The sequence below is a fragment of the Yersinia canariae genome (assembly GCF_009831415.1).
GTDB lineage: Bacteria > Pseudomonadota > Gammaproteobacteria > Enterobacterales > Enterobacteriaceae > Yersinia > Yersinia canariae.
The window spans coordinates 3744907-3975592 of sequence record NZ_CP043727.1 but is presented as its reverse complement, the minus strand read 5'-3'; the positions used below and the strand labels follow the sequence as shown (position 1 = coordinate 3975592).

The window sequence follows — 230686 nt, the reverse complement described above, 5'->3', positions numbered from 1 at the left end:
CCTATGTTTATTTCTTCATAAATTTCTTTAAATAACTACGCGGCGTATTCTCGCATGATGCAATTGAACTTAACAAGCAGGTATTTAGCCTGAACATGCTATTTGCTATTATTATTTATCATCATTTCTTATTTGTTTATTATTTTGTCTTTGTCATTTAATTATGGTTTTTGTACCATTCTTCTATGTTTTTGATGAACATTAATGTTTTTTAACTTTAATATATTAAATATAATATTTCCCCCTCCTTATAAAATGGTGAAAAGTAGATAGAGGGTGAAATAGCAATAAGTTAATTCGGGGAGATGAGTAAACTATATTGGTCTTAGTTACCTCATAGCTGGAGGTAAAGTGAGGCCGTTATGACCATGGATCTGTTTTCCCAATTGCCAATGAGCCGTGGGTTGAGGAGTTATGAGGTATCAATAAGAAAGCCCTGAGTTCTGCAAAGTTAAACCCAGGGCTTTGGTGATGCTGACTAAGATTTTACTCCTGTTTGCTGTCTTTTTTATGCAGCAACATATACACCGCCGGAATAACTAGCATCGAAAGCAATGGTGCGCTCACCATCCCGCCGATCATCGGGGCGGCAATACGTTGCATAACTTCTGAACCGGTACCGCCTCCCCACATAATGGGCAGTAGCCCAGCCATAATTGTCGCTACTGTCATGGCTTTTGGTCGAACCCGCAGCACGGCCCCTTCATGAATGGCGGCACTCATCTCACTGGCTGTCATAGTAATACCGGGTTGCTGATGTTTTTTCAGCGCTTGATTCAGATACAGCACCATGATCACGCCGAATTCTGCCGCAACTCCTGCCAGTGCGATAAAGCCAACAGCAGCAGCAACGGAAAAGTTATAGCCCAAACCATAGAGCAACCAGACCCCGCCAATTAGCGCGAAAGGCAGTGTCGCCATAATCAAGGCGGCATCACGGACACTACTGAACGTCACATACAGCAGCACGAAAATAATAGTGAGAGTGACTGGCAGAACAATTTTCAGTTTCGCGGTCGCCCGCTCCAGATATTCAAACTGCCCAGACCAACTGAGAGAGACGCCCTCCGGCAGTTTCACTTGTTGGGCGACGGCCTGTTGCATATCAGTGACCGCTGATTTCAAATCTCGCCCGCGCAGATCGACATAAACCCAGTCGGATAAGCGCGCATTTTCACTTTTCAGCATGGGCGGGCCTTCGGCCACTTTGATATCTGCCAGTTCGGATAATGCCACTTGCCCACCGCTGGCGGTGATGACCGGCAAATCACGTAATTTTTGCAGCGAATCACGGATTTCCCGGGGATAACGCAGATTGATTGGGTAGCGCTCGCGCCCTTCAATGGTTTCGCCAATATTTTGCCCGCCGATCACGGTTTCTACCAGTGATTGCAGCTCTTTGACCGAAACGCCATAGCGAGCGGCGCGCTTGCGGTCGATATCAATATCGACATAGCGGCCACCCGCCAGCCGTTCGGACAAAGCCGAAGTGACACCCGGTACTTTGCGTACCACTTGCTCAATTTGCTGTGCCACTTGCTCGATCTGCTGCACATTTTTGCCGTTTACTTTGATTCCGACAGGGCTTTTTATCCCGGTAGACAACATGTCCAGCCGATTGCGGATTGGCGGCACCCACAGATTGGCAATTCCGGGGACGTTAACAGTGGCATCGAGTTCCTCAATCAATTTGTCCATGGTCATGCCGGGCCGCCATTGATCTTTGGGTTTAAAACGAATGGTGGTTTCGATCATGGTGAGCGGTGCGGGATCCGTTGCTGTTTCCGCGCGTCCGGCTTTACCAAAGACGGTATCCACTTCCGGCACCGTTTTGATCAGGCGATCAGTTTGTTGCAGTAAATGGCTGGCTTCACGCACGGAAATCCCCGGTAGCGTCGAGGGCATATACAGCAAATCGCCTTCATCCAGGGCGGGCATAAACTCGCTGCCTAAGCGGCTCAGCGGATATAATGTGATCAGCAATAACATGCCGGCAATAGCCAGTGTGGTTTTTGGCCGCGCCAGCACGGCGGTTAACACCGGTTGATACAAAGCAATGAGCCAACGGTTAATTGGATTGGCATTTTCGTCAGGAATTTTTCCACGAATAAAATAGCCCATTAACACCGGTACCAAGGTGATTGCTAAGCCGGCAGAAACCGCCATGGCATAGGTTTTGGTAAAGGCCAGCGGCGAAAACATTCGCCCCTCTTGTGCTTGTAAGGTAAAGACCGGAATAAATGACAACGTAATAATCAATAAACTGCAAAAGAGCGCAGGGCCGACTTCAATTGCCGCCTGTTCAGAAATACGCCAGTAATCTTGGCTAACGGGCGTTTGGCCGGGGTGATCCCGCCGCCATTGTTCCAATACTTTATGCATGTTCTCGATCATCACGATGGCCGCATCCACCATGGCACCAATGGCAATAGCAATACCGCCCAGCGACATAATATTGGCATTAACCCCCTGATAATGCATGACAATAAAAGCACCGAGGATCCCCAGTGGCAAAGTGATAATGGCTACCAGCGCCGAGCGGAAGTGGAACAGAAATAGGGAGCAGATAACCGCGACAACTAAAAACTCCTCCAGCAGCTTAAATGACAAGCTGTCGATGGCCTGAGTAATCAGGTGCGAGCGGTCATAAACTGGCACAATTTCTACCCCTGCGGGCAAGCTGCGCTGAATCTGTTGTAGTTTTTCTTTCACGCCATTGATGGTTTCCAGCGCATTTTTGCCATAACGCATCACGATGATGCCGCCAGCCACTTCCCCTTCGCCATTTAATTCCGCCACGCCGCGCCGCATTTCTGGCCCCATGCGCACGGTGGCGACATCGGACAGTAAAATGGGAATACCATCACGGGCGGTAATCACAATATTCCTGAAATCATCTGGTGTTTTCAGGTAGCCGCTGGCCCGCACCATATATTCGGCGGCCCCCATTTCCAGCACTGAGCCTCCGCCTTCCTGATTGCTGTCAGTAATGGCGCTGGCAATTTGCTGATGTGAAAGATTCAGCGCCCGCATCCTTTCTGGGTCAAGAACCACCTGATACTGGCGCACCATGCCGCCGACACTGGCGACTTCTGACACGTTGGGCACAGTTTTCAGCTCAAACTTCAGTGTCCAATCTTGCAATGCGCGTAAATCAGCCAAACTGTGTTTGCCGCTTCTATCGATTAAAGCATATTCATAGATCCAGCCAACACCGGTAGCATCCGGGCCCAAGGCCGCTTTGGCCTCGGCGGGTAGGGTGGATTGCACTTGGCTGAGATACTCCAATACCCGTGAGCGCGCCCAGTAAGGGTCGGTTCCATCATCAAACAATACATACACATAGGCGTCGCCAAACATGGAAAAGCCGCGCACAGTTTTGGCCCCAGGCACTGATAACATGGTGGTCGTCAGCGGATAAGTCACTTGATCTTCAACCACTTGTGGCGCTTTGCCAGGATAACTGACGCGAATGATCACTTGCGTGTCTGACAAGTCAGGTAGTGCATCCAGTGGGGTTTGTTGCAGGGACCAAATCCCCCAGGCGGCCATCATCACTGCGCCCAGCAGTACTAACAGCCGGTTACGTAGCGACCAGCGGATAATGGCGGCAATCATAAGTGGCTCCCATGGATATCCGTGGTGTTATTGGTTTTTACCGGCAGGATCTGGCGGATCTGTGCGCCTTGTTCATTCAACGTAAAGGTGAAGTTAACCTGACTCCCGACATGGATCTCAGGGGATAACTTGCCCGGTGGCAGCAGGAAATCCATGGTCATCGGCCCCCATTTCAAGGCGGCAATAGGGCCATGTGACAAGGTGATGGTTGCGTCATTAATCGCGTTGACTTCCCCGCGCACCGAGTAGATATCGGCCGGTGCTTGTGCAGTATTATCCGCCGTCGGCTCTGAGGTTTCCGGGATGTCATCCATCTGCGGCAAGGCACTTTGCAAACTGGCCTCCGAATCAATCAGGAATTGCCCGGAGGTCACCACCCGCTGGCCATTGTTCAACCCGGATTTGATTTCTACCCAACCGTCCTGAGCCTGTCCGGCACTGACTTCCACTGGCTTAAAGTGACCATCACCTTCGGCCAGCAATACGGTGTTGCGGCTGCCCGACATTAATAAGGCCTCCTGCGGAATGACCAGAACTGGCTCACGGGTTGCTGTTTGTGTCGATTGCACATTCAAGTACATACCCGGTTTTAGTTTTTGCTGTGGGTTTTCCACGGTGATACGTGCTTTTAATGTACGAGTCGCGAGATCCATATTGGGCAACAACTCGCTGACTTTGCCGTGGAAAGTTTCACCCGGCCAACTGGCAGTGGTAGCCGCAATTTCATTGCCGATAGTGACTAAACTGGCTTGTGACTGTGGGTAATCCACCACGATCCACACCGGATCGAGGCTGGCTAACTCGAACAGGGATTGGGTCGCACTGACTTGCGAACCGGCGCGGATATCCAGTTTATTGACATAGCCACTGGCCGGGGAGCGCAGAGTTACCCGAGTTTGCGGCTGCCCGCTTTTTTCTACGCTGCGGATAACCTCTTCCGGCATGAATTGCAGTTGTAGCCGTTGGCGGGCCGCTACGGTTAATGCACTGTCACCCAATGTGCGAATAGCCAGATATTCTTGCTGGGCGGCACTCCAATCAGGCACCCATAACTGCGCCAATGGCTGATTTTTTGTGACGGGTTGCTGATTAGCTCGTACATATAATTGCTCGATGATGCCATTCGCCCGAGCCGCAATCACTTGTACACTGCGCTCATCTGTCGCCACAGTACCGTAGCCGGTAAGGCGATAATCGAGTATTCGCATTTCTGCAGGGGCGGTGCGAACCCCCAGATTTTGCTGTTGACGGGCACTGATAGTCACCCCTTCGTCTTCTACGGTTTCACCGGCATAGCGTGGCACCAGTTCCATATCCATAAACGGTGATTTTCCAGGTTTATCGAAGCGCTGGCCGGGGGACATCGGATCATACCAATAGAGCACTTTACGGCTGTTTTCTACTGTAGCGGCAGAGTTTGCGGCGAGAGTGTCAGTTGAATGTGATGCCGGTTTGCCGAGCAGATAACCACCAAGACCACTGATAACGGCGACGGCCACCAAAGTCAGGCTAAATAGCTTTTTCATCGCATGCTCTCCTGCGGGGTCAGATAACGGATAGCAGCCCAAGTTCGGGCTAATTCTCTGGCGGCATTGCTGGTATTAAGCTGGCTATCGAGCAGAGCACGCCGGGCTTCCAGTACACTGCTCAAATCACTTTTATTGGCTTGATACTGCGCCATCATCAAATCAACACGTTGTTTTTGCAGCGGTAAAACGTCATTGGCCTGCCGCTGCCATAACTGTTGTGTGGCCTGATATTGCGCCAGCAGCGTATCGAGCTGCGCCCGATGGTCACGGGTCAGTAATGTGAGCTGATCATTGGCTTCCATGGAGCGCGAGACGTCGGCAGCATAATCTTTGTCCTGACGTTGCGAGCGGAACAGCGGCAGATCGACTGTGACCATGACACCGGCCATGTCCTCATACTCTTGCGCGCGTTTGGCATAATAAACTTCAATACCCACATCGGGAGTGGCAGCAATAGCAGATTGCGCAGAGCGCGCTTTGGCGACTTCAGCCTCACGACTGGCGAGTAAAATTTCGGGATGCTGGTTGATAGCATCTCGCAGTACCTTGATATCAGCGGGCAGGTGGGCAAATTTTGGCAGCGGTCCATTGACATGTTGAACGTCGATGCCGGTCAATTGTGTTAGCTGGGTTTGCGCCAAAGCGACATCACGTTGTGCGGTGGTTAACCTATCTTGCATCGCCGCTAGTGTCAGGCGCGCATCTAACACACTGCTGGGTAACGCGCCACCGCTGGCAACTCCGGCTCGTTGCAGTGACACCTGTTTTTCGCTTTCTTGCACCAAGACTTTGGCATCACTCACCGCTTGCTCGGTGAGCGCCAAATCCAGCCAGGCTTGTGCGGTTTCTTTTTGTAACCGGGTGCGGATGGTTTCGCTACCCGCCGCGGTTTTACGGGCTTCGGCACTGAGGGTGTCGGCCTTTCTTTGCCGTTTATCACTGCTGACATAATCCTGCATGATGCCGATCCGCTGCATGGTCATGCCCTCGCGGGTAAAGCGGCGAGCATTGTTGCCCCCGACAGGCAGGTTTTCAATACCAAATTTCAATTTAGGATCAGGCAGTTGGGTAGCAGAACTGGCCATGTTTTCTAGTGCATTAACTTGATGCTGATTAGCGGACAGCTCGGCGGAATAGCGCTCAGCGGAAACCAGCGCTTGTTCCAGCGTTATGTCCGCTGCATAGCTGATGGTTGGCAGACTGAACGCAGCCGCCATCAGCAGGTGGGTCAACCCTAAGCGCAGTGCAGCCGAGGGCCGCACCGATTGTCGGTGATTTACTAAGTGGCTCATGATGGCTCCCGCCTTACGGCTGTTGCGCTGAAATGGCGGTGAGCTGATAGCCCTGTTCAGTCTGGCTGAAGCTGAATGTCACTTGCGCGCCAATGGGAAGTGGGGCTGGCACGATGTTATCCGGCAGACTGAATGTCATGGTCATTGGCGGCCAGTTCAGGGCTGGAATCGCGCTGTGGGCGATGGAGACACTGTTGGCATTCCAGGCTTTTATTTGCCCGCGAGAGTGATAGACATCAGTTTGCGTCGCTGCGGTTTCAGCCATCATTGCCCCATGGTCATGGGACATCGGCATGTTTTCTGTCATTGGCGGGGTGGCGGCCAACAGCGGGGCCGAGAATAAAACGACAGCACAAAGTAAGGCGCTGGAAGAGGTGGCGATGGCGTTAAATAAGGTACTCATAGGAATAGCTCCAAAACATAAAATAAGCACAGCACGCGAAGACCGCGTGAATAATGTGGTTAAATCTGTCTGGATCTATTCTCTAAATCGGCAAAATGCGATTTCGGTGGGTGGCCCGACAATAGGTGGCATATGCCAGTCGAGGCGATGAACTCTGGGCGCATGTTGTACATCCGCCAACACTAATTCAGTGTGAGTCGGCAAGGCTGCCAACACCAGCATCCCGCTATCAGACTGAACTGAATCTGGAATACAGTGTTTTTCACACAGGGAGTCTTGCGACTGGCCATGGGACATTTGCATTGTCGGCAACATTTGTTGCATCGAATCTGACTGCAAATGCCCTTGATGCTGGCTAAAAACCGGCGCGGCGGCGGGGGCGATATCACACTGATGACCCGCAATCGCCAGTTGTGTATTCAGGAAAAACCAGCAGGCAACCAACAGCAGACCGCACATGCGCTTTTTACTGGCGCGCATCCGGTGCATAAGCTGTTTGCTTCCCATTAATGCTGGCATGATTACCTTGAATAAACGGTGAGATTAAAGATTATTAACAGCGAGTATAGGATTATCGCACTGTTTTTAGAATGGTTTTGTCCGGTTACGCTAAATAGAATGAAAGGTTGCCGAAAGGTTAGTTGGCTGAATTTATTAGATTTATTGTTAAGGTCACAACAGAAAGGGCACAAATCGGGGTGAAAATTTACTTTTCTTTAAGCAATTCTTATCTCATTAAGATAAAAAACCGCACCAGTGAGAGTTAACTGGCGCGTTTGAAAACGACTATTTACCAGGAATAACTGACGGTTGCTGTGGCGACACGGCCACTGCCATAGAAACAAGCCGCCATTTGCGCACAACTGGCGACATATTCTTTATTGAATACGTTATTAACATTGACCTGCAAACTGGTGCCTTTCATGGCGGGCAGCGCCTGCCCCAGTTCATAACGCATCATCCAGTCATATAATGTTACCGCTGGAACTTTAAAGCTGTTTTTCGCATCACCCCAACTGGTGCCGATATACCGCACACCGACGCCGGTAGATAAGCCATCTACCACACCTTTATCAAAGCTATACATTCCCCACAGTGAAGCAGAATGACTCGGGGTACGAGCAGGCATTTTACCTAATTCGGCGGCGGTCTTGGTTTCACGCACTTTCCCTTTAGTGTAGGTATAAGCGGCGATCAGGTTGATATTATCGTTAATCTCACTGTTTAACTGGGTTTCTATCCCCTGAGATTGCACTTCACCAATCGGCACATTATAGGCCAGCACTTGGTCATATTGGCTGATGTTTTTCTGGCGTAAATCATACAATGCGGTGGTCAGAAGAGTGCTGCTTCCCGGTGGTTGGTATTTAACACCAAGCTCGACCTGACGTGCCGTTACAGGGTCTAGCGCCCCAGTGCCCGGAGCGCCTTTGGCTGTGCTCGGCTCGAATGAGGTGCTGTAACTGATATACGGCGAGATCCCGGAATCAAAGGCATACAACACGCCACCACGGCCGGTAAAGGCATGGTCATCTTGTTGGTCTTGAGTGACCGTTTTACGGTTCATGGTTTTTAGCTGCGACCAGTCATAACGCCCGGACAACAGGAAATTCCACTTATCCAGTTCAATTTGGTCTTGTAAATAGACGCCAACTTGATCGAGTTTGGTCAAATCACTGCTATTAAGTGACAAATCGCTGTCTTTAATATTCAGGCCATAAACCGGTGATACCCAGTCCAGATTGTAGGCTGGTAGCACTTTGCCCATAAAGAATTGGCTATCAATACGGGTACGTTTGTAATCTATTCCGGTCAGCACGGTGTGGTTTAACTGGCCTGTCCAGAAATCGGCTTGCAATTGGTTATCGACTGCAAACTCGGCTGTTGTCTGGCGCTCAATTTGCGGACGGCGGGTCATTGTGCGACTATCTGCCAGTAAGTCCATAAATACCAGATACTTATAGTCCTGTTTGTTATAGCTGTAACGCAAGTTCTGGCGGAATTTAAAGGTATCATTGATGTAATGCTCAAGCGCATAACCGACAGAGGTTTGCTCGCGCTCCGAGTGTTCAAACGAGGGGTCACTGACGTTAAAATCGTAAGGTATCTTGCCGTAAGCGGTGCCAAATACTGTGCCGGTTGCGGGCAAGAAATTACGTGAGCCGGCCTTGGGTTCTTTCTGATAACTGGTCAGTAAGGTAAAAGTGGTGTCTTCGTTGGGGATGAATGTTAACGCCGGGGCGATTGCAAAGCGCTCCTGCTTGTAGGTATTCACGGCATCATCTTGTGTTCTGCCAATCCCATTTAGGCGATAGAGAACTTTGCCCTCATCATCTAATATTCCACCAAAATCAAAGGCGGCTTCTGCAAGGCTATTATTACCGGCACCAATCTGTACTTTATGAATACTTTCAGCCGTCGGGCGCTTGCTGACCATATTGATCAGGCCACCGGGGTTAACTTGACCATACAGGACAGAGGCCGGGCCACGGACAACTTCAACACGTTCGAGTAACCACGGGTCAATCTGGCCGCCACGGCGTGCGCCGCCCAGAGAGTTATAACTCAAACCATCCAGAAAACGCGGTGCATAGCCGAAACCACGAATGATAACTTCGTCATTCATGTTAGAACCACCGCGATATTCGGGTACGACGCCAGCGGTATAACGCAATGCTTGTGCGACGGATGTCGCGCCTTGATCCTGCATTTGCTGGCTGGTAATCACGGAAATAGATTGTGGAGTGCGGATCAGCGGGGTATCAGTTTTAGTGCCAGTTGAGCTATTTTTGGCGACGAAGCCATCATCTTGTTGCCCGCTGCCTGCTTTGGCAACGACCACTAATTTATCTTCTTTCGCGGCCGCTGCTTCTTTTGTTGTGGTCGCAGCGGATGCTTGTAGTGTCGGTATGAATATTAATGCGGAGGTTAATAATAAGGTCTTTGATGTGTAGCTTGCCTGAAATGGTAATTTCCTTGGCATTTTCTCGCCAGAAATATCAAACATGATTTATCCCTACCTAGAAACACAATAATAAAAATGCTGGAGTCCATCCGGATCTATACCCTCCATCTTTCAAATTACAGGTCTGTTGGCTGCACTCAATAACCCGCATCACTTACTGGTCATTGACCTTAAAGTGGATAAGCTTATCGGTATTATCTTCTTTGCCGCCTTCTTACCTTTTGAAATTTATTGGGTTTATTCATTGCCCGGTATAGCTATAAGAAAGATTTCTGCCCATTCAATCATTCGTGCGACACCACGAGGTACCCAGACTAATATTGCGGGAATAGGGTGACACTCTAGAGAGAACGCGCACTATGTTATTGCAAATAATAATAGTTCTCAATATTATTTGCATTCATATGGAGGTGGTGAATATATTTAACTTAGCCACGTCCAGACATACATTGGCTTGATGAGTGGTGAAAAGAGACTTGAGCAATGAAATCAAAAGGATTGTGTGTGAACACGACAAATGAACATCCTGATAGCCAGAGTTTGTTAGCGGATCCTTTGGCTGGCAGTGAGAAATGGTGGCAGCAGATAGCCCAATGGGGGACACCGCTGACGGAACCGGCCGCCGCTGGCAAGGTAAAGTTAACGTTTCTCTGGCGAGAACCCTCCGCCACGGCGAAGGCCCCTGTTTATAGCCGCGTCTACATTGATGTTAACGGCGTGACTGACCACCACAGTGTTAATCCTGAAACTCTACAGCGCTTGGGTCAGAGTCATGTTTGGTATTGGCAGGTCGAAGTGGAATCTGACTTCCGGGGGAGCTACAGCTTTATCCCTGTTGTTGAAGAACACTGCCTGAATTTACCTGAAGGTACACCACAAGAACGCCGCCAGGCACAGCGCAATTGGTGGATCTCATTGATGGATCTGGCTGAAAACGATCCCCTCAATCACACCGCACCTCACTACAGCTATCGTGGAAAACCACTTTCGGCGGTGCATTTAGCCGATGCCTTGCCACAGAAGGCGTGGCAGCCCATTGATGCGGGCCAAACACTGCCGATGGATCCGAAGCGCTTGCAACGGATGACCTGGAATAGCGAGTTATTAGATAACAGCCGCAATGTGTGGATTTACCACACACTCGGTGCGGAAGAGAAAGCCGAGCGGCCATTGGCTATCTTGCTCGATGGTCAGTATTGGGTACATGGACAATCGATCTTCGGTGTGTTGGATAGCGAAACGAATGCTGGGCATTTGCCAGCCGGTGTGTATGTGTTGATTGACATCATTGACCAGGCTCATCGCTCAGTGGAACTGCCCTGTAACCAGGATTTTTGGCAGGCGCTACAAACGGAGTTACTGCCACAGGTAGCCTTGCTGCAACCTTTCACTGACAAAGCCTCTCGTACCGTGGTCGCCGGGCAAAGTTTTGGCGGATTGGCCTCGTTATATGCTGGATTACATTGGCCGCAGCGCTTTGGTTGTGTACTGAGCCAATCAGGGTCTTTCTGGTGGCCAGATGTCGACAATTTCAAGGCATTAACCGCAGGGACTGCCGAGCGGCAGGGCTGGCTGACGGAGCAGGTTTATCAAGGTCTGGGGGCTGACCATTCATTGGATATCTTTATGGAAGCCGGCCGTCGTGAAGATGTGATTTATCAAGTCAATGAAGCCATGAGTGAGGCACTGCGGCAGGCCGGGCATCGGCTGCATTATCGAATTTATTCAGGAGGCCATGACGCCTTGTGCTGGCGTGGTGGTTTGATTGATGGATTGCGCTGTTTATTAGGTTCCTCGGATTCAAAATAAGGATATTTACGCCATGAACAATGAAACACCAACAAACCCGTTTGATAATGAAGAACTGCCCTTTTTTGTGCTGATCAATGAGCAGCAGCAATACAGTTTATGGCCCCAAATCACGGCGATCCCCGCAGGATGGGCGGTTGTTCATGGCCCTCAGAGCCGAGCGGACTGTGTGAAATATCTTGAGGTTAATTGGACCGACATGCGCCCGGCCAGTTTGATTCGCGCCGAGGCTGGCCTGCGCTAACGCGGGTCGCGGGCTAAAGGAATTATCAGATTATTGTGGCCATATTTGCCGCAATAAACCCTGTGTTGCCAAAAAAGGAATACCCATCGTGTCAGAGGATTCAATCCCCCTTTCTGCTGCTGTCGAATTACCCCTGGTTGCGGCGCAGCCCGGTATATGGTTTGCCGATCAGCTAAGTCATCAAAAAAACATATTTACTGTGGCCCATTATATTGAACTGGCGGGGCCGCTGGATCAGGTGTTATTTAGCCGTGCTGTTAGCCAAGGGTTAGCTGAAGCCGATACCCTCCATGCTCACTTTTTTGACGGCAACGATGGCCCGATGCAACGCATTCCTCTACAGCGCAACGCGGCGAATATGCCCGAGCTGACATGGTTGGATCTCAGTGCTCACGCCGATGGGCGACAAGTCGCGCTGACCTTGATGCAGGATGACACTGATGCCGAGTTACGGTTAGAAGATGGAAATCCGCTGTTTCGGCACTGGGTTATTCGTGTCCCGGATGAAAATGGGAAACCATTATGGTTTTGGTATCAGCGTTATCATCATTTATTGCTTGATGGCTTCAGTTTCACTGCAATTACCCGCCGTATCGCCGATATTTACACAGCTTTATTGCAAGGAAAATCTATCGGGGAATCACCTTTTACCCCGTTTAGTGATGTGGTGAGTGAATATCTGGCGTATGTGGGGTCAGAAACCGAGCTGCGCGATAAACAGTTTTGGCAACAACATACGGCTGAGTTACCCGCCGCGATAACCCTTTCTTCTATAAATTCCCCCATTTGCGCAGAGCAAACAGATAATCGCGTACTGCGCCAGTGCATTAATATCGACCCTGAATTATTCGGTCGTTTAGCTCAACAGGGGGCGGAACAGCGCCTTGCCGCCGCTGATTTGGCGATGGCGCTGTTACTGATTTATTTTGCGCGAATGAGTGGAGAAATGCGCTTATCAGTCGGGTGCCCGTTTATGCGCCGCATGGGTTCTGCTGCTTTGACTGCTACCGGGCCTGTCGTCAATGTGCTGCCATTACAGGTTACTTTGCGCCATGAAATGCACATTTTTGATGTAGCACAAGCGGTAGCGAATGAACTGAAAACAGTGCGTAAACATCAGCGCTATGAAGCGGAACAATTACGGCGTGATTTGGGCATGGTCGGCTCTCAACGCGCGCTGTATGGCCCTGTGTTGAATTTTAAAATGTTCGATTTCGCCCTGAAACTGGGGGAGATAACCGGCATTACTCACACTTTGGCCTCCGGCCCGGTCGATGATATTGAGTTTGATCTCTACTTTGATAACGGCCAATTAATGCTGGAAATATTAGCGAATGCGGAGCGCTATGACGAAGCTGACCTGCATCAGCACGGCGAACGGATACAATTTCTGTTACAGCAACTGGCGGCCCAAACCGAAATCACCGTTGGCCGTCTCATATTGACGCCAGAACAAGAACTACAACGTATTGATAACTGGGCTAATGGCCCAAAATTAACACTGCCTGCCGGTGTTGTTTCTGTGTTGGATATTTTCCAACAGCAGGTGAGTGCGCAACAGGATGCTATTGCCGTGAGCTGCGGCGACCAAAGTTTGAGCTATCGCCAGCTTTCTGCCCGAGTTGCCCAGCTAGGGCGAGCATTGATAGCCAGAGGTATTGGGGCTGATGATGTTGTCGCGATTGGTATTCCGCGAACCGTGGATTCACTGGTTGCTATTTTAGGTGTTTTAGCCAGTGGCGCGGCGTATATGCCGCTTGATCTGGACTATCCGATGGACCGGCTTACTTTGATGTGTGAGGACGCTAAACCGCGTTTACTGCTAGCCCATCAATCGACTGAAAGCGTGTTATCACCACTGGCCGTCACGGCTGAAATGGCAATGGTTTGTCTCGATGGGCCGCATTTTCAGCGGGAATGTGCGGCTTTCCCTGTTGAGCTAATTACTGATACGGAACGCCGACAGCCAATGCACGGCGACCATCTGGCTTACATGATTTATACCTCCGGTTCGACCGGGCGGCCAAAAGGGGTGATGAGCACTCACGGCGGCTTAGTCAACTTGCTGGTGGCGCATCGCGCACATCTGTACGGCCCGGCGATGGCGGAATTTAAGCAGCATAATACCCGTCGGATGAGGGCTGGGCACACCGCATCATTCTCCTTTGATTCCTCGTGGGAGCCGCTGTTCTGGATGATGATGGGCTGCGAGATGGTTATCTTTGATGAAGATATGCGCCGCGATGCTTATGCATTGGTGCAGATGATGGATCAGACGCCGATCGACACCATGGATATTACCCCCTCATTCTTTACCCAAATGATAGATAGCGGTTTGTTGGAGGCAGGGCGTCACCGGCCCGCCTTTATTATGATTGGCGGTGAGGCGGCAACACCGCATTTGTGGGATCGGCTAAAACAGCATCCTGAACTGAACGTGGTTAACTTCTACGGCCCATCGGAATACACCATTGATACTCTTGGCGCTCACACTCAGGTTGCCGCACAACCAGTGATTGGCCGCCCGGTGGCGAACACTGAGGTCTATTTGCTCGATAGCCAACTGGCCAAAGTGCCGGTCGGTGTTGTGGGGGAGTTATACATCGCCGGAAAAGGGCTGGCGCGGGGTTATCTGAACCGGCCTGATTTAACCGCGGCGCGTTTTGTTGCCAACCCATTCCGCCATGGTGAAGTGATGTATCGCAGCGGTGATTTGATGCGCTGGACGGCAGAGGGACAGTTGGATTTCGTGGGGCGCATAGACCACCAAATTAAAGTGCGAGGTTTCCGGGTTGAGCTGGGCGAAGTCGAAAATGCATTGGTGGCTTTGCCCGAAGTCAGTAGCGCAGTAGTTATTGCGCAAGCTACTGGTGTGACTCATCGACTTATTGGTTACTGTGCGGTGCCAGATGCACAACTGCGTCGTCGGGAAAATCTTAATGCCCGACTGATGGAACAATTGGCCGTAACTTTGCCAGATTATATGATGCCAGCTATCTTGGTGGTGCTGGATGAAATGCCGCTGACGGTAAACGGTAAAATTGATCGTCAGGCGCTACCTGCTCCACAGCATCAGCAGCAGTTCATCAGCCGGGCACCACAAACCCCGCAGGAAACGCGACTGTGTGATGCCATCGCCAACTTGCTGCGCCTGGAGAACATTGGGGCCGAAGATGATTTCTTCCAGCTAGGGGGGGACAGTATTTCAGCCATGGCGCTGGGCAGCACTTTGCGCCGCGCTGGTTTCCGTCTGGCTCCCCGCGAGATTTTTGCTCTGCGCACACCCGCGAAGATGGCACTGGCTTTACAGCCATTAATTGAGACGCCAGTGGCAGCCCATTCGGCACCAACGGCGGCGACTTTGCCCGAAGCACTCTGGCAAGCGGCCAGTGAAAAATATGGCCCGATAGCCGATATCCTGCCGGTTTTGCCGCTCCAGCAAGGTTTGCTATTCCATGCTCAGTTAGGGCAAGAAGCCAATAATTACAATGCTATCAGCCGGTTTGACCTCCAGGGGGAGCTTGATATTGAGCGCTTGCGCGATGCATTGGAAAGCTTGCTGCGCCGCTACCCGCAACTGGGGGCTATTTTTGACAGTGAGTTGCACAGTGAATCATTGCAGATCCTGCCGAAGATCCACAGTAGCGCACGCCGTTGGCCATGGCAGCAGCACTCTCTCAGCGAATTGACGCCGGATCAGCAAGTTGCCAAAACCCAGCAATTGGAGCGTGAAGGGCTGGCGCGAGATTTGGTGAGTGAAACGGCGGGAACATTAAAGCCTTTGCTGATTGCCACGTTAGTCCGCTACAGCGCCGAGCGCCATTCTTTGATTATCATCGCGCACCATCTGGTGGGGGATGGCTGGTCATCGGCAATCTTGTTGCATGATTTGCTGCATTTGTATGGCAACAACATGGAACTGCCGCCGCTGAGTGTCAGTTATGGCGATTTGATCCGCCGTATGACAGCACGCGATCTACAACAAGATCGGTTAGCCTGGCAACATGCTATTCGTGGTGTTACGCCGACTATTTTGTACCCAGAAGCCAATGCCGCAGGCCCGGTACACGAGTGGGTGATTACACTAGACAGCAAGCTGGAAGCGGCGTTAACCGAGTTACAACGGCGCGAGGGTATTACGCTCAATACTTTGTTGCAAGGCGCTTGGGCTGCCTTGTTAAGTGTACTCAGCGGCCGTGAGGATGTGGTATTTGGCTCGCCAGTTTCTGGTCGTTTCAGTGAAATTGAAGGTATCGAACAGCATGTCGGGCTGTTCAGTAACACCATCCCGGTGCGGGTGAAACTGCAACCTCAATTGCCATTATTGGCGCAACTGGCGGCTTTGCAGCAGCAACAGATTCAGTTGTTGGAACACGATGGCCTAGGCTTAGGTGAGATCCAGCGTTTGGCGGGGGCGAATACATTATTTGATACCTTGCTGGTGGTTGAAAACTACCCAGAAAACAGTCAATTGCATCAGCAATCTTTCAGTGGTTTGCGGTGCAATGCCCTGAATAATCGTGGCTATACCCATTATCCGCTGACCTTATTAGTCCTGCCGGGTGAGAAATTACATTTGCAACTGGAATATCGTGATGCGGTTACTGACCCGCAGCGACTGGCCCAGCGCTTGGTGATGTTGCTCGAATATTTGGTGTGGCAACCGGAGCTGCCGTTGTCTGCTCTGGATCTGCTGACCGCCAGTGAGAAAACACTGTTAGCATCTGTCAATGATACCGCCATCGCCCTACCTGTATTAACGCTATGTGATTTGATGAATCAGCAGTCACAGCTCACTCCTGAGGCAATCGCCTTATTAGATGCTAATGAAACACTGACTTATCAGCAGGTTAGTGAGCGAGTTAAATCGCTGGCTATCTGCTTACGTCAACAAGGTGTGCTACCCGGTGACCGAGTTGCAGTAGCGCTGCCCCGCTCGGTTAATCTCAGCTTGGCTTTGATGGCGATTCTGGCTGCCGGAGCTGCTTATTTGCCGTTGGATACGGGTTATCCTGACGATCGTTTGGCTTATATGATAAGTGATGCTGATCCACGTCTCCTGATAACGATCAGTTCTTTAGCTGAACGCTTTACTGGCCAAGCACGTCTATTGCTGCTGGATCAACTGCCAGAGCAGGATTCGTCGCCACTCTTGCCAGCTGTTTCGATAATGCCCGAGAGCCCGGCTTATCTGATTTACACCTCCGGCTCTACAGGCCGGCCAAAAGGTGTTGTCGTTTCGCACGGAGCAATCGTTAACCGCCTGTTATGGATGCAAAATGAATATCCGCTGGGCAGTGATGACGTGGTATTACAAAAAACGCCGTGCAGTTTTGATGTCTCGGTCTGGGAGTTTTTCTGGCCGATGATAACCGGCGCAAGATTGGTTATGGCCCCGCCGGATGCCCACCGTGACCCGCAGGCTCTGCGGAGTTTGATTGAGGATTATGGGGTTACGACCGCCCACTTTGTGCCCTCAATGCTGGCTGCTTTTGTTAGCGCGATGCATGGGCAGCACCAACCTTGTCAGAGCTTACGCCGGGTATTTTGTAGCGGCGAAGCATTGTCACGCGAGTTATCGGAGTTATACCAACAGATTTTTGCCGCGCCATTACACAATTTATATGGCCCGACTGAAGCGGCGGTGGATGTCACTTATCAACCAGCATATGGCGATGCTTTGGCGCGGGTGACCGGCAGCAGTGTGCCGATAGGCAAGCCGGTCTGGAATACTCAGTTGCGTATTCTTGACAGTATGTTGCGTCAGGTGCCGGTCGGCATTGCTGGCGACCTTTACCTGTGTGGTGTGCAACTGGCGCAGGGTTACCATGCCCGACCGAGTCTCACGGCCAGCCGTTTTGTCGCGGATCCCTATGATCGTGGGCTGCGGATGTATCGTACCGGTGATATTGCCCGCTGGCTGCCGGATGGCACGGTTGAGTATCTGGGGCGCAGTGACGATCAATTGAAGATTCGTGGGCAGCGCATTGAATTGGGTGAGATTGAATCAGCGCTATTGGAGTTGCCACAGGTTCAGCAAGCCGTAGTGCATGCTCGCACTTTAACAGGGGCGGAAGGGGCCTTGACCGGGGCTGATACTCGTCAGTTAGTGGGCTATATCGTGCCGGTTGGCGGGGCAGAAAATACTGATATGGAGGCTTTGCGTAGCCAGCTTAGTGAGCGCTTACCAGCACATATGGTGCCAGTGGTTATCATCAGCTTGAGTGCTTTCCCGCTGAGTGCCAATGGTAAGCTGGATCGCAAGGCATTACCGGCACCGGTTAGTCAGGTGGGCAAGGGGGGGCGCGAACCACTGGCCGGTCTGGAAAGTGTGATTGCTGGATTATTTGCACAGTTACTGGGTGTTGAATCGGTGGGGGCGGACGATGATTTCTTCGCGCTAGGCGGCCACTCTTTGCTGGCGATGCGCTTAGCAGCAGATCTGCGCCGTGAGCTGCAACTGCCGGTTGCGGTTGGGCAGGTGATGGTGGCCTCGACTGCGGCAGCGCTGGCAGCAGCACTGAGTCAGCCGTCATTAGAACAGGATGCGGGCAAAGCGGGTTTCAGCGAAGTCTTGCCGTTGCGCAATGGCAGCGGCAATCCACTATTTTGTATCCATCCCGCTTCAGGTTTTTCTTGGCAGTTCAGTGCGTTACCACGTTATTTACCGGGTCACTGGCCAGTCTTGGGAATTCAGTCGCCGCGCCCCCATGGGGCCATTGCGACCCGTCAAGATATGGACAGCGTATGTGACCACCATTTGGCAACGTTACGTCAGGTACAGCCACACGGGCCATATCATCTGATGGGCTACTCACTGGGAGGCACCGTGGCGCAGGCAATGGCGGTAAAATTGCGGGCGCAGGGCGAGGAAGTGGCTTTTCTGGGGCTATTGGATACCTATCCGCCGGAAACCCAAGATTGGAATGCGCCGATTGAGGCTGAAGCGCTGGAAGAAGTTGAACGTGAGCGGGCTTTGTTTATGGCTGCGGCGGGCGATGAGCTGGAAGAGAAGCGGGAGATGTTTGCGCAAATTCAGGCAAATTATGACGATTCTGTCGGCTTGTTGTCAGGAGCTAAAACACCGGTTTACGAGGGTGAAACCACGTTGTTTGTTGCCACCCAAACCCTACCTGCGGGAGACAATCCAGCAGAGATCTGGCGGCCGTATGTGAAGCAACTGCTTACATATCATCTTGATTGTTCACATATTACGATGATGTCGCCGGAGACATTAAAAGTGCTTGGGCCAATGTTACAGAAGGTATTTAGTGGGATTGGGTCATTAGGGTAGTGTTAGGTGATATTCGCAAGGTAAATGGTAAAACACCGAGTTAACTTAGCCTGCGATGAACCAAACAGAAAAGGGGCCATAAGCTTGGCCCCTTGTGTAATCTTGCGTTTCGCATATATCGCCGGCCCACCTGCTCAGTTGAGGCCACAGAGATAAAGTGAGCACTGCACGGCTCTCAACCGAAACCTAATCCGGCCTATTGTTAAAAATTAAAATCGCCCTTTCGGTATCACCAACGGCGTATGTGAAATCGGATCATCAATAATCAAACACGGCATGCCAAAGACTTGCTCGACCAGATCGGCGGTGATCACATCGCGCGGTTTGCCTTGTGTCACGACCTGCCCATCGCGCATGGCGATAATATGGGTGGCGTAGCGGCAAGCATGGTTAAGGTCATGCAAAACGGCAACTAACGTATGATTATGTTGCTGATTAAGACTGCTGAATAACTCAAGTAAATCAATCTGATGGGCGATATCCAGATAAGTGGTTGGCTCATCTAACAACAGCAAGGGAGTTTGCTGCGCCAGTACCATGGCTATCCATACGCGTTGGCGCTGCCCACCGGATAGAGCATCCACTGACCTGTCCGCCAGTTCACTGACACCGGTGGCTTGCATGGCATTACTGACTGCCTGTCTGTCGGCTTGCGTCCATTGCTGTAATAATTTCTGATGGGGATAGCGGCCACGGGCCACTAAATCCAGCACACTGATACCATCAGGTGCTTGTGAGCTTTGCGGTAATAAGCCCAAATGACGCGCGACGTGTCGGGTATCAAGGCTGGCAATGTTTTTGCCATCTAAAATTACCTGACCTGCTTGTGGTTTCAACAACCGGCTCAAAGCGCGCAGCAGTGTTGACTTGCCACAGGCGTTGGGGCCGACGATAACCGTAAACTCGCCATCAGGAATGGAAACACTCAGGTTCTCGCTAATTATCTTGCCGTCATAGCCCAATGTCAGGGCTTCAGCCTGCAAGCGAGATGTTTTTGAGCTAGCGGAGCTAACATTACTCATGATCGCCCGGACTCCCGGATTAAAAGCCAAATAAGATACAGACCGCCGATGCTGATTGTGACCACTCCGACCGGTAATTGATTCGGTGAGAACAGGTGCTGGGCGCATAAATCCGCGGCAATCAGTAATAAAGCGCCCATTAGCGCAGAGGCGGTTAACGTCACAGACGATGTCCCCGACAGGCGTTTTGCAATCTGGGGGGCGGCCAATGCAATAAAGGAAATCGGCCCAGCGGCGGCGGTGACTGCGGCCATCAAGATGACGCCGATAGCCATCAGGCCCAAACGCGTTTTTTCGACCGGAACCCCTAAGGCTCCCGCCGCATCATCGCCCATTTCCAGCAGTGGCATGCGGCGACTCAGTAACATAGCAATCACGGTGGCGATAATGATAAACATCACCGACGGCAGGCCTTTCGCCCATGTCAGGCCATTGAGTGAACCGGCCCCCCAGGCGGCGGCAGTCATGGCGGCTTCCAATGATGCCGTGATGGTCAGCCAAGTATTAAATGCCGTTAACATCGCGCCAATGGCAATACCGACAATAATCAGCCGAAAGCCCTGAATCCCCTGGCGGTAAGCCAAAAGGTACACCGCGATGGCGGACAGCAACCCACCCCCCAGCGCGCTGCTGGCAATCTCAAAATAGTTGCCGTTGAACACGGTAATCGCCACCAGTGCGCCAGTATAAGCTCCCGCATTAAAACCGATGATATCGGGGCTGCCTAGTGGGTTACGCACTAATGACTGAAATATTGCGCCACTGATACCCAGCGCCGCACCGAAAATCAGTGCCATTACCGCACGGGGTAATCGCCATTGGTTAACAATAATGTTCACCGCACCATTGGCGTGGCCGAATAAAGCTTCAAATACTTGCCCTGGAGATAACGGCATCGTACCGACCATTAATGCCAATATGGCCGCCAATAAACAGGCCAGCAGTAGTAAACCGCCAACAATCAAGCTACGTGGCTGGATGCGCAGATTTATCGGACCATCCGGGCGGCCCAATAGCCACGGTGGTGTGGCAGACTTCATAATGCGCTCATCCTTTTGTTACGGCGTACCAGCCAGATCAATAAAGGGGCGCCAATAAATGCCGTCACGATGGAAACGCGCAATTCGCCCGGAACCAGAAAGCGGCCAACAATATCTGAAACCAATAGCAAAATTGGAGTCATTACCATTGTGAATGGGAGAATCCAACATTGATTCGGCCCGACAATCCAGCGAGCAATATGCGGCACCATCAAACCCACAAAGGCGATAGGGCCAACAGCGGCGGTGGCGGCACCACATAATAAGGTCACCGTCACCACCGCCCAAAATTGGGTCTGAGCAATGCGAGCGCCAATTGCGGCGGCTAAATCTTCCCCCATATGCATGGCATTGAGGGGGCGTGCCAGCAGTAAGGCAATCACACAGCCAAGAAGAATGGCTGGCGCTACCGCCACCACCACCGACATATTGCGAATATCCAGCGAACCGGCTTGCCAGAAGCGGACACTGTCATAAACCTGTGGATGTGTCAGGGATATGCCCGAAGAAATGCCCATTAACACCGCCCCAATAGCCACGCCAGAGAGTGTCAGTCGCAATGGGTTAACACGCCCAGCGCCCAGGGTTCCCACCCAGTACACCACCAAAGTAGTGACCATCGCGCCTATAAAGGCCGAGAGCATATAACCATGAATAGCATGCACGCCGAACACCGTGATCCCGATGACTACGGCGAAACTGGCCCCAGCATTGACCCCCAGAATCCCGGGATCAGCGAGTGGGTTGCGGGTCAGCGCTTGAATCACGGCACCTGATAACCCCAGCGCAGCCCCGGCGAGCACACCAATCAAGGTGCGGGGCAGGCGAGACTCCAATATTAAGATGCTGTCAGCATTGCCATATTCCCCCAGCAAACTGTGCCAGACGACGGAAAAGGGAATGGCTTTTGCACCGAACATCAGGCTAGCAGCCATCACGAGCATCAATACAACAATGCTGAGTAATAGCAAAAGCCCACGGCGGTGGGGATTGTTTTTACTGACAGCGGGGGCCAACTGTAGCCATTTTGGCGAAGATGGGGGTTGGGGATCAGTTTTTGACATTGTAACTCTTTTTTAACAATGCTGATTTTTATAAATGATTTTTGTTATCGTTTTGATTATCATTACTATTTAATTGATGTATGTTAACACGACTTATTATGGGAATGCATCGGCAAAACTCTCTCCCAAGCAAGATTTATGTTCTTTTTGTCACCATGACAGGTAACTGCAACCTACATTAACGGATTAAACAATCATGGCAAAATCGCCGATTCTTTTGGATTTCAGCCTGTTAAAGAGTAATGCTAACTTTCGTGCAGTCTTTTTTGCCCGCTTTATTTCGATATTAGGGCTGGGAATGCTCACTGTTGCAGTACCGGTACAGATACAAATGATGACCGGATCAACCTTGCAGGTGGGGTTGGCTGTGACCTTGGATGGCGTAGGGATGTTTATCGGCCTACTGTTGGGCGGTGTATTAGCGGACAGACTTGATCGCCGAAAACTGATCTTATTTGCCCGTTTTACCTGTGGTTTAGGTTTTATTGGCTTAAGTTTCAACGCGTTCTCTGCAACGCCCTCATTGTGGGTATTGTATGTCTTAGCGGCTTGGGACGGTTTTTTTGGTGCGCTCGGTATGACGGCATTAATGGCGGCCACGCCCTCGCTGGTCGGGCGGGAAAACCTGGCGGCAGCGGGGGGATTAAGCATGCTAACCGTGCGTTTCGGTTCAGTGATTTCCCCGGCGATTGGCGGCCTGGTCATTGTCTATGGTGGGGTCGGTTGGAACTATGGCATTGCTGCGGTGGGGACGATGTTAACATTGCTACCGCTGTTGAGTTTGCCCTCAATGAAACCGACGATAAGCCAGCACGAACACCCTTTACGCGCGTTAGCGACGGGGATTTCATTCGTATTGCAGCATAAAGTCGTGGGTTCCGTGGTGCTGTTGGGGACATTAGTCAGCATGATTGGGGCTATTCGTATTTTGTTCCCGGCCTTGGCGGAGAGCACTTATCACGTGGGGGCGTCACAGATTGGTTTGATGTATTCCGTGGTGCCGCTCGGGGCGACAATTGGCGCTTTTACCAGTGGCTGGGTTAATCAGGTTCGGCGGCCCGGAATGGTGCTGATGTACAGTTCAATTGCTGCTTTTTTAGCTATTGGGACATTAGGACTAACGCATAATTTCTATCTGGCGCTGCCCGGTTTGTTGCTATACGGCTATTTGGGGTCTATCAGTGGGTTGTTGCAATATACTTTGGTGCAAACCCATACACCGGATGCTCTATTAGGGCGGGTCAACAGTCTGTGGAATGTGCAGTTTGTTGCCGGTGAATCATTCGGCGCATTGGGATTAGGTGTATTGGCGAGAGTCATGGCCCCAGCGCTCAGTGCCTTGACCTTCGGCATGGCCGCCGCGGCGGTAGGCGGTGTTATTGCCGTCTGTGGTGGGACATTGCGTCGTGCGACGATGGGCGATGAGGTTTCTGATGAGGGTAATGAGAGTCATAAAGCTGAGGAAATGGTGGATTAGATAGGCTCAGCTTTCAGTTGATTAAGTGACACGGGCGGTTGTTAAACTGCCGGGTTAACATAGCTGCCGATGAACTCATCGACAAAGGGGGGCCATAAGCATGGCCCCTTATGCAATCTCGCACTTTGCATGTATCACTTGCCCACTTCGCGGATGCCCTTACTTATCGCCCCAGTTTGGTTGAGACGATAAAATTAAGGTGATAACCAAACGATTATCAATAGAAACCAGCGCCGACACTGTAAAAAAGTACAATTATTAAGGTGTTGTCTTAAACATCCCCTCAATCCGTGCCAACAAATTACTCGCACTATAATAATCCAACCGGAATGTATCATAGCCAGCGGCATAAACTCGTTCGTGTTCAATTGCGGGAATATGAGCTAAAAACTTATTACTTTTCAGTGCGTCAATTGCCGGCTGGTCTCCGGAAAAGAGCAAGATAGTCTCGCCATTCAGGCCCTCCGCCAGCTTCTCCCCACCCAGTTGGATGATATCCTTGCGGTGCCCCATACTGGTATTGCCCTTCACTGCATCAGGGATTTCCGCCAGTGTGAAGCCTAATTCCTGCAACAATTTCCCCTGCGCCGAATTTTCTGTCCACAAATTGGCCGTGCTACCCGCAGCTTGATAGACAAACGCCGAAACAGGTTGCGGTGGCAGCGTAATGTTCTGCTTTACCTCATTGAGCCGATTGGCGAATTTCTCAATAACTTGCTGAGCATCGGCTTCATGTCCGGTCGCTTTCCCCAGTACGACAGCTAACTCTTGCCAACTTTTATCATCATAATTGATTACTAATGTCGGTGCGATAGCTGACAGTTGGTCATACAACTTCAATGCTGAATCCCCGCCGGTGGCAGAAATAATAATGACATCCGGATTCATGCCCGCGACGGCTTCGGCATTGGGTTCGGTGTGATACATCGGCACCAGTTTTTTGGCCTGTGCAACATCTGACCATTGTGTAAAGAAACCTTGATGGTCAGCGACTGTGGTATCAGGCACCGTCGCCCCACTGGCAATCACAGGAGCATTTATAGCCAGCAAAGTCCCGGTGATGGTGATACTTGTGGACACGATCCGCATTGGTTGATGTGTCAATGTTACCGGGCCTTTCGCCGTTTCTACTGTGCGAGTCCATGCGGTTGTGTTTTCGCTGCTGGATGATGGAGCTTGCTCACCGGTGGTTTCTTCTGCGGGTTTACAACCAGACAAGCTGAAAATGAGGCCAAAAATTCCCAGACTCATCAATATTAAACGCGATGCTTTATGTTGAAAGTTACTGATATAAAAGGACATAACGGCATTTTCTCTTTCTATTTTAAGACCCCATATCGGCGGGGATATATAAGTAAGCTTTATCAATAATATCTTTACATTGATTGACAATGCGAATGGTTAGTCGTAATTTATCACGCACAAAAAGGAATGATAGTAATTATCATTACTATTTACATCGCAGTGGAGGTCTTTGTGCGATACCGCAACTCTGAAGAACATGGCAGCTCTGAAGAAATGCCCGTTAATTCGCCGTTTTCAGCCGTATCCTCGACATTTTTATTTACTTCAAGACACCAGAGTATCAAAACTCAGGGTATCTTCGAACGAATTAATCAAGCAGCACAAGGCCGTGCTGGCCATAACCATTCACTGCAATCTGCCCTGCAAACTGCGCTTCAGCGGGCACGTGATGCCGGGCAACAACAGCCTATCATCGTCGGGGCAATACCTTTTGATGCCAGTCAGGCGTCGTGCTTATTTATTCCCGAAAGTTATCAGATTTGTGACCGGCAACACCTGGTGGATGCCGCGCGTGTTGAGGATCGCCAGCCCGTGACGACCCGCGCCATACGTAGCCTGCCGGATGAAAATGAGTTCAAACATATTGTTGCCGAGGCCGTTGCCGCGTGTCAGCGCGGGGCAATCCATAAAGTTGTTCTTTCTCGTATTCTGGAAATTGATACTGAGACCCCGGTTGATAGTGATCAGGTGATGAATCATTTACTGATCCAAAACAGCACCGCCCATCATTTCCGAGTCCCCCTTGCGGATGGCGGCGTATTGCTGGGTGCCAGCCCTGAATTATTGGTTCGTAAGCATCGCGGCGGGGTTTACACCAATCCGCTGGCAGGATCCGCGAAACGCCAAATCGACCCGCAAGATGATCTGGATATCAGCCAGGCATTATTGGACTCAGAGAAAGACCAATATGAACATCGACTGGTTATCGATGAAATCCGCCGCCTACTTACACCTTATTGCACCCAGTTGAATATTCCCTCACAGCCTTCATTGATTAACACCGCTGCATTGTGGCACCTATCTTCTGCCATCAGTGGTGAGCTGGAAAACCCGCAAATGCGAGTCTTGGAACTGGCTAATCTGTTACATCCCACCCCGGCATTGTGTGGATTACCGACGCAAAAAGCCCGCCAATTAATTCGACAACTTGAGCCTTTTGAGCGGGGCTTATTCAGCGGAATTGTGGGTTGGTGTGATGAGCAGGGCAATGGTGAATGGGCGGTGATTATCCGTTGCGCCACTGTACATCCCACACAAGTCCGGTTATTTGCGGGGGCGGGCATTGTTGCGGCGTCGCAACCCGCGTCGGAATGGAGAGAAACTGAAGCTAAGCTGGGCACCATGCTCAATGCTATTGCCATCACCCCACCAGGAGCGCTGCTATGAGTATTGAATTTACCCGTTGGCCGGAGGAGTTTGCTCGCCGCTATCGCGAGAAAGGGTATTGGACTGCTCAGCCGATGACTGAGATTTTGTCACGCCAATGCCAGATACGGCCGGCGGCGACGGCCATCATTTGTGGTGAGCGCCACATAAGTTATGCGCAGTTTGAGCAGGCGGCACAGCGGTTGGCTGCGCACTTAACTCATTTGGGCTTGCGCTGTGGTGATACGGCATTGGTTCAATTGCCCAATTGTGCTGAATTCTATCTGGTTTACTTCGCGCTGTTGAAAATCGGTGTGGCGCCGGTCAATGCATTGTTCAGCCATAATCGGTTGGAATTAAATGCTTATATTGAACAGATCCAACCGCGTTTGCTGATTGCACATGCCGGTCATAACCTGTTTGTCGAAGGGGACTATTGCGCCCAGCTCCAGCAAAAAGTGCCGATGCTGGAGTTCTTGATCATGGCGGGAAATACGGATTATGCCCAGTCGCTGGAGACTTTGCTGTATGGCGATGGATTGGATGAATTAGAGAAGGAAACTGACGAATTTCACCCGTCAGCTGCCGATGAAGTGGCCTTTTTCCAGCTTTCTGGTGGCAGTACCGGTACGCCAAAATTGATCCCCCGCACGCACAATGACTATTACTACAGTGTGCGTGCCAGTGCAGAAATCTGTCAGCTCGATGAGCACACCCGCTACCTCTGCGCCTTACCGGCGGCTCATAATTACCCGCTCAGTTCACCGGGGGCTCTCGGGGTCTTTTACGCCGGCGGCTGTGTAGTGTTAGCCCCAGACCCCAGTGCCATGAGCTGTTTTCCGCTGATTAAGCGCCATCAGATTACGTTTACCTCTTTGGTTCCTCCGGCCGTAGCCCTGTGGTTACAAGCCGCAGAACATTTTGCAGCTGACTTGGCCAGTTTGCAGGTCTTGCAGGTTGGCGGGGCAAAACTCAGTGAGTCACTGGCGCGGCGTATCCCACAGATATTGGGTTGCCAGTTACAACAGGTGCTGGGAATGGCGGAAGGATTGGTGAATTACACCCGTTTTGGTGACAGCGACCATTTGGTGTTTACCACCCAAGGGCGACCTATCAGCGAGGATGATGAAATCAAAGTGGTTGATAGTGATGGATTTCCTGTTGCTATCGGCGAGGTTGGCGCGCTGGTGACTCGCGGCCCCTATACCTTCCGTGGCTATTACCGCAGCCCGGCTCACAATGCCAATGCCTTTGATAGTGAAGGTTTTTATCATTCAGGTGATTTGGTGCAGATGACGGAGGAGGGCTATTTGCGAGTGGTCGGGCGGGAAAAAGATCAGATTAACCGCGGCGGTGAAAAAATTGCGGCAGAAGAGATTGAAAACCTGCTGGTGGCTCATGACGACATTATTCACGCGGCATTGGTTTCTATGCCAGACGAGATGATGGGTGAGAAAAGCTGCGCTTTTATTGTTGGCACGAATGCCAATCTACGGCCAGTGACTTTACGTAAATATCTGCGTGAGATGGGCGTGGCGGATTTTAAATTACCCGATCGCTTTGAAATGGTTACCAGCCTACCTGTTACTCCTGTCGGCAAGATAGATAAAAAGCGGTTGCGCCAGGATATTCAAGACCGCCTCAGTGCGCTTAGCAAATAAGGATTTTATGATGGCTATCCCTGTTCTTTCTGCTTATGAACTCCCTAAAGTGGGGCAATTTCCCGCGAATAAAGTGAATTGGCAGTTCAACCCGGACCGAGCGGTGCTGCTTATTCATGATATGCAGGACTATTTTGTGAGTTTCTACGGTGAAAGTAACCCGTTGATACAGCAAGTTATCGCTAATATTGTGGCCCTGAGAAATAAATGTAAGCAACAGGGAGTTCCTGTTATTTACACCGCTCAACCCAATCATCAAAGTGCTGAAGATCGTGCATTACTCAATGATATGTGGGGGGCGGGCTTAAATAATCATCCAGCCAAACAACGGGTTGTGTCAGAATTGACACCGGATACGGATGATGAAGTGCTTGTTAAATGGCGCTATAGCGCGTTTTACCGTTCACCATTACGCCAAATCATGGCGGATAAGGGCCGTGACCAGTTGGTTATCTGCGGCATTTATGGTCATATCGGGTGCCTGACAACGGCTACAGATGCTTTTATGCAAGATATTCAACCTTTTATGGTCGCTGATGCTATTGCTGATTTCTCGCTAGAAGAGCATTTGATGGCACTTAAGTATGTCGCTACGCGCAGTGGGCGGGTTATTTTTACTGATGAAATTGTCGCGAACAGGAACGAAAATACATTAATTTTCAGCAAAAAGCAGCTTAAGCAGCAATTACTGGCCCTGATTGATGAAAGTGATCAAGATTTTGATGAAGACGACAATCTGATCGACTATGGGCTGAGTTCGGTGCATATCATGGCGCTGGCAACACAATGGCGTCAGCAAGGTATTGAACTGAGTTTTATTGAGTTGGCGAAGAACCCAAGTCTGAATAGTTGGTGGAGACTGCTGGAACCGCAGCTTACCGGGCTGAGCAAAAAAGTCTCACTGGCCGGAGCTGAATAATGGCTGCCAATAAAGTTGCACAGATGGATTTTAGCGGCAAACGCGTGTGGGTGACGGGAGCCGGGCAAGGGATTGGCTACCAAGTTGCTTGTCAGTTTGTTGCACTGGGCGCAGATGTGGTGGGGCTGGATAAAGTCTTTGCGGCGACACAGAATTACCCTTTCACTACAGCGTTGTTGGATATTAGCAACTCGCAGCAAGTCGAACTGGTGTGCCGGCATTTATTGAGCGAGATTCCACGTCTTGATGTTTTGGTCAATGGTGCAGGAATTTTGCGCATGGCAGATACCGAGGCACTGAGTCTGGAAGACTGGCAACAGTGCTTTAATGTGAATGTTTTCGGTGCATTTTATCTATTGCGCCAATTAATCCCACAATTCAAACAGCAGCGTTTTGGTGCTGTCGTCACTGTCGGTTCTAATGCAGCCCATGTGCCGCGCATCCAAATGTCTGCTTATTGTGCTTCTAAAGCGGCATTAACCAGCTTCAGTCATTGTGTTGGCTTGGAGTTAGCGCCGTACGGTGTGCGTTGTAATCTGGTTTCTCCCGGTTCTACCGATACCCCCATGCAGCGCGGTATGTGGCGCAGCGAAGATGCCGAACAGCAGACAATTGCCGGTTTTCCCCAGCAATATAAATTGGGTATCCCGTTGGGGAAAATTGCTATGCCGCAGGAAATCGCCAACACGGTGGCGTTTTTAGCCTCAGATTTAGCCAGTCACATCACAATGCAAGATATTGTGGTCGACGGCGGTGCCACACTGTCTGCCTGATAGGTCAAGTTTCATCCATAAACTCCTCTTCTTGATACCCCATAACAGTCATTGTTCATTGTTGTGGGGTAATTCGCACGGGCTATTTCCTCTCTCATATTGCTCTCAGTGATGGCTTATTACGGGCCACTCTCAGCATTAGTGTTACTTTTCGTGAATATAATTTTACTTCTAATCTTTTAAAATCAATTTGTTATGATTTTTAACATTAATGGTTGTTAATTATTGTGATTTTAATCGCATTTACTGCCCTGCTTATCCCTTAGATTTAACTTTAATAAACATTAAATAACTAAAATTAACATTTATGTATAACACCAGCAGCTGTAGTCGACAGGGTTATGGCTGACTTCTTCTCTACGAATAATGACAATATGAGGCTCTACTATGTCTGAATCATCCACCGAACCTTTAGTGATACCGAAGGTGTTACCGGAGGAAAATCATGCCTACCGTAAAGCGACATGGCATATTTTACCTTTACTGATGCTGTGCTACATCGTCGCCTATCTAGATCGGGTGAACGTTGGCTTCGCTAAGTTGCAAATGGCCGATGACTTACAATTCTCCGATGCGGTGTATGGTTTTGGTGCCGGAATCTTCTTTATTGCTTACTTCTTTCTGGAGATTCCCAGTAACTTGATGTTGCATCGTGTTGGGGCGCGGTTGTGGATTGCGCGCATCATGATAACTTGGGGCATCATCTCGGCGGGAATGGCTTTTGTTACCACGCCGATGTCGTTTTACATCATGCGTTGCTTGTTGGGAATTGCCGAGGCCGGGTTCTATCCGGGCGTCATTCTTTACATCTCTTATTGGTTCCCAACTAACCGCCGTGGCCGAATGTATGCTTTATTTGCCACTGCCGTTCCTCTATCAGGGGTGATCGGCGCACCGCTATCTGGTTGGATAATGGATGCCTTTAATGGTTTCCACGGCTATGCCGGCTGGCAATGGATGTTTATTCTGGAAGGTATTCCCTCTGTATTGATCGGTATTTTGGTGATTTTTAAACTGACGGATCGCATTGGTCATGCCAAGTGGTTAACCGACGAAGAGAAAAAAATCTTACAAACCAATATTGATAATGACACTCAGCACCATGTTCACAGTAGTCTGAAAGAGATTTTCTTACAACCTCGAGTCTGGTTGCTGACCCTGATTTATTTCTGCCTGATTGCCGGTTTTTATACTATTGGCTTCTGGTTGCCAACATTAATTAAAGACAGCGGCGTGACTAATATCTTGTCGATTGGCCTGTTGAGCGCCATTCCCTATGCCGCTGCTGCGTTGACCATGATAGTGGTGTCACGCAGTGCTGACCGTTTGCGGGAACGCCGCTGGCATCTGGCATTAACCGCAACATTGGGTGGGATTGGGATGATTATCTCAGCCAGTTTCAGTGACAACATCATCATCGCCATGATTGGATTAACCATGGGCGCGATGGGAGCACTCAGCACCTTGCCACTGTTTTGGAGCTTACCTACAGCGTTTCTTGGCGGCACGGCCGCCGCCGCAGGTATTGCATTGATTAACTCCTGGGGCAATCTGGCCGGTTTCGCCGCACCTTACATGATGGGCTACCTCAAAGATCTGACTCAAAGCACCACTATCGGGATGTTGATTATTTCCACCATGCTATTTATTGGTGCGGGGCTGGTCTTTTTAGTTCCTGCCAAGATAGTCAACCGCTAACCGCGCAGATAAAAAGGACAAAACGATGAATATAATGGTAACGGGTGCCGCTGGTTTTCTGGGGCGTCGATTAATCGAACGTTTACTGACTCTGGATTATCTGACGGACAGCCAAGGCCAGCAGCGCCGAATCAATAAAATAGTTGCCTGTGATGTGGTGCCGCTGAGTGCGATAGCTGATAAACGGGTACACGTATTTTGTGGTGATATCGCCGATTCACACTGGCTGGAGAGTGTTTTTGACTCGCAAATTGATACCGTTTTCCATTTGGCGGCGGTGGTTTCCAGTCAGGCAGAAGAAGAATTTGATCTGGGGATGCGCATCAACTTTGATGCTACTCGCGGTCTACTGGAGCGGGCGCGTCAGTTGGGGCACTGCCCTAAAGTCATTATTACCAGTTCAGTGGCGGTATTTGGCGGTGAGTTACCGGCGGTGGTGCCAGATGAGCAGGTTTGGTCGCCACAAAGTTCCTATGGGACGCAAAAAGCAATGAGTGACTTGCTGCTGGCCGATTATAGCCGCCGAGGATTTGTTGATGGCCGTAGCTTGAGAATGCCCACCATTGTGGTTCGTCCGGGTAAACCCAACCGCGCTGCTTCCAGCTTTGCCAGCGGTATTATTCGTGAGCCATTACAGGGGGTTGCGACGACTTGCCCAGTTAGTCTGCAAACACCTTTGTGGCTGTTATCGCCGAAAATGGCAATTAATAACCTGATCCATGGTCACCAACTGGATGCCAGTCAACTGAAGTCTGGGCGAGTCATTAATCTGCCAGGGTTATCTGTTAGCGTGCAGCAGATGATTGATGCATTACGGCGCGTTGCGGGGGATGAAGTGGTTGATCTCATTGAAGTTCAGCAAGAACCCCTCATTGAGAAAATTGTGAATTCCTGGCCTGGAAATTTTGTGGCCCATTATGCCAAAACATTAGGTTTTAGCAGTGATAAAGATTTCGACAGTATCATTAACGATTTTATTCTCGGCGAGTTATCCCATCGAGGAAGTTGAGTTGCCCTGATACCCTGTTTAATGCTGCCAGGTGCTCAGCACTTGGCAGCAAAGTAATGAATAAAAAGATCATTTTCTCTGCTTTAATTCATTGTTCATAAAAACACCAAAAAAGTATATTCCAATAAATAGATAAATTCTGCTACATATCGAACCTGATGCTTTGATATGAATTTTTGTTAGGATTTTATTTATCTCGCCCAATCTTATTTAATAAAGAATTTAATTCTGTTGTTATAAAGAATGGCAATGACCTCTCTGTAATTAAATTAATTTATTTTCTTATTATCCCAAACTCAATTTGATAGTCGGCGCTGTATTTATATTCAAAATAAATACATATTTTGTGAAAAATACTGAAATTTACTAATGATTTATTGAGTCTAAGGTAGCGATGCTTGTTTACATTTTAATAGATGAAATCAATCAGTTAGCTATTATTGATCGGTGATCTTGATCTTTTGTATTGGTTTTATGCTATTTTATTGCTTAACCCTGATAATCAGCTTTTTCCCTGCATAAATTATCAGCGATAAACACCTTGAAATCTCAAGGAAATAAACTAAAAAAATAAAACACAGGGGTATTCCCGTGAATTTTCTAAAACATATCACCATCAGGATGGCGTTATTATCTATTCTTGTTATATTTTTGTTGCTATGGGGAGGGGTTTCAGCCTTTACATTATTTTCACTTAACCAATTAACACATTCTCTTCACCTGAGTTCAAACCAACAGAAAAGCGTTAATATTATTAATCGTGGTAATGACCAGTATTTTCGTGTGGTCACTCGTTTAAGTCGAGCTGCAGCCTATCGCCAAAATGGTGCAATAGCCGATGCTGATCGTGAATTAGCCTCAGCAGGTGTTGCACTTAAAAATACCCAAGAAGCATTGCAGAAATTTAAGCTGCAATCTCATGAGGAAATGGATTCGTCACTGACGGAAAAAACCATTCAAAGCTGGGCGGTACTTTTGGAAAAAGGGATTGAGCCAATGTTAAAGGCGGTGACTGAAAACCGTTTTGACGACTATAGCCGCATGTTTAACAATGAATACCCTCAGTTCAGTCGCGAGTTTGGAACCACAATCGAGAAATATAATTTGGCGGTTGATCAATCAACAGAAGCCGCTAGCTTACGCGTTGAGTCTTTGGTCACGTGGTGTGAACGGGCGCTCCTGACTGCATTAATCGCAGGTATTATTATTTTGGTATTAACTGATCGCTATATTGTCAATTTCTTAGTGCGCCCTCTGGATTCGATTAAGTTACATTTTAAACGGCTAGCAGAAGGGCAATTAGGCAGACCCATGGCTGAATTTGGCCGTAACTGTGTTGGGCAATTAATCCCCTACCTAAGAGAAATGCAAAATAGCCTGGTGAATACCGTATCGACTATTCGTAATAGCACTGATGCGATTTATACCGGGGCGGGTGAAATAGCCGCGGGAAATGCAGACCTTTCTTCACGAACCGAGCAGCAAGCTGCGGCATTAGAGGAAACGGCGGCCAGTATGGAACAGTTGAATGCCACCGTAAAACAGAATGCCGAGAATGCTCACCAGGCCAGTAAATTGGCGGAAAATGCCTCTGCAACAGCACAAGACGGCGGGCGTATTGTCAATGATGTTGTGGCGACCATGAGCAGTATTACTGAAAGTTCTCGCCGCATCGCCGATATTATCGGTGTGATAAACAGTATTGCATTCCAAACGAATATTCTGGCATTAAACGCGGCTGTTGAAGCTGCAAGAGCAGGCGAACAGGGGCGTGGTTTTGCCGTCGTCGCCAGTGAAGTGCGCAATTTAGCTCAGCGCAGTGCGCAGGCAGCCAAGGAAATTGAAGGGCTTATCAGTGAATCAGTCTCCCGCGTGAATATGGGGTCACAACAAGTCTCTAAAGCGGGAGAAACCATGAACAGCATTGTTCAGGCGGTGACGAATGTGACTGATATCATGGGAGAAATAGCCTCTGCCTCTGATGAGCAAAGCCGTGGAATTAGCCAAATTGGTCAGGCCGTAGCAGAAATGGACGGTGTCACACAGCAAAATGCATCCTTGGTGCAAGAATCTGCTGCTGCGGCAGCTTCATTAGAAGAGCAGGCTCGCCAACTGACCGAAGCTGTTTCTGTTTTTAATCTCACAGACAATACCCAAGCGGCTTAAGAATGACGAAAAGATATTAACTTTTAGAAATAAAATGTTTTTGTCGTAATAATAATAGAAATAAGCCATCAGAGGGTGTCGGATACTCAGCATAATCTGGTGGTTTTTTATTGCCAGTTACCGATTTTGACCATAGAAATAAGATAATAGCTAAGTTTGTCACTATCTAATATTTACCATTTCATTGACTTTGGATTTGCCCTGTAACCAGTGTGACATCTTTCGAACTCGGAATACTCCTCTTCTTTTAAGATCATTAGTTCTGAAAAATCAGGTCATTGCAACTTAACTGAGCGGCGAGTGGGATAGACAAGGTTGTCACCCGTGGGCCAAATTATAGCATTGATAAATTTATCGATATGAGCGGAAAAATAAGTAATGTAATGCCATATCTCTCATAACCTTTTAAGCAAAACCCCAGACGACATGATTAAATAGCCAGCGGTTGAGTTAATTTAATTGGCATAACTATATGATTTAAAAGTATTAATATTTTTAATTTTTATTTAATTATTTTATCTTTAATCGAATGTTTATAGTCGATTATCCATGATGTATGTCACGACCTTATGATCTGGAGGAATAACTCTTGAGAACCTTATAATTTTCCTTTGTTAAGTATTTAAGAATTATTTTTAAGTGTCGTATAAGTAATTGTTGTTCGTATGGAATTAGCTTCATTGGAGAGGGAGACATTATTATGAATATGGTTGTGGATCTGTTGACTATAAGTGAACATGGTTTTGTTGCTAATGCACCCTCCAGTGTGAGCGTATTCTCCCTCGCACGTCGGGTGGCAGAATTTAATGTTCCGGTATTAATTACGGGTGAGACAGGAACTGGTAAAGAGTGCGTAGCCAAGTATATTCATCAGAAAGCGATGGGCGATAACGCACCGTATGTGGCGGTTAATTGTGCCGCGATTCCCGAGAGTATGTTGGAGGCAATATTATTCGGTTACGAAAAAGGGGCTTTTACAGGGGCAGTAAGCCGTGTTGTTGGTAAGTTTGAACAGGCCAATGGCGGGACATTATTACTCGATGAAATTGGTGATATGCCATTAGCGCTACAAGCTAAGTTACTGCGCGTATTACAAGAACAAGAAATTGAGCGCTTAGGCAGTAATAAACGTATCCCTCTGGACATTAGAATTATTGCTTCAACTAATAAAGATTTAAATGTTGAAATCACCGAAGGACGATTTCGGCAGGATCTCTATTACCGGTTATCGGTCGTTCCTATTCATATTTCGCCTTTACGTGAAAGGCCAGAAGATATTATGCCGCTAGTAAAGGCATTTTTTAATAAGTATCGGGGTTTTTTGGATGTAAAGGTAAATCTCACCCCCCAAGCAAAAAGTGAATTACAGGAATATCCTTGGCCGGGTAATGTGCGCGAATTAGAAAATGTTATTCAACGAGGGATTATTATGAGTAATAATGGACTTATTGATATTGAACATTTGGGCTTAGTTGCACCATATGACATTGTATCTAAAAACAATATATCTACAAACAATATATCTACAAACAATGTATCCACAGGTAATGTATCGGCAGGTAATAAACGTGTATTTTCGTCATCTAATCCTCAGTCTACGAACAATGACAGCAATATTAAATTACGCGGACGCCTGGCGCAGTATCAATATATCGCGGATTTACTGCAACAACACCAGGGAAGTAAATCCAAAACGGCCGAGTTTTTAGGTATTACACCCCGAGCATTGCGCTATCGGCTGGCTAATATGCGCGAAGATGGTATCGATATTGAGTGTTATGCATAGGAGGGTGGGATTCCCCCTCTTTTTTAACGTTTCAAGGGGGTTATTAACAAGGGGGATATTTTTTCGTAGGAGCCGTAAATCATGGAGACGGGTTTGTGATTCGGCCTGTCACGGTGGCTGTAGGCTGACATAAGAAGAGATTTTTTCTGCGAATGAAAAAATAGCCAGTGCCATTAGTGTGACCCATTTTCAACAGCATTCATTTCATCCATTTTTTCTTCATCTCTTTGTAAATTAAATTATTGCGTAGCTGTTCGCTTTGATGCCAATGGTTAATTGTCATAGCGAGTTGTTTCTAGTAGGCAATATAGCCACCTGTGACACCTATAATCAGAATTAAAAACAACAATAAATTAATGGCCCAGCGGCTAAAAATAAGACGCAGTTTGGCCGTAATTTTTAGGGGCGGGGCCTTTGCCGTTGAGATAATATGGGCGGTTACTGGGTCGATATTTTGTGATGTAATAGCAGCGCATTCTGACGGTGTTTCAGAGATAAGTTGTAGCTTTTTACTTAAAGGGAAAGTCGGGCTAATGCTCCGGTTATTATTTGTCTCAATACTCGAAATTAGATGCGAGAAATGCATTGTCTGCTGAGTTTTAGGTAATGTATCAGACTGTTTTTCGTTGCTTTCATCACGAATCTCACAAAAGTTCGGATCCAGCGAATAACCCATTTTAGGGATGGTTTGGATAATGCGTTGCTGTTTATTTTTGTCGCCAAGTGCTACCCGCAAGGTGTGAATAGCATTCGGTAAACTGTTATTGCCAATGACACGGCGGTGCCAGACTAAACTCGTTATCTCATCGCGGGATAATATTTTACCGGCATGTTCCAGCAGCACAGTGATCAATTTTAACTGATATTCACCGAGTCGCTTTGTTTCTCCTGTTTTTCTATGAGTCATAAACCCAGAAATCAGGTCGATTGAATAGCCATTAATTATATATGTTTTTTTTGTCATTTTTATTTGTAGGTAGCTGTAAATTACGATAGAACCATGGCCATATGGGCATTAAAACAGTCAATGCCCAGAGAAATACACGATGACATCAATATCGCGTTGGTCGATGAAAAAAATTAAGACTTACACAGGATATCACCCTAAAAAACAGGGAGTTTCAAGTAGCTGCGAGTCGATGATTCGAGTCAATGAACGTGACTATTATCCCTGAGACTTCATGTAAGAAAGGTAAGATATTTTCAGTATATTTCATTGCATAATTCGATGATTTTTAAATTTTATCTGAGATAATTTTTTTCTAGCCGAGCTGCTGCTGCATTATCAATACTCTCATTCAAGCAGGATAAATAATTGACTCATTCATTTTGGGTTTGTATTGTCATGATTTATATGTGTTATTCTATTGATCACAAAAAAATGAAAATATTCACCTATTTTTAGGTGAATAAAAATCATAGAAGTGGAATATTAATTCCTTCCTCCAAAGTGATTCCAGATTCTTCCTCTGAGTGGAAGTTTTATTTCCGTCTCATTTTTTAATTCTATATATATCAATGCGTTAGAATTGGCATGGCGATTGCTAACATAAAAAGACGATACGACGCTTAATGACGATATAAAGGACTGCTCATGAACACAGAGAAAAAAATATTTCCTTTGAGAATGTGGATATTATTATTGCTAATTTCCCTGATTGTAGTAGTGGCTATATTAGCGCGAGATGTTATTCAGGATAAACTAAAAGATGAGCCAGTGACTGTCAGCAAATCTTTTATTCGTGGTAATAAATCTGTCCAGTTTGTTGAAATTAACAACATGATTATCACACTGAAAGACAGTGAAAATGAGCGCTATTTACAATTGGAATTGGGGGTTGCTACTGGTGATGACAATGATATTAAGGCTGTAGTCTCCATGGGGCCGGTTATTCGTGCCGCAACAATAAACTTACTTTCTCATATGGATTATCAAGCTGCACGCAATACTTCAATTATTGATTTGCGCCGTCAACTGATGGGTGAATATAAGAGAGATTTTGAAAAATTAAATGTGCCCATGCCCTTTGACGATGTACTCATCAGCCGGTTAATTTTCCAATAATCACTATGGCGATAATGGATATTAACAATAATATTGCATGTCCCGCTTTCGGGAAAAAAGGGACATTTCGGGAAGCATATTAACTCTGGCTGACAATGGGCGTGTTTCGGGAACCGTGAGCATGATGCAACTTATCTTGAACTCTTGATATCGCTGAGTCCTGACAATAGCCACACATTCATATTATAAATGTGTGGCTGTAAGAATTAGCGTGGAGTGATGGTGACAGTATTGCCATTGGTGGCAATCGTCACGCGCTGACCGGCATGGAACTGAGTTACTCCTTGCGCCTGAACAACCAGGAAGGTGGTTCCGTTGTCACGGCGAACTTCCAGTTCAACTCCGCTACTGCGATTCATCATGCTCTGGACTTGTTGCCCCACAACCCCGCCGGCAACTGCACCCGCCGCAGTCCCCAGACGCCGACCTGTGCCACCACCAATGGTGTTACCCAGGAAACCACCGACAACTGCACCGCCAACTGCACCTGCGATGTTATTGCTATCACCGCCCTGAATAGTGACCGGGCGAACCGAAACTAGAGTACCGTAAGTGACAGTTTGGGCTTGCCCAGCTTGAGAGCTGCTGAACGTATCGCCCGAAAGGGTATTATTATTTGCGCAGCCACTGAGTGTGGCGACGGCGATAGCAACAACAATGAATGGCTTAATCATAGAGACCCCTTTTAGCGCATAACCGGTTAAAGATTGACCGGTAAATAAATCATAGCACGACTTATTTACCAATAACTTGATTTATATACAAAATATACAATTACCTAATTCATACGGCTATTCTTTGCGCTGTAGGCGTGCTGGCAAAAGTAAAATTGAGGTGGGGGCGGGGTGCTTAACCCTGCTTTAAGTGCAATTTTTGACCCAAAATACCTATAAATAGTTATGTGTTGGATGGGGATTATCTGTTGCGTACCTCGGGCGATCCGTTTTGTAACATTAAGATTTATCATCAGAAATAGTAAATGAGGGTGTTTAAATCCTCAATTTGAATGAAATTGATAAAAATCCCATTGTTTGCCGGATTTAACATTTCATATTAATGATGTTGATTAAATTAATTATTAGTCACGTTGGGTGATTTATATTATCGCCTTTTCTCGGTTTTATTTTTTATAAAACGATGAAGTAAGGGCTAATTGTTAACAGATTTTGGCGGCAGGAAGAGTTGAGTAAAATGTTAAATAAATCAATTTTAGTCAATAGGTGGCGAAAGTAGAACCCGATTGTGTCTGTTTTTTATACAGGATTTTTACCCTCGAGGGTGTAGCCCATCAAGCGCCAGTGCTGGCAAGGGGGGAGTGAGGCCAGATGTTATTTTTAGCGGCTATAGTGCGGCAGTTTTCACTGCTGGATGAGAGAAATTTTTATTCATCAGAGCGAGTTAATCATCCCCATTTTGCATTTCATCATTAAGTTAAATAGAATTTTTATTTCCCTTTAAATAACTAAAGTAAGTAATATATAATTAAAGTCATTACATTAATTGGCTATGCTCAGTTAATGATATTGAATTCCATCTGCATTCACCATACGTCCTCCTGACAGATTTTCTATTTTCTGGCAATTAAAATGTTTTGCTGAAACGGTTTTAGTTCACAGATATTTCCCTCGTGCTAATTCAATCAATTTCCATTGATAAAGATCAACTTAATTAAAGTTGCAGAGTTACAAACTATTAACAGAAAACCACGCTTTTTATAGGGATATGCCCGTTATTAATCTCGGGTATGTAAACAATAGAATAATAATGACAGGGGAAAAAAACATGCTTTCCCAGCATGGCGTTAACCGTCGTGATTTTATGAAGCTTTGTGCAGCATTGGCTGCCACCATGGGTCTCAGCAGCAAGGCCGCTGCTGAAATTGCCAATACAGTCACATCTCCCCAACGCCCGCCCGTTATCTGGATTGGCGCTCAGGAGTGCACCGGCTGTACTGAATCATTGTTACGTTCAACTCACCCGACCATCGAGAATCTGCTATTGAGTGTTATCTCAATGGAGTATCACGAAGTGCTCTCAGCCGCCTTCGGCGAACAAGCGGAGGAAAATAAACACCGGGCTATCGAGCAGTACAAAGGGAAATATGTGTTAGTGGTGGACGGGTCTATTCCACTGAAAGACGGCGGGATTTATTGCATGGTGGCCGGCAAACCTATTGTCGAGCATATCCGTGAAGCAGCAGAGCATGCGGCGGCCATTATAGCCATTGGCTCATGTTCAGCTTGGGGTGGTGTGCCCGCAACGGGCGGTAACCCGACCGGCGCGGTGAGTTTGCAAGCTGCGCTACCGGGCAAAACAGTGATAAATATCCCTGGCTGCCCGCCCAATCCGCATAATTTCCTGGCAACCGTGGCCCATATTATTACCTTCGGGCGGCCGCCCGCGTTGGACGCCAAAAACCGGCCGACCTTTGCCTATGGCCGCTTGATTCATGAAAACTGCGAGCGCCGGCCACACTTTGATGCTGGCCGTTTTGCCCGTCAGTTTGGCGATGAAGGTCATCGGCAGGGCTGGTGCCTTTATCATCTTGGCTGCAAAGGGCCGGAAACCTATGGCAACTGCCCGACACTGGAGTTCTGTGATGTCGGCGGCGGCATCTGGCCGGTCGGCATCGGGCACCCTTGCTATGGCTGTAATGAAGAAGGCATCGGTTTCACCAAAGGCATCGCCCAACTGGCGAATGTTGAGAACCCGACACCGCGCGCTGAAAAACCGCTCATTAATAATCCAGAAGGCGGCGAGATTTCGACTACCGCGACGGCGTTATTGGGCGGCGTGGTGGGATTGGTCGCCGGTGTCAGCCTGATGACCGTCCGTGAACTGGGGCGGCAACAAAAGCAGCGCCGCAAAGATGACGATCACTCATCGCGGGAGGAATAGCCGTGAACCGACGTCACTTTTTCAAATTAGCTTCTGGCGGCGTACTGTTGGCGGGGCTTTCGCCCAGCACTCAAGCTGAGGTGCAAAATCGGCCACCGATCCCCGGCTCGCTGGGCATGTTGTATGACTCCACATTATGTGTCGGCTGTCAGGCGTGTGTGAGCAAATGCCAGCAGGTCAATCACAGTGAATTATTTGATCACGGTAAAAGCTATGCCAGTGGCGAAGCTCTTTGGTCAGACAATGACAAACTCAGCCCCTATACCAACAATATTATTCAGGTATGGACCAGCGGCGCGGGTATTCATAAAGATCAATTGGAAGACGGCTACGCCTATATCAAAAAGCAATGTATGCATTGCGTTGATCCCAATTGCGTTTCCGTCTGCCCGGTCAGCGCGCTGCGCAAAGACGCTAAAACCGGCATTGTTCACTATGATCCCGACGTCTGCACCGGTTGCCGCTACTGCATGGTCGGATGCCCGTTCAATGTGCCGAAATACGATTATCACAACCCCTTTGGCAAGATTCATAAATGTGAATTGTGTAATCAGAAAGGAGTCGAGCGGCTTGATAAAGGCGGCTTGCCCGGCTGTGTCGAGGTGTGTCCGACCGGTGCGGTGATATTCGGCACCCGCGAGGAGTTGCTGTCAGAAGCACAACATCGGCTGACTCTCAAACCGGGCGAGAATTACCGTTTTCCGCGCCAAACACTCAGCGCCAATGACACTTACGAGCACACGATTCCTCATTATGACCCGCATGTTTATGGTGAGAAAGAGGGCGGTGGTACACAGGTATTGGTATTGACAGGAATTCCCGCCGAGAAACTCGATTTGCCACCGTTGGCAGACCTGGCGACTGGTGCGCGCTCCGAGCATGTCCAGCACACCTTGTACAAAGGCATGATCCTGCCACTGGCGGTCTTGGCCGGTGTTACCGCCTTGGTGCATCGCAACACTCGCGATGAGCGCAAAGACAGTGATGCTGACAAGCATGATAAAAAGGACGGTCCAGATGACGATGCATAAATCCAGCCCATTGGGTGGGCGGCTGGTCAGTTGGCCGGTGATGCTGTTAGCGCCTTTTGTGGTGCTTTGCGCGCTGTTGATTGTCAAACGTTTGGTGCTTGGGTTGGGGTCGGTCAGTGACTTGAACGGCGGCTTCCCGTGGGGGATCTGGATTGCTTTCGACTTACTGGTCGGTACCGGTTTGGCGTGCGGCGGCTGGGCATTGGCTTGGGCCGTTTACGTGTTCAACCGAGGGGAATATCACCCGCTGGTGCGCCCGGCACTGCTCGCCAGTTTGTTCGGCTACGCGCTCGGTGGGCTTTCCATCACCATCGACGTGGGCCGTTACTGGAACTTGCCTTACTTCTTTATCCCCGGGCATTTCAACGTCAATTCGGTGCTATTCGAAACCGCCGTCTGTATGACCATTTATATCGGGGTGATGGCAGTGGAGTTTGCCCCAGCGCTGTTTGAACGGTTGGGATGGAAAGTCTCGCTTAAGCGGCTGAACAAAGTGATGTTTTTTGTTATCGCGCTCGGTGCGCTGCTGCCGACCATGCATCAGTCTTCAATGGGATCGTTGATGATTGCGGCGGGGGCTAAAATTCATCCGCTGTGGCAAAGCTATGAAATGTTACCGCTGTTTTCCTTGCTGACGGCCGCCATTTTGGGCTTCTCGATTGTTATTTTCGAAGGCTCTTTGGTGCAGGCGGGATTGCGAGGGCGGGGGGCTGATGAAGCGCCGCTGTTCACGCGATTGACCACCATCATCGACATCTTTTTACTGCTGTTTATCATGCTGCGTCTCGGTGAAGTTATCGTGCGCCATAAGACGGAATATCTGTGGCACTTTGACCGCTATGCCATTGCTTTCTGGGCTGAAATCATCCTGATGGCCTTGCCGCTGCTGATCTTCCGTATTCGGCGGGCAAGAGAAGATAGCCGCTTACTGTTTATTGGTGCGCTCTGCATGATTGGCGGCGCAGCGCTATGGCGGCTTAATTACTCACTCTTGGCCTTTAACCCCGGCGGCGGCTACAACTACTTCCCCACCACCAGTGAAATCTTGATCTCCATCGGCTTCGTCGCCATTGAGGTCTGCGCCTACATTTTATTGATTCGACTGTTGCCGGTGCTTCCTGCTCACGGACAGTTACATAAGAATAATCAGACAGAGGTAAAGCATGAGCCAACGCATCACCATTGATCCCGTCACCCGAATTGAAGGGCACCTGAGGATCGACTGCGAAATTGAGGACGGCAAGGTTATTAAAGCCTGGTCCTCCGGCACCATGTGGCGTGGCATGGAAGAAATTTTACAAGGCAATGACCCGCGCGATGCCTGGATGATTGTGCAGCGCATTTGTGGCGTGTGTACCACTATCCATGCCATTGCCTCGGTGCGCGCGGTGGAGAATGCATTAGGGATGGAAGTGCCGGTCAATGCTCAGCATATCCGCAACTTGATCCTGGCCGCGCACAGCATTCATGACCATATTGTCCATTTCTATCAACTGTCGGCGCTGGATTGGGTTGATGTCACCTCCGCACTGCAAGCTTCACCGCAAAAGGCGGCGGCGATGCTGAGTGGATTGTCCAGTTGGCCGTTGAACAGCGCGGAAGAATTTACCCGTGTACAGCAGAAAATCAAAGACTTAGTCGCCAGCGGGCAGTTGGGTATTTTTGCTAACGGCTACTGGGGCCATCCGGCGATGGCATTGCCGCCAGAGGTCAATTTGATTGCTGTGGCGCATTATCTGCAAGCACTGGAGTGCCAGCGCGACGCCAACCGGATTGTGGCGGTGCTCGGCGGCAAAACGCCACATATTCAGAATCTGGCCGTGGGCGGCGTTGCCAACCCAATCAATCTGGATATGCCAAGTGTGCTCAATCTGGAGCGCTTGATGTTGGTGAAATCCTTTATTGACCGGCTGGGCAGCTTTATTGAGCAGGTTTATAAAGTGGATACCGCGGTGATAGCTGCCCACTACCCGGGCTGGCTTAATCTGGGCAAAGGGGCGGATTACTACCTTAGCGTGCCGGAACTGCCAACCGATCGCAAAGGGGAAACCTTCCTGTTGCCGGGCGGTTATCTGGAAAACGGTACTTTCCGCCCGATTGCCAATCACAACGATCCGTATTTGATTAAAGGCATTGCCGAGAGCGGCAAACATGCTTGGTATCAGGACGACGAACCGCTGGCCCCGTGGGAGGGGAAAACCAACCCGAATTACACCGGCTGGCAGGAAGATGGCAAATATTCGTGGGTAAAAGCGCCGACTTTCTACGGCAAGACGGTAGAAGTGGGGCCGCTGGCATGGCTAATGTGCGGCTTGGCCGCCGGACACGCACCGACTAAACAGCATTTTAGTGATATTGGCGCGGCTTACCAAAAACTGAGCGGGCAGGCCATTACCGCCGAACAGTTGCCATCAACTCTGGGCCGCATTATTGGCCGTGCGGTGCATTGCTGTGTGCTGCATGAAACTCTGGCCCAGCAATGGACGGCGTTGGTGACCAATATCGGCACCGGTGATGTCGAAACCTTTATTAAACCCGATATCCCTTTGACGGGCGAAATCCGTGGTGTGGGCTTTGAAGAAGCGCCGCGCGGCATGTTGTCACACTGGGTGGTTATCAAGGATGGCAAAATCGCGAACTATCAGGCGGTAGTGCCATCAACCTGGAACGCCGGGCCGCGTAATTATAACGATGAGCCGGGGCCTTACGAGCAAGCACTGGTGGGCACACCGGTTGCTGATCCTGCCAAACCACTGGAGGTGGTGCGGACCATTCACTCATTCGACCCGTGTATGTCTTGTGCGGTACATATTGTTGACACAACGGGCAACGAAGTGACCAAAGTCAAGGTGCTGTGATGGGGATTTTGGTATTAGGTATAGGTAATTTATTACTCAGTGATGAAGCTGTCGGAGTCCGCATTGTTGAAGCGCTGGAACAGCGCTTTCATATCCCGCCGGGCGTTGAAGTACTGGATGGCGGGACTGCGGGTCTGGAACTGATGGAAGCCATGGCCAATCGCGAGCATTTGATTGTGGCTGATGCAGTGCTGACTGGGCAGCCGCCGGGCAGTGTGGCGGTGTTACGGGATAAAGAAATCCCGGCGATGTTTAGCCGCAAAGTGTCGCCGCATCAGTTGGGGCTATGTGATGTGCTGATGGCATTGCAACTGACCGACGAGTTCCCGCGCCAGTTAACCCTGGTGGGGGTGGTGCCGGAGTCATTGGCTCCGAATATCGGCCTGACGCCAACAGTCACGCGCGCCATTGAACCGGCATTGGAACAGATTCTGGCGGCATTACACACCAGCGGGATTACCCTCAAGGCGCGAGAAGAAAGTCATGTCTGATGTCATTGCGGGTCATGAACAAAATCCAGCAGCATTGCTGGAACAGGTATTCGGCCAGATAGCCGCCGATGAGATGTGCGGCTTGCCATTTTATCGTGACCACATTCCCCTGCGCGCCTGCGGATTTCAGTTATTTGAGCAGCAGTGGGTTGGCGCGCTATTGACGCCGTGGATGCTGAGTTTAGTGGTATTGCCAGGGCCGCAGCAAAGTTGGCAACGTCGTGCCGTTGGTGAGCGCCTGATGCTGGCATTACCCTGCGGCACGATTGGCTTTACCGTCAGCGAAGTTGCGGGCTGTGGTCAGTATTTAAGCCGTTCATTAATGTCGCCACTGGAAACCTCGCTCAGTACCGAGCGGGCGCTGCAACTGGCGGAGCAAAGTGCGCGTATGGCGCTTTCACTGCCAGTCGTAGATGCCGATGCGCCGGCTAATCCTCGGCGGCGTGCTTTGTTTAATAAAGTCAGCCAAGTAAAGAATCAGCATGCATGAAATCAGTTTGTGTCTCAGCACACTGGAGCTTATTGAGAAACAGGCGCAGATGCACGGTGCCAAACGAATAACCGCAGTCTGGCTGGAAATTGGCGCGCTTTCTTGTATTGAGGAAAGCGCCTTGCGCTTCAGCTTTGATGCCGCTAGCCGCCAGACACTGGCCGCCGATTGCCAATTGCATCTTAGCTACTTGCCTGCGGTTGCCTGGTGTTGGGAGTGCAGCACCAGTGTACAGATTGAACGGCATGATGCCGGGTGCCCGCATTGCGGCAGCCATGCTCTGCAGGTGGAGAGTGGCAGCAATTTGCAGGTAAAACAGATAGAAGTGGAATAATCCTGAAGGAGTGAATTCCTATGTGTACGACTTGTGGTTGTGCCAGCGGCGAGAAAAAGATCGAGGGCGACGACAATCATCATCATGATGATCACCACGACCACCACCATCATCATGATGACGGCCACCACCACGATCATCACCATGACTTTCATCATGAAAGCGATGCCCCAACGCAAAAAATTCAGCATAAACATCAGCACAAATATGTTGCCAAAGGCACGCAGCCGGTCATTGTTCATCACCACTATTATTACCACCAAGGTGATGTCCATCATCACTATCATGGTAAAGCGCCAGAGCCGATGGCTGCCGCTGAACCTGACGACACTGATGACCCCGCAATAGAGCCGTTCACCCCGCAAGTTCATGCTGACAAGCTGGGGCTGCATTATGGGCAGGGTGAAGCCGGTAGCCATGCGCCGGGCATGGGGCAGCGCCGCTTGCTGCAAATTGAGCAAGATGTATTGAGTAAAAATAACCATTTAGCCAGCCATAACCGTGAGCATTTTGTCGAGCAACATATTCTGGCGCTGAATTTAGTTTCCAGCCCCGGCTCGGGTAAGACCACATTGTTGACCACCACCTTACAGTTACTGGCCGGGCAAGTGCCTTGCGCGGTAATTGAAGGCGATCAGCAAACGACACATGATGCCGAACGCATTCGCGCCACTGGCGTGCCAGCGATTCAGGTGAATACCGGCAAAGGCTGCCATCTGGATGCGCAGATGGTGCATGATGCGGCACACCGTTTGAATCTGGCTGATGACAGCCTACTGTTTATTGAAAACGTTGGGAATTTGGTGTGTCCGGCCAGCTTTGATCTCGGTGAACGGCATAAAGTGGCGGTGCTTTCAGTGACAGAGGGCGAAGATAAGCCGCTGAAATATCCACATATGTTTGCCGCCTCCACCCTAATGATTATCAATAAAATTGACCTGTTACCGTATCTGGATTTTGATATCGAGCAGTGTATTGCTTATGCCCGTCAGGTGAATCCGGATATTCAGGTGATTGCTCTGTCGGCCAGCAGTGGCGAGGGGATGGATATGTGGTTGGAATGGCTGGAGGCGCAGCGATGTGCTTAGGCGTACCCGGCAAAATTGTGGCCGTGGGTGAAGATATCCACCAACTGGCATGGGTGGAAGTCAGTGGCGTAAAACGCGAAATCAATATCGCGTTGGTGTGCGACGAGTCACCGGCGGACCTACTGGGCCAGTGGGTATTGGTGCATGTCGGGTTTGCCATGAGCTTACTTGATGAAGAGGAAGCCCAGCAAACTTTGGCTGCATTAGCGCATATGCAGGCGGTTGGGCTGGATTTGGATGATGTCGCCAGCGAGGCCAATGATGCGCTACGTCGATGAGTTCCGAGATCCTGCATTAGTCACCGCCTTACTGAGCCGGATCGAAAACTTACTTCCGCAGTTGGCGGATCAACAGCGCTTGCCGTTGCAGATCATGGAAGTCTGCGGCGGACATACCCATGCGATCTTCAAATTTGGTCTGGATCAACTGCTGCCGGATGGCCTGGAGTTTGTCCATGGGCCAGGTTGCCCGGTGTGTGTATTGCCGATGGGCCGCATTGACAGTTGCCTGGAAATTGCCGCCCATCCACAGGTGATTTTCTGCACTTATGGTGACGCCATGCGGGTGCCGGGGCGCAATGGCTCGATGCTGGATGCCAAGCGGCGCGGGGCGGATATTCGGGTGGTTTACTCGCCGTTGGATGCCCTGACACTTGCGCAGCGCAACCCTGACAAAGAAGTGGTGTTTTTCGGCCTTGGTTTTGAAACCACCATGCCAGCCACAGCTTTAACACTGCAACAAGCCAAACGGCTTGGGTTGACCAATTTCACCGTGTTCTGCCAGCACATTACCATCATCCCGACTCTGCGCAGCTTACTGCAACAACCTGATGTGCGAATCGACGGTTTCCTCGCGCCCGGCCATGTCAGCATGGTGATCGGCACCACACCTTATGACTTTATTTGCAGCCAATTCAATAAGCCGCTGGTGGTCACGGGGTTTGAACCGCTGGATATTTTGCAGGGGCTGGTCATGCTGCTAGAGCAGATGGTCAGCGGGTGTTGTCGTGTGGAAAATCAATATCGTCGTATCGTGCCGGACAGTGGCAATCTGCTAGCACAACAAGCGCTGGCCGAGGTGTTTATGGCGAAAACCAGCAGTGAATGGCGTGGATTGGGCGAGATAGCCGATTCCGGAGTGCAACTCAGTGCGGCTTATCAGGCTTTTGATGCTGAGCGGCGTTTCAATCCACAGCAACAAAGAGTGGCCGATGATCCGCGCTCCCGTTGCGGTGATGTGTTGACTGGGCGCTGTAAGCCAGATCAATGCCCATTGTTTGGTTGCGAGTGCACGCCTGATAATGCATTCGGGGCGCTGATGGTTTCCACTGAAGGGGCTTGCGCCGCTTATTATCAGTATCGATAGCAATCAGAATCAACAAATCAGGCCACAACCTAATGAATAAAAAAGAAATTACCCTGGCTCACGGTAGCGGTGGGCGGGCAATGCAGAGTTTGATTGAATCGCTATTTTTGGCGGCATTTTCTAACCCGGCACTGAATGAACGCGAAGATCAGGCGCGTATTGCGCTGGCTGATCTGGTGACCCAAGGGGATCGACTGGCGGTATCGACCGACAGTTATGTGATTGATCCGATTTTCTTTCCCGGTGGTGATATTGGCAAGTTGGCGGTGTGCGGCACCGCTAATGATGTGGCGGTCAGTGGTGCAACTCCGCGTTATCTTTCTTGCGGTTTTATTCTGGAAGAAGGCCTGCCAATGGCTGATTTAGAACGCATTGTACAATCAATGGCGGCCACTGCCCAACAGGCGGGGATTCAGATAGTCACGGGAGATACCAAAGTGGTTCAGCGCGGTGCGGCTGATAAGATCTTTATTAATACCACTGGTATTGGGGTAATCCCCTCGGATATTCAGTGGGGAACCACAATGATCCGCGCGGGCGATCGGATAGTTGTCAGTGGCACCTTGGGTGATCACGGCGCGACTATTTTGAATCTGCGCGAAGGCTTGGGGCTGGAGGCGGAGCTAGTCAGTGATTGCGCACTGTTGGCACCGTTGATTGCACCTTTGCGCCATATTACCGGTGTGCGAGCACTGCGTGATGCCACCCGTGGCGGGGTTACTGCAATTTTGCACGAATTCGCCGCCGCGAGTGGTTGTGGCATGGAAATCAACGAAGCGGATTTACCACTGAAGCCGGCGGTACGCGGAATTTGCGAATTGCTGGGGCTGGATGCACTCAACTTTGCCAATGAAGGCAAATTGGTGCTGGTCGTCTCCCCCGAAGCGCAAGATGCGGTTTTGGCTGAGTTACATCGCCACCCACTCGGCCAGGATGCAGCCGTTATCGGGCAGGTAACTGAGAATAAACAAGTGCGTTTATGTGGCGCATTTGGCGTTTCGCGCAGACTGGATTTGCCGCTCGATGAGCCTTTGCCGAGAATCTGTTAATCCTATTCGGCCTTGAAGCCGCAGGTGACTAAAAAAGTTGATAAGCGGGGAGATGTGCCGAAGGAGTCGTCGCGTTGTAAGTCGCCGGAGCGCCCATCGATATCGTCGTCCCGCCTGTCGGCAAACCACAAAACAGCTTTTTTCGCCGCTTTATTAAGGAGTTTTTGTGGATAAAAACGGTCTCTGCCTGCGGATAAAAGGCAAGGTGCAGGGGGTGGGATTTCGCCCCTATATCTGGCAACTTGCCCATCGTTTTGGACTACACGGTGATGTCAGCAACGACAGCGCAGGTGTGACGGTTCACTTGTGGCAGTCCTCGGCAGTCAGCGGATTTTTGCAGGCATTGCCGCAAGATTGCCCGCCATTGGCACGCATTGACAGCATTGACACCGCGCCCTATCACTGGGAACAACCCCCGCTGGATTTCGTGATTCATCACAGCGGCGCAGGGCAGATGGATACTCAAATTGTGCCGGATGCCGCGACTTGCGATGCGTGCTTGAGTGAAATGAACGACCCGACCCATCGCCGCTACCATTATCCCTTTATCAACTGCACCCATTGCGGCCCGCGTTTCACCATTATCCACCGCATGCCTTACGACAGGCCCTATACCGCCATGGGCAAGTTTCCACTGTGTGCGGCGTGTCAGGCCGAATATGACCATCCCGCAGACCGACGTTTCCATGCTCAACCCAATGCCTGTGCGGATTGTGGCCCACAACTGTGGCTAACAGGATCTGATGGGCAGGCCATGGCCGAGGGTTTCTCCGCGCTAGAGCAAGCCGCTACTGCACTGTTGGCCGGTGAAATTGTGGCCGTCAAAGGATTGGGCGGTTTTCATCTGGCCGTCGATGCAACTAACTCAGCGGCCGTGGCCCGTTTACGTGAGCGCAAGCACCGGCCGACCAAGCCGCTGGCGGTAATGTTACCGAATGCCGACTGGCTGAAAATCTGTGTGCAAAGCGCTGATAATGACTCTTTATTCCGCTTATTACGCAGCCCGGCAGCCCCTATCGTGTTGGTAGAAAAGTCACCAGAAAGCCCTATTAGCGGGGCGGTAGCGCCGGAATTACCCGAAATCGGTATCATGCTGCCCGCCAACCCACTGCAACATTTGCTGCTGCAACAGGTCGTGCGCCCGCTGGTGATGACTTCCGGCAATGGCAGCGGTAAGCCGCCCGCCCTGAGTAATGAACAGGCTTTAAGTGCCCTGAGTGAGATTGCTGACCGCTGGTTATTGCACGACAGAGAAATTGTGCAGCGGGCAGATGATTCGCTGGTGCGCCTGACCCCACAGGGGGCGGAAATGTTGCGCCGCGCCCGGGGTTATGTGCCGGATGCTTTCGAGCTGCCGCCGGGGTTTCGTCAGCAACCGGCCATTCTGGCGCTCGGGGCTGATATGAAAAACACTTTCTGCTTGTTGCGTGACAGCAATGCGGTGCTGAGTCAGCACTTGGGTGATCTGGGGGACGGCGATATTGCGCAGCAGCAACAACAGTTATTGGCTCTGTTTTGCGATATTTATCATTTTACCCCGCAGGCGGTGGTGGTGGATGCGCATCCAGCTTATGTTAGCCACCAGCTCGGCAAAGAGTGGGCCGCGCAACACAATATCCCGTGTCTCGAAGTGCTGCATCATCATGCGCATCTGGCGGCTTGTCTGGCGGAACATAGTTGGCCGCGTCAAAGGGGGGCGGTGATAGGCCTGGCGCTGGATGGCCTCGGGTATGGCGCTGATGGTCAGTTATGGGGCGGCGAATGTTTGCGAGTAGATTATGTAAATTGTGAATACGTGGGCGGTTTGCCTGCGGTGGCCTTACCCGGCGGAGATCTGGCCTCTCATCAGCCGTGGCGCAATTTATTGGCACAATTACAGCGCTTTGTGCCGGATTGGCAAAACTTACCAGAAGCGGCGTCGATCCCTTTGCCGCAGGGGGAGGTGCTGGCGCGGGCGATTGTGCGTGGCATTAATGCACCGCTGGCTTCATCTGCCGGGCGATTATTTGATGCAGTAGCGGCAGCGCTGAATATTGTGCCACAGGCTATCAGTTGGGAAGGTGAGGCAGCTTGTCTGTTGGAGGCGCTGGCCTTGCAAAGCCCCCGAACAGTTCCGCCCGTCACTTTGCCGCTGCGCGGCCACCAATTGGATTTAGCCACTTTCTGGCAGCAATGGCTGGCTTTTGATGCCTCACCGGCTGAACGGGCTTATGCTTTCCACTTCGCGCTGGCGCAGGGCTTTGCCACGTTGGCCCGTCAGGCGGCTCAGAGTTTTGGTATTGATACTATTGCCTTTTCGGGCGGTGTGCTGCATAACCGCTTGCTGCGCGAATTACTCAGCGAGCAATTGCATGACTTCAAATTATTGATGCCGCAGCGCCTGCCCGCCGGTGATGGTGGCTTGGCGCTGGGGCAGGCCCTGATTGCAGCTGCGCGCGGCCCTGCTCAATCCAACAGAAGTACCTGACCGAAAACTCATGGCGTTTACGTGAAAGCGGTAAAATGCTTGATATACCTCATTGGACGCCCCACGATCTGCGTCGTACAGTACGGACAGGCTTATCCCGCTTGCAATGTCCAAATGAGGTGGCTGAGGCCGTATTGGGGCATGCATGTGGTGGTGTTGCAGGGATCTACAATCTATATAAGTATGATGCCGAGTGTAGGAAGTGGTTGCAGGTCTGGGCGGATTATTTGGATAGCTTGCTTACTGCTAACCACAATATTCCCCATTAACTCAGTTGTATTGCCTCATATTTAATCTGATATCCTTACTACTCTGGGTACAATTAGCTCCGACAATCAACTCAGCGCGTGACGCGGGCGTTGCAAACATCAATGTGTAGAGTGCTAAATATCTCGCAATCGAGACCAAAGAACCGCCAGCTTATAAACGGGCGTAGACTCACTATCCAAAATTAGGTGAATTCATTCCAGTATTAAAACAACGACCAACTGATGAAGCCAAACTCTCTGCCAAACAACGATTAACTACCAGGCGTCATTTCGAAAAACTCAGAACGTAGGGATATCAATGCGTTAAGGTATCAATAGCAGGTAAGCTAGGATCTTGTTTCCAGTTTCTTGCTCTACCGCTAGACTTAAATTGCTTTTGCGATAATAACTACAACTGTCAGATAATCCTTTCATATTGGAAGTCTCTTTCTGATTTCTCTTTTTATGCTTACTAAATATTATGGCGGTACTCCAAAAAACTGTTAAAAATGAGGTAAGTATGAAACGTTTAATTATGGCTACTATGGTTACTGCAATTCTGGCATCTTCATCAGTATGGGCCAGCGGTGAGGTGCCGACGGCAACGAAAAAACAGACTCAGCAATCTGTAGCGGCGGAGCGAATCTCTGAGCAAGGCTTATATGCGATGCGTAACATTCAGGTAGCGCGTTTGGCTCTATTCCATGGTGAACCGGAAAAGGCAAAAGAACTGACAAATGAAGCTTCGGCTTTGTTAGCTGATGATAGTACTGAGTGGAAAAAATTTGCCAAATCGGGTAAGAAAACCAATTTGGGTGATGATCAGTATATTGTCATTAATGCTACGGTTGGGATATCTGAGAGATATATTGCAACACCTGAAAAAAAAGCTGCAATAAAAATTGCTAATGAAAAAATGGCAAAAGGAGATAAAAAAGGGGCATTGGAGGAACTTCGCCTGATTGGCGTTGGAGTGATAGAAAATCAGTATCTGATGCCGTTGAAACAGACACGGCATGCACTTGCAGATGCCCAGAAACTACTTGATAAAAAGCAATACTATGAAGCAAATCTTGCCCTCAAAGCTGCTGAAGATGGAATCATCGTTGATAGCGAAGCATTACTTGTTGATTAAGCCTGATATGCATTTTTTTTAAGATATGGGTGTCATACCCGCAAGTTTCTTTTTATGGCCACAACATGATTTTTTGTGGTCATAAAACTCTCTGCAGTATTCTTCAGTTTTATATCAATGAATACCTCTCTTTTATTTCTCCTCTCCAACGAAATCATATTTCTAATAGATGATTAAAATAACGCTATAAACTTTTGGGTTCCACCACCAATTCTGGTTGTTATTCTTCGTCTAGGCGTAGCTTAACCCTCAATTCTTACGCGTGTAAGAATAATATCACAAACCTTGCGAATCTCTCTGATTACACCTTATAAGTATTTCTTTTATTATTATTCCCGTCGTCACCACTCACCTAGGAAGTGTTTATTGTGAGTCTAGGGTGAATATGATCTCATTAACTCGATATATGATATTTAGCTAATTTAATTAACGGTAATAACCCATGCTTTCGAGTTATTCAGTGATGGGGTTATTTCTTAAATAAATACTAAATAGATAAAATAAATTTTTATTAACCAATAGGTAATGCTATGTCAACTCCACTTCAAGGAATTAAAGTTCTCGATTTTACCGGTGTGCAATCCGGCCCATCCTGTACCCAAATGCTGGCGTGGTTTGGTGCCGATGTTATTAAAATTGAACGTCCCGGCGTTGGTGATGTAACTCGCCATCAACTACGTGATATTCCTGATATAGATGCACTTTATTTCACCATGCTCAATAGTAATAAACGTTCTATTGAGTTGAACACCAAAACTGCGGAAGGCAAAGAAGTTATGGAAAAGCTTATCCGTGAAGCAGATATTTTAGTTGAAAACTTTCACCCGGGTGCCATTGATCATATGGGCTTTACCTGGGAGCGCATTCAACAGCTCAATCCACGTTTGATTTTTGGTTCAATCAAAGGGTTTGATGAGTGTTCCCCTTACGTAAATGTGAAAGCTTATGAAAACGTTGCTCAGGCTGCTGGTGGCGCAGCATCGACTACTGGCTTCTGGGATGGTCCGCCGCTGGTTAGCTCAGCAGCTTTGGGTGACAGCAATACTGGGATGCATTTGCTTATTGGCCTACTGGCAGCGTTGTTACACCGTGAAAAAACGGGACGTGGTCAACGTGTAACAATGTCTATGCAGGATGCTGTTTTGAACCTCTGCCGGGTGAAATTACGTGACCAGCAGCGCCTTGATAAACTTGGCTTTCTGGAAGAATACCCGCAGTACCCAAATGGTACTTTTGGTGATGCCGTTCCGCGCGGCGGTAATGCTGGTGGCGGTGGTCAACCAGGCTGGATTTTAAAATGTAAGGGCTGGGAAACAGATCCCAATGCTTATATCTATTTTACCATTCAGGAGCAAAACTGGGAAAATACATGTAAAGCTATTGGTAAAACAGAGTGGATTACCGATCCAGCATATAATACTGCTCATGCCCGACAACCACATATTTTCGATATATTTTCCGAAATAGAAAAATATACGGTTACTATTGATAAACATGAGGTTGTAGCTTATTTGACCCAGTTTGATATTCCTTGTGCACCAGTATTAAGCATGAAAGAAATCTCACTCGACCCGTCTTTACGCAAAAGTAGAAGTGTAGTGGAAGTTGAACAACCGCTGCGCGGAAAATACCTAACGGTTGGATGCCCAATGAAATTCTCAGCATTTACACCTGATATTAAAGCTGCGCCGCTATTAGGTGAACATACCGCTGATATTTTGCAAGAGTTGGGTTATAGCAAAGAGCAAATTGCTGCGATGAAGTGAAACCATATCATCTGATATTTAAGGGGGCCTCTAGTGCCCACTTTTTTAGACAAGAAATTCGAGGTTATTAAACATGCCGGATAAACTTCAAATGACGGATGGTATGCATATCATCGTTGAAGCATTAAAACAGAATAATATTGACACTATATATGGTGTCGTGGGAATTCCTGTAACGGATATGGCGCGTCACGCTCAGGCAGAAGGCATCCGTTATATTGGTTTTCGCCATGAGCAGTCTGCAGGATATGCAGCTGCAGCCAGTGGTTTTCTCACTCAAAAACCGGGAATCTGTCTGACGGTTTCTGCACCTGGTTTTCTGAATGGTTTAACAGCATTAGCCAATGCGACGGTAAATGGCTTTCCTATGATAATGATCAGTGGCTCCAGTGATCGTGCGATTGTGGACCTCCAACAGGGGGATTATGAAGAGCTGGATCAAATGAATGCAGCTAAACCCTATGCAAAAGCCGCTTTTCGCGTTAACCAGCCCCAGGATCTCGGTATTGCTCTGGCACGTGCTATACGGGTATCTGTTTCTGGTCGCCCTGGTGGTGTCTACCTTGATTTACCCGCTAATGTACTGGCCGCAACGATGGAAAAGAATACAGCTATAAACACCATTGTGAAGGTTGAAAACCCTGCGCCTGCATTGCTGCCATGCCCGGAATCAATAAGCAGAGCGATATCGCTTCTAGCAAAGGCTGAACGGCCATTAATTATTCTTGGTAAAGGTGCGGCATATTCACAGGCTGAAGATCAGATCCGTGATTTTATTGAACGTACGCAGACCCCTTATCTTCCGATGTCCATGGCTAAAGGTATTCTCGAAGATACTCACCCACTTTGTACTGCAGCAGCCCGTTCGTTTGCTCTGGCAAATGCAGATGTGGTGATACTGGTAGGGGCTCGTCTCAATTGGTTATTGGCACATGGTAAAAAAGGGTGGGCAAGCGATACACAATTTATCCAACTGGATATTGAACCTCAGGAAATTGACAGCAACCGCCCAATTGCTGCGCCGGTAGTGGGTGATATAGCGTCCAGTATGCAATTTATGTTGGCAGAACTGGAGCGCAGCTCCGTTACCACCCCTGTGGAATGGCGCGATATTTTAAATATTCACAAGCAGCAAAATACGCAAAAAATGCAGGAAAAATTAAACACAGATACCCAGCCATTAAATTATTTTAATGCATTAGGTGCCGTACGCGATGTCCTCAGTGAAAACCATGATGTCTATTTGGTTAATGAGGGGGCAAATACACTGGATAATGCACGAAATATTATTGATATGTACAAACCTCGCCACCGACTGGACAGTGGCACATGGGGTGTCATGGGCATCGGGATGGGGTATGCCATCGGTGCAAGTGTGACGTCAGGTTCGCCAGTGGTGGCAATTGAAGGTGACAGTGCATTCGGTTTTAGTGGAATGGAAGTCGAAACTATCTGTCGTTATAACCTGCCGGTGACTATTGTCATTTTTAATAACGGTGGCATCTACAGAGGAGATGGAGTCGATCTCAGTGGCGCTGGTGCGCCGTCGCCAACTGACCTGCTGCATCACGCACGGTATGACAGATTAATGGATGCGTTTCGTGGCGTTGGCTATAACGTCTCTACGACAGATGAACTTCGTCATGCATTAACGACCAGTATTTTGTCGCGGAAACCGACCATTATTAATGTAGTCATCGATCCAGCCGCTGGAACTGAAAGCGGCCATATTACCAAACTTAATCCTAAACAAGTCGCGGGTAATTAAATACTGACATTATCTCCTCTCACCTTTTAATTATATTTTGGTGAGGGGGACTCTTATCGGAAAAATATTATGTTAACTTTTTTTATTGGCGATTTATTGCCTATTATCGTGATCATGCTGTTAGGTTATATAGGCGGCAAACGTCAAACATTTTCAGAAGATCAAACTCGGGCATTTAATAAACTGGTATTGAATTACGCCCTTCCCGCGGCTTTATTTGTTTCCATTACGCGGGCAAACCGGGATATGATATTTGCAGACACCCGCCTAACCCTTATTTCACTTGTGGTTATCGTCGGATGTTTCTTTTTCTCCTGGTTCGGGTGCTATAAATTCTTTAAGCGCACTCGTGCTGAAGCCGCTGTATGCGCATTAATTGCAGGTTCACCGACTATTGGATTCTTGGGTTTTGCGGTTCTTGATCCTATTTATGGTGATTCGGTATCAACGGGTTTAGTCGTAGCGATTATATCTATTATTGTTAATGCTATCACTATTCCTATTGGTCTATATTTGCTGAATCCAGCATCGGGAGCGGATGGCAAAAAGAATAGTAATCTGAGCGCGTTATTGTCGGCGGCAAAGGAACCTGTAGTATGGGCACCTGTACTCGCTACGGTACTGGTACTTATCGGGGTTAAAATTCCTTCAGCATGGGATCCAACATTCAACCTGATTGCTAAAGCTAACGCTGGGGTAGCTGTATTTGCCGCGGGGCTGACTCTGGCAGTACATAAATTTGAGTTCAGTGGTGAAATTGCCTATAACGCATTCCTGAAATTAATCTTGATGCCACTGGCTCTGCTTCTTGTTGGCCTGGCTTGTCATCTTAACAGCGAACAGCTTCAGATGATGGTTCTGGCAGGTGCGTTACCACCGGCATTCTCAGGTATCATTATTGCCAGCCGTTTTAATGTTTATACCCGTACCGGTACTGCTTCATTAGCCGTCAGCGTGCTTGGTTTTATCGTCACAGCACCATTGTGGATATATATCAGCCGACTAGTTTCATAATAAATAGTGTTATTTATTCATTTAATAATGCCACCGGAGTATATATTTTACTCCGGCATTTTTTTTGCGAGGTGCCAGTCAATGAAATATACAGAAAATAAAGGGCCGTTTGGCGGATTATTGGTTATCGATCTAACACATGTTTTAAATGGTCCTTTTGGTACGCAACTTCTTTGTAATATGGGGGCCCGCGTAATTAAAGTTGAACCGCCAGGACATGGGGACGATACACGAACTTTGGGGCCCTATGTTGATGGTCAGTCACTTTATTATAGTTTTATTAATCACGGAAAGGAGAGTGTCGTTCTCGATTTAAAAAATGAGCAAGATAAAAGCATTTTTATTAATATGCTCAAACAAGCTGATGTGTTAGCTGAAAATTTCCGTCCAGGCACAATGGCAAAATTAGGTTTTTCATGGGAAACACTTCAGCAAATTAATCCGCGACTCATTTATGCTTCTTCTTCGGGTTTCGGCCATACGGGTCCCTTAAAAGATGCTCCTGCCTACGATACGATAATTCAAGCTATGAGCGGCATAATGATGGAGACCGGTTACCCTGATGCCCCACCGGTGCGCGTAGGAACATCGCTTTCTGATCTCTGCGCGGGGGTGTATCTGTTCAGTGGTATTGTCAGCGCTCTTTATGGACGAGAAAAGAGTCAACGGGGAACTCATGTGGATATAGCCATGTTTGATTCAACCCTGAGCTTTTTGGAACATGGCCTTATGGCATATATCGCTACGGGTCAGGCGCCACAGCGACTTGGTAACCGCCACCCTTATATGGCACCTTTTGATGTATTCGAAACCCAGGATAAGCCCATTACTATTTGTTGTGGTAATGACAAGCTTTTTTCTACTTTGTGCGAGGCTATGGGGCTTCCCGAACTCGTGAGTGATTTGCGCTTTGTGAGTAATAATTTGCGCGTACAAAATCAAGCTGTTCTAAAGCAGTACATTGAAAGCGTATTAAAGACGCAGCCTGCGGATGTCTGGTTAGCCCGCATTCATCAGGTAGGTGTACCTGTAGCCCCACTTTTGAGTGTGGCGCAAGCAATGCAACTGCCACAAACAAAGGCGAGAAATATGTTGGTGGAGGCCGGGGGAATAATGATGCCGGGCAACCCCATAAAAATGAGTGACTGCCCTGATCCGCAGGTTTTACCGGGAGCGGCAACGCTCGATCAACATGGGGAGCAGGTTCGGCGGGAGTTTTCATAGAACAACTTAAGTTTTGTTACTAAAGCTGCTGTCAGTTAGCTCCCTCATTTAAGTCTTTTGGGAGCTAACTTTCAAGGATGCTACTGACAAAAAAGAGCAATCTCCCTATCTAACTCTTCTATATGTTCATTTAAGGAATTCAACAGTTGAATAATGTCAGGCTTACTATCGGGTGATATTGGCTGTATTTCTAACTGATAACTGATATCAATTAATTTATTTAAATTCAGGATATTAGCAGCCCCGTGGATGCGGTGTATACACAGATGGAAGGTTCTGTTATCTCCAGTATCTAAAGCTTTGTGCGCAGCAATAAGATCTTTATGCGTTTCACTTTGAAAGGTGAGCAGCATTTCCTGCATCAGTTCAGGGTCGTTTGCTGTGTTATTTTTAAGCGCATCGATATCAAGATGTGCATGCCGTGGGGGGGTTACCTCAATTTTGGGCAATTGGCTTAAGTGAGTTTTTAAAACTTCTTGAGTTAGCGGCTTAAACAGGCATAAATCCATGCCACAACTTAACCCCTTGTCACGTTCGCTAACTTGTGCGTTTGCAGTAAGTCCCCAAATAGGTAATGAATAATGTTGCTCACGCATAGTATGTGCGAGTTCGAACCCATCCATATTCGGCATATTAACGTCAGTTATTAGCAGGTCGTAATGTTGCATACCCATTTGGTGCAGAACTTCTGCACCATCACCGGCTTCATCAACATCATATCCCAATAACTTGAGCTGGCGTTTTAATAATAATCGGTTTGTCGGATGATCATCAGCAATTAAAATACTCAACTGCCTTGGGAGAACGAGAGTTTGTTCAGGTTTTTCATCGGCAATATTTTGTTGTTGAGTAAATTCTACAGGGAGTGTGATTGTAAATGTAGTTCCCTCACCGGGCTGACTAACCAGTGTAATATCGCCTTTCATTTTATCAATCAACTGTTTACATATCATTAAACCTAAACCAGAGCCAGTTTGCTGACGTCCTGTGCTAGTTTGGCTATAACGCTTAAACAGTTGTTGTTGCTCTTCCTGTGAAATCCCGCTCCCGGAGTCTGTAATAATCAACTTGATGACAGCTCGGTTTTCGTCTAGTTGATCCATTTTAGTGGTGATGTTTACCATACCCTCTGTCGTAAATTTGAGGGCATTACTTAGCAAATTTGATAGAACCTGCTTAAACGCCTGAGGATCTATGTTAATCAGATAATGCTCGGGAAGCGCATTGATACAGGTTAATGCGATTTTTTTTCGCGCTGCAATAGCATCAAAAGAGTGGCAAGTGAGTTGGACAATAGAGGAAATGTCTACCCATTGTGGTTGAAGCAGATAGTCACCGGATTCAATTTTGTCGACATCCAGAATTTCACCAATCAAGCCAAGTAATGACTGCCCAGTGGAATAGGCAAGCGAGATGGCCTCAATGCGTTGTTCTTGGTTAAGACCAGTACCCGAAAGGAGTTCAAGGAACCCCATAATCGAGCTGATAGGCGTTCTTATTTCGTGGCTCATAGCAGCCAGAAACTGACTTTTAGCAACAGTCGCGTTTATTGCTTTATTTTTTTCTACCTCGAGCTCGTGAATTAAGTTACGTGTCTCTGTAATATCTTCCCAACCGCAAATATATACAGCGTGTTCGCTTGCTGGCAGATTACATAATGTATACCAATGATTAATATGTCTTTTTTCTAAGCCATTATTAATTTCAAAGACTTGTTTGCATATTGTTCTATTTTCTTTCGTATCAACTTTTACTTTATTTAAGTCAGAGAAGATATCTTTAAATGGAGAACCACTATCCGCTAATGGTAATAAAGCAATTTTGTAAAAATCATCAGTAAAAAAATGTTCGAAGGCACGACTGTGACTAATGATAATGCCTTGCCAGTTCACAACATAACTCGGATTGGGTAATGAATCTGATAAAGCTTTACGGAATGATATTTGATTCTCCAGGTCTCCTTGGATAGCTTTGCGGCGACGAACAGATCGTAACAGATAGAAGCCCCACAAAAGGCTACTTACAACCAATAAAACCGATAATGTCGTAACGATATAGAACTGTTTACTATAGAGATCCCATGTGTCAATTGTCACATTAGGCATTTGGATCCATTTTTCTGTCAGGCGCAGAATTTCGCTCGGAGGAATTGCATTTAAAGCTTTATTAATAATATTTTTTAGTTCAGGTTCTCCCCGGGGAAAAGCAAATGAAAGAGATGCATACGGCACACCTGGGATGAGAAAATGAAAGAGTTCATTAGGATAGTAATGATCAATCATGTAGCGAGAGTTTAGTTGCGTGGCAACTAGAGCATCAAGTTTTCCTTCCTTGACCTGGTGAAATGCAGCACTTGCGTTATCAACCGGTATCCACTCAATATCCGGATACATCTCTTCTAACTGTAAATGAAGGTCGTAATAGTTAGGAATAGCAACCTTCATCCCTTTTTTAAGGGCTTGTTCACTATTAGGGGCATTTTTCATGACAAAAACGTAAGGTGTCGTAATGAATGTTTCGGCAAAGGAAACAGATTGCTCACGCTTTTCACTATAAATTGCCCCGGGTAAAATGTCCCATCCGCCCGTGGTGAGTTGCGTTCCTGCATGAATATCATGCGAGATAGTAATAGGGGAGAAGTTTAACCCGGTTTGCAAAGTGATAATATTAAGAATATCACCCATGACTCCTCGTACAGAGCCATTTTCGTCCGTCATTGAAAATGGCGGTGAATAAGAGTTCTCAAGTACTTTTAAATTGGGATGCTGTTTAATCCACTGCTTTTCATGTTCTGTTAACGCTAATGGTTTATTGAGGAAAGCAAGGTTTCCAGTATCAAGCCAATTTTGTGAAACTTCATATCGAACTTCATTTGTTAACGCATCAACAAAGTGATTGAGTATTTTGTTGAGAGTGACTGATTCTTTTCTGGTCAAGAAAAAGTTAAACTGAGGTGGCGCATCATAATATTTCACAACATTTAATGAATGTTTGAAATAACGTGAAATCATACTGCTGGCAATGATATTGCTACCAATAAAGTAATCACTCTCACCATCAGAAACTGATGCTAGAGCTTGGTAAATTTTTGAAAAAGAAACAATTTTTGCTTGCGGAAACGATTTGCTAATTTCTTCATCGGAGGGATAATTCGCAACCCGTGCAATAGTCACTGGTTTGGGGGTGGTAAGCGGGCGCATGGAATCGTGGACGGTGGTTACCAGAGCGGGGAAGGTAATTATCAGTGGTTTTGAAGCAACAATTTCCTTATTATCAGGGGCTGACTCAATTAAATGCGACAGCACTATGTCGACTTGGCCTTCCTCCAACGCATCCATAGCTTTTTTATGATCAGAGTACTCACGAAGTATTAATTTGATATTCAGAGCTTTTTTCAAAAGATTTAAATAGTCTGCGTTAATACCACGAGTTCGCTGTTGTGAGTCTTTATGCAGCAATGTTGCTGTTTGCGACGGATGGACTGCAATGACAAGATTCTTTTTATTAGCCAACCAACGTAACTCTGTATTACTTAAACGTAAAGAATCAAGCGTAACACTGCTATTGCTACTGATTCCACGATAGTCAATATAATCTGAGTCAGCAATGCCATATGCTGACCAGAGGCAAGCATAAAGGAAAATAATATACGAGATAAACTTCATGATATTAACCGATTTTGTTGCGTTGGGCGAATGTGTAGAGGTCCATTAGCGATTTACATTCTAACTTTTCCATCAGGCGACTTTTATAAGTACTGACTGTTTTATTGCTGATAAACATTTTTTCGGCAATATCGTTATTATCTTTACTGTCAAGAATATAACGCATAACACTGATTTCTTGTTTGGATAAGGCATCTAATTTTTGCTGATCAGATGTTAAGTTTCCAATAAATCGATTAAGAGCAAAAGGAAAATAACTGTAACCATTTTTAGCCGCTTCAATAGCCGCAATAATATTGTTCATTCCTTCTTTTTTACTAACGAATCCATTCGCACCAAGATCTGCACAATGTTTACCGTAAAAATGGTCATTTTTGGCAGAAACAATAATGATAATCCCAGCGTAATGACGCTTTCTGAGCGTTTCTAACACCTGGATGCCATTTAGCCCGGGTATATCGACGTCAACTATGATGATATCGGGCTTGAGCGTTTCAATACGCTGAACGGCACTCCCCCCCTCAACCAATTCTGCTAAAATTTCAATATCGTTTTTGGTCAGTAAATTACGAATAGCGGCGATCGCAAGAGGATGGTCATCAATAATTATTGCTTTCATACATTATTCCCTTCGAAATGAAGTATCTTCCTTTTTCTGTAGCAAAACAGACATAAGGCTTCATCTCATTTTCTTAATAAAAACAGAAAGTTTGAGTTTTTAAATAAGCGTCAAAGATAAAATATCAATAATAAAAACATGAACTATACAATTAGTTATAGTTTCATTACTATACTATTTTTTATCTCATCACGCCTACACTTGTAAGAATTGTATTTCAAAAGGTGGGGCATTGTCTTCTGTTATTTGGTTGTCACTATTGTAGGATTATTACTCACAAGCTCCTAGGATGATTTGCACTGTAGTAAAAGCGCCTAGCACTTATGGTGAATAAATTCTTATATTCACGTCATGAATTTAATCTATATGATATGAGAGATAATAGTGAAACATATTAGTTTAAATAAAAAACAGACTAGTAGAATGGTGTGTTTTACAATATTAGTCGTGGTTTTATTTATTGTGTTCACTTTTGCATATGCTTATTGGGCAATGGTATTGAAAGGTACTATTAGTACTGATGATGCGTATGTTGTAGGAAATGCAAATCCAATTTCTGCACAAGTCTCAGGTAGTGTTATTGTTGTAAACGATAAAGATACGAGTTTTGTTCGACAAGGGAATATTCTAGTTTCATTGGATAAAACAGATGCGATAATAGCACTTAATAAAGCTAAACATAATCTGGCAAATATCGTTCGTGAAACCCATAAACTGTATTTACAGGATAAACAGTACAATGCAGAAGTCGCTTCGGCTCGTATTCAGTATCAACAATCGCTAGAAGATTACCGGCGCCGTCTTCCATTAGCAAAAAATGGTGTCATCTCAAAAGAAACGTTAGAACACTCCAAAGATACATTAATTAGCAATAGAGCTGGCCTTAATGCTGCCATTCTGGCTTATAACGCCAATAAGGCATTAGTCATGAACACGCCATTAAACCGCCAGCCACAAGTCATGCTGGCTGCCGACGCGGCAAAAGAAGCTTGGTTGGCACTTCAGCGCACGGATATCAGAAGCCCAGTAACAGGCTATATCTCTCAGAGAATCGTGCAAGTCGGTCAAACAATTAGCCCGGGTCAGTCTTTAATGGCAGTCGTACCTGCACACCAAATGTGGGTGAATGCCAATTTCAAAGAGACACAATTAACGAATATACGAATTGGTCAACCTGTAAACATTATCAGCGATTTATATGGTGAAAATGTAGTCTTTCATGGGCGTATTGTCGGCATAAAGATGGGTACTGGGAATGCTTTCTCATTACTGCCTGCACAAAATGCTACAGGTAACTGGATTAAAGTTGTTCAGCGTGTACCGGTTGATGTTTCTCTCGACCCAAAGGAATTACAACAACACCCATTACGTATTGGTTTATCTATGGCGGCCACGATTGATACAAAAAATGAGGATATTAGTGATATGCCAGTTCTTGCTTCGACTGTTACTTCTATGCCTGCTTATGTCAGTAAAGCGCTAGTTATAGATACAAGTCCGATAGAAAAAGAAATTAAAATAATTATATCTCGTAATGGAAAAATGTAATGGTAATAACTAAACAAATTCCAGCGCCATTAGCTGGTGGGAAGCTATGGTGCATAACTATCGCTCTTTCATTGGCAACCTTCATGCAGATGTTAGATTCGACTATTTCCAATGTCGCGATACCCACTATTTCTGGCTTCTTGGGGGCATCGACTGATGAAGGTACATGGGTGATAACATCATTTGGTGTCGCTAATGCAATTGCGATACCTGTCACCGGAAAATTAGCGCAACGAATAGGTGAGTTAAGGTTATTTTTGCTGTCAGTAACCTTTTTTTCGTTGGCCTCATTGATGTGTAGTTTATCTACCCGCCTTGATGTTCTTATATTTTTTAGAGTAGTGCAGGGAATAATGGCTGGGCCATTAATTCCTCTGTCTCAGAGTTTATTACTAAGAAACTATCCGCCAGAAAAACGAACATTTGCATTAGCCTTATGGTCAATGACTATAATTATTGCACCGATATGCGGGCCTATTCTTGGTGGCTATATTTGTGATAATTATAGTTGGGGATGGATATTTTTGATAAATGTACCGATGGGGATTATTGTTCTAATATCCTGTTTAACTCTACTTAAAGGAAGAGAAACCGAAACCTCACCGGTAAACATGAATATTCCCGGATTGGTACTATTAGTGCTTGGTGTTGGTGGATTACAAATTATGCTCGATAAAGGCCGGGATCTGGACTGGTTCAACTCTAGTACTATAATCATATTAACAATAGTATCAGTCATCTCACTGATCTCTTTAGTCATATGGGAGTCTACTGCCGAGAATCCAATTCTTGATCTTAGTCTGTTTAAATCGCGTAATTTTACGATTGGTATTGTATGTATTACATGTGCTTATTTGTTTTATTCTGGCGCGATAGTACTCATGCCACAATTGCTCCAGGAAGTGATGGGTTATAATGCTATTTGGGCAGGTCTTGCGTATGCGTCAATTGGTATAATGCCTTTATTGATATCTCCGCTAATCGGTCATTATGGTAATAAAATTGATATGCGGGTTCTGGTTACATTTAGTTTTATAATGTATGCGGTATGCTATTATTGGCGTTCTGTTACATTTATGCCGACTATAGGTTTTATGGGGGTTATTCTACCCCAGTTTTTCCAAGGGTTCGCAGTTGCGTGTTTCTTTTTACCTCTTACAACAATTTCTCTGTCCGGTATGCCTGACAATAAATTCGCAAATGCGTCAAGTATGAGTAATTTTTTTCGCACCTTATCAGGATCTATTGGCACGTCACTTACGATGACGCTTTGGGGACGCAGAGAATCGTTACATCATAGCCAATTGACCGGAACAATCGATAGTTTTAATCCTAATTTTAATACATCATCGCAGATTTTGAGCAAGTACTATGGTTCTCTATCACAGGTTCTAGATGATATAAATAATCAAATTACTCAGCAGTCATTACTTATTTCTGCTAATGAAATTTTCCGTCTGGCAGCTATTGCTTTTATATTACTAACGATTCTAGTCTGGTTTGCTAAACCACCGTTTACAGCCGAAAGAACTGACTAATAACATGGCCCAACCAACTGGTCATTCGTAGTCGCACTTTCCGCATGACTGAAACATAGGTGAAATTGCTCCAATCTTGCAGGTGAAGTTGGGTATACATCGAAATGTAGCGAATCCAGGGTAATTAACTGTATTCTGTTCTCATGCCAAATATCTATCGGCTATCTTATGTTGATAGCCTACTTAGATGCATTAAATATTTCGAGTACGCCAGTTTGGGTTGTGTTACCCAAAAATCAGGAAATACTTTTTGCTAACAAGGAAGCCCGAAAGATGGCCGGTGATACCTTATTAGCGTTTATGCGCAATGGGCAGTTTTCAGCGCATGCGCAGCAACAGTTGAAGGCTTACCTTCTCGAGTTAGCTGACAATGACCAAATTGTTGAGATTTGGACCCTTCAGGCAAAAAAACACCATCCCCTTGAGCTGTCGGCTTTCCTTAACGCAGTTAAAACCTTACGGCGATGTGAATAGACCCGGGTTTCGTAGACGCTTTTTTTAATAGTGGGTAAGTGCCCAAAGTGATATCAAACTCAGCGGCAATATACCTCCAGCTTCTGGTGATTACACCAGACGGATTTCTCCAGGCAACCATATATAATCCAGTTTTTACCGCGCCCCATGATGTACCAAATTTATGACGAGACTAGTAGGGATTTACTGAGACTATGTGAAACGTTATATTTTATTTATTGTTTGTTTTATATTGATTTTAAGTCTTGTTGATACTTTGTGAGACAAGCTTGAATAACCTGATCTGGATTATGCCAGCGGAGGGAAGTCGAGGTATCTTAAACACGGGTACTCCTTCTTATCCGCCGGTGGGGGACGCTATGAATACTATCCACATTGACACACCCATCACGCCTGTTCCATTCCCTGACGCACTGGCCGCTGCCAGCCTGCAACAATTTCGAGCTACCCCGCCATTGGTACATTGCTTGACTAATGAAGTGGTACAGTCATTTACTGCCAATGTATTGCTGGCGTTGGGGGCTTTTCCGGCTATGGTGGTTGAACCTGAAGAGGCGGGTCAATTCAGTGCCATGGCAAACAGTTTGCTTATCAATATTGGTACGTTGCATCGGGCTCGAGCCGAATCCATGTTGGTCGCAATCAGCGCCGCTAATCATGCGGGGACACCTTGGGTTCTGGATCCAGTTGCGGTCGGTGGATTGACGTATCGCACTGATTTTGCTAGAGAGTTTCTCCTGCTTAAACCTGCTGCTATACGCGGTAATGCGTCGGAAATCATGGCGTTGAGTGGTATGGCGACCATGGGGCGTGGGGTCGATAGCGTGGATACTTCACTGGCGGCCTTGCCTGCCGCCCGTCAATTGGCAAGACAGGCCCGGACGGTCGTTGCCGTAACCGGTGAGGTAGATTACATCACGGATGGTCAGCGCGATTTTGCTGTGACAGGCGGTGATAAGCTTATGACTCGGGTGGTCGGTACAGGCTGCGCGCTCCCTGCGGTGGTGGCGGCGTTCTGTGCGCTGAAAGGGGATCGTTTACATCATGTCGCCACGGCTTGTCGAATTATGTCGCAAGTGGGCGGACAGGTGTCCCAACGGGTTGCCGGACCGGGGAGTTTTATCCCTGAATTCCTTGATAGCCTTTATCAATTGGACACTTTGGCATATTAATTCCGCCTGGTTTTATCTCCTTCCTACCACCGTTTTATTCTCAGATTAAATTTTATAATGAGCCTCTGCGGGGGCTTTTAATCCTTTAATTTATATTCAGCAAATATTTTTTCATGGTTTAAAATTTAAATGGAGAACATTCTCATTCTTTTGTTTTCCCAGTTTTTTGCTACATCCTTGTTTTTTAGTTCCCTAATAAACATATAGGAAAATACAATGGCCATTCTGAATAGTTATAAGATAGCGGCGCTATTTGCCGTCGGGATATTAGTGGCAGGATGCGCCTCAAAGGTTACGACCAGTGCCCAGTACTCTGGTTTCCTCAGTGATTATAGCAAATTACAAGAAACAGAATCTGCGAGTGGTCAGAAAGTATTGCGCTGGGTTTCCCCTGATTTTAATGTTAAAAATTACAGCGGTATTTATTATACACCGTTAGTTTATTACCCGAGATCAACACCTACTCAGCGAGTGAGTCAGAAAACATTAGATGAAATATTGGCTTACGCGAATAAAAGACTTAAAGAAGCAGTTAGTCAGCAATTACCGCTAGTCAATTCTCCGAAGAAACGTAATATTTTGATTGTGCGGGCGGCGATTACTGCCGTCTCTGCTGAAGATAAAGATATTGAAGTCTATGAAATGATACCAATAGCGGCTGTTATTGCTGGAACCATGGCAGCGACAGGGAATCGCGGCCAACACACGGCGCTCTATTTGGAAGTGCAGGTTATCGACTCCAATACCGGCAAGCCGGTCATTGTGGTGGTGCGCAAAGCTTATGGTAAGGATGTGAGTAATAGTGGGTCACCGATTACAGCGGACGAAGTGAAAAGCACAATGGACGCATTGGTCTACGACATTGTTAATTTCAAGGCAAAAAGCCAATCTACTCCGTAAAAGTCCTGTTACCGCTCAGCCTCTCTGAGCCACTAGCGCAGAGGTTGAGTGTTCTCTTTTGAGACTTTACCCATCCTAACCTGTTTGATGGGTAATGTTTAATAATTCATTTATTTTCATTGGTTTACCCAACAAGTAGCCTTGAACTTCATCACACATTAGCATTTGGAGATGTTCAAGTTGTTCTGTGGTTTCGACCCCCTCGGCGGTCACCGTCATGGACAGTGCATGCCCAAGGTTGATAATGCCCTCAACAATTGATTTTCCTTCATGGGATTGTGTTAGTTCATCAATAAAGCTCTTATCAATCTTCAGCCCATCGAATGGGAAACGGCGCAGATAATTCAGTGATGAATATCCAGTACCAAAATCATCCATTGATAAACGCACCCCAAGCGCTTTCAATGCTGTCATGGTTTTAAACGCCCCATCCCCATCCTCAATCATTATCCGCTCAGTGATTTCCAGTTCCAGCCGATGACTTGGTAACCCTGTCAGCAGCAAAACTTGCCGCACACGCTCGATCAGGCGTTGGTTCCGGAACTCAATGGCAGAAATATTGACTGAAATAATCAGTGATTCAGGCCATGTTGCCGCATCCTGACAGGCTTGGAGCATCGTCCAGTCGCTAATGGCAGTGATAAGCCCCGTCTCTTCCGCCAGAGCAATAAATTGATCTGGCATGAGAAGCCCTAATACCGGGTGATTCCAGCGCACTAGCGCTTCGGCACCGGTAAGCTTCGTTCCTTCAATGCGATATCGCGGCTGATAGTAAAGGCTGAATTCATTATGTTTAATAGCTTGGCGTAAGAAACGCTCCAATTCACTGCGCTGCATCAGGCGATCATTCATTTCGCTGGAATAGAAACTCCAGCGGTTGCTACCGCTATTTTTGGCCTCATACATGGCAATATCAGCAAAACGTAAAAGCTCTTCAGCTTGCATTGAGTCCTGTGGTGCCAGTGCAATACCGATACTGGCACTGATAAAAATATCCTGTTCATTAATGACATACGGACTTTCGATTTGCGTAATAACGCGCGCGCAGAGCTGTTCAATTTCTTTGATTGAAGAAAGCCCTGTAATAATCAGAATGAACTCATCACCGCCTTGGCGAGCGACTAAATCCTGATCGCGCAAACAGCTTCTCAGGCGCTCAGAGACCTGATGTAGCACCTGATCACCCGCAACATGGCCAAAAGTATCGTTAACGGGTTTAAATTTATCCAAATCAACATTGAGTATCACTAGCGGATGTGGTGACGCAGTTAAGTTTCGCAGTTTATTTTCAAGAAACTCTTTCATTCTCAATCGGTTGGGTAAGCCAGTCAGTGCATCATGCAGAGAAAGATGCTGGATCCGCTCCTGGGCTTCTATCTCTCGAGTAATGTCAGAGGCGGTGCCGCGAAAACCGACGTTATTGTCATCTTTAATAATGGGTTTGGCATAAATTCGACAAATACGTTTATCGCCTTTGGCAGAGAAATACGTGCATTGCAGTTCATTGCGGGCATCCGTTAAATGCGTATATTGCAGCCAGGATCGCAGTGGAATAACATCGCAATTTAATAATGAGTCGAGATTGCGGCCTAACCAGCGCTCTACACTGAGCCCGGTAATAGTTAAAAATCGCTGAGACAGATAGGTGATGCGCAGACTGGCGTCGGTTTCCCATAGCCAATCGGTAGCCGCTTCAGCCACGTGACGAAAACGCTCTTCGCTCGCAATCAAAGCGGCTTTATTATCATCGGCAGTGCGGGCTTCAGACAAAGCACGCCGTAAAACCAACCAGCCACTCAGCCCAAGAATCAGGGTAACCAGCACCAATAATGGGAGCAAGATGTTGAGCAGTTGTACACCCGGCATACTCTGGTTCCAGTGCAGTGTTACGCCCCGCTTGTCATTTGACGATAAGTGTACTGAAGGGCTGGAAACGGCATCTTTTTCATTGCGCGCAATGCGAAGTTGTTGAATGCCATAATTTTTCCCCAAAGTATTCAACTCCTTTTGGGTCAGTAGATTGGCAAAGACCAACACTGACGGCGGGCCAGCAATGGGTTTAACTTGAGGGTCATTGCCTGTGGTTAAGGCGGCGGCGGCAACAATGGCGGGCAGTCCGGCAACATTGATGATTTCCGTGCCGACATACTGGTTTTCGGCCTGACGGCGCACCGAATCAATAAACGGCGTAATATCTTCGTCGAGCCAGTCCTCCAGACGGGTATTCACCAATTCCCCATTGATGACGGAATAACGGGTTTTTCCTTGTCCATCAATAACAAAAACACCTTCATAACCAAAGTTTTTGTAAAGTGATGGCCCCAAATTTTGACTGACAAAAGCCCAGTCAGTATCTACTGTGACATGCAGGTGTTCATAAGCACCGCCCCAAAAAGCATTATCTTTTATTCTGGTTTTTATCGATTTTTGGCGCATTTCCCATGCTTTTTCTACCAGAAATCGGCTTTGGGACACCGCTTGCTCATTTAATTGTGAGGCGATGTAGATAATGCCCACAGCAGCAATAATAATCGTCGCCCCAACGAGTAAAGCCATGGTTTGCAAGGCTCGCTTGGCAAAAAACACATTTTCCCCTCTTTCCCGCGACTCAGGTGGGATGGAGTCTGTCATAGTGAATTCCCTTATGCCTGTCATCTTTCACATTGCAGGTGCGTTGGCTGCACTCAATTATTCGATCCATCCATGGTCTCACGCCTGCTTTCCGCTTTTCTGTACTTAAAAGCCTACTGGGCATGTTTAGAAAAGATCTGTTTAATCAGTAGAAAGTGAAGACTCTAAACTAACATAACTCCACTGAGTTATTATTTTAGCTTAGAATAATATGATGTTTTTCTGCTATTTTTTCAGCAAAAATGAATAAGAATAAAGCTAGCTTTACGGTTTACCTACCAAAGGCAATGTATCACGAGTCTATTGGCGGGGCGCTAGGATTGGTGTTAACCCAAGAAATGATGTTAGAGAAGGAATAATGACAGGATGTTTATTGCCCGCCCTGCGTTGGTTGAACAAGGCGGGTTGAAAGTTAAATAACCAAAGGCATCCAAATTAATCCGGTCAATAAAAGCAGTACCAGAAACAACACACCAAATATTGCCCCTAAGCGCCAATAATCAGCGGTCGGTAAATAGCCGCTACCATAATAAATCGGGCTAGGGCCAGTTGCATAAGGTGTCGTGATGCTACTCAATCCAATGGCAGCGCCGATCATTAGGCTGAATGTCATCAAAGGTATTTCCGGAATCATTAATACGGCAGCCAGCATCATCGGGGCTAATGCCGAGGTATAAGCAGTTGCACTGGCAAAGAAATAACGTAAGCCGTAGAAGATAGTGACCAGTAAAATCATAATGGCTGTCGGTGAAAAACCGGACAAACTACCAGCAATGTGGTGTCCGAACCAAGAGATAAAACCGGTTTGATTAAGCCCTGTGGCTAAGGCAATCAGTGAGGCTAGCCAGAAGAAGACACTCCAGGCCGATTTGTTGCTGATTATATCATCCCAAGTGATAACTTTGGTTAGCAGCATAAGTGCCACTACAGAATAGCCCACCATCGCGGCATCAATAAAGTCGGAGCCGAAGATCCATAACACCAATGCGGCAATCATGAGCACTAACATTATTTTCTCGCGCCGACAGAGTGGCCCCATAATCTCAAGTTGTTTTTTTGCCCATTCAGGCACTTGATTTCCCTGCTTAATTTCAGGTGGGTAAAGCACGTAGGTTAACCATGGCACCAGAATTATCAGTAATATGCTCAGCGGCAGCATACCAATAAACCAAGTGCCCCAAGACAGCGTGATGTCAGATGAGGACTTGAGTAAACCGACTAGCAGCAAGTTAGGGGCCATTGCTGTCAAAAATATCGCGCTGGTGACACAATCGGCACTGATCCCCATCCACATGATGTATGACCCAATTTTTCTGATACCAGGAGTATTGGGTTGTGAATCATAAAGTGGCGGCAGGTTGCGGATAATCGGGTAGATGATTCCAGCCCCTCGTGCTGAGTTGGACGGGGTTACCGGTGCTAAAAGCAATTCTGAAAACATGATGGCGTAACCCAGAAATAGGGTTTTATGCCCCATTTTCTTAACTAATAACAGTGCGATACGCCGGCCTAAACCTGTTTTCTCATAACCTGTCCCAAACATAAATGCGGCGAATATTAGCCAGATAACCGAGTTTGAAAAACCAGATACCACCCAAGATAATGCTTTGGCAGTATATTTGAAGCCCGGTTCGGCTAATTGCTCTGGGCTATATAGCAGCCAGGGGGAGAGCACGCCGATAATAGCAAGGCCTGTCATGGCCACGACAGCACCTGGTACAGGTTCTAAAATGAGACCAACAATAACACCAAAGAAAATCGCAAAATATAGCCAGGCGTGTTCGGGTAATCCACTGGGTGAAGGAAATAAAGCGATAATAATAGCAACCAATATTGGTGCTAATAATCGCCATGACAAATTTAACTTTGCCATAGTCATGTCCTTTTATGAATAAAGGAGGGCTAACCCCCCTGGTTATCATTATTATTTAATATAATGAACATGTTCACAGATCTCATCGACGATGGCATCGCGCTTGTCTGCAAACAATTTCTTGTTGGTTTCAATAAGATTATTACCGTGGGTATCAATAGACACGATAAGTGGCCCAAAGTCTTTTACCCGGCAAACCCAAAGTGATTCCGGCATGCCCAGTTCTGTCCAATGGACTTCTTCTATTTCTTCCACTTGAGTTGCAGCTAATACGGCACAGCCTGCGGGGAAAATAGTGTGTAAAGCTTTGTGTGTTTTGCAGCCTTCTTCGGTATTTGGCCCCATGCCACCTTTACCGACAATTAATTTAACTCCGGTCTGTTCAATAAATTCTTTTTCGAAACTTTCCATCCGCATACTGGTGGTTGGCCCAATCGAGATCATTTCCCATTTATCGCCGTTCTTTTTGACAATAGGCCCTGCGTGGAAAATAGCTTTCCCCCTTAAATCAACGGGAATTTCACGTTTTAATTCAATTAGGCGACGATGACATACGTCGCGACATGTCACTAAAGTGCCATTGAGATATATGACATCGCCAGCTTTAATATCCACTAAATCTTCATCTTTAATTGGGGTTGTTAATACTTTTTTCATAATAGGTCACCTCGAGTATGGGATATGCTCTCGAATGTTAAATCCTGATGAATTAGCAGTGTTCCACGGCGATGCGCCCAGCAACCGGTAGAAACGGCAACGCCAATCGTGGATGGGTGGCGCGCGGCTGATTCAATATGAACCCCCATGACAGATGCTTTTCCGGTTAAACCTTGCGGGCCAATGCCTAATTTATTTAAGCCTTCTTCCAGGCGGCGTTCTAAATCGGCAGCAATAGGATTAGAATGATGGCTGCCTATTGGCCGCAATACGGCTTTGCGAGATAATACAGCGGCAGTTTCTACCGAGGTGGCGATACCTACGCCGACCAATACTGGTGGGCAGGCATTTACGGCTAATGTTGAGATGTTTTCAAAAACAAATTTCACCACCCCCTCATAACCTTCAGATGGCATCAGGACTTTAGAACGTCCGGGCAATGTGCAGCCACCGCCAGCCATATAAATCTCAATTTCTGCACTGGTGTTATCTGGCACAATATCCCATGTGACCCAAGGTACGCCACTTCCAGTATTATTACCGGTATTAACCTCATCAAATATTTCGACAGCATTATGTCGCAATGGCGCCTTTATTGTAGCTTGCTGTACTGCTGATTTTAGAATACTTTGTAATTCACCCAATAGTGGGAATTTCGCCCCCACTTTGACATAAAACATTATCTCGCCAGTATCCTGACAGGCTGGGCGGTTTAATTTTATGGCTTTTTCCATATTATCGAACATAGTATGATAAATGATTTTTGCCATACCTTCGTTTTCTAATTCACGGAGTTGTTTTAATTTGTCGACGACATCGTCGGGCATGCGAGTAGATATCATTGCGGTGAAGTCAGCAATTATATCGGTGAGTGTCGTGACTGCATCGCTTTGTTCAATTATGATCATGAAATATTCTCCAGCATAAATAATGGGTTTTACACCATTAAATGATGACTAAATAAATGCTTGTTCTATTTGTTTTTTATCGCGCTACTGGCAGCCAAAACAAAGTAACACAAAAAGTAGGGGTTATTTCAGTTTTGAAGTGTGATTGTTCAATTAACAAAACGTGAATTATATTTTTTTCTTTATAAAGCTTGAGTTAGAAAAATATGCTATTTAGATAGAAATAAATAAATTACATAATTGAAGTATTAAGCAACAAATAACCAACACAAAAATAACCAAAAAATGTCAATCAGGATAATGGCAGTTATACACATCAAAATTTTATAGTTATTAATTGGTCGTGTTGTGTCACAACGCGTTAGAGTATCAATATGAATATTTCCATTCAGGAATAGCGTAATGAGTCTCGATCACTATCCCTTACCCAAAGATCTCCAGGTATTAATTGCAGTGGTTAATAGTGGAAGCTTTCTGGTCGCTGCTGAAAGTTTGGGACAAACACCTGCTTTTGTGACTAAACGTATTCAACAACTCGAATTGCAACTCGGCGTTAAGTTGTTGCACCGCTCTTCACGTGGTGTGGTGCTCACAGAAACTGGTGTTTTAACTTACCAATCTGCTCTTGATATTCTGGAACGTTTAACGGTGCTAAAAAATGAAGTAGCTCAAATCAAAGAACAGCCATCCGGGAAAGTGCGGATCGGTTGCAGTTTTGGTTTCGGTCGTAACTATATTGCACCAGCCATTATCGAGTTAATGGAGTGTTATCCTGATCTACAAATTCATTTTGAATTATTTGATAAGCAGATCGATTTGATTAAAGACCACATTGACCTTGATATCCGGGTCAATGATGCTATTTCAGAAAGTTATATCAGCCGCATGTTGGCGAAGAATCAACGTATTATTTGTGCTTCTCCAGAATATTTAAAACGGCAGGGAACACCGACGACCTTGCCAGAGTTACAACAGCACGACTGTTTGTTTACTCAAGAGCGGGATCAATCGGTTGGGGTCTGGGAACTGGAAGGGAAAGAGGGCAAGAAATCGGTGAAAATATCGGGCCACCTTTCATCTAATAGTGGCGAGATAGTTTTGCAGTGGGCGCTGAATGGGCGCGGAATTATGCTGCGTTCACTGTGGGATGTCGCGCCATTATTACAAAAGGGTTCTTTAGTGCGCGTCATGCCTGAATATGCGCAAAGCGCCAATATCTGGGCGGTTTACCATACGCCACTTTATTTCTCCGCCAAATTGAGGGTGTGTGTGGAGTTCTTTTCCCATTACTTCCAGCGGGTATCATTCTGAATCAGCGGGTAATTGATTTCTGTTCCGGCTTCAGTATGCAATATGAATTTTTGTCGCAAGACGTTAAAGTGACTTCAGATTATTATTAATCCTACTAAACTTTGTTTATACCCGTCCAAATTAATTACCCGCCGAGAGTAAGGAATAAATAACCATGTTGACATTGAATTTGGTTCGCAACACGAGAGTGTTTAACGTGCAGCGGATTCTATGTGCTCGGCTATATCATCAACTCGCATATACCGTGGTGTTGATGCTGGGTATTAGCACATATAGCGCAATAGCTGCGGCCCCCTTGCCTGCGGTGACTGTCGCGGTAGTGACCTCTATGACTCCCGATAGTGCATTGCAGTTTCTCGGACGGGTAGAAGCTATTCAGGCGGTGGATGTCACAACCCGAACAGAAGGGTTTATTGCGGCCAGATTGTTTACCGAAGGGCAGATGGTTAAGCAGGGGGATTTATTGTATGAAATCGATCCTGCTTTGCATCAAGCATCCGTCACTCAGGCGCAAGCGCAATTAGACAGCGCAACCGCCAGCGCCAACCATGCGCAGGTGACACTCACCCGTTTACAGCGTTTGGGCAATAACCGCTCGGTTAGTCAGGCTGAAGTTGATGAAGCGCAGGCGCAGCGCGATATCAGCCGGGCGGCAGTGGCTCAGGCGCAAGCAAACCTGCAAATTCAGCAGCTACAACTCAGTTTCACCCGCATTTATGCCCCGATTACGGGCCAAATTGGCCACAGCCGCTTTAACGTCGGCAGCTTGATTAATCCGGCCAGCGGCACATTGGTCAGTATCGTGCAGCTTGACCCTATCCGGGTTGCCATTGCCGTTAATGAAAGAGATTACATCACCGCCACCTATCAGTCATCCGCGGCAGGGGCTGCTTCAGCCAGTGAAAACAGTGCTCTGGCGTTTGAGCATCTCACCCCGCGCATTCAACTGGCAAATGGTAAACAGTATCCAGAAAGTGGCGTTTTTGAATCTGTTGATAATCAAATTGATAAACAGACCGGGACAGTGACTATTCGTACCCGTTTTGATAACCCACGGCATTTATTATTGCCCGGAGGTGTCGTCAATGTGTCACTGGCGGCAGAAACAGCAAAAGCAGTCACCGCTATCCCGATTGCAGCATTGCAACAAAATAAGCAGGGCCATTTTGTGTTGGTGGTCACGGATAAGGATCAGGTTGAAGTGCGGCCTGTCACTCTTGGCGAGCAGTTCGAACAACAATATGAAGTGAAAGACGGGTTAAAAGTGGGCGAGCGCGTCATTGTATCGGGGCTACAACATGTCCGGCCTGGAATGACGGTTAGCGCCAGTATTGCTACGCCGCTGACTGCGAATTAAGGGGAAGGCCAGATGCTGCATTTCTTTATCCGTCGTCCCAAATTCGCCATTGTTATTGCATTGGTGATAACCATTGTTGGTTGGGTATCATTACATGTTATTCCTGTCGAGCAATACCCTGATATCACGCCGCCAGTGGTGTCGGTCAGTGCCGTTTATCCTGGAGCCAGCGCCCGCGATGTGGCGCAAGCTATTGCGTCTCCGCTGGAGGCGCAGGTCAATGGTGTCAGCAATATGCTCTATATGGAGTCCACCAGTGGCAATAACGGCAGCTATCAACTGAGTATCACTTTCGCCAGTGGCACGGATCCGGATATGGCGGCGGTTGAGGTGCAAAACCGTATTTCTCAGGTGAGTGCCCAACTCCCTGCGGAAGTGAATGAAAATGGCATTTCGGTGCGTAAACGGGCCTCTAACCTGCTATTGGGGGTCAGTGTCTTTTCACCAAAGCAGACCCACGACGCCCTGTTTGTCAGTAACTACACCAGCATACAGTTGCGTGATGCTATTGCGCGTATCAATGGTGTTGGTGATGTGCAGGTCTTTGGGGCCCGCGATTACAGCATGCGTGTGTGGTTGAATCCACAACGCATGGAGTCGCTAAATGTTAGCGTGCAAGACATTATCGCTGCATTACAACAACAGAACGTACAGGCCGCGGCTGGGCAGATTGGTTCATCACCGTCGATGCCCGACCAACAGCAAACTCTGACCATCAGTGGGCAGGGGCGACTTACCGACCCACAAGAATTTGCCAATGTTATTATTCGCAGTAATCCACAAGGCGGTATGATTCGGCTGGGTGATGTGGCCCGTGTGGCATTAGGGGCGCAGAATTATCAGGTCAGTGCGGCGCAAAATCAGACTGAATCGGCATTCTTAGTGGTTTACCCGGTACCCGGTGCTAATGCATTAAATGTGGCAAATGGCGTCCGGGATGAAATGGCCCGTCTGTCGGCCTCTTTTCCGCCGGATCTGACCTATGAAATCAATTACGACTCCACTTTACCCGTCACCGCCACCTTGCATGAAATTGCACTCTCACTGACCTTGACCCTCATTGTGGTGCTGGCGGTGGTGTATCTGTTTTTACAAAGTATGCGGGCGACTTTTATTGTCGCGCTCACCATTCCGGTTTCGCTGTTGGGTACTTTTGCTGTGCTGTATGTCTTTGGTTACTCAGCCAATACCCTCAGTTTGTTTGCTATCATTTTGGCCCTGACCATCGTGGTGGATGACGCCATTGTCGTGGTCGAAAACGTCGAACGCCTATTATCAAATGATCCGAATCTCACGCCAGCAGAAGCAACCAAACAGGCAATGAGCCAGATTGCCGGGCCAATTATTGCCACCACACTGGTGCTGATGGCGGTATTTGTGCCCATCGCTATTTTACCGGGCATTGTAGGTGAGCTGTATCGGCAGTTCGCTGTCACACTCTCGGCCGCCGTTATTTTATCTAGTATCAATGCGTTAACGCTAAGTCCGGCACTGTGTGCGGTATTACTTAAGCGCCGGACATTGTCGAACACTGGGATATTTGGAGGAATTAACCGCGGTTTGGACAGTGCCCGTGATGGCTATGTTGCATTGACGGGGCGAATCAGTAGCCGTGCCGTATTCAGTATCATAGCCCTGCTATTGGTGGGGTTCGCTACCTGGTGGGGTTATACCCGCCTGCCGACCTCCTTTTTGCCAGAAGAGGATCAAGGCTATTTCTTTGTCAGTTTGCAACTGCCTGATGGCGCTTCTCTAAATCGTACCCAGACGGTAATGGATCAGATGTATCAGCAGGTAACCGCTAACGATGCTGTTGAGGATGTCATAAAAATTACCGGCTTTAGCTTGCTCAGCGGTAATAATTCTCCTAATGCGGGTTTTGCTATTGTGATGCTCAAACCTTGGGGGCAGCGGCCGCATATTGATCAAGTGTTGGCGAATATTCAGGCTAATCTGGCGGCGATTCCCTCGGCGATGATCATGGCTGTCAATCCACCGGCGATAGCCGGTTTGGGCAGTGCGTCCGGTTTTGATTTGCGGATTCAAGCCCTGCTGGGGCAGACTCCGCAGGAGCTGGCGCAAGTCAGTCAGGGGATTATTTTTGCTGCCAATCAGGATCCGAAACTGAGCCGAGTGTTCACGACATTCAGTGCTTCAGTACCTGAAGTCAATCTGAGTATCGACCGCTCCCGTGCGGCATTATTACAAGTGCCGGTCAGCCGCATTTTCCAGACATTACAAACCTCACTCGGGGGGATGAATGCCGGTGATTTCACTATCAATAACCGCATGTTCCGGGTGCAATTACAAAATGATATGGATTTCCGTCAGCGCACTGCGCAGATAAATAGTTTGAATGTGCGCAGTGATAACGGCGCATTGGTCAGCCTGGCGAATCTGGTCATTTTGACGCCGTCAGTTGGCGCGCCTTTTATCAGTAATTTCAACCAGTTCCCTTCGGTTGCAATTAGTGGTTCTGCGGCTGATGGGGCCAGTTCGGGGCAGGCAATGGCGGCAATGGAAGCGCTATTGGCGCAAAATTTACCGCAAGGCTACAGCTATAGCTGGAGCGGGATGTCATGGCAGGAGCAGCAAACCGGCGGGCAGGTGGTGTTTATTTATCTGGCTGCATTGGTATTCGCGTATCTGTTCCTGGTTGCTCAGTATGAGAGCTGGAGTATCCCGCTGGTGGTGATTCTGTCGGTGGTGTTTGCTGTTGGGGGGGCGGTAGCCGGGTTGTCAGTTATGGGCTTCGCTAACGACGTGTATGCGCAAATCGGGCTGGTACTATTGATAGGGTTGGCGGCCAAGAATGCGATATTGATTGTTGAATTCTCCAAAGCCCGGCGGGAAGAGGGGGCGACGATTGCTCAGGCGGCGCAAGATGGGGCCAAACAGCGTTTTCGTGCGGTAATGATGACGGCAATTTCATTTATTCTCGGCGTGATGCCGCTGGTCTTTGCCAGTGGTGCGGGTGCGATGAGCCGCCAGATTATAGGTATTACCGTGTTTGGCGGCATGCTAATGGCCACTGCTGTGGGGATCTTGTTTATCCCAGCGCTGTATCTGCACATTCAGCGGCTGCGTGAATGGACAAAAAAAGGCAAACAACCTTCTGATAAAGACCCGCAGCATTAATCCATGAGAATGTGATTTCCTGCACAAAAGTAGTATTACTGGCGGTGAGTTGATATACAGACCTGAAAAGTCTGGTATCAGCTCACCGCCTAAATATTTGAACATCAGCGGCATCAGAATTAAGGGGTATATAAGGCTTGCTTATAGACCTTTTGGTTATTGCGGTATATATGCCTGATTATTCAGACAATAATAGGATTAAAACCCACTAAATACTGATTTTGATTGTTATCAAACATGCATTTTGGACGATAATAAGTTAATCTATCTAATGATTTCAGGTTGAGCCACCCTACAAATCTCCTCGTTTTACAACTATTCTTATAAACATCTTACAAAAATTTGATTTTTTTAATGGGTATTGCTGCGCGTCATCATTTTCATACTTTATGCAGTGGAACTATTGGGAACATAAGGAAGAAAAAATGGGACTACGAAGAAAGAGTGTTAAACCTATGCAAATCAATGACATTACTATCATTGATGATGCCAAATTGAAGAAGGCTATCACGGCTGCTGCTTTGGGTAACGCCATGGAGTGGTTTGACTTTGGTGTGTATGGTTTTGTTGCATTCGCACTCGGTCAGGTATTTTTCCCCGGTGCAGACCCCGGTATTCAAATGATCGCGGCATTGGCGACTTTTTCCGTTCCTTTCTTGGTTCGGCCTCTCGGCGGCTTATTCTTTGGTGCGTTGGGTGACAAGTATGGGCGGCAAAAAGTTCTGTCTGTCACCATCATTATTATGTCAGTCAGTACATTTTGTATTGGGTTAATTCCCTCCTATGCCTCGATAGGTATTTGGGCACCCATACTGTTGTTATTAGCAAAATTAGCTCAGGGCTTTTCGGTGGGTGGCGAATATACCGGCGCGGCTATTTTTGTGGCTGAATATTCACCGGACAGAAAGCGTGGTTTCCTCGGCAGTTGGTTAGATTTTGGTTCTATTGCCGGTTTTGTTCTCGGAGCTGGGGTTGTTCTGCTTATTTCCAGTATCGTGGGTGAAGCCAGTTTCCTTGAATGGGGATGGCGTATTCCGTTCTTTGTGGCGGCACCATTAGGGCTAATTGGCATCTATTTACGCCATGCGCTTGAAGAGACGCCCACCTTCCAGCAGCATGTTGATAAAATTGATAATGACTCTCGCCATAATATTGCCCAGCCACCGAAAGTCTCTTTCCGTGAAATTCTCACCAAGCAATGGAAAAATCTGACTATTTGTGTCGGCATGGTGATCGCAACGAATGTCACTTATTACATGTTGTTGACCTATATGCCGAGTTATCTGTCTCACAGTCTGCATTATTCTGAAGACCACGGTGTATTGATTATTATCGCTATTATGCTTGGTATGTTGTTCGTCCAACCGGTTATGGGTTTAATGAGTGACCGATTTGGTCGTAAACCTTTTGTTATCTGCGGTAGTATTGGGCTGTTTGTTCTTGCCATCCCTAGTTTCATTTTGATTAACAGTGGCATTATCGGTTTGATATTTTGTGGCTTGTTGATTCTGGCGATTTTACTTAATTGTTTTACCGGTGTGATGGCATCCATATTACCGGCGATGTTCCCAACTCATATACGCTATAGCGCATTAGCTATTGCCTTTAATATCTCGGTGTTAGCTGCAGGTTTGACGCCAACAGTTGCCGCTTGGTTGGTCGAGACCACACAAAATCTGTTTATGCCGGCTTATTATTTGATGGTGGTAGCGGTTATTGGCTTGGTGACTGGAGTCTTTATGAAAGAAACTGCAAATATGCCATTGAAAGGGGCGACTCCTGCGGCTTCAGATAGAGCCGAGGCCAAAGAAATATTGCAGGAACACCATGACAACATTGAACAGAATATAGAAGATATTGATCAGCAAATTGCCGACCTTGAGAAAAAGAGAAAGAACTTGATTGCTCAGCACCCTGATATTAATTAATGTGAGTTGAGGGTGATATCACGTTTTTAATTTGATTTAGATCAATAAAATTCATTTCTATACAATGGTTTACCTTTCTATTCAAATCTATCTTTGACCCTCTCCTAAGGGGAGGGTTTAGATTATGGCTCACCTTATAAAATATATTTCTCTTATTGAAGGGCACAACATAATGAATAAAACATTTGCTGCGGTAACGCGCTGGGCGATTGTTGCTTTTGCCGCCATCACTTTCAGCCACTTTGCCTCGGCTACAACTCAAACGGAATTTTTGGCTCAGCATGGTTTATCTGGAAAAACCACTGAACAAATGATTGAGGCCATCGATCAATCTAAACAAGAGCGTCCTTTGGCCTATTCTGCTTCGGTAACAGGGACTGAACTGACATTATCGGACGGGCAACAACAGTTCTCTTTCCCGCTGGGGGATAAGTTCTATCTTTCATTTGCGCCTTATATAAAACAAACCCACCCCTGTTTTAACCACAGCCTTTCTGGCTGTCGTGGTGAATTAGCTAATACTCCATTCGATGTGAAAATTACTGATAAAACGGGGAACATTATCTTGCAAGATAAACTCACCAGCTATCAGAATGGTTTTATTGGGGTGTGGTTACCACGTAACACTGAAGGTACGATTGAAGTGAGTTATCAAGGCCTTAAGGCTACATCACCTTTTGCGACCCAAGTTGAAAATCAAACTTGCATGACGACATTACAACTGAAGAAATAAGCGCGTTTTTAACATCAAAAATAATAGCCTGCTTATGGGAAGTGGGCTGTTATATACGAATAAAGACTTATCAATCATCACGCGGCATTGAATCTCACTCTTGAATGCTTAACTGAGCTGCACCATCATCCATCAGCAATATCCCTCGCCACTCGGGCTGTGCCAGAAGACAATTTTATGTGTGCTTGTACTACATCACAGGGAAACTGAAGATAAGCTGATCGAAGTTGATAAAGAGCGGCGACCAGCAAGCAATCTATTTCAGCTACTGCATTGTTGGCTGTTACACTGCTCTGGCTGAGTCCGTGTTTTCACATCAAAATAGAGGTTGGCTGTGATCAAAGAAAATATTGTTATTGTTATTGATATGCAAATTGGCGTTTTTGCTAATCCCCGCTTTGACAGCCTAGGTCGAATAGCGCGTATTAACCAACTAACAGATCATGCCGATCAGATTATTTTCATACAGCATATTGAAGGTGAAATGACGGAAGGGAGTGAGTTGTGGCAGTTGTTGCCGGAACTTTATCGCCCAGAAGGTGCGATTTATGTAAACAAAACGGCCTGTGATTCGTTTTATCGCACTTCACTTGATAATGTCATTGCTGAGTTGGGAACCACTCATTTGACCATCTGTGGTTGCGCCACTGATTACTGTGTTGATACCACTATTAAAATTGCTGCCAGTAAAGGGTATGCCCTGACAATTGCTTCCGATGCCCATACGACTGCGGACAGGCAATATGCCACAGCCCAGCAACTTATCGCGCAACACAATGAGGTTTGGTCAGAACTGGCAATTCCAGGTAACCGTATTACAGTAAAATCAACGCAGCAAATCCTGGTTGATTGGGCTGGTTAACTGTACATAACCTGCCCATTTAGTGTCTTTTGTGCGCCCATAACTGGATACTATATAACACTGGGGCGTTCTACCAAATTAATGTAGAGCGCCAGCGCTTAAAGAAGTAGCCAATAAAAAAGGTATCAAACAGTGTGTGTCGGTGAGATATTTCGGTTAAGACTATTGATATTATGCATTTCTCTTATATTCTGTTTTTTATTAATTTCATATAAATACATATAAATTCAATAAGTTAATTCAATAGTGCATGGTATGCGGCTACAGTATTTTCATAGAATTAGCAGAGCTATTCATTACACATATCAACAGGTATGTGCCGTTTTTTGTCGTGAAAAGTGTGCGGATAAATATCAATAATGAAGGAGTCTGTAGCGCGTTGTTTTGGTTTTATATTTTTTAATTTATCCCATTAATGGGATATTAATCTCATGACTTGTTATTTATCGATGTTAAATTTAGTTATTTACCACATCTAGAGTGCTTAATATTATATTGGGTTGAATGAGTAATGAAATTAAATTGACGCATTCTGATTTTTGTTATAAAAATTGAGCATAAAAATATCATATTTTTCATAATGTTAGTTATTGATTTTGTTTTCTATTTATAGGGTTTATTGGTTTGTTACCCCATTAGTTTTTGGTTTTATCTTCTCCCACATCATGCAATCACTCTATCGCGACAGGAAGTCACGTGTATTTTCTGTCCGTTTTGGCTATGGCCTCTTTAAAGGGAAAGGACAGGATATGTCATCAGTAGAACCGCAAGAAAACCGGCAAACCGGAATACTTAATACTATCGAGCGCATTGGTAATGCAATGCCAGATATCACTATGCTTTTTATTTATGCATTGGGCGTGTGCTGGGCGCTCTCCTTTGGCTTGTCATTTATCAATTTTGATTATTATCACCCCCTGACCGGCTCTCAGATCAAAGTGACCAATATGCTGGCGCCCGTTGAGCTGGTGACCTTTATTACTACTATGGTCAAAAACTTTATTAATTTCCCACCACTGGCAATTACTATTGTCGCAACACTGGGTATTGGGATTGCAGAAGGCAGCGGCTTTATTCAGGTGATGTTGAAAAAGATGCTTAATGTTACGCCGCAGCGCATTTTGACGCCGGCGGTCATTTTTATTGGTGTGGTCAGCCATGTTGCATCTGACTCGGCTTACGTGATTTTAATGCCGGTATCAGCCATGATGTTTTATGCCAGTGGTCGTCACCCGCTTGCAGGTATTGCCGCCGCTTTTGCCGGGTTAGCCGGGGGATTTTCGGCCAGTTACACCCCGTCAATTATTGACCCAATCATGCAAGGCTTCACTCAGGGTGCGGCAAATATTATTGACCCGAGTTATAACGTCAATGTGTTATGTAACTATTTCCTTAGTTTTGGCAGCACTTTTGCGGTGATTTTGGTGTGCTGGTTTATTACTGAGAAAGTTGTTGAGCCGCGTCTGATTAAATCAATGCCACTGAATGACTCTCTCAGTGTGCTCGATAACAATGATGAACTGCAAAAAGTCACTCCGCGCGAGAGTAAAGCATTTAGAAAAGCGGGGTTGACCATGTTGTTGATGTTGATTGGTCTGGCGGCAGCTTTGTACCCCGATAACTCTTTACTGCGCTCACCTGAGGGGAGTTTAACCCGCCCTGACGCGCCTATCATGCAAGCAATTGTACCGTTACTGTTCTTCATGTTTGCCATTCCTGGCCTGATTTACGGTTTTAGCGCGGGCACCTTTAAGAGCACGAAAGATGTCACCAGCAGCATGGAAAACATCACTCGCTCATTAGTTTCGTTTTTAGTTTTCAGTTTCTTCTGTGCGCAGTTCCTATACTCATTCAGCCATTCCAATATTGGCACGTTGCTCGCCATCTCAGGGGCTGACTTCTTGCGTACACTGGCGATGCCCGCCGGATTCACTATTCTTGGGGTGATTCTGCTGTCTTGCGCGCTGGACATTATTATTACTTCTGCATCGTCTAAATGGTCAATTCTGGCTCCGGTATTAGTTCCCATGTTAATGGCTGTGGGCATTTCACCGGAGCTGACGCAGGCCAGTTTCCGCGTCAGTTCTACTGTAAACATTTCGACGCCGATGTTTGCTTTCTATCCTTTAATCATCATGTATTGCCGCCAATATTGCTCTAAAACGGGGGTCGGAACACTCTGTGCCATGATGCTGCCTTATACCCTTGGGCTGACCATCGTGCTAACTCTGATGCTGTATTTGTTCTGGGGGCTGGGTATTCCGTTGGGGTTCCAAAGCGGCTACACCTACCCGGCGACCCACTAATAGTCTAAAAATAAAATAAATAAGGAATAAGAAATGACAATCGCACTCTCAGAACAACTGACTCAACGTTTTTTTCGCTATCTGTCTGTCAGCAGTCAGAGTGATGCCGCCTCTGACACTCTGCCCAGCACGGCGGGGCAACATAAAATGGCCCAAATGTTGGCTGACGAACTGCGGCAGTTGGGGCTGGAAGATATCATTATTGATGAACATGCAACGGTAACTGCCCGTAAGCCGGGTAATCAGCCGACAGCGCCTCGTATTGGTTTCATTACTCACATTGATACTGTTGATGTTGGTTTGTCACCTGATATTCATCCGCAGCGCTTGCACTTTACCGGCAGTGACCTGTGCTTGAACCCAGAGCAAGGTATTTATCTGCGCACTGCTGAACACCCGGAAATTCTACGTTATCAGGGTGAAGAGATTATTTTCAGCGATGGCACCAGTGTGTTGGGCGCGGATAATAAAGCGGCGGTAACGGTGGTGATGACCCTGCTGGAAAACCTGAGCGCGGATGATAAACACGGCGATATTGTTGTGGCATTTGTGCCCGACGAAGAGATAGGTTTGCGTGGGGCCAAAGCATTGGATCTGGCGCGGTTTGATGTTGATTTTGCTTACACCATTGATTGCTGCGAACTGGGCGAAGTGGTGTATGAGAACTTTAATGCGGCCTCGGCTGAGATTGATATTGTGGGGGTGACGGCGCATCCCATGTCAGCCAAGAATGTGCTAATCAATCCTATCCGTGTTGCTTATGACATTATCAGCGAATTTGACCCACAACAGACGCCAGAACACACCGAAGGGCGAGAAGGCTATGTTTGGTTTACCGATATGGTTGCCAACCCCAACAGCGCCAAACTGAAAATGGCGATTCGTGATTTTGATAATGCATCATTTGCGGCCCGTAAAACCTCAATTGGCGAGGCGGTGGCAAAGGTTTCTGCACGGTATCCGCGCGCGAAGTTAAGTTATTCAGTGACTGATGTTTACAGCAATATCAGTAATTCCATTGGTGAAGATAAGAAAGCTATTGAGCTTATTTTCTCCTCCATGGCACTGTTGGGGATTGAACCGAATGTGATTCCTATGAGGGGCGGTACGGATGGCGCAGCATTATCGAGCAAAGGGTTGTTAACACCGAACTATTTCACTGGCGCGCATAACTTCCATTCGCCATTTGAATTCTTGCCAATCAGTTCCTTTGTTAAATCATATGAGTTGACGAGAACTATTTGCCTGTCTGCGGCTGAATAGTCTTTGTAAACAGCATATTGGGGGAGGGTGGATTTACCGCTCTCCCCAATATTATGTTTTAATCCAATGCTTCTTCCTGCACTTCCAACACATGATATGCAGTTGAGCAGAATAGTGAGTTCAAGCGCTTCATATCCCCCAATAGCCCCATATGCAGACTGCTGGTTTCAATGCTCAGCACGTTTTGTTGGTGCAAACGTTCGACGTGGGCATGGGAATAACGGCGGTTTAACAAGCGGAAACGGTGCTTGGCGCGGCGCAAGCGCTTGGCGTTATTGATATCTCGGGATAAAAATACCGACATCCCTAAATCCAGATTAGCAACCAGTCGGGCATGTAGAGTATTTAACTCTTCAAACCCTTCAACTGAAAACGGCTTGCGCGCATTCAGTGACTTGGCGGCGACATCGGATGTCATTCGGCCAATAATATCGCCAGCTTGCTGAAGATTGACTGCAGTATCAATAATTTCGGCCCAGCGGCGTGAATCAATCTCGCCCAATTCATCTTGCTGAATTTGCGCCAAATACAGTTTTATCGCGCTATACAGCATGTCAACTTCGTCTTCTAATAAGCTAACTTCATGTTTTTGCTGTTTATTGCCTTCCAGCACTTCTTTAAAGCGAAATAGCATTTGTTCCAGTACATCGCCCATACGCAGGGTTTCCCGCACGGCGTTTGCTAATGCCAGTGACGGGGTATCGATAGCGGTAATATCTAAATAGCGCGGTGCAGAGGGCTGGGCTGTGTTGGGATCATCACTCACTAAGCGGCTGCAAATTCGTGCCATCACTCCAACAAATGGCAACATCAACAGACAGCGCAGCAAGTTATAGAAAACGTGGAAGTAAATGACCACTTCGGCGGCGGGTAAGCTGTGCCCGAACAACCATTTCCCTAATACATTGACCCAAGGAAGCACCAAAATACAGCCGATAACTTTAAACAGCAGGCTTCCCAACACCACTTGGCGGGATACCGCATTCTGTCCACGGCTACTGATCAAGGCCAGCAATCCGCTCCCCAGATTGGAGCCAATCACAATACAAAGCGCGATATTCAGCGGCACTAACCCGGTGGCGGCGAGTGTCGCGGTGAGGAGCACCGCAGCCAGACTGGAATAACTGATCATGGCGAACAGCGCGCCAATCAACAGCGCCAGAATAGTATCCCCGGTCAGGGAGGAGAAAATGGCCTGAACCGCCGTCGCCTGTGTGATCGGGCCGGCAGCGCTGACAATCAGTTGCAAGGCGAGAATTATCAGCCCAAGGCCAATACACACTCGCCCCATTTGGCCCACACGGGCTTTACGTTGGCCGAGGAAGACAATCACCCCGCCGAGAATCAGTAATGGCGACAGCCAGGAGAGATCAAAAGTGAGCACTCGCGCCATCAGCGCCGTCCCCACATCAGCCCCTAACATAATCACCAGCGCGGGTGACAATGAAATCAGCCCCTGTGATACAAATGAAATCACCAGCAACGCCGTCGCATTGCTGCTTTGTACCAGCGCCGTGACGCCAATCCCGGCTATAAATGCAGTTGGTTTTTTCTGGATACTGGCGCTCAGCACCCGGCGCAAATCAGCGCCATAAACCCGCATGATACCTGTGCGGACGATATGTGTACCCCACACGAGCAGGGCAACAGAAGAAAGCAGATGAAGCAATGTCAGCATAGTCAGTCTCAGTTGTGGTGAGTGGCTCCAATCAGATTAGGTGAAATTGCTCAAGGATTGATAAATGGTGTCCAAGAGCTTTTTATTATCAACGGATTGCAGAATTTTTATTGGCTTACCTTGTGGTGCCGGAATACCGACATCCAAACGTAGATTTTCTGGGCTAAAGCGCACCGTCATACCACGGGTTAGCGCGCCTTCCAGTACGACATCAACATAGTCGCTGGCCGTGGTCACGATGCTTTTATCCAGTAACCAGGCGACGACCAGCGCATCATGAACCCAGCAGCCAGGTAGTTGGCGCGTTTGCATCGAGTAGCTTATCCACGGACGGAGTGTTTCTACCAGATAACGGCTCAGTGGGGAGTCAATTTTCGCGAACTTATCCAAATCCTGATGCAGCAATTGGGTTTGCGTGGTGACATCCAAAGGTGCCAGTGTAATATTAGCACCACTGGTCAACACCACATGTGCGGCTTCGGGATCGATACCAAAATTAGTGTCTTTAAGGTAGCCATCGACATTAAATACACCTCCCATGATAGCAATTTCTGCCACCGATGACGCCATTTGTGGGTAAAGCTGCATTGCGTGGGCGATATTTGTCAGGGGGCCGATAGCCACCAGGGTTATTTCTCCGGGGTTATTGCAAATTAACTCTCCGATAGCATGGGCGGCTAATGGCGCACTGGAGGCCACAATAGGTGGTGGTGATGTTTGTTGCCAAAGTGCAGTTAATCCATTTCGGGCCGCACCATTATCCAGCTTGTCACGCCAAAGTGCTGCGGGCTCGACCAGCGCCTGTGACGCGCCCCGAATGATGGGAATATTTAATCCCAAACGGGTTACTAAATCATGGGCAACAGAAAATCCGACTTCGCTTGGAGTATTTCCTGCCACGATAGTCACTAATTCTAATGTTATTTCCGGTGCGGCGATGGCAAGGGCTAATGCTAAACCATCGTCGATATTGGCGCCGGGTATGCCATTTCCTGGGTCACAATCAATAATTAAACGCATGTTTTTATCTTTTATAGTGGAAAATCAATTTCTTTAAATCTAGAACAGCCGCAGGACTCACCGATTTGGAGCGAAAAATCGAATTCGCGAATAGTCGGTTTACCGTCCCAGTTTCTGAGCATCTCAATGGCCGTTTTTGCCATGGCATCCACTGGCTGGCGCACGGTCGTCAATGACGGCACGTTATATTCAGATTCAATGGTGCCGTTAAAGCAGATAAGCGCCAGATCTTGCGGGGCGGCCAAATTATGCTCGGCCATGGCGCGCAAGCACCCAAACGCCTGTAATTCATTAGTTGCGAACAGTGCCTGTGGCAATGGCCCTTTCAGCATCTGCTGTGCGGCCTGATAACCACCCGGACGGGTGTATGTGGTTGGGAAAATCCATTCATTACGTGCATTCAGCCCCGCTTGTTGCAGTGCATCGCGCCAACCATTCAACCTATCTTGAGTATTGAGCATATCCAGTGGACCGCAAATAATCGCGATATCACGATGGCCATGTTCAATCAGGTGCTGGGTTGCTTGAAACGCAGCCGCGCGTTCATTCACACGAATAGCACAGATTTGTTGCGCGGCATCAACTGCATCGAGCATGACAAAAGGTGTGCCAGTCGCCTGAATTAATTCGATATAGGGATGACGGTCAACACTGGTATACAGCAGGCCATCAACCTGACGATGCAGTAGATTATTGATCAGTTCGCGTTCGCGTTGCCGGTCATCACCCGCATCAGCCAATAACAACACTTGCCCATTGGCAAAGGCTTCGCGCTGTAGTGCATGGGCCATTGACGAGATAAAAGGGTTAGAAATATTGGGAACAATCAGGCCATATGTTTGGGTCGTTCCACGCGCCAATGAACGGGCTATTTCATTGGGGCGATAACCGGTTTTTTTAATGGCATCAAGCACGCGCTGTTTGGTGGCGGGCGCAACGGGTCGTGGCCCGTTATTAATGACATAACTGACTACCGCCACAGAAGTGCCAGCTTCTCGTGCGACATCAGAACGTGTAATTCGATGTGAGTGCGGGTTGACCAAAGTGACCTCGATGCTAAACACCCCTAAGGATATATCTGGGAATAACAGACAGTTACATCACTATACTCGTCAGACATCATGTTGCATACGCACAAGCGACACTCACGGCTTGGCCCATCAGTGGGCCAAGCCTGTGTGGAGCCGCCGCTTGCTGTATTCCTGCAACTCGAACTATGTAGAGTATATAGAGGGATTTTCGGTATTAAATTGCATCTTCTGGCAAGTTTAGATCGCGCCCACGCGTTTCTGGTGCAAAGAATGTGGTGACGAAACCAATTCCTGCCATCACGGCGAAATACAGCGCAATTGGCCACCAGTGACCGGTGAGTGTTAGCATCGCTGCCGCGATTAATGGCGCAGTGCCTCCGGACAAAATGGAGCCTAATTCTTTTGCGACCGCCATCTTGGTATAGCGATTTGTCACACCAAATAACTCAACACCCCATGCTGCTTGCACACCGAAAATACCGAGTGATGCTAACCCCATACCAACAATGATAGTGCCCATAACGATAATAGGCTCGCGGGTTTCGAGCAGCATAAATGCCGGGAAGGCGTAAATTATCAATAACAGGCAGAACCAGCGATAGGTAATGCGGCGACCAAAACGATCTGACAGATAGCCCGCCAGTGGAATGATCAGGAAGCCCAGACAGGAAGCAATAAACACCGCCATGGTCGGCACCGACTTGTCCACCATCAGCACTTTGGCCACATAACCAATCATGAAGCCCTGAGCCAGATAGGACGGGCCGTTCTCGCCGATACGCAAGCCCACCATGATCCAGAATGATTTGCTGCGCTGCCAAAATGTGCGGTTATCCACTTCAGCGATATGCTCGCGGCCCAGTGCCAGTGCTTGCTGGCGTTGTTGTTCCAACACCAGTTTTTGGCGCTCAAATACCGGGGTTTCGCGCATGTGGCGACGAATAAACAGTGCGGCACCGGCGATTAAAATGCTAGACAGGAATGGAATACGCCAGCCCCAATCGAGCAGTGTTTGTTTGTCCATCTGCAAGACCAACAACCACACTAATGCAGCCAGTAGCGTACCGCTGTTAGAACCTAATGCAATAATGGAAGAGACCAAACCGCGCCTTTTAGCGGGAGCATATTCCCCTAACATCACGGCACCCCCAGACAGTTCTGCGCCCGCGCCCAGCCCCTGCATAAAGCGCAAGAATGCCAGACAGGCCGGTGCCCACAAGCCAATAGAGGCATAACTTGGAATGAGGCCAATCATGGTGGTGGAGGCACCCATCAAGGTGATGGTCGTAATCATGACGACTTTCCGGCCTTTGCGATCACCCAATCTACCGAACAATAGCGCACCAATAGGGCGGGCAATAAAGCCGACAGAGTAAGTGGCAAAGCTGGATAACAATGCGATTACAGGTGTTGCTTCAGGGAAGAAGACATCACCAAATATTATGCCAGCCGCTAAACCATATAGTGCAAAATCTGCATATTCCATGGCCGTACCGAGCCAACACGAAAAGGTTGCGCGCCAAAAGTCTTTGCGACCTTCGGGCGTAGCCAAGCGCTCTTCCGCAGCCATGCTCTCTGATGGAGCATTGTCTGCCGCCGAGCTATTTAGTGAAGTCATTAAAAAGGTTCCCCTGGTGTTGAAGCATCATGTTCACGCACTTATTAATGTGTATTTATCCGCCTTTATTCAGCCGCCGGGGTCAATCAGCGAAACTGACTTTGACGGAGAAACATTAGATAACATTAATCTTAACTCGTGCTTTTAGTGTATCTACCCGCGTAGATAGATCAAATTAATTATCATTACTTTAGAGATTGTTCACGAAACTGTCATATAACTGCTCAAGGTTTGCACGAAATTTGCGGGTGGCACGATAAAGTCCGCAAGTATTCGTGCAACAGAGGGGAAACTTTTTTCTGAGGCTATAAAAACCGGGGATAAAAATAAGCGCTTTAGCCGGCGACGCGCAACCAGGCAAATAGTATCGCGACTACTATCACAATAACGGCTGTTGCAATCACTAGCCGGTCAGCAAATAAACGTCTCATTTGATAAGCTCCTTAGGCAAAACTGTAGCGCTCAGAATGGTATTTCGACATGGGCACATTGATTTCTGCCAGTGCTTTTTCAATGGCATCCATCATCACGTTCGGGCCACAAATAAAATATTCATGACTGGCATAGGGTGGCGGCAAGTGCCGTTTGAACACTTCAGCATCAATGAATCCCTGCTCTCCGGCCCAATCTGCCGACGGGTTTGACAGCACATGCACCACTTTCAAATTGAGCCGTAGTTGTAAGGCTTCCAATTCTTCACGAAACGTAATCGACTCCCAATCTTTACTGCCATATAGCAGTAATGCAGGGCGTGGATCGCCGCGATCCGCCAGGGTGCGCAGCATACTCATCATTGGGGTAATTCCGACACCACCTGCCACCAGAACATGCATATCGGCGGGATTACCTAAGGTGAAAGCACCGTAGGGGCCATCCAGATAAACCCGTTGCCCAACCGGTATCTGGGCAATATGACGAGTGAAATCCCCTAAATTGCGGATCGACATTTCGACACGCCCGCCGCTGGCCTTCGCACTGGATGAAAATGAAAACGGGTGCCCGGTGATATTAAACGGGTTGCCCCAAACGGTTAACCATCCGAACTGACCCGGGGTGAAATGAAAGCCAGTATGGCCCTCAGGTTCCATGACGAGAGTGGTGGTATCGCCGCGCTCTTTGCGAACATCCACCACCCGAAAAGGCCGTCGCAGCATAAAGAATGGTTTGACGATGCGCACATACAGTAACAATCCAAACCAAAAAAGAATCAGCCCAATCCAGAGTGCTTTTTTTAACGGGTCGTCGAGATAAAAACCCCAGGCGACCATATGTGCAATCCCTGCGATAACGGCAATTACCGCCAGAATGATGTGAGATAAATGCCAAATTTCATAGCGGATCCTGAGCTGCACCCGCCACAATGCCGTAATGACTAAAGCAATCAGTGAATAAGTTGACAGTGCCGCAAAACGGGCGCGCCAGGGGGCATCAATGGAGTTCAGTAACGCCAGTAATTCCGGGCGGACAACAAAGAGAATGATAGGATGGGCGATAACCAGCCCGACGGCAATCAGTGAAATACGCCGATGGAAGTGATAAATAATATCTTCACCCCAAGGCTCGGTCACATAGCGAAAGCGTGCAGTTAGGCCAAATTGTAGCCCCATGATAGCTAGCCCGGCATAACCAAGAGCAATAGAAAGCTCAGTCCAGAAATCTCGGGCGGGAGGTAATGTCCCGGTTAGTAGCGCCAGTAAGGGGGCGAGAATAAAAAATAGATATACCCCAATCCAAATGGCACTACGTAAAGCATAAGTCGACATATTTTTCACGCCAGAGTAATGAATAAACACGCCAATAAGTATACTCAGTAGAATATGAGATAACCATTTATTAACATCGTATTAATAATCTCTGTCATATATACCTTACAGAGATTATTACTGGGTTTTAAAGTGCCTTTAGCCAGACGTCGCGTTTTTATTCAAATTGGATAAACATCCAGATCATCGCGGTTACTAAGCTGCCGCTAGTTTGACGGTGATAGAGAGCAGGCCGAGAGCGAGTTGAAAGAGTTGCTTGTTAGATATTGAGATATGAGCGTTTCACCTCGTCGCTGTACTCTTCTTTCAATCCCGTACCTTATTCGCGGGCTTTTCTCTCTATTAATTGTCGGCATAGATAGGTATTATTCGATATTAATAATGCAAATCATTGGCGTTCCCAATCAAGGATATCCACATCCCCACTTTTAAGGAGAGAAAATGCGATTACGTTTAGCTTTATTTTCAGCTTTGTTGGCAGTAACGGCTGTGCTTGTCGGATGTGATAACGCATCTACGACCCCGGAAGAAACATCAAAAATCAGTATCGAACATGCTCAGGGCACGACTCAAGTTCCGCTTAATCCGCAAAAAGTTATCATACTGAATCCTTCTGTATTGGATATTGCTGATGCCTTGCATATCAAAGTTGCCGGTGTTCCTCAGACCAGCACACATCTTCCGGCATTTTTATCCCAATACAGCGGCTCAGAATATCTGAATGCGGGGACATTATTTGAACCGGATTATGAAACGCTGAGCCAGGCAAAACCTGACCTGATTATTGCGGGTGGCCGTGCTCAAGATGCCTATGACAAACTGAGTGCTATTGCGCCAACTATCGCACTGGATATCGACCCTAAGCACTTTACCCAAAGTCTGACCCAGCGCACGGAACAATTAGCGTCTATCTTCAATAAAGAAGAAGAAGCAAAAACGTTGATGGGCAAATTTACCTCTCAGATCAATGCCATCAAGCAGAAATCGGCTAACGCCGGTTCGGCCATGGTCGTGATGGTCAGTGGTGGGAAAATGTCGGCTTATACCCCAGGTTCGCGTTTCGGTTTTATTTTTGACGAGTTGGGCTTCACCTCTGCGGCCAGCTTCACTGAAGCCGGTAATCATGGCAATGTGGTGACTTCAGAATTTATTCTTAATGCTAATCCTGAGTGGTTGTTCGTCCTTGACCGTGATAATGCGATTGGGCGTACTGAAAACCAATCGGCACAACAAATTCTCGATAACCCGCTGATTCGTAAGACCAAAGCATGGCAAAATAATCGTGTGATTTATCTCGACTCCGCCTCGCTCTATATTGCCGGTGGTGTGCAGAGCTATATGCAACTGATGGATAAAATCAGCTCTGTGTTGGATAAACCAGCCTCCGCGCAGTAATTCGTGACTAATGAAAAATCTTAGCTTTATAGCCGGCCTGGTTATTTTACTGGGCCTTATGACATGCAGCTTATTTATTGGTGCCGGGAATGTCACATTGGCCGAGGTTTGGTCAGACCCCGACATGCGCGACATCTTTTTGATAAGCCGCGTGCCGCGAACATTGGCACTGGTTTTAGCCGGCAGTGCTATGAGTGTTGCTGGTCTTATCATGCAGATGCTCACCCAAAACCGCTTTGTCGAACCCTCTATTGCCGGCACGACCCAATCGGCCAGTCTTGGTTTATTGCTGGTCATGGTGTTTAGCCCCGCAGCACCCGTGATGGTAAAAATGCTGGTGGCCACCGTATTTGCCATGGGGGGCACTGCGCTTTTCATGTTATTGCTGGCACGAATGAGAATGAAATCGGCGCTGATGGTGCCGCTGACCGGGATTATGCTGGGGGCGGTATTTAGCGCAGTGACAACCTTCCTGGCAATGGAGTTTGATCTGCTGCAATCATTGGGCAGTTGGGAATCGGGCGATTTCTCGGGTGTATTGCAAGGCCGTTATGAACTGTTGTGGATAGTGGGCGTATTGACACTGATTGCCTGCTTGATAGCAGACCGTTTTACTGTCGCCGGAATGGGGCGAGATTTCTCCGTCAATGTCGGCCTGAATTATCAGCGGGTCATGCTGATGGGGATGTCTATTATTGCCATCACCAGCGGCGTGGTGGTGGTGGTGATTGGCGTGCTGCCTTTCCTGGGGTTAATTGTGCCCAATATTGTCAGTATGGCGATGGGTGATAACTTGCGCCGAACTATCCCTTGGGTGGCATTGTGTGGCGGTGGTTTAGTGGTGTTATGTGACATTATTGGTCGGTTAGTCAGTTACCCGTTTGAAATACCTGCCAGCGTTATTTTGGGCGCAATTGGCGCACTCGTTTTCCTATTATTAATTGTTAGGACAAAACGCCATGCAGGTTAATGAATATTCTTCATCACGCGCTCTTTCCCAAGAGAAAAGCAAAACGTTGAGTTCGCCAGCAAAGCGATTATTGTTATTGAGCATTATTGCCCTCGGCGCAATTATTCTTTTTATGACAATTAATCTCAGGGGTAATATCCAGTATGTTTTGGTACATCGCGGCCTTATTTTAGCCACCATGGTATTGGTCGCGTTTGCTGCAGGTATTGCCACCGTATTATTCCAAACAGTGACGAATAACCGTATTTTGACGCCATCAGTGATGGGGCTTGAAGCACTGTTTATCTTGATCCAAACGATGTTGATCTTTTTTGTCGATGCTAATGGATTCAGAGTATTAGGAATAACAGGAAAATTTCTTTGTGAGTCGGCCTTACTCCTGTTGTTTTCGGTATTTCTCTATCGCTGGTTGCTCACTGGCGTCGGGATAAACCTGCACAAGGTATTATTGGTTGGGTTGGTGTGCGGCACTCTGTTCCGCAGTTTATCCAGCTTGATGCAACGCCTGCTCTCCCCGGGGGAGTTTGCTGTTTTGCAGGGCAGAGTATTCGCCACCTTTACCCGAGCTGCGCCGGAGATTATTGCTCTTTCTACTGGGATAATTATTATCGTGGCGATAACTATTTGGCGTATGCGCCATTGCCTGGATGTTATTGCTCTGGGGAGAAATACCGCGATTAATCTGGGCGTCGCCTATCAGAAAAAAATTACCACTATTCTGCTACTTGTCTCATTACTGGTGGCGATATCGACGGCACTTGTCGGGCCGTTAACCTTTTTAGGTTTGCTTATTGCTAATCTGGCTTATCCGCTGGTGGGATCATTCCGGCACCAATATTTGCTGCCAGGGGTCTTTCTGCTTGGGGTTATTACGCTGGTCGGTGGCCAATTGATCCTTGAGCGTTTGCTGAACATGTCGGGAACGCTCTCCGTGGTCATTGAGTTTGTGGGTGGTGCGCTGTTTATTTATCTTTTAATAAAAAAGGCTCCGGTGTGATTGAAATAACTGATATTAATAAAAAATACCAGAATACAACGGTACTCAATAATATAAATGAAAGCATTCCTTCTGGTGGGATAACGTCAATCATCGGCCCAAATGGCGCGGGTAAGTCCACGTTATTATCAATTATGAGCCGTTTACTGACACCTGATCTCGGGCGCGTTCAGTTTAATGGGCTGGATGTGGCCAAAACCTCCGGGGATAAGTTGGCGACCATCCTTTCAGTCCTACGGCAAGAAAACCATTTTACCAGCCGGTTGACAGTATCGGATTTGGTTGGCTTTGGGCGTTACCCGTATTCGAAAGGGCGGCTGAATGAAGATGATCGCAAGTATATTGATGCGGCGATGGAATTCCTCAATCTGGTACCGCTGAAAGACCGCTATCTTGATGAGTTGTCTGGTGGGCAACGGCAACGTGCATATGTGGCAATGGTACTGTGCCAGGATACGAAATATATCCTGCTAGATGAGCCATTGAATAACCTGGATATGAAGCATTGTGTCGCGATGATGAAACAATTACGGCGTGCTGCTGATGAATTGAACAAAACTATTATATTGGTTATTCATGATATCAACTTTGCTTCAGCGTATTCGGACCATATTATTGCCATGAAAGACGGCGCGGTTATTTATCGCGGGGCGCCCGAAGAAATAATGAAACCGGATATCCTCGAAGAAATTTTTGATATAAAAATCAAGATAGAAAAAGTGCAAGACCAGCATATCGCGGTTTATTACCGTTGAGGCACTGAGTGGTGACGTTTGTCTTATTCGTGGCAGAATTGGCCGCCACGAATAAGATGAGCATTAGATTGCCGGATACTCCCCTGTGCCCTCAGGCCATGGTGTCAGCAGGTCATAACCTGTTTCCGTCACTGCAATGGTGTGTTCCCACTGGGCGGAAAGGGAGCGGTCTTTGGTGACCACAGTCCAACCATCAGAAAGTACACTGGTGGCGGCTTTACCTGCATTAATCATTGGCTCAATAGTAAAAATCATCCCCGCTTTAAGTGGCATGCCCACTCCCGGCGTCCCATAGTGCAGAATCTGCGGGTCGGTATGATATTCCTGCCCCACGCCGTGACCACAATATTCCCTCACAACGGAAAACCCAGCGCCCTCTGCTACCTGTTGAATCGCCGCCCCAATATCACCAAGTGTTGCCCCTGGGCGGACGACCTTAATCCCTGCAACCATCGACAAATAAGTTATATCCACCAATCGCTTAGCTCTAACTGAAGGCTCACCGACAAAATACATTCTGCTGGTATCGCCGTACCAGCCATCTTTAATAACAGCGACATCAATATTTACGATATCGCCATTTTTCAGTTTTTTATCAGACGGGATCCCGTGGCAGACCACATGATTCACCGAGGTGCAAACTGTGCGCGTATAGCCGTGATAGCCAATATTTGCTGGGATCACTTTCAGTTCGTTAACAATGTAGTCGTGGCACAACCGGTCAATCTCATCCGTTGTCACCCCAGCTTGAACATGGGGCGTTATCATCTCCAGGACTTTTGCTGCGGCGTGGCCGGCGGCGCGTGCCATTTCAATTTCTGCTTGTGAGTGGATTTTTACTGTTGTCATTGCGCGTTCTCTTCCTTATTCGGCATATGGGTTTCACTCTGGATGATTCTGGCAATGTCTGCTCCGCCCTGTAATTCCACCTGAACCAATACCCGGGTAAGTTCATGATGACTCAACTGAGGGTAAAGCTCAGCGAGCATACCCATTTTGAGCCAGTGCTCGGCCTGCGCGTTTATTGACCGGCTCATGGCATTACTCGCGATACGCAGATTTTCATGCATCAAATCAGAGATTTTAACGATTCCCATAACCTACCTATACGAAACATATATGATATGTATATTGACATAAATGATTAAAGGTTGCCATAGCTTGATGTAGTCGAGGATGGTGCATTGAGAAAATTATATACTTGCTAAAAAAGATAAGAATTAATAGGCTCGGTGATAATAGCAAATGGTTTTATGCCCTCTGCATTTTTGCCTAAAATGAGAAATACAGGTGATTATTTCGACTCATCCGGGAAACAATAAAAGTCCGGATATCGGCATTATTCATGTCAGGGTAAGAGTTCTATCACTATTCCCGGTTAATTTTTGTTATAAAAATAAGCTGTTATGAGAAAGTTTGTTCTATGATCGAGAGCGGGCCTCTGATTATTTATTGGGGGACAGTTCATTAAGGAGAACTTTATGTCTCACATGTCATTAATTCAGCTCCCCCATACTCATGGTGAAGGTTGTCTCTGTAATAGCCCGGCATTCGTGCGCATCAATACAGTATTCTCCCAGAAAGCGACCCAATCAAACCCGATTACTCCGGCCACTGTTGCCGCGGCGGTTCCGGGGGCAAAACCACAAAAAAGAGATATTGCAGCCAATGCTGTGCAAGTAATGGCTTTTATTAATGTTCGCGTCTTTGATGGTGTTTCAGACCACTTGCGGGACGGGCTGCGAGTATTAGTAGAAGGAAATAAGATCAAATCGGTAGAACCGGCGGATACACCTATTTCCGCCGATGTGGAATTGATTGACGGCGGTGGTGGCATATTAATGCCGGGGCTGATTGACGCACACTGGCACGCCATTATGGCTCGCCCGTCGATGATGACCGCAATGACGGCAGATTTTAACTATATCCAGGCACTGGCTATTGCTGAAGCCGATGCCACCTTAATGCGCGGTTTCACCACCGTGCGTGATATGGGCGGGCCGGTTTTTGGCTTAAAACGTGCCATTGATGAACAAATAGCCACCGGCCCACGAATTTACCCTTCAGGCGCTTTCATCACTCAAACCGGGGGACATGGCGATTTTCGCTTATTGGGCGAGTTGCCCCATACCCCATCCGATCCTTTGAGTTACGCCGAGCGCGTGGGGATGACCGCGATTGCTGACGGTGCTGATCAGGTGCTGCTGCGGGCCAGAGAACAACTGATGCGAGGCGCTTCGCAACTCAAATATATGGCCGGTGGCGGTGTCAGTTCCATGTATGACTCCATTGATGTGACGGAAGGTTCTGTAGCAGAAATCCAGGCCGCAGTGACTGCTGCTGAAAATTGGGGCACTTATGTGACTGTTCATGCTTACACCCCCCGCGCTGTTACCATGGCTATCAAGGGCGGGGTTAAGTGTATTGAACATGGTCAGTTGTTGGATGAGAAAACTGTTCAACTGATGGCCGAAAAAGGTATCTGGTGGAGTTTGCAACCTTTCCTTGATGATGAAGATGCGGTGCCAACTCCAACCCCGGCTTCTCGTGCCAAACAGCTCGAAATGGTGGCGGGCACGGATACGGCATATATGTTGGCGAAGAAATACAATATCAAGACCGCATGGGGCACCGACACATTGTTTGATGCCCGGCTGGCAACCCGGCAGGGGGCGCAGTTAGCCAAGCTGGTTCGCTGGTATTCACCAATTGAAATTCTCAAGATGGCGACCAGTGTTAATGCTGAGCTTTGTGCTTTCTCTGGCCTCAGAAATCCTTATCCCGGTAAGTTGGGCGTGGTGGAAAATGGCGCGTTGGCTGATTTGATTCTGGTCGAGGGAAATCCACTCGACGATATCCAACTCATTGCCCAACCAGAGAAAGCATTTCGGGTAATTATGAAAGATGGGCAAATATTCAAAAATACCTTGGGAAGCAATCACTAGTCACTGTCTGGGGGAATAAACCTGACTTTCTGGTGGGGTATTACGTGTTAATTGAGGCTGTTGAATGAATAATATGACTTCCCTCAGGAAGCAGCAGTGGGTTTTATGGGGCTTTTTGAATACCGCCAAACAGACTCTATGGCGCGGGCCATGGATTCTGTTATCAGCTATCGCCTTGAGTGGCTGCTCCGGGGGGGAGGCTCCGTCATTTTCCTTGGTTGGCTCCTACTTTCCTTCATGGATGGCTTGCGCTTTTATCGGGATAATCGTCGCGGTGATTGCTCGCGTTATGTTTATTCGCGTTGGTATTGATGAGGTGCTGCCATGGCGGCTGTTAGTGTATGTCTGTCTGGCGCTTGCTGTGGCATTCATCTGTTCCCTATTACTGTTTACGCGATGAATAATGCATATGAATAAACTAAAAGGGAGTGGGCGCAAGCGGCAGCTGGCGCTGATTGTCGCGGGCATCATCATTGTCGCGGCGGTGATATCAGGTTGGCTTTCAGTGCGGCAAACTACACTGAACCCGTTGTCTGAGGATGCAGAAATCGGGGCCAGTGTAGTGCATGTTGCCAGCTCGGTTCCCGGACGTATTATTTCAATTAATGTCGCGGAAAACAGCCAAGTTCAGCGCGGTGACCTGCTATTTACCATCGAGCCGGATCTCTATCGGCTGCAAGTCGAACAAGCACAGGCTGAGCTGAGCATGGCGGAGGCCGCCAGAGATACCCAGCAACGGACTGTGGTCGCCGAACAATCCAATGCGGCGATTACCAATGAGCAGATTGTGCGGGCGCAGGCCAATCTCAAGCTAGCCACTCAGACATTGGCTCGGCTACAACCGCTGCTCCCGAAAGGCTATGTCACCGCCCAGCAAGTTGATGATGCGGCAACAGCAAAACACGATGCCGAAGTCAGCCTAAAACAGGCCTTAAAACAGTCATATGCGGCGGAAGCTTTGGTCAGCACCACCGCCGCTTCTGAAGCGCTGGTGGTGGCGCGGCGTGCGGCGCTAGCTATTGCCAAACGTGAACTGGCCAATACCGAAATACGTGCGTCTCATGATGGCCGAGTTGTAGGGCTGACCGTTTCTGCGGGGGAATTTGTTGCCCCGGATCAGGCTATTTTTACTCTTATCAATACCGAACACTGGCATGCCTCGGCGTTTTTCCGCGAAACCGAGTTGAAAAATATCAAGGTTGGCGACTGCGCTACCGTGTATGTCATGGCGGACAGACAGCGCGCGATACAGGGGCGGGTCGAGGGGGTTGGTTGGGGCGTGAGTTCTGAAGATATGTTGAATATCCCGCGTGGCCTGCCTTATGTGCCTAAGTCATTAAATTGGGTGCGTGTTGTTCAGCGCTTCCCGGTGAGGATCAGTCTGGAAAAACCGCCGGAGGACCTGATGCGAGTCGGGGCGACTGCTGTGGTTATCGTGCGTAATGACGACGGTTGCTGACGGCACACTTGGCGGCATACTCCGCCAGGCAAAAGCAGATTTAGCCTATTTTCCCGGCCGCATGGCTCAGGCCTGGCGGGTGGCCGCACTCTGCGCATTGATGGCTATGATTGCCATGATATACGGCATCCCGGAATCTGCGATTAGCTGCTATCTCATTATTTTCGTGATGAAACCGGATGGCGTAGAGAGCATGGTCATGGCCGTCGCTATCACGATATTGGTCTCGTTGGTCGTCGGGTTGGTATTCCTGCTTATCCACTTCACTTTAGAAGCCGCGCCATTGCGCATGGCGGCTTTGATTGTCAGCTCATTTTTATTTCTCTACCTCGGCTCGGCCAGTAAGCTCGGCCCGGTGGGCAGTATTATTGCACTGGTTATTGCTTTTGTGATGACACTGCTCAGTGACATTCCCATGGGCGAGGTGGCAACTCGAGGGTTGTTATATGCCTGGCTAATGGCCGTTTCCCCGATGTTATTGCTGATTGGCTTTAACCTTTTCTTTGGCCGAATGCCACAGCGGTTATTGCGAGACAGCTTATCTGAGCGATTATCGACGGTTGCCGAGGTATTGCAGCAACCCGATACGGCCACTATGAATAAGGTAAAGGAACTGCTGCAAGAAGGGCAGAGTGAGCATCAACAGCGGGCTGTTTTTGTGCGCATTTTTCATCTGCGGCCTTCAGCCGAAGCGGCTTGGCTTGAAAGTGCTGTAAAAAGTACTTACCGGTTGCTATTGGCAACGTCGGCTTTACCTCCGAGTTCACCAGAGAATGCGCGCTTCGAGCTTGCGACCTACTGCCGCGATGCAGCGCAGGCGATTGCCACGGGCCATCTTGCCGACACCCCTCACTTTGCTATTGAGAATGCAGATGATGAAATCGAGGAAATCAAAAACTCATTAATAGCGCTTGCGAATGCTGATAATGGGCAAGATTTGGATGCCCCGAAATCCTCATTTTTTGCAGCAGATGCACTGACAAATCCTGTTCATCAGCGTTTTGCTCTGAAAACTACAGCAGCGGCCCTGATTTGCTATCTGATCTACACCGCATTGGACTGGCAGGATATTCATACCGCCATGATAACTTGCTATGTTGCGGCACTGGGGACGACCGGTGAGACGGTGCATAAGCTGGTATTACGGATCATTGGTTGCCTGATTGGGGCATTGATGGGGGTCTTGTCGATTATCTTTATCATTCCCCACCTGAGTGATATTGGGCAATTGATGGCGTTGGTGTTTGGCTGCATTCTATTGGCCGCTTGGGTGTCATGTGGCAGTGAGCGTATCGCCTATGCAGGTGTGCAAATAGGGCTGGCTTTCCTGCTGACTGTGCTGCAAGGCTTTGGACCGAGTACCGACTTGGGCGTGGCGCTTGATAGGGTGCTCGGTATTTTGCTGGGTAATTTGGTGGTGTATTTAATCTTCACACTGATATGGCCGGTGGCTATTGCAGACGCGGTGCGTATTCATATCAGTAATGCATTGAAGGGGCTGACAAGTTTGGCTGCGTTATCGCCTGATGCACGGCCTGCGGCATTAAGAGAAGCAACCGCTGTTGAGGCAGAAATTACCAATGCACAAGAAGAGCTGGCGCTGATCCCCTTTGAGCCAGCGCGATTACGCCCTTCGCGTGAAGAGTGCATGCGCTTACAAGCAATATTGGCAGAAATGGGGAAATTGTGCCCTGTGCTGTTTCTACCCACTGAAAAATCAGCATCTGATGTGGAACAGCTGCGTCGGCTCTCGGCAGGTGGCGAGGTGATGACATTATCTGAAGAGAAAGGACAGAATAGAGACTCATTACGGCCAGAATTATCGCCGATTAATTTGACTATTCAACAACGTATAAAGCGGCTCGAGGAGCTTCTGGGAATTTGATGACATGATGACGCGCGCTGTACTGATGGCCCGGATTGCCAAAATTAGCCTGACTTGCTCGGCAGTAAGTTTGAGCATGTTGATCGCCGGTTGTGCCACAGACCGTTTGGATCTTGCACCTGCATCTTATACTGAACCCTGGACGCCTAATGTGAATGCTGGCGCCTCTTTGGGGGCGGGTAATTTCTCTGTTCCGCCGAATCCGCTGGTGGCGGAATTAGCCCAGCCGCCCACGATAAAGCGTGAGCATGATTATTCATTGCCAGAACTGATTGATATCGCCCAAAGTCAGAATCCAGATACCCGTATTGCCTGGCAGCAGGCGCGGCAGGCCGCTCTGGCCGTAGGAATGGGGGAGGCAATATTTCTACCGATTATTTCAGCGAGTGTCATTGGGGGTTACCAAAGTACAACGACACCGCTACCTTATGCTATCGGCAACGAAAAGGATCTGAAAACGACGGGCAGCGCGGTAGTTCCGGCTTTAGCATTACAGTGGCTTATCTTTGATTTTGGCCAGCGTAGTGCATTACTTGATGCGGCTAAACATACTTCCTATGCTGCCAATGTGACCTTTAATGGCATGCACCAGAAGCTCATTTATGATGTCACTCGCACTTACTTCCAATATGGAGCAGCACAAACTCAGCGGCAGATAGCGGAACAGACGCTAAAAAATAGTTTGAAAATTCAAGATGCTGCGGAAGCGCGTCAAAAAAATGGTGTTGCGACGACAGTAGAAGTTGCGCTGGCCCGACAGCAGGTTGCGCAATCTGAACTACGCCGTGTGGTGACAAAAGGCACTGAGCGCGATGCTTATCAGGCCCTACTGGGGGCGATGGGAGTTTCCCCGTCATTGGGCATCAACGTCGCGTATGCTGAAGATCGTGTTTTGCCGAATGTTGCCAGTGCGCCGACCGAAAATATGATTCGGCTGGCCCTTTCCCAACGCCCCGATGTGCTAGCCAGCTATGCGGCGGTTGAAGCGGCCCAGGCGGGTGTCAAAGCAACGGAAGCTGATTTCTTGCCGAAAGTCTATCTTGCCGGGGCTGTTGCGGGTGGTGATGGGCGCTTTGATATTCAGGGGCTGCCGGGTATTAGCCAACAAACTTCATCTTCCAGTATTTTAGTCGGTGTTAGTGTTCCTCTTTATGATGGCGGGATACGGGCGGCCAGAGTTAAAGAGGCAGAATCGCGCGCGGTGGTTGCTGCCGAAGGGTTTAAGAAAACGCAGGAATTGGCTGTCCGTGAAATTGTGGTGGCGGCAGATACCTTGCAATCAGCACTTGAATCCAATCAAGCGGCATTAAATCTGGTGAAAACCTCATTTATTACTTATGACGCCGCGCTGGAGTCTTATCGCAATGGTGTCGGCACAATAACGGTTGCCAACGAGGCGGCAAATGGGTTGTTGAATGCTCAGCAAATGAGTACTGATGCGCATGCCGCTTCTTTGGTCGCAGCCGCTAATCTGGCTTTCGTCATGGGAAAAATGACGAACACCTCAGAACCATTGGCACTGCTGCATTAGCTAAATTGAATAAAACCATCGCCATCACGAGATAAAAAACACTCACACCGGCCAATATAAAGAGATCGATTAATAGGGATTAACATTAATGTATTTATCTGATCCTGATGGCGGCCAAAAATGTGATTTATTCGACAAAGCCTTCCTCGCAAGGAGGAAGACGATGTAAATATTAGAGGGTTATTTTTAATCTAGTAAAAAGCGACTATGTATTGGAGAGAATAGATTTTTGTAAGGGATTTTTGGGCAGTGGATCTCTTGAATTTACCAGATCTATAAAGTCCTCAGAATCTATCAAATCAGTTATGAATGAGATGATTTGCATATTTTTTACCAGAAACGCTTTCTTATCCTGTTCTGATTTTTTACTTGTTGGTGTAACATATGGTGCTATCATTTTAGCTATATTCGAGGCACTCATTTTATTTTCATCTTCATGTCTAATAATTTTAATAAGTAAAGGCATGATTTTTTTTATTGGTAATGGCAGTTTGTTTATCGATGGGATGAATGGGATGAAGTAATGTTTTTTTTCATTGCTATGTTCCCTTGCGAACTCATAAATTTTCATTTTATCGCTGTCAGTTAATGCGAGTCCTAACTGTTTTTTGAGTGCTGAACAAATGGCATTACTTTTTTTAATAGACGCCAATTCTTCATTTACTTTAACCCCATCAGTGTTATCTATGATATCAAGAACTTCTTTTAGATCAGAATATTGTGGTGATATTCGAAAGATTCCTTCTTGAGAGAACCATTCAGAATTAGCATTCATGTGATTGCTTAGTATTCCTATATTCTGAAATGCTATTTCCTGTGCATTAAAGAATGGTCTTAGAGACATTTCCCCCAGAGCTTCTTCTTTTCTTTTATTTTTCCCAAAAATTTCATTTCCAAGAGCTATTTTTCTATCGTAGTATTGGTATTTAATTAATTTATTATTTAATTCTTTTATATTTATACTATTAGATCTCTTAGTCGTGATGCTTAGCAAACTCTTTGCGAATGAATAAAAAAATGATGACTTAGTGCTCTTGTCTGTGAGTTTATGCTGATGTGCAATATCGTAATTATCATTTTTATTCAATATATTATATATTTTAAGTTTTTTTTCATAAAGTATACTTTCTGCCTTTGAAATATCTTTAGGACTAAGAGGGAATTTATCAATATGACTACTTACGCTATAATTAATTCTCCACATAATGTGACCTTATATTGGGTGTAAAAATCAAAGTCTGCCACCCAATCAATATCTATGCTTTCATTTTTCGAATCAAAGTCAGTCATTCTTTTATTTTTAATGGTGTGTTAGGCGAAATAGTCATGTATCAACTGCTGCCATTGCTCACGTGCAATGGGTTTTTGCAGTAGATAATCCATGCCGACTTCGCGGGCGCGCTGGGCATCTTCTGCTTTCAGTGAGGCCGACTGACCGATGATCAATATTGGCTCTGGGGTGTCCTGCATCAACTTTCGCAAGTGGCGCACCAGTTCAAAACCGTCACTCTCATCAAGCCGGCAGTCGGTAACAATAATCCTATGGTGGTGCTGTAACCAGCTCTGATAAGCCTGCTGTGTGTTGGCCACGGCATCCACCTCAAAGCCCATACTGCTAAACAATTCATGCTGAACCTCCAGCAGCAGTGGCTCATCCTCCACCACTAACAAACGATACGACTGCGTAATGACATCAGGCGAGTATCCCTCGGTAATATCACTGACAATCTCCAGTGTTTGCTCCTCATTACACAAGTTGCTCAGGGCAAGATAAAATGCTGAGGCGTACACCGGGCGGGGAACGACGACCAATTCACCTTGCTGATTGCGCAGCTGCCAGTGATTTTGCTGCTCATCGAGTTGCAGATAAATCGCCGGCCCACGGGCCGGGGCCGGAAGCGGGTCAGCAGAGGAATAATAAGCCAGCTCACAACCCTCGAGGATCTGGCCGATTTCGCCACAAAGCGCGGGGGGAATATCGGCGGAGAGTATGACATGCACCCCTTCAGGCAGCGGGTTTTCAATCGCGTAATGGGCGGGTATCGAGGGGAAGGAAAGCCGCAGCCGCGAACCCACACCGGGCTGACTGGTGATGGTCAAATGCCCACCGGTGAGGTGCATATTTTTCTTGGCGACAAATAGCCCCAGCCCGGTGCCCTTGGGGCGGGGATTATTATGGGTATCAGCGCCCGATAATTTCCCCTGATAAAACGGTTCTGAAAGCCGCGCCAACACCTTGTGGGGGATCCCTGTGCCAGTGTCGAGCACCTCGATACAGAACATTTTCTTGCCGTCGACCTGCGACAATGAGCATTCAATCAATACCATGCCTGAATGAGTGTGTTTAATGGCATTGTTGACGATATTATTCAGCGCCTGAGAAAGCAGTGTGCTGTCAATCAGGTGGGGCAAAAAACACTGTTTTGACAGATAGCGGACCTGCAATGTGGTGGCGTGTGTTTCGGCAAAACTGATAAACAACTTCACCGTGGTATCGCACAGCTCGGCCAGTAAATGCGGCTGGGGATTCTGTTGTACCGAACCGGCATTGATTTTGGCGTAATCCAGAGACAAATCAAGATTATCAAGCAGTTCCCGGGTCACATGAATGATATTTGCGAGCCTTTCCCGCTGGCTGGGCGATGATATTTTGCGCACCAACCCTTCACTGGCCGTGAGAATACCAATGAGTGGGGTGCGGAGCTCATGGGCCAGAACTGACAACTCCAGATTATTTTTTGAGCCCAGTCGGATAAACTCCATTTTTAAACGCCGGTGACGATAAAACACAATGAGCAATAGGCCCAATAAGACCGCCGCCAGGCCATAGCCGTACCAACCCCATCCGGTATAACGTGACTCTTGGCTATTATCTCCAATCATCCATTTTGCCATAAGTTCGGCTTGCTGCTGGGGAGAAATGGACGTGATCACTTTGTTAATAATATCAATCAAAATATGATCTTCTGGTCGCGCACTCATCACTCTGGGGATCTTGGCTTTATGGGGATGAGACATTTTTAACTGCCCCGGATGGACGACATTCATATAATAGAGGGCTGTGGGGGAGAGGACGACAGCAGCTTTAGCTCGCCCACGTATCACTTCATCAATAGTTTCTTCGGGCGAATTCGTTATTTTGTAATTAGCACTTGGAAATTGCCCGGTAAACCACTCAATCAGCGACAGATAATCGGTGATGGAAACATATCCCTCAGTGAGGTCGTCTGGGGTGGTGATATGACGGGTGGTTTTGCGTGTCACAGTGACGGGCCAGGTAGAAAACATCGGAACACTGCTTGCCAGACCTTTGGCCTGCGCAAATGCACTGGATGTGCTGGTGAGTAGCGCGACCTTACCGGTTTCCAGATAGCTAAAAGGTCTACGGCTGTTGTTGCTAAATATCGGCTGAAATTTTATTCCGGTGGCGGCGGCGATCAAATCAATATAATCCCGTGTCAGCCCAATATGCTCACCAGTGCTATTAAAGGTTTCAATAGGATAAAAATGCGGAGAAATACCGTATTGCACCACCGGGTGAGTCTCTATATAGCGCTGCTCTTCTGGCGAAAATACGATGGTGTCTGCGGCATAACTGGCTGTAGATAATAGTAAGATAAACGCCAATATCAAATAGGTTTTACAGAGAAATTTCATGGGCATATTTAAAGAAATCAGTATTTGATGTAAGCCCCAGTTTTTTGAAGGCGCGCGTTTTAGTGTTGGACACGGTTTTAAAACTGATATTAAGGCGGACACTGATTTCGTTCTGCTTCATTCCATTGAGTAACATTCTCAGCACTTCGGTTTCACGCTCGCTTAAAGCATGGTGTGCATCTTGTTGTGTGGACTGGGGCAGCGCCGCCAGCTCAATGGGGAAAAATTTCTTGCCACGGGCGACATACGAAATAGCAAAAAATAGCTCCTGAATGTCGCTGCTCTTTTGTACAAATCCCCATGCGCCGGCTTGCCAGGCCAGGCGGGCCACCGCCAGACTTTTATGGGCGGTGTGAACAATAATTTTCAATGTAGGATGTAATTGAAGAAGGCGTTTGATAAGCCCTACACCATCCTGAGGTAAAGATGTATCTATATCTGTTTCGCTGGCGGCAAGTGAATAATCCAGCAACAGAACTTCGATCTCATGATTATTTTTGAGTAACTCGATGAGCTCCGGCGTATTGCTGACACAGCCGATGACTTCAAGCGAAAAGTCACTGTAAATAAGCTGTTGCTGTGGCTCTTTATGATGATAAGGATATTTTTTTAAGATCTCCATCAGTGCAAGACGGCTAAAAGGCTCATCTTCGATCATGGCTATTCTTAACGTTTTTGCTTGTGTCATAACGGCCTCTGAACAAGTGAGGCAAGCGCTAACTGTCATTCACTGTCAGTATTAACTTTTCACCTGGCTGATGTAGAAACGGTGTGAGTTTATCACTCATCATAATCAATTCTCCCTCTTTCTCTACCCTGACACTGATATTAAGAGGTTGTGAAGATAATGATAACTCATTCGACAGCTGCAAGCGAAAAGGAATTGTAAGGCTTCTTTGGGGCGTCACAATCCTATATTCCTGAAGGAGGAGTTCTTTGCCACCAGAGGCTTTATGCTGGGTGATTGACAGCGTAATTGTCGCATTTTCAGGTAGTTCCCGATGACTGCTTTGAATACTTCCTTGAAGATAATCGCCATTATGATTTCCATTTATATCTGCAAGATGAGTACAACCGGATAAAAATAAGGCTAAAAATAAAATAAAACAGTGCGAGTAAAATTTTTTCCGAGTATTAAAATAAGATTTCATCTGATTATCCCGTGGTAAAAATATAAAGATAAGAACAACTTGCGGCAATGGCTAATGTGCAGCTTGTAATGGCTATATCGATGATATTTTTTTTGCGCACAATTTTATTTTTTAAGGGAGCTACTGATGCCGATTCGACAGGAAGTGTTTTTTTGGTGCCCGTATATGAAATACCAATCCTGGGCAAAGTCGCAATCAGGCTTTCATCAAGTCTGGCTTTCTTAAATGAACTACGCAATTGTCTGACAAGTTTATAGTAACTGCTCTCAGTGACAATGACGCCACGCTTTTCCCAAATTTCATACATAACTTCCCTTTTGCTACATGTCTTTGCTAGCAGCATTTTTAATAAACAGGTTTCGCTTTCTGATAACAGTACAATCGCTTCCTGCTGGGTCAGAGTTCGCTTCCACGAATTAAAAATGACGCCTTGGCATAAAATAATATTTGGTGGAGTTAATTCATTATTGTTCATCATATTCCCGCTTTTTGTATCGACTAATTAGATTCAAGGTGTGCTTTATACATCCTCGACAGGTAGTTCTCAACGGTGATGGGGGGAATATAGGTATATTAGAGAATACTCTCCACTCGTTTGGAGAGTGCTCTCTGCGGGATTGAGGATTGCTCCCCTTTTTTGGATATCAAGAGGCGGGGGTGGTTGTTAATAGTGATGCATTCTTATGGGAAAAATCAGGGCCAGCGCTGACTATCTTCATGATTTTACTGGCATAGCTATCTCTGTAATGGGCGGTTTCTGAATGATAAGCCCCGACAGCGCGCCAACTGTAGCCATATTTTTTAAACTTCAGGCTCAGTAAATAGGCTCCGGCTTCAATATTGGTGCAGGGGTGCATCAGTTTTTGTTCATAGTCTATAATTCCTTTTGATTTCAGTGAATTAAAATGAATAGAGTTAATCTGCATTAAGCCATAATCGGAGCTACCATTCTTATTAAAATTGCGTGCATTTGGCTTACCGCCAGATTCATGGAGGATAATAGCTTCGAGAATGATTTCTGGTATATCCCAGCGTTTAGCAGCATCTGATAAGCAAGATGCCTGAGCTATAACAGGGCTTAAAAAAAGCATAATTGATAAATAGTAAATAACAGTTTTCATAGCAGTATAAATTTAAATCTCATCTGACTCGTCATCATCGTCATTAGGTATTTGCCCCATTTTAGCGAGAGACTCTTGATTAAGTTGGTTAGCGAAAATGCCGGTCGCAATATACATTGAATAAGCCGGATAAAACTTTTCTTTCAGTAAAGTTTTATCTTCCGGTAACTCAGAGGCTTTGATTGCTGTGACCAGCCCAGTAATAAATTTTTCGCGTTCTTTTGACGGCAAACTACTTAGTTTGTTGTTGAGAAGCACGAAAAGCGTTTTCTTGTCTTGTGCATTACGCAGGCTTTCAATAAATTCTGTGATATCAGATTGCCCCATTGTTGGTAATGGCGACTCACCAGTAGGTGTATTTTTCCCCATTTTATTGTTTTGCCATGCCTGTGCGACTTGCTGTTGAATATTGTGACCGTGAGGCGCGGGTTTAGCATCCGTGGTCGTTGTTATCGTTTTCAATGTGGAGTGAAATATTGACATTGTCATATGGCTCTTTTGATTGACTGAATTGTTGTGAAAATTTTCGGTACAAAGTCTTTTTGGTCAGCAAAATAGTGCAGCGCGCGGGTAGAGATAAAACAGAAGGTAATATACGTTGCGCCGCACTTTCTGGGGAAAAGTGAAGAATTTCATTATTCACCTCCAGCGCAATACACTCTTCCGAGCCACTCACTATGGTGATGTGCTGCATTCCCGCCAAAGCAGGTTTTAGCTTATTTAATAATGAAGGCGGAAGATGTATTTGAGTCTGCGGATATTCAGGATGCAGTCGGATAAAGTGGTCACTGACAATTTCATACATCCGAGAGTCACTGAATATCTCCGCTAGCAGAATCTGCAATTGTTCTTCACTGCTGGCCAACGCTTTTTGATATTGGCGCTGACTTGATTCCAGCCCATGCAGCAGGTCAGTTAATAGTTTTTGTAGCCCATCTTGGTACCCTTGCTGATAAGCAATATGACGTATTTCCTGTGCTTCTTGCTGAGCCAACTGACAGTGCTCTGCGGCTTTTTTTTGGGCCTGGGTTATTAACACTTTTTGATAGCGGCTCGCTTTCATGGCCTGATGTTTAATTAAGACCTTTTCCTGCGCAGTTTGCCGGATATCCGGCTCAGATTGTTGTGACATAACGGCAAGCTCCTTCTATCACATTCCACGGGAGGGCATTTTTCACCGGCGCTTCCATTAATTGTCGAGTTATGGAACTGAACATATAACTCGCGCGGGCGGTATACACACGGCCAAAGGGTGCCAGACCTGCCAGTAGTTGCGCCGCACCCGTCGCCAGAAGTATTTGCGGCGATGATGGGGCCTCCTGCGGTTGGCGAAAATTATCGTTTGTGCGCTGATGAAGCTGTGCATATTGAGATGTTTCCACCCACCACGGGAGCGGTGCCGGGTGCAACAGTACCCCCAGCGCCCAGGCAACCTTGGGCAATTCGGCCCAATACTCAGCAATAAAACTGGGTAATGGCAGCGTATTGCTATCCGGTGTAGGCAACTGATATTGCCTCAGCAAGCGCTGATTATGGGCTTGCTGTAGTGCCTGAGGTAGGGCGGGATAATCAATACCGCTGTGCTCAACATGAAAGTAGCTACCCGGAGCCAGCAAAATCTCATACTCGCAAATGAAGCTTAGCTTGCCGGGATTGGCAATCATGATTTTTGCTCCATGCGGTCAGATGGCACCTCTTTGGCCCTGTTTTGTGGCTTGCGACGCCAGAGTAATAACAGTGCGCCAGCGCCCGTCGTCAGGGCCGCGGCAATGGCAATCAATAGTACGGGTGAGACAGGGAACTCCGGCTCATTCCTGAGCTGGCGCTGCAATGGCGGGCGTTCGACGATGACGACAGAAACATTGTCAAAGCTGGCTTCTGCAAAACTGTTGGTGAGAAATAACTTAATTTTGCTCATCATCATGTTAGGCGCTTCATTCCCGGCATAGGTCACAAGACTTGAGACTTGCTGCGGCTGTTTAACTCGGTTGTTGCTATTTAAAGGATAACTGACATGTACTCTGGCGTTCACTACGCCGGGAATAGTCAGCAACGATTGCTCCAGACGTTGTTCAATTAAAGAAAGCAGGCGTGAACGTTCGGCCTGCGGTGATGCCACTAATGAATCTCCTGGGAACGCCTGAATAATTTCCACCGACTCTTTGGAGGGCAAGTTATACAAGCGTAATAAGTCCACTGCGGTAACAAAATCACTGCGTGCAACCCTAATGGAATTACCCAACTTGCCATTTTCCCGGCGTGTTCCTTCCACGCCATTTTCCTGTAGGACTGCCAATACTTCATTACTCTGGCGCTGGCTAAGCTCAGTGAGCAGAGTCTGGTTATCACAACCAGACAGCAGCCAAATAGCACTTATCAGCAGAAATTTCGTCAGCTTATTCATGGTTTACTGGGCTTTTAATACAGAGTCGATAGCAGAGACGCCCTTATGGGTGAGCGTGCTAATCATATTGATACTGAGACTATAGTTACCCATACGATTCTGTAGTCGCAATAATTCATCCGGGTTAGTGGCATCACCATTATTGACCTGATTAATAATCGCGGCTTTTTCCTGACTGGCATTAACACTGTAATTTGCAAACAGGTTTTTGACCCGGTCTTCTACAGAGCCGCTTGGTGGCATTGCCGGCAAAGTATTTTCTGCTACGGGCAACATCGTGGGGGAGATATTAATAAACATTGACATAAGACATCCTTGATAATTACGTAATATTGCAATGATATAATATTACGTAATAATAAAATCACATATTACGAATAATAGCTTGAGAGGTGTCTTTAAGAGACTTCATAATATTACTTTGTGCCTGGCGTGCCCCATTGTAGTGGCCATTAAGGGCGGAAATTTTTGCCAGCACAATAGGATTGTCCAGTTCACTCTTTGGATCAGAAAGCATATTTTTTAGTTCGTCTGCCAGCGTTTTAACTCGCGTATTAAGTAGTGCGCCGGTACGGTATTGCATTCCCCATTTTCCAATTGATGTAGCATCCAACCCTTCAAGCTTAGAGGTTTCCCAATTACCGGCGGCGTTAAGTCCAGGTATAGCCATATAATATATCCTTGTTATTTATAGTGAGTGTTTAAAATGCCACTGGGTTAAAGTACCAGTGATTATTATCCAGCAGAACATAGCCGTTCGGATTATTAACGAGCGACTTTCCGGCCAAATGATTGGTTGCCAGTGAGATGGAGAATTGAATATAACTTATTCCATATCGCTGGGTAAAATGTTCAGAAAAATCAATTAATGAGATAGCCTGTTCATCATTAAGATTCGCGTTAATAATAAAAATAGAGATGCCATTTTTATTATTAACGCGCCAGGGCACATTACTTTTGGTCAGACCTTGCTCCGCCTGGTGTAAAAGGTCGGTTGATGTGTAGCTTTCTATTTGGCTCTCTACCGGGCAACCGAGAAAACGCGTCAGTGTCTGCTTCACGAGATTATCATCTGGCGCGGGATAGTTACCTTTTAACCAGCGAGTGACGGGCTGGCAAGGGAGTGATAAATCTACTTTCAATAGCCCAGGTAATTGTTTGCCAAGCTGACTTTCTATTTCTTTTTCCAATGTGGTGATTTTTTTTACCGCCACAGGTTCTTGGTAATGCTCCCGCAGCAAACGTTGTGTGCTCCAGTCTAAATCACGTTGTGTTGTTACTAATACCAGGCTCTGACCATTTTCACCGGTAGTGACCGCCAATGGGGAACTGCTGCCCTGAAGTAGAGTTTCCAGTGTTTTCACTTTCCGTGCTTGGTTATTGTGGTCAAGCACTTGCCAACTGATTAAAGTGGCTATCGCCGCGAGTGTTATTCCGGCGATATAAATTGGATTAAATTTACGGCGCACTGATAGAGGAGCACTGACATGATTCTTTGCTGTTTCCAGCTTTGTTATTTGTGCAGGAACAGGCAAACTTTCCGTTCCCTTCCACGGAGTGTTTAACATTTTAATCACCACAGGAAAGTGTTCGGCAAGCATTACCTCCTGAAATACAATTGGCTGCCTAATAGTCGGGCAATCACCACTTAGCGTGAGATACCATTGGTCAATGCTCTCTGTTTCAGGTGCTGAAGCCGTGTCATTATCACAAACAATCGCCAGTTCGTAATTACCCTGTTCACCAGGTAAGTAATAGGTGGTGAAGCCGTCGTCATCTGTTTCAGTTTTATACGTTTGTTCCGCAGCAATAATTATCCGATGGCTACCTGCTTTGAGTATTAATTCATTGCCACTTAGCGGCCCGCTGGCAATCTTCATTATCAAGACGCGGTTCTCTGTGTCTTTCACAATATTTTCTCGTTGAACCAAATTGGCGACAAGTAAAGCCGAGTACGAATTTTTTGTCAGCGGAATTGGTCCGACTATTTCTTACCAAGAGGGTTTTCTGTGGGAGTAATGGTTATTCCTAGTGATTCCATTTAATAAATTGACGTCATCGTTCATTGTGTTGCAACTCAAATAACGAGCTGGAGACGAAGAACGATGGCAGCAATAAATAATGATATTAATCCGATAATGCAATCGGGCCATTGTTTATCTCTGGAGGATAACCTGGTGTTGGCTATCCCTACGGGAAAAACCATGCCGCTGATGTTTCGTTCGGTTTACTCTGATAAAAACGTGTTCATTAATGAACCTTCGCTCTTTATTTGCAATGGTCCTGGCAAGATTGAGGGAGATAAAACCCACTGGTTTTTACACAGTATCACACTCGCCAGACTGACAGAGATCCTGGCCACGATTGATTCAGCAATGGGTAAATCATTATTGGGTCATGGAGAAAAAAAATCGGTAACGGCGCAACCGTGGGTAGAAGTTATTTCCATTAACACATCCGATTGTATAAGAAAAATGTCAGTCAATAATATTGTTATTGATCTAATACTGCGTAACCAAGTGGAGTTTAACACTTGGTGCGAGCTGTTAAGGAAATATGAAGCCTACGGAATGATGTGTTTTATTCTATCTTCCTCGGAACAAAAAGATAACGTCAGTATTAATTATTTAAGTCAGCGATATGGTGTGTCTTCAGCTTATTTTAGGCAGCTATATAGAGAGAATTTTAAGGCTACGGCCAAGAAAAAAATGATGAATGTTCGTATGGCATCCGCCGTATTACAACTTATAGAGAGTGAGGGGTCAATCCTTGAAGTGGGTCTTGATGCCGGGTATTGCTCAGCTTCACATTTTACAAATGATCTCAAAAAAGAATTGGGGTTAACCCCTTCAGAAATAAGACGTCTGGAGTCTATTTTATATGAAAGTTAAATGTAGAGGAGTGATCTGTTTTTCACTCTTTTTGCTTGCGAGCAATATTAGTTATCTCAACGCAGAGGTAATGACGGCGCAGCCCGTAGAGCAGGAAAAAGTTAATGATTCCTTTGTCGCTAATAACGTCATGGTCGGTAAGTTATTTGATGCGGTGGCTGAAAGGTTAGAGAAGCCGATAATTCTTAGCAAATTGGCGGCACAAAAGCGGGTCACTGGGAACTTTAATCTGGCGAATGCGGATGAAATGTTTAAGGCATTGGCCCGACGTATGGCGCTGGTGTGGTATGACGATGGTGCCGGGATTTATGTCTATGATAACAGCGAAATGCGCAGTGTGATTGTTCACACTCAGGCTGCTGGTAGTGGCCAAGTGCTTAACTATATTCAGAAAACTGGGATTTATGATAAACGTTTCCCAGTCCGCACCCAAGGTGATAACCGTTTACTGTTTGTCTCTGGGCCACCGCTTTATGTGGAGCTGATTAGTGCCGCTGCCTCGTATCTTGATGAGCGCATTAAGCAGGAAGATCTGGCCAGCGGCGGTGAGGTGGCGGTGATCCCGTTAAAACACTCATCGGTTACTGATCGCACCTACAACCAGCGTGGGCAGAGCATCACCATTCCTGGGATGTTAACGGCGCTAAATGCGTTGTTCCAAGGCAATAATGGTACGGCGGAAAGCGCTCTGACGATACAACCGAAAGAGGGCGAACCCCATATCGAGGCAGGTTTTCCGATCCCGCCATCCGTTAGTGGAGATAACAGTGCGGTGAAGCTGGCTGCCTCAGCGAAAACGAGCAGCCCGTTTTCGCTGGTCGCGTATCCCGACAGCAATAGTCTGGTCGTAAAGGGTAGTGCGGAACAGATTCGCTATGTTCGTCAGTTAGTACACACTTTGGATAACAGCCGCAGCCAAGTGGAGTTATCACTTTGGATTATCGATGTGACACAAAGCAAAGTGGACGATCTGGGCGTGCGTTGGGAGGCGGGGAATATCGGTGTGGCTGGCGGTTCCGTCACTTTTAACCGCAGTACGCTGAGCGACAGCAAAACGTTTTTGGCACAAATTGACGCGATCAGTAAAACCGGCAATGCCCGCATTGTTTCTCGTCCGGTTATCCTAACGCAGGAGAATGTTCCGGCACTCTTTGATAACAACACCAGTTTTTATGCCCGAGTGGAAGGTGAACGGGTAGCGTCACTGCAACAGGTGACCTATGGCACCATGATCAGTGTCTTGCCGCGTCTCTCCGGCGGGGCTAGTGTTGAAATGGAAGTCAATATTGAAGATGGCGGATTGAACCGCGACAATTCGGGGAAGCTTGCCGATATCGCAGGATTACCTGAGGTTAACCGCACTAATATCAATACTGTGGCACGTATCGGCCGCGATAAAAGCCTGCTTATTGGCGGATATACCCGTGATCAGGTTGAAGAAGGTGAAAGCCGTATTCCGCTGTTAAGTGATATCCCGTTGCTGGGTAATTTGTTTAAGTACCGTTCACATAATCAGCAGAAAATGATCCGTATCTTTTTGATTCAGCCGCGTTTGCTGGACGAAAATGAAGCTTGGGACGGTCGTCAGTTCTCTGAAAATGAACGTCTGAACCGACGTGATAGCCAGTTGCGCGGCACCGTTGAATTCCTGCAAAAGTATACGAGCCAGCCATGGCAATAGGGCCTGTCGGAGGCAACTCACGTTTTCTCGTGGGCCAGCGTGATAAAAGCGCTTCTGCGGTAAAAGCCAATGATGATGCTGACGACGTGGCGAATGGACAGGGCGTTATTGATGACAACGGTGAATATGCTTCTATGTCCATGCTGGCGGCCAGTCATGTGCGTCGTCGAGGCCCGATGTCCGACCAAAAAGAGGAGTGGACACATTTTTCTGAGCGTATTTTGGATGCTCAGGCGGATGAAAAAATTCTGCGTATCGAAGGATCACTTAATCGGCAGTTAATGACGCCATCGCAGTTACGCGTTTTTTTGCTTCAGTATTTTACTGATACCAGCGATCTACTTATGGCTCTGGCTGCATTGATTCACCGGGGCCAGTTAAAGCGAAAGCAGCTTGCGCAAATGGAAGAATTGCGCGAGCAGCTAGAGGCAGAAGACTTCGACCGCAGTGCTCAAGCGGGTATTAATATTGCTCTAGTGGCAAAAGCATTTGCTCAAAAAATGCAGCAGTCGGCGGGTAATTTGAGAATGTTATATCGCGAGTTTCTCAGTTATGACGGCCCGGCAATTTATCTCTATGAGCAATGGGTGGACGAGTTGGCGGCTCAGGAACGTGAGAATATCATACGTTACTTGGCGCGAGCTTTAGCCTGTGACTTACAAGTCTTGCCCTTAGGGAATATTAATGTCAGCGAATTTGGTTCTCTGTTTAATCGGGTCAGTCGGCTAAGAGAGATGCAGTCACTGGACGATGTGTTTCGCCAACGCTTTTCGCATGCAGGTTTTGCTTTTATTGGTCAGAGCAGTGAAAAAAAGCTTAGTAAATTATTCACTTGTGGTATTCGGGGTCAAGAGAGTTTTAATGACGGCTTAATTTCCTTTTATTCACAACAACTCAGTGTACTAAGCACAGATATGCGAGCGCGTTTTTTACAGGTTCTGATTATAGCATTTTCCACATTACCAACAGGTATTTTCCTCTCATTGGAAGACCGTGAATATTTTATTGATGGGTTGAAAGAGAATATGAATCACCTTATGAATCTGGAGTTATCTATAACTAGGAAAATATTACATAACGGAGAAGAGAGTATTCCATGAATAAGTTTGCTAGACTATTATTAGATATTCGAAAGCGCCCTGAACTGATGGTGTTAATCATCATGGTAATGGTCATTGCCATGTTGATTATACCATTGCCGACAATTTTAGTAGATCTGTTGATTGGCCTGAATATTATGATTTCCGTGCTGATTTTTATGGGGTCTTTTTATATTACACGAGTGCTGGATTTTCGGTCATTCCCCTCAATTTTACTGATCAGTACTTTATTCCGACTAGCATTGTCTATCAGTACCAGTCGGCTTATTTTATTGGAAGCCGACGCTGGGGACATTATTGCTACTTTTGGTGAGTTTGTTATTCAGGATAATCTGGTTGTTGGGATGGTGGTATTTTCCATTGTCACAATCGTACAATTTATCGTGATTACTAAAGGTTCTGAACGTATAGCTGAAGTGGCAGCGCGTTTTTCACTCGATGCGATGCCAGGTAAACAGATGAGCATTGATGCTGATTTGCGGGCCGGTGTGATTGATGAGGCGACAGTAAAAGAAAAACGCAATGAGATGGAAAATGAGAGTCAGCTTTACGGCTCTTTTGATGGTGCCATGAAATTTATAAAGGGTGATGCAATCGCCGGGATCATCATTATTTTTGTTAACCTCATTGGTGGGATTTCTGTTGGAATGGTGCAATTGGGCATGGATATGCCCACGGCGTTAAATACTTTCACCCTACTGACCATTGGCGATGGACTGGTAGCGCAAATTCCGGCTCTGCTTATTTCCATTAGTGCTGGTTTTATTGTGACCCGCGTGGGGGGCAATGATAAAAACCTCGGCGAAAATATTGTCTCTGAGTTATTTGCTAAAGATTTCACTATTTTGGTTACCGCGATAATTGTCTGTAGCATCGGTTTTTTACCTGGGTTTCCGACATCAATTTTCTTGTTCTTAGCCGGTTTAATGGGGGCGTTGTTGTGGTATCGCCATCATCAGAAGCATAAAGAGAAGAAACGCCTTTCCGGTGAGGAGCAAGATAATACTGACTTCAGTTCAGAGGTAACAGAAGGCGAAACTCGTCGGCAAAGTCGGGTTTCAGAGGATGAATATGTGCCGGAAACGCTGCCAATAATTATTTCGGTGAGTCAGGAACATAAGGCACAGTTGGAGAATAATAATTTTCTATCACGTATCAAGAAAGATATTTTTGTGCGCTATGGCTATCGGATACCTGATATTGCCATTAATTATTCTCCGATAGTACCAAACGATAAAATTATTGTACTGATTAATGAAATTAGCGCCGGTGAATATAACATTTGCTTTGAGGGATTTCGTCTTCTTACTGTTAATGATGAACTGGATTATCTGGGGATAGAATTGACCCGTTTTAGTGATATTCATGGTGTTGTTAGCACCTGGGTTTCAGCTAAAGATATTAATGAAATTGAAACGCTGGGTTTGCCGGTTCGAGATGATATTAGTGAAATTATCGACTGTATAGGTACGTTATTATTACATCATATTAATGAATTTTTCGGCATTCAAGAAACGAAAAATCTGCTCGACGATCTGGAAAAGAAATATCCTGAATTATTGAAAGAGTGTTATCGCCACGCTACGGTACAAAAAATTACTGAAGTCTTTCAGCGGTTGTTGATGGAAAAAATCTCCATTCGTAATATGAAACTGATTTTGGAAACTCTGGTGCAGTGGGTGCCAAAAGAAAAAGACAGCATGATGTTGGTGGAATATGTCCGGGGAGCGATGGCCCGTTATATTTCCTCTCGTTTTTCCACCGATGGGCGTTTGAATGTCATGATGGTTAATAACCAATTTGAAGACATAATTCGCCAAGGGATTCGCCAAGCGTCTGGCGGCGGCTTTCTCAGCCTGACTCCGGAGAAAACCGATGAAATTATTCAGGCCTTCTCCCTGGCTATCGAAAACAGTTATCTCTCTATTCGCGATATGAATGTACTTGTGCCGGTGGATATACGTCGGTTTGTGAAAAAAATTCTTGAAAGTCGTTTTCCAGAACTGGAGGTCCTCTCATTTAATGAGATATCTGAGACTGTGAAAGTGAATGTAATTAAAACAGTGTAGAGAGGAAATACTATGAAATACCGTTTTGTTGATGCATTAAATACTTTTTTATCCACGGAAGGACGTCAGGACTTAATTAACCCGCAGCTTGATTGTCATTCAACTATTCAATTGGAGTTGAATGCTGCGCCGCCTATTAACGTTGACCTGTTAACCAACGATATTATCTTGTGGAGTAATATTTATGAATGCCAAATGGGGCATCTTGAAGCTCTCGGTCATTCATTATTAAGCGAGTTGCTGGAATATACCTCTCGTAATTTTCAGGTAGGACAGCCGTCATTGAATTTTGTCGATAGTACTTTGGTACTTTCCGCTGTTATACGTGCGGAGGCGATGAATGACCCGACGCTATTTGCTGACAGCCTGAGCGAGTTTTATGAGCGCAGTCATCGAATAACAACACTACTCACTGCCTGATTTATGAATCTCTTTGAAAACTGCGCGCACCCATCACGTATCCATGGTTGCTTGATTGAGGCCCCGCTTCGTGGGGTTTTTATTGGTGAAATCTGTCTGATTGAACGCGATTTACGTCAGCCTGAGACAATTGCCAAAGCTCAAGTGGTCGGTTTTAGGGAGGGCTTAACCATCTTGAGTTTGATTGGGCGAGCTTTGGGGTTAACGCGCGAAGTGGTGATCCGCCCTACTGGTCAGCCTTTTATCTTTGATATGGGGGAACATCTGGCGGGAAAAATTTACAACTCCGCCGGAGAAAAAGTGGGCGTGCTCAGCGATGAAACTGCATCGTCAGAGCCACCATTCACGACTCAGCGTCGGGTTGATAGCCTGCCGGTCAGTGTTAATTTGCGCAGCCCGGTTACCACTCCGTTGGTGACGGGGGTCAGAGCGATTGACGGCCTGCTTACCTGTGGACAAGGGCAGCGTATGGGGATTTTTGCCGCGGCGGGTAGCGGCAAAACTTCTCTGATGAGCATGATTATGAACCATGCTGTGGCGGATATTTGTGTTGTTGCGTTAATTGGTGAGCGGGGCCGTGAGGTGACGGAGTTCATCCACGAATTGCAAGCCTCGCCGCGTGCTGCGCAAACCATTCTGGTGTATGCCACTTCGGACAGTCCAGCGGTTGAGCGCTGTAATGCGGCTTTATTGGCAACGGCGATGGCGGAATATTTTCGTGATCAAGGCAAAGATGTACTGCTGTTTGTCGACTCGATGACGCGTTATGCCCGTGCTTTGCGAGATGTGGCATTGGCGGCGGGGGAGCTTCCGGCCCGACGCGGCTACCCGGCGTCGGTATTCGAACAGCTTCCACTGTTATTGGAACGACCCGGTGCATTGCAGCACGGGTCTATTACAGCTTTTTATACCGTGTTGCTGGAGAGTGAGGAGGAGCCTGATCCTATTGGCGATGAAATTCGCTCGATAATCGACGGCCATATCTTCCTTAGCGCACAACTCGCCGGGCGCGGTCACTATCCAGCGATTGATATCCTAAATAGCATCAGCCGTGTGTTTTCGAAGGTCACTACACCACAGCACCGTCAGGACGCGGCGAAAACGCGCGATATGCTCGGACGATTGGCGCAAATTCAGCTCTATCTTGATCTCGGAGAGTACCAGCGTGGTGAAAATACCGATAACGATCATGCGCTGGATAACAGAGACGTTATTGAGGCTTTTTTGCAGCAATCGATGGAAGAACCCGGTGAGTTCTCCGTCACGCTCAATAAGCTCAGTGAGCTGGCAGTCTGATGATAAAGAATCTGCTGAGCCTAACGGAACGGCGGCTGGAGCGAATCAAGCAACAGCAGCAAATGTTGCGCCGTTCTCTACAGGCACTGCAACAGCAGCAGCACGATATCCGCACGCGCATCCAAGTGTTGGAAACTCAAAGCAGCCTGTATGACCAGGCTGCGGAGTTAACCCGCGAAGCTTTTTTTGAACGCCAACGTCATAAGGCCGCTTTATTGGCTGAAATTGCCCGTCAGTTATATGACTTAGAAAATATCCTGGCGGAACAGATAACACTCGAGAAGAAGCAAAGGCAGATGCAGTGCCAATTACGGGAAACCAATAATCGGTACGAAAAATTCCGAACTTATCTGAAGCGGGAAAGTAACAGAAGGCGTTTAAATAGAGAGCTTCAGCAGCAACACGAAATTGAGGAATTATCCACATATGGTGGCGATAAAGCAGGCAGCCAATAGCGCTCTTCCTGATATCCGGAAAGATGAATCAACCGCTATTTCTCGGCCGGCAATGTTAGGTGCTGATAATGGGCAGGCCGTGACATTTGTCCAACAGGAAGCACAAAAAAAAGTGATGCAGTTGCTGGCTAAAGCAAAGCAGCGCAAAAAACAGGCGGAGGAACAGTTAGTATCTTCAGCATTTTCTCCGATGATACTGATAAACAGTATGCCGGTAAGCACACAGTTGGTGCTACCGAATATGGCGCAGTTGCCGGACTCAACGCCTGTACAAAAGCCGAGTGTTTGGGCGCAGGGATATGGGATTGTCGAGAAGCCACAAGCTCCGGAAAAAACGGAGGAGAAACTCGCTGTTGTTACAGAATCTGTCGGTGAAAAAAATCAGCCAGCTTTACTTGCGCACGCCGTGGTGGATTGCGTGAGTCATTCAGTCGCGCCAGAAGTAAAGCTCCAGCCGAATATGACCCAGAGAGATAACAGTGGGCAGCCGCTTTCCCACTCAACTTCTGAGCGCTTGAATAATTTGGAAATTCCGGTGGCGGCGGTCTTTTCTACTGCTGATGGGCATAAAGAGGGCCAGTCTTACCCAACGGCTTATGAAAGTATACCGGTGGTCTCGCCTGAGTCTCAGAGTGAATTACCGCAATTAGAAACAAAGGAAAATGCATTAGTTCCTGACCAAGCATTTGTGCCGGTTATGCCACAACTTGTCGCTCAGACCCCCACGGTCACTCAGCCTGACGTGGTAAAAGCCGCACCGGCGACATTTATATCTGCGCCGCCCGAGTCAGCGGCAACAGAGGCTAAGCTGACAGTCGAGCATCGCACCTTGAGTTACACCTTTACTCAGTGGAAAAACAGCCCGGTGGTCACGTTCGAATTGTCCCGTGCAGGTGAGCTTACTGCCATGACCAGTAGTGCGGAAGTTCAGCATGCTTTACAAGATAAACACCATTGGTTGGCATCGGAAAATTCACTGCAATTTCGTGATGAACAGCACGATGAACCGCGTCGTGGTCAGCAACATCCCGATCAAGAGGATGAAACATCATGATGCTCAATATCCGTCGGCTCAGTAAGCGCCAGATTCAGGTTAGGCATTGGCAGCAGTGTTATCAGCCAGACAGAAATGCCATCACACCGCAAGCTGGAGAACGTTACTTCCGATTGGAACTGAGCAGTGCGACAGAGAAATTTTCGGCACTGGTGCCCGTGGACAGTTGGTGTCGTTTCCGCTGGCCCCAACTGAACAGTTGCGCCTGGCAGGAGCTTGATAATCAAAGTCTTGTGAGGATTTTCACTCAAGAAAATGGCTGTCGGACTTTTTTCGCCGATACATTCCGCGTGGTAAGTCTTGACGTTATTGATGGCGAAGCAGCCAGTCAGCCATGGCTGACCGTGGAGGAGTCAACACTTGGAACAGTGCTAATCGCCTCTCCTTTCAGCTTGCTTGAGGCGGTACCCGCTAAGTCGTTGCTACGGAAAAGTGTTACTCAGCCGGTTGACTGGGTGCTGGGATACAGCCATATCAGCGCCCGGTTATTACAGTCATTGGCATTGCGCGATGTGCTCTGTATTCAGCAATTGCAATTGTACTTAACAGTAATGGGCCGCCCGGTGGCTCGCTTTCAAAAACAGCAAGAGGGTGTGTTCGTGGTAGAAGAGAATATTGATGATATGCAGGCAACACAAGATACGGAACCAACACTGGATGAAATGCTACCCGAGAATGTAGTGGGCCGTTTCGATGTGGCCAAATTGACAGTGAAATTGACCTTTGTGCTGGGTCACAGCGAAATTCCGTTTGAAGAGTTGATTCATATCCAGCCGGGGTCGGTATACACACTCGGCGCAGATAAAGACCGTGAAGTGAAAGTCTACGCCAATAAGCAACTGGTGGCTGAAGGGGAACTTATTTACATCGGCAATGGCGAAGAACTTGGTCTGGAGGTCACAAAGTTGGCGTGCCCGGTCAGCTTGGGGGCATAACACTATGCCACCGATACCGGGAGATATCCCCTTACTGGCGATTGTCGCATTTTCTACGTTACTGCCTTTTATCATCGCGGCGGGGACGTGTTACCTGAAAATATCTATCGTACTCATCATGGTCCGTAATGCGATGGGTGTGCAACAGGTGCCCTCCAGCTTAACGCTTAATGGAATTGCATTACTGTTATCAATGTTTGTGATGATGCCGGTGATTCAGGATGTGCATCACTATATGAGCGCCGAAAAGGTTGATTTCAGCAATGTCGAGTCTGTGGATAATTTTGTTGAAGGGGGGCTTGGTAGTTACAAAGCTTATCTGAAGAAATATTCCGATCCGGAATTGCTCACCTTTTTTGAATCATTGCAACAAGGGCGTAGTGAGGATGAGGCGATAGCTGAAATGGAGACTCGCGAGCCGACGCTGTTTTCCCTACTGCCCGCTTATGCACTGAGCGAAATTAAATCGGCGTTTGAAATTGGGTTTTACATCTATCTGCCCTTTGTGGTGATAGACCTGATTATCTCTAGCATTCTGCTCGCGCTGGGGATGATGATGATGAGCCCGGTCACTATTTCTGTTCCGGTAAAACTGATCTTGTTCGTGGCAATCGACGGTTGGTCGCTGATTTCCAAGGGGTTGATTATGCAATACATGGAGCTGGCGCAGCATTAGCAAGGTAACTCACTTATGGACGAAATTATTTACGCCAGTAATAAAGCTATGTTGCTTATTGTGTTGCTCTCGGCGATCCCGGTGATGGTGGCGACGGCCGTTGGCCTATTAGTTGGTCTGATTCAGACCGTAACACAGCTTCAGGAGCAGACACTGCCATTTGGCATCAAACTGCTCGCGGTATTTGGATCACTGTTTATGATCTCGGGCTGGTTGTCTGACAAGGTCATGAATTTTGCTACTGAAGTGCTGGCTATCGCATTATCACCCGCAGGAGTGGGGTGATGGAACACGAGATGCTGGCTTTTTATGTGTCGCTCTATTCTACATTTCAGACGGAACTGATGAAGTTGGCATTGGCTTGGGTGCGGATTGCGCCATTGTTCTTTTTCTTGCCTTTTCTCAGTAGCAAATTGCTCAACAGCAGCATAATTAAAAACTGTGTTGCCATTTTTCTGGCACTGGGTTTGTGGCCATTGTTTTCCGCACGTGAAATTAACTGGGAAGAAGTCAATCTCAGTGAAATGATCCTTTATGAATTGGCGATCGGTTTGGTGCTGGCTTTCATCCTAAGTTTACCATTTCTTATTGCCAATATTATTGGTGAGCTGATCGATAACCAGCGTGGGGCCACTATCAGTGACACCATCGACCCCGCCAATGGTGTGGAATCTTCCGAGATGTCGGTGTTAGTTAGCCATATTGTGGTGATGATATTTCTTGCCCAAGGGGGAATGTACAAATTGGCGCAGGCCCTTGTCGAGAGCTACCGTCTGTTGCCTTTTGCTGCTGGATTTTCCCATTTTGATAGCCTGTCATTGGGGCGCTGGCTTAATCAGTTAGTGCAACAGAGTATTATTCTCGCCGCGCCCATACTGGTGACTTTGTTTATTACTGAGGTAGCGCTGGGCCTTTATTCTCGTTTTTGCCCACAGCTTAATGCCTTTTCCTTATCATTAACGATTAAATCTGTTGTTGCATTTATGGTCTTCCTGCTCTATTTCCAAAATGAGATCCCCTCAATTTTGGCCAATATGATCTCTCTGAGTCCGCTGCACAATATTTTTGGTATTAAGTAGCAATAATCACGAAGAGATATCATGGCGGAAAAAACAGAAAAACCCACAGACAAAAAGATTCGTGACTCGGCAAAGAAAGGGCAAAGTTTTAAAAGTAAGGATATGGTTGCCGCAGTGGTATTGGTTGCAGGGGCTTTTGCTATTTCGGGTTTTTCCAGCTTATTTGGATTAGGCAGTTTACTGCAAAAAATTTTGCTCTCACCTTCTTCAATAGGTGTCGAGGCATTACTGGACGAGCTTTACAGCTTATTTTTGCAAGCGGTTGTCCCGGTGTTATTGGCCTGTTTTTTACCGGGGGCTATTATTTCGTTGCTACAAAGCCGTTTCCGTTTGGCGACAGAAGCATTAAAAATTGATTTTTCTCACCTAAACCCGATTTCTGGTTTTAAAAAAATCTTTTCTCTGCGCTCATTAAAAGAATTGGTGAAAGCATTTCTTTATTTATTGGTCTTTAGCATATCAGCAATACTGTTCTTTATTCTTTGGCGGCAGGAGATATTCATGCTCTACCGCACGACAATTAATGGAATGATTGGTCAGTGGGCACACCTATGTATTACTTTTATTATCGTGTTCCTGGCCGTGGCATTATTGATTTTACTCATTGACACCATGACTGAGTTTTTCTTATTTATGAAAGATTTAAAAATGGAAAAGCAGGAGGTGAAAAAAGAGCGCAAAGATAATGATGGCGATCCTCATATTAAAAGTACCCGTAGAGGTTTGCATCAGGAATTATTGTCAGAGGAGATAAAATCGAATGTTCGTGACTCGACTTTTATCATGGCTAATCCAACACATATTGCCATGGCAATTTATTTTAATACTGACATAGCGCCGCTGCCATTTATTATGATGAAAAATCGGGGATTACAGGCAAAAGCGATAATTACCTACGCCGAACAGCAAGGCGTGCCAGTTGTAAGGGATATTCCCTTAGCACGACAGCTATGGCGAAATTATCGCAAAGACAGTTTTATTGATGAACAGGGGCTGGATGATGTAATGCAAATCATTAACTGGCTGATACGTATTGAACTGGAAAGCATGGGCATTGATGTTGATGCCGCACTCAAGCAGCTAGAGGAAAATCATGCTGCGCAGCAAGCTTGCGCGTCAGAAACTGATGACAGTCAACACCATTAACTTGAATCGCTTTTTATAAGAACTACCCGCTCTAATTATCTATGATGCAAACATCAGCGTTGCATCATATTTCTCATATTATTAATCAGGAGAGTATATGAACCAGAAGCATGATGCAGCACAAAGTCAAAGTGAAGATATGGATATTGTTTTTGACGAACTTTGCCAGGCATTAATGGATGGTGCCAGTTATAAAGATATTCATGGTATTCCACAAAGCACCATGGACGGGCTTTATGCCTATGCTTACGAATTTTACCAGCAAGGTAAATTGGATGAAGCAGAAACATTTTTCCGTTTTCTCAGTATTTATGATTTTTATAATACTGATTATATCATGGGATTAGCGGCGGTTTATCAATTGACAAAACGTTATGAGAAATCTGCGGAACTTTATTCTTTGGCTTTTATCCTGGCAAAGAATGACTACCGCCCATTATTTCATGCCGGGCAGTGTAATTTAATGATGAAAAAAAGTAGTGCTGCGTTGCATTGTTTTGAAAGTACTTTTAATGGCAGTAATGATTCGGAGTTGAAACAAAAATCCTCTGTTTATTTGACTGCATTAAAGAAAAACCTGACAGAAAATGAACCAGCAGAAGAATAATTCTGATTGAATAAGGTAAACATATTCTATGGTAGATATAACGCAGGCCAGCTGTGAACGTATTAATAGTATTCACACATTTACTCAGGGCGTGAATATTAATCAGATACGTGATGACAGCACCAAAAATCTCTTGGCTCTGGAGGATGCCTGTCGGGAACTGGCATCAACAGAGCAGGAGCGCCGTCATCGCCACGAGGGGGAACCGCAACTGGCGAAGCCAAAGATGACTTTGGCTCAGGCTTCCTCTGGGGCGGCAGTTTATCAGCAACCGGCAGAAGAGAATGTCAGTGCCAGAATGTATGCTAAGGCAAACTCAAATACCCCCAGCAAGTCCTCCGGCTTTAACGCTACAGCATCACTGATTGGCTCAATGGCGACACTGCGCCAGCTATTACATGATGGCAATCTGAGCGAGTTGCGCGGACGTCTGCAAATGATTAATGCCGAATCCACTTCTTTGCGTGCTCAGGGTGAGAAACTGTTGTCGGAGCTGGAAAAAGGTACCGGTGAGCTACAGAACGTAAATGATAAGGCTACAGAGTGCGAGCAGGCTTTTCTGCAAAGTAAAGCGGCCGTGAAAGCACTAACACAGCAGATGCAAAGTACTCAGGAACAACGTGTTGATACTAATAAGCAATTGACACAAGTGCAGCAAAACTTGAGCCAGGCGACGTCTGATCTCAAAGCACTTTCAACACCAACACCAACACCAGCACCAACACCTACATCCGCGCAGACTCCCGAACAGCAACAACAGCATCAGTTGCTGACGGAGACTATCAGGGCACTGACCAGCAAGCAAAATGCATTACAGGCAAGTAGCCAGCAACTGTCCAATAATCTCACCGTGCTAGACGGCAAACTGGAAGCAGCCCAATTTAATACTGTACAGGCTAACAATAACTATAAGCAAATGCTGAGTCAGGCGACCGTAATAGCCCAGCAGGCAGATAATAATCGTAAAGAAATCAACAGTTTTATTGAAAACTCTACCCGCCCGCCACAAATTGAGGGCGAGCGCTGGGAGAGTTCGTTAGCAATACTGACATTGCTAACCGCGCAACTGAAAAAAGCGCTGAATGATGATTCCATTAAAAACATGCGCCAGCAGCAAGAGGTGATGGAAACCATCAGTGAGGCCTCTCGTAAAGATTCAGAGAAAAAAGCTGAAGAAGCCGAAGAGGCGCAGCGTAAAGCTGATGAGGCAAATAAAGCGGCTTCCTGTGCCAGTAAAGTCTTTGGTTACATCATGTTGGCGGTGTCAGTTGTAGCAACTGTCGCCTCCTTTGGTACTGCGGCACCACTGACGTTGGCCATCGCGGCAATTGGTATTGCCATGACAGTCGCCGATATTGTGCTGCAAGAAACCGGAAACAGCAGTTTGATGCAGATGCTGGCGACGGAAATCTCATCGGGTATTACCGATATGCTGATTCAGTTCGGCGTACCGGAAGAGAAAGCCAAAGAGATTGGCAATATTATGGGCATGGTGCTGGCGGCTGTCGCATTCCTCGCGATTTCTCTCTTTTCTATCTCCTCATTTGTCAAAAATGCCGGTCAGGTTGTGGCGAAAGTCGCGAAAAATGCCAGTCAACATGTGGCTAACCTGATGAAAAGTGCTGTGAAAGCGCTGCCTCGCGAGTTCGTCAACAGCATGGGTAAGGTGGGGAGTAAGGCCACGAATCTCAGTAAGCCGTTGGCGAAAATTGCTGACAAAACAGACGATGTGGCAAAAGCCGCTGACAAGGCCAGCAATGTGGGCAAAGTGACGAATGTGACCGCCCGTAAAGTCGAAATGGGCCTTAATGGCACCAATATGGCGCTAGGGGTGACCAATACCGCCGTCAGTGGTGGGCTGAATTTACATGCCAGTAGCTTGATTGGCGATATGAAAGAGATGTTGGCACATATGATGCTGAACAATGCAGTCATCCAGGCCATCGACGAATTATTAAAGGCATTGATTAAGACCATGTCTAAAAGTTATGACCAGATCAATGAGATGTTTGAAGGCATGATCTCGGCGTTGAATGAATCCGGCAATGCAAAAGCCAACATGATGAAAAGCAGCTTTGCTTAATTTCAGGGAAACTATTTATGAACACTATCCAACAAACACCTACTTTTTCTGGCGTCAAGATTAATCCAAATCTTGCGCCGTTGATGGCCCCAATGGAGGCTGCGCAAAATACCACGAGCAAACTGAGTCTGCACGATGTTAAGTCGGCAACCATGACCGATTTCGCCAGTGTTTTCGGGAAACCACAACTGGCGGCTCCTCTGACTGCGGTTAATCATGACTTGATGCTGTCACAGCTTGATGGCTTGGAAGCACCGGAAAATACCGAGAGTTTGGATGATTTGCGTATTGCGTTTTTAACCACGCCAGAGGGATTCAAACAAACATTGACCACAGTGATGCAGCGGGAAGCGGCTATAACCGATAAGAGTGCGGGTAGCTTGCTGGATGCGCTGGCAACGGATGATGAAGAGCAACGCAATTTGGCTTCTGCGGCTCAGATGTTGCTGGGGAGCTCTTTATTGAAAGAGATGAATACGGCTCGGACAGGGCTGGCAGAGGGTAATAATAAAGTTGAATCTTTGGACTCAGCAAAGCAGCGCGAATTTGTGGGTATCCAAACCAATGACATGATGCGCTTTTTGCTCAGTATGCTGCGCCAGGTTATGGCGGAGCTCAATATCTCCGAGCGCCGTATTAATAATATGTTTTCCGCTCTCAGTGCCGAAATGACGGAGAAAGCGGCAGAGTCAACCATCCGTGAAGGGCAGCAAATCTACCATAGTGCTGTTATCGGTTTTGCTACCTCAATGGCAATTACCGGCGTTGGTACTGGGTTACAGGCAGGTGGCTTATTTAAGCAGAATCAGATAGTTAAGAGTCATCTGAAGCCAGCAAATCAGCACAGTGTTGATGCCAAAAAACTGTCACTTAATATGAATCAAACAGAAGGGACGGCTAAGAGCAGTGTTATCCGTACTAGTGCGGATGGAAATCCCATGCAGCAAGCCACAACGCCAAATCCGGCGCAAGAGGCACAATTTAAGCAGCAGCAGCAAAGGGTTAATGAAACACAAAACCAGGGCGATCTTCATCGGCAGAAATACGATCAGCAGACCAATAAATACCGCACGTTAGGCAGTGTTACTGATCAAATGACGCGAATGTCTGATAACGCCGGTCAGTTGTCGAGCGCTTCTAATACCTCGGCAGTCAAAGAGGCTGAAGCGGACAAAATGATGCAGAGCGCCGCAGCAGATATTACGCGCGGAATTGCCAGTGATAAAGAGAAGCAGATTGAGAAAAGCACTGAGACGATGAAAGAGATCCGTGGCCATATCAGCGCCATGCGTGATGCCACCGTTCGAACTAACCAAAGCCTGGTGAAGGGTTAAATAGGAATCGATATGACAACTTCTATTTCATTCCCACAACATGCGCCGGAACGGATGCATAGCGCGAAGATGCCCGTCACGACTGACATCAAAGACAACAAGCAGGTAATGTCCTTGCAGGATATGAAGTTATCTATCCAGCCGCAATTTCAGGCCGATCCTTATACTTATGCGCAACAGTTGCTGGACAGCAATAGCCATTTACTCCCTTCGCCAAAGTCTGATTCATATGTTTTGTTGGGCGAGAACTCTGTTTCAACTGATGCAGATAAGACAATGGAGGCGTCTCGTCAGTTGGGGCGCAACTTAAAGCAAAGTAGTGATGCTCATGGTGCCGCCGCAAGCAGAGTGAAACGGGCTGTTGCAGATGCTGGTGAGGTAGGGTCGCCACCGCATATAGAGGCACTGAAAGATTTGATTTCCTCAATACATGGCGACTATCAGACAAATTACGCCAAAATTAATGAGGGTGCCGCCAAATTTATGAAGGATGTTAATACAGCACTCGGGACAATTAGCAATTTCATTTCTGCTGGCAAAGATGGAAAGATAGTATTCGAGGCCGAAGACTTTGCGAAAAGTTTGCATAAGGGATTGCAAGGTTACACCGTATATTCAGTCCAAAACACAAATGATTATAAAGAATGGTCTCAATGGAATAACGATACAATACCTATTCATATTTTTAAAGGGGATGAAAAAACATTAGATTTCTGGACGAAAAAACTGGGAGACGGTTTTATTGTGCGAAGACCACCGCATACGTCGGATGAAATTACTATTCAGATAGTACCCAATTTGGAACCTATCAGAAATATTTTCTCAAGTATATCTAATATCAAAGGCCCTTGGAATGGGAATGAAATGCAGTCGCAAGTTTTCCAGAGCCTACAAACTGCTATTGATAGCCAAAAAAGCTCCGTCAATAATAGCGTGTCACAACTGTTGGAACGGTTTCGTCAGGATAATAGTACCTTTGAAACCATGATTCAGTTGCTAACAAAAATGACGGAAGATTTACACCGTTATAATGCTGGATATTTCCAATAAATAAATAGTGGCAGTTTATGACCTGCCGCTATTTCAAGTTGTGTAATATTTTATGACTATTATGTGAACTTCTTAATAAATAAAAATAGTAGTAAAAATAGGGCGTTGGGTATTTTTTTTTTTGCAAGCTTGCCCGTTCGGTGTGAAAATTTTAAAGCTATTTAGATAAGGTAAATGAGTTATGTTAATATCGCCCACAACAAACCATAATACTACGGTATCCAGTAATCGGTCTTCTTTTTCTAGCGAGCCATCTATTAATACCCAGAACTCTGTTGCTAATAGTATCCGCGGAATTTCATCTGGCGATCAACAATCCTATCCACTTTCTTCTGCTGAAAAACTAAATAATAATGTTTTTAGTTTCAGCCAGAGTTCTGCTAATGGCCAATTATTGGGGGATATAAATAAGGCCAGCCACGCGACTATCTTCTTAGAACATCTGAAAAGTCAAAATTCTAACACTCAGGGTTTTAATAAATTTATTAAAGCAACGGGTCAAGATTCTAGCCGTGATCTGAAAAACACAACAGTAAAATGTGGGGCCAAAGTTACGCTGACCCTATTTAGCCTATTACCTGATGACAAGAAGGATGTAAAACTGGCGAAGAGTGCGCAGAGTTTCTACCATTCGATGGTTAAGTTTTCCGAACAGCCGGATTTAAGGGCTAATAAGGATTCTACATATAAAGTAGTGATGGATTTTGTGTCTGCTATTTTTAATAAAATGGAATTAAGCAATCACACCGAACAAACGGGGCGTTTGGATAAGTTTTGTTCCGAGTACCTTAAACAATATGTCTATCCGGACATTATTCTCAAGTTAGAGGGGAAAGTGTCGGATGAGTCTTTGCAAAAGCTACGGGACGATCCTACGGCGGTAGAAGGGTATCTTTATACTGACCAAAAAAAATCAAATGACGAGATGATCAACTCGCTGAAACAACAATTTTTTGGGTTCAAGCGGGCAGGCGATAAAGCTGTAAAAATGAATTCATTGATCAGTGAGTTGGAACATAAAACGCAATTAATAGCAGACTTGAATCCGCAATTGAAAACTCCGAGCAGACAAGCATCACAACCTGAGGTGAGTGCAAGGTTGGCCGACTCTCCCCCGCCCGACTATGATATGGGGCCGCCGTCAGCTGCTTCCGCCGGTAGAGCTAATTCTTCACCGGGTGATATTATTAACAGTTTTATTTTTATTACTGGCAATGATACGAAACTTGACGAACAGTTAAACCGTTTAACCGGTACTCTTACTTCTCTTGTGAACGATTTAAAAGAGGTAAAATCACTACCAGAGCGGGTAGCCCCAGGTGGGAGCTTACAAAGCACCCCAAATTATATTACAACGGCGACTCTTTATCTGTCCGGCACTGATGCAGTTGTTGAACCACAGAGTACGCCTGCCGCACAAATACCGATTGAGGCGGCTGACTTATCGGGCCAGACATTCACTAATTTTGATGATTCCTCGTTGCTATCCCCTAAATTGGTACAACAAGCCCTACGCGTTATGCAGGATAAAAAAGTGCAGAGCCAACCTCTGGTGAGTCAGAAAGAGGATTCACCCGTACGGCATCTTAGCTCTCAAGGTAACGCATTTATGGGTCTTGCAGGGGATGCAGCTAAAACGCCAGCACTTCAAAAGTATAGCGAAGTGCCTCAGGTGACACTGACCCGGGGAGGGCAGACTAGCAACCTCAGCAGGTTACAGACTTACAGGCTAAATGACTCGTATCAGTTGACCCCGAAAAATACCACGTCATCTGAATCTGAAATGGGTGTAGAGAAGAATATTCAGGAACAAGATACGGTCAGTGTCAAGCAGCCAAAACGCCCGTTTTCGCTTAATGCTCAAGGAAATCAATTTGTTGGTCTGAGAGGAAATGCCGCCGGGTTTGCGCCACTCCAGCAATACAGTGATACTTCGGTAACACTAACCCGAGGAGGGCAAGTTCGCGACCTTAACCGTAAACTCGATTATAAGATGAGTGATACACATCAGGTTAGCAGCAAGAGCCTTCCGGCCGATAAGCAACCCATGAACCCGCCAGAGACGAATTGATGAGCCAGATAAACCCTCAGGAGTGTTGGCTTAAATCAGAATTAGCCCAGATCCGAGCTTATGCTGGCGCAGCACAAAGCTTAGATTTACAAGCGCGCCTGATTCTTGATTTGCATATCGACTCTTTGGAGATGCTGGAGTTGGTATCCGCGGTGGAGAATCATACACAACAGCCGCTGGACGATAAAACCTGGATGGAATGGTATCGGGTACAAGATGTTTTGGATTATTTAACCAAAGGTAATTGATTGAAAGAAAAGGAATTCCGCTAGCTATTATCGCAGATTGGCTCATGCGACAATAACTTGTTGAATAGACGAAAAAATGACATTGCCAGTTTTTTTCGCACCATATCTTCAACCATGGGGCAGTCGTTGCGGCCAATCTACACGAACATAAGCCCAAACCTCAGAAAGCAAAAACCAGCTGTTAAGCTGGTTTCTTTAAAGATGGTGCCCAGACTAGAAATCGAAATAAACCACCTGATGTGTTGTTATTAAACGATATTATTGTACTCATTAAATATTGGTAAATGTATTTATCAGCGTAAATGAGGTCTCATCCGCTTAAATTTTCCACTCACCTCTTTTCGTGAATTGAATAGACTGTAATATACAATAGTGTTGCCCATTGATAAGTCATTTTTACGTTATTATAGGTTAACTTATTCACGATAATAATAGATAAAACTCTTGTGAACCTCTTTAGTTCTAAAATACCCCGAATACACATCACATTTCTGAAGAAAATATTTGTAGGCACGTTCCTACAATAAGCTTCATAAACTCTCTGTTTAATTTTTATGATGTTTATTAATTCCTTTAATCGTAGTGAGTTAACTTTGCGTTGTAAGAAATGTCTTATACATCAGTGTGATGTTGCGTTTTTTTTGAAACATAAACTGTTACTTTTTGTTACATTTAACTCATTGGTGTTAGATGGCTAACGTTTCTACACTGCGCGCATCGGTATTTAATTGATATGCTAATGCGTGTGAAAAATACCTGTCTGATACTGTTTCATGCCATCCGGTGAATGGATAGGGATATCTACAAAGCGTTTTTTACTTTAATACGCGCTGAGTTAATCAGCGGGTGGTGAATGCTGTGCCAGGTAATGTAGATTATTTTTATTCATTTTCTCAGCGGTGGATTTCTTAAGTTTCCTTCCCTTAATAAGGAAAGTCGATGTCCTCTTCAAGCTTTCAAAATGAAATACCAAAAGCACGCATTAATATTAAATTAGATCTACACACTGGCGGTGCCCAAAAGAAAATGGAACTGCCTTTGAAGTTGTTGGTGATGGGGGATTACAGCAATGGTCAGGAACAGCGCCCACTGTCTGAGCGTGAAAAGCTCAATATCAACAAAAACAATTTTAATAGTGTTTTGGCTGAATTCCAACCGAGTCTGAAACTCGCTGTCCCTGATACCTTGGCTGGCGATAACACCGATACCGCCGTTGCCCTGACTTTCCGTGACATGAAAGATTTCGAGCCGGAAAGTGTGGCCCGTCAAATCCCGCAACTACGTGCCTTATTGGCAATGCGCAACCTGCTACGTGACCTCAAATCCAATCTGCTGGACAACGCCACTTTCCGTCGTGAATTGGAAAATATCCTTAAAGACGAAGCACTGAGCGATGAGCTGCGTGCTGAGCTGGCGGCATTGGCCCCAAAAGACTGTTAATCATCAGATTGGCTGCTTGTCATTAGAAAGAAGAAAAGGAATATGTTGATGTCTGTACAGGAAAATAGTGCGCAGGGTAATGCGACCGTATTAGAAAAAAACCGTCCCTTAGCGCAAGGGGTTTATGCTTCTTTATTTGAAAAAATCAGTCTAAATCCGGTCTCCTCATTGACGGGGCTTGATGCTTTCCAGAACAGTGATGCGCTGGCAGAAGCGACCACGGATGAGCGTGTGACTGCCGCCGTCAGTGTCTTTTTAGACTTGCTGAAGCAATCGTCGAAAAAAGTAGAAAAACTGGATAAAACCCTGCTGGATGGCCACATTGCGGCACTGGATGACCAAATCAGTCGTCAGTTGGATGCAGTGATGCATCACCCCGATTTCCAACGTGTAGAGTCCACTTGGCGTGGTGTGAAATCCCTTATTGATCAAACCGATTTCCGTCAAAACGTGCGAATCGAACTGCTGGATATCAGTAAAGATCATTTGGTTCAGGATTTTGAAGACGCCCCTGAAATCGTGCAAAGTGGCCTCTACACTCAGACTTACATTCAGGAATATGACACCCCAGGTGGCGAGCCAATTGCCGCCGCGATTTCTAACTACGAATTTGACCGTAGCCCGCAAGATATCGCCTTATTGCGCAATATCTCCAAGGTTGCAGCGGCAGCCCATATGCCGTTTATCGGTTCGGTTGGCCCCGAGTTCTTTGGTAAAGAGAACATGGAAGAAGTGGCTGCCATCAAAGATATTGGTAACTATTTCGACCGTGCCGAATACATCAAGTGGAAAGCTTTCCGCGACTCCGATGATTCACGCTATATCGGCCTGACTATGCCGCGCGTGCTGGGGCGCTTGCCATATGGCCCGGACACCGTGCCGGTGCGCAGCTTTAACTATGTTGAGCAGGTGAAAGGCCCAGACCACGACCGTTATCTGTGGACCAATGCCTCGTTTGCCTTTGCCGCCAATATGGTGAAAAGCTTCATTAAAAATGGCTGGTGTGTGCAGATCCGTGGCCCTCAGGCCGGTGGTGCAGTCACTAACTTACCTATCCATCTGTACGATTTGGGGACCGGTAATCAGGTCAAAATCCCGTCAGAAGTGATGATCCCGGAAACTCGCGAATTTGAGTTCGCTAATTTGGGCTTTATCCCACTGTCGTACTACAAAAACCGTGATTACTCCTGCTTTTTCTCGGCTAACTCTGCCCAGAAACCGGCGCTGTATGACACCGCTGATGCCACCGCCAACAGCCGTATCAACGCCCGTTTGCCGTATATCTTCTTGCTCTCACGCATTGCCCATTATCTGAAACTTATTCAGCGCGAAAATATCGGTACCACCAAAGACCGCCGTTTGTTGGAGTTGGAACTGAATAACTGGATCCGCACGCTGGTGACGGAAATGACTGATCCGGGTGATGACTTACAGGCTTCCCATCCACTGCGCGATGCGAAAGTGACTGTCGAAGATATCGAAGACAACCCAGGCTTCTTCCGCGTCAAGCTGTATGCCGTGCCGCACTTCCAGGTTGAAGGCATGGATGTGAATCTGTCATTGGTTTCGCAGATGCCGAAGGCTAAGGCATAAACGCAGATACGATGAAAATTTATCGTCCGTTATGGAGCGAGGGGGCATTGCTGTCCCCTCAGCAGTTCCAGCAACAGTCCGAGTGGGAATCCTTCAGGAGTGCCGGCGTGTCAGCACTGGCTTCCCCATTCCCGTGGGGCGCGGAAAAGGTGGAGTTTGATGACAATTTACTGTCTTCTGGACTGATACAAATCCGGCACCTTCGGCTCTGGCTTCCTGATGGCACCTTGGTTGATACGTTAAACAGTGATTTATCCCCTGAAGTCCGAGAACTTAACTCTGAGCAACTTGTTGCTCAAGAGTCAGTGACCGTTGTTCTTGCGCTGCCGTTGATGCAAACGGGGATGTCTAATGTACAGCAGGAGGCATCGGCTGCTGAGCGACCTCTGCGTTACCGCGAAGGGTGGGTTACGGTTCCTGATGTCTTTGGTTCTGAAGAAGAATCCATGGCAGTGGCGCATTTTAATCTGTCCGTCCGTTATCAACATGAAAATAATGAGTCGTGGAAGACCTGCGCGGTGACTCGTTTAGTTCGTGACGGGCAGGGGGGATGGCGTCAGGATCCTACCTTCATTCCTCCGATGGCACTTTTCTCTGCCAGTTTCGCTTTACGTGAACGTCTGGTTTTACTGAATCGTCAATTACGGTCACGCCGCCAGCGTTTGATGTCGATGCGTCGTGAAAGTAACGAACGCTTGGCTGATTTCGCAGTGGCTGATGTTTCTCTCTTCTGGCTGCTCAATGCTCTCAACTCTCATGCCCGTGTTCTGACTGAATATGAACGTTTTCCCGCTCGTCATCCTGAGCAGGTATGGGCTGAATTGGCTCGTTTGGCGGGGAGTATGCTGACCTTCTCCCTCGACAGCGACCTTGACGCGATACCTGGGTATGATCATGCAGAACCAGGAAATACCTTCCCGCCGTTGTTTGATCTCATCACGAACCTATTAGAAGCCAGCTTGCCATCTAGGGTGATAGCTTTGGAAATGTCACGTCCTGATGAGCAAACATGGAAAGCATCCTTGCACGATGCTCGTTTACGTGAAGACGCTGATTTTTATCTGTCTGTTCGTTCTGATATTCCTGCGTGGCAAATTGCGGAGCGATTCCCTGCACTTTGTAAAGCCGGTTCCCCAGATGAAGTGAATGAGATCTACAGCGCGGCACTTAACGGCATTCCACTGATTGCTGTTAGTCGAGTCCCTGCTGCATTGCCCGTACGTCTGGAAAATCAGTATTTTGCACTCGACATGGAAAGTGTGGCTGCCCACGACATGCTGGACCAAGGCGTATGCATGTTCTATGTCCCGTCTCTTCTGGGCGCTCTGGAACTTGAACTATTTGCGGTGTTACGTTCATGAGACAAGAAATCGATATTGACCAATTAATGACGGAAACCTGGCTAACGGTCACCTTGCTGCGCCATGGTGCTGTCACGCCTGATGGTAATGCGCTCTATCAAAATTGTCTAAAGCAGGTTGAGAATGTTCGTGAAACGCTGAAAAAAGCGGGATACGACGACGCCAGTATTGAGCATATTTCCTATGCGCAGTGTGCTCTGCTTGATGAAACAGTGATGAGCCGTAAATCAGTGGGTACCGATGACAGTGGGGCTATCAGTGCTGACGAGGGGCAGCGTGCTTGGCGAGCAGCCCCGCTTCAGGCACGTTTTTTTGGTTCGCTACATGCGGGTGAGGCAATTTGGGATCGTATTGCTGAAGTGCTACGTCAACCCGCGCCTATCACTGCGGTATTGACGTGCTATCACCGGGTGCTTTCTCTCGGTTTTCAGGGGCTGTACAGCGTGAAAACGGTTAGCCAGACCCAGAGAGATGAAACGCTGAAAGCCTTGAACGAACGTGTTTCACCACCGGATATCGGTTTATCCCTGATAGTCCACAAAACCGGCCGTCGGCACTACAGCCTGCTACGCTCGGTTTGGTTTTGGGTCATCTTTGCTGTAGTGCTAACGGCGGGCGTCTGGTGGGGAGGGCATCACTGGTTGCAAACGTTGTTGTCTGCTCAGATGCCGGAGTTGCGCCACTAATGCATAAAACAGCCATCGTCTCTAGGGTGTTTCACGTACTCATCAGTGCCATTGTGTTGTTATGGCTGATGTGGAACTTCTTCCCGATTGCAACTTGGTTAAAGGGATTGGTCACGTTGGTGATCATCATGACTGCAGGTGTCTTCGCGTGGCGTCGCCATCTCAGCGTAGCCACGGACCCTGTTGTCTCAGATTTACCCCCCATTGAAAATCAGAATCCCATCGTACTGGTATGTGGTGATGGGATGGATGAACTGTTCCACGAGTTGCCATTAAGGAAGACCGGTCAAGGTTGCTGGCTTCGCGTCGGCGACGTTGGCGCACTCACAAGTATTGTACGTGACATTCAGGCTGAGCAGCCTAACCAGCTAGGGCAGCTTTCCATTATGTTTACCTGCTTACCGGATCAGCATCAAGATGTGGCCGTTCTGCGGGCTTCGCTTAAAACACTGCGCCAACAGGTTAAACATCTAAAGTCGATGACAGGTTTCCAATTACCCGTGGTGCTGAACTGCCAGTTTTCGGGACCTGAAACGCCATGGAGTATTGTGCACGGAAGCGGCACTGTTGTATGCCCAACAGATGAAGCCCCCGTTTCACTGCAAGAATGGCAATTAACATCAGCCAGCTTGACGACTTTTCCAATCCTCAGCCAGGCATTCACTTTCATCCGTGAAATCTTACTGGATGAGTTGGCGAAAACTGACCGTCTTTATCTTCCGGTACACCCTTTTGCCGTTGCACTGAGAACAGGTCATCCGAACGGAGAAAGTAGTTCTCTTTGGGCTCACTGGCTTTATCGCCGAACCTGCCTTCATCTCCCTAAAACTCAGATGAACTTAGTTACGTCAGAACGTTTTCCTGATGCGGTGCTACCACTGTTATCGCCTTATGCCTTGCCTGTACAAGGCGGGCGATCCTCTCGTCATCTGGTGCGCTTTCTTATGTTCTGCACACTGGCGGCAGTCGGGTTCTCTATTGCTAATAATAGGAGCCTGATCCAACAGGTTGGGGCAGATTTGCAGCGCTGGCGAGCCATCCCAATGGATCATTATGTCCCCAAATCGCAAGCACTTGCTGTTCTTCAACAAGATGCCTTGTTGCTTGAACGTTGGCAACGGCAGGGAGAACCACTGCGATACAGTTTGGGGTTATATCCAGGGCAACGTCTGTGGTTAGCCGTGCAACAGGCAATTGATACCTACATTCCACCGCCGGCGGCTCTAACTCTCGTGGAAGAGCAAGCGCCGAAGACCGTGCGTCTCGACAGCTTGTCACTGTTTGATGTGGGTAAATTCCAGCTCAAACCCGGCAGCATGAAAATGCTGGTTAATGCACTCATAAACATCAGAGCCAAACCCGGCTGGCTGATTATGGTGGCGGGTCACACCGATATCACTGGTGATGCACAGGCCAACCAAACTCTGTCACTCAAACGTGCTGAAGCGTTACGAGACTGGATGCTGTCAACCAGCGACGTTTCGCCGACCTGTTTTGCCGTACAGGGATACGGGGCGACACGCCCCATCGCGACTAACGATACGTCGGAAGGCCGCGCAGCCAACCGGCGGGTCGAAATCAGTCTGGTGCCACAGGCCGATGCCTGTCAGGTGTCAGAAACAGTAAATCGGTCGCAGGAACAAGCGACTTCATTCAGTAAGTAATAAGGAGTTTTACATGGCAATTCCAGTCTATCTGTGGCTGAAAGACGATGGCGGTGCAGACATCAAGGGTTCTGTTGATGTGCAAAGCCGTGAAGGCAGCATTGAGATTGTGGCACAGGACCATAACCTGTACATCCCAACTGATAACAATACCGGCAAGCTGACAGGCACCCGTATCCACACCCCGTTCGTTTTCACCAAAGAAATCGATGCGTCGACCCCTTATCTGTACAAGGCAGTGACCACCGGTCAAACGCTGAAAACCGCCGAGTTCAAATGGTACCGCATTGATGACGCTGGCCAGGAAGTTGAATATTTCAACACCAAACTGGAAAACGTCAAAGTAGTCAAAGTCGCGCCGAAAATGCACGACATCAAAGATCCGGCGAAAGAGAAGCACAACCACCTAGAACTGGTGGAACTGCGCTACGAAAAAGTCACCTGGACCTTCAAAGACGGCAATATCATTCATTCCGATTCTTGGAACGAACGCGCCACCGCATAAGACCTTACAGCAGGCGGTTCGCCGTCTGCTTTTTGGTGTTTTTAGCTGAGTATCGGCTTATCGGTATTTTGCTAAACACACTGACAATTTATCAGATGACCTTATGGGCCTCGGTTGATGGCTATGGGCGGTAGCGTTCTTAAAGCTGGCTTATCAGATTTCGCAAACAAGGAAGACCTTATGACAACGCACTCAGCACACTTATTACGTCGATTAAATCCTTACTGTGCGCAGGCATTGGCAGGGGCCGCTACCTTATGTCAGACCCGCGCTCATGCCGAGATCACTATCGAACACTGGTTGTTGAAATTGCTGGAACTAGGTGAAGGCGATATCACTGTCATTGCCCGCCGTTATGAGTGGGACATGGACAGCCTGTGGCAGGGATTGCTGGCCCATCTGGAGACTTTACCGCGCACGGTGCAGGGCAAACCTCAGTTGTCAGCCGCGCTACAGCAACTGATCAAAAGTGCCTGGCTGGATGCCTCATTGCAGGAAAATGCCGATGCAGTGCGTTCCACTCATCTGCTGGCGGCGCTGATTGCCACACCATCATTATTGGCAGCCGATGCCGCTTGGCCATTACTCAGCTTGAGTACAACGCAGTTACACCGCCTGCTACCGTTGCTGGATAGCCAATCCGACGAGCGCCCTGAAGTTCAACAAGCTGCGGCACTGGCGGACAGCCCAGTCAATCTCACCGATGAAGCTGCGACTCGCACTTCTGCCAGTGGTCAGACTCAACTCAATGACGCCCTGCAAGCGGCGCTGGATAAATTTACCCTCGATGTCACCGCTAAAGCAAAAACCGGGCAGATTGACCCGATTTTTGGTCGTGATACTGAGATCCGCCAGATGGTCGATATCCTGTCGCGTCGCCGTAAAAATAACCCGATTTTGGTCGGTGAACCGGGTGTCGGTAAAACCGCGCTGGTGGAAGGTTTGGCGCTACGTATCGCTGAAGGCAACGTGCCGGACAGCTTGAAAACCGTCAGCCTGCGCACACTGGACTTGGGCCTGTTGCAAGCCGGGGCCGGGGTCAAAGGCGAGTTCGAACAGCGCCTAAAAAATGTTATCGAAGCAGTACAACAATCGCCAACACCGGTGCTGCTGTTTATTGATGAAGCCCACACCATTATCGGTGCCGGTAATCAGGCCGGTGGCGCGGATGCCGCCAACCTGCTGAAACCGGCACTGGCGCGGGGCGAACTGCGCACCATCGCGGCCACCACCTGGTCGGAATATAAACAGTATTTTGAACGTGATGCCGCACTGGAACGCCGATTCCAGATGGTGAAAGTTGACGAGCCGGACGACGCCAAAGCCAGCTTGATGCTGCGGGGTTTAAAAGGCCGTTATGCCGAGCACCACGGCGTGCATATCCTTGATTCTGCCATTACGGCTGCGGTCACCCTGTCGCGGCGCTTCCTGACCGGTCGCCAACTGCCGGACAAAGCCGTTGACCTGCTCGATACTGCCGGTGCCCGTGTCCGCATGAGTATCGACACTTTGCCAGAAGCGCTGATGGAGATTAACGCCGAGCTGGCCGCACTGGAGATGGAACAGCAGGCCATCGAGCAGGACTTACTCTTGCTGCCGAATGTGGGTTCAACGCGCTTACATGAGATTGATAAACGCCGTGAAGAACTGGCGGTTGGACAGCACAAGCTCGAACAGCAATATGAAGAAGAAAAACGTCTCGCCACACTTATCATTGACGCACGTCAGGATATTGCCGACGTAGCCCGTCTGGCGGTATTGCAGGCAGAGTTAAGCCAGATTCAGGGCAGTGCACCGCTGCTGTCGCTGGATGTTGATGTCCGTACCGTCGCCACCGTGATTGCCGACTGGACGGGTGTCCCGCTGAGTAGCCTACTGAAAGATGAACAGACCGATCTATTACAGTTAGAAAATCATCTTGCCACTCGTGTAGTCGGTCAGGATGTTGCGCTGATTGAGATGGCGCAACGCCTGCGCGCCGCCAAAACCGGCCTGACCTCCGAAAATGGCCCACTGGGTGTCTTCCTGCTGGTGGGGCCAAGTGGCGTAGGCAAAACTGAGACCGCGCTGGCGCTGGCCGACACCCTATTTGGTGGCGAGAAATCGCTGGTCACCATCAACATGTCCGAATATCAGGAAGCGCACACCGTTTCCCAGCTTAAAGGCTCGCCTCCGGGCTATGTTGGATATGGTCAGGGCGGCATTTTGACTGAAGCGGTGCGCAAACGCCCATACAGCGTGGTGTTGCTCGATGAAGTTGAAAAAGCGCACACCGACGTCATCAACCTGTTCTATCAGGTGTTTGACCGGGGTTTTATGCGCGACGGCGAAGGGCGTGAAATTGATTTTCGCAATACCGTGATCCTGATGACCGCCAATCTCGGCAGTGATCATCTGATGCAGTTGTTGGATGAACAACCGGCAGCGAATCATAGTGATTTGCACGAGCTGCTGCGCCCAATCCTACGCGATCACTTCCAGCCAGCGCTGCTGGCCCGCTTCCAGACCCTGATTTACCGTCCACTGGACGCCACGGCGTTGCGCACCATCGTCGAAATGAAACTGGCGCAGGTCGCCAAACGCTTGAACAAACATTACGGCTTGCAATGCACGATTGAAGAAAGCCTTTACGACACGCTGGTCGCCGCCTGCCTGCTGCCGGACACCGGCGCACGCAACATCGACAGCCTGCTCAATCAACAGATTTTACCGGTACTGAGCCAACAACTGCTGAGCCGTCTGTCTGAGCAGCAGCACACCACATCGCTGACGCTGGGCTGGGATGAAAACGACGGCATTACTCTTGAGTTTGAAGGGGGCGAAAGATGAGTAATTCAATATTGAGTGGCGTAGCCAGTCAGTTAAGGCAAGCTCAGGGACAGTCCCGATACCATGTGAAAGTACATGACTGTCCGCACTTCTTGGACGTGCTAAGTTTTCATGCCGAAGAGTCTTTCAGCCGCCCATGGCAATATAACGTCTCACTCACTTGCAGTGAATCTGATATTGCTTGCGACACGTTGCTGCTTAAACCCGGCTCTTTTACCTTCCAAGCCCCTGTATTTAATGGTGGGCCAGCGGTGCCAGTGCGAACCGTCTATGGTGTGGTGCAATCTTTTCGCCGCCTCTCGACCTCGGCAGATGAAACTCGGTATTCACTGACGCTAGTACCTCGAATTGCACTGTTGAAGCACACTAAAAACAATGAGATTTACCTTAACCAATCCGTGATTGAAGTCGTGGAACAGGTTCTACGTAAACACGGTTTTGAAGGCCCAGACTTTGAGTTCCGTCTGTCGCGGGAATACCCCGCGCGCGAACTCATTACTCAGTGGCGTGAAAGTGACTTGGAGTTTGTGCAGCGCCTACTAGCAGAAGTTGGCATTTACTGGCGTTTTGAAATGGACAATCGCGTTGAGCAGGACGTCGTGATATTTCAGGATGCTCAGGATCAATACCAGTTCGGTGTCCGTCTTCCGCTACGAAACCCCGCAGGTATGAGCGACAGTGGGCAGGAAAGTCTTTGGGATATCCAAACCACCTACAACGTGGTGAGCGAGAGCGTCGCGACTCGTGACTATAACTATCGTGAGGCGCTCATCCCGCAGGACAGCGCTAAAAGTATCAGCCGCTCAGAAGGCATCACAACCGGTGAAGTCTATCATTACGCGGAACCGTTCCTGTCAGAAGGTGATACGCAGAGCACAGAAACTGGGGCGTTTTATGCCCGCTTGCGCCATGAACGTATCCTTAACGGCCAGGTGACTGTTAGTGGTCGCTCAACCAGCCCACTATTATCCCCCGGTCAGGTATTGGAAACGGATGGCGCACTACCGGATGGTTTAAAAGACGGTATTGTTGTGACGACAGTACGCAGCCATGGTTCACGTAAAAGCAGCTTCCGATTGGAGTTTGATGGTATTCCCTACAGTGAAACAGTTTGCTATCGCCCCGCACGACTTAACCGCCCAATTATTTCTGGCTCACTTCCTGCCAGAGTAGAAAGTACCGAGAAAGGCGACACCTATGCTTGGCTCGACAGTCAGGGCCGTTACCGCGTGAAGCTAGATTTCGATCGCAATAGTACAGAGCAGGGGTATGCCTATTTATGGTTACGTATGGCAAAACCCTATGCGGGTGACACATACGGTTGGCATGCTCCACTGCTTGATGGAACCGAAGTGTCAGTGGTGTTCGACAGCGGCGATCCGGACAGACCTTATATTGCCTACGCACAGCACGATTCTGAATATCCTGACCATGTCACCAGTGATAACCACACACGCAACATTTGGCGTACGCCAGCGAATAACAAACTCAGGATGGAGGATCTTCGTCAGCAGGAACACATTAAACTTGCAACGGAGTTTGGTAAGAGCCAACTGAACATGGGGCATCTGGTCAATGCACAACGTGAAAAGCGTGGCAGTGGGTTTGAACTGCGCACTGACGAATTTGGTGCAGTTCGTGCAGCCAAAGGTCTTTTCCTGACAGCTGATGACCAGTTGAAAGCTCAAGGGGAAGTACTGGAAATGGCGCCGGCCGTTAACCTGATTAACCAAGCTAATAGCGAAATGCAGGCACTGAACTCGGCTGCTGAACAGGCTGGTGCACTTGTTGCGGATATTCAGACTCAACTCAACTTGGTCAAAGATCGCCTGTCAGGTTTGCAGTCAGCCGTTGTCTTGGCGAGTGCGCCGCTGGGGATTGCGGTCACTTCCGGTGAGCATCTACAACTGGCTAGCACGCGTAATACCATGATAAATGCAGGACAGCACTTCGATATTGGCGCAATGAAAAACCTCTCCGTTTCCGTCGAAAAGGCGCTTGGACTGTTTGTACACAAAGAGGGGGCGAAATTGGTAGCCAATCAGGGCGATATTGAGATTCAGGCGCAGCACAACACCATAGCACTCTTCGCCAAGCAGCAGGTTACGATTACCAGCAGTGAGGATGAAATCATCATCACAACCCCAAAAACACTGACGCTAAACGGTGGTGGATCGTATCTGAAACTGAGCCAGAGCGGGATAGAGCATGGCTCTGCTGGGGATTATATTGTGAAGGCTCCGCGCTACCAGGTACCGATGAGTGGCGCGTCATTGAATACAGAAGTGCCTGTTTTTGACAAAACATCTCTCGAGCTTCTTCCTCCTGAAACAGATGGCAACATGTCACGCTAAGGATTGCTGAAATGAAAATATGTTTCCCGGTACGTAAACAGAATGGAAGCGAGTACACCACTCTGGAAGAAGTGATGGACTTGATAGGCCGCGAACCACATGGTTCTTGGCTTGCAGGTACAAATCAGCTCTGGCATGGGGGAGTGCATGTTAGTCAGGTCTCTGCACCAGGCTCAGTGCTTACACCCGACTTGGTGGATACAGCAGTACCCCTGCAGTGTATGGCAAAAGGTGAGGTTGTGGCCTGGCGTTTGAACGAAGATTATCTAACAGCAGATTACAATGGTAAAAAACTGCGTTATTCCAACACATTTGTATTAGTGAAGTCCACCTGTAAGCCCGACCCGGGAAAAGAGAATAGCTGGCTGGAGTTTTATTCGCTATATCTGGGACTTACTCCATTGTCGGCCTTTCCAAAGTTTAAATGTCTGAAGGCAAAAAAAGACGTGAAAATGCGTGAGGCGACTACGTATGAGAGTAGTGCCTCCTCCGATACGACGGAAACTGCCCCACAGGATAAAGGAAGACAATTTCGATTATCAAAGGATGATCGCGTTATTATTTTCCGTGAGAAAACGTTCCTTAATGGAGCGAATAAAGAAGCATTTGGCCTGGCGAAAAAGCTGGATGCCGCAGGTAAAGAGGTTGGAGAACTTTTTTGGGTGACTTTACTTCCGGAGCATATGGAGTCTGATGGTGAGCAGTACGCACGGATGCCCGCATGGATACAGCAAGCAGTGCAACAAGGTACGTTCGATTTAGTAACCAAACCCACAACAGCGTTGGATATTGAGGCTGGCGATGCTATTGGTTTCTTAGGTGAGGATATCGCACCTGTCGGCAGAGGTAACGTAAATTCATGCCATTATGCCCATATTGAGGTCATCAGTATTGACCCGCAGATGTCGAATTTTCTGAATAATCCAGCTCAGGTTACCCACGGAAAAAAATACATTCAGGTCCTTTCAGGTAAGTCACTTTATCAGAAAGCAGGAGAAGGAAAGGACAGCACATTTAAATCAATGTCGTGCATTGTTTTAAAAGATGGTGGGATAATCCTCCCGCGCGATAAGTGTAATCCGCTGGAAGATAAAGACGGTAAGACATGGTTTGAAATCAGCCCACATAGCTGGATTGCACAGGCAGATGTAAAAGAGCTGCATCAGTATGACCTGAAGGAACTGGGATTCACTACTTTGGAAGAAGACCCCTCACCCGATGTATCGAAGTCTATGAACGAGAGTTGGGTAAAAGGAGCATTTGACTGGTTTTCTAAGCAACTAGGCCAGGATCGGGGCATACAACAAAAACAGGTATCAACCTTTTATAATAATCTGGTCAAAAAAATCGATGCGGACGGTGACGGTGAAATTACAGGTAAAGAACTGTATAACGCAGTACATCACCCGGAAATGGGCGTCAGGGATATCGCCGCCCGCCTGATAGTGAAACACGACAGTGAATGGTTCGGTGGTAGTAGCCACCACCGCTGGAGCGTGTTTTTTCAGAATTATGACCCACTACGTACTGCTTATGCGAAACAATGGTTGGACGATATGGAATGGATGAGCAAGGTTGATGCGTTTAAAAGTGGAGCTCCGGTGTGGCATTTCCATCCGGTGATGTTTTTAGGTGCCATAAGCAATATTTCTTTCCCTGTTACACCTATTAAAGGAAAATTGGAGCCTCTGGAATTTATAACATTCTATAAAGGTGATTTGATAGATGATGCAGATTATCAGTTAGCCGCCACAAAATTATCTTGCGAAGTTGCTGCTATAAAAGCGGTTGCTCAAACTGAAACTGGTAATTATGGAAGTTATTTTAAATTTCAAAGTGATGATGATTATGTCCCTGCGATTTTATTCGAAAGGCATCACTTTAGTAAATACACTCATGGGGAATATGATTCCCACTCTGATATTTCTAATCCTGACGCAGGCGGTTATGGTACTATATCAGTTCAGTATCCTAAATTGATACGGGCTTACGCATTAAATAAAAGAGCAGCATTAATGTCTGCATCGTGGGGGAAGTTTCAGATATTAGGCTCTAATTATGCTGCCGCAGGTTATTCGTCTCCGGAGGCTTTTGTAATGGCGATGTCTGAATCAGAGAAGAATCAATTAAAAGCATTTGTTGACTTTATTAAGTTTGATGTCACTTTACTAAAGTCCATAAGAAGTAAGGACTGGTTGACGTTTGCTCGGGCGTATAATGGTAAGAGGCAAAAAGGATATGACAAAAAAATGGAGAAAAACTATGAAATTAATAAAAAATAAAATTAAACTTTATGTTTTCCTATTAATGATCTTTCCCGAGCCATTACTGGCACAGTATGAATATTTTTCTTGCAATACTATAAAAGGTGTTGCAACGTTAAGTATGGAAAAAAATAAATTAATATACAGAATGACGAGTGATAAAAATAGGTTTGAGTTTGGCTCAGATTCTCCTATATATAGTGAATTCCAATATAATCATTATTCGCGTTTCCAAACTGATTATTTAATAGTAAATTTTATTCATGGTGGTTACGAATATTCAATATTTAGTAATTATGAAGGTGATAAAGAAGAAAAAGGTATTGCCGTGCTAAATATAAAATCGAAAAAGGAATATAAATACAACTGTATCAAAGTTAATGTTGATAACCTTAGTGATTTGACCGATAAATTACAATGCAACAAAGTTAATGCTCTTGGCTGTCAGTGATATGCTTAATTGAAGGTTAAAGATTATCGCAGAAGGATAGTCGTTAATTTGAGTGAGTCATGGGATATAAGAAATGAGACCAAAATATAATAAAATAACAAACAATATATGGCAATGATAACAAATATTAGAGTAATACATCTTTCTTTAAAGAAATTAATTTAATGAAATATTTTCAGGTGAGTGCAAGTACAAGATAGAAAATAGTGGTGCCGTTCAGTCTGGTTCCGATGCCATGATCTTTGGTGGTCACGGTGTCGCCGTAAATTAATTCAGTAAAGAGAATTATTTTCAATAAATTTAACTCTTACGTACCTGAACATAAAATAGTTATACATACTTATTCGAACTTAGGTTACGAGGTTTTCCCTACATGTTCTAATGAGGTTTATCAATAGTGTTAAATATTTCAAAAGATACAGCTTTATTTGTTGTGATTGTTTTCTTTGTATTTAGTAAGATATCGTTAGCATCAGTAACTTCTGATATTACTTTAGGTAAATATGTTTATACTCAGCAAGGTGAAGAGCTTATTGATGGAAAAAAATCCAGCATTACATGGACTTTTTCTCTTAATGGCGAAGAAACAAGTACACTTAATATTTCATCGTGGCATGCACCTTTTAATTGCTATGGGAAATATAAAATAACCAAAGCTAGTGATGAATTAAAATTAGCTTGGCTAGAGTCTGAAAATAAAGGCATAGAATGTGATGCGCCTCCACCCCAGTTTGTGATAAAAAGGACCTCAAATAACTTATTTTTAATTAAGAGTGAATTATTCCCTTGGGGAGGGAGTGAGTGGAAAGATCTTAAGAGAATAAATTAAAATTTAAAAAAATCTTGTAGTAAAAAGTAAACCCTTAATAGGGATTGCTGTCACTTCCGGTGAGCATCTACAACTGGCAAGCACGCGTAATACCATGATAAATGCAGGACAGCACCTCGATATTGGCGCAATGAAAAACCTCTCTGTTTCCGTCGAAAAGGCGCTGGGACTCTTTGTGCATAAATAGGGGGCGAAGTTGGTGGCCAATCAGGGTGATGTGGAGATTCAGGCGCAGCACAACACCATGGCACTCTTCGCCAAGCAGCAGGTTAATTACCAGCAGTGAGGATGAAATCATCATCACAACCCCCAAAACGCTGACGCTAAACGGTGGTGGGTCATATCTGAAACTGAGCCAGAGCGGGATAGAGCACGGTTCGTCAGGGGATTATATTGTGAAGGCTCCGCGCTATCAGGTGCCGATGAGTGGCGTGTCATTGAATACAGAAGTGCCTGTCTTTGACAAAACATCTCTCGAGCTTCTTCCCCCTGAAACAGATAGCAACATGTCACGCTAAGGATTGCTGAAATGAAAATATGTTTCCCGATACGTAAACAAAATGGAAGCGAGTACACCACTCTGGAAGAAGTGATGGCTTGATAGGCCGCGAACCACATGGTTCTTGGCTTGCAGGTACAAATCTTCTTGACCTTAATATAGAGTTGGAGTGATTGTTCATGATTAAGAGTTTGATTTTTATTATTTTATGTATGGCATTACCATGCCAAGCTGCTACCAATGTCGTCCAAGGACCATTTTCTCTAGACAAGGCTAGTAATACAACTATCTCTTTTATCAGAGAGAAGGATGAGTCTATTTCATTTGTTAAACATAGTGGATTAAAAACAAGGCCTATTGACAATTATCAAGTGTATGATGGAGTGCCTGAGATCGAAACGGTTTTTTTTACACCAATAGATGATATCAAAAACGTGGTTGTTCTTGTGTCTTGGGATGAGGAGAATATAAATGCAAAGCATTATAAAACCTTTGCATATAAATATTATAATGGTGAGATTTTAGTAAATGAGAAAGTATTAAATGATAAAAACCTTTCTGGCTATGATGGGTATAATTCATCAGGTCTTATCTTTAACTATAAAAATGCAGAGTCTATAAAAAAATATTTAAAGAGGATGTATTGAGTTAAGTGTCGCGTTTTTTTAAGTGGTTTAAATAAACCATGTTCGAATAAATGCAATTGGAAAATCATAGAGTAAATTATTTTTGTGACTGATGTAGTGTTTGGGTAGGGCTTAATATCAATTATTATATAAAATTACAAAGCAATTCCCAATATTGATAATACACATTAAAACCAAAATTTTTTCATTAAATGAGAATAATTCAATGGTTGAGTGTATTTCAGATGATGGCTCGGGAATTGGGGTTATACTCGAAAACGAAAATGACTAATGAAAGGTTTCTATTCTAATGGTGTGATAAATATGAAATTAAGGTATATATATTGAGAAAAATATTTCTCGTTTTCTTTTTGTTTTTCATATCTTGTGTGACTTTGGCCTCTAATACGAAAAGTTTATCGCCGGAGGAAGTGGTTAGTGAATTCTACCATGATTATTTAGTCGCTGCAGAGATGCCTGATATGGAATCTGCTAATGATTACTCCCTGAAAACAATTTTTAAATATACTACAGAACACCTTCGAGCCTTTCGGGATAGTGATGATTCAGATGCTGATTATTTTTTGGATGCTCAGGATATTTGTGAGGAATGGAAAAAAAACATATATACAAAGACTCTTTCTAAGAATGATCAACTTGCAGTAGTGAATCTAAAATTAGGTTATGGAAAAGGGGTGTCTCTGTATACCATTGGTTTAGTAAAAATAAAGAGGAAATGGCTAATAAATTCTGTTAAGCCTACATTCAGAAGTAGTGTCTATTGCCCCGGCGAGCAGAGGTAGGAGAGTTAATGTCAGGCAAAGAAGTTTATGATGAGTGACTAAATATTAAGTATTTTAAATTTATATTAAATTGATAGTGCTTAATTCTTTCAAAAGTCAAATTGGATACTAAAAGTGAAATTGTGCAATAAGATTTTATTTCTATTTTTTATATTACCAACTTTTTCATATGCAGTATTAAGCGACTATTCAAAAATTGAATCAGATTGTCGGAAAAATACTGAGACTAATAACTCTGTTGTTATGGGGTGTGCAGCCTTGGCATCAGATGTTGCAAGAAAAGATATGAATATCGTTTACCAGAAAATATACAAAATAATAGAAGCTCGGGATCTTCCTAGTATAGCTAATAATTTTGAGATGGCACAAAAGAGCTGGTTAGCATCTCGTGAGAATTGGTGTGATGTTCAGGGATTTATGATTGGAACCCCCATGTACAGCATATGTCGTATGGATATGAATATCTCACGTGTCAATGAGTTGAATGAGCTACTGGAGCAAATTCAGCAATAATCTAGCTATTCATTTTTACTCTCCGATTTTCCATTAATTTTATATCCATTAGCAATTTGAAAGGTCAGTGTAATGCTTCAGATTATCCGTATAGGTGATAAAACCACTCATGGCGGTGCCGTTCAGTCTGGTTCCGATGCCATGATTTTTGGCGGTCTCGGTGTTGCCCGTAAAGGCGATAAAGTCTCCTGCCCGATTCAAGGCCATGGGCCGACAACGATTGTAGAAGGTAATCCGAACTATCTGGACAATGGTATTCCCGTCGCATTCCACGGCCATAAATGTGCTTGTGGCTGTACACTTATTACGTCACTGCCGGATGCGCTGGTCGGTTAATTATGCCTGTCAATCTTGATGCAATCCCGGATAAAGCGCTGGATATTACCCGACCTGCCACCGTTCGCTGGATAATCTCCGGCGTCATGATTTTTCTCATCGGTGCTGGGATGACACTTTGGTTCTGGCCTGGTGACAGGACCGGTTTCAAATTCTGGTTTACTGCAACTTGTTTGCCCGTCCTTATCTGGGGAAGCATTTTTTCATTACGCCGGATAGCATACAAACTTGAACGTGTTGGGATGGCTTCATGGAATAAAGAGCGAGACCAGGTCATTGCATCTGAAATAACTCGAGGGCAGCGTTCTGCTTGGCTTGTTGGTGAATATCTAATTAATGCGCTGGAAACCGATGGGATGAAAACGCATCTAGCCGTCCTCAAAAGGTCCCCCATTCTTGAGCCTGTTCTCACAAGGGATAACGTGAGTATTGTACGGCATTCAGCTTTACCCGACAGGGGACGATCTGATGATATTCTGAGTAGTTATGTTAACGATATTTGTGGAAATGCCGCGAATATGTTGGCGCGTCTACCGACAGATATACCGTGTTATATCACATTCGATGCTTGCGATAGCGTTGCGGATATCACGGATACATTGATATCAGGTACTCAATACCCATTGCGGCGAATCCGCAATATATCGGGTTTTAGCATCTTGGATTACTGGCTTGACAAGCATCATGATACTCCCAGTGCATTGCTGGTGATTAGTGCGCAACTTTATGATATTCCGCCACAAGACAGTGGCGAGTCGATCACCATCATGTTAGTGATCAACCGCCAATTACCGGTAAAGTTTTCATCCTCAGTCCGAATCCATCGCCCACAAATCAGCAATGACACCAATCTCTCTCAGGCTCTGAATAAAGCGATGCTTTGGGGGAAATTACCTAAAACTGCGCAGCTCAGGGGGTGGGTTACTGGCGGGAAGCTGGCAAGTGAAGAGACCTGGAGTCTGGCCTGTGCAACCAATGCCCCTGAGCTCACTGCTCAACGTAGTATCAATATTGACACTGTTGCTGGTTACGCGGGCACAGCAGCTCCTTGGCAATCCGTGATCCTTGCGGCACGTCAGTGCTATATCGACGAAGAACCACAAATAGTCGCAGTTGAATCAACACCTTCTTGTCATCAGTTATGTGCTGTGACGCCAGCAACATCATCAGGGATTGTGTAAATCAGTCATGAAACTCTCATCCGTTATTGGCTCTGTAGCTCTATTTTTAATGTGCATTATCCTGATTGTCGCCGGTATTTTCTGGTACTGGCCTGAGGAAACTGCACAGACCACGGGATTCGGGCCTTACAATGCCACAGGGATCGCCTTATATTGTGCGTTGCTAGTGATCGTTGTAGTGGTTATATCTTGGGCTACGGAACGTATGTTCGAGCGGGCAGGAAAAGCCGGCCTGCGTGTACGCTGGAATAAAAACCAGCAGGTAGATAAGCCAGAGAACGTATCTGGATTCTACACTGATGAAGACGGGCTACAGTTTGCCCCAGCCTCCCTCATGGAACACCTTCACCTGCGCTATGGGCGCTTCTGGAAAAACAAAGTCCGCATCCTACTGGTACAGGGAGATAGTGCTGACGTTGAGAAAGCGGTTCCAGGGTTAACGCGTGATATGTGGCAGGAAGGTGACGGCATTGTTCTCGTCCATGCGGGTGATGCTCAATTGCTGCCGGATAGCGTGTTCCTGACCTCATTGAAACAGGTGAGACCACGCCGTCCGCTAGATGGCATCGTGCAAGTGCTCAATACTGACTCACTCCCCTCGGCAATCGAACGTGATGCCTTTTTACGCAACCGCCAGAGAACCGATAAAGTGCTGGGCTGGCAGGCTCCAGTGTGGTTGTGGTTGATAGATAAAGAAGACGGCTCACAGCAAGAAAGAGAGCGGGCACCAATAGGCACTTTGTTCGGATTACGCACCTCGCCAGAAGAGGCTCTTTCTTCTCTTGATGAGCTGGTTCCTCGGTTAGGTCATGCCGGTATGGCGCAGATATTGAACGATCCCCGTCATGACTGGTTGCTGCGACTGTCTTCCCGTCTACAAGGTGAGCTAAAAGCCCGACTGACAGCCTTATTAAACGGACTGATGCAGGGGACTGCTGCTTATCGCCTTCGTGGCCTCATGATTAGCCCAGAACTTGTCGGCGCAGATATCACACCTCACGTTCGGCAGAACAGTCCAGCTTGGCAGGCCGTGATAGAAGACAGCCAAAATGTGACTGCGAAAAAATTGACTGTCGATTGGCTGAAGGTGCTGCGGCTCTTACTCTTGGCTCTGGTTGCTTTTTGGGCTGCAGGTACGTTGTTGTCACTGAGTGTCAACCGAACACAAATATATCAGGCGCAAGAGACAGCCCGACTGGCTGGTGATATCAAACAGCCACTGCCAGAACGTTTGCGTAACCAACTCGTCCTTCAACAGGCCATTGCTCGTTTACAAAACCGTGAGGCAAAAGGCGCTCCTTGGTATACCCGTTTTGGGCTTAATCAAGATAGTGACACTCTAGCCGCTCTCTGGCCACTGTATACCCGTAATAACAATGAACTCATGCGCGATGCCACGGCTGAACATCTTCACCAGCAACTGAATGCTTTTGTGCAGTTACCTCCTGCGAGCGAGGCCAGAGCGCAGGGCACGCAACGTGCCTACGACTTGCTTAAAAGCTACCTGATGCTGTCTCATCCTGATAAAGCTGATGCGGTTTGGTTGTCGAAAAACACGATGCAATCTTGGCCGAAACGAGAAGGTGTGCCAGATGGGGTTTGGCAATCACAGGCACCGAAACTATTGGGTTTTTATGCCCAAAATCTCCCGATACATCCGGAATGGAAAATAAAGCCTGATACCGAACTGATTAGTACCGTTCGCCAAATTCTGCTTAAACAAATAGGGCAACGCAACGCAGATGCGGGATTGTATCAAGATATGCTCAAGCGTATTGCCAGCAACTGGCCAGACTTAACGCTGGCTGATATGACAGGTGATACTGATGCGTCGACACTATTCAGTACAGATGAGGTCGTACCGGGCATGTTTACCCGTCAGGCTTGGGAAGAGCAAGTCCAAGGGGCTATTGATGATGTGGTGAAAAACCGTCGCAATGAAATCGATTGGGTACTGACGGACAAAACACATCAACCGGATAGTGAGATGTCGCCGGAAGCCCTAAAAGTGAGACTCACGGATCGCTATTTTACTGACTTTGGAAATGCTTGGCTGAATATGGTTAACAGCATTCAATGGCATGCGGCGAGCTCACTTTCAGAGGCAATTGCTCAGCTTAATCTGCTGGCGGATGTACGCCAATCACCACTAGTTGCTTTAATGGATACGCTTGCTTGGCAGGGGAAAACCGGCCAGAAAGGTGAGGCATTGGCGGATTCGATTGTAGATTCAGCAAAGAAACTGATGGGACGGGAAAAGAACGCTAAACAATTTATACAGCAAGCCCAAGGGCCACGTGGTCCGCTGGACAGCGTATTCGCTCCACTGTTAGGGGTTATCGAAGGCAAAGACGGAACAGGTAATAACGGTAATTTGAGTTTTCAGTCATGGCTGGCTCGCGTCACACAGGTTCGCCTCAAACTTCAACAAGTCACCAGTGCGCCAGACCCGCAGGCGATGTCACAAATGTTGGCCCAGACGGTCTTTCAGGGCAAAGCCATCGATCTGACAGATACTCGCGACTATGGCAGTTTGATGGCCGCGAGTCTTGGGCAGGAATGGGGCGGTTTTGGTCAGGCGCTATTTGTGCAGCCACTGGATCTGGCTTGGCGACAAGTGCTGGCTCCAGCGGCTGGTAGCCTGAATGCCCGTTGGCAGAATTCTATTGTTGATCAGTGGAATAAAGCTTTTGCTGGTCGTTATCCATTTAAGGCGACGGGCAGTGATGCTTCGTTACCGTTACTAGCACAGTTCCTGCGCAGCGATTCAGGGCGCATTACCGCATTCCTGAAAGCCAACCTCGGGGGAATTTTACATCAAGAAGGTAATCGCTGGGTGGTAGATCCTGCGGCCAGCCAAGGGATGACAGTCAATCCTGCCTTCCTTAATGCGATTAACCAGTTAGCGGATATTTCGGACATTGTATTTGCCCAAGGGGATGCCAGTGTGCATTTCGAACTCATGGCGCGCCCATCTAAAGATATCGCTCGAATACAACTCACCGTTGATGAGCAGAATCTGGATTACTTTAACCAGATGGAGAGTTGGCAGAGTTTTACTTGGCCGGGGAATACCTACTATCCCGGTGTTCAACTTAGCTGGCGCGGCGTCAATACAGGCATGCGACTCTATGCTGATAACCAAGGTAATTGGGGCTTAATTCGATTACTTGATAAGGCCCAAGTGACCCCACTGGACAGCGGCCGAACTCAATTAGTTTGGACGACTCAAGACGGAAATCCCATCAAGTTCATCCTACGTAGCGAGCTCGGTGATGGGCCGCTGGCGCTTTTAAAACTTCAAGGATTCCGCCTGCCTGAGTCAATTTTTAATATTGAGCCGGGGGCTGAGAGCATTGAACAATTTATTGCAGAAGCAGAATGACTGCGGTGACGAGCCAGTGGGCGTGATGAGTGTGATGGAAAAAATAAACCAGCGGGGAAAAGCATGAGTTCACCGGAAGTATTATTAGCCCTATGCGCAGCAGATAAGGCTGAACAACAGAAATTACTCTCCCTTGCTGAAAATGCCTCATCCCTATGGAGTAACTGGTTGATGCCAATCAGTTCTGAGGCAGATGCCGGTGAAGATCCCGCTTATCAAGACGATTTCCAGTCGATGAGAGAGGAGATCAACAAGCTTTCAGGGGCCAGCCCAGAATTATTGTGCCAGCTAGCAGAGAAACTCCTCTGTCAGACCGCCAAAGATATCCGAGTAGTGACTTGGTACATTCAAGCACGCCTTCATCGTGATGGGGAAAAAGGGCTGGCAGAGGGCTTGACGTTGCTGTCGGCGATGATAACTCGCTTTGGTTCCCTCTGCTATCCGCTACGTCCTGTTGCTCGTAAGAGCGCATTGGAGTGGCTTAATAGTGCAAAAGTACTCGATAGCCTTGCGCTTTGGCCAGAAGTGGCGCGCGCGGATGCTGAGTTGACGGCTGGTGCTCTCTACCATCTGCAGGTTGCGGTCAGCCATTGGCCGGAAAATGAACAACCTTCTTTTGCTGGATTGTGCACTGCACTTGAAAATCGTTTGGCGCGTTCCGGTGGACTCGGGGCGCTTGTGCCACAAAACAGCAGCACTCAAGAACCAGCATCCACCGTAGCTACCCGCCATTCTCCTCAGTTGTCTACCGTCCAGTCTGGTCGTGATTTGTTGGATCAGACAAAATTACTTTCCCGCTGGCTCGGGGAGCAGCCGCACGGTTGGCTGGCATCACACCGTCTGATGAAAACAGTGCGTTGGGATACGGTCGACCAAATCCCCGCCTTGGATGCCAGCGGTCGTACCCGGCTTCAACCACCAAAACCGGAGTACCGCGCACAGCTAAAACGCTTATATCGTCAGCAGAGTTGGGCAGAGTTGGTTGAGCAGGCTAGCCAGATGTACTGCGAAGGTGTGAACCATTTTTGGCTCGACGTGCAGTGGTACCTCTGGCAGGGGTTAAATCGTGCGGGCCAGCCTTGGGAAGCGTGGTCTGAATATATATTGCTCGATCTACGGTTGTTCCTGAAACGTCTTCCTGCATTGGAAACTTTAGCTTGGAACGATGGCACACCATTTGCCGATGAGGTCACTCTGAGCTGGATTAACGAGAAAGTGAGCGAAGATAAACTGACCTTCCATGATGCGCCGGTCAGTGTTGCCAATAGCCAAGCTGATGATGTGCTTACGTTAGAAACCGAAGCCATGGAAAAAGGTGACAGCGAAGGGCCAGAAGCCGCAATAACTTGGCTGCAGACGCGCCCAGGTATTGACGCTCCCCGTCATCGTTGGCTAATACGGCTGTTGATGGCAAGGGTGGCAGAACAATATGGGCGTAACGATATGGCATTGCATTTACTCGGAGAACTTGCCGTGACAGGGCCGCACTTGACGCTCAGCGACTGGGAACCGGCTTTGCTGTTTGAAGTGCAGGCCCGCCGCTTGAAGTTACTGCGTATGAAAGCGGGCCGTAGCGAGTCTGATAAAGCTCGACTGACACCAGAAATGGAGACATTGATGGCCGGTCTTATCGCCATCGATCCGGCTCGAGCGATGGTGCTTTGTGGCTGACTTTATTTTTTCTTTGATGATTTTTGGGAACCCCGAGCATGGATGATTTAACGCTGCGCTACTATGAAGCCGAAATGCGCTATCTGCGTGAAGCCGGTAAAGAATTTACTCGCGCCCATCCAGACCGAGCAGCCATGCTTAACTTGGATAAACCTGGTGGTCGAGACCCTTATGTGGAGCGCCTATTCGAAGGCTTCGCTTTCCTAATGGGCCGTATGCGTGAAAAACTTGATGACGATCTACCTGAGCTCACGGAAGGGCTAGTCAGCCTGCTCTGGCCACATTACATGCGCACCATTCCGTCCTTGGCAATTGTCGAGTTTTCACCTGATTGGCGTAATCTGCGTCAGGCAGAGTCATTGACGGAGGGTTTCTCTGTTTTGTCCCGTCCTGTAGGGCAACATAAGACCCATTGCCAATACCGCACCACTCGGGGTGTCACACTTCAACCGCTACACCTTGCCGATGCGCAGTTGCAGACAGAAACCGATGGGCGTTCTGCCATACGTCTACGTTTTGAATGTACGGAAAAGACGGACTGGGCGAAAGCTGGGATAGATAAAGTTGCCATTTATCTCCATGCAGAAAGTCCGGTTAGCTCTGCGCTGCATCTGGCATTAACCCGCAATGTTCATGCTATGTATGCCCGTCATGCGGGAACACGTACAGAACGCCGAACGTTTGATGGTTGGTGCAAACCCATGGGCTTTGACGATAAAGACAGACTGTGGCCTAAAGCCGAGTCTGCTTTTAGCGGTTATCAGTTATTGCTGGAGTATTTTAGCTTTCGGCCGAAGTTTATGTTTGTGGAACTGAATGGATTAGAAACCATTGGCCTGACGCCAGATAACAACTGGTTCGAAATTGACATTGTACTCAGTGAAGCTTGGTCGTCTGACTTGCCGTTTGAGACTGAAAACTTTCGCCTGCATTGTGCTCCCGTGATCAATCTCTTCACCCTAGAAGCTGATCCACTGACACTCAATCCCTTAGATAACGAATACTTATTGCGGCCGCTGCGTCTTCAGGATGGGCATACCGAAATATATAGCGTAGACAATATCCATGGTGCGGTTAAAAACGGGAAACATGCGTACGTGCCCTTTACCAGTTTTCGTCATCGAGGTGGCATGATGCGTCACGATGCGCCGGAGCGTTACTATCATACTCGTGTTAAACGGGGGGCGTCAGGCTTGTACGACACTTGGCTTATCCTCGGCGGGCGTTCCTTTGAAATGGAGCAACTGGCAGAAAAACCAGAATCGCTCTCCATGCGCATTACTGGCACTAACGGCCAACTGCCCCGGAAAGCACTGGAAAGTACCCTACTGGATCGAGTGGTAAAAACGGGCAAAGTGCCGGTTCGAGTGCTCAATCTGTCGGCACCAAGTCTGCCGCTGTACCCTCCTGCGAATGACCGTTTCCACTGGCGGGTGATGAGCCACCTAGGTTCAAACTTCCTCAGTATGATGGACAACCCAGAGGTACTCCGAGGGACTTTGGCGCTCTATGACTGGACGGATGATGAGATGAATCGCCGTCGTCTGGAGGCTATTGTCGCAGTAAAACACACGCTTATTCGCCGTTTTGAACGGGGGTTCATGCTAAGAGGCGTCGATATCGAAGTTACCCTCAATCAGGATAGTTTTGCCGGTATTGGCGATGTGAATTTGTTTGGTGAGATGCTGCATCGCTTCTTTGCACTCTACGCCGATATACATCTTTTCAACCAGTTAACTCTGGTGCTGCAACCCACAGGGAAACGACTGAGATGGTGCGAGAACCACAGTCAGCACGTACCGGGCTGACACAAGCATTAAGTAAAGATATCTGGCGCGTTAACTTTTATCGATTCTGTCAGTTGTTGGAGCAGGCCTCGCCGAATTCCCCTTTACTTGGGGGAACTAGCCACCCAGGAACCGATCCTGTGCGCTTTCGTCCATGGCCGGGAATGGGATTTCCAGTTAGCGAGTTAAAAGTCGTTGAAACCGACGAAGATAATCCAGATTTACCGCCCACCGTACGAACTACATTTCTTGGAATGTACGGTGTGGACTCCCCGTTACCTAGCTCGTATTTGGATGATATAGCCTTACGCCGAGAAGGGCATGAAGCCCTAACGGCATTTCTGGATATATTTAATCACCGCATCACCACCCAGTATTATCGTATTTGGCGAAAGTATGCCTACCCAGCGACGTTTGAGGCGGGTGGCGCAGACGCAACTTCCCAGTGTTTGTTGGGGCTAGTGGGGCTTGGTATTCCTGGTACGGCAGAACACATCGCTACGCCAGTTTCCCGTTTTTTAGCGCTATTAGGTACGATGAGGTTACCCACACGCAATGCCGAAGGGATCCGCGCGTTGGTCAATCTACTGGCACCGGATACTGAAGCCACAGTCGTTCAGCATGATCCTGTTAAAATCCATGTAACTCCTCGCCGTCGTTTGAGTCGCGAAAATAGGGTGTCGTTATCGCAGCGGGCGACGTTAGGTAAAACAGCCAAAGAGGCTAACAGTCGTGTAAAGGTCACGCTGTTTACGTCTAATCCGACAGAAGCCAATGGTTGGCTTCCCGGCGGAACGCTACATACTGATTTACTGGCACTAATGCGAGTCTACTTGGGTTATCGGAGTGATGTACGGTTGCGCCTTACCGTGCCTGTCAAACTGCTGCCTGAGCCTCGGCTTGAAAAAAACCGACGTATCCAGTTGGGGCGCACTGGCTTGCTCGGACTGAAGAATGGAAAACTCAACGATAACCGGCAATTTATTACAGTTAGCTTGGGCTGCTATGAAGGGCTGACATGCACGCCTTTACCTCCGGCAGAAGATGGTCATTACCGCTTTGAATAACTCCCCCTATTTTCATGACTCAATAAAAGGAATTTCTGAATGGCAACACTAGTCACTGGATGGCGGCTGCTTCTCCTTACCCTGAGTGTCCTGCTTGTGGGTTGTGGTTTGACTCAGACCGTCAAAGATGGAACCGTTAATTTGACGAAATCCATTTTTTATAAACAGATAAAAACGCTGCATTTGGATTTTTCTCCCCGTGCTGCGATTAATGCTGACGGTGAGCAAACACCGTTATCGACGATGGTGCGAGTGTATCAACTCAAAGATAGAAAGAATGTGGATTCGGCCGACTATCAGACCCTGCTACGTAATGCCGATAAGGTACTTAAAGACGATATTCTGGCCTCGAGGTCTTTACTGGTGATGCCGCAAGGCAACGTCACACTAGACATGCCAATGGATGAGAACACGCAATTTGTTGCCATCATAGGGTTGTTTAATCGTCCAGACATGAAAGAGAACACTTGGCGTCTGGTGCTGAGCCGAGATGAACTTGACCCAGACAAACCACGCACCATTGAATTGGGTAGCAATGGGTTCTCACTGGTGCCGATAAAGGGATAACGTTATGGATAACCGGTTACGGCTTTTTGATGGTCAGTCCGACTATGTGCTGGAAATTAACGACAGCACAGTGAAACCGAATGTACTGCGCCTTCGCGGGCGTGAGGCGTTAAGCACCCCTTTTACCTGGGATATTGAATTTACCGTTCCGGCGATGAACATTCCGCCTGAGCACGTCCTGATGAAGTATGCCACGTTGCGCATGCGCAGCGGCAAAGTGGTTTACGGGGTGCTCACGCAACTGGAATGGTTGTCCACCTCGGTTGACCAGTCACATTACCGTGTCATCCTTGAATCCCGCTTGGCGTTACTTTCTCACACTCGAAGCAGTGGGGTTTTCCTGAATCAGTCCGTGCCTGAAGTCGTGGAAGGGATCCTCCGTCAACATGGGTTGGAAGGACCAGACTTTGACTTTCGCCTTGAACGGGCATACCCGCCGCGAGAATTGATAACCCAATGGCGGGAAACGGATTTACAGTTTATTCAGCGGTTACTGTCTGAAGTGGGTATTTGGTTCCGCTCTGAAATGCAGTCAGCAACGGAACAGGAAATGCTGATATTTGCCGACAGCCAGTTGCATTACCAGTTTGATGTGCGTCTTCCTTATAGTGAACCTTCTGGCCTTGACGACGGTGCTGTGGAGTCTGTTTGGAACGTCCGCAGTTGGCATCATGTTGTCACCCAGGGTGTCAGCACCCGTGACTACAACTACCGTTTAGCCACGACGCCACTGGATGCCACTGTTGAAGTACGTCACGATACGGTGACCACCGGTGAACATTACCATTACAGCGCTCCTTATTTGACGGCAGGTGATGATGCAGACCCCGAACCGGAAACGGAAAGTGGTGCATTTTATGCCCGACTTCATCATGAGCGTGAGCTAAATCAATCCGCCCGTCTTCATTTGTTCAGTAATGCATCCACCCTGACACCGGGCATGGTGTTGGAGCCGCAAGGGAATGTGATTGAAGCCATGAAAGAAGGCGTGGTTATCACACTCACCACCTTTAGCGCCGCCCGCGATTCACACCTGCATGTTTCGGTGTGGGGCATCCCGTACAGTGAGCGTTACTGTTTTCGCCCGACGACAATCGCGCGTCCACAAATCCACGGCACACTCCCGGCAAGAATTGAGAGTCGAGAGAAGAACGACCAGTATGCCTGGCTTGATGATTCGGGCCGTTACCGAGTCAAACTGGATGTTGACCGCAACGGCACGGAGCAAGGGTTTGCTTATTTATGGTTACGAATGGCTAAGCCGTGTACCGGTGAAACTTACGGCTGGCATACCCCATTGATCGATGGCGCAGAGGTGGCGATAGCGTTCAGCAAAGGCGATATTGATTTACCCTATATTGCCTATGCACTTCACGACTCAGAATATCCAGATCACGTCACCCGAGATAACCACACCCGCAATATTCTCAGGACGCCCGCTAATACAAAATTGCGGATGGAAGACAAACGTGGCGAGGAGCATATCAAGCTCGCTACCGAATTTGGCAAAACCCAACTGAACAGCGGTCATCTAGTGGATGCGCAAGGTAAAGCACGTGGAACGGGCTCAGAGCTACGCACCGATGAATACGGAGTAATCCGTGCTGCTAAAGGATTGTTTGTCAGTGCCGATGGGCAGCAGAAAGCGGTTGGTCAAGTATTGGATATGGATGTCGCGCTTAAAGAGATAGACCACCTTCAGCAGCAGATTGACCAACTGGAAGCCGCCGCCAGACAGGCAGAGGCGCTAAAGGCCGATATTGATAGCCAGAGGGCTATGTTTACGCAGCGGCTGGAGCCACTCAATGAGGTTATTCATTTTTCAGCCCCACAGGGCGTGGCGCTCACCAGTGGTGAAGATATGCAGCTAAGTGCCCGTGACAATGTGGTGATCAATGCCGGAGGTGATATCAGTGCCGGTGTGATGGGCAATATGACTGTGCTGACCGGCGACAAGCTGGGGCTGTTTGCCCGTAGCGGGCAGTTGAGTCTGAAATCGGGCGAAGGTCCGGTTGAGATGCAGGCCCAGAACGGCAATATGCGGCTATTTGCCGAACAGAAGCTTACCCTCACCTCAGCTGATGACATCTTATTTGCGGGTAAAAAACGCATCACGCTCAACGGCGGTGGCAGTTATCTGAAAATCGAGCCGGGGAAAATAGAGTATGGCACGACGAGCCAGTATGTGCGGAAAGTGAAAAGGACGGCGATGACGGTAGCAACGACAATGCCATTGGATACATTAAAGCAGATGAAAATAGTAAGGCAGTATTTCGATAGGAAAATCAACTTTTCTTCAGGTGTCAACTATCGCATTGAAAATGTAGATGGGAAAGAATTACTTTGTGGCAATGGGAATAAGGCATATATCGACAAGAGCGATAGTGAATCTGAATATTGGATTTTTGTGAGTTGAGTGAATAGCTAATGAAAAAAATAGAAATTGATGTGGATGGAGAATCATATCTAATCATAACGAAAAATGAAGTAACAGAACTAGGGATAAAAGGAAAAACAACACCAGAGAAGGATGGTGAGGATCACGATATCAAGCTTCCTAATATCTTAATTGTGACACGTAAAAACGCCGACGTACTATTTGTTTTACGAGGTGGAGAGACAGACTCACTTAAAGTACTGACGGCTCAGGTACTTTACGACCAGTATAAATATCAATGGTTTGAGCCTCTAGCCGATAACTATCGTGAATTGCTGTATGTAAATAAAGAAGATTATGTGAAGGATGCATACAAAGTATATTCGTGGGAAGATATTGCAAGATTCGCATTGGTTAATAGGCTTTCTTACAGTTATTATAAAAATTTTGAAGGTGACTGGAAACAAAACCCTGAAGGCGGGGCAGGATATCTTTTAGTTTTGATTGATGCTATTCCGTACTGGGCTGATGCTGTAGGACAAATACCTTTTGCTGTTGATACATATCGTGATACCAAAAGTATAAAGAATACGGTTCAAATAGGTATATCATGGGGGGATGGAACACTGACTGGTGATGCTGATTATACAAACGAATATGATAATTATTTTGTTATTAGGGGAGCTCTTTATGCTAGTAATAAGTTTTCTTATGTAACAAAACCTTCAGGTAAATCATATCCTGCGGCAGTAGTTACTGAAATCAGTCATTCAATTGATCCAACAATCCTAGGGAAACCAATAGATAAAAGTGAGCTAGAGAAATATGGGATATGGAATAAATAAAAAAATTTTTTTCAAGATTATCATAGCATTGATGGGGTGTTTTGTTGTTTTCTCTATTCATCAACTAGGCTATGAATTGTATATGGGCCACTTTAAACCTCGGAGCAGAGGGGTAACATTAGGTTTTGTTATGTTTTATATGAATTTCATAGTAATGCCTACTGTTTTCTTTTCTGCATTTCTGAAAGTAAGACCTTCATTAATAATGATAGCGTTAGTCTTTGTAATTCTGTTTATCACATGGTATGGAACAAACCCTCTCAGAGTGATATTGATGTTTTTATCTGGTTTTATGGGGTACTTTTTTGTGATGTTAAGTATTGCTATTGAAAATAAAATTCATAACAAGAAAAACAGTTTATAATACAGAAAAATATTAAGTAGAAGTGATTCCCAGTATTGGTTTGGTTAGATTGAGTATTTGTAACTAAAAGTAAATGTATTAAGTTATACTCCATTTTTGCTCCATTAATTTATTGAGTATTTTTATCAATTATTTTCATGGTGAACTTAACATGATCCGTGAAGAGATAAATGAAGGTTATGGGTTAAAATTTTTTCTTATACCAGTCCCGCTAACTATTTATACTCATGATTTTGTTTCTTGTGAAAAGTGTTATTTCATTGAAAGTGACGATGGCGATAAGTTTTTTCTATAAATTAAGTCACCAACTCTTTTTTTTTGCACTGATATGTTATCAATGTAATATATATACTCAGTCAGATGGATATATGAACCAAAGCTCCCCCTCTTTATATGAGACCTTCACAGGTTATTTACCACTCGATGTTGTGAGTGAAGAAGAACAAGTCATCTTATCGGTACTTGATAATATCCAACGTATCTTTAATCTCTGAACTGAAGTTCAGGTTAATTGTGTTAGCCATTGAAACTGAACTGAATGGTATCGAGTTGGAGTGATATGGCGCAGTACTTATGCCTTAAGGGTGGGTACTGATACGTCATCTTAAACAACATTATCTCAATCCAGACGATATATATTAAATATTTGCCTCGGCGAATTTTTATAATATGTACAGGGATTTTTTTAATCTGGTACAGGGGGTGTTTTACCTCCTGCGTTGTAATAAAATAAAAGGTATCTTTAAATGTTGAGAAAGTGTTTTATATTGTCCTCTGTTTTATTTTTTTCTGTAAACGCTCAGGCAGGTTTCTTTGGTGATAGTAATGATTTTAAATGTGGTCGGGAGGATGCAGTAAAGGCACTGCAGGATTATATTAGGGGTGAGGCTGAGGGGTTGTTGCAGAGTAATTACATCACAAACACTACAATTTTCTATGGCAAAGACCTTCAGGTATTTCAAGAAAAGCTAAACAGTATCAGTATTAATGCCTCCAATGTAACAACTGCAAGTAATACTGGTAGTGAGTTGAACTGTAAGGCAACAATTGCCATTAAAATACCCACCGAGACGCTTGACGTAGTAAAAGATAACCCTAATTACCTATCCCGTTTGTTGAGTAATGGTGGAATGCTTAATAAAGGAAGTGTCGTATGGAGTGACTACTCCTACAGCATCAAGTTGGCAGATAATAAAAAAGATATTTCTGTCAGCCGTATTAGCTACATCACGGGGGCATTATATCAGGCAACTATTCTGGCAGTCACGAAAGATGACATTATTAGCCGTAACTATAATGAAAAATTGAATGGTGTAAAAAACGATTATATAAGTCAGGACGCTTATCTAAATGATGTTTGGAAGCGATTGCCGGACGCAATTAGGTCATCTATGAAAAAAGAGCAGGTTGCTTGGGTGAATGAAAAAGTGACTAAATGTGGAAAATTGTCTGATGCGGAGTCAGCGACTACACCGTCCCAAAATAGAATTAAAATCTACCAGTGCCAAACGAAAATGACGCAGGAACGAATTGCTTTCCTCGGTGGGGACAGGGAATACGATTAATTACTGAATATTCATAGCTAATGTGCACTTGAATTTTCAGGTGCACATTCCAGTTTTCTCTATGTTAAAATGGCATTTTTACGGTATTATATAACGATAGATTAATAAAATAATATAAGTTTGTTTTAGCGAGTAGAGAATACTTCAGGTAATTTTATTTGTGCAACTGTTGATGATTTATATACATATCTGTGATGATGGGTTTGTGTATTGTCGATAATAGTGATTTAACTCACCCCTCGTCAAATTGACGAATATAAAGATAAGACACTTAACTGCCACATGGAGTCTTCGAAAACTCCGGTTTGCAAATTTATTACTTATCAAACTTGGAGCGTTATCGATAAAGTTAGCCAGGGAAATAAAACGCTGGTTAGCTTTTTTTAGTCAGAGTAGACCTGAAATCAGCAGTGCTTACTACACAAAAAAAAAAGCAATGTTGATTTTTTTGAATAAAATCAGTTAAAGGCATTTATTTATGACGAAAATGTAACAATATGGTGAGTATCCTTCTCCTATTTTTTACATTGAAAGATATCATTGTTAGATGGGAGCCATTAATAATGGATGCTATATTTATTGTGAGATTTGATTTTCGAAGTTAAGTAGATGATATCGAATTCTCTGAGGTGTTGAGGCACTTTAATTTCATTGTTGGGGAAATTGATGATATCTTTCAGACTAAAGAAATGGTATGAGCAGGGATATTCAAGAAAACAGGCCCTAAGCCAAGTTGCATTTAAATATAGGACTATATCCGAACGAACCCATTCTAAATGGATTCGTAAATTTTATAAAAATAAGTCGTTATTTATTGAAGGGGTGCGGGATGTCGGTAATGATGATCATAGTTGTGGAGTTAGTTATAGAAAGATGTTTTATGATAAAAGAAACCGAGTTAGTGTAGAGATTAGTTTAGTACCGCAAAGTGAAAAGGCTATTTGTTCTAACTTTGTGGTATTTATATCACGTGTAGCCAGTTTCTTTAACTGCTCTTATGTGAGTGTCGATTCTAAAGGATATAGAGTGTTAGGGCTAAATGTATTTCCAGATAGACTATGTGTAGGTTGAATGCTGTATGTTTTTCATTTTGTTTTGCCAGAGTTAATTCAGGAGGCAGCTAAAATTATTCCTGTAGTGGATGCTGATAAACCAAAAGGAACTATCACTTTTTCAATTGAAGATATTCTTGATGAAAATAATAAATAACATATAGACAAGGCTAATAATGTTGAAATAAAACTTCTTGATATGGTTTTTATTCCTTTAATGACTGAGCTTTAGATTTAAATTAACTTCCCCATAGATAAATTTTTTAGTGATTTTATGATGAAGTAAGTGATTGTTTCTTTATGCTAAAAGTTCCAATAAAAATAATGCCTCTGGATTTTGATGATTTATAGGAAGTAATGGTTGCTTTCATGAGTGATGGTGACGATCAACCGTTAGGTTATTGGGGGTGGGTGGAGTCATAAAACCAAGTGTTGTAAGCGAGCTTCTAGGAAGCGAGAGTATAAAAGATAATGGTGAAAGTTATTATCTAGTCACCAATAGCGCCTTTGTTAAGTACAGAGAAAAATATAAATATAGCGATGCTGTGGGGGGTATTTTTATTCAGAAGTTAAGAAAATACCCGTAGATATTATTATTAATTTAAATGTCATTGATATAGAATAATATATCGTAAGTGGAAAATAAAGTGCATAAAAAAATCAAACTTACGCTATTTATTTTTTTGTTTTTAATGGCTCTAATGATGGTTGGTTTGTTTTTAATAAAAATTCTGGCATATAAAAACGCCACGCCAAGTGCTAAATACTGGAATAAATCTAACGCATGTTATTTTATCACTTACGTTCCAGACTACAAACCTTACGCCGGAATAGGGCGAGTGCTAAAGCTATTTTCAAATCAATCATTTTTCATTGTCTATAACAAAAAAAATGAGGAGATGAAAAGTTCTGCCTGGTATTTTTGGGAATACCAATTCTCAGATCAAATTGAACCAGAATGGTCCGGTATCGATGTTTTATATCCTTCAGATGATGGTTGGTCTGGCTGGACTCTTCATGAATGTAAATAGTCAGTTAAATAGTAATATCAAGATAGAAGAATACCCGTGCTTGTCAGTTTTCTTATTTGTAATGTCTGCGATCTATCAATCTGATGACGAAATCTTCACAGGAAACAGTTATTCAATTGATCCAGTATTTCTAGGTAAACCAATAGGTAAAAGTGAGTTAGAAAAGTATGGGGTATAGAAGAAAAAATAGGTTTTTTTTAAAGTTAATAATTTTTTTTATATCAATGGTTATTATAATTGGTAGTTACATTTTTGGGTCGGCCTTGTATATGAGTATGTTTAATGTTACTTCCCACAGAAGTGTTGGAATGATATTTATATCTTTCTATTTTTTATTGATTGCATCCCCTATTTTATTTGTCACTTTGTTCGTGGAATTTAGGGTGGATTTTGCAATTTTATTTTTTGGAATATGTTATTTGTTTTTTGAATGGTACTCATTGCATCCTCTCAGGGTCATGTTGATGGGGGGGAGTGTAGTAAATGGATATATTTTTATTTTGGCGACTAGAAAATATGGGGTGTGGGAAAAATAAAAACTGTGTGTTCAAGGTTATCATAGCATTGATGGGGTATTTTTTTGTGATGCTAATTATTACTATTGAAAATAAAATTCATAACAAGAAAATAGTTCATAATTCAGCGCCATATTAAGTAGAAGTAATGCCATTATTAGTTTGGTTAAACTTAGTGTTTTTAAATAAAAGTAAATACGTTAAGTTATACTCCATCATTGGCCCATTCATTTACTGAGTATTTTTATCAATTAATTTTTATGGTGAACTTAACATGATCCGCGAAGAGATAAATTAAGGTGATGGCTAAAGTTATTTCTTATATCAGTTCCGCTGACCATTTAAATTTATGACTTGTGAACAAGTGTTATTTCCTGAAAGTAACGATAGCGATAATTTTTTCTATGGATTAAGTCAGCGACTATTTTTTTTTGCACAGATACGTTATCAATGTAATATATATTCAGTTAGGTAAATATATGAACCAAAGCTCTCCCTCTTTATATGAAGTCCTCACCGGTAACTTCACGGGTGATTTACCACTCGATGCACTGAGTGAAGAAGAACAAGTCATCTTGTCGGTACTGGATAATATCCAACGTATTTTGAACTCCCGAGCTGGAACTATTTCTCATTTACCTGATTTTGGACTACCGGATATGACTAAAATATTACAAGGTATGCCGGGTACAGCTCATCAGTTGATTAACACTCTCTCTGATGTTTTGCTCAAATACGAACCGCGTCTGAAAAGTTTACAGGTGTTGCTGTTACCGCAGAGCGCCCCCGGCCATCTGGAGTACGCCATTGAGGCGGAACTAAAAGGGCTAGGGTTGGTGCGTTATGGCACCGCATTTATGCCGGAAGGCCGGGTTCTGATGCGCCATCTTAAGCAACAACACTATCTCAATCCGGGTGAGTGATTTTAACGCAGAGTCAGGGAAGGCAATCTCATGATATCAAATACCGAACGCACGCTGAAAACCGGTGGCGATCCGCGTCATTTTGCTGAATTCAGCGCTTTACGTAACGAAATTGGCAAGTTACATCATCCCGCCCGTCCGGATGTCGATTGGGGCCGGGTTGAGCAGCTTTGTTTGGCGCTGTTTCGTCAAAATGGGGTTGAATTGCAGACCACCGTTGATTTTACCTTGGCGCGCACGCACATCGCGGGATTGGCTGGATTGTGTGAGGGGCTGGAACTGTTGGCGGGATTACTCTCTCATCAATGGAGCACCTTGTGGCCGCCACAAACTCATGCACGGGTTGAATTATTGGCCTGGTTGAGTGACCGGCTGCAACAAGTCTGGCGCACCATGACCCTGTGTTACGGTGATCTGGCGCTGGTTTACCGCGCAGAACAGGCGCTGGAACAATTGTGTACGCAACTGCAAACGCTGGAACTCAAGCATCTGAGTAGGTTGGATGGTGTTCGCCTGATGTTACATAACGCCGCATTGCGGCTGGAAAGCGCCGAGGCGGCCGTTGAAACACCTGCCCGATTGAGTGTGCCGGTGCGGCACGCAGGTGTCTCTGAACCCGAATTGCCGCCACAACCAGCATTATCGTCTACCGCAACTAACACTCCGCTCGTCTATATCGTCAACGAACCGGCCCCGCCGAGTGTTCAGGTCGCATTATCCCCGCCGTCACCTCCCCCTCCGCGCTGGAAGGCCGGGCACGGTTTTGTTGCCGGCTTATTATTGATGGCTGTGTTGATGACTGCGTGTATCTATATTTGGCAATCGATGTCATCCAATTCTTTACGGGAAACACTGCTCGCTAATGCCAGTCCTTTGCCGACACTGCTGAGTGCTAAATCAATAGCTGAACTGAAAAAACAGTCCTCAGATGCCGAGTGGACGCGCTTGGCCGAACCTGTGCTGCAGGCGAGCCGTTCACAATTGGATCAACTGGCGATGATGCCGCCGTTATGGGCACAAATGCGGGGGGACGGATTGTTAGCTCAGATGCAGCAATTGTGGCCCGCGAGTCAAGAAGTCAAACGACTGAGTGCCTGGTGGGAGCAGCAGCGAGAAGCCGGTGCTGCGCCATTGGTCGAGTTGAAACACTATGCATTGGCGCAAGAACGTTTACGGCAGTTGGCTGAGCGGCTGAATGGATTGGATGAGAAAAAGGGGCGTTATATGACGGTTTCTGAGCTAAAAACCGTCGTGTTTGCGATACAGCAACCGCTGGAAAAGACCTTACCGCTGGAAGAACTGCTGCGTCAGTATCAGGTACAGTCCGAGTCAGGGCAAACCCCGTCCCCGGCACTGCGTCAGCAGATTGATAGCCGGTTTACTCAATTGCTGAACCGCTATGCATTGCTGGTTTCATCCTCAAATATTCAGTAAAAATTTATTTGTTAATGCCTAATAAGAATATCTGGCCGGTAAATATGCCCAGGCAGAGAGAGACTTTAGGGAACACATTATGAATAATAGGGTTGTGTCATCAAAATATTATGGATGGCTAATGATTATGGAAGGCTAATGTATGGGCAGAATTAACGGAATATGATGATGAATGCAAAAATTGATCGGGTCACGCACGTCCTGACGTGTATTTCTGTCTGGGCAGGATGGTTTGCTCTTTCATTTTCCCTATTGCTGTTCCCTGGCTATGTAAGAATATATCGCTCTGGTATGGCGACACCTCTGTTATATATCATTTTCTGGTTCCCCTTTGCCCTGCTGGCGTGGAAACATTATCAGAAGTCGTTTGGCCTGATGCCGCTGGGGAAAATATCCCTACGGGATATGTTGATCCCGGGCCTTGCACTGCTAGGGCTAACAGTGATTTTTCAGATTTTCGGCCAGCCAGAGCCCTGGATAGAAAGTCTGTTACAGCCATCGACCTTGACTCAAATCCTGTTGGTGATAACTCTTTGCGTATTAGCTCCGATTTCGGAGGAGATTATCTTCCGTGGGTTCTTATTGAATGCGGGGATTGGTTTTGGTCACAAAGGGCGTCTGCTGGCCATTGTTATGACCTCTCTGCTGTTCGCTTGGGTACATACTCAATATCTCTATCCGGCGACATTTGTTTCGCTGTTTGTTTTTTCTGCGATCCTTTGTGAGGTCAGAATAAGAACCGGTAGTCTGCTGATGCCAATAGTGCTTCATTCCGCGAATAATATAGTGTCAGTAGTCTGGGTGATGGCGTTGAATTAATGGATGCTTCTGAGGTTTTTACATATATGGAAAGTATTGTATTGATTATTAATGGTATTTACTTGAATGAAAGAAAACTTGGGGAAAAGTGAAAGTGGTGCCCGGACTCGGAATCGAACCAAGGACACGGGGATTTTCAATCCCCTGCTCTACCGACTGAGCTATCCGGGCAACGGGGCGCATTAAACCGTATTAGCACCTTATCGTCAATGAGTTTCTCATATAAAGGCGATCAGTTGCTCTCTTTTCATGCAAAAATAGCTAAAAAAATATTGGCATGATAATTTTTTTATCACTATTTCCTGTTTCATCCGTTTGATTTATAGATTTTTTATTTTTCAGTTCGTTAAATAACAATAGCTTAGATATTCACAAAATATGCATTTTTATTGAACTGTAAGGGTTGAATAGCCCCTCAAAACATGCAATTATTGCGCGAATTTAACGTTAGTATTCATTCCTCTAGTCCACATCATTTTGAGAATCTAAGCAGGGGGCGGTTATGGCAGTTTTACACTATCCAATGCATATTAAACGTCTCACATGCCACTTCCTCCGCTTCACTTCTGTTAAGTCTCTTATCCCTTCCATGCGGTAAGGCTACGCGTTGCTCACTGTTAGGCATTATTAAAAATAGAGCCAATTCTCTGATTTTACTGATGTCTATTGGTCGATGCTGAGACCAGTTTATTCACCATTCTGGCTTTTATTGCTGCCGGAATAAGTGTGCTTTAAAGATATCAATTTGCCGGCATCACATAAGTTTCTCAATGTGATGCTATCTATATGCCAAAGTGGCAGCCTCATACCTGACCGTTTGAGAGTAAGTGACATGACACAGTTAAAAATAGCAACAAGTGCTCGTTTGGCTTCTTATGTAGAAAGTCAGCGGGGAGTGGTATACCTCAATCAAACCGATTTCACAGATGTTGCCGCAGTGGTGATGTCGGTTGAAGATGCAAATGCCGGTATATTGTCAAAACTTCACGATTTGGGTTTTGCTATTCCTACTTTTGTTGCTGTCACGGCAGAACAGACGGTTTCTGCGGATTATTTACCCCTTATTAAAGGCGTCATTACACTCGGTGAGGCAAATAAAGCATTTTACAATGCTCAGGTAGAGGCCGCCGCCAGCGAATATCAAAAAAATCTGTTACCGCCTTTTTTCTCAACATTAAAAAAATATGTTGAGATGAACAATTCAACCTTTGCGTGCCCAGGGCACCAAGGTGGTGAGTTTTTCCGTAAACATCCAGCAGGTCGTCAGTTTTTTGAATTCTATGGTGAGACAATTTTTCGTTCAGATATGTGTAACGCAGATGTCAAACTGGGTGACTTGCTTATCCATGAAGGTGCGGCAAAAGATGCGCAAAAATATGCGGCGAAGGTCTTTAATGCGGATAAAACCTATTTTGTACTAAATGGGACTTCGGCGGCGAATAAAGTGGTCACTAATGCCTTATTGACCCGTGGTGATTTGGTATTGTTCGATCGCAATAATCATAAATCCAACCACCACGGAGCGCTGATTCAAGCCGGGGCAACGCCTGTTTATTTAGAAACTGCCCGTAACCCGTTTGGTTTTATTGGTGGCATTGATGCGCACTGTTTCGATGAGCGCTATTTACGGCAGCAATTGAATGAGGTTGCTCCCGAACGCGCAGAAGATGTTCGGCCATTCAGGTTGGCGATCATTCAGTTAGGCACTTATGACGGCACTGTATATAACGCTAGGCAAGTGGTTGATAGTATTGGTCATTTATGCGATTACATTTTGTTTGACTCGGCGTGGGTAGGTTACGAGCAATTTATTCCGATGATGAAAGATTTCTCGCCGTTGTTGTTGGAACTCAATGAAAATGATCCTGGGATTATTGTGACCCAGTCAGTCCATAAGCAACAGGCTGGTTTTTCTCAGACCTCGCAAGTGCATAAAAAAGATAATCACATCAAAGGGCAAAAGCGTCACTGTAATCATAAGCGTTTTAACAATGCTTTTATGCTGCATGCCTCGACCAGTCCGTTTTATCCATTATTTGCTGCATTGGATGTTAATGCCAAAATACATTCTGGCGACAGTGGTCGCCGTATGTGGATGGACTGTGTAAAACTCGGTATTGATACCCGTAAATTATTATTAGAGCACTGCTCATTGTTACGACCATTTATTCCACCGACTGTTGGCGGTAAGAATTGGCAGGATTACGACACGGATATTATTGCCAATGATGCGCGTTTCTTTAATTTTGTACCCCATGAAAGTTGGCATGGATTTGAAGGTTATAACCAAGATCAGTATTTGGTCGATCCTTGCAAGCTTTTGCTGACCACCCCAGGTATTGACGCCAGTAATGGCCAATATACTCGGTTTGGTGTGCCAGCTGCGATACTGGCTACCTTCTTGCGCGAAAATGGTATTGTGCCGGAGAAATGCGATCTCAACTCAATTCTATTTCTGCTAACTCCAGCTGAAAACCCAGCCAAAATGGCGCATCTGGTTGATATGTTGGTACAGTTTGAGCGCTATATTGAGCAAGATGCATTGTTGTGCGATGTATTACCGACGATTTACCGCAAGAATGAAGCGCGCTATCGTGGTTATACGTTGCGCCAGTTATGCCAGGAAATGCATGATTTGTATGTTAGTTATGATGTTAAACAGCTGCAAAAAGATATGTTCCGTAAAGCTGGTTTCCCACAGGTTGTGATGAACCCGCAGGATGCCAATATTCAGTTCGTTCGCGATAATATTGAACTGATCCCTATTGCTGAAGCACAGGGGCGTATTGCCGCTGAAGGGGCGCTACCTTACCCACCTGGTGTGTTGTGTGTTGTGCCGGGTGAAATATGGGGGGGGGCGGTGCAGCGTTATTTCCTGGCACTGGAAGAAGGCATTAATTTATTACCAGGCTTTTCACCAGAATTGCAGGGCGTTTATATTGAAAAAGGTGATGTGGAATGGCGGCGTATTTTTGGCTATGTCATTACTCAGTGATCTGAGCACCGAAGACAGCCGATAACGATATCGGTTGTCTCACGATAATCTATCCCAATTTGGATGATTAGTAACCGAAATAGCGTACTAGCAAAACAGTACCTGAAATCAGCAATAAGATATTTATGATTCTAATCAGTTGCTCTCGGCTGATTCCTAAGCTGATTTTATTAGCAATTGCCAACCCGACTAACATCCCCGGAGCCAGTAGCAATACCATCCACAAAATCGACAAATCCATATAAACGCCGGCCAAAGCAAATAAAACCACTCTGGTTAGAGTGCTCAGGCCGATAAGCGTTGTTTGCGTGATCCGTAAATTGTCTTTACTGACTATCCGCCCGGATAAATAAATAGCATAGATGAACCCGCCACTACCAAATAATGCACTGAAGATACCGCCGATAAGGCCGAAAGGAATGGCGGCGATGGGTTTGAATTGCCCTTGCGGTTTACGTCGGCTGAGTGAATATATCGCATATAAAATGACAAACGTGCCCAATGCTAATAGCAAAATATCAGGACGGGTTCGCAGCAGTACCGTTGCACCGATCAAACTACCCATAATCATCAATGGGACCAGGCGTTTGAGTTCAGCAAGATCTGCGTGTCGGCTATGACGAGCCACGTTAGTGATCGCCGCAACCATATCAACAATCGCCAGTAATGGGACAATTTTCGCCACGGGAATAAATAGCGCTAAAACTGGGCTCGCAATTAAGGCCGAACCAAAGCCGGTGATGCCAAAAATAATATAGGCGATGACCATGGTGGAGAAGATTGCCATCATTTCGAAAGCGGTAAGCCCAAAGTCCATTTGTTTAGTCTGCCAGTAGTGAGTAGTAGGGGGGGTGAGCAATACTATAAATGCATTATTGAGAATGGTTGTTATTCAAATGTGCACAATTATTAGCTGGTCACAATTTTAGTTATAAAAAATGGCACAGCGAACTGTGCCATTTATATCCATCACACTCGAAGTTACAGCCGTGTTAGCGGCGGCGGTAGCTCTTCTGCGCGCTATTCACTTTCACTAAATAACGGCGAGATTCACCAGATGGGTGTTTCGTTGTTAGCGTTTGGAATACATCTCCTGGCGCCATATTATTAATGATATTGACTGCCTGGTTTTTGTCGCTGGAGAACACCCGTAATACGCTACCAGCACCGCCATTATAGGAGGTAATGACCGCATAACGCCGTGAGGTAGTATTTTGAATACCGCCTAAATAGGTATTTTGTAGAATCGACAGATAGGCAGTGCCAGCATCAATATTATTAGCAGGATCAAACAGATAGCTTCGGCTTGGTTGACCACTCTTGCCTTTCATTTTAAATACGTCGCGCCCGGCGGTATGCTGAACAACCTGCATTAGACCCAATGCATCAGAGCCACTTACTGCATATGGGTTGAAACTCGACTCTGTCTGCATAATTGCCAGAATCAATGACTCTTCGACGCCATATCTTTCAGCCGATTGTCTTACCAGCGGCAGATATTTATGAGCACGTTTATCTAGATGGTTAGGGACTAATTGCAAGGTTACCGACCAGATAACGTGCAAACCAGACGTGCGTTTTTGCATTTTGGTTTGCAGTAAATAGTCAGCAAAATGCGCCGCGCGCCATTCCCAACGAACAGGTTGGCCGTTGTTATCTAGCACCTGCCCATAGAGGAACGGTTCTTTACTTATTTGGATATCATTAACATCAGAATAGAGATCGATCGAGCCAGGATCATCGCCCATTAATAACGTGGTAATAATCGCCTGACGTAAGTGGGCCGCCGGATCGGTCGTGGCAATGGTTTCAACCGTAATAGTACCGGCATCAAAGTTGATATGACTGCGGGTTTGATATTGATCCGTATACTTAACGTAATCTTTTGGGCCCGCGATTAAGACTTCTTTTAATCCCCAAATATTTTCAATGTTATGGGCAAACTGGCCCATTAAAATCTCAAAACCATTAGTGTCTTTGATAAAGACTTCGTTTTCTGCCTGATTTTTATTGCCTGAGCAAGACACTAACAAAGGTGCAATTACCAACAAAGCTAAAATTTTCTTCATCTTACAAGCCATATCTTGATGAGGAATATTCCCGTCATACTTCAAGTTACCAGTGCATTGGCCGCCTTCCGGCAACTCGAATGACTTAGGGAATAAATTACAGCTGGGCCAATGCTGGCCCAGTGTGGTTATTTACTCGGCGGAGTATAACCTTCAATATGAACATCCTGCCCTTCAAAGAGGAAATTGACCATTTCCTGTTCCAGCAGTTTGCGGTCTTCTACATTCATCATGCTGAGCTTTTTCTCATTAATCAGCATGGTTTGTTTAGTTATCCATTGTGACCAGGCTTCTTTTGAGATTTCGTTATAGATACGTTTGCCGATTTCACCCGGATATAACTGAAAGTCTTGCCCTTCAGCATCCTTCTTTAAAAACGTGCAAAAAATCGTTCTGCTCATGCTAAATCCTCTTTTATGGCGATATAGCCAAATAAAGCTATTTGGGTAGACGTCGATGTTGCCCGTTATTGTTTTGCTAACTCTGTTTTTGCCAACATATGCAATAAACGCTCAACTGGGGCTGCCAATCCTACCGACGGTGGCTGTGCTAAGTTATACCAGAGACCAGCCCCATCATCCATGCATCCACGCCCTGATGCAGTATCCAGCCACATGGGAACAATATCCAGATGGAAGTGGCTGAAGGTATGACGAAAAGCAGTCAACTGCTGCAACTCGCGGGTGCCCATACCACGTTGTTGCAACCAACTATCAAGACTTTCTTGTTCCGCAAATTGTGGAAAACAAAATAATCCGCCCCATAATCCCACAGGAGGCCGCTGTTCGAGCCACACTTGGGAGCCGTTTTGCAGCAACAGAAAATAGGCTGTTTTTTCCGGTATTGTTTGCTTGGGTTTTTTACCCGGATAGCGTGCCCAACTGTGGTTGGCATAAGCGAGACACCCCATATTCAGTGGGCAAAGTTCGCATTTGGGCTTCGAGCGGGTACAGACTATCGCGCCCAAATCCATCATGGCCTGATTAAACTGACCAACCCCTTTGGCCGGAGTTACATCTTCACTGATTTGCCACAGCTTTCCTTCGACCTCTTTTTTACCCGGCCAACCCTCAACGGCATAGCAACGGGCGAGAACTCGCTTAACATTCCCATCCAAAATCGGAAAATGTTGCCCCAATGAAAGTGATAAAATCGCACCGGCAGTGGAACGGCCGATACCGGGTAGCGCGAGTATTTCGTCAAAAGTTGTGGGAAATTCACCCTGATGGCGTTCAACCACCACTTGAGCCGCTTTATGCAGGTTTCTGGCGCGGGCGTAGTAACCCAGCCCAGTCCATAAATGTAACACTTCGTCCAACGGGGCTGCCGCCAACGCACGGATATCAGGGAAGCGCAGCATAAAGCGTTGGAAATAAGGAATGACGGTCGCAACCTGCGTCTGTTGCAACATCACTTCCGACAACCAGACCTGATAAGGTGTTTTATCCAATTGCCAAGGCAATGTTTTGCGGCCAAAGCGTTGGTACCACTCAAGTACCACGTGCGCGAATTGTTGCGCTTGCATCATAAGCAGGTATCGATATCCGGCAGAGAAATAAATTAGGGCTGGATTGCAGCATAGAGTTATCACACTGTAAACCCCCTTCATCCTTGATACTACAGCGGCGTTAGCTACATTCACGCACCCGAATCACTTACTTATGTAAGCTCATCGGGACTTGTTCACTTGCCGCCTTGCTGTAACACCAATGATTTTGGGGGAAGTGTCTTATCCTTGATACTACAGCGGCGTTAGCTACATTCAATTAGCCAGTTTGGGCATTAATAGGTTATTTACAGCTTAATTTTGTACTTATGACCGCCAGAGTTGATAAACTGGCGTATCTTTGCATAATGCGCGTTCGTATTCGCAACCAACAGACAGAAAGCACTAATGATAAATGACGTCATATCTCCGGAATTTGATGAAAACGGCCGCGCTATGCGCCGTATTCGTAGTTTTGTCCGCCGTCAGGGGCGCCTGACCAAAGGCCAACAACTGGCGCTCGATAACTACTGGCCGGTGATGGGCGTAGAATATCAACCAACCCCTGTTGATTTAACGGCCTTATTTGGTCGCGAAGCCCCAGTGGTATTGGAAATCGGCTTCGGTATGGGTACTTCGTTGGTCTCTATGGCTGCGAGTAATCCACAACAAAATTTCCTGGGGATAGAAGTACATTCTCCGGGCGTGGGTGCTTGTTTAGGTTCAGCGCATGAAGCGGGCCTGAATAACCTGCGGGTTATGTGCCATGATGCAGTTGAAGTGCTGGAAAATATGATCCCGGATGCATCCCTGGACATGGTTCAGCTGTTTTTCCCTGACCCATGGCACAAAGCGCGTCATAATAAACGTCGTATCGTTCAGGCACCTTTTGTTGAATTAGTAAAAAGTAAATTAAAAGTGGGTGGCGTGTTCCATATGGCGACCGACTGGCAGCATTATGCGGAACATATGCTAGAGGTTATGTCCGGTGCGGACGGGTACGGCAACCTTTCAGAGCAGAATGATTATGTTCCTCGTCCGGACTCGCGTCCGCTGACAAAATTTGAATTACGCGGCCAGCGCCTGGGACATGGCGTTTGGGATCTGATGTTTGAGAGGAAAGAATAATGGCTAAGAATCGCAGTCGTCGTTTACGCAAAAAAATGCATATCGACGAGTTTCAGGAGTTAGGTTTTTCCGTACAGTGGACCTTCCCAGAAGGTACCGGTGTTGATGTCATTGATGAAACTGTCGATGCATTTATCGATGAAGTCATTGAAGCAAACGGCCTGGCATTTGATGGCAGCGGCTATTTGCAGTGGGAAGGCCTGATTTGCCTGCAAGAGATTGGTCATTGCACCGATGAACACCGTGCGCTGGTGACTAAATGGCTGGAAGCTCGTAAATTGAAAAATGTAGAAACCAGTGAGTTGTTTGATATCTGGTGGGATTGATTTTCCGTTTTAACGGTAAATAATCAATAAGGGCGCCTAAGCAGGCGCCTTTGTTTTTATCAGTGGCAGTTAGCGGAAACGGTTACCGGAGAGTTATTGGGAGCGTCGTTGTGGCAGCAGCTTTAGGGGTGGCAACAGGTTTAGATAATGCCTTGCTGGAGGATATCTTGCAGCAGGTTCGCCCACTGATTGGTCAGGGGAAAGTGGCTGATTATATTCCGGCTTTGGCCGAAGTCTCGGCTGACAAATTGGGCATCGCGGTCTGTACGTTAGATGGCACGATATATCAGGCTGGGGATGCGGCTGAGCGCTTTTCTATCCAATCGATTTCAAAAGTATTAAGCCTGACTCTGGCATTATCGCGCTATGGAGAACATGAAGTCTGGCAGCGGGTTGGCAAAGAGCCATCAGGTCAGCCGTTTAACTCACTGGTGCAGTTGGAGTTAGAAAAGGGAAAACCACGGAATCCGTTTATTAATCCTGGGGCGTTGGTGGTGTGCGATATGCTGCAAAGCCGCCTCAGTGCACCCAAACAGCGGATGTTAGAAGTGGTGCGCCAACTCGTGAATGATGACAGCATTAGCTACGATTCTCGTGTGGCACGATCAGAATTTGAGCATTCAGACCGTAATGCTGCAATCGCCTATCTGATGAAGTCTTTTGGTAATTTCAACAATGATGTGCTGACGGTACTTCAGACTTATTTCCACTATTGCGCCATGCGTCTGAGTTGTGTTGAGCTAGCCCGCTGCTTTGTTTATCTGGCAAATCAGGGGCGCAGTATTAGTGGGCATGAATCATTGATTACGCCAATGCAGGCACGGCAAATCAATGCTCTGATGATTACCAGTGGTATGTATGATGGAGCCGGTGAATTTGCCTTTCGCGTGGGTATGCCAGGTAAATCGGGGGTCGGCGGCGGAATTATTGCCATAGTGCCCGAGGAGTTATGTATTGCAGTTTGGTCACCGGAATTAGACCATGCAGGGAACTCTCTTGCCGGAACTGCTGCCTTAGAGCTACTGGCGCAGCGGATTGGCCGCTCAATTTTTTAGGACAGCTCCCCTTCAGGTCTTCAGTAAATTCTGGCAGGGTGGGGATTAGCACGTTATAAATAGCGATAGAGCCATAGAAATATTGAATGGCACAGCTTCTCAGGAGTCTTATGTTACTTAAAATGAAAGCATTACGAACGGCGGGTCTGGCGGTATTGATGCTGACGGCTTGGCAGGCGCAAGCTGATTATCAGTGCAGTGTAAAACCACAAGATGATGTGATTATCAGCCCACAATCTGTGCAAGTGGTGGGTGCCAGTGGTAATTTGCAGATTTCGCCCGACGGTGATGTGACCCGTAATGGCAAGACATTAACTCTGACTGATGCACAGCGCCAACAGGCTTTTCGCTATCAGACCGCGTTGCGCAAAGATCTACCTTGGATAGACAATGGTGCACAACAGCGTCTGGAAAAAGCACGGGTTTCACTGGATAAAGTGATTGTACAGCAACTGGGGAGCAGCAGTAATGTCCGCAACCGGCTGACGACCCTAAATGACCAGCTTAAGCAGCAAATGAGCCGTATTATTGAGAAACGGAGTGACGGTTTAACTTTCCATCACCAAGCTATTGATCAGGTTGAAAAAGATGGCCGTCAGTTAGTGCAACAAAGCATGGGCGGTGTGCTGCAAGATAGCTTGAATGAGATGGGTGTTAAGCAGGCGACCAGCGGCAGTGGCGGCAATAACCCTTTGCAAGCCATTATGGGCAATCTCGGGGGCTTACAGCAAGCTATCAAAAATGAATGGAACAATCAGGAGCAGGATTTCCAGCAGTTCGGGCACGAGGTCTGTGGGCGTGTGACAGCACTGGAGCAGCAGCGTAAGGATTTACTCAAAGCATTAAATTAATATCCCGTCATCTTTCAAGATGCTGGGCTGTTGGCTGCCATCATGACTTGGTTTATTCTGGGCCTCGCTTTTGCGAGGCCGCTACAAGCAGTATTCAAATCAATTCCCGGTAGATTTGTCACCCAAGTCATTGAGTTATCTCAACTCTTTGATTTCATGTCATTGCCGCTTATCTGCAACTCGAAATCTGTAGGGTATGGCGCTTCGGATTTAACAGGTTCAGGCCGGAGATACCCTCTGAACCTATTTTCTCGATTCGCGTTATAAAAACAGCTCTAACAGTGAGTTAAGGAACAATTTCCCCTTCTCGGTAATCTGCCAGTATTGCTCCGTTTCGACTAAATATCCTTTTGCTAATGCTTCGTCCAACTGCGGGCGAATAGTGCTTTCAGCTAATCCGGTAAAATGGGTGAAATCCGTGCGTGGCGCAGCTTCCAGCAACCGGAAACGGTTCATAAAGAACTCAAAAGGTCGATCCGCAGCTTCCACTTCATATTGTTTATCCAGATATTTGCCCTGCATAAAACCACGGGGATGCTTAGTTTTGATTGTGCGTAAGATCCGCCCATCACTAAAGGTGATTTTACCGTGGGCACCGCAACCAATCCCCAAATAATCCCCAAAGCGCCAGTAGTTTATATTGTGCTGGCACTGGTAACCCGGTTTGGCATAGGCCGAGGTTTCATATTGCTGGTATCCGGCGGCGCTGAGTAACTGATGGCCTTGCTGGAAAATGTCCCACAACGCGTCATCATCTGGCAGTGTGGGCGGACGCGAACTGAAACCGGTATTGGGCTCAATCGTCAGCTGATACCAAGATAAATGCGGAGGATTCAATGCAATGGCTTGGCGTAAATCGTCCAGAGCTTCTTCCAGCGATTGGTCCGGCAGGCCATGCATTAAGTCCAGATTAAAACTGCGCAGTTTCAGTGACGTCGCCAGCTCTGCGGCGCGTTTTGCCTCTTCCGGCCCGTGGATCCGCCCCAGCCGTGTTAACTTCTGGGCGCTAAAACTTTGCACACCAATAGAGATGCGATTGATACCCGCGCGCTGATAGCCGCTAAAACGCTCAGCTTCAACAGCCCCAGGATTGGCTTCCATAGTAATTTCGGCATCCATTGCCAGAGGCAATCTGGCGCGAACGCCATCGAGTAATTGTTGCATGGCTTCAGCGCTGAGTAAGCTTGGCGTGCCTCCGCCAATAAAAATAGTGCTTATCTCGCGACCGCTGACCAGCGGCGCATCTGCATCAAGATCCGCTAGCAAGTGCTCTACATATTCCTGATGGGGGACATCGCCTTTCAGTGCATGGGAATTAAAGTCACAGTAAGGGCATTTTTGCACACACCAAGGAATGTGGATGTAGAGACTGAGCGCGGGTAATTTAAGCATTGCGCAGCGCATCCAACATCAGTTTCAGTGCTTGACCACGATGGGAAACCGCGTGTTTTTCTTCGCGAGTCAATTCTGCGGCGGTTTTACCCAGTTCCGGGACATAGAAAATGGGGTCATATCCAAATCCAGCTGCACCGGCAGGTTGGTGAGCAATCACACCCGGCCATTGCCCATGGAAGACCAGCGGTGTTGGATCTTCCGCATGGCGCATATAAACCAGCACACAATGGAATTGGGCACCGCGCTGCTCATCAGGAATATCTTTCAATGCGACCAGCAGCTTCTCGAGGTTTTCTTGATCACTGGCATCCGTGCCCGCATAGCGCGCAGAGTAAATTCCTGGAGCGCCAGCCAAAGCATTAACGGCTAAGCCGGAGTCATCAGCAATAGCGGGCAAACCGGTGGCTTGCGCCGCATGGCGTGCTTTTAATATGGCATTTTCGATAAACGTTAAGCCGGTCTCTTCAGCAGATTCAACACCCAGTTCGGTTTGCGCGATGACATCCAAACCAAAATCGGCCAATAAGTTTGCCAGTTCACGCACTTTGCCGGGGTTGCCGGTGGCTAATACTATTTTTTGCATGGAAGAGTCCTGAATTTCATTTGAGCTGATAATAAATCGCCCAATTCTAGCGGGAAGTATTTATCAATCGAGCAGTGCCGCAACTTCGGGTGGGATCTGTTGCGGGTTAACAATTTTGATCTGTTTATGCCGCCCCAATTCGCCCTTTTCGATAATCACTTGGCTTTTCGCTACCCGGAACTGCTTAGCGATAAATTTAACCAAATGGGCATTAGCTTGACCATCAACAGGTGGGGCGGTAATGGCGACTTTAAGTTCATCGCCATGTAAACCGACTATTTGGTCACGGCTGGCTTTCGGCTGAATATATAGCCTGAGAGCCAGCCCGTCCAGCACGGGGGTGACAACACTCACAGCACGAACCAAAGCTCACCTAGCAAATCCATACCTAAATAATTGATAAGATACAGGATAAGAATAACTACCATCGCCGAGAAATCGATGCCGCCCATGGCGGGCAAAATACGGCGAATAGGTGCCATTAGAGGTTCGGTTAACTGATGCAACAGATAATCCATTGGGCTGCGGCCCTGACTGACCCAACTCATCAGCGCACGAATAATCATCACCCAGAAAATCAGATAACCCGCTGCTTTCACTAACGAAATAATACCAAACAGCAAGTTATACAGGCTGAGTGACATCGAACCGCTCTGAATCAGCACCAACAGTGGGTACTTGATAGTCATCAGCAGGAATGCCAACAGCAAGGATGCACTGTCGATAGGCCCCAAAGAGGGAATAATCCGGCGCAACGGGCCAACAATTGGTTGGGTTATTTTCACCACAAATTGTGAGAATGGGTTATAAAAATCGCTGTGAACCCACTGCATCCAGATGCGTAACAGCAGTACCATCACATACAGGTCAATGACCGTTTTGGCCAGAAAAGTCAGCGTTAGCATGAGTTGCCTTAATCCTCAATTCAATATGGTATACCCGTTATCTTTCAAGTCGCAGTGGTGTTGGCTGCTCGCGCTTATCCGAATGACTGAGCAATGTTAGCTCATCGGGATTCACTTGTTTGCCGCCTGCCCGCATCTTGAAATCTTTGGGGTGTATGCAGGTAAATAGAAAGCCCATTCACCTACTTTATAGGCCCCTATCTTAACGGGAAAGTGTCAGGGCCAGTGTCGGGTTTTGTAAATTTTGCCGCGGTTAGAACAGCTTTTCCATTTCTTTTGCTCGCACAATAGCGGCTTGCATAGCATTGGAAACAATTTGTGGTAAGTGCTGTTCGTTAAATACTCGGATAGCTTCAGCGGTTGTGCCCCCTTTAGATGTTACCTGTTCACGCAAGGTTGAAAGAGGTAATTGAGGATTAGCTTCCACCAATGCGGTAGCGCCAGAGGCCGCTTGTTGTACTAAAAGACGAGCAGTTTCACTGTCAAAACCTAACCGTTCGGCTTCTTGTTGTATCGCTTCCATAAACAAGAAGAAATATGCAGGCGCACTGCCTGCGGCGGCAATAACATTGTTAATGCCGTCCTCATCATTCACCCAGCAAATTTTACCTACTGAACTCATCAATGAAGCAGTGAAATCTCGGTCATTTTGCGAGACTTGCTCGGGTGCATAGAGGCCGCTCATCCCTTTCCCTACCAGCGATGGTGTATTGGGCATGATTCGCACTAAATTGAGATTATCACTCAATAGTGCATAAAAGCGCGCGACCTGAACACCAGCGGCGATAGACAGCACCAGTTTACCAGTGAAATCAACATGTTCCTGCAACGGCGAGCATACCGCAGCCATTAATTGGGGCTTAACGGCCAAGACCACAACTTCAGCTTTTTGCGCCTCGGTAATGTTGTCATCACTACTAATCACCCCAAATTCAGTGGCCAGAGCATCACGATTTTTTCCGGATGGCGCGCAAACGCTGATCATTTTAGCGGGATAACCACCGGCGACTAAACCTGCGATAATTGCGCGCGCCATATTGCCCGCACCAATGAATGTAATGTTGCGATATTGCATTAAATGAATTCTCCTCATTCCCTTTGTATTCGAAGCCACCGGGTTAAGCGCGGGAGCCAAAAATAGCGGTACCAATGCGCACTAAAGTACTGCCAGCGGCAATAGCCGCAGCCATATCATCCGTCATCCCCATGGAAAGCGTATCCATCTGAGGGTAGCTGGCCTTTAAAGTCAAGAAAGCCTGATTCATTTGCTTAAATACCGCCAGTTGCCGCTGATAATCAGTTTCAGGGGCAGGAATAGCCATTAACCCGCGTAAATGCAGGTTCGGCAGTTCATTGATACTGGCCGCTAACGCGGGCAATTCTGCCAGTGCTATGCCGGATTTACTCTGTTCATCACTGATATTGACCTGAATCAGGATGTTCAGCGCTGGCATTTCTAGCGGGCGCTGAGCACTCAGCCGTTGGGCAATCTTGAGCCTATCGACGGTATGGCACCAGGCAAAATTTTCAGCCACTAATCTGCTTTTATTGGATTGCAGCGGGCCGATAAAGTGCCATTCAAGATTGGCTGTGGGGGTGTTATCTGCAAAATAGTGAATTTTATCCACCCCTTCCTGCACATAATTTTCACCAAAAGCATATTGCCCTGCGGCAATGGCTTCTTCGATAGCGGTCACAGGCTTGGTTTTACTGACTGCAAGCAATGCCACTTCTTGTGGAGAGCGCCCGCAATTGCTTGCAGCGGCTGCGATTTGCGCTCTGACATCCTGTAGATTCTGCTCAATTGTGCTCATATGGACCCAGGAGTTTGATATGGATTTCACCTGTCTGGATACTGAAAACGCAGACTCGGATAACCCTGTATTTAGTAGTATTTCCACCAAACACATTGATTTAGAAAACCCCGAACATGTCGACAATGGCTTCAATGAACAGGATTTTGCCAATAAGGTGGCGGCTAGTGTAAATCATAATGCATCGGATCTGCACCTTTGTACCGGTTATCATCCGGTATTACGCATTGATGGTGATTTGAAAACCTTCACTCACTGGCCGCGCATCCATCCGGGGTGGCTAAATAGCCTCAGTCAGCATTTATTGAATGAGGTGCAACAAAGGCAGTTGCAGCAAGATGGGCAAGTCGATTGTGCTTGTACCACGAGTGCTGGACAAAGGTTACGGGCGAATATTTTTCAGCAACAGCAGGGGCGTTCGATAGCTTTTCGTGTCATTTCTGCAACCAATCCGTCATTGGATGAATTGGATGTTCCGCCAATTATTAGCCAACTCATTGAGCAAGAAAATGGTTTGATTCTGGTGACGGGGGCGACAGGTAGTGGGAAGACCACCACATTGAGCGCGATGATAAGTGCGATGAATCAAAGACAATCGCGCCATATCATCACACTGGAAGATCCAATCGAATTTCTTCATCGCAGTCAATCATGTTTGATCCAGCAGCGGGAATTAGGCTGTCATACTCATTCTTTCAGTAGCGCTTTGAGTGGGGCACTGCGTCAGGACCCCGATATCATCTTGTTAGGAGAACTGCGGGATCAAGAAACAATTCGTTTAGCGCTAACTGCTGCTGAAACTGGGCATTTGGTATTAGCCACATTGCATACCCGCAGTGCAACTCAAGCAATCGATCGGCTGGTGGATGTTTTCCCTGCGGCAGAGAAAACAGTGATTCAGGCGCAACTGGCGGCCAGTTTACGTGCTGTTATTGCACAAAAGTTGTGTCATAAAGTAGGCGGAGGGCGTACGGCTGTATTTGAAATCATGACGCAGACCGCAGCAGCCAGTCATTTGATTCGTGAAGGTAAAACATATCAGCTCCCCTCGGTAATACAGACGGGGGCGCAATGGGGGATGCAGACTTTTGAGCAGGGCATAGCGCGGCGGCAAAAACAGGGGGTATTGGCAGAGCATTATACTAGCCAATACACATAGAGCCGCGAACACTACCGCGGCTCTATGTGCGAAGGGTCACTAGGCCGCAGGGATCTGCTGGGTAATGCAATGGATATTGCCTCCCCCGAGCAGGATCTCGCGAGCAGGAACGCCGACAATCGCATAGCCAGGGAACATCTGCTGCAACAGATCATGCGCTAGCCCATCAGTGCGGCTATCCAACAGCGGATAAATAATCTGTTGATTGCTGATCAGAAAGTTGACGTAAGATCCCGCCAGTCGCTCACCCGCAGTGCGCGGTACAGCATCGCTGGATAGCACATCGAAAGTTTCGGCTTCGGTATTAAACAGTGGGCCTGGCGCGGGTAGCTTCCAGATTTTCAGCTTACGGCCCTTAGCATCGACTGCATTGGATAATACTTCAAAGGCGGCAACCGAACGCGCATATTGCGGATCCTGCTGATCGTCAGTCCAATGCAGAGCGACTTCACCTGGGCGAACAAAGCAGCACATGTTGTCGATGTGACCATCAGTCTCATCGTTATAGACGCCGTCTTGTAACCAGATGAAATGCGTAACACCAAGGTATTCGCTTAGTAGCTGTTCAATCTGCGCCTGATTCAAATGCGGGTTACGGTTTGGATTGAGCAAACATTCCGCTGTGGTCAGTAAGGTGCCTTCACCATCAGTATGAATAGAGCCACCTTCCAGCACCAACGGGGCACTGTAATGGTCGTTGTTCAGGAAATCACTCACTTGAACAGCCACTTTCTCATCTTGCTGCCAATTGGCATATAATCCGCCGTTGAGGCCGCCCCAGGCGTTAAATTGCCAGTCAACAGCACGGCGTTCACCAGCACCATTGATAACCATGGTCGGGCCGGTATCACGCATCCAGGCATCGTCACTTTCCATTTCTACCAAGGTGATATTGGCAGGAAGAGTGGCATTGGCGTGTGCCATAAACTCAGCCGGCACTCCCATAAAGACCGGCGTTGTGCGGCTGATGGCTTCAGCTACTTTGGCAAACGTCTGCTGCGCAGGGATACCTTTGCCACGCCAGTTATCCTGACGATATGGCCACAACATCCAGACGGCATCTTGTTTTGCCCATTCGGCTGGCATATAGAAACCATCCTGTTGCGGTGTCCGCGGCAGGGCTTGTGACGAAGATTTTGGTAAAACAGTGTCTTTAACAGACATAAATTATCTCCGGGTTTTGCCGTCAGAAGTGGTGAGTGTTTGATACATTTCTGGACGACGATCGCGGAACAAGCCCCATGACGCACGCTGAGCGGCGATTTCCTGCAAATCGAATTCATGCACTAAAACAGTTTCGTCAGTTTTATTGGCTTGAGCCAACAGCGCACCGGTTTGGTCAGCAATAAATGAAGAGCCGTAGAAAGTCATTTCCAGACCATCAATATATTTGCTCTTTTCGGTACCAATACGGTTAGAAGCAATCACGGGTACCAGATTTGCTGCAGCATGGCCTTGCTGGACACGAGTCCAGTGCGGTTGACTGTCAATCTCAGGATAGGCGGGTTCAGAGCCAATGGCCGTTGGGTAGAAAATGATTTCCGCCCCAAGCAATGCCAGACTGCGGGCTGTTTCTGGGAACCACTGATCCCAGCAGATACCGACACCGACTTTGGCATAGCGTGTTTGCCAGACTTTAAAGCCGGTATCCCCTGGGATAAAGAACTGTTTTTCTTGATATGCTGGGCCATTAGGAATGTGAGTCTTGCGATACACATCCAGAACTGAACCATCAGCATCAATCATGACCAACGAGTTGTAATATGCGTTGTTGGCTTTCTCAAAGAAACTCAGTGGCAATACTACTTCCAGTTCACGTGCCAGCTTGGAAAAATGTTGGATAAGCGGGCTATTGTCCAGCTCTTGGGCCAGTGCATAGTGTTCCGGGCTTTGATCAATGCAGAAATAAGGGGCGGCAAACAGCTCCTGAATCAGGATAATTTGCGCGCCTTTGGCATGCGCCTGACGTACCAATTTCTCGGCATTTTCAATGTTCTTAGGCAGATCCCAAGAACAGGCCATTTGAGTCGCAGCAACAGTTACTTTTGTCATGAGAAAACCTCAATAAATGTAAAAAACACCCGTGAAGGGTGTGCAATATTTTGAGCCGCTGATTGGCATCTATCCAGTATACAATTGTGCAGGCATGGGTGCCATGCTGTGCAGGGAATGCTGGGCCAGGTTGCGGAAAAAGAATGTAGAAAACGGCATGTGGAAAACTGAAAGCAGGAAACTTAGCCTGCTTGCTCATCAAACCAACTTTCCAGAATAATGACCGCAGAAGCGGCATCAACACTGCCTTTGTCCAGTGCGCGATAACCGCCACTGTCAAACAAATTGGCACGGGCCTCGACTGTACTGAGGCGTTCATCCTGTAAGGCAATCTGTACACCAAAGCGGCCATGCAGGCGGTTGGCAAATCGCCGCGCTCGTGCTGTTAGCGGCTGCTCAGTGCCATCCATATTCAGCGGCAGCCCAACGACGACTAAGTCAGGTTGCCACTCTTTCAGCAGTTTTTCGACTTTTTGCCAGTCCGGCGTGCCGTCCTGAGCTTTAAAGGATGTCAGGGCTCTGGCGGTGCCAGTGACTTCCTGACCAATAGCAACACCGATACTTTTGGTACCAAAGTCAAAGGCGACAATCGTGCGATTAGCCATCAGGCATGTCCTGCTTGTGGAGCAATATTAAAGATATTGATACCCAATTTATTGGCTGCAGCTTGCCAGCGTTCAGAAATAGGGGTGTGAAACAGGATATTAGTATCCGCCTCAATGGTCAGCCAGGCGTTATCCAGTAACTCCTGTTCTAACTGCCCTTGTTGCCAGCCCGCATAACCCAGCGCAACCAGCAGATTTTTAGGTTGTTCCGGGGTTCCTAACGTCTCCAGTACATCTTTGGAGGTTGTTATCATGGTATCTGGCGAGATAGGAATACTGGAGCCGAAACCTTCTTGTGGCGAATGCAGGATAAATCCGCGATCTTCCGCCAGTGGGCCACCAGCCAATACCGGCTTATCCAGTCTAATTGAGGGATCACGTGGCGTGGGGTTAATGTTCAGTTTTTTCAGCACAGTTTCTACCGTGAACTGTTCCACAGGCTTGTTAATCACCAAGCCCATAGCACCCTCTTCATTATGCTCACAGATATAAATAACTGAACGCATAAATTGTGGGTCCTGAAGTGAAGGCATAGCTATAAGAAAATGATGCTGTAAATTCATTATGTTATATAGGGGATTCGCTGAGTTAAGGGAGAAACTCATGTCAGTATGCGGATAAATGCGAATAAAGTCACGGGGGAGCGCTCCCCTTCGTCCTTGAAGCCGCAGGGTTGTTAGCCGCGCTCACTCACCCGAATCACTGACGTGGGTCAGCTCATCGGGATTTGTTCTCTTGCTGCCTACCTGCAACTTCAATGACTTTGGGGTGACTGTTTATGCTTGAAGCCGCAGGGTTGTTAGCTGCGCTCATTCACCCGAATCACTGACGTGAGTCAGCTCATCGGGATTTGTTCTCTTGCTGCCTACCTGCAACTTCAATGACTTTGGGGCGCGAGTCTGGTTTATTTATTCGCCAGACGCACTTCAATAGCATCCATCAGCATGCCAGTAATCGAAACATCCGTAAAAGCGGCTTCAATTTCGCGAATACAGGTTGGGCTGGTAACGTTAATTTCCGTTAGGCGATCGCCAATGATATCTAAGCCGACAAAAATTAAACCTTTTTGTTTCAGCACAGGTGCAACGGCACGGGCAATTTTCCAGTCACTTTCGCTAAGTGGGCGGGCTTCGCCACGGCCACCAGCCGCCAAATTACCACGGGTTTCGCCTTGTGCCGGGATACGCGCCAGGCAGTAAGGTACGGGTTCGCCATCAACCACCAAGACGCGTTTATCACCCTCTTTAATGGCCGGTAGGAAGTTCTGCGCCATACAGAATCGGCTGCCCAGTTCAGTCAGGGTTTCAATGATAACTGACACGTTAGGGTCATCCTGCTTCACGCGAAATATTGAGGTGCCGCCCATACCATCCAAGGGTTTCAAAATGATATCGCCATGTTCCTGATGGAACTTGCGGATATGTTCTTTACTGCGGCTGACCAGTGTATCCGGGGTTAATTCTGGGAACCATGCTGTAAACAGCTTTTCGTTACAATCGCGTAGGCTCTGCGGTTTATTCACCACTAAAGTACCTTTATCTTCCGCGCGTTCCAGGATATAGGTGGCGTAGATGAATTCAGTATCAAATGGCGGGTCTTTGCGCATCAAAATAACATCAAGATCATGCAGTGGCAGGTCTTGCTCTGCGCCAAAACTGAACCAGTCGTCTTTGTCGTGTTTCACACTCAGCAGGCGGGTACGGGCACGGCCATCACCCCCACGCAAGTAAAGGTCGCCCATCTCCATGTAATGCAGTTCCCAACCACGGCGCTGCGCTTCCAATAGCATAGCGAAGCTGGAGTCTTTCTTGATATTAATGGACGAGATTGGGTCCATTACGATGCCGAGCTTGATCATTATTCTCTCCTAATGGGAACGAATTTTATCCCAGGTCGCCAAACCGCACCTGCAAAGCTGTGATGGCGGTCAGGGCGGTAGTTTCGGTACGCAGAACTCGCGGCCCTAGCAGGATATCAGTAAATCCAAGGTTCGCGGTCATGGCAATTTCATCGGCAGAAAGGCCGCCTTCCGGGCCAATCAACAAACGCACTTTGTTGAGTGACGAGGGGAGGGTATTAATGCTGTTGCTGGCGCGGGGATGCAGATTCAACTTCAGGCTGTCATCTTCTTCAGCGCACCATTCGGATAACTGCATTGCTTCGCGGATCTCAGGGAGCTTATTGCGCCCGCATTGTTCGCAAGCTGCAATTGCAATTTTTTGCCATTGCTGAATTTTCTTCGCCAGGCGCTCGCCATCCAGCTTAACGCCGCAGCGCTCAGAAAACAGCGGAGTAATCACATTGACACCCAGTTCAATGGATTTCTGGACAGTAAACTCCATTTTTTCCCCACGGGAAATCACCTGCCCCAAATGCAGATTCAAGGGGGATTCGCGGTCTTCTGATTGCCCTTGTGCAAGCCGGATAATCAGGTTTTTTTTATCCACTCGGATGATTTCAGCCGCGAAAACCTGATTACTGCCATCAAATAATTGCAGGTTTTGGCCTTCAGTCATCCTCAGTACGCGGCCAACATGATTGGCTGCTTCATCACTGAGTGCCAATTCGGTATTGGCCTGCAAAGGTTGCGGGTGATAAATGCGAGGTATGCGCATGAGTTGTTTGAGTCCTGAAACGAAAACTTTGACCAGTATACTAGATTAGCCTTTTTGCTGCTGGCAAGCCCGTTGTACATAAGGGTTATGATTCCCTTGCGCTTTTGCCACCTGCTCATCACGCAAACACTCCCAGTTTGTCACCGGGTATTGGCGATTCCACACTTCGAACAACTTGCTTTGTTGGCTGGAGAGCCGCAGCTGGTATTGGTCGCGCATATAAAAGTAAGTCCGCGCTATAGCACCCCGTGCGCGTGCTGGTGGCTCTGCCAGCTTACTTTTGAAGTCGACTTTCATGTCACACTGGCCATATTGGCCGCCGCCACCGTTCCATTGGGAATACATAAAGTTATTGCGGTCACCATTCACTTCGCCAATGGCAGGTTGTAGATTATGCAAATCAGTTTCTATCTGCCGATAGACCGGATCTTTCGCACAATTTTTGCGCCCACCTTGTTGCCAGCATTGGCGCTGGTGGCCAAATTGCCAGGCCGGGACGACATGTTCCCATTCAATTCGTGCTGCTCGTTGGGCATTTTTCCGTGGTTGATAGCCGCAACTTTTGAGGTCTGGAATCCCTTTTTTACCTTGCCAGTCAATCTTGCACCCACAATAAAAACTACCGGGCGCATCTTGATTGATTTTCGCCGCAACCGCTTTGGCTTGAGAAAAGTTGTTGATGCTTTGGCTGTAGCCGGATAGCGGGAACAGGGGGAAGGATGAAACCAACAGAAACAGAAGCTTGCGTAACATATCTCAAAACAGCCCGATGATGAAAAGCTGGCAGATTATAGATAATAGTTATGGATGGCAAGTTAACTTGCTGTTTTATAACAAGTAACAAGTATCTCTAATAGTTTTTTACTGCTACAAATTGTAGTTTTTCGCCACATTCGCGGCAGCGGTACTCACTCTCGCCGCGTTGCACTTTATTGTGACGGCGAATAGTTAAGGCGTGTTGTTGGCATTTACACTGATAATTGAAAGTCTTACTGCGCACCGTGGTCACTGCAAACTGATGAGTACGGCTGGCCGGGACTTGCAGCACCTGTTCCATCATCCAGCGCCATTCTTGACCGTGAGGTGCCACCCGGCCAAATTGGCGATAGACCAGCAAATGCGCCAGTTCGTGGGGCACAACTTGATCAATAAAAGGCTGCTGATTTTCCAATAGTAATATGGGATTGAGGCGAATTTCGAAAGATTGTAGATAAGCGCTGCCCGCGCTAGTGCCACGTTGATGATAGTTGATTTTTGGCTCCGGATAGTCGGTGCCAAGATGCTGATTCGCCAGCTGCAATTTATGACGCAGACAGCGCATAACGGCTTGCTGTAGCGCGATAGGGATTCTTAATGAACTCATATTGCGGAAGAATAAAACGGCAGATACCCATATGCAAGCCGCTAAGCAGGCTATTTTCAGTTGATCATTATATAAAAATATATAATATTAAGTTATATAATGAAATTCTAATATCAGAGATGCGTATGAATAACGGCAAAACAATCAGTATGGATCTGATGAGATACGCGGCAGGGCAAGCTTGTGACGTGCTGCGAATATTGGCCAATGAGGATCGGCTGCTCCTACTGTGTCAATTGAGCCAGGGTGAAAAGGCGGTCAGTGAACTGGAGGATGCATTAGGCATTCGCCAGCCGACACTCTCACAGCAGCTTGGAGTGTTGCGCAGCGATGGGCTGGTGAATACCCGTCGAGAGGGGAAACGAATATTTTATTCAATCGCTGATGGCAAAGTATTGGCGCTGCTTGAGGTGCTATACCAGCTTTATTGCCCACAAGAGAAGGAGGGCGCATGACCATAGATTGGGCTAATTTCACCCCCTACAGTGCACTGATAGGCGGGGCACTATTGGGCATTGCAGTGACAGTTTTATGGTTTTGGAATGGGCGTATCGCCGGTATTAGTGGCATTTTAGGGGGATTATTAACACCAAAAGCCGGCGATATCTCGTGGCGTGTCGTTTTTATCATTGGTCTGATGATTGCTCCGTTGATTTACTCTTTTTTTGCTGCCCTGCCGGTGATTCAGATTGATGCTGATTTGCCTGTTTTGATCATCGCCGGATTGTTAGTGGGGGTTGGTACTCGCTATGGCGCGGGTTGCACCAGTGGGCATGGTGTCTGTGGATTGGCGCGTTTTTCACAGCGTTCATTGCTCGCGACACTGAGTTTTATGTTTACCGGCTTTGCCACAGTATGGCTTGTTCGCCATCTATTCGTTTAGCCGATAGGAAAGCAATATGAATTTACTTTTTTCGTTGTTAGCGGGGCTAATTTTTGGGCTGGGCCTGATAGTGGCTGGCATGGCGAATCCGGCTAAAGTGCTTGGTTTTCTTGATATTGGTGGTCAGTGGGACCCTTCGCTGGCATTGGTGATGGCTGCTGCGGTGGCGGTTGCCATGATAGGTTTTGCTTGGGCTAAAAGACGTAAAACCAGCTTGCTGGGAAAACCGCTCCAATTGCCAAGCTCCACTCGCCTTGATCGGCGTTTAATCGGCGGCAGCTTATTATTTGGTATCGGCTGGGGCTTGGCGGGGATATGCCCAGGGCCTGCTTTGGTGCTGCTGGGGGCTGGAATGTACAAAGGCGTTATCTTCGTCGCCGCGATGGTGGCGGGCATGGCGCTATTTAGCCTTATTGAGCATTATCGGCAATCCTTAAAAAGGAAAGCATAAAAAAACCCCGCCAGGCGGGGTTTTACTATTCAGAATTTACCGGCTGGAACTTATTTCAGGCCCGCAGCATCACGCAATTGGGCGGCTCTGTCGGTTTTTTCCCAAGGGAATTCTTCACGACCAAAGTGACCATAAGCGGCGGTTTTGCGATAGATTGGATGCAACAAATCCAGCATTTCAATCAAGCCATATGGGCGCAAGTCGAAGAACTCACGTACCAGAGCGGTCAGTTGATCCGCAGGGATCTTCTCAGTACCAAAGCCTTCCACCATGATAGAAGTTGGTTCTGCAACACCAATGGCGTAAGACACCTGAATCTCACAGCGATCTGCCAGGCCCGCGGCGACGATATTTTTAGCAACATAACGGGCTGCATAAGCGGCGGAACGGTCAACTTTAGAGGGATCTTTACCTGAGAATGCGCCACCGCCATGACGTGCCATACCGCCGTAGGTATCCACGATAATCTTACGACCCGTCAGACCACAGTCCCCCATTGGGCCACCGATAACGAAACGGCCTGTTGGGTTAATAAAGTATTTAGTGCCAGCGGTTATCCACTCGGCAGGCAGAACTGGCTTGATGATTTCTTCCATCACCGCTTCATGCAACTCTTTCTGACTGATGTCTTCGGAATGCTGAGTTGACAGAACGACCGCATCAATACCGACAATTTTACCGTCGTCATATTGGAAGGTAACCTGGCTTTTTGCATCCGGACGCAGCCATGGCAAAGTGCCATTTTTACGCACTGCGGCCTGACGAGCCACCAAACGGTGAGCATAGGTAATCGGCGCGGGCATTAAAACGCTAGTTTCGTTGGTGGCGTAACCGAACATCAAACCTTGGTCGCCCGCACCTTGCTCCAGTGGGTTCGCACGGTCAACACCTTGGTTGATATCAGGAGACTGTTTACCAATCGCACTTAAAACGGCGCAAGAGTTGGCGTCAAAACCCATCTCAGAATTTACATAACCGATTTCGCGCACAGTACGACGGGTAATTTCTTCGATATCTACCCATGCGTTAGTGGTGACTTCGCCACCAACCAATACCATACCCGTTTTGACATAGGTCTCGCAGGCAACACGTGCTTTTGGATCTTGCTCAAGAATTGCGTCAAGTACCGCATCTGAAATCTGGTCAGCAATTTTATCCGGATGCCCTTCAGAAACAGATTCCGATGTAAATAGGTGTTTAGCCATTGTTTTCTTTACCTTGAATACAAGTGAAAAGTCACTGCATAGCATTGAAGTCAAGCAACTAGAGCCGCTATTTGAATGGGCCTTTTGTTGCGTTGCGCTTTACAACGCCCCTTTAGGCAAAGCCTTTAGCAGTCTATCCCTTTAGAAGTCCGCCATAATTATAGCGCAGCAGACATTCTAGCAATTAAAATGGATGGATGTATTAACATCTGGACGTCTATTTTAGGTCAGCTTTTGCTATTAACGCCAGCCCTTTTTGCATCAAGATATTTCTTCCTTTGGTTGCTGATCAGTTTATTTACCGCTTGATACAGTTACACGCTATTTTCATTTTGCATTTTGCGCGCGTTATAGGTATAAACTGCGCGCGCAGCTTATTTGATACGCAATGATGAAAATGGCAGAAGATGACATTAGCTCATTGTTAGATTTTTAGTGTTTTGCACTCAGTTGTGGCTCTCAGTCTTCAGGGGCGCTGACCAGCAGGCGGGCATTTAAAAGCGGCGTCATCAAACTGTTACCTAAATTGTCTATTAATAAAGTCTTGTCCGTTCACTATGAACGGCATGCGTGGAGGTGGTTGGATTAATGATCCGTTGTCTACTGGTTGCTGCTCATCAACAGCTGCGTCGTTCTGACGTTCAATCTCCCCTTGCAACCTTCCTTTCTTGTACACCATCAACCCGATGTTATACCCACATGGGTGCGACTCAGGATTCGCGGGCGGGTTAATCACTGCCTGAAGCACTGAATCCGACTGGCCTGACGACTTTACGGCTAATCCGATTCACAAAATCTCAATACGTATTTACAGTCAAACGTATTTTACATTTAAACGTGTTTTACCCTGTTTTGGGTAATGAATAGCTGAGATAAGCCGCTCGTGGATTGCGCTTTCTAGTGCAATATTCTGCCAATTTGGCATTCACGCGGGTTGTCCTTGCAGGTTGTAGCTGCGATAGTGGCTGACTTTATCGTCAGTATCGCAATAGAGGCGAATTATGTCTGATGATAACTTGATTGGCCGTCCGTCAGCTGCGGGCGCACATGTTTCTTTACGCTCCATGCAGGAGGTTGCCATGAATGATCGTAATGCCAGCAAGATGCTGAGCACGTATAACGTCGCCTACTGGGGTGGCAACTATTATGACGTCAATGAACTGGGTCATATCAGTGTTTGCCCTGATCCGGATGTTCGTGAGGCGCGTGTCGATCTGGCGCAACTGGTCAAAAGAATGCAGCTTGAGCAGGGGCAACGTTTGCCCGCGTTATTCTGTTTCCCACAAATTTTGCAGCATCGCCTGCGCTCAATTAATGGTGCATTTAAACGTGCGCGTGAGTCGTTTGGCTATGAAGGTGATTATTTCCTGGTTTACCCGATTAAAGTAAACCAGCATCGTCGGGTTATTGAGTCACTGGTCAATTCCGGTGAACCTTTAGGGCTGGAAGCAGGTTCTAAAGCGGAAATGATGGCTGTTTTGGCGCATGCCGGGATGACCCGCTCAGTTATCGTCTGTAACGGTTATAAAGACCGTGAATATATCCGTCTGGCATTGATTGGCGAAAAACTGGGCCATAAGGTTTATCTGGTTATCGAAAAGATGTCAGAAATCAAAATGGTACTGGAAGAAGCTGAGCGCCTGAATGTTGTACCGCGCTTGGGTGTTCGTGCGCGTCTGGCATCACAAGGCTCCGGCAAATGGCAGGCCAGCGGTGGCGAGAAGTCCAAATTTGGCTTGTCTGCGACTCAGGTATTGCAGTTGGTTGATATGCTGCGTGAAGCTAACAGTCTGGAAAGCCTGCAATTATTGCACTTCCATTTAGGTTCTCAGCTTTCCAACATCCGTGATATCTCCACCGGCGTGCGCGAATCTGCCCGTTTCTATGTGGAGCTACACAAACTGGGTGTCAATATTCAGTGCTTCGATGTGGGTGGCGGTTTAGGCGTAGATTACGAAGGGACGCGCTCCCAATCAGATTGCTCAGTTAACTATGGCCTGAATGAATATGCGAATAACGTTATCTGGGGTATCGGTGATGCTTGTAATGAGCACGGTTTGCCGCACCCTACAGTGATTACGGAATCAGGTCGCGCAGTTACCGCACACCATACTGTGCTGGTTTCCAATGTTATCGGTGTAGAACGCAATGAGTTCAACGAGCCACAACCACCGGCTGCTGATGCGCCGCGCGCACTGGAAAGCTTGTGGGACACGTGGCTGGAAATGCAAGAGCCGGAAAATCGCCGTTCTTTGCGCGAATGGCTGCACGATAGCCAAATGGACTTGCATGATGTTCACACTCAGTATGCTCACGGCATGTTGGAATTGACCCAACGTGCATGGGCCGAAGAGCTGTATCTAAGTATCTGCAATGAGATCCAAAAACAGCTGGATCCGAGCAATCGTGCTCACCGACCTATCATTGATGAGCTGCAAGAACGTATGGCTGACAAGCTGTATGTCAATTTCTCATTGTTCCAATCAATGCCGGATGCGTGGGGTATTGATCAACTCTTCCCGGTCTTGCCATTGGAAGGGTTAGATAAGCCGCCTGAGCGCCGGGCGGTCTTGTTGGATATCACTTGTGACTCTGACGGCACTATTGATCACTATATTGATGGCGATGGGGTAGCAACCACTATGCCAATGCCGCCGTATGATGCAGAGAATCCACCGCTGCTGGGCTTCTTTATGGTCGGAGCCTATCAGGAAATTCTGGGCAATATGCATAATCTATTCGGTGATACTGCGGCCGTAGATGTGTATGTCTTCCCTGATGGCACGGTTGAGTTTGAACAGACTGACGAAGGTGATACCGTCGCGGATATGCTGGAATATGTTCAATTGAACCCAGAGAAGTTACTAAAGCAGTTCTCTGATCAAGTGAAAGAAACCGATCTCGACACCGAGTTACAAGCTCAGTTTATGGAAGAGTTTGAAGCTGGCCTGTACGGTTATACTTATCTTGAAGATGAGTAAGTATTAACCGCTGATTAATCTCACTTTAAGGGCAAACTCAGGTTTGCCCTTTTGTTTATATCCTGTCTCCATTGGCGATTAAGCCAATCTCAACCACACTAATATTAATGATTTTTATCTTTATCATGTTGGTATGTGGGAGCGATTAAATGGGGTGGTTAAGCATCTGTAAAGTAAATTACGTCAAACCGGACTTTCCCTTCTCAGCCCAAGCCGAGGGAAAAAGGATTGGTATCTATCTGGTTGATGGGGAATATTTCGCGATGGAAGATATTTGTCCCCATGCCAATGCCTTATTAAGCCAGGGGTTCGTTGATGGTGAAACGGTTGAATGCCCATTGCATGGCGCACTGTTTGATATCCGAACCGGCCAATGCTTGCGGGAACCCGGAGATCGCGATTTAAACACCTATCCCGTGCGGATCAATGGTGATCAGATCGAAGTTAATTTGGCCGGTGGGAGTGAGTAACGGCTATCATCAAGTTCAGTTATAGAACTCACGCCCCCATTGAGGGGCGTTTGTATTTATAGATGATATTGGTGCTGAGTATTATTTTTCTGTAGCGATACGCTGGCGGATATGGTCGGCGCGGGCCTGTGAGGACGGGTGGTCATCAAACATGCTGCTGGTGCGGCCTGCTTCCATGGTGGCTAATTTTTCGAAGCTGGTGACCAAACCGTTTGGGTCAATACCGCGTTTTTTCAGCAGATCGAATGAGTAATCATCCGCTTCACTTTCTTGTTTTTGTGAGAACTGGGCGTTAACTAATTTCTCACCAATATCGGCTAACTGGGACTGGGAAAGTTGCCCGGCAACACCACCGGCGGATGCCGCAGCAGTGCGCAGGGCAGTGGTGCCATAAGCGACTTGCATGGCCTTGCGGGTATGCCCTAATGCGACGTGTCCCATCTCATGGCCGAGAACTCCTTCGACTTCATTGTCCGTCATCATGTCCATCAGGCCACTGTAAACACGGATGCAACCATTTGCCATTGCCCAAGCATTGACATCTTTAGTGACGTAAACCTTATAGTTAGCTGGCGTCCCATTGATATTATCGCCTAATGCAGCCGAAATTTTTGCCAGGCGTTTGCCATAGGCGCTGTCTGCGGAGGCTATCTGTGCTTTTTGATCCATTTCCGCACAAGATTTCTCACTGAGGTTTTTTACATCAGCATCACTCAGGGTTGCCGCCTGAAAAGCTTGAGCGCCGGACTGCATCAAGCCATCGGTGTTCATATTCTGGCAGCCGCTAAGTAATGCCGTAAGGCTCAGTGCAATCATTGACGTACGAATTTTCATAACACTTTATTCCTGTGGTTATGCCATTTTTATCAGTGAATAGGGCATTTCTATGTATGACGATAACGCATTAGACGCAATTATCTATTTATGACCATGTGCTAACAATGACTATCACATTCTTGTTAACTATTGCATTAATAGCTGTTGAATCGACGGCAGTTGTTCTACTCTGTCGGCAATAGGTCTTGCCCGAAATCTATGACAGTTTCAGCCCGCCGAGTGCCCGATTGACTCATTGTGTGGCTAAAAACGTTGCGAGGTTAACGTGCCTCGAACGTTACAGCTATAGCTTTATTCTGAAAATCAGCAGATTCCATTGGTTATAAATATGGAAGTTATAGCTCATTTGGTTTTAGTGATTGCCGTTTCAATGCTGAGTCTGAGAAAATGGTAACCTTGAACGCTTTTTTTAATCCGACCTGGAGTAAAACATGTCCTCTCGTAAAGAGCTTGCCAACGCGATCCGCGCACTAAGCATGGACGCAGTGCAAAAAGCGAATTCCGGCCACCCCGGCGCCCCTATGGGCATGGCAGATATTGCCGAAGTTCTATGGCGTGATTACCTGAACCATAATCCAACCAATCCACACTGGGCTGATCGCGACCGTTTCGTCTTGTCGAATGGTCACGGCTCCATGTTGATCTATAGCCTGCTGCATCTCACTGGCTATGATCTGCCGATGGAAGAACTGAAAAATTTCCGCCAATTACACTCTAAAACGCCAGGTCACCCTGAATATGGTTATACCGCTGGCGTAGAAACCACCACCGGCCCATTGGGTCAGGGCATTGCCAATGCCGTGGGTTTTGCAATTGCAGAACGCACTCTGGGCGCGCAATTTAACCGCCCTGGCCATGATGTTGTTGATCATCACACCTATGCCTTTATGGGCGATGGTTGCATGATGGAAGGCATCTCTCATGAAGTTTGCTCCCTGGCTGGTACCATGAAGCTGGGTAAACTGACTGCATTCTATGATGACAACGGTATCTCCATCGACGGCCACGTTGAAGGCTGGTTCACTGATGATACTGCAGCCCGTTTTGAAGCTTACGGCTGGCATGTGGTTCGTGGTGTTGATGGTCATAACGCTGATTCCATCAAAGCGGCCATCGAAGAAGCCCACAAAGTGACCGACAAACCATCACTGCTGATATGTAAAACCATTATCGGTTTTGGTTCACCGAAGAAAGCCGGCACCCATGATTCACACGGCGCACCATTAGGTGCAGATGAAGTTGCCGCGACCCGTGAAGCATTGGGCTGGAAATACCCGGCATTCGAAATTCCACAGGATATCTATGCCGCGTGGGATGCTAAAGAAGCGGGTAAGGCGAAAGAAGCTGCCTGGAATGAGAAGTTCGCCGCTTATGCTAAAGCGCATCCAGAACTGGCTGCTGAATTCAAACGCCGCGTCAGCGGTGAACTGCCCGCTAATTGGGCGGCTGAATCTAAGAAATTCATCGAAGAATTACAAGCAAACCCTGCCAAAATTGCTAGCCGTAAAGCATCACAAAATGCGCTGGAAGCTTTCGGTAAAGTGTTGCCTGAATTCCTCGGCGGCTCTGCCGACCTGGCACCAAGCAACCTGACTATCTGGTCTGGCTCTAAATCTCTGAGCGAAGACTTGGCGGGTAACTACATTCACTACGGTGTGCGTGAGTTTGGTATGTCCGCAATCATGAATGGTATTGCTCTGCACGGTGGTTTTATCCCTTACGGCGCAACCTTCCTGATGTTTGTGGAATATGCTCGTAACGCGGTGCGCATGGCTGCACTGATGAAAATCCGTAGCATCTTCGTTTATACCCATGACTCTATCGGTCTGGGTGAGGATGGCCCAACCCATCAGCCAGTTGAGCAGATGGCAAGCTTGCGTGTGACACCAAACATGAGCACTTGGCGTCCATGTGATCAGGTTGAGTCTGCGGTAGCATGGCAGTATGCATTGGAACGTAAAGATGGCCCAAGCGCGCTTATCTTCTCTCGTCAGAACCTGGCACAACAGCCACGTACTGCTGAGCAGCTAGCCAATATCTCTAAAGGCGCTTACGTGCTGAAAGATTGCGCGGGTCAGCCAGAGTTGATCTTTATTGCCACGGGTTCTGAAGTTGAACTGGCGGTTGCAGCAGCCGATCAATTGACAGCCGCAGGCCGCAAAGTGCGCGTTGTGTCTATGCCATCAACTGATGCATTCGACAAACAAGATGCGGCTTACCGTGAGTCTGTATTGCCATCTGCTGTTAGCGCGCGAGTTGCAGTAGAAGCCGGCATTGCAGATTATTGGTACAAATATGTTGGCCTGAATGGCGCAGTGGTGGGGATGCACAGCTTTGGTGAATCTGCTCCAGCTGAATTGCTGTTCAAAGAGTTTGGTTTCACCGTAGAAAACGTGGTGGCAAAAGCTCAGGCGCTGTTGAAATAATTTTTGTTAAAACAGTATGACGTTGCCAATGCTATGAATCACTGTAAACGGTGATGATAGTCCCAGTGACTGACCTGTTAAAAGACCGCTTCGGCGGTCTTTTTTTTCGCCAATTGATGGATGAATTGTGCCCTTTATCAGGCAGATATTCCTTTTATGATTGGTTTGGTTTATTCTGGCTGAAGCGTTTCAGTCATGATTTGTTTTCCTTTTCAGTTTATTTCGCTGAGGAAAAAACCGGGAGTATTCTGGCTGAATTGTGATAAGACGATTAACATCTTAGGGTGCGCTGAAGTACGCTATGGGGTTGCATGATAATAACCAGAAACAGGGAGTAACATGACAATCCGCATAGCGATAAATGGTTTTGGCCGTATTGGCCGTAGCGTTTTACGCGCATTGTATGAATCAGGTCGTCGGGCAGAGATTTCAGTCGTTGCGATTAATGAGTTGGCTAATGCAGAAGGGATGGCCCATCTGTTGAAGTATGACTCCAGCCATGGGCGGTTTGCCTGGGATGTTCGTCAGGAATGTGACAAATTATACGTCGGGGACGATATTATCCGGCTGATACATCAGCCAGAGATTGGGCAGTTACCTTGGGGTGAGTTAGGAATTGATATTGTTCTGGATTGCAGCGGTGTGTATGGCAGCCGTGCAGATGGCGAGGCGCATTTAACCTCCGGTGCCAAAAAGGTGCTGTTTGCCCATCCCGGTGGACATGATTTGGATGCTACGGTGGTTTATGGTGTCAACCATCAAGATTTACAGGCAGAGCACCGAATTGTTTCCAACGCGTCCTGTACCACGAACTGTATTATTCCTATTATTCAGTTGCTGGATGTGGCTTATGGTATCGAATCCGGCACTGTCACCACCATTCATTCATCAATGAATGATCAGCCTGTTATTGATGCTTATCATCAGGATTTACGCCGTACCCGAGCAGCAAGTCAGTCAATTATTCCCGTTGATACTAAATTGGCGGCAGGGATTACCCGTATTTTTCCGAAGTTTTGTGACAGGTTTGAGGCCATCTCGGTACGGGTGCCAACTATCAACGTAACGGCTATTGATCTAAGCGTCAGCGTGACAAGCCCGGTTGGCGTGACTGAGGTTAACCAGCTTTTGCAAAAGGCAGCAAGAGGTTCATTTCGTGGTATAGTTGACTATACGGAATTACCATTGGTGTCGACGGATTTTAACCATGATCCGCACAGTGCGATTGTTGATTGCACTCAGACGCGAGTCAGTGGGCAGCACCTGATTAAGACGTTGGTATGGTGCGATAACGAATGGGGTTTCGCCAATAGAATGTTGGATACGACATTGGCGATGGCCAAAAGTGGTTTCTAGTATGGCATGATAACGTATTGATTTTCCGCCATTTATTGCGGTTATATCAGCGTTAATGTGCAGCTTATGCAACTTTAAAGAGAATCAACAAGAGGATTCACCATGTCTGTAATTAAGATGACCGATCTGGATCTGGCTGGTAAGCGTGTGCTGATCCGTGCGGACCTCAATGTTCCGGTAAAAGATGGCAAAGTGACTTCTGATGCGCGTATCCGTGCATCTCTGCCGACAATTGAAGCGGCACTGAAGCAAGGCGCTAAAGTAATGGTTACCTCTCACCTGGGTCGCCCGACCGAAGGCGAGTACAACGAAGAGTTCTCCTTGCTGCCAGTAGTTAACTACCTGAAAGACAAACTGTCTGCTCCGGTACGTCTGGCGAAAGATTATCTGGACGGCGTTGAAATTGCAGCTGGCGAGTTGGTTGTTTTGGAAAACGTTCGCTTTAACAAAGGCGAAAAGAAAGACGACGAAACTCTGTCCAAAAAATATGCCGCACTGTGTGATGTGTATGTGATGGATGCTTTTGGTACTGCTCACCGCGCGCAAGCTTCTACTCACGGCGTGGGTAAATTTGCACCTATCGCGTGTGCCGGCCCGCTGTTGTCAGCAGAACTGGAAGCCTTGGGCAAAGCACTGGGTAACCCAGCGCGTCCAATGGTTGCTATCGTCGGCGGTTCTAAAGTTTCAACCAAACTAACTGTACTGGGTGCGTTGTCTAAAATTGCAGACCAGCTGATTGTTGGTGGCGGTATTGCGAACACCTTCGTTGCCGCTCAAGGCCACAATGTTGGCAAATCGCTGTACGAAGCAGACCTGATTCCAGAAGCAAAACGCTTGCTGGAAACTTGCGATATCCCTGTTCCTACAGATGTGCGTGTTGCAACTGAGTTCTCTGAAACTGCCGCTGCAACATTGAAACCTGCTGATCAAATCAAAGATGATGAGCAAATTCTGGACTTGGGCGACGAATCTGCGGAGCGTCTGGCTGAGATCCTGAAAAACGCCAAAACCATTCTGTGGAATGGCCCGGTTGGTGTGTTCGAGTTCCCTAACTTCCGTAAAGGGACCGAGATTGTCGCTCGCGCCATTGCAGAGAGTGAAGCATTCTCTATCGCAGGCGGTGGTGACACTCTGGCAGCAATCGACTTGTTCGGTATTGCTGACAAAATCTCCTATATCTCCACTGGCGGCGGTGCTTTCCTTGAGTTCGTAGAAGGGAAAAAACTGCCAGCGGTTGTGATGCTGGAAGAGCGCGCTAAGCAGTAATTTAGATAACGGGGGGCGAGAGCCGCCCGTTTCGCTTTAACCGATTTACATTTAGGGCCTATCCTCTCGGGTAGCTGCTATCTTCAGTCGACGAAACAGGACAACTTACATGTCTAAAATTTTTGATTTCGTAAAACCAGGTGTCATCACAGGTGATGACGTGCAGAAAGTGTTCGCAGTAGCAAAAGAAAACAACTTTGCTCTGCCAGCAGTTAACTGTGTCGGCACCGACTCTATCAACGCAGTGCTGGAAACAGCAGCCAAAGTGCGTGCGCCAGTCATCGTTCAGTTCTCTAACGGTGGTGCAGCATTTATCGCAGGTAAAGGCGTGAAAGCAGAAGGTCAAGGCGCTGCTATTCTGGGTGCTATTTCTGGTGCCCACCATGTGCATCAAATGGCTGAGCACTATGGTGTTCCAGTTATTCTGCATACCGACCATTGCGCCAAGAAATTGCTGCCATGGTTAGACGGCTTGTTGGATGCTGGTGAGAAACACTTTGCTGCAACTGGCAAACCCCTGTTCTCTTCTCACATGATTGACTTGTCTGAAGAGTCTCTGGAAGAAAACATCGAAATTTGCAGCAAATACCTGACTCGCATGGCGAAACTGGGTATGACACTGGAAATCGAACTGGGTTGCACCGGTGGTGAAGAAGATGGCGTAGACAATAGCCACATGGACGCATCTTCTCTGTACACTCAGCCGCAAGATGTTGATTATGCTTACGAAAAACTGAACGCAATCAGCCCGCGTTTCACTATCGCGGCTTCTTTCGGTAACGTACACGGTGTTTACAAACCAGGTAACGTGAAACTGACCCCAACTATTCTGCGTGACTCTCAGGAATATGTTTCTAAGAAACACAACCTGCCGCACAACAGTCTGAACTTCGTGTTCCATGGTGGTTCAGGTTCTACTGCTGCTGAAATCAAAGAAGCGGTCAGCTACGGCGTAGTGAAAATGAATATCGACACTGACACCCAATGGGCGACGTGGGAAGGTATTCTGAACTACTACAAAAAGAATGAAGGCTATCTGCAAGGCCAACTGGGTAACCCAGAAGGCGCGGACAAACCTAACAAGAAATTCTACGATCCACGTGCATGGCTGCGTGCTGCACAGGTGACTATGATTGCTCGTTTGGAAAAAGCATTTGAAGAATTGAACGCGAAAGACGTTCTGTAATTCGATACTGCTTCACACGATATGAAAGGCCCTGCGGGGCCTTTTTTCGTCATCGGCTCTGTCTTGCATACATAAATGTCATTATCGACAAATGGATAATTATTTACCTTCGCTCGTCTTTAGCCCATAACGGCTTGCCAACCATGTCAGCTAAATCAATTAATGCCTTCATTTGATCTTCCGTCTGCACCATATCCGGCCCTCCTTGTTCACGCAGAGTTTTAATTATTGATTCCAGGCTTTGTGATGATTTTGGGTTGGTCAATTCCATCGCGGCGATAAGTTGCCCGGTACGCCCAACACCAGCACTACAATGAATCACTGGAAGTGCTTTGCACTCAGCATCAACGGCTTGACTGCCCTGTTTTTTGAAGTTATTAAGTGCCAGTTGGTGTAGTTGTGTCACCATTTCAGCTAATGTCCGTATCGCGTCTTTGTCGAACGAAGTATGATCTTGCCAGTTTTTGATATGAACGATATTTATTGGTATTGTTTTATTGTTGGCATCTTTCAATTTCATCTCATAGGCGTCAATATCAATATTATCTGTTTGCTTTGGTATCCAGGATATCAAGTCTTTCTCAATTTCCCCCTGTCTGAAATAAGTCGGATGCGGTGATTGATATGTTCCGAATGGATTATCCAACATATTGTTATCAGCAATAACGACGACTAAGGTCACGCGTTTTTCTGCCAGCATCGCTTTAAAATCATCGACGCCAGAAGCCGTAGGATACTGGCTACGTATCACCCCTTTATCTGTTCCTAGCCGTATATGGTTAGCGGGTAGAGCAATATTATTGGGTGCTATGATGGCGGTTTCCTTCGGTGTGATGATGTCTGTATATCTTTGATATTCCTGTTTTATTATTGTTTGACTGCTATCTTGCCATATTAAATCTTTCTGATGGTTTTTCAGTGACTCGAGTAGGTTTTCGGTGTCTGTTTTGGGCCGGCTATCTTTAATAGGATTCAGATTCAGATTCAGATTCAGATTCAGATTGAGGTTGAGGGTCAGGTTGGGTTGTCTAATTCTCGGCATGAATTTTTCTCTTAATGAGTGAACGGGATGGCCTAACCTCCTCATGCTAAATTTCTCCAGACAATGTTTATTCTATAAATAATCTGTTTTTTCTATGAGTTGAAAACTTACTGATAAAGCTTCAAGCAAGAGTCTTGATATTTATTTATTACTATCAAAATTGGCAACACATCCTATTGTTCGTTACCCTAAGCAGGTATGACTGCCATATTAGTCATCAATTGGTGGTGATTTTTGCGCAATCTCCCCTGTGGGGAGTTTTTTGTAGGATGGTTAAAATGGAAGAACTAAACGTAGTTGATAGCATCAATGAAGCCAGTACCTGGTTTGTTGATAATCAAGATTTACTGATTCAATATGCCGTCAATCTTGTTGCGGCGTTGTTGATCCTGATTGTCGGCTCGATCATTGCCAAGGTCGTTTCGGGCATGCTTGGCCGAGTCATGAAATTACGTGGTATTGATATCACGGTTGCTGATTTTCTGGCGGCCATGGCGCGCTACAGTATTCTGGCCTTTACCATTGTGGCAGTGCTTGGCCGTCTTGGGGTACAAACCGCGTCGGTGATTGCGGTCATTGGTGCTGCCGGTTTGGCTGTGGGTTTGGCGCTACAAGGCTCACTGTCCAACTTTGCTGCGGGTGTATTGCTAGTGGCCTTCCGTCCGTTTAAAGCGGGTGAGTATGTTGATCTGGGCGGTGTCGCCGGGACTGTGGTACAGGTGCAGATTTTCTCAACCACTCTCCGTACTGTTGACGACAAAATTATTGTGGTGCCGAATGGCAAAATTATTGCTAACAACATAATCAATACAAGCCGTGAACCTAATCGCCGTACTGATATGGTCATCGGCGTTGCCTATGATGCTGATATTGATGTAGTGAAGAAAGTGCTGGGTGACATCATTGCAGCTGATACTCGCATCATGCATGACAAGGGGGTTACCGTGCGCCTGAATGAGATGGCGGCTTCGTCATTAAACTTCACTGTGCGTGTCTGGACCACCAATGGCGATGCAATGGATGTGTATTGGGATCTGATGGAGAACTTCAAACGCGCGCTGGATGCCAATAAAATCGGTATTCCTTACCCGCAGATGGATGTGCATTTGCATCAGGTCGCAACTGCAGAATCTAATACGCCAGCATAAAAATAAATGATGTCGATACGGGCTGTTATTAGGCCCGTTTCTCTCATTTTTTTCCCTCACACCCGCCTCTATTCGCTGATTATTAGTTTTACTTATAGTTGATAAGAAATATCAATTTCCTCTGATGATTATCTCCCCGTAATATGCAGCTAATCGCTTTCCTATTTCCTCGGTCAATACTGAGGATTATTTAAAGGTAACAGTATGTTAGCTGTCTATTTGCAAGGTTTTGCCCTCAGCGCCGCCATGATTTTACCCCTTGGGCCACAAAATGCTTTTGTGATGAATCAGGGCATTAAGCGGCAACACCACCTAATGAGCGCCGGACTTTGTGCTCTCAGTGACATCATCTTGATTTGCGCCGGTATTTTTGGCGGCAGCGCTTTATTGAGCCGCTCACCATTGTTGTTGGCACTGGTCACTTGGGGTGGAGTGGCATTTTTGTTGTGGTATGGCTGGGGAGCACTGGTAGCCGCCTGGCGGGGAGGGAATTCCTCATCCTCTGCTGGCGCGGGTGCTCAGGGGCGCTGGCCCATCATCGTCACACTATTAGCAGTAACCTGGCTTAACCCGCATGTCTATCTGGATACCTTTGTGGTGCTGGGGAGCTTGGGAGGGCAGTTATTACCGGATGTTCGGCCTTGGTTTGCTTTGGGGGCGGTGAGTGCATCAGTTACCTGGTTTTTTGCTCTGGCACTCCTCGCGGCGTGGTTATCACCATGGCTGAATCGCCCAAGCTCACAGCGAGTGATCAATTTGCTGGTGGGCGGCGTGATGTGGTTTATTGCTTTTCAGTTGGCACAACAGGGATTAAACCTGTGAATTTTTATCACTAATCTGAATCTCATGCTTCGTAAGATATGCTACGGTTGATGTGTTAATAGGATTACCGACGGCGAATGAATCACCTTGTCAATGAGATGCCAACGAGTGTAATTAACTGCAAATATATTTGTGACTAATTGAATTCACTGGTTATCTAATGGCAACAGATTTATTTGTCATGCATATTTTAGGAGGCTCCGTGAAGTTGAAGACATTGGCTTTGGCCGCAATGATGGGATTAGGGACGTTACCTTTGGCGCTACAAGTTCAAGCCGCCGAAGTGCCAGAAGGGCCGCATGTTGTCACCTCCGGCACCGCCAGTGTTGATGCGACTCCAGATATCGCCACTATTGCTATTGAAGTCAGCGTATCTGCCAAAGATGCGGCTGATGCTAAAAAGCAGGCGGATACCCGTGTAGCGCAATATTTTGATTTCCTACGTAAAAGTGGCATTGATAAAAAAGATATCAATGCTGCCAATATCCGTACCCAACCTGAATACGATTACCAGAAAACCGGTGAGGCGGTATTGAAAGGCTACCGTGCGGTGCGTCAGGTTCAGGTGACACTGCGCCAGCTTGATAAATTGAATGAGTTACTGGATGGGGCGCTAAAATCGGGCCTAAATGAGATTCGTGCTGTGGAACTGGGTGTGGCTAATCCGGAGACTTACCGTGAGCAAGCACGTAAAAAAGCTATCGAGAATGCCATTAGCCAGGCGGGGTCTCTGGCCGAAGGATTTAAGGTTAAACTGGGGCCGGTTTACAGCATTCGCTATCATGTCGCTAACTACCAGCCAATGCCGGTAGCGCGCATGTTCAAGAGTGCTGAAGCCGCACCAGCTAATGATGCTGCTCAAACTTACGAACAGCAGACCATCCATTTTGATGATCAAGTTGATGTCGTGTTTGAACTGAAAACCAGTGCTAACACGCCGACAACTGCTGCTAAATAAGCTAGTCTTGCCGTAATACCTGACGCCCGTAAGATAACAGGGCGTCAGTAACCTTCCTCATCGTCCGGCTTTCTGGCGCAAATCGATGCCAGAACAACATTCGCCGCTGCAATAACCCCGGCGTCAGATTAATTAGCTCACCGGATGCCAGCTCTTTTTCGATTTGCAGATGCGGGATCATACAGCAGGTGGTGCCTTGCCTTGCCAACTGCACAAATGCTTCTGACGAATTAACGATATGGCAGGGCACACTCCCCGGCGATAAATCGAAATTTTGCTGCAAAAACGCCTGATGCATATCATCCAAATGGTCAAAAGCCACCGCTGGCGCTTTCAGCAATGCTGAGCGGGTCACGCCATTGGGGAAGTAACGTTCGGCAAAGGGTTTGGATGCGACAAACAGATAATCCAGTGCGCCGAGTTGATCGACTAAGCAGCTGGGAAGCGGTTGAGGTTGGATACTGACCGCGCCCACAACCTCACCACGGCGCAGCCGTTCTTGAGTTCGGGTTTCATCTTCGACTTGTAAATTCAGCCGAATAGGGGAGTCTACCAATACCGATTTTAACGCCGGTAATAGCCAAGTTGCCAGGCTGTCGGCGTTGACCGCCAATGACAGCAATAGCGGAGTATCCCCGCCGTTATCATTGCCGAGCCACTCTTCTTCCAGCAATTCAACCTGATGCAGCAAGGCGAGCAATTTCTGCCCTTGTTCCGTTGGTCGGGGGGGCACAGTGCGCACCAACAGCGGCTGACCAAACAGGTTTTCCAACTGCTTAATGCGCTGAGATACCGCCGATTGGGTGATACAGAGCTTTTGTGCAGCGCGTTCAAAACCGCGCTCACGGATCACCGCGTCCAGCGCTTGTAGCGTACGGTAGTCTGGGCGTTTCATCGGAGTCATCTCTCCAAATATTTAAGTTAATACCGCACTATGCCACATTTTGAGCATTTTTCTATGTTGGAATGCCGCAAGGCTCGCCACAAATAAACCGACATAACTGTGATCTAGCTAAAATTAACCACCTTGCAGGCGGGCTTTATTGCGATGTTTTATCACGTATATGCTCTATAATGACGTCAGGTTTTCTTTCACATCAAGGCGTGAACATACCATGACTCAGGATGAACTTAAAAAAGCAGTGGGCTGGGCAGCATTAGATTATGTTAAACCCGGCACTATCGTGGGGGTCGGCACTGGCTCTACTGCGGCACATTTTATTGATGCCCTTGGCTCTATCAAAAATCAAATTGAAGGGGCAGTTTCCAGCTCAGACGCCTCTACCGCCAAGCTAAAAAGTTATGGCATTCAGGTATTTGATTGCAACGAAGTCGATGTGTTGGATATCTATGTCGATGGCGCTGATGAAATTAATGATCAAATGCAGATGATAAAAGGCGGCGGTGCAGCACTGACTCGCGAGAAAATCATTGCGGCTATTGCTCGTAAGTTTATCTGTATTGCCGATGCCTCTAAGCAGGTCGGTGTGTTGGGTAAGTTCCCGCTGCCGGTCGAAGTTATCCCAATGGCGCGTTCTTATGTCGCCCGCGAGCTGGTCAAATTGGGTGGGCTACCTGAATATCGTCAGAATGTCGTGACTGATAATGGCAACATTATTTTAGATGTTCATAATCTGACTATTTTGGATGCCATTGCGTTAGAAAATAAAATTAATGGTATCGCCGGGGTTGTCACTGTTGGGCTATTTGCCAATCGTGGTGCTGATGTGGCATTGATTGGTACTGCCGACGGTGTTAAGACTGTCGTCCTGAAATGATCGACTAAACCTTGCTCAGGGTGTGGTTTATTGACTTCACCCTGATAATTTTTGTCTTTAAATATCTTTTCTTAAAATGGTTAAATTTGGTGATATATATCACATTTTCTCATTTCATTTTCTTAACCTGCCATTAACTCTCTCTCCGCCAGTTTTTTATTCCATAAATTAACACTTGCGCTATTTGTTCTGCTGATAGGCAAGCAATCGTTTGTATTGCTGCCCGCGTAATATTTGTTATGTTGACAGGGTGCTGACCGGATTCATTCGATATCGGCAGCCACATCTGAAGTCTGAAAATAGGGTCGGGGACATGGCAAAAGTATCACTGGAGAAAGACAGAATTAAGTTTCTGTTAGTGGAAGGGGTTCACCAGAGCACGGTCGATAATCTGCGTGCAGCCGGTTATAGCAATATTGAATATCATAAAGGTGCCTTAGACACCGAATCACTGAAAGAATCTATTCGTGATGCTCACTTCATCGGGATCCGATCGCGCACGCATCTGTCCGAGGAAGTTTTTGCTGCAGCAGAAAAATTAGTTGCAGTAGGCTGTTTCTGTATCGGTACTAATCAGGTTGATTTAAACGCGGCGACCAAACGTGGTGTGCCAGTATTCAATGCGCCTTTCTCCAATACCCGTTCGGTAGCCGAAATGGTACTGGGCGAGTTGCTGCTGATGTTCCGGGGCATTCCGTCTGCTAATGCCAAAGCACACCGTGGCGAGTGGAATAAGCTGGCGGTAGGCTCCTATGAAGCCCGTGGCAAGAAACTGGGTATCATTGGTTATGGTCATATTGGTATTCAGCTGGGTATTCTGGCGGAAAGTGTTGGTATGAAAGTATTCTTCTACGATATTGAAAATAAACTGTCGTTGGGGAACGCGCAGCAGGTTCGTCACCTGTCTGATTTGCTGAATATGAGTGATGTGATTAGCCTGCATGTGCCGGAAAATCACTCCACCAAGAATATGATTGGCCCTGAGCAATTGGCACTGATGAAGCCGGGCGCGATGCTGATTAATGCTTCACGCGGGACGGTCGTTGATATTCCTGCGTTGTGTGATGCATTGGCCAGTAATCATTTGGCGGGCGCGGCAATTGATGTTTTCCCTGAAGAGCCGGCGACCAACAAAGACCCGTTCAATTCACCATTGTGCGAGTTTGATAATGTGTTATTGACCCCGCATATCGGTGGTTCCACTCAGGAAGCACAGGAAAATATCGGTGATGAAGTGGCTGGCAAGCTGGCGAAGTATTCCGACAACGGCTCAACGCTGTCTGCGGTTAACTTCCCGGAAGTTTCTTTGCCCGCTCATGGTGACAATACTCGCCGTTTGTTGCACATCCACGAGAACCGTCCAGGTATCCTGACCAGCATCAACAAAATCTTTGCTGAGCAGAACGTCAATATTGCCGCGCAGTATTTGCAAACCAGCGCTGACATCGGTTATGTCGTTATCGATGTTGAAACTGATGATGCAGAGAATGCGGAAAAAGCATTGCAGGCGATGAAGGCAATTCCAGGGACTATTCGCGCGCGTTTGCTCTATTGATAAGCGCTGTATTGAATGACTGAGCACCCGCTATCTATCTGGTCGCGGGTGTTTTTTTATATTAAAGGGCTATTTCTCACCATCGCCAGATTTTTTCCGGCGTAACAATCTCTGGCAACGGCACATCCCAATGTTCACTTGGTAAGTGCTCAACCCGCTGGCAATCATGCGCCAGACCAAGAGGATAGGGGCCACCTTGCTGCCAGTTTTGCAGTGTACGGTCATAGAAGCCCCCTCCCATCCCTAAACGCTGCCCTAGGCTATCAAATGCCACTAGCGGGGTTATCACCACATCTAATTGATTTAAGGGCAGCACATCGCGCACGTCTAATTGAGGTTCTAGAATTTTCAAGCGATTGCGAATGAGTTGGCTATCAGGACGATAGTGGAGAAACAACAGATTACCGGGGCTGAAAGGGTGGAGAACAGGGAGATAAACCCGTTTTTTCTGCTGCCACAATAATTCAATCACCGGAGTGGTATTCAATTCTCCATCAAAAGACAGAAATACTGCAACAGTATTGGCCTGCTGAATTTTATTGTGGGAAGCGATGTGTTTAGCCGCGGAATTAGCAGAGTGCTGTTGTTGCTCGGGAGTCAAAAGACGCCGACGCTCACGAATGTCACTGCGAATTTTCTGCCGCTCAAGGGCATATTGCGGATTCAAAGGCATGTTATTGACTTAAAAAAGTAGAAAACTGCCTGTATCAACACAAACGTGATAACTGAAAAAACAAGTTACACGATTAGAAAGGGATCTCCGAGATGCCGTCGCAGGCTGTAACCCTTGAACCCATGGTTCAAGGTGAACGCAGCGTCGCAACCTTAAGGCTTCTCGGCGGACCGAGCATGCGCACCAGTTACGGAGTCGCTACATTCTGTTGGTATTAAATATCGGCTCAGGGGACTGGCCCGCTGACAAACATCTCAGAGAAATTCTTTACTCACTGTCGAATCTATCATTCAACAGAGATTTATTCAAACTGTGCATCCTGACGTTCAGAGATGCGACCCTGTTCAAGCAATGCCTGTTCAATGGTCTGTTGTAACATCCGAATACGTTGCTCCATATTGGATGCATAGTCACGGGTTTTCAATCTTTCCTGAGCTAATTCGTGACATACGTTCAATGCCGCGATGAAAACTAACTGCTCAGTATTGGTGACTCTAGTGCGAACTTTCAGATCTTGCAATCGTTGGTTAAGATCTTCTGCGGCCATGTTCAACGCATCTTGTTGTTCTGGCGGACAATTAACTCTTAACGAGCGACCAAAAATTTGTATATCTACTGGTTGTGCAGACATGCGACCTTCCTGACTAATTTCGCGCCAGCTCTGAAAACCAGAGGCAAATTGCTCGTAGCTGCAAAGCGGGCGTCACTATATATACCTCGATACCAAGATTCAAGCCCTAATCCCTGACATCTTTCCAGCTGCGGATATATACCCGCGGTTGCTTACTGCCTTCCTGCATCTTGAAATCTATAGGGTATAGCGCGTTGCGTTTTCTGGTATAGCGACCTTTCTTGGTGGTAGCATAACACGAACTTATCCTGCCAACGATGACCAATAAGCATGTCTATAGAGAATACATTACCAACTTACCAATCAATTGCCCTGGCATTGAGCCAGCAAGCCGTGGCATTAACCCCTGCTGAAATGCATGGCTTGATCAGCGGTATACTTTGCGGAGGCAGTAAAGACGATGGTTGGCGCACTCTGGTGCATGACCTCACCAACGAGGGCGTCGCCTTTTCGCAAGCCCTTGGTTTGCCGTTACAACAGTTACATGAAGCAACACAAGAAGCACTGGAAAACGAAGGTTTTATGTTCCAGTTGCTGATTCCTGAAGGGGAAGAGGTGACTGTTTTTGACCGAGCTGATGCGTTATCAGGCTGGGTGAACCATTTTCTGCTTGGGCTTGGAATGCTGCAACCGAAGTTGGCGCAAGTGAAAGACGAAGTGGGTGAGGCCATTGATGATTTGCGTAATATTGCTCAGTTAGGATATGACGAAGATGAGGATCAGGAAGAACTGGCTCAATCATTGGAAGAGGTGATTGAGTATGTCCGTGTTGCGGCTATCTTGTGCCATATCGAATTTACTCAAGAGAAACCAACGGCCCCGGAAGTCCGTAAGCCGACCTTACACTAAACACGCAGTATCGCGCGCAGAATGATGAAAATCGGATATTTCAGGAGGGTGTAATGACTCAGCAAGAATACCAAAATCGCCGTCAGGCACTGTTGGCGAAGATGGCTCCGGGCAGTGCCGCAATTATTTTTGCCGCGCCAGAGGCCACGCGCAGTGCGGATTCTGAATATCCTTATCGGCAGAATAGCGATTTTAGTTATCTGACTGGCTTCAATGAGCCGCAGGCGGTGCTGATTCTGGTGAAAAGCGACGAGACTCATAACCACAGCGTGCTGTTTAACCGGGTGCGTGATTTAACCGCTGAAATCTGGTTTGGCCGCCGCTTAGGGCAAGAGGCCGCCCCCGCTAAGTTGGGGGTCGATCGTGCACTACCTTTTGACGAAATCGACGAACAACTCTATTTGCTGCTTAATCGCCTTGATGTGATTTATCACGCGCAGGGCCAGTATGATTATGCTGATAAAATTGTGTTCGCCGCACTGGAAAGATTACGTAACGGTTTTCGTAAAAATCTACGCGCGCCAGCAACCTTAACTGACTGGCGACCATGGTTACATGAGATGCGCCTGTTTAAGTCAGAGGAAGAAATTGCTGTGATGCGTCGCGCCGGTGAAATCAGCGCATTGGCACATACCCGCGCGATGGAAAAGTGTCGGCCGGGGATGTTCGAGTACCAACTGGAGGGGGAAATTCTGCATGAGTTTACTCGCCATGGTGCGCGTTATCCGGCGTATAACACTATCGTGGGCGGCGGCGAAAATGGCTGCATTTTGCATTACACCGAAAATGAGTGTGAATTGCGCGATGGCGATTTGGTGCTGATTGATGCGGGTTGTGAATATCAGGGCTATGCCGGTGATATCACACGTACTTTCCCGGTTAATGGCCAATTCACCCCGGCCCAACGCGAGATTTATGACATCGTATTAGCTTCCATCAACAAAGCACTGGAATTATTCCGACCAGGAACCAGCATCCGTGAAGTCACCGAGCAGGTAGTGCGGATTATGATTACCGGCTTGGTTGATTTGGGCATCCTGAAAGGCAATGTCGAACAGTTAATTGCTGAGCAGGCGCACCGGCCATTCTTTATGCACGGTTTGAGTCACTGGCTGGGGCTGGATGTACATGATGTCGGCGATTATACCAACAGTGATCGCGGCCGCATTCTTGAGCCGGGCATGGTGCTGACTATCGAGCCGGGCTTGTATATTGCTCCGGACGCAGATGTCCCATCGCAATATCGCGGGATTGGGATTCGCATTGAAGATGACATTGTGATTACTGCTGATGGTAACGAAAATCTGACCGCCAGTGTGGTTAAAGATCCCGATGAGATTGAAGCCCTTATGGCGGCGGCGAGATAACTGATGAGTGTGATAATTGTCGGTGGCGGTATGGCCGGTGCAACACTGGCGCTCGCGATTTCATCCCTGACGCAAGGGAAGATGCCGGTGGCATTGGTCGAAGCACAACTTCCTGACAGTCATCAGCACCCTGGGTTTGATGCCAGAGCTATTGCACTGGCGCAGGGTACTTGTCAGCAATTGGATAGCATCGGCCTTTGGTCGGCATTGGCAGATTGCGCTACCGCCATCGAGCATGTTCACGTCAGTGATAGCGGCCATTCCGGTTTTGTGAACCTTCGGGCACAAGATTATCGCGTTCCGGCATTGGGCCAAGTTATTGAACTGTTTGATGCCGGTAAGCGGCTATTTTCCTTGTTACAAAAAGCACCGGGCGTGACCTTATATTGCCCCGCCAAAGTGGTTGATGTGGTTCGCACGGCTGAATCTGCCACCGTGACATTGGATAATGGGCAACAGCTCAGTGCCCAATTATTGGTGGCGGCAGATGGTTCTCATTCGGCATTAGCTCATGCTTGTCATATTCAGTGGCAGCGGCAGGATTATCAGCAAATTGCGGTAATTGCCAATGTCACCACTGCCGAATTGCCCCGTGGGCGGGCTTTTGAGCGCTTTACCCGTCATGGGCCGCTGGCTTTACTCCCGATGTCTCAAGGGCGCAGTTCGTTGGTTTGGTGTCATGCCAAAGAAGACAAACAGCGGGTTGATAACTGGGATGATGCTCGTTTTCTGGCAGAGTTACAGCAAGCTTTCGGTTGGCGTCTGGGGAAAATCCTTCATGCGGGCAAACGCCACAGTTACCCACTGCAATTGCTCACTGCTTCGCGCCATGTCAGCCATCGTCTGGCATTAGTTGGTAATGCCGCCCAAACATTACATCCGATTGCAGGTCAGGGTTTTAATCTCGGTCTGCGCGATGTGATGTCACTGGCTGAAACTATTGCACAAGCGGGCGGTGATCCCGGCGATTATAAAGTACTCAGCCAATACCAACAGCGGCGGCAGCAGGACCAACAGGCCACTATTGGCGTGACAGATGGGTTAATCCGCCTGTTTGCCAACCGCTATGGGCCGCTGGTGGTGGCGCGTAATCTTGCTCTGATGTCGATGGAGCATATGCCCACCATACGTGATACTTTCGCGCGACGGACGTTAGGATGGGTTAAGCGCTAACTTTGTCTACTCTTCATATTTCTTGTTGCAGATGTGTTGGCTGCTCTCGACCACCTGAATAACTTACTGATGTAAGCTCATCGGGATAATCTCGTTTGCCGCCTTCCTGCCCCCCTGAAATCTATTGGGTATACAACGTTAGTATTTATTATAGGAACGTATCTGAATGCAATCATATGACGTGGTAATCGCTGGTGGCGGAATGGTCGGTTTGGCACTGGCTTGCGGCTTACAAGGCAGCGGCCTGCGCATAGCTGTTTTGGAGCACCAACCCGTACCCGAGCCGCTAGCAGCTCCAGTGACTGGCGAGCGGGCACTTCGGGTCTCGGCAATCAATGCAGCCAGTGAGCGCTTACTGCAAAAACTTGGCGTATGGGAGAGTATCTTAGCGCTGCGCGCCAGCCCTTATAGCGGAATGGCGGTGTGGGACCAAGACAGTTTTGGCAAAATTGCTTTCCATGCAGATGAGTATGGTTTCAGCCACCTCGGGCATGTTATTGAAAACCAAGTGATTCAGCAGGCATTATGGCAACGAGCCAGCCAATTGCTGGATGTCACCTTACTGGCCCCCGCCAGTCTCAAACAGGTGGCTTGGGGTGAAAGCGAAGCATTTATCACTCTGACAGATGACCGGATGCTCAGTGCTAAATTGGTGGTTGGGGCTGATGGTGCTCATTCTTGGTTGCGCCAACATGCTGATATTCCACTAACATTTTGGGATTATGCTCATCATGCACTGGTGGCAACCATCCGCACTGAAGAAACCCATCAGGCCACGGCGCGTCAAGTATTTCATGGCGATGGTATTCTGGCATTCCTGCCATTTAGTGACCCCCACCTTAGTTCGATTGTGTGGTCAGTGCCTCCTGAACGTGCTGTTGAGTTGGCGGCGTTGCCCGCAGAACAATTTAATCGTGAGTTGGGTATGGCGTTTGATATGCGTTTGGGGCAATGCCAGCTTGAAAGCGAGCGCCAGACCTTCCCACTGACCGGGCGTTATGCGCGCAGTTTTGCAGCACACCGGCTGGCTCTGGTGGGCGATGCCGCTCATACCGTGCATCCGTTGGCCGGGCAGGGGGTGAATCTGGGCTTTATGGATGCTGCCGAGTTGGTTTCTGAGCTGCGGCGCTTGCAGCGTCAGGGGAAAGATATCGGACAGCATCTTTACCTGCGTCGCTATGAGCGCCGCCGTAAGCACAGTGCGGCAGTCATGCTTGCCAGTATGCAGGGTTTCCGCTCACTGTTTGCGGGCAGTCATCCGGCCAAAAAGTTGTTGCGTGATATCGGGCTGACACTGGCGGACAGTTTGCCTGGCATAAAACCGCAATTAGTTCGACAGGCCATGGGGTTAAATGATTTACCTGATTGGCTGGATGAATAATCCAGCGCGCCGCTAAATTTGCCCTCAGTTGAAATAATCTAATTTCAGCATGCTTTTCGCATTAGTTTTTTTCACTCATAACCAAAACCTGATAAGTTGAATCTGATAGGGTTTTGGTTATTTAGTTATATAACATCGCCATTTTTACTGATTAATTGTTAATTCTGTGCCTCTGTGCGCAGTTTTTCAGTATAAAACTCTGCACAATACCCCTGTCTTTTGTCGTCTTAATACCTGCCATTGCCTATTTTAGCTTATGGTTACCTGATGAATTCGGTGATAACGTGGGCAAAAGGTATCGTTTGCGTAGACCCGTCATACTTCACGTTGCATGGGCGTTGGCTGTCTTCGTTCATCCCGGTCACTTACTGAGTAAGCCTCTGGGGATTCACTTAGTTGCCGCCTTCCTGCAACCCGAATTATCTAGGGTAAATGCCCGTTTATGGTGAGTTAGAGTATCAGACACTCATTACATGAAACTATTTGAGGGAGAGAGATGGCTAAGCAGACCCCGCTGTATGACCAACACGTGGCGTGCGGTGCGCGCATGGTAGATTTTCATGGCTGGATGATGCCATTGCATTATGGTTCCCAAATCGACGAGCACCATATTGTGCGCCAGGACGCCGGCATGTTTGATGTCTCGCACATGACCATTGTCGACTTGCACGGCGCTCGTACCCGCGAATTCCTGCGTTATTTATTAGCCAATGACGTAGCCAAATTGACCCAATCGGGCAAAGCCCTTTACACCGGGATGCTGAATGCCTCCGGCGGTGTTATCGATGATTTAATTGTCTACTTCCTGCGCGAAGACTATTTCCGTCTGGTGGTTAACTCCGCCACCCGAGATAAAGATCTGGAATGGATAACTCAGCATGCTAAGCCGTATCTGGTTGAAGTCACTGTGCGTGACGACTTGGCTTTGGTGGCAGTGCAAGGCCCAACAGCACAACAGAAAGTCGCGAGTTTACTGACCCCTGAGCAGCAGAAAGCAATTGCAGGAATGAAACCATTCTTTGGTATTCAGGTTGATGATTTGTTTGTTGCGACCACGGGTTATACCGGTGAAGCAGGTTATGAAATTGCGCTGCCGAAAGAGCGCGTTGTGGAATTCTGGCAACAACTGCTGGCTGCGGGTGTGAAACCTGCCGGTCTTGGCGCGCGTGACACGTTGCGTCTGGAAGCTGGTATGAATCTCTACGGCCAGGAAATGGACGAAGGCATTTCGCCGCTCGCTGCCAATATGGGCTGGACAGTGGCATGGCTGCCAGAAGATCGCCAGTTTATCGGCCGTGAAGCACTGGAACAGCAACGCAATAATGGCACTGAGCAGTTAGTCGGCTTGATCATGACTGAGAAAGGCGTATTGCGTAATGAGTTGCCGGTGCATTTTTCTGATGCTTCAGGTCACCAGCATGTTGGTGTGATAACCAGTGGTTCATTCTCACCAACACTGGGCTTTAGTATTGCTCTGGCCCGTGTTCCTGCGGGGATTGGTGACAGTGCTGTGGTGCAAATCCGTAACCGTGAAATGCCGGTGCGGGTCACAAAACCGGGTTTTGTGCGAGCGGGTAAACCGGTCGCGCTGTAAATTTAGCGGTATTATTCCGAATTCTATGAACCACACAATTGGGTTCTACGCTTTTTAAGGAGCAGCAATGAGCAATGTACCAGCAGATTTGAAATATGCATCATCTCATGAGTGGGTTCGTGCCGATGGTGATGGCGTTTATAGCGTCGGGATCACTGAGCATGCGCAAGAGCTTCTGGGCGACATGGTGTTTGTTGATTTGCCAGAAGTGGGCAGTGAAGTGTCTGCGGGCAGTGATTGTGCGGTTGCAGAGTCAGTTAAAGCCGCTTCCGACATCTATGCCCCAATCAGCGGTGAAATCATTGCAGTGAATACCGAGCTGGAAAGTTCCCCAGAACTGGTGAACAGCGCCCCTTACACGGATGGCTGGCTGTTTAGTATCAAAGCTTCAGATGAAGCTGAATTGGCGAGTTTGTTAGATGCCGAGGCTTATCAGGCGACTATCGACGAGTAAATGAACGTGGCCCCATTTTTCGGGGCCAAACTGCTGACAAACCCCGATGACTTGATCTTTGGCGGTGAGGGCTGGCAGATGAGTAAAGCGTCCATGCCAGCAATGGCGCGGCTCGCGCCTCCAGGAATGGAGTAACCGCGTCTTTACTCGCTGCTTGTTCTCTTCGTAGCTCGCACTTTGTCAACAACCCCGTCCCATGCCCTATTCAGGAATTTGTAGCAAATGACTCAGAATCTCAGCCAGCTTGAACATAACGATGCTTTTATTCAGCGCCATATCGGCTCCTCCGCTGAGCAACAGCAACAGATGTTGGCCGCCGTTGGCGCCAGCTCGTTAAGGACATTGATTCAGCAGATTGTTCCGGCAGATATCCAATTGCCCAGCCCGCCGCCGGTGGGTGATGCTGCGACTGAACATCAGGCGCTGGCAGAACTTAAAGGGATTGCCAGCCAGAATCAGCGCTATAAATCTTATATTGGCATGGGCTATAGCCCCGTTCTGACACCGCCAGTTATCCTGCGTAATATGCTGGAAAACCCGGGTTGGTACACCGCTTACACCCCTTATCAGCCAGAAGTTTCACAAGGGCGTCTTGAAGCATTGCTGAATTTCCAGCAACTAACCCAAGACTTGACCGGTCTGGATCTGGCCTCCGCTTCTTTGCTGGATGAAGCTACTGCGGCAGCTGAATCCATGGCGTTGGCGAAACGTGCCAGTAAGCTCAAAGACGCTAATCGATTTTTCGTCGCCGATGATGTACATCCACAAACATTGGATGTGGTACGCACGCGCGCTGAAACCTTTGGCTTTGAAGTGATTGTTGACCGCGCAGAAAAAGTGTTGGAGCTGGAAGGTATTTTTGGTGTGCTGTTGCAACAAGTTGGTACCACTGGCGAATTACATGACTATTCAGCGCTGCTGTCTGAGCTGAAAAAACGCAAAGTTATTACCAGCGTTGCCGCCGATATTATGGCATTAGTGCTGCTGACAGCGCCGGGTAAACAGGGCGCTGACGTGGTATTTGGCTCGGCTCAGCGTTTTGGCGTGCCAATGGGCTACGGTGGCCCACATGCTGCTTTCTTTGCCTGTCGTGATGAATTTAAGCGCTCGATGCCAGGCCGCATTATTGGCGTCTCGCGCGATGCGGCTGGCAATACCGCGCTGCGTATGGCGATGCAAACTCGTGAGCAACATATTCGCCGCGAGAAAGCCAACTCTAATATCTGTACCTCTCAGGTGTTACTGGCCAATATTGCCAGTTTGTACGCGGTTTATCATGGCCCGCAAGGGTTACAGCGTATTGCTGGTCGTATTCACCGAATGACTGATATTCTGGCTGCGGGCTTGCAACAAGCCGGTCTAACTCTGCGTTTCCAGCATTGGTTCGATACATTAACTGTCGAAGTTAAAGACAAAGCCGCCGTATTGGCCCATGCATTGAGTTTCGGTATTAATTTACGCACTGATATTCATGGTGCAGTTGGTATCACGCTGGACGAAACCACTTCTCGCGACGATATTCAGACTCTTTTCACCCTGTTGGCCGGTGATAATCATGGTTTGGATATTGATGAACTTGATGCCAAAGTCAGCCAAAATAGCCAGTCGATTCCAGCAGCAATGTTGCGACAAGATCCGATTCTGACTCACCCAGTCTTTAACCGTTACCACAGTGAAACCGAAATGATGCGTTATATGCATCGTTTAGAGCGCAAAGATTTGGCGCTGAATCAGGCGATGATCCCGCTAGGCTCTTGCACCATGAAGTTGAATGCCGCGGCTGAAATGATCCCGATCACTTGGCCTGAATTTGCCGAATTGCACCCATTCTGCCCGCCGGAGCAAGCGGCGGGTTACCAGCAAATGATTGGTCAGTTGTCACAATGGTTGGTGCAATTGACCGGTTATGACGCGGTTTGTATGCAACCAAACTCTGGCGCGCAAGGCGAATATGCAGGTTTGCTGGCTATCCGCCGCTATCATGAAAGCCGCAATCAGGCGAGCCGTCATATCTGTTTGATCCCAAGCTCTGCTCACGGCACTAACCCGGCATCTGCACAAATGGCCGGTATGTCAGTGGTCGTGGTCGCTTGCGATAAGCAAGGTAATATTGATTTGCACGACTTGCGCCAAAAAGCCGGCGAAGCCGGTGATGAGCTCTCTTGCATTATGGTGACTTACCCGTCAACTCACGGCGTGTATGAAGAAACTATCCGTGAAGTTTGTCAGATAGTTCATCAGTTTGGTGGGCAGGTTTATCTCGATGGCGCGAATA

188 protein-coding genes, 1 tRNA gene, 1 other RNA gene and 8 pseudogenes (1 of these 198 cut by a window edge) are annotated in these 230686 nt (G+C 47.1%); 134 read left to right on the top strand and 64 right to left on the bottom strand.

Annotated features, from left to right (window positions below; translation table 11 throughout):
* Nucleotides 1-486 precede the first annotated feature (486 nt).
* The 6 genes from F0T03_RS18235 to F0T03_RS18210 form a co-directional block, all read right to left on the bottom strand.
* A complete protein-coding gene (locus F0T03_RS18235; protein ID WP_159679938.1) occupies nt 487-3618 on the bottom strand; it encodes an efflux RND transporter permease subunit in 3132 nt (1043 codons plus the stop codon).
* Nucleotides 3615-5144, bottom strand: a complete 1530-nt coding sequence (locus F0T03_RS18230; protein ID WP_159679936.1) for an efflux RND transporter periplasmic adaptor subunit — start codon at nt 5142-5144, stop codon at nt 3615-3617. The genes F0T03_RS18235 and F0T03_RS18230 overlap by 4 nt, the downstream gene beginning before the upstream one ends.
* A complete protein-coding gene (locus tag F0T03_RS18225) occupies nt 5141-6439 on the bottom strand; it encodes a TolC family protein (RefSeq protein ID WP_159679934.1) in 1299 nt (432 codons plus the stop codon). Before F0T03_RS18225 ends, F0T03_RS18230 begins: the two co-directional genes overlap by 4 nt.
* 13 nt (nt 6440-6452) lie before the next feature.
* Nucleotides 6453-6842 (bottom strand): copper-binding protein, encoded by a 390-nt coding sequence (locus F0T03_RS18220; protein WP_145555057.1) that lies wholly within the window; start codon nt 6840-6842, stop codon nt 6453-6455.
* Between the two features lie 75 nt (nt 6843-6917).
* Nucleotides 6918-7331: a hypothetical protein gene (locus F0T03_RS18215; RefSeq protein WP_145555070.1), complete on the bottom strand. Its 414-nt coding sequence runs from the start codon at nt 7329-7331 to the stop codon at nt 6918-6920.
* Between the two features lie 301 nt (nt 7332-7632).
* Entirely contained in the window at nt 7633-9849 is a 2217-nt protein-coding gene (locus F0T03_RS18210) for a TonB-dependent siderophore receptor (RefSeq protein ID WP_145555058.1), read from the bottom strand.
* A gap of 462 nt (nt 9850-10311) precedes the next feature.
* Here F0T03_RS18210 and fes point away from each other — a divergent pair, with 462 nt between their 5' ends.
* The 3 genes from fes to F0T03_RS18195 all read left to right on the top strand — a co-directional run bounded on the left by fes (nt 10312) and on the right by F0T03_RS18195 (nt 19154).
* Nucleotides 10312-11616, top strand: a complete 1305-nt coding sequence (gene fes, locus F0T03_RS18205; RefSeq protein WP_159679932.1) for an enterochelin esterase — start codon at nt 10312-10314, stop codon at nt 11614-11616.
* Nucleotides 11617-11629: 13 nt separating this feature from the next.
* Nucleotides 11630-11860, top strand: a complete 231-nt coding sequence (locus F0T03_RS18200; protein ID WP_159679930.1) for an MbtH family protein — start codon at nt 11630-11632, stop codon at nt 11858-11860.
* 88 nt (nt 11861-11948) lie between these two features.
* On the top strand, nt 11949-19154 hold the full coding sequence (locus tag F0T03_RS18195; protein ID WP_159679928.1) for a non-ribosomal peptide synthetase: 7206 nt from the start codon (nt 11949-11951) through the stop codon (nt 19152-19154).
* Between the two features lie 209 nt (nt 19155-19363).
* Here the strand turns inward: F0T03_RS18195 and F0T03_RS18190 are convergent, their stop codons facing one another.
* The 3 genes from F0T03_RS18190 to fepD are packed head-to-tail and all read right to left on the bottom strand — an operon-like array spanning nt 19364 to nt 22280.
* On the bottom strand, nt 19364-20176 hold the full coding sequence (locus F0T03_RS18190) for an ABC transporter ATP-binding protein (RefSeq protein WP_162526979.1): 813 nt from the start codon (nt 20174-20176) through the stop codon (nt 19364-19366).
* Entirely contained in the window at nt 20173-21216 is a 1044-nt protein-coding gene (fepG, locus tag F0T03_RS18185; RefSeq protein ID WP_159679924.1) for an iron-enterobactin ABC transporter permease, read from the bottom strand. Before fepG ends, F0T03_RS18190 begins: the two co-directional genes overlap by 4 nt.
* Nucleotides 21213-22280, bottom strand: a complete 1068-nt coding sequence (fepD, locus tag F0T03_RS18180; RefSeq protein ID WP_145555064.1) for a Fe(3+)-siderophore ABC transporter permease — start codon at nt 22278-22280, stop codon at nt 21213-21215. The genes fepG and fepD overlap by 4 nt, the downstream gene beginning before the upstream one ends.
* A gap of 196 nt (nt 22281-22476) precedes the next feature.
* On the opposite strand from fepD, the gene entS reads away from it, so the two are divergent.
* Nucleotides 22477-23757, top strand: coding sequence for an enterobactin transporter EntS (gene entS / locus F0T03_RS18175; RefSeq protein WP_159679922.1), 1281 nt, complete (start codon nt 22477-22479; stop codon nt 23755-23757).
* 258 nt (nt 23758-24015) lie between these two features.
* Here entS and fepB read toward each other — a convergent pair whose 3' ends face one another.
* A complete protein-coding gene (fepB, locus tag F0T03_RS18170; RefSeq protein WP_159679920.1) occupies nt 24016-25059 on the bottom strand; it encodes a Fe2+-enterobactin ABC transporter substrate-binding protein in 1044 nt (347 codons plus the stop codon).
* A 216-nt stretch (nt 25060-25275) separates the two neighbouring features.
* Here fepB and F0T03_RS18165 point away from each other — a divergent pair, with 216 nt between their 5' ends.
* From F0T03_RS18165 to F0T03_RS21960, 9 genes and pseudogenes are all read left to right on the top strand, one after another.
* Nucleotides 25276-26448: an isochorismate synthase gene (locus tag F0T03_RS18165; protein ID WP_159680996.1), complete on the top strand. Its 1173-nt coding sequence runs from the start codon at nt 25276-25278 to the stop codon at nt 26446-26448.
* Nucleotides 26445-28088: a (2,3-dihydroxybenzoyl)adenylate synthase gene (locus F0T03_RS18160; RefSeq protein WP_159679918.1), complete on the top strand. Its 1644-nt coding sequence runs from the start codon at nt 26445-26447 to the stop codon at nt 28086-28088. The genes F0T03_RS18165 and F0T03_RS18160 overlap by 4 nt, the downstream gene beginning before the upstream one ends.
* Before the next feature lie 10 nt (nt 28089-28098).
* Nucleotides 28099-29007: an isochorismatase gene (locus tag F0T03_RS18155; RefSeq protein ID WP_159680994.1), complete on the top strand. Its 909-nt coding sequence runs from the start codon at nt 28099-28101 to the stop codon at nt 29005-29007.
* Nucleotides 29007-29780, top strand: a complete 774-nt coding sequence (gene dhbA, locus F0T03_RS18150; RefSeq protein WP_246169914.1) for a 2,3-dihydro-2,3-dihydroxybenzoate dehydrogenase — start codon at nt 29007-29009, stop codon at nt 29778-29780. The genes F0T03_RS18155 and dhbA overlap by 1 nt, the downstream gene beginning before the upstream one ends.
* Nucleotides 29781-30167: 387 nt before the next feature.
* On the top strand, nt 30168-31478 hold the full coding sequence (locus F0T03_RS18145) for an MFS transporter (RefSeq protein WP_159679916.1): 1311 nt from the start codon (nt 30168-30170) through the stop codon (nt 31476-31478).
* A gap of 25 nt (nt 31479-31503) precedes the next feature.
* Entirely contained in the window at nt 31504-32487 is a 984-nt protein-coding gene (gene denD / locus F0T03_RS18140) for a D-erythronate dehydrogenase (protein ID WP_159679914.1), read from the top strand.
* A 591-nt stretch (nt 32488-33078) separates the two neighbouring features.
* The gene (locus tag F0T03_RS18135; protein ID WP_159679912.1) at nt 33079-34653 is read left to right on the top strand and encodes a methyl-accepting chemotaxis protein; all 1575 of its coding nucleotides are present in this window, start codon (nt 33079-33081) and stop codon (nt 34651-34653) included.
* Between the two features lie 700 nt (nt 34654-35353).
* A pseudogene (locus F0T03_RS18130) lies at nt 35354-36104 on the top strand (sigma-54 interaction domain-containing protein); the annotation flags it as partial.
* Nucleotides 36105-36262: 158 nt separating this feature from the next.
* Nucleotides 36263-36439: pseudogene (locus F0T03_RS21960) on the top strand (helix-turn-helix domain-containing protein); the annotation flags it as partial.
* A gap of 630 nt (nt 36440-37069) precedes the next feature.
* On the opposite strand, the pseudogene F0T03_RS21955 reads toward F0T03_RS21960, so the two are convergent.
* Nucleotides 37070-37403 (bottom strand): annotated as a pseudogene (locus F0T03_RS21955) (winged helix-turn-helix domain-containing protein); the annotation flags it as partial.
* Between the two features lie 630 nt (nt 37404-38033).
* Between F0T03_RS21955 and F0T03_RS18120 the strand changes: the two are divergent.
* The gene (locus tag F0T03_RS18120) at nt 38034-38504 is read left to right on the top strand and encodes a flagellar basal body-associated FliL family protein (RefSeq protein ID WP_159679908.1); all 471 of its coding nucleotides are present in this window, start codon (nt 38034-38036) and stop codon (nt 38502-38504) included.
* Nucleotides 38505-38710: 206 nt separating this feature from the next.
* Here F0T03_RS18120 and F0T03_RS18115 read toward each other — a convergent pair whose 3' ends face one another.
* Nucleotides 38711-39178, bottom strand: a complete 468-nt coding sequence (locus F0T03_RS18115; protein WP_145553360.1) for an outer membrane lipoprotein — start codon at nt 39176-39178, stop codon at nt 38711-38713.
* A 1090-nt stretch (nt 39179-40268) separates the two neighbouring features.
* Between F0T03_RS18115 and hybO the strand changes: the two genes are divergently transcribed.
* From hybO to yfdE, 19 genes and pseudogenes are all read left to right on the top strand, one after another.
* Nucleotides 40269-41402: a hydrogenase 2 small subunit gene (gene hybO, locus F0T03_RS18110; RefSeq protein WP_145553358.1), complete on the top strand. Its 1134-nt coding sequence runs from the start codon at nt 40269-40271 to the stop codon at nt 41400-41402.
* Nucleotides 41403-41404: 2 nt separating this feature from the next.
* Nucleotides 41405-42433: a hydrogenase 2 operon protein HybA gene (gene hybA, locus F0T03_RS18105; RefSeq protein ID WP_145553356.1), complete on the top strand. Its 1029-nt coding sequence runs from the start codon at nt 41405-41407 to the stop codon at nt 42431-42433.
* Nucleotides 42420-43619, top strand: coding sequence for a Ni/Fe-hydrogenase cytochrome b subunit (hybB, locus tag F0T03_RS18100; protein WP_162526978.1), 1200 nt, complete (start codon nt 42420-42422; stop codon nt 43617-43619). The genes hybA and hybB overlap by 14 nt, the downstream gene beginning before the upstream one ends.
* The gene (gene hybC, locus F0T03_RS18095; protein ID WP_145553354.1) at nt 43597-45291 is read left to right on the top strand and encodes a hydrogenase 2 large subunit; all 1695 of its coding nucleotides are present in this window, start codon (nt 43597-43599) and stop codon (nt 45289-45291) included. Before hybB ends, hybC begins: the two co-directional genes overlap by 23 nt.
* A complete protein-coding gene (locus F0T03_RS18090) occupies nt 45291-45782 on the top strand; it encodes a HyaD/HybD family hydrogenase maturation endopeptidase (protein WP_159679906.1) in 492 nt (163 codons plus the stop codon). Before hybC ends, F0T03_RS18090 begins: the two co-directional genes overlap by 1 nt.
* The gene (gene hybE, locus F0T03_RS18085; protein ID WP_159679904.1) at nt 45775-46272 is read left to right on the top strand and encodes a hydrogenase-2 assembly chaperone; all 498 of its coding nucleotides are present in this window, start codon (nt 45775-45777) and stop codon (nt 46270-46272) included. Before F0T03_RS18090 ends, hybE begins: the two co-directional genes overlap by 8 nt.
* Nucleotides 46265-46606 carry a hydrogenase maturation nickel metallochaperone HypA gene (hypA, locus tag F0T03_RS18080; protein ID WP_145553347.1) on the top strand — a complete coding sequence of 114 codons (342 nt, stop codon included), beginning with the start codon at nt 46265-46267 and terminating at the stop codon, nt 46604-46606. Before hybE ends, hypA begins: the two co-directional genes overlap by 8 nt.
* A 20-nt stretch (nt 46607-46626) precedes the next feature.
* A complete protein-coding gene (hypB, locus tag F0T03_RS18075) occupies nt 46627-47694 on the top strand; it encodes a hydrogenase nickel incorporation protein HypB (RefSeq protein ID WP_159679902.1) in 1068 nt (355 codons plus the stop codon).
* Nucleotides 47685-47972, top strand: a complete 288-nt coding sequence (gene hybG / locus F0T03_RS18070; protein WP_145553375.1) for a hydrogenase maturation factor HybG — start codon at nt 47685-47687, stop codon at nt 47970-47972. The genes hypB and hybG overlap by 10 nt, the downstream gene beginning before the upstream one ends.
* Nucleotides 47956-49059: a hydrogenase formation protein HypD gene (gene hypD, locus F0T03_RS18065; RefSeq protein ID WP_159680988.1), complete on the top strand. Its 1104-nt coding sequence runs from the start codon at nt 47956-47958 to the stop codon at nt 49057-49059. The genes hybG and hypD overlap by 17 nt, the downstream gene beginning before the upstream one ends.
* Nucleotides 49060-49091: 32 nt before the next feature.
* A complete protein-coding gene (hypE, locus tag F0T03_RS18060) occupies nt 49092-50108 on the top strand; it encodes a hydrogenase expression/formation protein HypE (RefSeq protein ID WP_159679900.1) in 1017 nt (338 codons plus the stop codon).
* 166 nt (nt 50109-50274) lie between these two features.
* Entirely contained in the window at nt 50275-52575 is a 2301-nt protein-coding gene (gene hypF, locus F0T03_RS18055) for a carbamoyltransferase HypF (RefSeq protein ID WP_159679898.1), read from the top strand.
* A pseudogene (locus F0T03_RS21755) lies at nt 52557-52844 on the top strand (site-specific integrase); the annotation flags it as partial. The gene hypF and the pseudogene F0T03_RS21755, both read left to right, overlap by 19 nt.
* Before the next feature lie 113 nt (nt 52845-52957).
* A pseudogene (locus F0T03_RS18050) lies at nt 52958-53131 on the top strand (IS21 family transposase); the annotation flags it as partial.
* Between the two features lie 212 nt (nt 53132-53343).
* Complete coding sequence (locus F0T03_RS18045; protein WP_145553338.1) at nt 53344-53958, top strand: YfdX family protein; 615 nt, start codon at nt 53344-53346, stop codon at nt 53956-53958.
* A 530-nt stretch (nt 53959-54488) separates the two neighbouring features.
* On the top strand, nt 54489-55724 hold the full coding sequence (gene frc, locus F0T03_RS18040; RefSeq protein WP_159679896.1) for a formyl-CoA transferase: 1236 nt from the start codon (nt 54489-54491) through the stop codon (nt 55722-55724).
* Between the two features lie 73 nt (nt 55725-55797).
* Nucleotides 55798-57492 carry an oxalyl-CoA decarboxylase gene (gene oxc, locus F0T03_RS18035; RefSeq protein ID WP_159679894.1) on the top strand — a complete coding sequence of 565 codons (1695 nt, stop codon included), beginning with the start codon at nt 55798-55800 and terminating at the stop codon, nt 57490-57492.
* Nucleotides 57493-57561: 69 nt separating this feature from the next.
* Nucleotides 57562-58506 carry a transporter YfdV gene (gene yfdV, locus F0T03_RS18030; RefSeq protein WP_145553333.1) on the top strand — a complete coding sequence of 315 codons (945 nt, stop codon included), beginning with the start codon at nt 57562-57564 and terminating at the stop codon, nt 58504-58506.
* An 81-nt stretch (nt 58507-58587) separates the two neighbouring features.
* Nucleotides 58588-59730 (top strand): CoA:oxalate CoA-transferase, encoded by a 1143-nt coding sequence (yfdE, locus tag F0T03_RS18025; protein WP_159679892.1) that lies wholly within the window; start codon nt 58588-58590, stop codon nt 59728-59730.
* Nucleotides 59731-59810: 80 nt separating this feature from the next.
* Here yfdE and evgS read toward each other — a convergent pair whose 3' ends face one another.
* Both evgS and evgA read right to left on the bottom strand, forming a co-directional pair.
* Nucleotides 59811-63395 (bottom strand): acid-sensing system histidine kinase EvgS, encoded by a 3585-nt coding sequence (gene evgS, locus F0T03_RS18020; protein ID WP_159679890.1) that lies wholly within the window; start codon nt 63393-63395, stop codon nt 59811-59813.
* Between the two features lie 4 nt (nt 63396-63399).
* A complete protein-coding gene (evgA, locus tag F0T03_RS18015) occupies nt 63400-64014 on the bottom strand; it encodes an acid-sensing system DNA-binding response regulator EvgA (RefSeq protein ID WP_145553327.1) in 615 nt (204 codons plus the stop codon).
* A gap of 423 nt (nt 64015-64437) precedes the next feature.
* Here evgA and F0T03_RS18010 point away from each other — a divergent pair, with 423 nt between their 5' ends.
* The 5 genes and pseudogenes from F0T03_RS18010 to F0T03_RS17990 all read left to right on the top strand — a co-directional run bounded on the left by F0T03_RS18010 (nt 64438) and on the right by F0T03_RS17990 (nt 69646).
* The gene (locus tag F0T03_RS18010; protein ID WP_425511055.1) at nt 64438-65562 is read left to right on the top strand and encodes an EmrA/EmrK family multidrug efflux transporter periplasmic adaptor subunit; all 1125 of its coding nucleotides are present in this window, start codon (nt 64438-64440) and stop codon (nt 65560-65562) included.
* Nucleotides 65562-67100 carry a DHA2 family efflux MFS transporter permease subunit gene (locus tag F0T03_RS18005; protein WP_159679886.1) on the top strand — a complete coding sequence of 513 codons (1539 nt, stop codon included), beginning with the start codon at nt 65562-65564 and terminating at the stop codon, nt 67098-67100. The genes F0T03_RS18010 and F0T03_RS18005 overlap by 1 nt, the downstream gene beginning before the upstream one ends.
* A 168-nt stretch (nt 67101-67268) precedes the next feature.
* Nucleotides 67269-67569 (top strand): annotated as a pseudogene (locus tag F0T03_RS18000) (sensor domain-containing diguanylate cyclase); the annotation flags it as partial.
* 364 nt (nt 67570-67933) lie between these two features.
* Nucleotides 67934-68746 carry a hydroxyethylthiazole kinase gene (gene thiM, locus F0T03_RS17995; RefSeq protein ID WP_159679884.1) on the top strand — a complete coding sequence of 271 codons (813 nt, stop codon included), beginning with the start codon at nt 67934-67936 and terminating at the stop codon, nt 68744-68746.
* 216 nt (nt 68747-68962) lie between these two features.
* A complete protein-coding gene (locus F0T03_RS17990) occupies nt 68963-69646 on the top strand; it encodes a DUF3313 domain-containing protein (RefSeq protein ID WP_145553319.1) in 684 nt (227 codons plus the stop codon).
* 75 nt (nt 69647-69721) lie between these two features.
* Here F0T03_RS17990 and F0T03_RS17985 read toward each other — a convergent pair whose 3' ends face one another.
* The 4 genes from F0T03_RS17985 to ttdA form a co-directional block, all read right to left on the bottom strand.
* Nucleotides 69722-72277: a bifunctional diguanylate cyclase/phosphodiesterase gene (locus F0T03_RS17985; protein ID WP_162526977.1), complete on the bottom strand. Its 2556-nt coding sequence runs from the start codon at nt 72275-72277 to the stop codon at nt 69722-69724.
* Nucleotides 72278-72689: 412 nt separating this feature from the next.
* Entirely contained in the window at nt 72690-74150 is a 1461-nt protein-coding gene (locus F0T03_RS17980; RefSeq protein ID WP_145553312.1) for an anion permease, read from the bottom strand.
* 51 nt (nt 74151-74201) lie between these two features.
* A complete protein-coding gene (gene ttdB, locus F0T03_RS17975; protein WP_145553310.1) occupies nt 74202-74807 on the bottom strand; it encodes a L(+)-tartrate dehydratase subunit beta in 606 nt (201 codons plus the stop codon).
* Nucleotides 74804-75715 (bottom strand): L(+)-tartrate dehydratase subunit alpha, encoded by a 912-nt coding sequence (gene ttdA / locus F0T03_RS17970; protein ID WP_159679882.1) that lies wholly within the window; start codon nt 75713-75715, stop codon nt 74804-74806. Before ttdA ends, ttdB begins: the two co-directional genes overlap by 4 nt.
* Before the next feature lie 402 nt (nt 75716-76117).
* Here ttdA and ttdR point away from each other — a divergent pair, with 402 nt between their 5' ends.
* The 8 genes from ttdR to pepT all read left to right on the top strand — a co-directional run bounded on the left by ttdR (nt 76118) and on the right by pepT (nt 88613).
* On the top strand, nt 76118-77026 hold the full coding sequence (gene ttdR, locus F0T03_RS17965; RefSeq protein WP_159679880.1) for an L-tartrate utilization transcriptional activator TtdR: 909 nt from the start codon (nt 76118-76120) through the stop codon (nt 77024-77026).
* A gap of 154 nt (nt 77027-77180) precedes the next feature.
* Entirely contained in the window at nt 77181-78383 is a 1203-nt protein-coding gene (locus F0T03_RS17960; protein ID WP_159679878.1) for an efflux RND transporter periplasmic adaptor subunit, read from the top strand.
* 12 nt (nt 78384-78395) lie between these two features.
* The gene (locus F0T03_RS17955) at nt 78396-81521 is read left to right on the top strand and encodes an efflux RND transporter permease subunit (RefSeq protein WP_159679876.1); all 3126 of its coding nucleotides are present in this window, start codon (nt 78396-78398) and stop codon (nt 81519-81521) included.
* Between the two features lie 425 nt (nt 81522-81946).
* Nucleotides 81947-83449, top strand: a complete 1503-nt coding sequence (proP, locus tag F0T03_RS17950) for a glycine betaine/L-proline transporter ProP (RefSeq protein ID WP_159679873.1) — start codon at nt 81947-81949, stop codon at nt 83447-83449.
* A gap of 172 nt (nt 83450-83621) precedes the next feature.
* Entirely contained in the window at nt 83622-84182 is a 561-nt protein-coding gene (gene cueP / locus F0T03_RS17945) for a copper-binding periplasmic metallochaperone CueP (protein ID WP_159679871.1), read from the top strand.
* A gap of 334 nt (nt 84183-84516) precedes the next feature.
* Nucleotides 84517-85044 (top strand): isochorismatase family protein, encoded by a 528-nt coding sequence (locus F0T03_RS17940; RefSeq protein ID WP_145553295.1) that lies wholly within the window; start codon nt 84517-84519, stop codon nt 85042-85044.
* A 749-nt stretch (nt 85045-85793) separates the two neighbouring features.
* Complete coding sequence (locus F0T03_RS17935) at nt 85794-87350, top strand: AbgT family transporter (RefSeq protein ID WP_145553292.1); 1557 nt, start codon at nt 85794-85796, stop codon at nt 87348-87350.
* Between the two features lie 33 nt (nt 87351-87383).
* Nucleotides 87384-88613, top strand: coding sequence for a peptidase T (pepT, locus tag F0T03_RS17930; RefSeq protein WP_159679868.1), 1230 nt, complete (start codon nt 87384-87386; stop codon nt 88611-88613).
* A gap of 58 nt (nt 88614-88671) precedes the next feature.
* Here pepT and F0T03_RS17925 read toward each other — a convergent pair whose 3' ends face one another.
* The 5 genes from F0T03_RS17925 to F0T03_RS17905 form a co-directional block, all read right to left on the bottom strand.
* Nucleotides 88672-90291, bottom strand: coding sequence for a Na/Pi cotransporter family protein (locus F0T03_RS17925; protein WP_159679866.1), 1620 nt, complete (start codon nt 90289-90291; stop codon nt 88672-88674).
* A gap of 36 nt (nt 90292-90327) precedes the next feature.
* Complete coding sequence (locus tag F0T03_RS17920) at nt 90328-91311, bottom strand: nucleoside hydrolase (protein ID WP_159679864.1); 984 nt, start codon at nt 91309-91311, stop codon at nt 90328-90330.
* Between the two features lie 11 nt (nt 91312-91322).
* Nucleotides 91323-92330, bottom strand: a complete 1008-nt coding sequence (locus F0T03_RS17915) for a LacI family DNA-binding transcriptional regulator (protein ID WP_162527056.1) — start codon at nt 92328-92330, stop codon at nt 91323-91325.
* Nucleotides 92331-92556: 226 nt separating this feature from the next.
* Nucleotides 92557-93960 carry an MFS transporter gene (locus F0T03_RS17910; RefSeq protein ID WP_159679862.1) on the bottom strand — a complete coding sequence of 468 codons (1404 nt, stop codon included), beginning with the start codon at nt 93958-93960 and terminating at the stop codon, nt 92557-92559.
* 443 nt (nt 93961-94403) lie between these two features.
* Nucleotides 94404-95723 carry a ferredoxin reductase family protein gene (locus tag F0T03_RS17905; RefSeq protein WP_159679860.1) on the bottom strand — a complete coding sequence of 440 codons (1320 nt, stop codon included), beginning with the start codon at nt 95721-95723 and terminating at the stop codon, nt 94404-94406.
* 441 nt (nt 95724-96164) lie between these two features.
* On the opposite strand from F0T03_RS17905, the gene F0T03_RS17900 reads away from it, so the two are divergent.
* Genes F0T03_RS17900 through F0T03_RS17885 form a run of 4 tightly spaced genes read left to right on the top strand, consistent with a single transcriptional unit; the run spans nt 96165 to nt 99840 of the window.
* A complete protein-coding gene (locus F0T03_RS17900; RefSeq protein WP_159679857.1) occupies nt 96165-97118 on the top strand; it encodes a siderophore ABC transporter substrate-binding protein in 954 nt (317 codons plus the stop codon).
* 10 nt (nt 97119-97128) lie between these two features.
* Entirely contained in the window at nt 97129-98088 is a 960-nt protein-coding gene (locus F0T03_RS17895; protein ID WP_145553281.1) for an ABC transporter permease, read from the top strand.
* Complete coding sequence (locus F0T03_RS17890; protein ID WP_159679855.1) at nt 98078-99085, top strand: iron chelate uptake ABC transporter family permease subunit; 1008 nt, start codon at nt 98078-98080, stop codon at nt 99083-99085. The genes F0T03_RS17895 and F0T03_RS17890 overlap by 11 nt, the downstream gene beginning before the upstream one ends.
* Nucleotides 99082-99840 carry an iron ABC transporter ATP-binding protein gene (locus tag F0T03_RS17885; RefSeq protein WP_159679852.1) on the top strand — a complete coding sequence of 253 codons (759 nt, stop codon included), beginning with the start codon at nt 99082-99084 and terminating at the stop codon, nt 99838-99840. The genes F0T03_RS17890 and F0T03_RS17885 overlap by 4 nt, the downstream gene beginning before the upstream one ends.
* A 63-nt stretch (nt 99841-99903) precedes the next feature.
* Here F0T03_RS17885 and map read toward each other — a convergent pair whose 3' ends face one another.
* Complete coding sequence (gene map / locus F0T03_RS17880) at nt 99904-100689, bottom strand: type I methionyl aminopeptidase (protein WP_145562299.1); 786 nt, start codon at nt 100687-100689, stop codon at nt 99904-99906.
* On the bottom strand, nt 100686-100937 hold the full coding sequence (locus F0T03_RS17875) for a ParD-like family protein (protein ID WP_145553272.1): 252 nt from the start codon (nt 100935-100937) through the stop codon (nt 100686-100688). Before F0T03_RS17875 ends, map begins: the two co-directional genes overlap by 4 nt.
* Nucleotides 100938-101321: 384 nt before the next feature.
* On the opposite strand from F0T03_RS17875, the gene F0T03_RS17870 reads away from it, so the two are divergent.
* The 5 genes from F0T03_RS17870 to F0T03_RS17850 all read left to right on the top strand — a co-directional run bounded on the left by F0T03_RS17870 (nt 101322) and on the right by F0T03_RS17850 (nt 107660).
* Nucleotides 101322-102785, top strand: a complete 1464-nt coding sequence (locus F0T03_RS17870; protein WP_159679849.1) for a metal-dependent hydrolase family protein — start codon at nt 101322-101324, stop codon at nt 102783-102785.
* Nucleotides 102786-102849: 64 nt separating this feature from the next.
* Nucleotides 102850-103185 carry a YtcA family lipoprotein gene (locus F0T03_RS17865; protein ID WP_162526976.1) on the top strand — a complete coding sequence of 112 codons (336 nt, stop codon included), beginning with the start codon at nt 102850-102852 and terminating at the stop codon, nt 103183-103185.
* 9 nt (nt 103186-103194) lie between these two features.
* On the top strand, nt 103195-104244 hold the full coding sequence (mdtN, locus tag F0T03_RS17860; RefSeq protein ID WP_159679846.1) for a multidrug transporter subunit MdtN: 1050 nt from the start codon (nt 103195-103197) through the stop codon (nt 104242-104244).
* A complete protein-coding gene (locus F0T03_RS17855) occupies nt 104228-106129 on the top strand; it encodes an FUSC family protein (RefSeq protein ID WP_162526975.1) in 1902 nt (633 codons plus the stop codon). The genes mdtN and F0T03_RS17855 overlap by 17 nt, the downstream gene beginning before the upstream one ends.
* A gap of 4 nt (nt 106130-106133) precedes the next feature.
* A complete protein-coding gene (locus F0T03_RS17850) occupies nt 106134-107660 on the top strand; it encodes a TolC family protein (RefSeq protein WP_159679844.1) in 1527 nt (508 codons plus the stop codon).
* A 205-nt stretch (nt 107661-107865) separates the two neighbouring features.
* On the opposite strand, the gene F0T03_RS17845 is transcribed toward F0T03_RS17850, so the two are convergent.
* The 13 genes from F0T03_RS17845 to F0T03_RS17785 all read right to left on the bottom strand — a co-directional run bounded on the left by F0T03_RS17845 (nt 107866) and on the right by F0T03_RS17785 (nt 117903).
* A complete protein-coding gene (locus F0T03_RS17845; RefSeq protein WP_145562296.1) occupies nt 107866-108864 on the bottom strand; it encodes a RhoGAP domain-containing protein in 999 nt (332 codons plus the stop codon).
* Between the two features lie 107 nt (nt 108865-108971).
* Nucleotides 108972-111323 (bottom strand): ATP-binding protein, encoded by a 2352-nt coding sequence (locus tag F0T03_RS17840; RefSeq protein WP_159679842.1) that lies wholly within the window; start codon nt 111321-111323, stop codon nt 108972-108974.
* Nucleotides 111301-112005 (bottom strand): response regulator transcription factor, encoded by a 705-nt coding sequence (locus tag F0T03_RS17835; protein WP_145556366.1) that lies wholly within the window; start codon nt 112003-112005, stop codon nt 111301-111303. Before F0T03_RS17835 ends, F0T03_RS17840 begins: the two co-directional genes overlap by 23 nt.
* Nucleotides 112006-112033: 28 nt before the next feature.
* Nucleotides 112034-112468: a YbaY family lipoprotein gene (locus F0T03_RS17830; protein WP_145556367.1), complete on the bottom strand. Its 435-nt coding sequence runs from the start codon at nt 112466-112468 to the stop codon at nt 112034-112036.
* Nucleotides 112469-112472: 4 nt separating this feature from the next.
* Entirely contained in the window at nt 112473-112943 is a 471-nt protein-coding gene (locus F0T03_RS17825; RefSeq protein ID WP_145556378.1) for a winged helix-turn-helix domain-containing protein, read from the bottom strand.
* A gap of 169 nt (nt 112944-113112) precedes the next feature.
* Nucleotides 113113-113589 carry a lytic transglycosylase domain-containing protein gene (locus tag F0T03_RS17820; RefSeq protein WP_145556368.1) on the bottom strand — a complete coding sequence of 159 codons (477 nt, stop codon included), beginning with the start codon at nt 113587-113589 and terminating at the stop codon, nt 113113-113115.
* A gap of 12 nt (nt 113590-113601) precedes the next feature.
* Nucleotides 113602-114072 carry a hypothetical protein gene (locus tag F0T03_RS17815; protein WP_167515580.1) on the bottom strand — a complete coding sequence of 157 codons (471 nt, stop codon included), beginning with the start codon at nt 114070-114072 and terminating at the stop codon, nt 113602-113604.
* On the bottom strand, nt 114020-114721 hold the full coding sequence (locus F0T03_RS17810; RefSeq protein WP_159679840.1) for a hypothetical protein: 702 nt from the start codon (nt 114719-114721) through the stop codon (nt 114020-114022). Before F0T03_RS17810 ends, F0T03_RS17815 begins: the two co-directional genes overlap by 53 nt.
* Nucleotides 114705-115253, bottom strand: a complete 549-nt coding sequence (locus F0T03_RS17805) for a hypothetical protein (RefSeq protein WP_159679838.1) — start codon at nt 115251-115253, stop codon at nt 114705-114707. Before F0T03_RS17805 ends, F0T03_RS17810 begins: the two co-directional genes overlap by 17 nt.
* The gene (gene sctJ, locus F0T03_RS17800; protein WP_159679836.1) at nt 115250-115993 is read right to left on the bottom strand and encodes a type III secretion system inner membrane ring lipoprotein SctJ; all 744 of its coding nucleotides are present in this window, start codon (nt 115991-115993) and stop codon (nt 115250-115252) included. Before sctJ ends, F0T03_RS17805 begins: the two co-directional genes overlap by 4 nt.
* 3 nt (nt 115994-115996) lie before the next feature.
* Complete coding sequence (gene sctI / locus F0T03_RS17795) at nt 115997-116299, bottom strand: type III secretion system inner rod subunit SctI (protein ID WP_246169913.1); 303 nt, start codon at nt 116297-116299, stop codon at nt 115997-115999.
* A gap of 58 nt (nt 116300-116357) precedes the next feature.
* Entirely contained in the window at nt 116358-116663 is a 306-nt protein-coding gene (locus tag F0T03_RS17790) for an EscF/YscF/HrpA family type III secretion system needle major subunit (RefSeq protein ID WP_159679834.1), read from the bottom strand.
* A gap of 31 nt (nt 116664-116694) precedes the next feature.
* Nucleotides 116695-117903 carry a PrgH/EprH family type III secretion apparatus protein gene (locus tag F0T03_RS17785; protein WP_246169912.1) on the bottom strand — a complete coding sequence of 403 codons (1209 nt, stop codon included), beginning with the start codon at nt 117901-117903 and terminating at the stop codon, nt 116695-116697.
* A gap of 195 nt (nt 117904-118098) precedes the next feature.
* On the opposite strand from F0T03_RS17785, the gene F0T03_RS17780 reads away from it, so the two are divergent.
* From F0T03_RS17780 to F0T03_RS17525, 51 genes and pseudogenes are all read left to right on the top strand, one after another.
* Nucleotides 118099-118884 carry a helix-turn-helix domain-containing protein gene (locus tag F0T03_RS17780; RefSeq protein WP_159679832.1) on the top strand — a complete coding sequence of 262 codons (786 nt, stop codon included), beginning with the start codon at nt 118099-118101 and terminating at the stop codon, nt 118882-118884.
* Nucleotides 118874-120565 carry a type III secretion system outer membrane ring subunit SctC gene (gene sctC / locus F0T03_RS17775; protein WP_159679830.1) on the top strand — a complete coding sequence of 564 codons (1692 nt, stop codon included), beginning with the start codon at nt 118874-118876 and terminating at the stop codon, nt 120563-120565. Before F0T03_RS17780 ends, sctC begins: the two co-directional genes overlap by 11 nt.
* Nucleotides 120556-121665: a type III secretion system gatekeeper subunit SctW gene (gene sctW, locus F0T03_RS17770; protein WP_159679829.1), complete on the top strand. Its 1110-nt coding sequence runs from the start codon at nt 120556-120558 to the stop codon at nt 121663-121665. The genes sctC and sctW overlap by 10 nt, the downstream gene beginning before the upstream one ends.
* A complete protein-coding gene (locus F0T03_RS17765) occupies nt 121662-123734 on the top strand; it encodes an EscV/YscV/HrcV family type III secretion system export apparatus protein (RefSeq protein ID WP_159679827.1) in 2073 nt (690 codons plus the stop codon). Before sctW ends, F0T03_RS17765 begins: the two co-directional genes overlap by 4 nt.
* 12 nt (nt 123735-123746) lie before the next feature.
* Nucleotides 123747-124154, top strand: coding sequence for an InvB/SpaK family type III secretion system chaperone (locus tag F0T03_RS17760; protein WP_159679825.1), 408 nt, complete (start codon nt 123747-123749; stop codon nt 124152-124154).
* Nucleotides 124155-124157: 3 nt separating this feature from the next.
* Nucleotides 124158-125450 (top strand): type III secretion system ATPase SctN, encoded by a 1293-nt coding sequence (gene sctN / locus F0T03_RS17755; RefSeq protein ID WP_159679823.1) that lies wholly within the window; start codon nt 124158-124160, stop codon nt 125448-125450.
* Nucleotides 125450-125905 carry a hypothetical protein gene (locus F0T03_RS17750; protein WP_145554758.1) on the top strand — a complete coding sequence of 152 codons (456 nt, stop codon included), beginning with the start codon at nt 125450-125452 and terminating at the stop codon, nt 125903-125905. Before sctN ends, F0T03_RS17750 begins: the two co-directional genes overlap by 1 nt.
* Nucleotides 125877-126959, top strand: a complete 1083-nt coding sequence (locus F0T03_RS17745) for a SpaN/EivJ family type III secretion system needle length determinant (protein ID WP_159679821.1) — start codon at nt 125877-125879, stop codon at nt 126957-126959. The genes F0T03_RS17750 and F0T03_RS17745 overlap by 29 nt, the downstream gene beginning before the upstream one ends.
* Nucleotides 126956-127894 (top strand): FliM/FliN family flagellar motor switch protein, encoded by a 939-nt coding sequence (locus F0T03_RS17740; RefSeq protein ID WP_159679819.1) that lies wholly within the window; start codon nt 126956-126958, stop codon nt 127892-127894. Before F0T03_RS17745 ends, F0T03_RS17740 begins: the two co-directional genes overlap by 4 nt.
* 13 nt (nt 127895-127907) lie before the next feature.
* A complete protein-coding gene (locus F0T03_RS17735; protein WP_181952371.1) occupies nt 127908-128570 on the top strand; it encodes an EscR/YscR/HrcR family type III secretion system export apparatus protein in 663 nt (220 codons plus the stop codon).
* A gap of 15 nt (nt 128571-128585) precedes the next feature.
* Nucleotides 128586-128855 (top strand): type III secretion system export apparatus subunit SctS, encoded by a 270-nt coding sequence (sctS, locus tag F0T03_RS17730; protein WP_145554762.1) that lies wholly within the window; start codon nt 128586-128588, stop codon nt 128853-128855.
* Entirely contained in the window at nt 128855-129649 is a 795-nt protein-coding gene (gene sctT / locus F0T03_RS17725) for a type III secretion system export apparatus subunit SctT (RefSeq protein WP_159679817.1), read from the top strand. The genes sctS and sctT overlap by 1 nt, the downstream gene beginning before the upstream one ends.
* 21 nt (nt 129650-129670) lie before the next feature.
* Nucleotides 129671-130795, top strand: coding sequence for an EscU/YscU/HrcU family type III secretion system export apparatus switch protein (locus F0T03_RS17720; protein WP_145554764.1), 1125 nt, complete (start codon nt 129671-129673; stop codon nt 130793-130795).
* Between the two features lie 97 nt (nt 130796-130892).
* On the top strand, nt 130893-131402 hold the full coding sequence (gene sicA / locus F0T03_RS17715; protein WP_159679815.1) for a type III secretion system translocator chaperone SicA: 510 nt from the start codon (nt 130893-130895) through the stop codon (nt 131400-131402).
* Nucleotides 131403-131430: 28 nt separating this feature from the next.
* Entirely contained in the window at nt 131431-133485 is a 2055-nt protein-coding gene (gene sctE / locus F0T03_RS17710; RefSeq protein WP_159679813.1) for a type III secretion system translocon subunit SseC family protein, read from the top strand.
* Between the two features lie 17 nt (nt 133486-133502).
* Complete coding sequence (locus tag F0T03_RS17705) at nt 133503-134819, top strand: IpaC/SipC family type III secretion system effector (protein ID WP_159679811.1); 1317 nt, start codon at nt 133503-133505, stop codon at nt 134817-134819.
* 12 nt (nt 134820-134831) lie between these two features.
* Nucleotides 134832-135869, top strand: coding sequence for an IpaD/SipD/SspD family type III secretion system needle tip protein (locus F0T03_RS17700; RefSeq protein ID WP_159679809.1), 1038 nt, complete (start codon nt 134832-134834; stop codon nt 135867-135869).
* Between the two features lie 181 nt (nt 135870-136050).
* On the top strand, nt 136051-137940 hold the full coding sequence (locus F0T03_RS17695) for a hypothetical protein (protein WP_159679807.1): 1890 nt from the start codon (nt 136051-136053) through the stop codon (nt 137938-137940).
* Entirely contained in the window at nt 137940-138188 is a 249-nt protein-coding gene (locus tag F0T03_RS17690) for an acyl carrier protein (RefSeq protein WP_159679805.1), read from the top strand. Before F0T03_RS17695 ends, F0T03_RS17690 begins: the two co-directional genes overlap by 1 nt.
* Before the next feature lie 939 nt (nt 138189-139127).
* A complete protein-coding gene (tssB, locus tag F0T03_RS17685) occupies nt 139128-139628 on the top strand; it encodes a type VI secretion system contractile sheath small subunit (RefSeq protein ID WP_145554772.1) in 501 nt (166 codons plus the stop codon).
* 42 nt (nt 139629-139670) lie between these two features.
* Nucleotides 139671-141221, top strand: coding sequence for a type VI secretion system contractile sheath large subunit (gene tssC, locus F0T03_RS17680; RefSeq protein ID WP_159679803.1), 1551 nt, complete (start codon nt 139671-139673; stop codon nt 141219-141221).
* An 11-nt stretch (nt 141222-141232) separates the two neighbouring features.
* Nucleotides 141233-142582 (top strand): type VI secretion system baseplate subunit TssK, encoded by a 1350-nt coding sequence (gene tssK, locus F0T03_RS17675; RefSeq protein WP_159679800.1) that lies wholly within the window; start codon nt 141233-141235, stop codon nt 142580-142582.
* A complete protein-coding gene (gene tssL / locus F0T03_RS17670; protein WP_159679798.1) occupies nt 142579-143268 on the top strand; it encodes a type VI secretion system protein TssL, short form in 690 nt (229 codons plus the stop codon). The genes tssK and tssL overlap by 4 nt, the downstream gene beginning before the upstream one ends.
* Entirely contained in the window at nt 143268-144932 is a 1665-nt protein-coding gene (locus F0T03_RS17665; protein ID WP_159679796.1) for an OmpA family protein, read from the top strand. The genes tssL and F0T03_RS17665 overlap by 1 nt, the downstream gene beginning before the upstream one ends.
* A gap of 13 nt (nt 144933-144945) precedes the next feature.
* Nucleotides 144946-145437, top strand: a complete 492-nt coding sequence (locus tag F0T03_RS17660; protein WP_004392186.1) for an Hcp family type VI secretion system effector — start codon at nt 144946-144948, stop codon at nt 145435-145437.
* A gap of 180 nt (nt 145438-145617) precedes the next feature.
* Nucleotides 145618-148266 (top strand): type VI secretion system ATPase TssH, encoded by a 2649-nt coding sequence (tssH, locus tag F0T03_RS17655; protein ID WP_159679794.1) that lies wholly within the window; start codon nt 145618-145620, stop codon nt 148264-148266.
* Nucleotides 148263-150620 carry a type VI secretion system Vgr family protein gene (locus F0T03_RS17650; protein WP_159679792.1) on the top strand — a complete coding sequence of 786 codons (2358 nt, stop codon included), beginning with the start codon at nt 148263-148265 and terminating at the stop codon, nt 150618-150620. The genes tssH and F0T03_RS17650 overlap by 4 nt, the downstream gene beginning before the upstream one ends.
* A gap of 11 nt (nt 150621-150631) precedes the next feature.
* Complete coding sequence (locus tag F0T03_RS21750; RefSeq protein ID WP_246169911.1) at nt 150632-152902, top strand: N-acetylmuramidase family protein; 2271 nt, start codon at nt 150632-150634, stop codon at nt 152900-152902.
* Nucleotides 152883-153335 (top strand): hypothetical protein, encoded by a 453-nt coding sequence (locus F0T03_RS17640; RefSeq protein ID WP_159679790.1) that lies wholly within the window; start codon nt 152883-152885, stop codon nt 153333-153335. The genes F0T03_RS21750 and F0T03_RS17640 overlap by 20 nt, the downstream gene beginning before the upstream one ends.
* A 397-nt stretch (nt 153336-153732) precedes the next feature.
* Nucleotides 153733-154164 carry a hypothetical protein gene (locus F0T03_RS17635; protein WP_159679787.1) on the top strand — a complete coding sequence of 144 codons (432 nt, stop codon included), beginning with the start codon at nt 153733-153735 and terminating at the stop codon, nt 154162-154164.
* 40 nt (nt 154165-154204) lie between these two features.
* Nucleotides 154205-154682 (top strand): annotated as a pseudogene (locus tag F0T03_RS21745) (DUF2345 domain-containing protein); the annotation flags it as partial.
* A gap of 160 nt (nt 154683-154842) precedes the next feature.
* Complete coding sequence (locus F0T03_RS17620; protein ID WP_159679781.1) at nt 154843-155310, top strand: hypothetical protein; 468 nt, start codon at nt 154843-154845, stop codon at nt 155308-155310.
* 323 nt (nt 155311-155633) lie between these two features.
* Nucleotides 155634-156092 (top strand): YqhG/Tai3 family protein, encoded by a 459-nt coding sequence (locus F0T03_RS17615; RefSeq protein ID WP_159679778.1) that lies wholly within the window; start codon nt 155634-155636, stop codon nt 156090-156092.
* 114 nt (nt 156093-156206) lie between these two features.
* On the top strand, nt 156207-156605 hold the full coding sequence (locus F0T03_RS17610; RefSeq protein WP_246169910.1) for a lysozyme inhibitor LprI family protein: 399 nt from the start codon (nt 156207-156209) through the stop codon (nt 156603-156605).
* A gap of 72 nt (nt 156606-156677) precedes the next feature.
* The gene (locus F0T03_RS17605) at nt 156678-156941 is read left to right on the top strand and encodes a PAAR domain-containing protein (protein ID WP_159679775.1); all 264 of its coding nucleotides are present in this window, start codon (nt 156678-156680) and stop codon (nt 156939-156941) included.
* Nucleotides 156942-156943: 2 nt separating this feature from the next.
* A complete protein-coding gene (locus F0T03_RS17600) occupies nt 156944-158122 on the top strand; it encodes a hypothetical protein (RefSeq protein ID WP_159679772.1) in 1179 nt (392 codons plus the stop codon).
* 7 nt (nt 158123-158129) lie between these two features.
* Nucleotides 158130-161507 (top strand): ImcF-related family protein, encoded by a 3378-nt coding sequence (locus F0T03_RS17595; protein ID WP_159679770.1) that lies wholly within the window; start codon nt 158130-158132, stop codon nt 161505-161507.
* A gap of 63 nt (nt 161508-161570) precedes the next feature.
* Complete coding sequence (gene tssA, locus F0T03_RS17590) at nt 161571-163178, top strand: type VI secretion system protein TssA (RefSeq protein WP_159679767.1); 1608 nt, start codon at nt 161571-161573, stop codon at nt 163176-163178.
* Nucleotides 163179-163216: 38 nt separating this feature from the next.
* Nucleotides 163217-164986 carry a type VI secretion system baseplate subunit TssF gene (gene tssF, locus F0T03_RS17585; RefSeq protein WP_159679765.1) on the top strand — a complete coding sequence of 590 codons (1770 nt, stop codon included), beginning with the start codon at nt 163217-163219 and terminating at the stop codon, nt 164984-164986.
* Complete coding sequence (gene tssG, locus F0T03_RS17580) at nt 164950-166032, top strand: type VI secretion system baseplate subunit TssG (RefSeq protein ID WP_159679763.1); 1083 nt, start codon at nt 164950-164952, stop codon at nt 166030-166032. The genes tssF and tssG overlap by 37 nt, the downstream gene beginning before the upstream one ends.
* Before the next feature lie 39 nt (nt 166033-166071).
* Nucleotides 166072-166599, top strand: coding sequence for a type VI secretion system lipoprotein TssJ (tssJ, locus tag F0T03_RS17575; protein ID WP_159679760.1), 528 nt, complete (start codon nt 166072-166074; stop codon nt 166597-166599).
* A gap of 4 nt (nt 166600-166603) precedes the next feature.
* The gene (locus F0T03_RS17570; protein ID WP_159679757.1) at nt 166604-169015 is read left to right on the top strand and encodes a type VI secretion system Vgr family protein; all 2412 of its coding nucleotides are present in this window, start codon (nt 166604-166606) and stop codon (nt 169013-169015) included.
* 11 nt (nt 169016-169026) lie between these two features.
* The gene (locus tag F0T03_RS17565) at nt 169027-169821 is read left to right on the top strand and encodes a hypothetical protein (RefSeq protein WP_159679754.1); all 795 of its coding nucleotides are present in this window, start codon (nt 169027-169029) and stop codon (nt 169819-169821) included.
* Nucleotides 169822-170553: 732 nt separating this feature from the next.
* Nucleotides 170554-170673, top strand: a pseudogene (locus tag F0T03_RS21950) (type VI secretion system baseplate subunit TssE); the annotation flags it as partial.
* Between the two features lie 258 nt (nt 170674-170931).
* Nucleotides 170932-171750 (top strand): lysozyme inhibitor LprI family protein, encoded by an 819-nt coding sequence (locus F0T03_RS17560; protein WP_159679751.1) that lies wholly within the window; start codon nt 170932-170934, stop codon nt 171748-171750.
* A gap of 666 nt (nt 171751-172416) precedes the next feature.
* The gene (locus F0T03_RS17555) at nt 172417-172821 is read left to right on the top strand and encodes a hypothetical protein (protein WP_159679749.1); all 405 of its coding nucleotides are present in this window, start codon (nt 172417-172419) and stop codon (nt 172819-172821) included.
* Entirely contained in the window at nt 172822-172959 is a 138-nt protein-coding gene (locus tag F0T03_RS21735) for a hypothetical protein (protein WP_246169909.1), read from the top strand.
* A 490-nt stretch (nt 172960-173449) separates the two neighbouring features.
* Nucleotides 173450-173833, top strand: a complete 384-nt coding sequence (locus F0T03_RS17545) for a hypothetical protein (RefSeq protein WP_246169908.1) — start codon at nt 173450-173452, stop codon at nt 173831-173833.
* 994 nt (nt 173834-174827) lie between these two features.
* A complete protein-coding gene (gene tssE / locus F0T03_RS17535) occupies nt 174828-175271 on the top strand; it encodes a type VI secretion system baseplate subunit TssE (protein ID WP_159679745.1) in 444 nt (147 codons plus the stop codon).
* Between the two features lie 30 nt (nt 175272-175301).
* On the top strand, nt 175302-176705 hold the full coding sequence (locus F0T03_RS17530) for a VasL domain-containing protein (protein WP_159679743.1): 1404 nt from the start codon (nt 175302-175304) through the stop codon (nt 176703-176705).
* Between the two features lie 168 nt (nt 176706-176873).
* Entirely contained in the window at nt 176874-177524 is a 651-nt protein-coding gene (locus F0T03_RS17525) for a CPBP family intramembrane glutamic endopeptidase (protein ID WP_145556767.1), read from the top strand.
* Between the two features lie 95 nt (nt 177525-177619).
* Here F0T03_RS17525 and F0T03_RS17520 read toward each other — a convergent pair.
* Nucleotides 177620-177695, bottom strand: a tRNA-Phe gene (locus F0T03_RS17520).
* 661 nt (nt 177696-178356) lie between these two features.
* Between F0T03_RS17520 and speF the strand changes: the two genes are divergently transcribed.
* Entirely contained in the window at nt 178357-180519 is a 2163-nt protein-coding gene (gene speF / locus F0T03_RS17515; RefSeq protein WP_159679741.1) for an ornithine decarboxylase SpeF, read from the top strand.
* A 67-nt stretch (nt 180520-180586) separates the two neighbouring features.
* On the opposite strand, the gene F0T03_RS17510 is transcribed toward speF, so the two are convergent.
* The 4 genes from F0T03_RS17510 to mutY form a co-directional block, all read right to left on the bottom strand.
* Nucleotides 180587-181336 (bottom strand): sulfite exporter TauE/SafE family protein, encoded by a 750-nt coding sequence (locus tag F0T03_RS17510; protein WP_159679739.1) that lies wholly within the window; start codon nt 181334-181336, stop codon nt 180587-180589.
* Nucleotides 181337-181511: 175 nt separating this feature from the next.
* Nucleotides 181512-182588: a membrane-bound lytic murein transglycosylase MltC gene (gene mltC, locus F0T03_RS17505; protein WP_159679737.1), complete on the bottom strand. Its 1077-nt coding sequence runs from the start codon at nt 182586-182588 to the stop codon at nt 181512-181514.
* Nucleotides 182589-182716: 128 nt separating this feature from the next.
* Nucleotides 182717-182989, bottom strand: a complete 273-nt coding sequence (locus tag F0T03_RS17500; RefSeq protein ID WP_004716003.1) for an oxidative damage protection protein — start codon at nt 182987-182989, stop codon at nt 182717-182719.
* 65 nt (nt 182990-183054) lie between these two features.
* On the bottom strand, nt 183055-184116 hold the full coding sequence (mutY, locus tag F0T03_RS17495; protein ID WP_162526974.1) for an A/G-specific adenine glycosylase: 1062 nt from the start codon (nt 184114-184116) through the stop codon (nt 183055-183057).
* A 366-nt stretch (nt 184117-184482) separates the two neighbouring features.
* Between mutY and trmB the strand changes: the two genes are divergently transcribed.
* The 4 genes from trmB (at nt 184483) to F0T03_RS17475 (ending at nt 187434) form a co-directional block, all read left to right on the top strand.
* Nucleotides 184483-185202, top strand: coding sequence for a tRNA (guanosine(46)-N7)-methyltransferase TrmB (trmB, locus tag F0T03_RS17490; RefSeq protein ID WP_159679735.1), 720 nt, complete (start codon nt 184483-184485; stop codon nt 185200-185202).
* Nucleotides 185202-185528 carry a YggL family protein gene (locus F0T03_RS17485; RefSeq protein ID WP_005173625.1) on the top strand — a complete coding sequence of 109 codons (327 nt, stop codon included), beginning with the start codon at nt 185202-185204 and terminating at the stop codon, nt 185526-185528. The genes trmB and F0T03_RS17485 overlap by 1 nt, the downstream gene beginning before the upstream one ends.
* Before the next feature lie 128 nt (nt 185529-185656).
* A complete protein-coding gene (gene glsB, locus F0T03_RS17480) occupies nt 185657-186583 on the top strand; it encodes a glutaminase B (protein WP_162527054.1) in 927 nt (308 codons plus the stop codon).
* A 110-nt stretch (nt 186584-186693) separates the two neighbouring features.
* Entirely contained in the window at nt 186694-187434 is a 741-nt protein-coding gene (locus tag F0T03_RS17475; RefSeq protein ID WP_159679733.1) for a YggN family protein, read from the top strand.
* 261 nt (nt 187435-187695) lie between these two features.
* On the opposite strand, the gene hemW is transcribed toward F0T03_RS17475, so the two are convergent.
* The 6 genes from hemW to F0T03_RS17445 form a co-directional block, all read right to left on the bottom strand.
* On the bottom strand, nt 187696-188826 hold the full coding sequence (gene hemW, locus F0T03_RS17470) for a radical SAM family heme chaperone HemW (RefSeq protein ID WP_159679731.1): 1131 nt from the start codon (nt 188824-188826) through the stop codon (nt 187696-187698).
* Nucleotides 188819-189412: an XTP/dITP diphosphatase gene (locus tag F0T03_RS17465; protein ID WP_145553187.1), complete on the bottom strand. Its 594-nt coding sequence runs from the start codon at nt 189410-189412 to the stop codon at nt 188819-188821. Before F0T03_RS17465 ends, hemW begins: the two co-directional genes overlap by 8 nt.
* Before the next feature lie 63 nt (nt 189413-189475).
* Entirely contained in the window at nt 189476-189766 is a 291-nt protein-coding gene (gene yggU / locus F0T03_RS17460) for a DUF167 family protein YggU (protein ID WP_159679729.1), read from the bottom strand.
* Nucleotides 189763-190317 carry a YggT family protein gene (locus F0T03_RS17455; RefSeq protein ID WP_145553177.1) on the bottom strand — a complete coding sequence of 185 codons (555 nt, stop codon included), beginning with the start codon at nt 190315-190317 and terminating at the stop codon, nt 189763-189765. Before F0T03_RS17455 ends, yggU begins: the two co-directional genes overlap by 4 nt.
* A gap of 253 nt (nt 190318-190570) precedes the next feature.
* The gene (gene proC, locus F0T03_RS17450) at nt 190571-191392 is read right to left on the bottom strand and encodes a pyrroline-5-carboxylate reductase (RefSeq protein WP_145553176.1); all 822 of its coding nucleotides are present in this window, start codon (nt 191390-191392) and stop codon (nt 190571-190573) included.
* 43 nt (nt 191393-191435) lie between these two features.
* Entirely contained in the window at nt 191436-192131 is a 696-nt protein-coding gene (locus F0T03_RS17445) for a YggS family pyridoxal phosphate-dependent enzyme (RefSeq protein WP_159679727.1), read from the bottom strand.
* Between the two features lie 19 nt (nt 192132-192150).
* On the opposite strand from F0T03_RS17445, the gene F0T03_RS17440 reads away from it, so the two are divergent.
* Nucleotides 192151-193290: a type IV pilus twitching motility protein PilT gene (locus F0T03_RS17440; RefSeq protein ID WP_159679725.1), complete on the top strand. Its 1140-nt coding sequence runs from the start codon at nt 192151-192153 to the stop codon at nt 193288-193290.
* A 39-nt stretch (nt 193291-193329) separates the two neighbouring features.
* On the opposite strand, the gene aguA is transcribed toward F0T03_RS17440, so the two are convergent.
* From aguA to F0T03_RS17400, 8 genes are all read right to left on the bottom strand, one after another.
* Nucleotides 193330-194454, bottom strand: coding sequence for an agmatine deiminase (aguA, locus tag F0T03_RS17435; protein ID WP_159679722.1), 1125 nt, complete (start codon nt 194452-194454; stop codon nt 193330-193332).
* A 3-nt stretch (nt 194455-194457) separates the two neighbouring features.
* Nucleotides 194458-195342: an N-carbamoylputrescine amidase gene (gene aguB, locus F0T03_RS17430; RefSeq protein WP_145553168.1), complete on the bottom strand. Its 885-nt coding sequence runs from the start codon at nt 195340-195342 to the stop codon at nt 194458-194460.
* A gap of 182 nt (nt 195343-195524) precedes the next feature.
* Complete coding sequence (gene ruvX / locus F0T03_RS17425) at nt 195525-195947, bottom strand: Holliday junction resolvase RuvX (protein ID WP_005157116.1); 423 nt, start codon at nt 195945-195947, stop codon at nt 195525-195527.
* Complete coding sequence (locus tag F0T03_RS17420) at nt 195947-196510, bottom strand: YqgE/AlgH family protein (RefSeq protein WP_145553166.1); 564 nt, start codon at nt 196508-196510, stop codon at nt 195947-195949. The genes ruvX and F0T03_RS17420 overlap by 1 nt, the downstream gene beginning before the upstream one ends.
* Nucleotides 196511-196851: 341 nt before the next feature.
* Nucleotides 196852-197805: a glutathione synthase gene (gene gshB / locus F0T03_RS17415; RefSeq protein ID WP_145553164.1), complete on the bottom strand. Its 954-nt coding sequence runs from the start codon at nt 197803-197805 to the stop codon at nt 196852-196854.
* 25 nt (nt 197806-197830) lie between these two features.
* Nucleotides 197831-198562 (bottom strand): 16S rRNA (uracil(1498)-N(3))-methyltransferase, encoded by a 732-nt coding sequence (rsmE, locus tag F0T03_RS17410; protein WP_159679720.1) that lies wholly within the window; start codon nt 198560-198562, stop codon nt 197831-197833.
* A 45-nt stretch (nt 198563-198607) separates the two neighbouring features.
* Entirely contained in the window at nt 198608-199315 is a 708-nt protein-coding gene (gene endA / locus F0T03_RS17405) for a deoxyribonuclease I (RefSeq protein ID WP_159679718.1), read from the bottom strand.
* Nucleotides 199316-199412: 97 nt separating this feature from the next.
* On the bottom strand, nt 199413-199925 hold the full coding sequence (locus tag F0T03_RS17400) for a SprT family zinc-dependent metalloprotease (protein WP_145553158.1): 513 nt from the start codon (nt 199923-199925) through the stop codon (nt 199413-199415).
* A 125-nt stretch (nt 199926-200050) separates the two neighbouring features.
* On the opposite strand from F0T03_RS17400, the gene F0T03_RS17395 reads away from it, so the two are divergent.
* Genes F0T03_RS17395 through F0T03_RS17385 form a run of 3 tightly spaced genes read left to right on the top strand, consistent with a single transcriptional unit; the run spans nt 200051 to nt 201259 of the window.
* On the top strand, nt 200051-200380 hold the full coding sequence (locus F0T03_RS17395) for an ArsR/SmtB family transcription factor (RefSeq protein ID WP_162526973.1): 330 nt from the start codon (nt 200051-200053) through the stop codon (nt 200378-200380).
* Nucleotides 200377-200808, top strand: coding sequence for a YeeE/YedE family protein (locus tag F0T03_RS17390; protein ID WP_159679716.1), 432 nt, complete (start codon nt 200377-200379; stop codon nt 200806-200808). The genes F0T03_RS17395 and F0T03_RS17390 overlap by 4 nt, the downstream gene beginning before the upstream one ends.
* A gap of 16 nt (nt 200809-200824) precedes the next feature.
* Nucleotides 200825-201259 (top strand): DUF6691 family protein, encoded by a 435-nt coding sequence (locus F0T03_RS17385; protein ID WP_145553154.1) that lies wholly within the window; start codon nt 200825-200827, stop codon nt 201257-201259.
* A gap of 50 nt (nt 201260-201309) precedes the next feature.
* Here the strand turns inward: F0T03_RS17385 and metK are convergent, their stop codons facing one another.
* Entirely contained in the window at nt 201310-202464 is a 1155-nt protein-coding gene (gene metK, locus F0T03_RS17380) for a methionine adenosyltransferase (RefSeq protein WP_145553152.1), read from the bottom strand.
* Between the two features lie 588 nt (nt 202465-203052).
* Here metK and F0T03_RS21945 point away from each other — a divergent pair.
* The 3 genes from F0T03_RS21945 (at nt 203053) to F0T03_RS17370 (ending at nt 205915) form a co-directional block, all read left to right on the top strand.
* Nucleotides 203053-203196 (top strand): hypothetical protein, encoded by a 144-nt coding sequence (locus F0T03_RS21945; RefSeq protein WP_155409025.1) that lies wholly within the window; start codon nt 203053-203055, stop codon nt 203194-203196.
* 269 nt (nt 203197-203465) lie between these two features.
* Nucleotides 203466-205445 carry a biosynthetic arginine decarboxylase gene (gene speA / locus F0T03_RS17375; RefSeq protein ID WP_145553150.1) on the top strand — a complete coding sequence of 660 codons (1980 nt, stop codon included), beginning with the start codon at nt 203466-203468 and terminating at the stop codon, nt 205443-205445.
* A gap of 149 nt (nt 205446-205594) precedes the next feature.
* Complete coding sequence (locus F0T03_RS17370; RefSeq protein ID WP_159679714.1) at nt 205595-205915, top strand: non-heme iron oxygenase ferredoxin subunit; 321 nt, start codon at nt 205595-205597, stop codon at nt 205913-205915.
* 81 nt (nt 205916-205996) lie between these two features.
* Here the strand turns inward: F0T03_RS17370 and loiP are convergent, their stop codons facing one another.
* Nucleotides 205997-206749 (bottom strand): metalloprotease LoiP, encoded by a 753-nt coding sequence (gene loiP / locus F0T03_RS17365; protein ID WP_159679712.1) that lies wholly within the window; start codon nt 206747-206749, stop codon nt 205997-205999.
* Nucleotides 206750-207183: 434 nt separating this feature from the next.
* Between loiP and tkt the strand changes: the two genes are divergently transcribed.
* The 4 genes from tkt (at nt 207184) to fbaA (ending at nt 212986) form a co-directional block, all read left to right on the top strand.
* Nucleotides 207184-209178 carry a transketolase gene (gene tkt, locus F0T03_RS17360; protein ID WP_159679710.1) on the top strand — a complete coding sequence of 665 codons (1995 nt, stop codon included), beginning with the start codon at nt 207184-207186 and terminating at the stop codon, nt 209176-209178.
* Nucleotides 209179-209517: 339 nt separating this feature from the next.
* A complete protein-coding gene (gene epd / locus F0T03_RS17355) occupies nt 209518-210534 on the top strand; it encodes an erythrose-4-phosphate dehydrogenase (RefSeq protein WP_145553139.1) in 1017 nt (338 codons plus the stop codon).
* Nucleotides 210535-210636: 102 nt separating this feature from the next.
* Nucleotides 210637-211800 carry a phosphoglycerate kinase gene (pgk, locus tag F0T03_RS17350; protein ID WP_145553137.1) on the top strand — a complete coding sequence of 388 codons (1164 nt, stop codon included), beginning with the start codon at nt 210637-210639 and terminating at the stop codon, nt 211798-211800.
* Nucleotides 211801-211909: 109 nt separating this feature from the next.
* A complete protein-coding gene (gene fbaA / locus F0T03_RS17345; protein ID WP_145553135.1) occupies nt 211910-212986 on the top strand; it encodes a class II fructose-bisphosphate aldolase in 1077 nt (358 codons plus the stop codon).
* A 103-nt stretch (nt 212987-213089) separates the two neighbouring features.
* On the opposite strand, the gene F0T03_RS17340 is transcribed toward fbaA, so the two are convergent.
* Nucleotides 213090-214028, bottom strand: a complete 939-nt coding sequence (locus tag F0T03_RS17340; protein WP_159679708.1) for a protein-tyrosine phosphatase family protein — start codon at nt 214026-214028, stop codon at nt 213090-213092.
* Nucleotides 214029-214306: 278 nt separating this feature from the next.
* Between F0T03_RS17340 and mscS the strand changes: the two genes are divergently transcribed.
* The 3 genes from mscS (at nt 214307) to F0T03_RS17325 (ending at nt 216956) form a co-directional block, all read left to right on the top strand.
* Nucleotides 214307-215176 (top strand): small-conductance mechanosensitive channel MscS, encoded by an 870-nt coding sequence (gene mscS, locus F0T03_RS17335; protein WP_159679705.1) that lies wholly within the window; start codon nt 214307-214309, stop codon nt 215174-215176.
* A gap of 204 nt (nt 215177-215380) precedes the next feature.
* Nucleotides 215381-215998, top strand: coding sequence for an arginine exporter ArgO (gene argO / locus F0T03_RS17330; protein ID WP_159679703.1), 618 nt, complete (start codon nt 215381-215383; stop codon nt 215996-215998).
* A 202-nt stretch (nt 215999-216200) separates the two neighbouring features.
* Nucleotides 216201-216956, top strand: coding sequence for an oxidative stress defense protein (locus F0T03_RS17325; RefSeq protein ID WP_145553129.1), 756 nt, complete (start codon nt 216201-216203; stop codon nt 216954-216956).
* Between the two features lies 1 nt (nt 216957).
* Here F0T03_RS17325 and F0T03_RS17320 read toward each other — a convergent pair whose 3' ends face one another.
* Nucleotides 216958-217851 (bottom strand): LysR family transcriptional regulator ArgP, encoded by an 894-nt coding sequence (locus F0T03_RS17320; RefSeq protein ID WP_145553127.1) that lies wholly within the window; start codon nt 217849-217851, stop codon nt 216958-216960.
* Between the two features lie 220 nt (nt 217852-218071).
* Between F0T03_RS17320 and rpiA the strand changes: the two genes are divergently transcribed.
* The gene (rpiA, locus tag F0T03_RS17315; RefSeq protein ID WP_145553125.1) at nt 218072-218734 is read left to right on the top strand and encodes a ribose-5-phosphate isomerase RpiA; all 663 of its coding nucleotides are present in this window, start codon (nt 218072-218074) and stop codon (nt 218732-218734) included.
* Nucleotides 218735-219047: 313 nt separating this feature from the next.
* Complete coding sequence (gene serA, locus F0T03_RS17310) at nt 219048-220289, top strand: phosphoglycerate dehydrogenase (protein WP_145553123.1); 1242 nt, start codon at nt 219048-219050, stop codon at nt 220287-220289.
* A gap of 76 nt (nt 220290-220365) precedes the next feature.
* Here serA and F0T03_RS17305 read toward each other — a convergent pair whose 3' ends face one another.
* The 3 genes from F0T03_RS17305 to zapA all read right to left on the bottom strand — a co-directional run bounded on the left by F0T03_RS17305 (nt 220366) and on the right by zapA (nt 221593).
* Complete coding sequence (locus F0T03_RS17305; protein ID WP_159679701.1) at nt 220366-220962, bottom strand: 5-formyltetrahydrofolate cyclo-ligase; 597 nt, start codon at nt 220960-220962, stop codon at nt 220366-220368.
* Nucleotides 220963-221042: 80 nt separating this feature from the next.
* Nucleotides 221043-221226, bottom strand: a non-coding RNA gene (gene ssrS / locus F0T03_RS17300) — 6S RNA.
* A 37-nt stretch (nt 221227-221263) separates the two neighbouring features.
* Nucleotides 221264-221593, bottom strand: a complete 330-nt coding sequence (gene zapA / locus F0T03_RS17295) for a cell division protein ZapA (protein ID WP_004706812.1) — start codon at nt 221591-221593, stop codon at nt 221264-221266.
* A gap of 270 nt (nt 221594-221863) precedes the next feature.
* Here zapA and F0T03_RS17290 point away from each other — a divergent pair, with 270 nt between their 5' ends.
* The 7 genes from F0T03_RS17290 to gcvP all read left to right on the top strand — a co-directional run.
* Nucleotides 221864-222442 (top strand): YecA/YgfB family protein, encoded by a 579-nt coding sequence (locus tag F0T03_RS17290; protein WP_159679698.1) that lies wholly within the window; start codon nt 221864-221866, stop codon nt 222440-222442.
* 53 nt (nt 222443-222495) lie between these two features.
* Nucleotides 222496-223809, top strand: coding sequence for a Xaa-Pro aminopeptidase (gene pepP / locus F0T03_RS17285; protein ID WP_159679696.1), 1314 nt, complete (start codon nt 222496-222498; stop codon nt 223807-223809).
* Nucleotides 223810-223812: 3 nt separating this feature from the next.
* Nucleotides 223813-224982 (top strand): 2-octaprenyl-6-methoxyphenyl hydroxylase, encoded by a 1170-nt coding sequence (gene ubiH, locus F0T03_RS17280; protein ID WP_159679694.1) that lies wholly within the window; start codon nt 223813-223815, stop codon nt 224980-224982.
* Nucleotides 224983-225148: 166 nt separating this feature from the next.
* Complete coding sequence (gene ubiI, locus F0T03_RS17275) at nt 225149-226363, top strand: FAD-dependent 2-octaprenylphenol hydroxylase (RefSeq protein WP_159679692.1); 1215 nt, start codon at nt 225149-225151, stop codon at nt 226361-226363.
* Between the two features lie 496 nt (nt 226364-226859).
* The gene (gene gcvT / locus F0T03_RS17270; RefSeq protein ID WP_159679690.1) at nt 226860-227957 is read left to right on the top strand and encodes a glycine cleavage system aminomethyltransferase GcvT; all 1098 of its coding nucleotides are present in this window, start codon (nt 226860-226862) and stop codon (nt 227955-227957) included.
* Between the two features lie 67 nt (nt 227958-228024).
* The gene (gene gcvH, locus F0T03_RS17265; RefSeq protein ID WP_025377123.1) at nt 228025-228411 is read left to right on the top strand and encodes a glycine cleavage system protein GcvH; all 387 of its coding nucleotides are present in this window, start codon (nt 228025-228027) and stop codon (nt 228409-228411) included.
* Nucleotides 228412-228633: 222 nt separating this feature from the next.
* A protein-coding gene (gene gcvP / locus F0T03_RS17260; protein WP_159679687.1) for an aminomethyl-transferring glycine dehydrogenase crosses the window boundary here: on the top strand, nt 228634-230686 show its 5' portion. The gene runs 827 nt beyond the window's last position; 2053 of the gene's 2880 nt are visible here — the first part of the coding sequence; its start codon is at nt 228634-228636; its stop codon lies beyond the right edge, outside the window.

Excerpts from the sequence above, each read along its gene's own strand:
- F0T03_RS18235 (WP_159679938.1), bottom strand. The coding sequence starts at position 3,618 with ATGATTGCCGCCATTATCCGCTGGTCGCTACGTAACCGGCTGTTAGTA.
- F0T03_RS18230 (WP_159679936.1), bottom strand. The coding sequence starts at position 5,144 with ATGAAAAAGCTATTTAGCCTGACTTTGGTGGCCGTCGCCGTTATCAGT.
- F0T03_RS18225 (WP_159679934.1), bottom strand. The coding sequence starts at position 6,439 with ATGAGCCACTTAGTAAATCACCGACAATCGGTGCGGCCCTCGGCTGCA.
- F0T03_RS18220 (WP_145555057.1), bottom strand. The coding sequence starts at position 6,842 with ATGAGTACCTTATTTAACGCCATCGCCACCTCTTCCAGCGCCTTACTT.
- F0T03_RS18215 (WP_145555070.1), bottom strand. The coding sequence starts at position 7,331 with ATGCACCGGATGCGCGCCAGTAAAAAGCGCATGTGCGGTCTGCTGTTG.
- F0T03_RS18210 (WP_145555058.1), bottom strand. The coding sequence starts at position 9,849 with ATGTTTGATATTTCTGGCGAGAAAATGCCAAGGAAATTACCATTTCAG.
- F0T03_RS18200 (WP_159679930.1), top strand. The coding sequence starts at position 11,630 with ATGAACAATGAAACACCAACAAACCCGTTTGATAATGAAGAACTGCCC.
- F0T03_RS18190 (WP_162526979.1), bottom strand. The coding sequence starts at position 20,176 with ATGAGTAATGTTAGCTCCGCTAGCTCAAAAACATCTCGCTTGCAGGCT.
- fepG (WP_159679924.1), bottom strand. The coding sequence starts at position 21,216 with ATGAAGTCTGCCACACCACCGTGGCTATTGGGCCGCCCGGATGGTCCG.
- fepD (WP_145555064.1), bottom strand. The coding sequence starts at position 22,280 with ATGTCAAAAACTGATCCCCAACCCCCATCTTCGCCAAAATGGCTACAG.
- entS (WP_159679922.1), top strand. The coding sequence starts at position 22,477 with ATGGCAAAATCGCCGATTCTTTTGGATTTCAGCCTGTTAAAGAGTAAT.
- fepB (WP_159679920.1), bottom strand. The coding sequence starts at position 25,059 with ATGTCCTTTTATATCAGTAACTTTCAACATAAAGCATCGCGTTTAATA.
- F0T03_RS18165 (WP_159680996.1), top strand. The coding sequence starts at position 25,276 with ATGCCCGTTAATTCGCCGTTTTCAGCCGTATCCTCGACATTTTTATTT.
- F0T03_RS18160 (WP_159679918.1), top strand. The coding sequence starts at position 26,445 with ATGAGTATTGAATTTACCCGTTGGCCGGAGGAGTTTGCTCGCCGCTAT.
- F0T03_RS18155 (WP_159680994.1), top strand. The coding sequence starts at position 28,099 with ATGGCTATCCCTGTTCTTTCTGCTTATGAACTCCCTAAAGTGGGGCAA.
- dhbA (WP_246169914.1), top strand. The coding sequence starts at position 29,007 with ATGGCTGCCAATAAAGTTGCACAGATGGATTTTAGCGGCAAACGCGTG.
- F0T03_RS18145 (WP_159679916.1), top strand. The coding sequence starts at position 30,168 with ATGTCTGAATCATCCACCGAACCTTTAGTGATACCGAAGGTGTTACCG.
- denD (WP_159679914.1), top strand. The coding sequence starts at position 31,504 with ATGAATATAATGGTAACGGGTGCCGCTGGTTTTCTGGGGCGTCGATTA.
- F0T03_RS18120 (WP_159679908.1), top strand. The coding sequence starts at position 38,034 with ATGAACACAGAGAAAAAAATATTTCCTTTGAGAATGTGGATATTATTA.
- F0T03_RS18115 (WP_145553360.1), bottom strand. The coding sequence starts at position 39,178 with ATGATTAAGCCATTCATTGTTGTTGCTATCGCCGTCGCCACACTCAGT.
- hybO (WP_145553358.1), top strand. The coding sequence starts at position 40,269 with ATGACAGGGGAAAAAAACATGCTTTCCCAGCATGGCGTTAACCGTCGT.
- hybB (WP_162526978.1), top strand. The coding sequence starts at position 42,420 with ATGACGATGCATAAATCCAGCCCATTGGGTGGGCGGCTGGTCAGTTGG.
- hybC (WP_145553354.1), top strand. The coding sequence starts at position 43,597 with ATGAGCCAACGCATCACCATTGATCCCGTCACCCGAATTGAAGGGCAC.
- F0T03_RS18090 (WP_159679906.1), top strand. The coding sequence starts at position 45,291 with ATGGGGATTTTGGTATTAGGTATAGGTAATTTATTACTCAGTGATGAA.
- hybE (WP_159679904.1), top strand. The coding sequence starts at position 45,775 with ATGTCTGATGTCATTGCGGGTCATGAACAAAATCCAGCAGCATTGCTG.
- hypA (WP_145553347.1), top strand. The coding sequence starts at position 46,265 with ATGCATGAAATCAGTTTGTGTCTCAGCACACTGGAGCTTATTGAGAAA.
- hypB (WP_159679902.1), top strand. The coding sequence starts at position 46,627 with ATGTGTACGACTTGTGGTTGTGCCAGCGGCGAGAAAAAGATCGAGGGC.
- hybG (WP_145553375.1), top strand. The coding sequence starts at position 47,685 with ATGTGCTTAGGCGTACCCGGCAAAATTGTGGCCGTGGGTGAAGATATC.
- hypD (WP_159680988.1), top strand. The coding sequence starts at position 47,956 with ATGCGCTACGTCGATGAGTTCCGAGATCCTGCATTAGTCACCGCCTTA.
- hypE (WP_159679900.1), top strand. The coding sequence starts at position 49,092 with ATGAATAAAAAAGAAATTACCCTGGCTCACGGTAGCGGTGGGCGGGCA.
- F0T03_RS18045 (WP_145553338.1), top strand. The coding sequence starts at position 53,344 with ATGAAACGTTTAATTATGGCTACTATGGTTACTGCAATTCTGGCATCT.
- frc (WP_159679896.1), top strand. The coding sequence starts at position 54,489 with ATGTCAACTCCACTTCAAGGAATTAAAGTTCTCGATTTTACCGGTGTG.
- oxc (WP_159679894.1), top strand. The coding sequence starts at position 55,798 with ATGCCGGATAAACTTCAAATGACGGATGGTATGCATATCATCGTTGAA.
- yfdV (WP_145553333.1), top strand. The coding sequence starts at position 57,562 with ATGTTAACTTTTTTTATTGGCGATTTATTGCCTATTATCGTGATCATG.
- yfdE (WP_159679892.1), top strand. The coding sequence starts at position 58,588 with ATGAAATATACAGAAAATAAAGGGCCGTTTGGCGGATTATTGGTTATC.
- evgS (WP_159679890.1), bottom strand. The coding sequence starts at position 63,395 with ATGAAGTTTATCTCGTATATTATTTTCCTTTATGCTTGCCTCTGGTCA.
- evgA (WP_145553327.1), bottom strand. The coding sequence starts at position 64,014 with ATGAAAGCAATAATTATTGATGACCATCCTCTTGCGATCGCCGCTATT.
- F0T03_RS18010 (WP_425511055.1), top strand. The coding sequence starts at position 64,438 with ATGGTGTGTTTTACAATATTAGTCGTGGTTTTATTTATTGTGTTCACT.
- F0T03_RS18005 (WP_159679886.1), top strand. The coding sequence starts at position 65,562 with ATGGTAATAACTAAACAAATTCCAGCGCCATTAGCTGGTGGGAAGCTA.
- thiM (WP_159679884.1), top strand. The coding sequence starts at position 67,934 with ATGAATACTATCCACATTGACACACCCATCACGCCTGTTCCATTCCCT.
- F0T03_RS17990 (WP_145553319.1), top strand. The coding sequence starts at position 68,963 with ATGGCCATTCTGAATAGTTATAAGATAGCGGCGCTATTTGCCGTCGGG.
- F0T03_RS17985 (WP_162526977.1), bottom strand. The coding sequence starts at position 72,277 with ATGACAGACTCCATCCCACCTGAGTCGCGGGAAAGAGGGGAAAATGTG.
- F0T03_RS17980 (WP_145553312.1), bottom strand. The coding sequence starts at position 74,150 with ATGGCAAAGTTAAATTTGTCATGGCGATTATTAGCACCAATATTGGTT.
- ttdB (WP_145553310.1), bottom strand. The coding sequence starts at position 74,807 with ATGAAAAAAGTATTAACAACCCCAATTAAAGATGAAGATTTAGTGGAT.
- ttdA (WP_159679882.1), bottom strand. The coding sequence starts at position 75,715 with ATGATCATAATTGAACAAAGCGATGCAGTCACGACACTCACCGATATA.
- ttdR (WP_159679880.1), top strand. The coding sequence starts at position 76,118 with ATGAGTCTCGATCACTATCCCTTACCCAAAGATCTCCAGGTATTAATT.
- F0T03_RS17960 (WP_159679878.1), top strand. The coding sequence starts at position 77,181 with ATGTTGACATTGAATTTGGTTCGCAACACGAGAGTGTTTAACGTGCAG.
- F0T03_RS17955 (WP_159679876.1), top strand. The coding sequence starts at position 78,396 with ATGCTGCATTTCTTTATCCGTCGTCCCAAATTCGCCATTGTTATTGCA.
- proP (WP_159679873.1), top strand. The coding sequence starts at position 81,947 with ATGGGACTACGAAGAAAGAGTGTTAAACCTATGCAAATCAATGACATT.
- cueP (WP_159679871.1), top strand. The coding sequence starts at position 83,622 with ATGAATAAAACATTTGCTGCGGTAACGCGCTGGGCGATTGTTGCTTTT.
- F0T03_RS17935 (WP_145553292.1), top strand. The coding sequence starts at position 85,794 with ATGTCATCAGTAGAACCGCAAGAAAACCGGCAAACCGGAATACTTAAT.
- pepT (WP_159679868.1), top strand. The coding sequence starts at position 87,384 with ATGACAATCGCACTCTCAGAACAACTGACTCAACGTTTTTTTCGCTAT.
- F0T03_RS17925 (WP_159679866.1), bottom strand. The coding sequence starts at position 90,291 with ATGCTGACATTGCTTCATCTGCTTTCTTCTGTTGCCCTGCTCGTGTGG.
- F0T03_RS17920 (WP_159679864.1), bottom strand. The coding sequence starts at position 91,311 with ATGCGTTTAATTATTGATTGTGACCCAGGAAATGGCATACCCGGCGCC.
- F0T03_RS17910 (WP_159679862.1), bottom strand. The coding sequence starts at position 93,960 with ATGACTTCACTAAATAGCTCGGCGGCAGACAATGCTCCATCAGAGAGC.
- F0T03_RS17905 (WP_159679860.1), bottom strand. The coding sequence starts at position 95,723 with ATGTCGACTTATGCTTTACGTAGTGCCATTTGGATTGGGGTATATCTA.
- F0T03_RS17900 (WP_159679857.1), top strand. The coding sequence starts at position 96,165 with ATGCGATTACGTTTAGCTTTATTTTCAGCTTTGTTGGCAGTAACGGCT.
- F0T03_RS17895 (WP_145553281.1), top strand. The coding sequence starts at position 97,129 with ATGAAAAATCTTAGCTTTATAGCCGGCCTGGTTATTTTACTGGGCCTT.
- F0T03_RS17890 (WP_159679855.1), top strand. The coding sequence starts at position 98,078 with ATGCAGGTTAATGAATATTCTTCATCACGCGCTCTTTCCCAAGAGAAA.
- map (WP_145562299.1), bottom strand. The coding sequence starts at position 100,689 with ATGACAACAGTAAAAATCCACTCACAAGCAGAAATTGAAATGGCACGC.
- F0T03_RS17875 (WP_145553272.1), bottom strand. The coding sequence starts at position 100,937 with ATGGGAATCGTTAAAATCTCTGATTTGATGCATGAAAATCTGCGTATC.
- F0T03_RS17870 (WP_159679849.1), top strand. The coding sequence starts at position 101,322 with ATGTCTCACATGTCATTAATTCAGCTCCCCCATACTCATGGTGAAGGT.
- F0T03_RS17865 (WP_162526976.1), top strand. The coding sequence starts at position 102,850 with ATGAATAATATGACTTCCCTCAGGAAGCAGCAGTGGGTTTTATGGGGC.
- mdtN (WP_159679846.1), top strand. The coding sequence starts at position 103,195 with ATGAATAAACTAAAAGGGAGTGGGCGCAAGCGGCAGCTGGCGCTGATT.
- F0T03_RS17855 (WP_162526975.1), top strand. The coding sequence starts at position 104,228 with ATGACGACGGTTGCTGACGGCACACTTGGCGGCATACTCCGCCAGGCA.
- F0T03_RS17850 (WP_159679844.1), top strand. The coding sequence starts at position 106,134 with ATGATGACGCGCGCTGTACTGATGGCCCGGATTGCCAAAATTAGCCTG.
- F0T03_RS17845 (WP_145562296.1), bottom strand. The coding sequence starts at position 108,864 with ATGTGGAGAATTAATTATAGCGTAAGTAGTCATATTGATAAATTCCCT.
- F0T03_RS17840 (WP_159679842.1), bottom strand. The coding sequence starts at position 111,323 with ATGCCCATGAAATTTCTCTGTAAAACCTATTTGATATTGGCGTTTATC.
- F0T03_RS17835 (WP_145556366.1), bottom strand. The coding sequence starts at position 112,005 with ATGACACAAGCAAAAACGTTAAGAATAGCCATGATCGAAGATGAGCCT.
- F0T03_RS17830 (WP_145556367.1), bottom strand. The coding sequence starts at position 112,468 with ATGAAATCTTATTTTAATACTCGGAAAAAATTTTACTCGCACTGTTTT.
- F0T03_RS17825 (WP_145556378.1), bottom strand. The coding sequence starts at position 112,943 with ATGAACAATAATGAATTAACTCCACCAAATATTATTTTATGCCAAGGC.
- F0T03_RS17820 (WP_145556368.1), bottom strand. The coding sequence starts at position 113,589 with ATGAAAACTGTTATTTACTATTTATCAATTATGCTTTTTTTAAGCCCT.
- F0T03_RS17815 (WP_167515580.1), bottom strand. The coding sequence starts at position 114,072 with ATGTCAATATTTCACTCCACATTGAAAACGATAACAACGACCACGGAT.
- F0T03_RS17810 (WP_159679840.1), bottom strand. The coding sequence starts at position 114,721 with ATGTCACAACAATCTGAGCCGGATATCCGGCAAACTGCGCAGGAAAAG.
- F0T03_RS17805 (WP_159679838.1), bottom strand. The coding sequence starts at position 115,253 with ATGATTGCCAATCCCGGCAAGCTAAGCTTCATTTGCGAGTATGAGATT.
- sctJ (WP_159679836.1), bottom strand. The coding sequence starts at position 115,993 with ATGAATAAGCTGACGAAATTTCTGCTGATAAGTGCTATTTGGCTGCTG.
- sctI (WP_246169913.1), bottom strand. The coding sequence starts at position 116,299 with ATGTCAATGTTTATTAATATCTCCCCCACGATGTTGCCCGTAGCAGAA.
- F0T03_RS17790 (WP_159679834.1), bottom strand. The coding sequence starts at position 116,663 with ATGGCTATACCTGGACTTAACGCCGCCGGTAATTGGGAAACCTCTAAG.
- F0T03_RS17780 (WP_159679832.1), top strand. The coding sequence starts at position 118,099 with ATGGCAGCAATAAATAATGATATTAATCCGATAATGCAATCGGGCCAT.
- sctC (WP_159679830.1), top strand. The coding sequence starts at position 118,874 with ATGAAAGTTAAATGTAGAGGAGTGATCTGTTTTTCACTCTTTTTGCTT.
- sctW (WP_159679829.1), top strand. The coding sequence starts at position 120,556 with ATGGCAATAGGGCCTGTCGGAGGCAACTCACGTTTTCTCGTGGGCCAG.
- F0T03_RS17765 (WP_159679827.1), top strand. The coding sequence starts at position 121,662 with ATGAATAAGTTTGCTAGACTATTATTAGATATTCGAAAGCGCCCTGAA.
- F0T03_RS17760 (WP_159679825.1), top strand. The coding sequence starts at position 123,747 with ATGAAATACCGTTTTGTTGATGCATTAAATACTTTTTTATCCACGGAA.
- sctN (WP_159679823.1), top strand. The coding sequence starts at position 124,158 with ATGAATCTCTTTGAAAACTGCGCGCACCCATCACGTATCCATGGTTGC.
- F0T03_RS17750 (WP_145554758.1), top strand. The coding sequence starts at position 125,450 with ATGATAAAGAATCTGCTGAGCCTAACGGAACGGCGGCTGGAGCGAATC.
- F0T03_RS17745 (WP_159679821.1), top strand. The coding sequence starts at position 125,877 with ATGGTGGCGATAAAGCAGGCAGCCAATAGCGCTCTTCCTGATATCCGG.
- F0T03_RS17740 (WP_159679819.1), top strand. The coding sequence starts at position 126,956 with ATGATGCTCAATATCCGTCGGCTCAGTAAGCGCCAGATTCAGGTTAGG.
- sctS (WP_145554762.1), top strand. The coding sequence starts at position 128,586 with ATGGACGAAATTATTTACGCCAGTAATAAAGCTATGTTGCTTATTGTG.
- sctT (WP_159679817.1), top strand. The coding sequence starts at position 128,855 with ATGGAACACGAGATGCTGGCTTTTTATGTGTCGCTCTATTCTACATTT.
- F0T03_RS17720 (WP_145554764.1), top strand. The coding sequence starts at position 129,671 with ATGGCGGAAAAAACAGAAAAACCCACAGACAAAAAGATTCGTGACTCG.
- sicA (WP_159679815.1), top strand. The coding sequence starts at position 130,893 with ATGAACCAGAAGCATGATGCAGCACAAAGTCAAAGTGAAGATATGGAT.
- sctE (WP_159679813.1), top strand. The coding sequence starts at position 131,431 with ATGGTAGATATAACGCAGGCCAGCTGTGAACGTATTAATAGTATTCAC.
- F0T03_RS17705 (WP_159679811.1), top strand. The coding sequence starts at position 133,503 with ATGAACACTATCCAACAAACACCTACTTTTTCTGGCGTCAAGATTAAT.
- F0T03_RS17700 (WP_159679809.1), top strand. The coding sequence starts at position 134,832 with ATGACAACTTCTATTTCATTCCCACAACATGCGCCGGAACGGATGCAT.
- F0T03_RS17695 (WP_159679807.1), top strand. The coding sequence starts at position 136,051 with ATGTTAATATCGCCCACAACAAACCATAATACTACGGTATCCAGTAAT.
- F0T03_RS17690 (WP_159679805.1), top strand. The coding sequence starts at position 137,940 with ATGAGCCAGATAAACCCTCAGGAGTGTTGGCTTAAATCAGAATTAGCC.
- tssB (WP_145554772.1), top strand. The coding sequence starts at position 139,128 with ATGTCCTCTTCAAGCTTTCAAAATGAAATACCAAAAGCACGCATTAAT.
- tssC (WP_159679803.1), top strand. The coding sequence starts at position 139,671 with ATGTTGATGTCTGTACAGGAAAATAGTGCGCAGGGTAATGCGACCGTA.
- tssK (WP_159679800.1), top strand. The coding sequence starts at position 141,233 with ATGAAAATTTATCGTCCGTTATGGAGCGAGGGGGCATTGCTGTCCCCT.
- tssL (WP_159679798.1), top strand. The coding sequence starts at position 142,579 with ATGAGACAAGAAATCGATATTGACCAATTAATGACGGAAACCTGGCTA.
- F0T03_RS17665 (WP_159679796.1), top strand. The coding sequence starts at position 143,268 with ATGCATAAAACAGCCATCGTCTCTAGGGTGTTTCACGTACTCATCAGT.
- F0T03_RS17660 (WP_004392186.1), top strand. The coding sequence starts at position 144,946 with ATGGCAATTCCAGTCTATCTGTGGCTGAAAGACGATGGCGGTGCAGAC.
- tssH (WP_159679794.1), top strand. The coding sequence starts at position 145,618 with ATGACAACGCACTCAGCACACTTATTACGTCGATTAAATCCTTACTGT.
- F0T03_RS17650 (WP_159679792.1), top strand. The coding sequence starts at position 148,263 with ATGAGTAATTCAATATTGAGTGGCGTAGCCAGTCAGTTAAGGCAAGCT.
- F0T03_RS21750 (WP_246169911.1), top strand. The coding sequence starts at position 150,632 with ATGAAAATATGTTTCCCGGTACGTAAACAGAATGGAAGCGAGTACACC.
- F0T03_RS17640 (WP_159679790.1), top strand. The coding sequence starts at position 152,883 with ATGAAATTAATAAAAAATAAAATTAAACTTTATGTTTTCCTATTAATG.
- F0T03_RS17620 (WP_159679781.1), top strand. The coding sequence starts at position 154,843 with ATGATTAAGAGTTTGATTTTTATTATTTTATGTATGGCATTACCATGC.
- F0T03_RS17605 (WP_159679775.1), top strand. The coding sequence starts at position 156,678 with ATGCTTCAGATTATCCGTATAGGTGATAAAACCACTCATGGCGGTGCC.
- F0T03_RS17600 (WP_159679772.1), top strand. The coding sequence starts at position 156,944 with ATGCCTGTCAATCTTGATGCAATCCCGGATAAAGCGCTGGATATTACC.
- F0T03_RS17595 (WP_159679770.1), top strand. The coding sequence starts at position 158,130 with ATGAAACTCTCATCCGTTATTGGCTCTGTAGCTCTATTTTTAATGTGC.
- tssA (WP_159679767.1), top strand. The coding sequence starts at position 161,571 with ATGAGTTCACCGGAAGTATTATTAGCCCTATGCGCAGCAGATAAGGCT.
- tssF (WP_159679765.1), top strand. The coding sequence starts at position 163,217 with ATGGATGATTTAACGCTGCGCTACTATGAAGCCGAAATGCGCTATCTG.
- tssG (WP_159679763.1), top strand. The coding sequence starts at position 164,950 with ATGGTGCGAGAACCACAGTCAGCACGTACCGGGCTGACACAAGCATTA.
- tssJ (WP_159679760.1), top strand. The coding sequence starts at position 166,072 with ATGGCAACACTAGTCACTGGATGGCGGCTGCTTCTCCTTACCCTGAGT.
- F0T03_RS17570 (WP_159679757.1), top strand. The coding sequence starts at position 166,604 with ATGGATAACCGGTTACGGCTTTTTGATGGTCAGTCCGACTATGTGCTG.
- F0T03_RS17565 (WP_159679754.1), top strand. The coding sequence starts at position 169,027 with ATGAAAAAAATAGAAATTGATGTGGATGGAGAATCATATCTAATCATA.
- F0T03_RS17560 (WP_159679751.1), top strand. The coding sequence starts at position 170,932 with ATGTTGAGAAAGTGTTTTATATTGTCCTCTGTTTTATTTTTTTCTGTA.
- F0T03_RS17555 (WP_159679749.1), top strand. The coding sequence starts at position 172,417 with ATGATATCTTTCAGACTAAAGAAATGGTATGAGCAGGGATATTCAAGA.
- F0T03_RS21735 (WP_246169909.1), top strand. The coding sequence starts at position 172,822 with ATGCTGTATGTTTTTCATTTTGTTTTGCCAGAGTTAATTCAGGAGGCA.
- tssE (WP_159679745.1), top strand. The coding sequence starts at position 174,828 with ATGAACCAAAGCTCTCCCTCTTTATATGAAGTCCTCACCGGTAACTTC.
- F0T03_RS17530 (WP_159679743.1), top strand. The coding sequence starts at position 175,302 with ATGATATCAAATACCGAACGCACGCTGAAAACCGGTGGCGATCCGCGT.
- F0T03_RS17525 (WP_145556767.1), top strand. The coding sequence starts at position 176,874 with ATGAATGCAAAAATTGATCGGGTCACGCACGTCCTGACGTGTATTTCT.
- speF (WP_159679741.1), top strand. The coding sequence starts at position 178,357 with ATGACACAGTTAAAAATAGCAACAAGTGCTCGTTTGGCTTCTTATGTA.
- F0T03_RS17510 (WP_159679739.1), bottom strand. The coding sequence starts at position 181,336 with ATGGACTTTGGGCTTACCGCTTTCGAAATGATGGCAATCTTCTCCACC.
- mltC (WP_159679737.1), bottom strand. The coding sequence starts at position 182,588 with ATGAAGAAAATTTTAGCTTTGTTGGTAATTGCACCTTTGTTAGTGTCT.
- F0T03_RS17500 (WP_004716003.1), bottom strand. The coding sequence starts at position 182,989 with ATGAGCAGAACGATTTTTTGCACGTTTTTAAAGAAGGATGCTGAAGGG.
- mutY (WP_162526974.1), bottom strand. The coding sequence starts at position 184,116 with ATGATGCAAGCGCAACAATTCGCGCACGTGGTACTTGAGTGGTACCAA.
- trmB (WP_159679735.1), top strand. The coding sequence starts at position 184,483 with ATGATAAATGACGTCATATCTCCGGAATTTGATGAAAACGGCCGCGCT.
- F0T03_RS17485 (WP_005173625.1), top strand. The coding sequence starts at position 185,202 with ATGGCTAAGAATCGCAGTCGTCGTTTACGCAAAAAAATGCATATCGAC.
- F0T03_RS17475 (WP_159679733.1), top strand. The coding sequence starts at position 186,694 with ATGTTACTTAAAATGAAAGCATTACGAACGGCGGGTCTGGCGGTATTG.
- hemW (WP_159679731.1), bottom strand. The coding sequence starts at position 188,826 with ATGCTTAAATTACCCGCGCTCAGTCTCTACATCCACATTCCTTGGTGT.
- F0T03_RS17465 (WP_145553187.1), bottom strand. The coding sequence starts at position 189,412 with ATGCAAAAAATAGTATTAGCCACCGGCAACCCCGGCAAAGTGCGTGAA.
- F0T03_RS17455 (WP_145553177.1), bottom strand. The coding sequence starts at position 190,317 with ATGCTAACGCTGACTTTTCTGGCCAAAACGGTCATTGACCTGTATGTG.
- proC (WP_145553176.1), bottom strand. The coding sequence starts at position 191,392 with ATGCAATATCGCAACATTACATTCATTGGTGCGGGCAATATGGCGCGC.
- F0T03_RS17445 (WP_159679727.1), bottom strand. The coding sequence starts at position 192,131 with ATGAGCACAATTGAGCAGAATCTACAGGATGTCAGAGCGCAAATCGCA.
- F0T03_RS17440 (WP_159679725.1), top strand. The coding sequence starts at position 192,151 with ATGGATTTCACCTGTCTGGATACTGAAAACGCAGACTCGGATAACCCT.
- aguA (WP_159679722.1), bottom strand. The coding sequence starts at position 194,454 with ATGTCTGTTAAAGACACTGTTTTACCAAAATCTTCGTCACAAGCCCTG.
- aguB (WP_145553168.1), bottom strand. The coding sequence starts at position 195,342 with ATGACAAAAGTAACTGTTGCTGCGACTCAAATGGCCTGTTCTTGGGAT.
- ruvX (WP_005157116.1), bottom strand. The coding sequence starts at position 195,947 with ATGGCTAATCGCACGATTGTCGCCTTTGACTTTGGTACCAAAAGTATC.
- F0T03_RS17420 (WP_145553166.1), bottom strand. The coding sequence starts at position 196,510 with ATGAATTTACAGCATCATTTTCTTATAGCTATGCCTTCACTTCAGGAC.
- gshB (WP_145553164.1), bottom strand. The coding sequence starts at position 197,805 with ATGATCAAGCTCGGCATCGTAATGGACCCAATCTCGTCCATTAATATC.
- rsmE (WP_159679720.1), bottom strand. The coding sequence starts at position 198,562 with ATGCGCATACCTCGCATTTATCACCCGCAACCTTTGCAGGCCAATACC.
- endA (WP_159679718.1), bottom strand. The coding sequence starts at position 199,315 with ATGTTACGCAAGCTTCTGTTTCTGTTGGTTTCATCCTTCCCCCTGTTC.
- F0T03_RS17400 (WP_145553158.1), bottom strand. The coding sequence starts at position 199,925 with ATGAGTTCATTAAGAATCCCTATCGCGCTACAGCAAGCCGTTATGCGC.
- F0T03_RS17395 (WP_162526973.1), top strand. The coding sequence starts at position 200,051 with ATGAATAACGGCAAAACAATCAGTATGGATCTGATGAGATACGCGGCA.
- F0T03_RS17390 (WP_159679716.1), top strand. The coding sequence starts at position 200,377 with ATGACCATAGATTGGGCTAATTTCACCCCCTACAGTGCACTGATAGGC.
- F0T03_RS17385 (WP_145553154.1), top strand. The coding sequence starts at position 200,825 with ATGAATTTACTTTTTTCGTTGTTAGCGGGGCTAATTTTTGGGCTGGGC.
- metK (WP_145553152.1), bottom strand. The coding sequence starts at position 202,464 with ATGGCTAAACACCTATTTACATCGGAATCTGTTTCTGAAGGGCATCCG.
- F0T03_RS21945 (WP_155409025.1), top strand. The coding sequence starts at position 203,053 with ATGATCCGTTGTCTACTGGTTGCTGCTCATCAACAGCTGCGTCGTTCT.
- speA (WP_145553150.1), top strand. The coding sequence starts at position 203,466 with ATGTCTGATGATAACTTGATTGGCCGTCCGTCAGCTGCGGGCGCACAT.
- F0T03_RS17370 (WP_159679714.1), top strand. The coding sequence starts at position 205,595 with ATGGGGTGGTTAAGCATCTGTAAAGTAAATTACGTCAAACCGGACTTT.
- loiP (WP_159679712.1), bottom strand. The coding sequence starts at position 206,749 with ATGAAAATTCGTACGTCAATGATTGCACTGAGCCTTACGGCATTACTT.
- tkt (WP_159679710.1), top strand. The coding sequence starts at position 207,184 with ATGTCCTCTCGTAAAGAGCTTGCCAACGCGATCCGCGCACTAAGCATG.
- epd (WP_145553139.1), top strand. The coding sequence starts at position 209,518 with ATGACAATCCGCATAGCGATAAATGGTTTTGGCCGTATTGGCCGTAGC.
- pgk (WP_145553137.1), top strand. The coding sequence starts at position 210,637 with ATGTCTGTAATTAAGATGACCGATCTGGATCTGGCTGGTAAGCGTGTG.
- fbaA (WP_145553135.1), top strand. The coding sequence starts at position 211,910 with ATGTCTAAAATTTTTGATTTCGTAAAACCAGGTGTCATCACAGGTGAT.
- F0T03_RS17340 (WP_159679708.1), bottom strand. The coding sequence starts at position 214,028 with ATGCCGAGAATTAGACAACCCAACCTGACCCTCAACCTCAATCTGAAT.
- mscS (WP_159679705.1), top strand. The coding sequence starts at position 214,307 with ATGGAAGAACTAAACGTAGTTGATAGCATCAATGAAGCCAGTACCTGG.
- argO (WP_159679703.1), top strand. The coding sequence starts at position 215,381 with ATGTTAGCTGTCTATTTGCAAGGTTTTGCCCTCAGCGCCGCCATGATT.
- F0T03_RS17320 (WP_145553127.1), bottom strand. The coding sequence starts at position 217,851 with ATGAAACGCCCAGACTACCGTACGCTACAAGCGCTGGACGCGGTGATC.
- rpiA (WP_145553125.1), top strand. The coding sequence starts at position 218,072 with ATGACTCAGGATGAACTTAAAAAAGCAGTGGGCTGGGCAGCATTAGAT.
- serA (WP_145553123.1), top strand. The coding sequence starts at position 219,048 with ATGGCAAAAGTATCACTGGAGAAAGACAGAATTAAGTTTCTGTTAGTG.
- F0T03_RS17305 (WP_159679701.1), bottom strand. The coding sequence starts at position 220,962 with ATGCCTTTGAATCCGCAATATGCCCTTGAGCGGCAGAAAATTCGCAGT.
- zapA (WP_004706812.1), bottom strand. The coding sequence starts at position 221,593 with ATGTCTGCACAACCAGTAGATATACAAATTTTTGGTCGCTCGTTAAGA.
- F0T03_RS17290 (WP_159679698.1), top strand. The coding sequence starts at position 221,864 with ATGTCTATAGAGAATACATTACCAACTTACCAATCAATTGCCCTGGCA.
- pepP (WP_159679696.1), top strand. The coding sequence starts at position 222,496 with ATGACTCAGCAAGAATACCAAAATCGCCGTCAGGCACTGTTGGCGAAG.
- ubiH (WP_159679694.1), top strand. The coding sequence starts at position 223,813 with ATGAGTGTGATAATTGTCGGTGGCGGTATGGCCGGTGCAACACTGGCG.
- ubiI (WP_159679692.1), top strand. The coding sequence starts at position 225,149 with ATGCAATCATATGACGTGGTAATCGCTGGTGGCGGAATGGTCGGTTTG.
- gcvT (WP_159679690.1), top strand. The coding sequence starts at position 226,860 with ATGGCTAAGCAGACCCCGCTGTATGACCAACACGTGGCGTGCGGTGCG.
- gcvH (WP_025377123.1), top strand. The coding sequence starts at position 228,025 with ATGAGCAATGTACCAGCAGATTTGAAATATGCATCATCTCATGAGTGG.